197 protein-coding genes, 9 tRNA genes, 3 rRNA genes, 1 pseudogene and 1 other annotated feature (1 of these 211 only partly in view) are annotated in these 230,686 nt (G+C 38.0%); of the genes and pseudogenes, 119 read left to right on the forward strand and 91 right to left on the reverse strand.

Features of this window, described 5'->3' with window-relative positions:
* Positions 1–153: 153 nt before the first annotated feature.
* Positions 154–1,734 carry a multicopper oxidase CueO gene (gene cueO, locus F1325_RS03750; RefSeq protein WP_160230013.1) on the forward strand — a complete coding sequence of 527 codons (1,581 nt, stop codon included), beginning with the start codon at positions 154–156 and terminating at the stop codon, positions 1,732–1,734.
* Positions 1,735–1,893: 159 nt separating this feature from the next.
* Positions 1,894–2,436 (forward strand): hypoxanthine phosphoribosyltransferase, encoded by a 543-nt coding sequence (hpt, locus tag F1325_RS03755; protein ID WP_151434361.1) that lies wholly within the window; start codon positions 1,894–1,896, stop codon positions 2,434–2,436.
* A 69-nt stretch (positions 2,437–2,505) separates the two neighbouring features.
* On the opposite strand, the gene can is transcribed toward hpt, so the two are convergent.
* Positions 2,506–3,159: a carbonate dehydratase gene (can, locus tag F1325_RS03760; protein WP_072070989.1), complete on the reverse strand. Its 654-nt coding sequence runs from the start codon at positions 3,157–3,159 to the stop codon at positions 2,506–2,508.
* A gap of 849 nt (positions 3,160–4,008) precedes the next feature.
* Here can and F1325_RS03765 point away from each other — a divergent pair.
* From F1325_RS03765 to F1325_RS03780, 4 genes are all read left to right on the forward strand, one after another.
* Entirely contained in the window at positions 4,009–4,944 is a 936-nt protein-coding gene (locus tag F1325_RS03765) for an ABC transporter ATP-binding protein (protein ID WP_160230014.1), read from the forward strand.
* Positions 4,941–5,711 (forward strand): ABC transporter permease, encoded by a 771-nt coding sequence (locus F1325_RS03770; protein ID WP_109371619.1) that lies wholly within the window; start codon positions 4,941–4,943, stop codon positions 5,709–5,711. Before F1325_RS03765 ends, F1325_RS03770 begins: the two co-directional genes overlap by 4 nt.
* Before the next feature lie 185 nt (positions 5,712–5,896).
* Positions 5,897–7,129 carry an MFS transporter gene (locus tag F1325_RS03775; protein WP_109371617.1) on the forward strand — a complete coding sequence of 411 codons (1,233 nt, stop codon included), beginning with the start codon at positions 5,897–5,899 and terminating at the stop codon, positions 7,127–7,129.
* A gap of 87 nt (positions 7,130–7,216) precedes the next feature.
* A complete protein-coding gene (locus tag F1325_RS03780; protein WP_109371615.1) occupies positions 7,217–7,399 on the forward strand; it encodes a DUF2526 family protein in 183 nt (60 codons plus the stop codon).
* Between the two features lie 100 nt (positions 7,400–7,499).
* On the opposite strand, the gene htpX is transcribed toward F1325_RS03780, so the two are convergent.
* The 5 genes from htpX to F1325_RS03805 all read right to left on the reverse strand — a co-directional run bounded on the left by htpX (position 7,500) and on the right by F1325_RS03805 (position 13,060).
* Positions 7,500–8,465 carry a zinc metalloprotease HtpX gene (gene htpX, locus F1325_RS03785; RefSeq protein ID WP_160230015.1) on the reverse strand — a complete coding sequence of 322 codons (966 nt, stop codon included), beginning with the start codon at positions 8,463–8,465 and terminating at the stop codon, positions 7,500–7,502.
* A gap of 75 nt (positions 8,466–8,540) precedes the next feature.
* Positions 8,541–9,101 carry a LemA family protein gene (locus F1325_RS03790; protein ID WP_088493630.1) on the reverse strand — a complete coding sequence of 187 codons (561 nt, stop codon included), beginning with the start codon at positions 9,099–9,101 and terminating at the stop codon, positions 8,541–8,543.
* Positions 9,102–9,348: 247 nt separating this feature from the next.
* A complete protein-coding gene (locus F1325_RS03795) occupies positions 9,349–10,167 on the reverse strand; it encodes a dimethyl sulfoxide reductase anchor subunit family protein (protein ID WP_109371611.1) in 819 nt (272 codons plus the stop codon).
* A gap of 2 nt (positions 10,168–10,169) precedes the next feature.
* Positions 10,170–10,721: a 4Fe-4S dicluster domain-containing protein gene (locus F1325_RS03800; protein WP_160230016.1), complete on the reverse strand. Its 552-nt coding sequence runs from the start codon at positions 10,719–10,721 to the stop codon at positions 10,170–10,172.
* A 2-nt stretch (positions 10,722–10,723) separates the two neighbouring features.
* Positions 10,724–13,060, reverse strand: a complete 2,337-nt coding sequence (locus tag F1325_RS03805; RefSeq protein WP_160230017.1) for a molybdopterin-containing oxidoreductase family protein — start codon at positions 13,058–13,060, stop codon at positions 10,724–10,726.
* Positions 13,061–13,291: 231 nt separating this feature from the next.
* Between F1325_RS03805 and F1325_RS03810 the strand changes: the two genes are divergently transcribed.
* Entirely contained in the window at positions 13,292–13,981 is a 690-nt protein-coding gene (locus F1325_RS03810) for a helix-turn-helix domain-containing protein (protein ID WP_109371605.1), read from the forward strand.
* Positions 13,982–14,045: 64 nt separating this feature from the next.
* On the opposite strand, the gene efeB is transcribed toward F1325_RS03810, so the two are convergent.
* The 6 genes from efeB to F1325_RS03840 all read right to left on the reverse strand — a co-directional run bounded on the left by efeB (position 14,046) and on the right by F1325_RS03840 (position 18,617).
* Positions 14,046–15,311 (reverse strand): iron uptake transporter deferrochelatase/peroxidase subunit, encoded by a 1,266-nt coding sequence (gene efeB, locus F1325_RS03815; RefSeq protein ID WP_160230018.1) that lies wholly within the window; start codon positions 15,309–15,311, stop codon positions 14,046–14,048.
* Entirely contained in the window at positions 15,301–16,224 is a 924-nt protein-coding gene (locus F1325_RS03820; protein ID WP_160230019.1) for an EfeM/EfeO family lipoprotein, read from the reverse strand. Before F1325_RS03820 ends, efeB begins: the two co-directional genes overlap by 11 nt.
* Positions 16,214–17,050, reverse strand: a complete 837-nt coding sequence (locus F1325_RS03825) for an FTR1 family iron permease (RefSeq protein ID WP_109371599.1) — start codon at positions 17,048–17,050, stop codon at positions 16,214–16,216. Before F1325_RS03825 ends, F1325_RS03820 begins: the two co-directional genes overlap by 11 nt.
* A gap of 2 nt (positions 17,051–17,052) precedes the next feature.
* Complete coding sequence (locus tag F1325_RS03830) at positions 17,053–17,400, reverse strand: cupredoxin domain-containing protein (RefSeq protein ID WP_088493623.1); 348 nt, start codon at positions 17,398–17,400, stop codon at positions 17,053–17,055.
* Between the two features lie 68 nt (positions 17,401–17,468).
* Positions 17,469–18,026, reverse strand: a complete 558-nt coding sequence (locus F1325_RS03835; RefSeq protein WP_109371597.1) for an iron transporter — start codon at positions 18,024–18,026, stop codon at positions 17,469–17,471.
* Between the two features lie 303 nt (positions 18,027–18,329).
* Positions 18,330–18,617: a helix-turn-helix domain-containing protein gene (locus tag F1325_RS03840; RefSeq protein ID WP_072063612.1), complete on the reverse strand. Its 288-nt coding sequence runs from the start codon at positions 18,615–18,617 to the stop codon at positions 18,330–18,332.
* 600 nt (positions 18,618–19,217) lie between these two features.
* On the opposite strand from F1325_RS03840, the gene gss reads away from it, so the two are divergent.
* Entirely contained in the window at positions 19,218–21,095 is a 1,878-nt protein-coding gene (gene gss / locus F1325_RS03845) for a bifunctional glutathionylspermidine amidase/synthase (RefSeq protein WP_109371594.1), read from the forward strand.
* Between the two features lie 179 nt (positions 21,096–21,274).
* Here gss and dsdC read toward each other — a convergent pair whose 3' ends face one another.
* Entirely contained in the window at positions 21,275–22,219 is a 945-nt protein-coding gene (dsdC, locus tag F1325_RS03850; protein WP_109371592.1) for a DNA-binding transcriptional regulator DsdC, read from the reverse strand.
* A 223-nt stretch (positions 22,220–22,442) separates the two neighbouring features.
* Between dsdC and dsdX the strand changes: the two genes are divergently transcribed.
* Both dsdX and F1325_RS03860 read left to right on the forward strand, forming a co-directional pair.
* Entirely contained in the window at positions 22,443–23,780 is a 1,338-nt protein-coding gene (gene dsdX, locus F1325_RS03855; RefSeq protein WP_160230020.1) for a D-serine transporter DsdX, read from the forward strand.
* Between the two features lie 12 nt (positions 23,781–23,792).
* Positions 23,793–25,121, forward strand: a complete 1,329-nt coding sequence (locus F1325_RS03860; RefSeq protein WP_109371588.1) for a D-serine ammonia-lyase — start codon at positions 23,793–23,795, stop codon at positions 25,119–25,121.
* 219 nt (positions 25,122–25,340) lie between these two features.
* Here the strand turns inward: F1325_RS03860 and F1325_RS03865 are convergent, their stop codons facing one another.
* The 16 genes from F1325_RS03865 to sfsA all read right to left on the reverse strand — a co-directional run bounded on the left by F1325_RS03865 (position 25,341) and on the right by sfsA (position 45,018).
* The gene (locus tag F1325_RS03865) at positions 25,341–27,710 is read right to left on the reverse strand and encodes a TonB-dependent receptor (RefSeq protein WP_109371586.1); all 2,370 of its coding nucleotides are present in this window, start codon (positions 27,708–27,710) and stop codon (positions 25,341–25,343) included.
* 15 nt (positions 27,711–27,725) lie between these two features.
* Complete coding sequence (locus F1325_RS03870; RefSeq protein ID WP_160230021.1) at positions 27,726–29,798, reverse strand: TonB-dependent receptor domain-containing protein; 2,073 nt, start codon at positions 29,796–29,798, stop codon at positions 27,726–27,728.
* A gap of 216 nt (positions 29,799–30,014) precedes the next feature.
* Positions 30,015–31,055, reverse strand: a complete 1,041-nt coding sequence (fbpC, locus tag F1325_RS03875) for a ferric ABC transporter ATP-binding protein (RefSeq protein ID WP_109371582.1) — start codon at positions 31,053–31,055, stop codon at positions 30,015–30,017.
* 15 nt (positions 31,056–31,070) lie between these two features.
* Positions 31,071–33,149 (reverse strand): ABC transporter permease, encoded by a 2,079-nt coding sequence (locus F1325_RS03880; RefSeq protein ID WP_109371580.1) that lies wholly within the window; start codon positions 33,147–33,149, stop codon positions 31,071–31,073.
* A gap of 74 nt (positions 33,150–33,223) precedes the next feature.
* On the reverse strand, positions 33,224–34,255 hold the full coding sequence (locus tag F1325_RS03885) for an ABC transporter substrate-binding protein (protein ID WP_069368510.1): 1,032 nt from the start codon (positions 34,253–34,255) through the stop codon (positions 33,224–33,226).
* 2 nt (positions 34,256–34,257) lie between these two features.
* Positions 34,258–35,595 carry an MFS transporter family glucose-6-phosphate receptor UhpC gene (gene uhpC, locus F1325_RS03890; protein WP_109371578.1) on the reverse strand — a complete coding sequence of 446 codons (1,338 nt, stop codon included), beginning with the start codon at positions 35,593–35,595 and terminating at the stop codon, positions 34,258–34,260.
* An 82-nt stretch (positions 35,596–35,677) separates the two neighbouring features.
* On the reverse strand, positions 35,678–37,234 hold the full coding sequence (locus F1325_RS03895) for an MASE1 domain-containing sensor histidine kinase (RefSeq protein ID WP_160230022.1): 1,557 nt from the start codon (positions 37,232–37,234) through the stop codon (positions 35,678–35,680).
* A 1-nt stretch (position 37,235) separates the two neighbouring features.
* Positions 37,236–37,868, reverse strand: a complete 633-nt coding sequence (locus tag F1325_RS03900; RefSeq protein ID WP_109371574.1) for a response regulator transcription factor — start codon at positions 37,866–37,868, stop codon at positions 37,236–37,238.
* A gap of 233 nt (positions 37,869–38,101) precedes the next feature.
* Positions 38,102–38,482 carry an aspartate 1-decarboxylase gene (gene panD, locus F1325_RS03905; protein ID WP_064719124.1) on the reverse strand — a complete coding sequence of 127 codons (381 nt, stop codon included), beginning with the start codon at positions 38,480–38,482 and terminating at the stop codon, positions 38,102–38,104.
* 32 nt (positions 38,483–38,514) lie between these two features.
* Entirely contained in the window at positions 38,515–39,366 is an 852-nt protein-coding gene (gene panC, locus F1325_RS03910; RefSeq protein WP_160230023.1) for a pantoate--beta-alanine ligase, read from the reverse strand.
* Positions 39,367–39,408: 42 nt separating this feature from the next.
* The gene (gene panB / locus F1325_RS03915) at positions 39,409–40,200 is read right to left on the reverse strand and encodes a 3-methyl-2-oxobutanoate hydroxymethyltransferase (protein WP_109371570.1); all 792 of its coding nucleotides are present in this window, start codon (positions 40,198–40,200) and stop codon (positions 39,409–39,411) included.
* Positions 40,201–40,559: 359 nt separating this feature from the next.
* On the reverse strand, positions 40,560–41,054 hold the full coding sequence (folK, locus tag F1325_RS03920; RefSeq protein WP_109371568.1) for a 2-amino-4-hydroxy-6-hydroxymethyldihydropteridine diphosphokinase: 495 nt from the start codon (positions 41,052–41,054) through the stop codon (positions 40,560–40,562).
* Positions 41,047–42,600 carry a polynucleotide adenylyltransferase PcnB gene (gene pcnB, locus F1325_RS03925; protein ID WP_406588703.1) on the reverse strand — a complete coding sequence of 518 codons (1,554 nt, stop codon included), beginning with the start codon at positions 42,598–42,600 and terminating at the stop codon, positions 41,047–41,049. Before pcnB ends, folK begins: the two co-directional genes overlap by 8 nt.
* Before the next feature lie 90 nt (positions 42,601–42,690).
* Positions 42,691–43,602, reverse strand: a complete 912-nt coding sequence (gene gluQRS, locus F1325_RS03930; protein ID WP_109371564.1) for a tRNA glutamyl-Q(34) synthetase GluQRS — start codon at positions 43,600–43,602, stop codon at positions 42,691–42,693.
* Positions 43,603–43,655: 53 nt separating this feature from the next.
* A complete protein-coding gene (gene dksA, locus F1325_RS03935; RefSeq protein WP_023580786.1) occupies positions 43,656–44,111 on the reverse strand; it encodes an RNA polymerase-binding protein DksA in 456 nt (151 codons plus the stop codon).
* A gap of 196 nt (positions 44,112–44,307) precedes the next feature.
* The gene (gene sfsA, locus F1325_RS03940; RefSeq protein WP_109371562.1) at positions 44,308–45,018 is read right to left on the reverse strand and encodes a DNA/RNA nuclease SfsA; all 711 of its coding nucleotides are present in this window, start codon (positions 45,016–45,018) and stop codon (positions 44,308–44,310) included.
* A gap of 85 nt (positions 45,019–45,103) precedes the next feature.
* Here sfsA and hrpB point away from each other — a divergent pair, with 85 nt between their 5' ends.
* The gene (gene hrpB, locus F1325_RS03945) at positions 45,104–47,536 is read left to right on the forward strand and encodes an ATP-dependent helicase HrpB (RefSeq protein ID WP_109372065.1); all 2,433 of its coding nucleotides are present in this window, start codon (positions 45,104–45,106) and stop codon (positions 47,534–47,536) included.
* 143 nt (positions 47,537–47,679) lie between these two features.
* Positions 47,680–49,986, forward strand: coding sequence for a bifunctional glycosyl transferase/transpeptidase (mrcB, locus tag F1325_RS03950; protein WP_109371560.1), 2,307 nt, complete (start codon positions 47,680–47,682; stop codon positions 49,984–49,986).
* Between the two features lie 60 nt (positions 49,987–50,046).
* Here the strand turns inward: mrcB and F1325_RS03955 are convergent, their stop codons facing one another.
* The 4 genes from F1325_RS03955 to hemL all read right to left on the reverse strand — a co-directional run bounded on the left by F1325_RS03955 (position 50,047) and on the right by hemL (position 53,381).
* Positions 50,047–51,069 (reverse strand): type II toxin-antitoxin system HipA family toxin, encoded by a 1,023-nt coding sequence (locus F1325_RS03955; protein WP_160230024.1) that lies wholly within the window; start codon positions 51,067–51,069, stop codon positions 50,047–50,049.
* The gene (locus tag F1325_RS03960; RefSeq protein WP_109371556.1) at positions 51,066–51,377 is read right to left on the reverse strand and encodes a HipA N-terminal domain-containing protein; all 312 of its coding nucleotides are present in this window, start codon (positions 51,375–51,377) and stop codon (positions 51,066–51,068) included. Before F1325_RS03960 ends, F1325_RS03955 begins: the two co-directional genes overlap by 4 nt.
* Positions 51,362–51,712, reverse strand: coding sequence for a transcriptional regulator (locus tag F1325_RS03965; RefSeq protein ID WP_109371554.1), 351 nt, complete (start codon positions 51,710–51,712; stop codon positions 51,362–51,364). Before F1325_RS03965 ends, F1325_RS03960 begins: the two co-directional genes overlap by 16 nt.
* 382 nt (positions 51,713–52,094) lie before the next feature.
* Complete coding sequence (gene hemL / locus F1325_RS03970) at positions 52,095–53,381, reverse strand: glutamate-1-semialdehyde 2,1-aminomutase (protein ID WP_109371552.1); 1,287 nt, start codon at positions 53,379–53,381, stop codon at positions 52,095–52,097.
* 275 nt (positions 53,382–53,656) lie between these two features.
* On the opposite strand from hemL, the gene erpA reads away from it, so the two are divergent.
* A complete protein-coding gene (erpA, locus tag F1325_RS03975; RefSeq protein WP_006534944.1) occupies positions 53,657–54,001 on the forward strand; it encodes an iron-sulfur cluster insertion protein ErpA in 345 nt (114 codons plus the stop codon).
* Between the two features lie 268 nt (positions 54,002–54,269).
* Here the strand turns inward: erpA and btuF are convergent, their stop codons facing one another.
* Both btuF and mtnN read right to left on the reverse strand, forming a co-directional pair.
* Positions 54,270–55,097: a vitamin B12 ABC transporter substrate-binding protein BtuF gene (gene btuF, locus F1325_RS03980; protein ID WP_109371550.1), complete on the reverse strand. Its 828-nt coding sequence runs from the start codon at positions 55,095–55,097 to the stop codon at positions 54,270–54,272.
* Between the two features lie 104 nt (positions 55,098–55,201).
* Complete coding sequence (mtnN, locus tag F1325_RS03985; RefSeq protein ID WP_109371548.1) at positions 55,202–55,897, reverse strand: 5'-methylthioadenosine/S-adenosylhomocysteine nucleosidase; 696 nt, start codon at positions 55,895–55,897, stop codon at positions 55,202–55,204.
* Positions 55,898–56,024: 127 nt separating this feature from the next.
* Between mtnN and dgt the strand changes: the two genes are divergently transcribed.
* The 4 genes from dgt to F1325_RS04005 all read left to right on the forward strand — a co-directional run bounded on the left by dgt (position 56,025) and on the right by F1325_RS04005 (position 62,044).
* Positions 56,025–57,533, forward strand: coding sequence for a dGTPase (gene dgt, locus F1325_RS03990; RefSeq protein ID WP_109371546.1), 1,509 nt, complete (start codon positions 56,025–56,027; stop codon positions 57,531–57,533).
* Positions 57,534–57,921: 388 nt separating this feature from the next.
* A complete protein-coding gene (rlmD, locus tag F1325_RS03995; RefSeq protein ID WP_109371544.1) occupies positions 57,922–59,247 on the forward strand; it encodes a 23S rRNA (uracil(1939)-C(5))-methyltransferase RlmD in 1,326 nt (441 codons plus the stop codon).
* Between the two features lie 71 nt (positions 59,248–59,318).
* Positions 59,319–61,556 carry a GTP diphosphokinase gene (gene relA, locus F1325_RS04000; RefSeq protein WP_109371542.1) on the forward strand — a complete coding sequence of 746 codons (2,238 nt, stop codon included), beginning with the start codon at positions 59,319–59,321 and terminating at the stop codon, positions 61,554–61,556.
* Positions 61,557–61,705: 149 nt separating this feature from the next.
* Entirely contained in the window at positions 61,706–62,044 is a 339-nt protein-coding gene (locus F1325_RS04005; protein ID WP_109371540.1) for a colicin E1 family microcin immunity protein, read from the forward strand.
* Between the two features lie 23 nt (positions 62,045–62,067).
* Here the strand turns inward: F1325_RS04005 and F1325_RS04010 are convergent, their stop codons facing one another.
* On the reverse strand, positions 62,068–63,342 hold the full coding sequence (locus tag F1325_RS04010) for a colicin-like pore-forming protein (protein ID WP_244313542.1): 1,275 nt from the start codon (positions 63,340–63,342) through the stop codon (positions 62,068–62,070).
* Positions 63,343–63,615: 273 nt separating this feature from the next.
* On the opposite strand from F1325_RS04010, the gene mazG reads away from it, so the two are divergent.
* The 4 genes from mazG to F1325_RS04030 all read left to right on the forward strand — a co-directional run bounded on the left by mazG (position 63,616) and on the right by F1325_RS04030 (position 69,628).
* The gene (gene mazG / locus F1325_RS04015) at positions 63,616–64,413 is read left to right on the forward strand and encodes a nucleoside triphosphate pyrophosphohydrolase (protein ID WP_160230025.1); all 798 of its coding nucleotides are present in this window, start codon (positions 63,616–63,618) and stop codon (positions 64,411–64,413) included.
* 511 nt (positions 64,414–64,924) lie between these two features.
* The gene (gene pyrG, locus F1325_RS04020; protein WP_109371536.1) at positions 64,925–66,562 is read left to right on the forward strand and encodes a glutamine hydrolyzing CTP synthase; all 1,638 of its coding nucleotides are present in this window, start codon (positions 64,925–64,927) and stop codon (positions 66,560–66,562) included.
* Positions 66,563–66,624: 62 nt separating this feature from the next.
* Entirely contained in the window at positions 66,625–67,926 is a 1,302-nt protein-coding gene (gene eno / locus F1325_RS04025) for a phosphopyruvate hydratase (RefSeq protein ID WP_036911952.1), read from the forward strand.
* 319 nt (positions 67,927–68,245) lie between these two features.
* Complete coding sequence (locus tag F1325_RS04030; protein ID WP_109371534.1) at positions 68,246–69,628, forward strand: SLC13 family permease; 1,383 nt, start codon at positions 68,246–68,248, stop codon at positions 69,626–69,628.
* Positions 69,629–69,794: 166 nt separating this feature from the next.
* On the opposite strand, the gene mltD is transcribed toward F1325_RS04030, so the two are convergent.
* Both mltD and gloB read right to left on the reverse strand, forming a co-directional pair.
* Positions 69,795–71,129 (reverse strand): murein transglycosylase D, encoded by a 1,335-nt coding sequence (gene mltD, locus F1325_RS04035; RefSeq protein ID WP_160230026.1) that lies wholly within the window; start codon positions 71,127–71,129, stop codon positions 69,795–69,797.
* A 75-nt stretch (positions 71,130–71,204) separates the two neighbouring features.
* Positions 71,205–71,960, reverse strand: coding sequence for a hydroxyacylglutathione hydrolase (gloB, locus tag F1325_RS04040; protein ID WP_160230027.1), 756 nt, complete (start codon positions 71,958–71,960; stop codon positions 71,205–71,207).
* A 38-nt stretch (positions 71,961–71,998) separates the two neighbouring features.
* On the opposite strand from gloB, the gene F1325_RS04045 reads away from it, so the two are divergent.
* The gene (locus F1325_RS04045; RefSeq protein ID WP_109371528.1) at positions 71,999–72,715 is read left to right on the forward strand and encodes a methyltransferase domain-containing protein; all 717 of its coding nucleotides are present in this window, start codon (positions 71,999–72,001) and stop codon (positions 72,713–72,715) included.
* Positions 72,716–72,723: 8 nt separating this feature from the next.
* Here the strand turns inward: F1325_RS04045 and rnhA are convergent, their stop codons facing one another.
* Positions 72,724–73,206: a ribonuclease HI gene (rnhA, locus tag F1325_RS04050; RefSeq protein ID WP_023581088.1), complete on the reverse strand. Its 483-nt coding sequence runs from the start codon at positions 73,204–73,206 to the stop codon at positions 72,724–72,726.
* A gap of 65 nt (positions 73,207–73,271) precedes the next feature.
* On the opposite strand from rnhA, the gene dnaQ reads away from it, so the two are divergent.
* The 9 genes from dnaQ (at position 73,272) to fbaA (ending at position 82,770) form a co-directional block, all read left to right on the forward strand.
* Complete coding sequence (dnaQ, locus tag F1325_RS04055) at positions 73,272–74,024, forward strand: DNA polymerase III subunit epsilon (RefSeq protein ID WP_109371526.1); 753 nt, start codon at positions 73,272–73,274, stop codon at positions 74,022–74,024.
* A 123-nt stretch (positions 74,025–74,147) separates the two neighbouring features.
* Positions 74,148–74,224 (forward strand) — tRNA-Asp (locus F1325_RS04060).
* 188 nt (positions 74,225–74,412) lie between these two features.
* Positions 74,413–74,742 carry a hypothetical protein gene (locus F1325_RS04065; RefSeq protein ID WP_109371524.1) on the forward strand — a complete coding sequence of 110 codons (330 nt, stop codon included), beginning with the start codon at positions 74,413–74,415 and terminating at the stop codon, positions 74,740–74,742.
* Positions 74,743–75,119: 377 nt separating this feature from the next.
* On the forward strand, positions 75,120–75,572 hold the full coding sequence (locus tag F1325_RS04070) for a hypothetical protein (RefSeq protein ID WP_109371522.1): 453 nt from the start codon (positions 75,120–75,122) through the stop codon (positions 75,570–75,572).
* A 48-nt stretch (positions 75,573–75,620) separates the two neighbouring features.
* Positions 75,621–76,589: a hypothetical protein gene (locus tag F1325_RS04075; RefSeq protein ID WP_160230028.1), complete on the forward strand. Its 969-nt coding sequence runs from the start codon at positions 75,621–75,623 to the stop codon at positions 76,587–76,589.
* Between the two features lie 515 nt (positions 76,590–77,104).
* Entirely contained in the window at positions 77,105–79,099 is a 1,995-nt protein-coding gene (gene tkt / locus F1325_RS04080; protein ID WP_109371518.1) for a transketolase, read from the forward strand.
* A gap of 257 nt (positions 79,100–79,356) precedes the next feature.
* Positions 79,357–80,376, forward strand: a complete 1,020-nt coding sequence (gene epd, locus F1325_RS04085) for an erythrose-4-phosphate dehydrogenase (protein ID WP_075673402.1) — start codon at positions 79,357–79,359, stop codon at positions 80,374–80,376.
* A gap of 87 nt (positions 80,377–80,463) precedes the next feature.
* Positions 80,464–81,627, forward strand: a complete 1,164-nt coding sequence (gene pgk / locus F1325_RS04090; protein WP_099074324.1) for a phosphoglycerate kinase — start codon at positions 80,464–80,466, stop codon at positions 81,625–81,627.
* 63 nt (positions 81,628–81,690) lie between these two features.
* Positions 81,691–82,770, forward strand: coding sequence for a class II fructose-bisphosphate aldolase (gene fbaA, locus F1325_RS04095; RefSeq protein WP_098940983.1), 1,080 nt, complete (start codon positions 81,691–81,693; stop codon positions 82,768–82,770).
* Between the two features lie 143 nt (positions 82,771–82,913).
* Here the strand turns inward: fbaA and dtpB are convergent, their stop codons facing one another.
* On the reverse strand, positions 82,914–84,401 hold the full coding sequence (gene dtpB, locus F1325_RS04100) for a dipeptide/tripeptide permease DtpB (RefSeq protein ID WP_109371516.1): 1,488 nt from the start codon (positions 84,399–84,401) through the stop codon (positions 82,914–82,916).
* Positions 84,402–84,998: 597 nt separating this feature from the next.
* Complete coding sequence (gene hpaC / locus F1325_RS04105) at positions 84,999–85,517, reverse strand: 4-hydroxyphenylacetate 3-monooxygenase, reductase component (RefSeq protein WP_109371514.1); 519 nt, start codon at positions 85,515–85,517, stop codon at positions 84,999–85,001.
* Positions 85,518–86,110: 593 nt separating this feature from the next.
* Between hpaC and hpaR the strand changes: the two genes are divergently transcribed.
* The gene (gene hpaR, locus F1325_RS04110) at positions 86,111–86,548 is read left to right on the forward strand and encodes a homoprotocatechuate degradation operon regulator HpaR (RefSeq protein WP_109371512.1); all 438 of its coding nucleotides are present in this window, start codon (positions 86,111–86,113) and stop codon (positions 86,546–86,548) included.
* Between the two features lie 71 nt (positions 86,549–86,619).
* Here hpaR and betT read toward each other — a convergent pair whose 3' ends face one another.
* On the reverse strand, positions 86,620–88,623 hold the full coding sequence (gene betT / locus F1325_RS04115; RefSeq protein WP_160230029.1) for a choline BCCT transporter BetT: 2,004 nt from the start codon (positions 88,621–88,623) through the stop codon (positions 86,620–86,622).
* A 365-nt stretch (positions 88,624–88,988) separates the two neighbouring features.
* Complete coding sequence (locus F1325_RS04120; RefSeq protein ID WP_109371508.1) at positions 88,989–89,591, reverse strand: hypothetical protein; 603 nt, start codon at positions 89,589–89,591, stop codon at positions 88,989–88,991.
* A 275-nt stretch (positions 89,592–89,866) separates the two neighbouring features.
* On the opposite strand from F1325_RS04120, the gene F1325_RS04125 reads away from it, so the two are divergent.
* Positions 89,867–90,541, forward strand: coding sequence for a DUF421 domain-containing protein (locus F1325_RS04125; protein WP_109371506.1), 675 nt, complete (start codon positions 89,867–89,869; stop codon positions 90,539–90,541).
* An 83-nt stretch (positions 90,542–90,624) separates the two neighbouring features.
* On the opposite strand, the gene rnz is transcribed toward F1325_RS04125, so the two are convergent.
* Together rnz and rtcR are read right to left on the reverse strand one after the other, a co-directional pair.
* Positions 90,625–91,542: a ribonuclease Z gene (gene rnz / locus F1325_RS04130; RefSeq protein ID WP_160230030.1), complete on the reverse strand. Its 918-nt coding sequence runs from the start codon at positions 91,540–91,542 to the stop codon at positions 90,625–90,627.
* A 9-nt stretch (positions 91,543–91,551) separates the two neighbouring features.
* Positions 91,552–93,144 carry an RNA repair transcriptional activator RtcR gene (gene rtcR, locus F1325_RS04135; protein WP_109371502.1) on the reverse strand — a complete coding sequence of 531 codons (1,593 nt, stop codon included), beginning with the start codon at positions 93,142–93,144 and terminating at the stop codon, positions 91,552–91,554.
* 364 nt (positions 93,145–93,508) lie between these two features.
* Between rtcR and F1325_RS04140 the strand changes: the two genes are divergently transcribed.
* The 3 genes from F1325_RS04140 to F1325_RS04150 are packed head-to-tail and all read left to right on the forward strand — an operon-like array spanning position 93,509 to position 96,064.
* A complete protein-coding gene (locus tag F1325_RS04140; RefSeq protein ID WP_160230031.1) occupies positions 93,509–93,673 on the forward strand; it encodes a hypothetical protein in 165 nt (54 codons plus the stop codon).
* Positions 93,674–93,704: 31 nt separating this feature from the next.
* Positions 93,705–94,844, forward strand: coding sequence for a slipin family protein (locus F1325_RS04145; RefSeq protein WP_109372061.1), 1,140 nt, complete (start codon positions 93,705–93,707; stop codon positions 94,842–94,844).
* The gene (locus F1325_RS04150; RefSeq protein ID WP_160230032.1) at positions 94,841–96,064 is read left to right on the forward strand and encodes an RtcB family protein; all 1,224 of its coding nucleotides are present in this window, start codon (positions 94,841–94,843) and stop codon (positions 96,062–96,064) included. Before F1325_RS04145 ends, F1325_RS04150 begins: the two co-directional genes overlap by 4 nt.
* Before the next feature lie 434 nt (positions 96,065–96,498).
* On the opposite strand, the gene mrpI is transcribed toward F1325_RS04150, so the two are convergent.
* Positions 96,499–97,059, reverse strand: a complete 561-nt coding sequence (mrpI, locus tag F1325_RS04155; RefSeq protein ID WP_109371496.1) for a phase variation DNA invertase MrpI — start codon at positions 97,057–97,059, stop codon at positions 96,499–96,501.
* Between the two features lie 677 nt (positions 97,060–97,736).
* Here mrpI and F1325_RS04160 point away from each other — a divergent pair.
* From F1325_RS04160 to F1325_RS04250, 19 genes are all read left to right on the forward strand, one after another.
* Entirely contained in the window at positions 97,737–98,264 is a 528-nt protein-coding gene (locus F1325_RS04160; RefSeq protein WP_109373859.1) for a fimbrial protein, read from the forward strand.
* 95 nt (positions 98,265–98,359) lie between these two features.
* Entirely contained in the window at positions 98,360–98,908 is a 549-nt protein-coding gene (locus tag F1325_RS04165) for a fimbrial protein (RefSeq protein ID WP_160230858.1), read from the forward strand.
* Between the two features lie 21 nt (positions 98,909–98,929).
* Positions 98,930–101,545, forward strand: coding sequence for an outer membrane usher protein (locus tag F1325_RS04170; protein WP_160230033.1), 2,616 nt, complete (start codon positions 98,930–98,932; stop codon positions 101,543–101,545).
* Between the two features lie 55 nt (positions 101,546–101,600).
* Positions 101,601–102,359: a fimbria/pilus periplasmic chaperone gene (locus F1325_RS04175; RefSeq protein ID WP_160230034.1), complete on the forward strand. Its 759-nt coding sequence runs from the start codon at positions 101,601–101,603 to the stop codon at positions 102,357–102,359.
* 13 nt (positions 102,360–102,372) lie between these two features.
* Positions 102,373–102,918, forward strand: coding sequence for a fimbrial protein (locus tag F1325_RS04180; protein ID WP_109373863.1), 546 nt, complete (start codon positions 102,373–102,375; stop codon positions 102,916–102,918).
* A gap of 11 nt (positions 102,919–102,929) precedes the next feature.
* Positions 102,930–103,415, forward strand: a complete 486-nt coding sequence (locus F1325_RS04185; protein ID WP_109373864.1) for a fimbrial protein — start codon at positions 102,930–102,932, stop codon at positions 103,413–103,415.
* A 10-nt stretch (positions 103,416–103,425) separates the two neighbouring features.
* The gene (locus F1325_RS04190; protein WP_099075829.1) at positions 103,426–103,974 is read left to right on the forward strand and encodes a fimbrial protein; all 549 of its coding nucleotides are present in this window, start codon (positions 103,426–103,428) and stop codon (positions 103,972–103,974) included.
* Between the two features lie 21 nt (positions 103,975–103,995).
* Positions 103,996–104,823, forward strand: a complete 828-nt coding sequence (locus F1325_RS04195) for an adhesin (protein WP_109373865.1) — start codon at positions 103,996–103,998, stop codon at positions 104,821–104,823.
* 21 nt (positions 104,824–104,844) lie between these two features.
* Complete coding sequence (locus F1325_RS04200) at positions 104,845–105,165, forward strand: helix-turn-helix domain-containing protein (RefSeq protein ID WP_109373866.1); 321 nt, start codon at positions 104,845–104,847, stop codon at positions 105,163–105,165.
* Between the two features lie 1,937 nt (positions 105,166–107,102).
* Entirely contained in the window at positions 107,103–107,630 is a 528-nt protein-coding gene (locus tag F1325_RS04205; protein WP_109373867.1) for a fimbrial protein, read from the forward strand.
* A gap of 87 nt (positions 107,631–107,717) precedes the next feature.
* A complete protein-coding gene (locus F1325_RS04210) occupies positions 107,718–108,278 on the forward strand; it encodes a fimbrial protein (protein WP_109373868.1) in 561 nt (186 codons plus the stop codon).
* 20 nt (positions 108,279–108,298) lie between these two features.
* Positions 108,299–110,920 (forward strand): outer membrane usher protein, encoded by a 2,622-nt coding sequence (locus tag F1325_RS04215; protein ID WP_109373869.1) that lies wholly within the window; start codon positions 108,299–108,301, stop codon positions 110,918–110,920.
* Positions 110,921–110,965: 45 nt separating this feature from the next.
* Entirely contained in the window at positions 110,966–111,724 is a 759-nt protein-coding gene (locus F1325_RS04220) for a fimbria/pilus periplasmic chaperone (RefSeq protein WP_109373870.1), read from the forward strand.
* A gap of 11 nt (positions 111,725–111,735) precedes the next feature.
* Positions 111,736–112,284, forward strand: a complete 549-nt coding sequence (locus tag F1325_RS04225) for a fimbrial protein (RefSeq protein ID WP_109373871.1) — start codon at positions 111,736–111,738, stop codon at positions 112,282–112,284.
* Between the two features lie 56 nt (positions 112,285–112,340).
* Positions 112,341–112,787: a fimbrial protein gene (locus tag F1325_RS04230; RefSeq protein WP_406588704.1), complete on the forward strand. Its 447-nt coding sequence runs from the start codon at positions 112,341–112,343 to the stop codon at positions 112,785–112,787.
* Between the two features lie 10 nt (positions 112,788–112,797).
* The gene (locus tag F1325_RS04235; RefSeq protein ID WP_109373873.1) at positions 112,798–113,349 is read left to right on the forward strand and encodes a fimbrial protein; all 552 of its coding nucleotides are present in this window, start codon (positions 112,798–112,800) and stop codon (positions 113,347–113,349) included.
* Positions 113,350–113,369: 20 nt separating this feature from the next.
* Positions 113,370–114,203, forward strand: a complete 834-nt coding sequence (locus F1325_RS04240) for an adhesin (RefSeq protein WP_109373874.1) — start codon at positions 113,370–113,372, stop codon at positions 114,201–114,203.
* Between the two features lie 23 nt (positions 114,204–114,226).
* Positions 114,227–114,544 (forward strand): helix-turn-helix domain-containing protein, encoded by a 318-nt coding sequence (locus F1325_RS04245; RefSeq protein WP_109373875.1) that lies wholly within the window; start codon positions 114,227–114,229, stop codon positions 114,542–114,544.
* A 560-nt stretch (positions 114,545–115,104) separates the two neighbouring features.
* On the forward strand, positions 115,105–116,679 hold the full coding sequence (locus F1325_RS04250) for an AbgT family transporter (RefSeq protein WP_109373876.1): 1,575 nt from the start codon (positions 115,105–115,107) through the stop codon (positions 116,677–116,679).
* A 65-nt stretch (positions 116,680–116,744) separates the two neighbouring features.
* Here F1325_RS04250 and F1325_RS04255 read toward each other — a convergent pair whose 3' ends face one another.
* Positions 116,745–117,134, reverse strand: a complete 390-nt coding sequence (locus F1325_RS04255) for a DUF1992 domain-containing protein (RefSeq protein WP_109373877.1) — start codon at positions 117,132–117,134, stop codon at positions 116,745–116,747.
* Between the two features lie 130 nt (positions 117,135–117,264).
* Between F1325_RS04255 and F1325_RS04260 the strand changes: the two genes are divergently transcribed.
* Complete coding sequence (locus tag F1325_RS04260) at positions 117,265–117,603, forward strand: carboxymuconolactone decarboxylase family protein (RefSeq protein WP_109373878.1); 339 nt, start codon at positions 117,265–117,267, stop codon at positions 117,601–117,603.
* 411 nt (positions 117,604–118,014) lie between these two features.
* On the forward strand, positions 118,015–119,661 hold the full coding sequence (arnT, locus tag F1325_RS04265; RefSeq protein WP_160230035.1) for a lipid IV(A) 4-amino-4-deoxy-L-arabinosyltransferase: 1,647 nt from the start codon (positions 118,015–118,017) through the stop codon (positions 119,659–119,661).
* Between the two features lie 499 nt (positions 119,662–120,160).
* Here arnT and F1325_RS04270 read toward each other — a convergent pair whose 3' ends face one another.
* From F1325_RS04270 to F1325_RS04300, 7 genes are all read right to left on the reverse strand, one after another.
* Positions 120,161–121,513 carry a TolC family outer membrane protein gene (locus tag F1325_RS04270; RefSeq protein ID WP_160230036.1) on the reverse strand — a complete coding sequence of 451 codons (1,353 nt, stop codon included), beginning with the start codon at positions 121,511–121,513 and terminating at the stop codon, positions 120,161–120,163.
* A complete protein-coding gene (locus tag F1325_RS04275) occupies positions 121,513–122,838 on the reverse strand; it encodes an HlyD family type I secretion periplasmic adaptor subunit (RefSeq protein ID WP_160230037.1) in 1,326 nt (441 codons plus the stop codon). The genes F1325_RS04270 and F1325_RS04275 overlap by 1 nt, the downstream gene beginning before the upstream one ends.
* Before the next feature lie 16 nt (positions 122,839–122,854).
* Complete coding sequence (locus tag F1325_RS04280; RefSeq protein WP_109373882.1) at positions 122,855–124,594, reverse strand: type I secretion system permease/ATPase; 1,740 nt, start codon at positions 124,592–124,594, stop codon at positions 122,855–122,857.
* A gap of 167 nt (positions 124,595–124,761) precedes the next feature.
* Positions 124,762–126,180 carry a serralysin family metalloprotease gene (locus F1325_RS04285; RefSeq protein WP_109373883.1) on the reverse strand — a complete coding sequence of 473 codons (1,419 nt, stop codon included), beginning with the start codon at positions 126,178–126,180 and terminating at the stop codon, positions 124,762–124,764.
* Positions 126,181–126,518: 338 nt separating this feature from the next.
* Positions 126,519–128,138, reverse strand: a complete 1,620-nt coding sequence (locus tag F1325_RS04290; protein WP_160230038.1) for a M10 family metallopeptidase C-terminal domain-containing protein — start codon at positions 128,136–128,138, stop codon at positions 126,519–126,521.
* Between the two features lie 196 nt (positions 128,139–128,334).
* Positions 128,335–129,585 (reverse strand): nucleoside permease, encoded by a 1,251-nt coding sequence (locus F1325_RS04295; RefSeq protein ID WP_160230039.1) that lies wholly within the window; start codon positions 129,583–129,585, stop codon positions 128,335–128,337.
* An 84-nt stretch (positions 129,586–129,669) separates the two neighbouring features.
* The gene (locus F1325_RS04300; protein ID WP_109373886.1) at positions 129,670–130,488 is read right to left on the reverse strand and encodes a purine-nucleoside phosphorylase; all 819 of its coding nucleotides are present in this window, start codon (positions 130,486–130,488) and stop codon (positions 129,670–129,672) included.
* 205 nt (positions 130,489–130,693) lie between these two features.
* Between F1325_RS04300 and F1325_RS04305 the strand changes: the two genes are divergently transcribed.
* A complete protein-coding gene (locus F1325_RS04305) occupies positions 130,694–131,890 on the forward strand; it encodes an ROK family protein (protein ID WP_109373887.1) in 1,197 nt (398 codons plus the stop codon).
* A gap of 274 nt (positions 131,891–132,164) precedes the next feature.
* Complete coding sequence (locus F1325_RS04310) at positions 132,165–133,049, forward strand: helix-turn-helix domain-containing protein (RefSeq protein ID WP_109373888.1); 885 nt, start codon at positions 132,165–132,167, stop codon at positions 133,047–133,049.
* Here the strand turns inward: F1325_RS04310 and F1325_RS04315 are convergent.
* Positions 133,043–134,299 (reverse strand): Zn-dependent hydrolase, encoded by a 1,257-nt coding sequence (locus tag F1325_RS04315; RefSeq protein WP_109373889.1) that lies wholly within the window; start codon positions 134,297–134,299, stop codon positions 133,043–133,045. The two genes, F1325_RS04310 and F1325_RS04315, sit on opposite strands and share 7 nt — an antisense overlap.
* Before the next feature lie 887 nt (positions 134,300–135,186).
* Between F1325_RS04315 and F1325_RS19270 the strand changes: the two are divergent.
* The 3 genes and pseudogenes from F1325_RS19270 (at position 135,187) to F1325_RS04335 (ending at position 136,568) form a co-directional block, all read left to right on the forward strand.
* Positions 135,187–135,852 (forward strand): annotated as a pseudogene (locus F1325_RS19270) (DUF4225 domain-containing protein).
* Positions 135,845–136,180: a hypothetical protein gene (locus tag F1325_RS04330; protein WP_109373892.1), complete on the forward strand. Its 336-nt coding sequence runs from the start codon at positions 135,845–135,847 to the stop codon at positions 136,178–136,180. The pseudogene F1325_RS19270 and the gene F1325_RS04330 overlap by 8 nt, the downstream one beginning before the upstream one ends.
* 253 nt (positions 136,181–136,433) lie before the next feature.
* A complete protein-coding gene (locus F1325_RS04335) occupies positions 136,434–136,568 on the forward strand; it encodes an integrase (RefSeq protein WP_244313543.1) in 135 nt (44 codons plus the stop codon).
* A gap of 209 nt (positions 136,569–136,777) precedes the next feature.
* On the opposite strand, the gene F1325_RS04340 is transcribed toward F1325_RS04335, so the two are convergent.
* From F1325_RS04340 to mutY, 4 genes are all read right to left on the reverse strand, one after another.
* Positions 136,778–136,853 (reverse strand) — tRNA-Phe (locus F1325_RS04340).
* Between the two features lie 252 nt (positions 136,854–137,105).
* Positions 137,106–138,176 carry a membrane-bound lytic murein transglycosylase MltC gene (gene mltC / locus F1325_RS04345; RefSeq protein WP_109373934.1) on the reverse strand — a complete coding sequence of 357 codons (1,071 nt, stop codon included), beginning with the start codon at positions 138,174–138,176 and terminating at the stop codon, positions 137,106–137,108.
* Positions 138,177–138,239: 63 nt separating this feature from the next.
* Positions 138,240–138,512, reverse strand: a complete 273-nt coding sequence (locus F1325_RS04350; RefSeq protein ID WP_098943971.1) for an oxidative damage protection protein — start codon at positions 138,510–138,512, stop codon at positions 138,240–138,242.
* Positions 138,513–138,541: 29 nt separating this feature from the next.
* Complete coding sequence (mutY, locus tag F1325_RS04355; protein ID WP_109373893.1) at positions 138,542–139,582, reverse strand: A/G-specific adenine glycosylase; 1,041 nt, start codon at positions 139,580–139,582, stop codon at positions 138,542–138,544.
* A gap of 216 nt (positions 139,583–139,798) precedes the next feature.
* Here mutY and trmB point away from each other — a divergent pair, with 216 nt between their 5' ends.
* From trmB to F1325_RS04380, 5 genes are all read left to right on the forward strand, one after another.
* Positions 139,799–140,518: a tRNA (guanosine(46)-N7)-methyltransferase TrmB gene (trmB, locus tag F1325_RS04360; protein ID WP_160230040.1), complete on the forward strand. Its 720-nt coding sequence runs from the start codon at positions 139,799–139,801 to the stop codon at positions 140,516–140,518.
* A complete protein-coding gene (locus tag F1325_RS04365) occupies positions 140,518–140,844 on the forward strand; it encodes a YggL family protein (protein WP_023581025.1) in 327 nt (108 codons plus the stop codon). Before trmB ends, F1325_RS04365 begins: the two co-directional genes overlap by 1 nt.
* Positions 140,845–140,918: 74 nt before the next feature.
* A complete protein-coding gene (gene glsB, locus F1325_RS04370; protein ID WP_109373895.1) occupies positions 140,919–141,845 on the forward strand; it encodes a glutaminase B in 927 nt (308 codons plus the stop codon).
* 22 nt (positions 141,846–141,867) lie between these two features.
* Positions 141,868–142,605: a DUF2884 family protein gene (locus tag F1325_RS04375; RefSeq protein WP_109373896.1), complete on the forward strand. Its 738-nt coding sequence runs from the start codon at positions 141,868–141,870 to the stop codon at positions 142,603–142,605.
* Between the two features lie 173 nt (positions 142,606–142,778).
* Complete coding sequence (locus tag F1325_RS04380) at positions 142,779–143,729, forward strand: siderophore ABC transporter substrate-binding protein (protein ID WP_109373897.1); 951 nt, start codon at positions 142,779–142,781, stop codon at positions 143,727–143,729.
* A gap of 123 nt (positions 143,730–143,852) precedes the next feature.
* Here F1325_RS04380 and hemW read toward each other — a convergent pair whose 3' ends face one another.
* From hemW to F1325_RS04405, 5 genes are read right to left on the reverse strand one after another with little or no spacing between them, the layout of a single operon-like run.
* Positions 143,853–144,983, reverse strand: coding sequence for a radical SAM family heme chaperone HemW (hemW, locus tag F1325_RS04385; protein WP_160230041.1), 1,131 nt, complete (start codon positions 144,981–144,983; stop codon positions 143,853–143,855).
* On the reverse strand, positions 144,976–145,569 hold the full coding sequence (locus F1325_RS04390; protein ID WP_160230042.1) for an XTP/dITP diphosphatase: 594 nt from the start codon (positions 145,567–145,569) through the stop codon (positions 144,976–144,978). The genes hemW and F1325_RS04390 overlap by 8 nt, the downstream gene beginning before the upstream one ends.
* Before the next feature lie 11 nt (positions 145,570–145,580).
* The gene (locus tag F1325_RS04395; protein WP_109373900.1) at positions 145,581–146,138 is read right to left on the reverse strand and encodes a YggT family protein; all 558 of its coding nucleotides are present in this window, start codon (positions 146,136–146,138) and stop codon (positions 145,581–145,583) included.
* A gap of 18 nt (positions 146,139–146,156) precedes the next feature.
* Positions 146,157–146,975, reverse strand: coding sequence for a pyrroline-5-carboxylate reductase (proC, locus tag F1325_RS04400; protein ID WP_109373901.1), 819 nt, complete (start codon positions 146,973–146,975; stop codon positions 146,157–146,159).
* A gap of 14 nt (positions 146,976–146,989) precedes the next feature.
* Positions 146,990–147,688, reverse strand: coding sequence for a YggS family pyridoxal phosphate-dependent enzyme (locus F1325_RS04405; RefSeq protein WP_160230043.1), 699 nt, complete (start codon positions 147,686–147,688; stop codon positions 146,990–146,992).
* 21 nt (positions 147,689–147,709) lie between these two features.
* On the opposite strand from F1325_RS04405, the gene F1325_RS04410 reads away from it, so the two are divergent.
* Positions 147,710–148,714, forward strand: a complete 1,005-nt coding sequence (locus F1325_RS04410; protein ID WP_109373903.1) for a type IV pilus twitching motility protein PilT — start codon at positions 147,710–147,712, stop codon at positions 148,712–148,714.
* 49 nt (positions 148,715–148,763) lie between these two features.
* Here the strand turns inward: F1325_RS04410 and ruvX are convergent, their stop codons facing one another.
* The 4 genes from ruvX to rsmE all read right to left on the reverse strand — a co-directional run bounded on the left by ruvX (position 148,764) and on the right by rsmE (position 151,588).
* Positions 148,764–149,183, reverse strand: coding sequence for a Holliday junction resolvase RuvX (gene ruvX, locus F1325_RS04415; protein WP_109373904.1), 420 nt, complete (start codon positions 149,181–149,183; stop codon positions 148,764–148,766).
* Positions 149,183–149,746 (reverse strand): YqgE/AlgH family protein, encoded by a 564-nt coding sequence (locus F1325_RS04420; protein ID WP_023581015.1) that lies wholly within the window; start codon positions 149,744–149,746, stop codon positions 149,183–149,185. The genes ruvX and F1325_RS04420 overlap by 1 nt, the downstream gene beginning before the upstream one ends.
* A gap of 143 nt (positions 149,747–149,889) precedes the next feature.
* Positions 149,890–150,846, reverse strand: coding sequence for a glutathione synthase (gene gshB, locus F1325_RS04425; protein WP_160230044.1), 957 nt, complete (start codon positions 150,844–150,846; stop codon positions 149,890–149,892).
* 10 nt (positions 150,847–150,856) lie between these two features.
* A complete protein-coding gene (gene rsmE / locus F1325_RS04430; RefSeq protein ID WP_109373906.1) occupies positions 150,857–151,588 on the reverse strand; it encodes a 16S rRNA (uracil(1498)-N(3))-methyltransferase in 732 nt (243 codons plus the stop codon).
* A gap of 251 nt (positions 151,589–151,839) precedes the next feature.
* Between rsmE and F1325_RS04435 the strand changes: the two genes are divergently transcribed.
* On the forward strand, positions 151,840–152,493 hold the full coding sequence (locus tag F1325_RS04435) for a prepilin peptidase (protein ID WP_109373907.1): 654 nt from the start codon (positions 151,840–151,842) through the stop codon (positions 152,491–152,493).
* Positions 152,494–152,600: 107 nt separating this feature from the next.
* On the opposite strand, the gene F1325_RS04440 is transcribed toward F1325_RS04435, so the two are convergent.
* Entirely contained in the window at positions 152,601–153,269 is a 669-nt protein-coding gene (locus F1325_RS04440; RefSeq protein WP_160230045.1) for a DsbA family protein, read from the reverse strand.
* Complete coding sequence (locus F1325_RS04445; RefSeq protein ID WP_109373909.1) at positions 153,257–154,129, reverse strand: MBL fold metallo-hydrolase; 873 nt, start codon at positions 154,127–154,129, stop codon at positions 153,257–153,259. The genes F1325_RS04440 and F1325_RS04445 overlap by 13 nt, the downstream gene beginning before the upstream one ends.
* A gap of 105 nt (positions 154,130–154,234) precedes the next feature.
* On the opposite strand from F1325_RS04445, the gene F1325_RS04450 reads away from it, so the two are divergent.
* Entirely contained in the window at positions 154,235–155,155 is a 921-nt protein-coding gene (locus F1325_RS04450; protein ID WP_109373910.1) for a LysR family transcriptional regulator, read from the forward strand.
* Here the strand turns inward: F1325_RS04450 and F1325_RS04455 are convergent.
* Positions 155,132–156,058, reverse strand: coding sequence for a LysR family transcriptional regulator (locus F1325_RS04455; RefSeq protein WP_109373911.1), 927 nt, complete (start codon positions 156,056–156,058; stop codon positions 155,132–155,134). The two genes, F1325_RS04450 and F1325_RS04455, sit on opposite strands and share 24 nt — an antisense overlap.
* A gap of 113 nt (positions 156,059–156,171) precedes the next feature.
* Here F1325_RS04455 and lysA point away from each other — a divergent pair, with 113 nt between their 5' ends.
* Complete coding sequence (gene lysA / locus F1325_RS04460; RefSeq protein ID WP_109373912.1) at positions 156,172–157,413, forward strand: diaminopimelate decarboxylase; 1,242 nt, start codon at positions 156,172–156,174, stop codon at positions 157,411–157,413.
* A gap of 109 nt (positions 157,414–157,522) precedes the next feature.
* Here lysA and fadE read toward each other — a convergent pair whose 3' ends face one another.
* The gene (gene fadE, locus F1325_RS04465; RefSeq protein WP_109373913.1) at positions 157,523–159,970 is read right to left on the reverse strand and encodes an acyl-CoA dehydrogenase FadE; all 2,448 of its coding nucleotides are present in this window, start codon (positions 159,968–159,970) and stop codon (positions 157,523–157,525) included.
* A gap of 237 nt (positions 159,971–160,207) precedes the next feature.
* Between fadE and lpcA the strand changes: the two genes are divergently transcribed.
* Positions 160,208–160,786: a D-sedoheptulose 7-phosphate isomerase gene (gene lpcA / locus F1325_RS04470; RefSeq protein WP_109373914.1), complete on the forward strand. Its 579-nt coding sequence runs from the start codon at positions 160,208–160,210 to the stop codon at positions 160,784–160,786.
* A gap of 53 nt (positions 160,787–160,839) precedes the next feature.
* Entirely contained in the window at positions 160,840–161,607 is a 768-nt protein-coding gene (locus F1325_RS04475; RefSeq protein ID WP_100158656.1) for a class II glutamine amidotransferase, read from the forward strand.
* Here the strand turns inward: F1325_RS04475 and F1325_RS04480 are convergent.
* A complete protein-coding gene (locus F1325_RS04480) occupies positions 161,578–162,345 on the reverse strand; it encodes a L,D-transpeptidase family protein (protein WP_160230046.1) in 768 nt (255 codons plus the stop codon). The genes F1325_RS04475 and F1325_RS04480 overlap by 30 nt on opposite strands.
* Positions 162,346–162,760: 415 nt before the next feature.
* On the opposite strand from F1325_RS04480, the gene F1325_RS04485 reads away from it, so the two are divergent.
* The 8 genes from F1325_RS04485 (at position 162,761) to nqrM (ending at position 169,938) form a co-directional block, all read left to right on the forward strand.
* Positions 162,761–164,101, forward strand: coding sequence for a Na(+)-translocating NADH-quinone reductase subunit A (locus F1325_RS04485; protein WP_109373917.1), 1,341 nt, complete (start codon positions 162,761–162,763; stop codon positions 164,099–164,101).
* 3 nt (positions 164,102–164,104) lie between these two features.
* Positions 164,105–165,343 carry an NADH:ubiquinone reductase (Na(+)-transporting) subunit B gene (locus F1325_RS04490; RefSeq protein WP_023581003.1) on the forward strand — a complete coding sequence of 413 codons (1,239 nt, stop codon included), beginning with the start codon at positions 164,105–164,107 and terminating at the stop codon, positions 165,341–165,343.
* Positions 165,336–166,121: a Na(+)-translocating NADH-quinone reductase subunit C gene (locus tag F1325_RS04495; RefSeq protein ID WP_109373918.1), complete on the forward strand. Its 786-nt coding sequence runs from the start codon at positions 165,336–165,338 to the stop codon at positions 166,119–166,121. The genes F1325_RS04490 and F1325_RS04495 overlap by 8 nt, the downstream gene beginning before the upstream one ends.
* Entirely contained in the window at positions 166,114–166,743 is a 630-nt protein-coding gene (locus tag F1325_RS04500) for an NADH:ubiquinone reductase (Na(+)-transporting) subunit D (RefSeq protein WP_088493503.1), read from the forward strand. Before F1325_RS04495 ends, F1325_RS04500 begins: the two co-directional genes overlap by 8 nt.
* 5 nt (positions 166,744–166,748) lie before the next feature.
* Positions 166,749–167,345, forward strand: coding sequence for an NADH:ubiquinone reductase (Na(+)-transporting) subunit E (gene nqrE, locus F1325_RS04505; RefSeq protein WP_006534792.1), 597 nt, complete (start codon positions 166,749–166,751; stop codon positions 167,343–167,345).
* Positions 167,346–167,361: 16 nt separating this feature from the next.
* Entirely contained in the window at positions 167,362–168,588 is a 1,227-nt protein-coding gene (gene nqrF, locus F1325_RS04510; protein WP_109373919.1) for an NADH:ubiquinone reductase (Na(+)-transporting) subunit F, read from the forward strand.
* Positions 168,589–168,668: 80 nt separating this feature from the next.
* Positions 168,669–169,691: an FAD:protein FMN transferase gene (locus F1325_RS04515; RefSeq protein ID WP_109373920.1), complete on the forward strand. Its 1,023-nt coding sequence runs from the start codon at positions 168,669–168,671 to the stop codon at positions 169,689–169,691.
* A 19-nt stretch (positions 169,692–169,710) separates the two neighbouring features.
* A complete protein-coding gene (nqrM, locus tag F1325_RS04520; protein WP_023580998.1) occupies positions 169,711–169,938 on the forward strand; it encodes a (Na+)-NQR maturation NqrM in 228 nt (75 codons plus the stop codon).
* 95 nt (positions 169,939–170,033) lie between these two features.
* On the opposite strand, the gene F1325_RS04525 is transcribed toward nqrM, so the two are convergent.
* A complete protein-coding gene (locus F1325_RS04525; RefSeq protein WP_160230047.1) occupies positions 170,034–170,906 on the reverse strand; it encodes a glycerophosphodiester phosphodiesterase family protein in 873 nt (290 codons plus the stop codon).
* A 233-nt stretch (positions 170,907–171,139) separates the two neighbouring features.
* Between F1325_RS04525 and dinB the strand changes: the two genes are divergently transcribed.
* On the forward strand, positions 171,140–172,195 hold the full coding sequence (gene dinB / locus F1325_RS04530) for a DNA polymerase IV (RefSeq protein ID WP_160230048.1): 1,056 nt from the start codon (positions 171,140–171,142) through the stop codon (positions 172,193–172,195).
* 77 nt (positions 172,196–172,272) lie between these two features.
* On the opposite strand, the gene F1325_RS04535 is transcribed toward dinB, so the two are convergent.
* Positions 172,273–174,435, reverse strand: a complete 2,163-nt coding sequence (locus F1325_RS04535; RefSeq protein ID WP_109373923.1) for a TonB-dependent siderophore receptor — start codon at positions 174,433–174,435, stop codon at positions 172,273–172,275.
* A 218-nt stretch (positions 174,436–174,653) separates the two neighbouring features.
* Complete coding sequence (gene pepD, locus F1325_RS04540) at positions 174,654–176,111, reverse strand: beta-Ala-His dipeptidase (protein WP_109373924.1); 1,458 nt, start codon at positions 176,109–176,111, stop codon at positions 174,654–174,656.
* 353 nt (positions 176,112–176,464) lie between these two features.
* Here pepD and gpt point away from each other — a divergent pair, with 353 nt between their 5' ends.
* The 20 genes from gpt to F1325_RS04640 all read left to right on the forward strand — a co-directional run bounded on the left by gpt (position 176,465) and on the right by F1325_RS04640 (position 195,583).
* A complete protein-coding gene (gene gpt, locus F1325_RS04545) occupies positions 176,465–176,926 on the forward strand; it encodes a xanthine phosphoribosyltransferase (RefSeq protein WP_006534780.1) in 462 nt (153 codons plus the stop codon).
* Positions 176,927–177,134: 208 nt separating this feature from the next.
* Entirely contained in the window at positions 177,135–178,385 is a 1,251-nt protein-coding gene (gene frsA / locus F1325_RS04550; RefSeq protein WP_109373925.1) for an esterase FrsA, read from the forward strand.
* A 71-nt stretch (positions 178,386–178,456) separates the two neighbouring features.
* Positions 178,457–178,858, forward strand: coding sequence for a sigma factor-binding protein Crl (gene crl / locus F1325_RS04555; RefSeq protein ID WP_160230049.1), 402 nt, complete (start codon positions 178,457–178,459; stop codon positions 178,856–178,858).
* 115 nt (positions 178,859–178,973) lie between these two features.
* Positions 178,974–180,077, forward strand: coding sequence for a glutamate 5-kinase (gene proB / locus F1325_RS04560; RefSeq protein ID WP_109373927.1), 1,104 nt, complete (start codon positions 178,974–178,976; stop codon positions 180,075–180,077).
* Positions 180,078–180,088: 11 nt separating this feature from the next.
* Complete coding sequence (locus F1325_RS04565) at positions 180,089–181,342, forward strand: glutamate-5-semialdehyde dehydrogenase (protein ID WP_109373928.1); 1,254 nt, start codon at positions 180,089–180,091, stop codon at positions 181,340–181,342.
* Between the two features lie 145 nt (positions 181,343–181,487).
* Positions 181,488–182,000, forward strand: coding sequence for a shikimate kinase AroL (gene aroL / locus F1325_RS04570; protein ID WP_109373929.1), 513 nt, complete (start codon positions 181,488–181,490; stop codon positions 181,998–182,000).
* A gap of 103 nt (positions 182,001–182,103) precedes the next feature.
* Positions 182,104–184,263 (forward strand): bifunctional acyl-ACP--phospholipid O-acyltransferase/long-chain-fatty-acid--ACP ligase, encoded by a 2,160-nt coding sequence (gene aas / locus F1325_RS04575; protein WP_160230050.1) that lies wholly within the window; start codon positions 182,104–182,106, stop codon positions 184,261–184,263.
* Positions 184,263–185,462 carry a lysophospholipid transporter LplT gene (gene lplT / locus F1325_RS04580; protein WP_160230051.1) on the forward strand — a complete coding sequence of 400 codons (1,200 nt, stop codon included), beginning with the start codon at positions 184,263–184,265 and terminating at the stop codon, positions 185,460–185,462. Before aas ends, lplT begins: the two co-directional genes overlap by 1 nt.
* A gap of 36 nt (positions 185,463–185,498) precedes the next feature.
* On the forward strand, positions 185,499–186,005 hold the full coding sequence (gene pncC, locus F1325_RS04585; RefSeq protein WP_160230052.1) for a nicotinamide-nucleotide amidase: 507 nt from the start codon (positions 185,499–185,501) through the stop codon (positions 186,003–186,005).
* Positions 186,006–186,112: 107 nt separating this feature from the next.
* Positions 186,113–187,183 (forward strand): recombinase RecA, encoded by a 1,071-nt coding sequence (gene recA / locus F1325_RS04590; RefSeq protein WP_099075159.1) that lies wholly within the window; start codon positions 186,113–186,115, stop codon positions 187,181–187,183.
* A gap of 904 nt (positions 187,184–188,087) precedes the next feature.
* A complete protein-coding gene (gene alaS, locus F1325_RS04595; protein ID WP_109373933.1) occupies positions 188,088–190,715 on the forward strand; it encodes an alanine--tRNA ligase in 2,628 nt (875 codons plus the stop codon).
* A gap of 221 nt (positions 190,716–190,936) precedes the next feature.
* Entirely contained in the window at positions 190,937–191,125 is a 189-nt protein-coding gene (gene csrA, locus F1325_RS04600) for a carbon storage regulator CsrA (protein ID WP_004244778.1), read from the forward strand.
* 466 nt (positions 191,126–191,591) lie between these two features.
* Positions 191,592–191,684 (forward strand) — tRNA-Ser (locus F1325_RS04605).
* 9 nt (positions 191,685–191,693) lie between these two features.
* Positions 191,694–191,770, forward strand: a tRNA-Arg gene (locus F1325_RS04610).
* 89 nt (positions 191,771–191,859) lie between these two features.
* Positions 191,860–191,936, forward strand: a tRNA-Arg gene (locus tag F1325_RS04615).
* 55 nt (positions 191,937–191,991) lie between these two features.
* Positions 191,992–192,068: transfer RNA gene (locus F1325_RS04620), tRNA-Arg, on the forward strand.
* Between the two features lie 51 nt (positions 192,069–192,119).
* A tRNA-Arg gene (locus F1325_RS04625) sits at positions 192,120–192,196 on the forward strand.
* 185 nt (positions 192,197–192,381) lie between these two features.
* Positions 192,382–193,962 (forward strand): glutamate--cysteine ligase, encoded by a 1,581-nt coding sequence (gshA, locus tag F1325_RS04630; RefSeq protein ID WP_109374403.1) that lies wholly within the window; start codon positions 192,382–192,384, stop codon positions 193,960–193,962.
* A 162-nt stretch (positions 193,963–194,124) separates the two neighbouring features.
* Positions 194,125–194,640: an S-ribosylhomocysteine lyase gene (luxS, locus tag F1325_RS04635; protein ID WP_109374402.1), complete on the forward strand. Its 516-nt coding sequence runs from the start codon at positions 194,125–194,127 to the stop codon at positions 194,638–194,640.
* A gap of 193 nt (positions 194,641–194,833) precedes the next feature.
* Positions 194,834–195,583 carry a hypothetical protein gene (locus F1325_RS04640; protein WP_160230053.1) on the forward strand — a complete coding sequence of 250 codons (750 nt, stop codon included), beginning with the start codon at positions 194,834–194,836 and terminating at the stop codon, positions 195,581–195,583.
* 44 nt (positions 195,584–195,627) lie between these two features.
* Here F1325_RS04640 and F1325_RS04645 read toward each other — a convergent pair whose 3' ends face one another.
* Both F1325_RS04645 and F1325_RS04650 read right to left on the reverse strand, forming a co-directional pair.
* Positions 195,628–196,902 carry a CNNM domain-containing protein gene (locus F1325_RS04645; RefSeq protein WP_109374400.1) on the reverse strand — a complete coding sequence of 425 codons (1,275 nt, stop codon included), beginning with the start codon at positions 196,900–196,902 and terminating at the stop codon, positions 195,628–195,630.
* A gap of 34 nt (positions 196,903–196,936) precedes the next feature.
* Positions 196,937–197,737 (reverse strand): cytochrome C assembly family protein, encoded by an 801-nt coding sequence (locus F1325_RS04650; protein ID WP_109374399.1) that lies wholly within the window; start codon positions 197,735–197,737, stop codon positions 196,937–196,939.
* Positions 197,738–197,910: 173 nt separating this feature from the next.
* On the opposite strand from F1325_RS04650, the gene ffh reads away from it, so the two are divergent.
* The 7 genes from ffh (at position 197,911) to tyrA (ending at position 204,071) form a co-directional block, all read left to right on the forward strand.
* Complete coding sequence (gene ffh, locus F1325_RS04655; RefSeq protein ID WP_023580979.1) at positions 197,911–199,272, forward strand: signal recognition particle protein; 1,362 nt, start codon at positions 197,911–197,913, stop codon at positions 199,270–199,272.
* Positions 199,273–199,409: 137 nt separating this feature from the next.
* The gene (rpsP, locus tag F1325_RS04660) at positions 199,410–199,658 is read left to right on the forward strand and encodes a 30S ribosomal protein S16 (protein WP_004244772.1); all 249 of its coding nucleotides are present in this window, start codon (positions 199,410–199,412) and stop codon (positions 199,656–199,658) included.
* An 18-nt stretch (positions 199,659–199,676) separates the two neighbouring features.
* Positions 199,677–200,222, forward strand: coding sequence for a ribosome maturation factor RimM (gene rimM / locus F1325_RS04665; protein WP_109374398.1), 546 nt, complete (start codon positions 199,677–199,679; stop codon positions 200,220–200,222).
* 39 nt (positions 200,223–200,261) lie between these two features.
* A complete protein-coding gene (trmD, locus tag F1325_RS04670; protein ID WP_109374397.1) occupies positions 200,262–201,014 on the forward strand; it encodes a tRNA (guanosine(37)-N1)-methyltransferase TrmD in 753 nt (250 codons plus the stop codon).
* 52 nt (positions 201,015–201,066) lie between these two features.
* Positions 201,067–201,420 (forward strand): 50S ribosomal protein L19, encoded by a 354-nt coding sequence (gene rplS, locus F1325_RS04675; RefSeq protein ID WP_023580978.1) that lies wholly within the window; start codon positions 201,067–201,069, stop codon positions 201,418–201,420.
* 404 nt (positions 201,421–201,824) lie between these two features.
* The gene (locus tag F1325_RS04680; RefSeq protein WP_109374396.1) at positions 201,825–202,919 is read left to right on the forward strand and encodes a 3-deoxy-7-phosphoheptulonate synthase; all 1,095 of its coding nucleotides are present in this window, start codon (positions 201,825–201,827) and stop codon (positions 202,917–202,919) included.
* A 27-nt stretch (positions 202,920–202,946) separates the two neighbouring features.
* Positions 202,947–204,071, forward strand: a complete 1,125-nt coding sequence (gene tyrA / locus F1325_RS04685) for a bifunctional chorismate mutase/prephenate dehydrogenase (protein WP_109374395.1) — start codon at positions 202,947–202,949, stop codon at positions 204,069–204,071.
* A 93-nt stretch (positions 204,072–204,164) separates the two neighbouring features.
* Here the strand turns inward: tyrA and F1325_RS04690 are convergent, their stop codons facing one another.
* A complete protein-coding gene (locus tag F1325_RS04690) occupies positions 204,165–204,335 on the reverse strand; it encodes a hypothetical protein (RefSeq protein ID WP_160230054.1) in 171 nt (56 codons plus the stop codon).
* A gap of 32 nt (positions 204,336–204,367) precedes the next feature.
* On the reverse strand, positions 204,368–204,523 hold the full coding sequence (locus F1325_RS19115; RefSeq protein ID WP_167392503.1) for a hypothetical protein: 156 nt from the start codon (positions 204,521–204,523) through the stop codon (positions 204,368–204,370).
* Positions 204,524–204,926: 403 nt separating this feature from the next.
* On the opposite strand from F1325_RS19115, the gene F1325_RS04695 reads away from it, so the two are divergent.
* Positions 204,927–206,267 (forward strand): anaerobic C4-dicarboxylate transporter, encoded by a 1,341-nt coding sequence (locus F1325_RS04695; protein ID WP_109374394.1) that lies wholly within the window; start codon positions 204,927–204,929, stop codon positions 206,265–206,267.
* A gap of 71 nt (positions 206,268–206,338) precedes the next feature.
* Here the strand turns inward: F1325_RS04695 and pheA are convergent, their stop codons facing one another.
* The 3 genes from pheA to bamD form a co-directional block, all read right to left on the reverse strand.
* Positions 206,339–207,496, reverse strand: a complete 1,158-nt coding sequence (pheA, locus tag F1325_RS04700) for a bifunctional chorismate mutase/prephenate dehydratase (RefSeq protein ID WP_109374393.1) — start codon at positions 207,494–207,496, stop codon at positions 206,339–206,341.
* A gap of 35 nt (positions 207,497–207,531) precedes the next feature.
* Positions 207,532–207,649, reverse strand: a sequence feature (Phe leader region).
* 154 nt (positions 207,650–207,803) lie between these two features.
* Positions 207,804–208,139, reverse strand: coding sequence for a ribosome-associated translation inhibitor RaiA (gene raiA / locus F1325_RS04705; protein ID WP_109374392.1), 336 nt, complete (start codon positions 208,137–208,139; stop codon positions 207,804–207,806).
* Between the two features lie 271 nt (positions 208,140–208,410).
* Entirely contained in the window at positions 208,411–209,145 is a 735-nt protein-coding gene (gene bamD / locus F1325_RS04710; protein WP_109374391.1) for an outer membrane protein assembly factor BamD, read from the reverse strand.
* 135 nt (positions 209,146–209,280) lie between these two features.
* On the opposite strand from bamD, the gene rluD reads away from it, so the two are divergent.
* The 8 genes from rluD (at position 209,281) to rrf (ending at position 219,631) form a co-directional block, all read left to right on the forward strand.
* Entirely contained in the window at positions 209,281–210,258 is a 978-nt protein-coding gene (rluD, locus tag F1325_RS04715; RefSeq protein WP_075672439.1) for a 23S rRNA pseudouridine(1911/1915/1917) synthase RluD, read from the forward strand.
* Positions 210,259–210,990 carry a purine nucleoside phosphorylase YfiH gene (gene yfiH, locus F1325_RS04720; protein ID WP_160230055.1) on the forward strand — a complete coding sequence of 244 codons (732 nt, stop codon included), beginning with the start codon at positions 210,259–210,261 and terminating at the stop codon, positions 210,988–210,990.
* A 146-nt stretch (positions 210,991–211,136) separates the two neighbouring features.
* Complete coding sequence (gene clpB, locus F1325_RS04725) at positions 211,137–213,710, forward strand: ATP-dependent chaperone ClpB (protein WP_109374389.1); 2,574 nt, start codon at positions 211,137–211,139, stop codon at positions 213,708–213,710.
* A 543-nt stretch (positions 213,711–214,253) separates the two neighbouring features.
* Positions 214,254–215,796, forward strand: a 16S ribosomal RNA gene (locus tag F1325_RS04730).
* 71 nt (positions 215,797–215,867) lie between these two features.
* Positions 215,868–215,944 (forward strand) — tRNA-Ile (locus F1325_RS04735).
* Positions 215,945–216,079: 135 nt separating this feature from the next.
* Positions 216,080–216,155 (forward strand) — tRNA-Ala (locus F1325_RS04740).
* A gap of 338 nt (positions 216,156–216,493) precedes the next feature.
* Positions 216,494–219,397: ribosomal RNA gene (locus F1325_RS04745) — 23S ribosomal RNA — on the forward strand.
* Positions 219,398–219,515: 118 nt separating this feature from the next.
* Positions 219,516–219,631: ribosomal RNA gene (rrf, locus tag F1325_RS04750) — 5S ribosomal RNA — on the forward strand.
* The 16S, 23S and 5S rRNA genes sit together here with 2 tRNA genes alongside, the layout of an rRNA operon.
* Before the next feature lie 90 nt (positions 219,632–219,721).
* Here the strand turns inward: rrf and F1325_RS04755 are convergent.
* From F1325_RS04755 to F1325_RS04770, 4 genes are all read right to left on the reverse strand, one after another.
* Positions 219,722–220,069 (reverse strand): YfiM family lipoprotein, encoded by a 348-nt coding sequence (locus tag F1325_RS04755; protein ID WP_109374054.1) that lies wholly within the window; start codon positions 220,067–220,069, stop codon positions 219,722–219,724.
* 131 nt (positions 220,070–220,200) lie between these two features.
* Positions 220,201–221,559 carry a CDP-diacylglycerol--serine O-phosphatidyltransferase gene (gene pssA, locus F1325_RS04760; RefSeq protein WP_109374055.1) on the reverse strand — a complete coding sequence of 453 codons (1,359 nt, stop codon included), beginning with the start codon at positions 221,557–221,559 and terminating at the stop codon, positions 220,201–220,203.
* A 178-nt stretch (positions 221,560–221,737) separates the two neighbouring features.
* The gene (locus tag F1325_RS04765; RefSeq protein ID WP_160230056.1) at positions 221,738–224,407 is read right to left on the reverse strand and encodes a bifunctional acetate--CoA ligase family protein/GNAT family N-acetyltransferase; all 2,670 of its coding nucleotides are present in this window, start codon (positions 224,405–224,407) and stop codon (positions 221,738–221,740) included.
* 28 nt (positions 224,408–224,435) lie between these two features.
* Positions 224,436–225,137 carry a tRNA-uridine aminocarboxypropyltransferase gene (locus F1325_RS04770; RefSeq protein ID WP_109374107.1) on the reverse strand — a complete coding sequence of 234 codons (702 nt, stop codon included), beginning with the start codon at positions 225,135–225,137 and terminating at the stop codon, positions 224,436–224,438.
* A 231-nt stretch (positions 225,138–225,368) separates the two neighbouring features.
* Here F1325_RS04770 and F1325_RS04775 point away from each other — a divergent pair, with 231 nt between their 5' ends.
* Positions 225,369–226,532 carry a tRNA/rRNA methyltransferase gene (locus tag F1325_RS04775; RefSeq protein ID WP_100159391.1) on the forward strand — a complete coding sequence of 388 codons (1,164 nt, stop codon included), beginning with the start codon at positions 225,369–225,371 and terminating at the stop codon, positions 226,530–226,532.
* A 95-nt stretch (positions 226,533–226,627) separates the two neighbouring features.
* On the opposite strand, the gene emrB is transcribed toward F1325_RS04775, so the two are convergent.
* From emrB to F1325_RS04795, 4 genes are all read right to left on the reverse strand, one after another.
* Positions 226,628–228,145 carry a multidrug efflux MFS transporter permease subunit EmrB gene (gene emrB / locus F1325_RS04780; RefSeq protein ID WP_109374058.1) on the reverse strand — a complete coding sequence of 506 codons (1,518 nt, stop codon included), beginning with the start codon at positions 228,143–228,145 and terminating at the stop codon, positions 226,628–226,630.
* Positions 228,146–228,160: 15 nt separating this feature from the next.
* The gene (gene emrA / locus F1325_RS04785; RefSeq protein ID WP_109374059.1) at positions 228,161–229,339 is read right to left on the reverse strand and encodes a multidrug efflux MFS transporter periplasmic adaptor subunit EmrA; all 1,179 of its coding nucleotides are present in this window, start codon (positions 229,337–229,339) and stop codon (positions 228,161–228,163) included.
* 192 nt (positions 229,340–229,531) lie between these two features.
* A complete protein-coding gene (gene mprA / locus F1325_RS04790; RefSeq protein WP_075671530.1) occupies positions 229,532–230,059 on the reverse strand; it encodes a transcriptional repressor MprA in 528 nt (175 codons plus the stop codon).
* Between the two features lie 490 nt (positions 230,060–230,549).
* On the reverse strand, positions 230,550–230,686 hold the 3' end of the coding sequence (locus F1325_RS04795; protein ID WP_109374061.1) for an MFS transporter. It continues 1,072 nt past the right edge of the window; only the last 137 of its 1,209 coding nucleotides appear in the window; its start codon lies off the right edge, out of view; it ends in the stop codon at positions 230,550–230,552.

Genomic DNA, 230,686 nt, shown 5'->3' on the forward strand with positions numbered 1-230,686 from the left:
TAAAAGTTTTGCAAAGACCTTCTTTTTTGTTGGGGTTTAAATTGACCTTCCAGTAAGGGGAAACTTTAGCATCAGTAATAGTTTACAAAGCTTTTTTATTCATCTTATTTCGATAAATACATAATAACTTGTTTTTATTCAAAGGAATATATTATGCAACGTCGCGAATTTTTAAAATTAGGCGCCACATTAAGTGCTGTAACATTATTACCAAGCTGGAGTCGTTTTGCGTTTGCTCAAAGTAACACGCCTTCATTGGCTATTCCACCTCAAATTACCCCAGATGCTCAACAAAAGATTGTTCTTAATATTCAACAAGGTGTTTCTCAATTTATTCCGACGGCAAGTACAACAACTTGGGGTTATAACGGCAGTTTATTAGGGCCTGCATTGAAATTGAAACGAGGTCAACCTGTCACTATCAATATCAATAACCAACTCCCCGAAACGACAACCGTTCACTGGCATGGGCTTGAAATTAGTGGCGAAGAAGATGGCGGCCCTCAAGCAGCGATTGCACCTGGGAAATCTCGCACAGTGACTTTTACACCAAACCAAGTTGAATCAACGTGTTGGTTCCACCCTCATACGCATGGTGTAACAGGTCAGCAAGTGGCTATGGGGTTAGGCGGATTAGTGATTATTGAAGATGATGAAACCGCAAACCGTAAATTACCTAATCGCTGGGGCGTTGATGATTTACCTGTTATTTTACAAGACAAACGTTTAGATAGTGATGGACAAATCGATTATCAACTCGATGTAATGAGTGCGACGATTGGCTGGTTCGGCGATATGATGTTGACCAATGGGGCGATCCAACCACAGCATATTGTGCCAAAAGGCTGGGTAAGATTACGATTCTTAAATGGATGTAATGCGCGTAGCTTAAATCTTGCCACTAGTGATGGCAGATCCATGTATGTGATCGCCAGTGATGGTGGATTATTAGCAGAACCTGTAAAAGTGACAGAACTCCCTATTTTAATGGGAGAGCGTTTTGAGGTTTTAGTGGATACCTCAGATGGTCGTGATTTTGATATTGTCACTTTACCTGTACGTCAAATGGGCATGGTGTTAGCACCGTTTGATAATGTATTACCTGTATTACGTTTATTACCGTCAGCAGAAAAAGCACAAGGTACTTTACCCGATCAATTAGCATTAATTCCGGCATTACCAACCCTCAGTAACATTGCAACTCGTACATTACATTTACGTATGGATATGCGTTTAGATATGCAAGGGATGATAGCATTAACAGAGCGTTATGGTGATAAAGCTTTAGCGGGTATTCATCATGGAATGAGTCATATGCGCCAAGGTAACGGCAATGGCATGATGGGCGGTGGAATGAATTGTGGTCATGGTAATGGGGATCTAGATATTTATAATGCTAATAGTATCAATGGTATTCCATTCTCAATGACTGAACCCGCATTTGATGTGAAACAGGGTATTTATGAACGTTGGGTTGTTTCTGGCCGTGGTGACATGATGTTACATCCATTCCATGTACATGGTACGCAATTCCGTATTTTATCTGAAAATGGTCGAGCACCAGAAAAACATCGCCAAGGCTGGAAAGATATCGTGAAAGTTGAAGGTCAATTTAGCGAAATTTTGGTGAAATTCGATCATTTAGCCACAAAAGCGCATCCATTTATGGCGCACTGTCATTTATTAGAGCATGAAGATACCGGTATGATGGCGGGTTTTACCGTTAGTAAATGATTTGTCGCTATAAAACTTATTAATATCAGTAAGATAAACCGACGAAAGGCATAAGATTAATATTTTGTGTCTTTATTTTCATTAAATCAGATCATCGCATGATGAAGGAAGTTCTGGTACAATCGTTTGCTTTCCCCGTTAACCCAATCGAAATAAATCATGAAACATATTGTTGATGTCATGATCTCTGAAGAAGAGATCAAACAGCGTATTGCTGAGCTAGGTCGTGAAATCACAGAACATTACCGCCCACGTCAAGAACAACACGATCTTGTCTTAATCGGCTTGTTAAAAGGTTCTTTTATTTTTATGGCAGATTTATGTCGTGAAATTAATGTGAACCATGAAGTCGATTTTATGACTGTATCAAGTTACGGTAATGGTATGACGTCAACGCGTGACGTTAAAATCATTAAAGATCTTGATGAAGATATTCGTGGTAAAGATGTTCTGATTGTTGAAGATATTATTGACTCAGGTAATACCTTAAATCGAGTTAAAGAGATTTTAAGCTTACGTGAGCCAGCTTCTATTTCTATCTGTACTTTATTGGATAAACCCTCTCGTCGTGAAGTTGATGTGCCAGTTGAGTGGATTGGTTACTCCATTGAAGATAAATTTGTTATCGGTTACGGCATCGATTATGCACAGCGTTATCGCCATCTGCCTTATATTGGGCATGTAACGTTATTAGATGAGTAATCAATTGACTTCAAATAGAAGTGAAAAAACCCGCTGAAAAGCGGGTTTTTTGTTGGTGTGCGGAGTGTATTAACGTGGATGGCTTAATTTTGCCATCGCTTGACGATAAGAAAGTTCAAGTTTTTCACGGCTATCCGAAGTGACATCAAGGTCGTGTAGCTCACCGTTATTTAACCCGTAAACCCAACCGTGGATCATCACTTTTTGTCCGCGTTTCCACGCTGCTTGCATAATGGTAGAGTGACCAAGGTTATACACTTGTTCGATAACGTTTAGCTCACAAAGTAGGTTTAATCTATCATGTGGTGCCAGTTCGCCTAACATGGAACTGTGCTTGTACCAAATATCGCGGATATGCAGTAACCAGTTATTGATAAGACCTAATTCAGTGCCTTCAATCGCTGCTTCAATACCACCACAACCATAGTGACCACAGACAATAATATGCTCAACTTGCAATACATCAACAGCATATTGGATCACTGAAAGGCAGTTTAAGTCAGTGTGGATGACTAGGTTTGCTACATTACGGTGAACAAATAAGTCCCCTGGTGCTGCGTTGATCAATTTTTCTGCTGGAACGCGGCTGTCAGAGCAACCAATCCATAAAAAGTGAGGTTTTTGACCTTTACAGAGATCTTTAAAAAACTGAGGATTTTCTTCAGTAACAGATTCTGACCATTGCTTGTTATTGGCTAACAGCTCTTCAATTTTTCTCATCATGACGTGACTGCCTGTAAATTCGGTTTCCCACCATTTGCGCTGACAGTACGCCAACACGAAATAGCTCTTGTGTTATTGTTGGATGCGAGAGATCCGTTAAGAAAGGGTATTTTTATACCATTACTTTTGAATTAATCAGAGGGCTTTTTAAAGCCAAGTGACAGATAATTGCTTGTATTTTTTCGCGTTCAAATAAGATAGATCTTTTTATAGCATTTGTTTAATGAATTTATCAATACATTCTTTGATGTAAATCAAATGTATAAAAAGATAACTGTTTGTTAAGCCTACTGTTGTATTATTCAAAAATAGACACTTATAAATATTATATAAATAAATCTAATGATTGTGATTATTGGTTTTATTTTTATACTGAAAGCATAAATGATAAAAAAATAAAGAGCATCATTGATTGGGGTAATGAATAGCGAGATAATATTCATCAGTAAACTTGAGAAACAAAGGCAATAATTTTATTGGTATCAATTAGGCTAAATGATTGCACTAAGGGATAAAGTTATTAAAACATCAGAATATCAGTAAGAAATAAAAGAACCTTGAGCCTTGATTGTTAATTTACATTCTCTTCAGGTCTTATTCTTTGTTATTAAAATAGTTAAAAAATATTTATTTATTCGTTTGTGTCATAAACCCTAAAACGGTTTATTTACGACCTTATTTTCTCTAGAATATCCTTATTCCATTTTGATCTTATTGAACTAAGCCTATTTTCTGAATTGAAGCGTGTGAGCAACGCGTAGCATTAGCAAGGTTTAGTTGAATAGCTATTTTCTGATTTCAGCTCAGTCAATGCTGAATAATGCAGTTGATAAAAGGTAATTCCCACTTATGACGTATGCATTGGAGTTAACGGAGTTAACGAAAACTTATCACAATGGCGTAAAAGCGCTAAAAGGTATTAACCTCACCGTTGAGGCTGGCGATTTCTATGCTTTATTAGGTCCTAATGGTGCGGGTAAATCGACCACGATTGGTATTATTAGCTCTTTAGTCAATAAGAGTAGCGGCAAAGTAAAAGTGTTTGGTTATGACACCGATACCGATATGGTAAATGCAAAACGCCAGTTAGGATTAGTGCCACAAGAATTCAATTTCAACCCTTTTGAAACCGTATTACAAATTGTTCTCAACCAAGCGGGTTATTATGGCGTGCCTCGTAAATTAGCACTAGAACGTGCCGAAATTTACTTAACTCCGTTAGATTTGTGGGAAAAACGGGATGATAGAGCGCGTTTTTTATCAGGAGGGATGAAGCGTCGTTTGATGATTGCGCGTGCGTTAATGCATCAACCGAAATTGCTTATTCTTGATGAACCTACCGCGGGGGTTGATATTGAATTACGTCGCTCAATGTGGACGTTTTTAAAACAATTAAATGCTGAAGGTACCACTATTATTTTAACGACTCACTATTTAGAAGAAGCAGAAATGCTGTGTCGGAATATTGGTATTATTCAACGTGGCGAGCTGGTTGAAAATACCAGTATGAAAGGTTTATTAAGTAAATTAGAGTCTGAAACATTTATTTTAGACTTAGCACCTAAAAGCCCATTACCTGAATTACAAAATTATCAATATCGCTTGGTTGATACATCGACTTTAGAAGTCGATGTTAAAAGAGAACAAGGATTAAACAGTGTTTTTGCTCAACTTAATGCACAAGGTATTCAAGTGTTAAGTATGAGAAATAAAGCCAATCGTCTTGAAGAATTATTTGTTCATTTAGTGAATGAAGATCATACAGTAGAAGGAGAGAGGGAATGATTCAGCTGTATTGGGTAGCCCTCAAAACAATTTGGATTAAAGAAGTTACCCGTTTTGGTCGTATTTGGGTGCAAACATTAATTCCACCAGTGATAACAATGTCTCTCTATTTTGTTATTTTCGGGAACCTAATTGGTAAACGAATTGGCGATATGGGTGGCGTAGATTATATGCAGTTTATTGTTCCTGGCCTGATTATGATGGCAGTAATAACAAACTCTTATGCCAATGTTTCCTCTTCCTTTTTTGGTGCTAAATTCCAACGTAGCATTGAAGAATTATTAGTTTCACCTGTTCCAACGCATGTTGTTATTGCAGGTTTTGTCGGTGGGGGTGTTGCTCGTGGTATTTGTGTTGGAGTATTAGTGACGGTAGTTTCACTCTTTTTTGTACCATTGGAAATACACTCTTGGACAATGGTAGTCGTGACATTACTGATGACCTCAATTGTATTTTCACTCGCGGGGTTATTAAATGCGATTTTTGCGAAAACCTTTGATGATATTAGTATTATTCCAACTTTTGTTTTAACACCATTAACCTATTTAGGCGGTGTGTTTTACTCACTGTCACTCTTGCCTGAATTCTGGCAAGGGGTATCTAAATTAAACCCGATTGTTTATATGATAAGTGGTTTCCGTTATGGTTTTCTGGGAATTACCGATGTCTCTTTAACAGTGACGATTAGCGTACTGTGTCTTTTTATTGCTGTGTTTTATGTTATTGCATGGTATTTAATTGAAAAAGGTCGTGGTTTAAGAAGCTAATCAAAAAGACACGATCGATAGTTATAAAGTTTGAAATCGGTATCTTAATTAGAGATACCGATTTTTTTTAGCTATTTTTTCAGCATAAATGTTAATTTTTATTTAAATAATGACTTCACTATTAACAAAATGGTTTTTCTTGTTTAGTATACTAAACACTTTAATGGGGATGGAAAGGAAAGGAAATGACAACGGCAAGCCAAACAGGCAAAGCACCTGAGGCAATCTCTCGTAATAAACTTTTATGTATTGCAGGCATGGGATGGACTTTTGATGCAATGGATGTGGGACTATTGGCCTTTTTACTCACAGCATTAAAAGAAGATTGGGGATTAACCGCATCGCAATTGGGTTGGATTGGTAGTGTAAACTCAATTGGTATGGCAGTCGGCGCTTTTGTATTTGGCATTATGGCGGATAGAAAAGGGCGAAAGCCTGTTTTCATCTTCACATTGCTATTGTTTAGCTTAGGTTGTGGATTAACGGCATTAGCAAGCTCTTTAATGGTCGTGCTTGTTTTACGCTTTTTTATTGGTATGGGATTAGGTGGGGAATTACCCGTTGCTTCAACACTGGTCAGTGAAAGTGTTGAAACCCATGAACGAGGTCGTATTGTTGTTTTACTCGAAAGTTTTTGGGCAGTAGGTTGGCTAATTGCGGCTCTGATTGCGTATTTTATCATTCCTGATTATGGCTGGCGTATGGCTATGCTATTAAGCGCATTACCTGCGGTATATGCCCTTTATCTACGTTCAAAATTACCTGAGTCTGTATCTCCTCACACTTCACAGAAAAAAACACGTTTATCAATTCGCCAATCAATGGCATTAATTTGGTCACCTCAATATCGTCGTTCAACATTAATGTTGTGGATATTATGGTTTTGTGTGGTCTTCTCTTATTACGGTATTTTCTTGTGGTTGCCTAGTGTCGCTATGTTAAAAGGCTTTAGTTTAATTAAGAGCTTTCAATATGTGCTTATTATGACATTAGCGCAGTTACCCGGTTATTTTACGGCGGCTTGGCTCATTGAGCGCTATGGGCGAAAGTTTGTTTTAGTGACTTATTTAGCTGGAACGGCGATCAGCGCATATTATTTTAGTGTGGCTGATTCTACCGCGACACTGCTTATTTTCGGGATGTTGTTATCGTTCTTTAATTTGGGAGCTTGGGGCGCTTTATATGCTTATACGCCAGAACAATATCCCGATGGAATTCGAACAACGGGTGCAGGAACAGCAACCGCAATAGGGCGTATTGGCGGAATATTAGGGCCTTTAATGGTGGGATATTTGGTTCAATATCAATTTAAAATAAGCTCAATATTTCTGATTTTCAGTTTTTCGATTGTAATTGGAATATTAGCGGTGATGTTATTGGGGCAAGAGACAAAAAATAAGCCACTTAACTCAATTTAGTCATGCTTTGTGCGACTAAAAATATAGAATTTTTCTTTCTTGTAATATGATAGCAGTTAAGATTTTTATGAGAAAAAGGAAATAACGATGTCTCATTATGATGAAGTGGTTAAACAGGTTGATGATGCTATTGCCACAACCAGTATTCAAACCATGAATGAACTTTTAGTGGAATTAGGTAAAGATAAAACGATTGAGTTTCCACAGCGTTATGAGCAACAAGAGCGTTTACGTACGGCTATTTTCCATCACGGTGAAAAACATCGTTAGTCGGATTGTTGCTAAGAAATAAGAATTAAAAAGCGTTTTCACCTGTTTATCAATATGGTGAAAACGCTTTTTTCTTTTTACTACATTGTATCAACATGAATTAAAACGTTTTTCGACCTTCTAGCACTGCGATCCTATTTTCAATGGAGGGATGCGTTGAGAAAAACGAATCTCCTTTATTAAAAATAAAGGCTGCTTTACGATAAGCACGTCCCGTCGAACCATCTTCAAAATTTTCAGTGTCATGTTGTGCTGAAATTTTCTTTAATGCATTAATCATCGCTTGATTGTCTTGGGTTAAATCAACCGCAGTGGCATCTGCCATATATTCACGAGTACGGGACAAATAGAAATAGAGCACCTGTGTAATGATCGGCAACACCAAGTTTAGAATAATTAAAATGAGTCGTGCTTTACTTGCTGCATCATTACTTTTACCACCACGGTTACCAGAGGCAATATATAAGCGGCTACCAAAGATATTTGTTACCGTCAGAATAACGTTAGCTAATATACCAACATATAACGTTAGTCGTGAATCACCATGAATAATATGCCCTGTTTCATGAGCTAATACTGCTTGTACTTCTTGGCGATTAAGGCGATTTAATAAGCCTGTTGTTACACCAATAAAGGCGTTTTTCTCAGACCAACCCGCTGCGAAGGCATTCGCTTCTGGTGTATCAAGAAGATAGAGTTTAGGAATGTAGCCAAGAGTTGCACTTAAGCTAAGCTCTTCAACAATATTAAGGAGTTGGCGCTCTTGTGCATTTAAGGTGCCATCAGGACTAATTAATCGTGCATTCATTCCTGTTAGCATAATTTTATGCCCTTTAAAATGAATAAAGATAAGCAATAAAATCGAGATGGCGAGAATAATTAATGTTGCAATAGGGAGCGTTTTGAAAGTCAGAAATGCCAACATATTATCAGTAAGATCTAAATAAGGATTGGCTCCAATAGCAGTATCCACCAGCAAACCGATCATAAGCATTAAGAGTAAATATGTTGCTATAACAAAACGAGTTCGAATAGCATTTTTTCGTAGAACATTTCTGAAATCCATTAGTGACTCCAAACAGCACCGTTAAGTGCTGTTTTATCAATCTAGAAGTAATAAGTATCTCTTATCACTATCAAATTAATCGAAATTAATGCGGCGTGCTTCTTCTGCTTTAATGGTTCCTTCATCAAGGCGCCAGTACTCTTTATCAATAACAAGGCTTGGGAAAATTTTGACGATAAATACCGCAGGAATAGAGGCGATGAAAGCACGGTATTGCTCTAAAGTACGGTTGTAACCGCGCTTTGCAAAAGAGAGTTTATTTTCTGTTGAAACAATCTCTTCTTGTAAATTTGCCATGATAGTGTCGGATTTTAATTCAGGGTAATTTTCAACCGCAACATTAATGGCACCACTTGAGACAATTTTTGATAACTCATCTTCAGCCGCTTTGGCTTCTTTGGTATTTGCGCTTTGAGATTGTGTTCTTAATTCAGTTATTTTAGTAAATACTTCAGATTCATGACTAAGGTATTTTTTAACGGTGGCTAATAAGCTATCAAACACTTTGCCACGACGATCTAATTGCACTGAAATTTCAGTTTCACTTGAGATAACTGCTTCACGCATAGAGATAATACGGTTGTAATAATAAAAAATAAGACCTAATAACGCGATGGTAATAATTAATCCAGTCATGTGAAGCGCTCTCTTTTCTAATAGTAAACAGGGAATTGTGCTAAATTATTAATGTTAATTTTGCCTATTATTGATAAAGATAGCCAGATTATTATTTCAACAAAGATAAAAAGAATACTGATAAGGTAAAATCAATAATATGGGCGAGATAAAAAAATACCCCGAATAAATTCGGGGTAAAATGAAAAGTAATGCTAGGTTAAATAAGCAAGCTAACTAAGCTATTTAACCTAGAGAGATAACATACTTAAAACCAAGGTGCTTGCGCCATTACATTGCCATAAAACAACATTCTTCCTGTAATTTCGCCACTAAAAAGCATCAAAATAGCGATAATAGAGAGCGATGTTTTGCTAAATGAAGCACTATGAGACAACGTAATAATACAAATACCCATAATCAGACTAGCAATGACTTGCCACCATAATAATAGGCTTGCTACATCTGCACCGGGTACTTGTGCTCTCATAACTGATCCCACAAGTACTAATAATGCGCCGATTAACGTCCCTATTTTTAATGAATTGCTAATGGTTTTACCTTGTAAACGTAACCAAGGGATCATCGAGCCAAAGCCAAGTAACAACGCTGTACCAATAAAGCTAATTTGTGTTGCTGGTGTATGCCATAACGGGTGTGCCTGCATTTGGTAATAGATTTGTGCTGTAACCAAAATAACAGGCAAACCAATAACGCCACAAAATAAGCCAAGTAGGCTATTACGGCGGATGGCATGAGGTTGTACCCAACTGGCTAATGCCCATAATGAAATCAATCCATTTAGCATCACAAAGGCAATAGCTTCGCGACTTAACCAAGAGTGAGCGATACCTAATACAGAACGATAAGCGCCAAGTGGATCACCCAAGTGCCCCATCGACATTGAGGAGCCAACAACTTCAATTAGCCAAATCAGTGCAATCGTTGTTCGTAACGCTTTGGTATTTAATATCGTTGAGTTTTGTGTCTGGTTTTGCCATTGATACAGTGAAAGTGCTAATACGGCACCAATGCCCCACTGACTCATCACCGTAAACAGGACTAACGGCAGTTGATAATCATGCATGATTAATCCTCCATACCAATAATGACAATATTAGGATTACTGATGGTGTGATCAGGAACGCCATAGCGTTTTTCCAATAAAGCCCAATTTGTTGTATGTTTTTTACGTAAATCTTCAATGTCACCAAATTCGATGGCACTCGTAGGGCAAGACTCGACGCAACGTGGTTTCAAGCCTTCATCCAGTCTATCTGCGCACATGTTGCATTTACTGGTTTTGCCTTCAACGGGATCATAAACGGGGGCATTATAAGGACAGGCCATAATACACATCTGGCAACCAATGCATTTGTCATGATCTTGCACGACAATACCATCCTCGCGTTTGGTATAAGTGTCAGCTGGACAGACTTTTAGGCATTGTGGATCATCACAATGGTTACAAGACATAGTAATAAAGGCTTGTGCATTAGGTTGATCTTCGTTGAATTCACGAACACGACGCCATAGCACACCGGGTGGTGTTACGTTTTCAGATTTACATGCCATAGAGCAGGTGCGACAACCGTAGCAATCTTTGGTATTTATCAGAAAACCATACTGTTTCTTCGCCATGATCATGCCTCCCGTCTTACGTTAACTAAGGTGCTATTACAGCAATGACCATTACCTAAAGGCTCTACGTGATCATTGGTGACATGGCTACTACTTCCGCCTTGTTGCTCCCACCATCCATTGTCTAATGAGATAACACCTTGCTTAATGTGAGTGGTCACAACGGCAATCGCGCGGTGTTCACCTCGATCATTAAACGCGATAGCCCATTCACCATTTTTAATACCGCGAGCTAAGGCATCATTAGGATGGATAAGAATATTCGGCTGATTACGCTGTACTTCTAAGATCCATTCATTCATACCATGACTGGAGTGAACACTACGGGCGAGTTTGCGTTGTACCGCCATAAGAGGATACTTTTGGGCAAGTTCAGGTGAGCCTTTTATCGATTCTTTTACTGGATAATAGGTGACAATAGGGGAGTAATTTTTGCCCTGCCACTCTTCAATAAAGAAGTGCGCTTTTTTCGTTGAAGTACGGAAAATACCATCTTTAAATGGGATCCAATCGCCTTCAACTGGGCGTACTGGGCCTTTTTCAAGCATTTCTCGAGTAATACCAGAGCCTTTTAGGCAAGCATCAATGTAATGTTCGATAGGCTGATTAAAGACTTCACCAAAGCCAAAACGCTCAGCAAGGCGAGCAAAGATCCAATAATCAGGTTTTGCTTCTCCTGGTGGCTCAACGGCTTTTTCCATTAATTGTACATACTGACTACGAACACCCGCCATTAAACTGGTATCTTCAAAAATAGTGGTAACAGGAAGCACAAGGTCGGCATAAAGTGCCGTGGATGACATTAGATTATCTGCGACAACAACAAAAGGTACTTTTTTCAGTGCATTACGCACCATATTTGTGTTAGGAAGTTGCGTCATCACCCCCATTGTCATGATCCACCAAAAGTTAATTGGGTGTGGTCTTTCATTGACAATACAATCACCGACTTTTGCAACAGGGATTGGTTTAATGGGTTTTGCATTAGGTGCTGGTGGAATAATCGGGCTAAATTTCGCCATTTGACGAGCACCGCCCGCATCACAAACTCCCGCGCCTTTTTTACCGATATTGCCGGTTAATAAGGCGAGATAAAACTGGCTTGCTGCGACATAAGCACCAAACTCGGTTCGTTGAGCGCCTGACATATTTTGCACAATCATCGCTGGTTTGGTGGTGGCATAATCGCGAGCTAAACGAATGATCGTTTCTTTTGGAATATCCGTTTCTTGGCTGGTTTTTTCGATAGTCCAAGGTTGTGCTTGCTGATAAATTTGCTCAAAAACTGTCACATAGTCAACATTAGTAGGCAGTTCATCATGAGTTAACGCAGGAACAATATTCGCTGTTTCATGATGAACAAGTTGCTGACTTAATGTATCAAAAACCAGATAGCTATCTTTATCATCATCAGATTGGCGTAATAGTTTTTGTTGTGAGTCAACAAGGTAAACGGCACCGGTATGCGCACGTAAAAAAGGCTTATCCGTGAGATTTTCGTCAATGATAATTTTGATCATACCTAATGCGAGCGCAGTATCTGTACCAGGTACAATAGGGATCCATTCATCGGCTTTAGCCGCAGTTTCATTAAAGCGAGGATCAATAACCACCATTCTGGCGCCATTTCGGCGAGCTTGGTTGTAGTTTTTAAAATAGGCTTGCATAGTGACTGCTGGGTTATTACCCCAACAAAGAATATAGCGACTATCTTTTACCGTATCTCGAGTATCTGCATAGCGTAGACCCACCATTGGGATCATCGCCGCTGTTACAGCAGAACAGCATAAAGAGCCAGCTTGTTTTGTGGAGCCTCCTAAGTAATCGAAAAACGCTTTACCCATATCGTTTTTAATCGAGTCCATATTGCCTGCATGAGTGGAGATAAATAGCCCCTCATTGCCAAACTTATCAATGGTTTCTCTGATATTCTTTTCAATAAGATCAAGCGCTTCATTCCAAATGATCGGTTTAAACTCGGCTTTCCCTTTTTCGCCAACACGTAATAAAGGTGTGGTTAAACGATCTTTATGGTATACCCACTTAGTTCGGCTCATACCACGCAAACAGCATTTCACATTAAAGCCTTCAGTGGCTTCAACTTTGATAAGTTGCCCATTATGTGTAAAAGCTGTTAGGTTACAGTGCAAACATTCCATCGCACAGGTTGAACGAAAGGTTTTATATTCGGATAATTTGATCCGTACTTTTTGGTTATATATGGGTTTATTTTCATTAACTAGACTGAACGCGTTAGGAGAAAGAGCGGCCACGCCAATAGCGCCCATTCCTTTTAACAACGTTCTTCTATTTAATTCCCATTTTTGATTTTTAGACATAGACATTCTCACGCACAAGAAAAGTTAACTATATATAAACTCAATTCATATATGGTTAACTTTGAGTTAGATCATCTAAAAATAGACAAAGAAAATAATCGATAGAAAATGATTAAAAAGCCCTATTTAAAATAAGGTTTCAGAGCAATATACTAGTAAAAATAACAAAAAAAGAATAATGGGATATCGTCATAAAATTAAGTAAATAACGAATAGGTATGGGAAAAATAAATGCAGAATTCTCAAGGAGTTAACTCGGTTGATATCGCTATTACCATTCTCGAATTTATTGCGTCGAATGGCGGGGTAGCTCGATCGTCAGATATTGCAAAAGCCTGTTCACTTTCAAAAAGTCGCTTACATAAGTATTTAGTTTCACTTTGTCGCTCAGAAATGCTGTATCAAGAGAGTGAAGGAAGCCAGTATTGTTTGGGCAGTAAAATTCTTTTCTTAGCCGAGGCGACACCAAAGCCACAATCCGTTGTGGATGAAATTAACCAGCTATTATGTGAGTTTAGAGACGAACATAATATGTCTACGGGATTGGTGATATCTCAAGGTAATCAACTATTTTTAACACGTTACAACCGTAGTTTTAAACATGTTGATATCGATTTTTTACCTGATACTCCTGTTCCTCATAAAGTTAGTGCAGCGGGTGCTGTTTTTGCCACCTTTAGTGATTTGATGATTGAAGCAGATTTATCGCAAAAGCAGCAAAATACTATTCGTCAACAAGGTTTTGCTATTCGTCAGGAGCCTGCTGATGGTATTCCTGGCGCGCAATCTATTTCATGCCCTGTCTTTAATAAAAAAGGGGAAATGGTAGCGGCAGTATTGACGATGGGATTTATTGAACCTGAAAGGCAAATGGAGCTAGGCTATGCATTAAAAGCAAAAATGGCGCATTTCTCCCATTAATTTGCTAAAGAGCTTATTTAGGCACTTTTGCATTAAAAGCAAAGTGCCTAAAATCGTGTGTTGATTAATCGAATAGTCCTTTTGCCAGAATGTCGCCTTCTTGAGATATACCGGGTAACACGAAGTAATATCCGCCACCAAAAGGTTTGATATAACGCTCTAAGGGTTCACCGTCTAAACGTTTTTGGGTATCAATAAACCCTTTTTTAAGGTTATTTTGAAATGAGATAAAGATCAGCCCCATATCTAGTTGACCTGAAGGCGTTAATCCTAATGAGTAGCTATAACTACGTCGGCGTAATTTTGCACTGTAACGTTCTGGATTTCTTGGTTCAGCTCGTCGCATATGAGAATCAAATAGCACTCTGTCACCGTGAGGATCTTTTTCAAATTGAGGATCGTCCATCTCTTGCTTCATACCTATTGGTGCACCCGTTGAGCGATGGCGCCCAAAGTTATTTTCTTGATCTTCAAGCGGTGTTCTATCCCAAAATTCCAAAGCAAAACGAATAAGGCGAACAGCTTGATAACTTCCACCTAAACACCACTGTGGCTCTTTTTGTTTCTCAGTGATCCAAACAAGATCATCCATCAAACTATTATCTGAAGAAGGGGCGTTGCCCGAGCCATCTTTAAAGCCAAAAAGATTAATAGGTGTCTGTCGATTATCGATATCACGAGAAGGAAGAAAGCCATCGATTTTCCATACAGCATAAACCTTCCCTGACAGGTGTTTTAAAATATCTCTTAACGCATAAATTACACTTTCTGGGCTATTCGCACAAAGTTGCAGTAATACATCGCCACCACACCATTTAGGATTGAGTCGGTCATTAGGAAAGGGTTTCATTGGTTCTAAACGCTTAGGTTTTTTAGCTTGAAAACCAAAACGGCTATCAAAAAAACTATCACCTAAAGCAACGGTGACGGTTAATTCATCGGGGTGTAATTGTGTTCCTAAAATACCAGATTCAGCAGGGGGGAGATGCGGGTTAGCTCTTTGTTGAAGTTCTCTGGGTTGAGTTAAAAATGCAATTCGTTGTGTCAGTGTTGTGAATATTCTTTTTACATCATCGGCGTTTGTTACTGTCAGATTAAGTGCAATTAATGAAGCATGCTTTTGTTCTGGTGTAATAACACCCGCTTGATGTTGACCTAAATAGGCAATAGCCCGTTGATAGCGAGGAGTAGATAAAGACTCTTGTTTTTCTACTGCTTTCGCTCCCATACTGGCGAGTAATAGACTCCCTCCTAACCACTTTAACGTTGTACGTTTATTTAGGTTAACAGGATTTTTTGATAGCGATTTAAAGAGAGTTTTATTTTTCATCACTTGCTTCTTTATAGTGATAGTAAACATCAATATTGAGCGTACTACGTAAGTTTGCCACTTGCTCTGCCAATTGTGTTACTTGAGAAAAAAGCCAACTTTTTTCTGTTTCAGGAAGTGCGGTTAAAGGCTGAAATAGACCTTCATCGCGCTGATATTTTAAAAGCAAAGCCCCTATATCGTCATATTGTTTGATAAGCAGTTGATATTCTGTCGTTGGAATATGATTAGATAAGATCTCTACGATTAAGCGCGATCCAGATAAATTGGCATAACTATCACCCAGATCGCTGTTTGAATATTGATTTTCAATACCAGCGAGTTTGTCAGTTAAAATAAACTCTAAGCTATCACCCGCAGACTGAACCAATTTAGGGATAGGAATATCTTCAATCGCGACACGTTTTTTTAGGTCACTAATACCTCTTAAAAGGGCTTTTGCCGATTCGGTGGCTTTTTGAGGATCTTTTAATTTAAATAGTTGATATTCAACTAAATGAAATCCTGAAAAACGAGGTGAATTTTCTCTTTCAAGAAAGAAATCGGCTCGATTATTCAATAAACGTTCGCTTGTACCAAAAAGGGCAATAATAGGGCGGATCACTTCATAATGATAATGCGCTTGTTGATAAGCATTTTGTGCATTAATAAGCTGATTTTTTTCGCTGCTTTCGATTAATTTATCGAGCGATTTTTCAACTAGCGTTAATTGTTCAACCGCCTTTTCTCGGTAATTTAAAATATCGCTTTCAAACTTTTTAGGAGTGGGGATATCCCCTTTGGCAATAACGATATTGTCGCTATCTTGAATAATGCCCTGAATAATTTTTTCCGCATAAATAGGAAAAGAAAACAACAAGATAAATAGAAAAACGGTGATCTTTTTACTTAGCAACTTTACATTATTTAGCATGGCGAGCACCTCGCTTAAATAACAGTGCAACAACCACCCAATACACAATAAATGTCACCACGCTTAAACCAATGGGTTGAGAGCGATAAGCAAAAAACGAGACTAAAAAATTACCAAAGACACTGGAATCATCAAGAATATGGCTAATATCCCAAAGTGGATAAATAAAGAAATCAGGTAATTCAAAATCCATTTCAATCAATAGATTGGCAATTTCTTCTACGGCTTTTAATAACAGAGAAACGGCAAGGAATAGTAATAAAAATCCTGTTACGGTAAAGAAATAGCGCCATGAAATAACTTTTGAAGTCAGCAAAAATAGCCATAGTGTGAATGCTGCGACAAGTAAGCCAATAAAGACTTCAATAAAGAAAGGCAGTGCTGTTTGTGCATTGAGAGCCATAATATGGCTAGAGAGGAAGACCACGACTTCGCTGCCTTCTCTGGCAATCGCAATGGCAATAATCAATAAAATACCCCATGCACTTTGTTGTTGTGTTTTTTGGGTGAGTTCATTTTCTATATTTGCTTTTAATGATTTTCCCTGCCCATTCATCCAATAAACCATCTGCACAATAAGTACACAAGCGAGGATCTCCATTGCGATCATAAATAGAGATTGCCACATATCTTCGAGTGAGCTAAATACGCCATAAATACTTAGTGCTAGAATAATGGCAAGAAATAACCCAAAGGCCACGCCACCCCATAAATATTTCATACCGTGTTGTGGTGTTGGTGAACGTTTTATCCACGCATAAATAATGCCTACCACTAATAGCGCTTCAAAGCTTTCTCGCCAAACAACAAACAGAACTTGTCCCATAATTACTCTGCCTTTTCAGTTGCAACAATTTCACCTTGGGGATGAGAAAGGTGAAAATCATCAAAGAAGGTGTAACGGCCTGGTTTTAGTGGTGCGATTACAACGACAGAATTGGCGCCCGGTGCTAATACTTTTTCTTTACGTAGCTGTGTACTTTCAAATTCAACAGGGCTAGTGCCTGTATTACGAATTTTTATTCTAATGGGTGTTTTAGCGGGGACTTCAAGTACTTGGGGAATAAGTTCGCCATCTTTCATTTCTAATTCAACGGTGTATTTCTCTGCTGCAAAAACAGAGGATGTCACCATTAACAGTAGTAATAATGTATATTTAGAGAGAGTTTTGATCATCAGCGTTTCACTTAAAAAAGAGAAAAAGGATAAATCCAAAGGGTTGGATTTATCCGTTATCAAGCTAATTAGTAACTGCCTTTACGGCCCGTACCGCTATAGGTGAAATCCCATGACACTTCAAAGGGTTCAAACCAAGGTGAAACGCCTGTTTCTTTATCGATATGGCGACCAAAAGCGATATCTTTGTTGTATGAAGGCGGGTAAATTTTATAGGTCACGTTATATTGACCATTTCCGTCTAGTTTCAGGTTTTCACCATAGTGAGGGCCATCGTTGGCAACCATTGCCATAAATGTACCTTGTTGTTTTTTTGCAGGCGCGTCGGATTTTGTTACGGTGTATTCGATGGTGAGGTAAGGGATCCAATCACCCTCAGCAAATCCATTCGGATTATCTTCTGTAGCATGAATGTCTGCTTCTAAATGGATATCTGCCTTATCAGCAGCCAAGTGATTCATCGCATGATGACCTTCTTCGGTATCCATTGTGATAGGTTGGAGATAAACCCCTTGAATTTCCATACCATTTTTAAGAATAGGATGACCAACTGGATACTCGACAGCGAGAGCGGACGCAGAAAGAAATGAGAGTGCAGTGAGAGAGAGTGCATAGCGATATTTCATGTTTAACCCTTATTATTGAATGATAATTGTTATTATTCTTAATAAGGTTAGCATAATTTGCATTAGAAATAGGAGATAATCTATACGAAAAATATCGCTTAAGTTGGCAGAAAAGTCAGTGAAAATAGTGATAACGTTTTCTTTTATAAAAGAAAAAAATTTGTTGTTCTGAAAGAAATATATGAATGGAATTAATAATTCCGGGTAATAATACTCAATGAAATCATCTAATTAAGAATGATATATGGAAATCTTATTTATCATAATGAGAAGATAAAAGAGAAGACTTCCATACTAAGAAGATTAAATCTGACTTTGAGCGCTCCAAAACTGTTTGGATTGTGTCAGTGCCACAGCAGAAACTTGCTCTTCATTTGGTGGTAGGAAAAATGCAGGAGTGACTTTTAGCTCTTGTGCAATATGAAAGAGCATATCAACATCAATCTTACATAGCCCATTCTCATAACGTGAAAATTGTTGCTGGCTAATACCGACTCGTTCAGCGACAACCTTTGCTGACAAGCGAAGTTGCTGGCGTTGTTTACGAATTTTATGCCCAATAATTTGAGAAATGGGATAAATCTTTGACATTAGTGACCTCATTCTTCCTATCAACCACCAATAATACTCAATAAATTGAATATCAAGTTTCCGTGTGGATCTTCAAAATAAACAAGCACTCCGGCTTGAATGAGTCAAATCCATACTACTGTGTTATCGGTTAATTGGATGAATTATTTATACCCATTACGTTATAAGATGATATTAATTTTCATTAAACTATTTTGAGATCTTTCTTTTTTCTAGCAGGATAATCGAGGATTTTTTGATAAGCAGTGCTATATATTGCCTAAACACCATTTATTCTGTCATTTGTGCTCGCATTTATGATTAATAAAGAGTAAATAATGCAATCACAATAAAAAAGATAAAGCCCTCTTTGACTGTATTTATGCTCGAAAATACCTTTTATAGGCTTTTTATAATGGGTTATTTTTGAGTTTTTTTTATCTCGTCGCGATTTCCCTTCTTAAACGAGTATCAAACCCAAACAATAATTTTCATTTTGTTGTCATTTATAAAATTACATTCACTTCTGATGGTCTACAGCGTTAAGATTGTTATCTATAATACTTATGCAGATTATAAGTATTGCAGGGTAGTTATCTATTTATCGTCAAGGTCGAGATTATGAATGTAAAAGATATCATTCGTCATGAACCATTTGGAACATTGCTAGGCTATGCGCCTGGTGGTGTCGCGATTTACTCTTCAGATTACAGCAGTATTGATAAAGAAGACTATGCCGCTAATGATTCATTCCGTAGTTATATTGGTAATGAATATATGGGGCACAAGTGGCAGTGTGTTGAGTTTGCTCGCCGTTTTCTCTATTTGCATTATGGCTCTGTATTTACTGATGTGGGAATGGCTTATGAGATCTTCTCACTGCGTTTTTTACGTAAAACCATCGATGACGATATATTGCCATTACAAGCCTTTGCAAATGGTAGCAAACAACCTCCAGCGGTGGGTGCTTTATTGATTTGGCAAGAAGGTGGTGAATTTAAAGTAACAGGGCATGTTGCTGTTATTACTGAAGTGCTTGAAGATAAAATTCGTATTGCAGAGCAAAATGTTATCCACACTCGATTACCCGCAGGGCAACAGTGGACTCGAGAATTACCGCTTAAAGTGACGGATAACGGTTACTTTATTCAAGATACTTTTGATAATACAACTCTATTAGGTTGGATGATCCAAACAGAGCCTAATGCTTATAGCCTTCCTCAACCTAAAATTGCGCCTGAACTGTTAGCCATTCATGCGGCAAAACTTGAGAATAAAGGCCAGTTGGATGGTAAATGGTTAGATGAAAGTTCACCGCTAGAAAAAGCGTATGTCGTCGCACAACACGGTCATATCATCAATCAAGATAGCTATGAATATTTCACCATTTCAGAAAGTGCAGAGCAGGAACTTATTCGTGCAAGTAATGAAATGCATTTGATGTATTTGCATGCAACTGAAAAAGTGTTGAAAGACGATAAGCTACTGCGTTTATTCGATATTCCTGAAGTGTTGTGGCCTCGTATTCGTTTGTCATGGCAAAACAGACGCCATCAAATGATCACGGGACGATTAGATTTTTGTATGGATGAACGTGGTGTCAAAGTTTATGAATATAATGCTGACTCTGCCTCTTGCCATACAGAAGCTGGCTTAATCATCGAGAAATGGGCACAGAAAGGTGGAATTAAAGAGGGTTTTAACCCTGGCGAACGCTTACTTGATGCATTAGCGGATGCTTGGAAACACTGTGATGCAAAACCTTTTGTGCATATTCTTCAAGATGATGATAGTGAAGAAGATTATCACGCTCTCTTTATGCAACAATCACTGAATCAAGCAGGTTATAACAGTAAAATTCTACGTGGATTAGATGAACTTCATTGGAATAGTCGTGGTCAATTGATTGATGCAGACAAGCGGGTTGTTGAATGTGTTTGGAAAACATGGGCTTGGGAAACAGCGTTAGACCAACTAAGAGAAGAGAGTGAACAACAAGCACTGATCCCTATTCGTACAGGGCATCCTGAAGGCGAAGTCCGCTTGGTCGATGTGCTTTTACGTCCTGAAATTACCGTTTTTGAACCTCTTTGGACACTTATTCCTAGTAATAAAGCGATTCTACCTATTTTATGGCAATTGTTCCCTGATAATCCTTATTTGTTAGATACTGATTTCACAGTGACACCTCGTCTTGCACAAAGTGGTTATGCGGTTAAACCGATTGCGGGTCGTTGTGGTAGTAACATTGGTTTAGTCGATCATAAAGATAATGTGTTAGATGAAACCAGTGGTCAATTTGATCATCAAGAAAATATTTACCAAGAATTATGGTGTTTACCAAAAGTGGCAAATCGTTATATCCAAGTTTGCACCTTTACAGTGGGCGGGCATTATGGCGGTTGTTGTTTACGTTCAGACCCAACTCTAGTAATTAAAAAAGAGAGTGATATTGAACCTTTAATTGTGATTGAAGATAAACACTTTCTAGCTAAATAAGATCATAGACGTTTAGAATTAATAAATGATAGGCCCGCCTAATTGGCGGGTTGATTTTAATAAAGAATATTCTCAGTGATATGTTTTTTATTTGCGACGATTAAACCTGCATATTTTGCAATAGCGATTATCTGTTGTGTTGAAAAGGTCATCTCTTTCATCGTATTTTCCTTAGAAAATTACATTCTTTCCTTGATTTGTTTTTTCAGCCACTGAATGAAAAGCTGTACTTTAGCATTATTTTTTTCATTTCGAGTGACGAGGTAATAACGCTGAGCGCAAAAAAGCTCACTATTATCAAAAGGAATAATTAATTCTTTATTAGCCAGTTGTTTTTGCACTAAACGTTTTCTTCCCATCGCCACTCCTGAGTGGTTAACCGCAGCAATAACAGCAAGATCAGAGCGGTCAAAACAGATATTGCTACGATTAGGAAAAAGTGAAAGCCCCATATATTCACTCCAAGCTCGCCATTCGTCGAAATCAGAGTTATTACTCCAAGCTTGCCTATCATGCAGTAAGGTGCAATTGGATAGATGATGAATATTGCCAATAAGCTCATGTTTTTTAGCATATTCAGGGCTACATACGGGAATAATAGATTCTGAAATTAAATCTTCGCAATAAAGATTTTGTAGTTGTTTATCATCAAAATAAATCGCCAGATCAATGCCATAACCTCGAAAGTTAATATCATCATTTCCTGTGAGTAGATTTAATTCAATAGAGGGATAACGTTCAGTAAAATCTGAAATAAGAGGCACTAGCCAACATTGGGCAATAGAAGGTCGTGAATAAACGGTGAGAATGCCTGAGACTTCTTGGTTATGAATATCTAAAATTTCTTGGTTAATATCTTCTAGCGTTTTTTTAAGCGCCCAATAAATTCGTTCGCCTTCTTCTGTTAACTCTATTCGGCGATGAAAGCGGTCAAATAGCTTGATACCTAATTCTTCTTCTAACGTATTAATACGATGACTAATGGCACTTGGCGTTAAGGACAATTCTTCTGCTGCTAAAGCGAATGAAAGGTGGCGACCTGTTGCTTCAAAAGTGTGAAGTCTTGCTAATTGATAACTAGATAATCGTTTATTTCTTAAAATCACGCTAGAAGATTCAAACATTCTTTTATTCTCGTTTTGTTGTTAATAGTAACGTAGGTTAACAATCAAGCTAATGTTAAGATGAAATACCATGCTGCTACTTATCATAATGTGATTATTTGTGCATTGTGTCACTTATTTGAGTTAATTGAGTTCATCTTAGTGTAAATTTTCATCATTTGTAAGTACCGAATGATTAATATTCAATATGATTAACAATAAATAAAATATTTGGGATGGATATATGGATTCAACGTTATGGGTGCTAGGTACTCTTATAATTAGTATCTTGCTCATTGTTTTTACTATAATAAAACTTAAGTTTCACCCGTTTTTAGCTTTACTATTGGCAAGCTTCTTTGTGGGTACTGCAATGAAGATGAATCCTTTAGAAATGGTAAATGCGATTGAAAACGGTATTGGTGGTACGTTAGGATTTTTAGCTGCAATTATCGGTTTAGGAACTATTCTTGGTAAGATGATGGAAATATCAGGTGCCGCAGAACGCATCGGTATTACATTACAAAAATGCCGTTGGTTATCTCCAGACGTTATTATGGTATTGGTTGGTCTTATTTGTGGTATTACACTCTTTGTTGAAGTGGGTGTGGTATTACTGATCCCTCTTGCTTTCTCTATTGCGAAAAAAACAAATACTTCATTATTAAAATTAGCTATTCCATTATGTACAGCATTAATGGCTGTTCACTGTATTGTTCCTCCTCATCCTGCTGCATTATTCGTGACTAATGAATTAGGGGCAGATATGGGAACCGTTATTGTTGCGGGTCTTGCAGTTGGTTTAGTGGCATCTTTAGTGGGTGGTCCTTTATTCTTAAAAATATTAGGTGAACGCTTACCATTTAAAACAGTACCTGAAGAATTTTCTGATATGGAAATTCGTGAAGAAAAAGATTTACCTTCATTAGGTGCCACTCTCTTTACTGTATTACTGCCTATTGTTCTGATGTTGATAAAAACAGCAGCAGAATTAAATATGACAAAGGGAACATCGCTTTATACTGCATTACAGTTTATTGGTAACCCAATTACTGCGATGTTTATTGCTGCCTTTGTTGCTTATTATATTCTAGGTATTCGCCGTAATATGGGAATGAATACGTTATTGAAGAAAACAGAAGATAGCTTTAGCTCTATTGCCAACATCTTATTAATTATTGGTGCGGGTGGTGCTTTTAATGGCATTTTAAAAGGTAGTGGTTTAAGTGAATCTTTAGCGTTAATTCTTTCTAACTTAGATATGCATCCTATTTTATTGGCTTGGTTAGTCGCCATTATTCTTCATGCTGCTGTTGGTTCTGCAACTGTTGCAATGATGGGCGCGACTGCAATTGTTGCACCACTAATGCCTTTATACCCAGACATTAGCCCTGAAATTATTACATTAGCAATTGGTTCAGGTGCTATTGGTTGTACCATCGTCACAGACTCACTGTTTTGGTTAGTGAAACAGTATTGTAATGCAACTTTAAGTGAAACTTTTCGTTTTTACAGTGTCGCGACCTTTATTGCCTCCTTTGTCGCACTAGGCGGTACATTTATGCTTTCTTTTGTCATATAAAAGAGAACGACTATGAACCATATAGATATAAATAAATTAACAAGCAATTTTCCACTAGTTCGTGACTTAGTGGACTTAAAAGAAGTGGTTTGGTTTAACCCAAAAGTGACCACCACTGACCAGGGACTTCCATATGTTGGTTTAACGCAAGATGACGTAATTGACGCACAAGCGAGATTACAACGTTTTGCACCTTATTTAGCAAAAGCATTTCCAGAAACGGCTGTCACTCAAGGAATTATCGAATCAGAAGTGGTTGATATTCCTAAAATGAAAGTCGCACTTGAAAAGCGTTATAACACGTCCATTAGCGGTCAATTGCGTTTGAAAAAGGACAGTCATTTACCTATTTCTGGCTCAATTAAAGCGCGTGGTGGGATTTATGAAGTACTGACTCATGCTGAGAAATTAGCGATAAACGCGGGATTGTTGAGCACAGACGATAATTATGAAAAATTATTTTCTGATAAATTCCGTGAGTTCTTTAGCCAATACAGCATTGCTGTTGGCTCAACAGGCAACTTAGGTATGTCTATTGGGATCATGAGTGCGAAATTAGGCTTTAGCGTGAGTGTTCATATGTCTGCTGATGCACGTCAGTGGAAGAAAGATAAATTACGTTCTCATGGCGTTAATGTTGTTGAATATGAACAAGATTACAGCATCGCAGTAGAAGAGGGTCGCAAAGAAGCAGAGAAAGATCCTAACTGTTTCTTTATCGATGATGAAAACTCAAAAACATTATTTTTGGGTTATGCGGTAGCGGGATTACGTTTAAAACGCCAATTTGAAGAACAAGGTGTTCGTGTTGATAGTGAACATCCTCTGTTTGTTTACCTGCCTTGTGGTGTCGGTGGTGGCCCTGGTGGTGTTGCTTTTGGGCTAAAACTGGCATTTGGGGATGCCGTACACTGCTTATTTGCAGAGCCAACGCATTCACCTTGTATGTTATTGGGTGTTTATACCCAGTTACATGAAGGCATCTCTGTACAAGAGATTGGTATCGATAACGTAACTGCAGCTGATGGTCTTGCTGTTGGTCGTGCATCTGGCTTTGTTGGTCGAGCAATGGAGCGCTTAATTGATGGTTATTACACTATTGATGACCAAGAGCTTTATGACTTACTCAGTTTATTAAATAAAGAAGAAGGGATTAAGTTAGAACCTTCGGCTTTAGCTGGAATGGCGGGCGCTGTACATGTCACTCAAGCTAAAGATTATCTGCAAGGTTTATCACTGGACAGTCAAAAAATGCAAAATGCGACGCATTTAGTCTGGGCGACTGGTGGTGGTATGGTTCCAGCAGATGAAATGCAAAAATATCTCGCTCAAGGAAAATAGAGAGAGAACGGAGGCTATCAGCTTTTGTTCTGATAGCCTCTCAAAAAATAAAGGGAGTAGTACAAGTATTTTTCTAAAACAATAAAAACGTAGCAATATGCTACACCAAGCATTACCTCAAACATTCACACCAGGATGTAAATGTCGTAGTATTATTATAAAAAAGAGGCACCCATTGGGTGCCTCGCTTACTTTTACGCATGGTTAAAGATAAATTGGCTAAAAATCAATTTTGATATTCACTCCATAATTTCTACCCGGCAAAGGGGCTAAATATTTCAACTGAGAAGAAGCGGGTCTTGCTTCTGTATTGGTGAGATTATTAATAATAAAATCAACAGAAACATCTAATTTATCAAGATGATATTTTTTGCCAATTCCTGCATCAACTAATGTGTAAGAAGGAAAAGTAATATCCCCACCATACATTAATCCACCACTTTCTTTTTGTTTTTTATAGTAAGTCGCAGTACTAAATGCGGTTAACTCTTCATGCTGATAATTAAGGCTAATACCATGTTTTTCATTGGGAAGATTAGGCAAATAATTACCTGCAATAAAGAGCTTTCTTTTACTTCTGTTTTCAACAAAATCACCAAATAGTGTGAATGTAAGATTATGGTCGTGAGGCATTTCATATAAATATTTAAATTCGTATTCTAATCCTTTTGTTTCAAGATCAGTTTCATCCCATTCCATTACTGTAACGCCACCACGGCTTACGCCCGTTAAGCGTCTAAACTTAAAATCACTATAGTCAGTTTTATACAGATTGAGTTTATTAGAAAAATTACCGATCTCAATAATGGACGATAATTCAATGCTCTTACTTTTTTCTGTATTAAATTTACTGTTTCCTTGTTCTTCAATTAAATAAGCATAGTGGGGACCATGTGTATAAAGTTCATTAATTTCAGGAGCGCGATAAGAAATATTTTTTTGTAGCTTTAATGTCCATTCATCAATTGGTGTAAAAGATAAGGCTAATGTATTTGCACTGGTATCAAAATGACGATTTTGCAGATTTGAACCTTGTCCTCGACCGCTATTATAATTATCGGGAATATTTAGATGATGATGGGTATAGCCTTTACGGTATCCCGCGGTAATTTCAAAAGGAGATAAATTTAGAGATTCAACCCAATATATTCCATACTCTTTGGTTAATACACTTGGTAAATAAGCATCATAGCCAGATGTTTTCAGATCACGATAATTACCGTTAATTCCAACAGCACCGTTAAGCCGATTAAATAGCGGAGTATGCGCAGTTTCTATCGCTAATTGATGGCTTTTAGTGTTAAATACCGATGATGCAATTTGACCGACCAACTCCTCATCTTTCGATTCAGAATAAGAGTAATAAAAAGCGCTGTCTCTGAAAAATGGCGTTAAGTGATAATGTTTTCCTTGTATATCTATTCGTCGATTATGGTTTGAAACTGAAATAGGTTTGTACATTTCTCGTGTCGTTTTCGACGTGAGATAAGCATATCCTGGTACACCATAAGATGTTTGAAAATCAGTAATAGATAGGCCTAAATAACCATCATCTTCAATATAAGAGAGTGATGCATTACCACTTTGACTTTTTAAAAAGCTATTAGGAATTTCTTTGTTGTTATTTTCAACATAATGCTTGGGCGGTGTTACATGTTCAATGGATGTGGGACTGCCAGGTTTATATTGTGAGTTAGCTTCGTTATCAACATAACCAATACCTGAAAAATAATCTTTATCTTTAAAAGTATATTTATCATCTTCGCTTAATTCATATTCAACTTTGTATTTTTTCCAAAACTCACTAATGTAAGGGTAAGCTTCAGGATTACGGCTGGTAAACACTTTCATATCAACTTGGCATTGATCACGTAACGCAAAGTGACTTTTTAGTTGTTGATAGCTATAGCAAGGTGCTGCTTTAGAATGTGTTGGAATTTTATATCTAGTAACTCGTTTAGTGGCACCCGAAATATTAAAAACCCAGTTTTCTTCATTACTGAATTTAATATTTGCTGATCCACCATTACCGTTATTGGTACTTCCATTAAATGTCACGGCGCCTGAAATCGCTTTTTCAGGCAACTGTGTCATTATCCTATCATCCCACAAATGAATTGCACCACCACTGCTACTACCACCATAAAGTAGTGCTTCAGAGTTTTTACTGATCGATATTTCATTAATTCTGTTCATATCAATGGGAATAGGCATATTTCCGCTGATAAATGAAACATCATTAATAGGAAGATTATTGACTAAAATACCCACTCTATTTCCAGACATGCTACGAATAACGGGTCTTGCGGCATTAGGGCCAAAACCTTCTGCTTGTACTCCTGCGACTTTTGAAACAGTATTACCAATGGTATTGGACTTTATTTGTTCAAGTTGTTTTCCTTTTATCTCTTCCCGATTATTCAGTAACAATGAAGAGAAAGTCTCTTTGTTTTTTATTGATGTTGCTTTAACAGTAATAACATCGTTTGGTATTTCTTTTCCTTTGCTTTTATCTTCATTATTCTCTTTTCCATATAAAGGAGACGACAAAAGCATAAGTAAAATAATAGAGAATTTACTTTTTTTCATAATTATTTTTTATACTTAGAATGTAAGAGTAGTGCCTAATATGATATTACGACCTGGTAAATACATTTCATCTTTAATATAAGAGGTACTGTCTTTTCCTTTTGCATCAAAGATATTATTAACTTTGGCATACAAGGTATAATTGGTATTATCTAAATAGCCAATATATTCACTACCTAAGCTAACTGTATTATAAGATGCTGTTGGCGTTTCGTATTCGGCTGTTTTATTCTGTTTTCCAAAGTGATCAACCTGAATTTTCCCATTTAGATTTTCTGTTAAACTATGTTTAATATAAACGCTTAATCGATAAGCGGGGATCCTTGGAATATTTCCTTTATTATGCAGTAAATTTGCTCTGACATAATCACCAGAAATACCAATTAAGCTATCTTGGTGATAGTAATAATCAATATTACCTTCTATACCTTTGAATTGAGCATCATGTTGTACGTATTGTAATGGTCGAAATCCATTATTTAATTCAGCGCCAGTAAACTTGCCATAAATATAATTATCAATATGGTTATAATAGGTACTAATATTGAATTGAATATCACCTGTTACTTTAGTGACTCCAATATCAATATTATTTGCTGTCTCTGCGGTTAAATTAGGATCGCCTTTTTCAATAGTTCGGCTTGCAGCATGAACACCATTCGCGTAAAGCTCTTCTGCAACAGGTAATCTTTTCGTGTGTGATAGTGATAAATTTAAAAAATAATCTTGTGTAAAATTCCACGCTAATCCAGCAGAAATCGAAGATGCACTCTGTTTATTGTTTTTTTGAGTTTCTCTATTTAACAGTGATTGCCACTCTTGGCGAAAACCTAATTCATAGCGAAAATCGCCGAATTGGTATTCTTCTAATAAAAAGAGTGAGTGATTTTTTGTTTTTGTTGACGGTACATAAGCCTCTTCTCCATAAGCACTAAAATCACGTTGATTAAATTGCCCGCCAATAACACCATGCCAGCCTAAAATAGGTTGATGTGTGAAAGAAAATCTTAATTCATCTCCTTTGTTTTTAAATTGGGTACTAACTTCGTGACCTTCTTTTTCATCATGATGATAATGGGTTCTGGCCGCACTGAAACGTACCGATTCAATACCGGCAAATGGGTTACTTTTTTCACCACGAAGATCCCATCGTTTACTCTCCATAATAATATAAGGAATGCCATGCTCATGTTGTTCATCAGGGTATTCATGATTGTGATCATGATGATGATGACCAACTAAAGGTGGGTGAGTAGGGGCGTGATGATGCTCCTCCTCATGAAAATGAGTATGACCAGGTAATCCATATCGGCGATGTTGTTCACCATAGCCAATCCCAATATAACCCTCATCAAAGATCCATGATGCACCGATATTTGCAGATTGGTTATCTTGATAAGAGCCAGCTAAACGGCTTGCTTCCCCTTGATGTAATGGCTCGGGTTGTTTGTAATTACTTTGGTAACGTTTCGTGCCTTCAATACGCAGAGCTAAATTATCTTGCCCTAATGTCAAACCTGCTGCACCGGTATTTCCTTTAGAAACAGAATCATATTGATAATGTAATTCGCCGTCGTAACCTTTTTCAGGCACTGACATAGGAATTTTGCTATCAATAACATTAATGGCGCCACCTATTGTGCCGCCTCCATAAAGTAATGCTGAAGATCCTTTTAATACTTCAATACGCTGGCTTAAAAAAGGTTCACTCGTGATTGCGTGATCTGCACCAATCGACGAGACATCCATAAGATCACTACCACTGTGCAATACTTTTACTCGGTTGCCTGACATCCCACGAATAACGGGATGCACTGAGCCTCCACCAAAAAAACTGGCATGAAAACCGGGTAGAGATGTCAATGTTTCAGCAATAGATGAACTACGATTAGCGCGTAACTCTTCTTGTGTAATGACAGCAACGGGTGTTGCCATTTTTTCTTGTGGTGTTTGTAAAGGTGTTGAATAAACCTTTAATACCTCATTTGGTCGTTTTTCTTCTGATTTCGTTGTGGTGTTTGCGTTTGCAAATAATGAATAACTTATTGAAATAAAAAGCGTTGTATAACTAAAAACAGACTTTTTCATTTTACTTACCTCCTTTATTTTATAATGTTATAACATAACATTTTGTAAATATTGTAAGTAAATATAATTATCATTAGCAAGTGGTGATTTTTTCAAAATGATAAAATTTTTATAAGTTATTGTAATTTATATATAAAAATATTTTCTATGAAAGAGGGAGAAGAGATGAAAAAAGGCACCTCAAAGGTGCCTTTAAGATAAATAAGATAAAGACGCTTATTCTAGGATAAACATGCCATAAGGGTGAATTTGTAGATAATAACTGTCACCTACATTCGGCTGAAGCTGTGTGGCATTGACTTGTAATAGCAAGGTTTGATTTTGCCATTCTACCGTGACTTCATATTGTGGTCCCATGTAAGCCACATGCACTATTTTACATTGCTGACAGACATCGCCTTGTTGAGATAAGGTAATCGCTTCTGGTCTAACTCCAACTCTAACTTCGGTTTTAGTCGTATTAAATGTATCTGGTTTCGGTAGGCGATATTGGAAGATATCAACATAATCAGCGCCCAATGTGGCTGGGAATAAGTTTGCATCTCCCATAAAGCTTGCCATAAATTCAGACGCGGGTTGGCGATAAAGATTTTGTGGTGAACCTAATTGCATTATCTTGCCTTTATTCATCACTAAAACCATATCAGAAACGGCAAATGCTTCACTTTGGTCATGAGTGACATAAAGAGACGTGATATTAAACTGTTGTTGTAATTCACGAATTTTCTCTCTCATACTACGACGTAAGTTAGCATCAAGGTTACTCAATGGTTCATCAAAAAGTAGAACTTTAGGTTTCAAAATTAAGGCGCGAGCTAATGCAACACGTTGTTGTTGACCACCTGAAATTTGGTCAACAAAACGGTCTTCAAAGCCTGCTAAATCCACCAGCTCTAAGGCTTCAGAAACACGTTGTTTAATTTCAGCCTTAGGGCGCCCCAGCATTTTTAAGCCATAGCCAATATTTTCGCCCAACGACATATGAGGGAAAAGGGCATAAGACTGAAACACCATACAGATGTCGCGTTGCTGGATCGAACGGTCGGTAACATCTTCGCCATCGATAAAAATTTTGCCTTCTGTTGGTTTTTCTAACCCTGCCACTAAACGTAATACTGTTGTTTTACCGCAACCTGAAGGCCCTAATAATGAAACCATTTTGCCTTGTGGAATAGACAAACTGAGATCTTCAATCACCGTGTTAGTGCCAAAACGCTTAATTACATTTTTCAGTTCAACGAAATGTTGTTGTGTCATGATTTATACTCCGTATTACTGTGCATTTTTGGCTTTAGAGCGTGAAACACGGGCTTCGCCAATCAAATAGTCAAATAAGAAAATAATTGCCAACATCACGACGATTAAAATCGAGCCGTAGGCAATTGCGACGCCGTATTCACCATCTTCAACGCGGTTTAAAATATAAGCGGTTGCAACGCGTGTATCTGGTGTAACAAGGAAAACGATGGCACTGACTGTCGTTATCGCACGCACAAAGCTATAAATCAGTGCAGATAAAATAGCAGGGCGTAATAACGGTAACAGCACATAGAAAATGGTTCTCATTGAGTTCGCTCTTAAACTTAGAGAAGCTTCATCAAGCGATTTATCAATTTGTCCTAATCCCGCAATACCTGCACGTATTCCCACAGGCACGTTACGCATTGTCATAGAGATAATCACAATTGCCGCCGTTCCCGTTAAATAGAAAGGCGAGTCGTTAAACGCAAGAATATAAGAGACACCTGCGACGGTTCCTGGTACGGCAAAACAAAGCATGGTTGTGAACTCGATACTTTTTTTACCTTTGAAGTCTTGGCGCACCACGATATAGGCAATTAATAGTCCGAGGATTGCCGTGATCGGCGCGGCGATACCGGCATATAACAAGGTATCTAATAATGAAGGCCATGCACCGTCACTCATTCCTTGACCAAATAATTTGATAAAGTTATCGAGTGTTAAGGTGTAATCAACTCCCCAGTTAACGGTAAAGCTACCGTAGAAAATACTGCCATAGAGCAGGATATTAAAGACAACCCAAATACCTAAAACAGTAGTCACAAATGCGATCAGTGACGATGGAAGAGGTTGAACATCACCGCGATAAGATTTACCTGATACCGTGACGTAAGAGCGTTTACCAATCCACATATACTGCACACAGAACACTAATAGTGAGAAAACTAACAGTGATGCACCCAATGTACTGGCTGATTGATAATCAAGCTGAGAGCCTGTGATATAGAAATAAATTTGTGTAGCGATAACGTCAAAGTTGCCTCCTAAAACTAACGGATTACTAAAGTCAGCAAGAGATTGCACAATTACAATTAAAAACGCATTGGCTAACGCAGGTTTAAGCAACGGCATAAAGACGTTAAAGAAAGTTTGATAACGGTTTGCTCTTAAGGTGTAAGAGGCTTCTTCTAATGAAGGATGAATGGTTTTAATTGCGCCATCTAAAATCATAAATGACATAGGAGTAAAGGCGAGCACTTGCGCCAACCAAATCCCTGTAAAGCCATATAACCAGTTGGTATTTTCAAGTCCTGCGTAAGTGGCAAGAAACTCTGTCACATAACCCGAACGTCCCATCATTAACGTCACCCCTAAACCGACAACAAAAGGTGGTGTAACAATAGGTAAGATAGAAAACACACGGCCGATAATGGCAGAGCGCACTGCAATACGTGACGTATAAATGGCCAGTATTAAACCAAAGAAAGTACAACCTATCCCCACAGCAATAGAAAGCACAATTGAGTTAAGCATCACTTGCACTATATGGGCTTGGCTTAAAATCGCGATAAACTCAAAAGGTGCAAAATTGCCCGCGCTATCTTTAAACATCGGAATAAAAATAGCGATACTAGGGAAGATAATAAAGGCGCCAATCAATGCAACAACAGTTATCAAAGAGCCGATAACAAAGCTATCACCGCCCAGCCATTCAAGGCGTGTTAAGGCGGTTTTCATGATCATTCCCAGAGAAATAAAGAGGATGATCGCAGAATAACCTAAGCCACGTCCTTCAAGGGTTGCACTGACTATCGTAATAAATGCACAAAATAGGGCAAAACCCGCATCAAAATAGTGGCGAGAGCGATTTTCACGTTTAGGAGCAGTTAATGGGCGAAATAGCAGTAAACTCGGTAATAAAAACCAAAGCCAACTGATATTTAGGCTACTCCAGCCATAAGAGGTGAGCAATTCATCTGCTGTTGAGTCTAAAAGACCGTAGTCAAGGCTCCATGATGGCAGTAACGCAAATGCCATCCATGCAATTAGGATCCATAAAAATATGGGATCCCGCCTCTTTTTTTCAGGTAAAGCGAGTGTGTGAGACATAAATCCCCCGAGAGTAAATGTATTTATTATTATGAGAAAAAGAGAGCGAGAGGTTATCTCGCTCTGTTAATGGGCTATTTACCCATTTTTACTTCGGTAACCCACTTATTAATCAGTTCCTTACGTACTTCACTATCGCCATATTTATCCATGTCGTAGTTAATGAGTTTTAAGTCTGATAATTTCAGTGCCATTGGTGAAGATTCAGCCGAGGTATTGGTTAGAATTTGGTAAGATTTACCTTCTTTCCAGCTAATTTCCTGAGCTTCTTTTGAGAGTGTCCAATCTACGAATAATTTTGCGTTATCCATATTGCGGGCATTTTTAATGATACTGACACCACCGATTTCATACCCTGTACCTTCACAAGGTGAAATCAATTCAAGTGGAGCGCCATTTTCAACTTCTAATGAGTAATCATGTAGGAAGCCAATACCAATGGCTGCTTCACCACGGGCTGCATTTCGTGCGGGAGCAATACCTGATTTGGTGTATTGAGAGATATTTGTATTGATTTTCTTTAGATAATCAAAGGCTTGTTCAGTGCCCCATAATTGATCAAAGGTTGCCAGTGCAGTGTAAGCCGTACCTGAGCTTTGTGGATCAGCAATTTGAATTTCGCCTTTGTATTCAGGCTTAATTAAATCTTTCCAGCAGGTTGGAATAGCAATGCCTTTTTCTTTTAAGCGATCTTTGTTGACGCCAAAACCTAAAATACCGACATAGACCGCAGAAGAGTAGTTTCCTTTGCGTTTAGCTGGATCACGAAATTGTGGCATGATCTGATCGAGATTAGGAGAAACGTAAGGCTCTAGCAGATCCATTTCACCCGCTTGTGAGTGAGGATCCATTGTACCGCCATACCAAACGTCAGCTTGTGGATTACGTTTTTCAGCTTCAATTTTAGCTAAAGTACTCCCTGAACCATTACGAACGAAGGTAGTTTTAACATCATACTTTTCGGCGAAGGCTTTTGTTTCAGCTTCACACATCGCATTTGTCGCACTACAGTAAACGACTAAGCGACCAGCCGCATTTGTTGATAAGCTAACCGCAGAAAGAGCCAGACCAGCAGCAACGAGTGTAGAGAGGGTTTTCAATTTCATGTTCAGAACCTTTTAAATGTGTCGTCATCGGAAAATGAAAGTGGACCAACTGAATGCTCTTGTTTGCTAACATCAGCAATCAACAACGGCATTAGTAAGAGTCCCATTAAGGCCGCAGCACTGGTTAATAATACAAACATCCCAGTCCAACCATAATGCGCCATGACCTGACTTAATGGCCAACCTGCCATTGCCGCCCCTAAATAGGCATACAATCCCAAGTAGCCAGTTACCGTGCCTGCTGCGTTTTTATGGCAATATTCTGTTGCAGCAAGCCCGATTAACATCTGTGGTCCGAACACAAAAAAACCGATACTAAAAAAACAGGCTGCGAGTAACGCATAATGATGAATTGGAATTAACCAAAGTGCTGTTACTGCGGTAAAAAGCCCTAGTGAAAACAGCAATATCATTGGTGCTCGTTGGCCGCGGAATAATAAATCCGAGCCCCAGCCTGAACATAACGCCCCGAGCAAGCCACCTACTTCAAACAAAGAAAGAATGGCATTTGCACTTAATAAATTGGCGCCATGTGTCTCTGATAACCAGATATTTCCCCAATCGTTTATCGCCATACGTATGAGATAAACTAAAATATAAGAAAAACCCAGCAACCAAATCATTCGGTTAAATAAAATGCTCTCTTTCAAAATAGTTAGCATAGGTTTAGGCGGAGAGGCTTGTTCTTGACGTAATTCAAACACATCGCGCCGCCATACACCCACAGTAGGAAGTCCTTCCTCTGCGGGAGTCCCTTTTAATCGTACACACAACCATAGCCCGACGATGATACCGATAATACCGGGAACAAGTAGTGCGACTTGCCAACTATAATGCGTCGCTAGCCACGCAGTTAAAATGGGAAGACTCATCCCGCCAAGGTTGATTGAGATATTCCATAATCCCCACCAGAAGCCACGTTCATTGCGTGAATACCAGTGTGTTAACAACCTTGCACAAGGTGGCCATCCAAAGCCTTGAAAGAAACCATTTAGTGCCCAGACCAAAAGCAGTGCAGGAAACGAAAGACAATAGGCAAAGATAATATTCATAATGCCTGTCATTACTAATCCCACACCCATAAACCAGCGGTATCCCCACTTATCGTGGAAAATACCAGAAACAAATTTAGATAAACCGTAAGTGAGATAAAAAAGGCTGGCTATCCAACCGATATCTCCTTTATCTAAATTCAATTCAACTTGCATAACGGGCATCACAAAGTTGACGCTTTTACGTGTGAGGTAGAAGGTGGCATAACCAATAATCATCGACAGCATTAAATTTTTGCGCCAAAAGTTATAGGTCTTATTTATTGATGCCGAATTTTTACCTGACATAACATCCTCTTTGATGTTGCAAATGTAAAAAAAATGTCGCGAAAAAGAATGAGATAAGGTTGTAGATGACTAAGACTTATTCTTAGTTTTCACTGTTTTCTTTTGAATTTGTGGGTAAGTTAACAATTATTTTCGTACCGTGATGATTTACCACTTCCCATTCTCCACCTAAAGCGCGAATGCGTTCTTCAATCCCGCGTAACCCAAAGCCACTACTTTGTTGTGCTGATAATGATGTGGGTAACATGCCAATACCATTATCACTAATCATCAGTCGTAATCGATTTTGGTTTTGAGTCAGTGAGATTTGGATATAGGTCGCGTTGGCGTGTTTACTAATGTTGTTTAACAGCTCTTGTACTAAACGGTAGAGGGTAAAAATAATAGTTTCGTTTTCAGGCTCTTTATCTAACGAGTAATTAAAATTACAGATGATGCCGTTGTCATTAAAAGCAAACTCATTAATTAAATGGTGAAGGGCTTTTTCAAGCGACATTTCTTCTAAAACAGGCGGACGTAATTGTCGGAGTAGTTGACGTGTAGATTGATGAATTTGCAGTGCAAGCCGTTCGATTTGTTCCCCTGTTTGGCGCGTTTTATCGTTATCAGCCATCTTTTTTACTAACATTGATTGAATTTGGATGGCTGTAATATTTTGCCCAATCTCATCATGTAATTCACGAGCAATGGCTTTTTTCACATCTTCTTCGGTGTGAACAAGTTGCTCCATTAGTTCGCGTCTAGCTTGAAGTTCTTGCTCTAGGCGTAATCGATAGTGACGTAAATTATGGGCTAATTGCTGTTGACGGCTTATTGCTATCCCTAAACCAATGCCAATAATAGCTTGCGTAGTTAAAAACATTTCTAACTCACGTAAGTCATTAAACGCGCCATTAACTTGTCGAGCAAAGGTAATAATTAAACTACCTAATATTGCGGATAATACGCCGCCTTGCCAGCCATAACGATACGCCATAAATACATTAGGGATAAAAACAAGAATAACTAATAAGCGTTCTATTTCGGGTGTTAAGAAAAACTGTGCACTTAATCCGATAAGGCAAAATAGAAATCCCCACATGAGTAAGGAGGTTCTTAATGGCGGATCGAGTGTGCCGTCAGAGACTAAAGTGCGACTTTGTAATTCGCGTAGATATTCATAAAGTAAAAAAACAAAAGGGGCGAGTAATATTCCACCAGTAACGGATGTCAGGAAAATACCGCTGGTGGTATTAATTACAAAACCAAGAATAAAGGCTTGTAGCAGGCTATTAAAGCCAACGGCACTAATTAATAGGGTTAGGCGTTGCCAATAAAGAGGATATCGCCACCAAATACGCTGAACTTCTAACGCGATAATAAGGCTTAGTATTGGTGAGAGATAAATAATGGCGTGGGTAATTAATTGCTCTTGCGCTAACCAGTAATAAAGCCCCCATTCGGCAAATAACATCGGTAACCAAAAACGCCGCCAAAGTAAAATTATTAGGGCTAATCGTAGACCTTGAGGTAAGAAAAGGGCGGCTTGTTGCCCGTTTTTACTTAAATAGAATCCAATCACCCAAAGTGATAGCCAAAGTAAAGAGTAGGTGAGTAATAAAAAGAGGGATTGAAGAAAAAAACGCAGTCCCCTTTTCATTTTACAGCGAGCCTGTAATCAATTGATTTTTTAAGGCGAAATGAACCAGATCGATAGTGGTTTCACAGCTTAATTTACCAAGTACATTGGCTCGATGAACGTGAACGGTTTTGTGGCTAAGGTTAAGTTGTACCGCAATTGTTTTGACATTAACGCCTTGAACTAAAAGATTGAAAATCTCTCTTTCTCGAGGTGTTAACGTATGTAATGCATCTTCTTTTTCGGGTGTTTGTCGTAACGCTTTCATTGCATCAGAACAAAGATAACAGCCACCTTGATGTACAGCGCGTACGGCTTGTACTAACTCTTCAGGGCCACAGCGTTTTGTTAAATAACCGCGAGCGCCCGAATCTAATGCACTTTGAACAAAAGCGGGCGTATCGTAGATACTTAAAATAATGGTACGAAAATCAGGGCGCTTTTGTTTTAAGCGACTTTGGAGTTGTAGACCACTTTCGCCAGGCATAGAGAGATCCATCACAGCAACATCAATATCATCATGTGCTAAATAAGGCCATGCTTCTTGCCCATTAGAATATTCACCCACGATATGAATATCGGGTTCTAACATTAAGAGCTGTGCAAATCCAGAACGCACAACAATGTGATCATCTACTAAAGCAACTTTTATCATAATTTTTTATTAGTCAGAGAGTAGTCAGACAATACTTATATGATTTATAACAAGCTACAGAAAGATAAGCGAGGAAAAATGGAGAAGAAACACGGTTTTGAATCTTATGTCTCGTTTTTGTCGTGGTGAATCGTGACAAGCAAATAATAATAATAGATTATTTGTTATTCAGGTGATAATTCCCCATAAACAGGGAACCTCTGTTTATGGGGAAATGTGTTATTTCTTATTGATTAAGCAACTTGAACAGGAACCGCTTTTGCAATACGTTTCATCTCGTTGTTATCTTCAAAATAAGCAATATTAGGTTTATGGCTACGCGCATCACTATCAGGAATTTGCACATAAGAACAAATAATTAAGCGATCACCAACGGCGGCACGACGCGCAGCTGCTCCATTGACTGAAATAATCCGAGAGCCTCTTTCGGCACAAATGGCATAGGTTGAAAAACGCTCACCATTATCAACGTTATAAATATCAATCGCTTCATTTTCAAGAATGCCTGCGGCATCCATAAAATCCTGATCAATTGCGCAAGAGCCTTCATAGTGAAGATCAGCTTGTGTGACTTTTACGCGATGAAGTTTGCCTTGTAACATAGTGCGTAGCATTGTTGTGTTTCCTATTTTTCTAATAATGAATATTAAACAAGGTTAACTTGCTGGTTATCAATCAAGCGTGTATTACCTAGCCATGCAGCCATTAAAATCACAGCCCGATGGCTCTCTTCATTTAATGGTGTGAGTGTATCCGCATCACAAATAAAGCAGTCATCTGCACGAAAACCTTGCTGCTCTAAGGTGTTTTTTGCATTTTGCAGTAGCTGATTAACATCATGATTACCCGACTTTAGTTGTTCTGCAATTTCTTGCATCGCTTGATAAAGTGCAGGGGCTTGTTGTTTTTCGTTATCAGATAATAGACGATTGCGCGAACTGAGCGCTAAACCATTTTTGTCACGTACGATAGCAACAGGAACGATGCTGATATCCATACATAAATCGCTTACCATCTTTTTGATAATTTGCAGTTGTTGGAAGTCTTTTTCACCGAACATCGCAACATCAGGTTGTACAAGGTTAAAAAGCTTACTGACAACTGTCGTGACACCACGGAAATGACCAGGACGGCTTGCGCCTTCTAATACGGTAGATAATACAGGAACATCAACAGTAGTTTGATTTTCCATACCGTGTGGATACATTTCTTTTGCTGAAGGCGCAAAGATAATATCGACATGTTTATCACGCAGTAACTCGCAATCTTCTTGTAAAGTACGAGGATAATTTGCTAAATCCGCTTCTCTATCAAATTGAAGTGGGTTAACAAAAATAGATGTGATCACAACATCTGCGTGAATACGCGCTTCTTCAATTAATTTTAGGTGACCTTCATGCAGATTACCCATCGTTGGAACCAATGCAATGCGTTTACCTTCTTGCTTTAATCGCTTGATTTCTCTGCGTAAGATAAGCGTAGTTTCAATAATTAGCACGGCGTGACTCCTTTAAACAATATTGATAATTAAGATAATAAATCAGTTAAATGAATGTTTTTCTTCTGGAAACAGGCCTTGTTCAACTTGTTGAACATAAAGACTAACCGCACCTTTTAAGGAGCCTGCTTCTTGTAAAAAGTCTTTTGAAAACTTAGGGGCTTGAGGGGTTAAGCCTAATAAATCATGCATAACAAGAATTTGCCCATCTGTGACATTACCTGCCCCAATACCAATAACAGGCATCGTTAATGCGTCTGTAATTGTTTTAGCCAGAGTAACAGGAACACATTCCAATACCGCCAATTGAGCACCCGCATTTTCAAGGGCGATGGCATCTTGCTTCAATTGCTCGGCTTCATCGTGCTCTCTACCTTGGATTTTATAACCTCCAAAGACGTTGACAGATTGTGGTGTTAGACCTAAATGAATACAGACAGGAACCGCACGCTCAGTGAGCATTTTAACGGTAGGAATTAACCAACTTCCACCTTCAATCTTCACCATATTAGCTCCTGCTTGCATCAGAATGCCGGCATTAAGACAAGCTTGCTCAGGAGTGGAGTAAGACATAAACGGCATATCTGCAATCAAGAAAGCATTAGGCGCACCAGCTCTTACACAACGAGTGTGGTAGGCAATTTGTTCAACGGTGACAGGCAAGGTGCTATTATGGCCTTGTAATGTCATACCCAATGAATCACCAATCAGCATGGCTTGAATACCTTCTTGTGCAAAAAGGCGAGCAAAACTTGCATCATAAGCGGTGATTGTGGCGAATTTTTTCTTTTCTTGCTTATAGCGGTTCAGCGTTGAAAGCGTAGTGGGTTTCATTGTAACAAACTCCATCATTGTCATTTTTTGTGTGTAGATAAAATTAATTACTTCACATAATTGTTTGTTTATTAAAGAAAATGTTAGATCATCAAAATAAAGCCGCTTTCGATTGTAGCATTTAAGGACTAAAAACGAAGAAAAAGTAATTAAATGAGTAATGAAAAATAATAAATGATAATTTTTATTTATATTTATCAATTGCCTATATGTGAAAAATAAATATAAAAGAGTTTAGAGATTGAGGAGGAGAGATGTGTTTGAAAAATTGAGGGAAAGTAAAAGAGAAGAGATAGGCTGATACTGTTTATATTTTTTACAGTATCAACCTTTAGCATTAAGAACGTACTAGTGTGAAATTACCACTTTTCCATGCCATTTTCAGGCACTAACGCCAATCTATCTGCTAATAACTCACCATCGGGAAAGCGAAGGTCGGGTGCTAATTCCGCTAATGGATAAAGCATAAATTCACGTACTTTAAGCCCGTAATGAGGTACGGTTAATCGCTCGGTTTGGATCACGTCATCACCAAATAACATAATATCAAGATCAAGCGTTCTTGGGCCCCAACGGTTGCCTTCTTTTCTAACACGACCTTGCGCTAATTCAATCGCTTGTGTGTTATTAAGCAACTCTTCAGGTGCTAACGTTGTATCAACCGCAACAGCGACATTAAGATAATCAGGCTGATCTTGTGGTCCCATTGGGCGAGTACGATACCAAGATGATTGTGCAATCAATGTTGTTTGTGGGATCTCACTGATTGCCTTAATCGCTGAATTCACCTGATTTTCAGGTGAATCCAAATTGCTACCTAAAATGATATAAACACGTTTTTTCTGTTTACTCATTGGTGTTCTCGTGTCTTGATGCTGGTTTTGCACTTGGATGACGAGGGCGTTTACGTGGACGCGGACGTTTACGAACGGGTGCTTGGCCTAATTCAGAGACCATTGAGCGCTGTTGCGTATTGTTAGAGGCTTGGAAATCAGCCCACCAGCCCGCTAACGCTTGAAGCTCTGGATTGTGTTGTACATTGGCACGTAATTCCAGTAAATCGAATGCTGCACGGAATTTAGGGTGCTCAAGTAATTTATTCGCACGACGACCTTGGCGTTTAGGCAAACGTTGCTGTAATTGCCAGATATCACGCATTGTTGTGGTAATACGTTTTGGTATCGCAATAGTACGGCATTGCTCATCTAAAATATCGTTCATCGCCATAGAGAAAGAGTCATAGTAAGAAAGACCACTTTCTTGGACTAATTTTTCGGCATGTTCAATTAATGGATACCACAGCATCGCCGCAAATAAGAACGCCGGATTGACTCGCATCTCTTTATTGATGCGGTAGTCTGTGTTTTTGAGAACTTGATCTAGCATTCTCTCCATCGGCGTATCATGTTGCTCTGTCATTTTAGATGCAATCAGCGGAAACAGCGGCTCAAGTAATTGATGACGACACATTAACTTGTAAGTTTTGTATCCTTGCCCCGTTTGTAATAATTTCAGCGATTCTTCAAAAAGACGAGCCGATGGAATATTACGTAATAAAGGAGCAAGTCTGGCAATTGGCTCTGCGGTTTCTGGCGCAATTTGCATATCCAATTTACTAGCAAAGCGAATGGCTCTAAGCATTCTGACGGGATCTTCGCGATAGCGCGTTTCAGGATCGCCAATTAAGCGAATAATACCCGCTTTCAGATCCGCTAAACCGCCAACGTAATCACGTACAGCAAAATCATCAACACCGTAATAGAGGCTGTTTAATGTAAAGTCACGACGGATGGCATCTTCTTCTATTGAGCCAAAAATATTGTCGCGCAGTAACATACCGCTTTGTGCTTGCTGGGATTGGTTATTGTCTGAAACTTCATGATCTTCATGAGAGCCGCGAAAAGTCGCAACTTCAATCACTTCAGGGCCAAACATAATATGAGCAAGACGGAAACGACGACCGACTAAACGGCTGTTACGGAATAATCGACGTACATCTTCAGGTGTTGCATTAGTGGCAATATCAAAATCTTTTGGTTTTTTTCCCAGTAATAAGTCACGGACACCGCCACCAACTAAATAAGCCTGAAAGCCAGAGTTATTTAGGCGATAAAGCACTTTTAATGCATTATCACTGATGTCGTTACGTGAAATTGGGTGTTGATCTCTTGGGATCACAGTCATTGGCAAATCACTCCCGTTCGCCTTTTCTTTATTACTCTTTTTTTTACGGGGACGGTCTGCGGATATAGCAGGACGCCGACGCACAGGTTTCTGTGTTTCTTGTATTGGTCGGTCAGATGCAGTGACTGGCCTTTCACTCGCTACCGGTTGTGTGTCTGATGACGTTGTTTGTCGCCCTAGCAGATTACGGCAGAAATGTGCTACTCGATTAAAAATATGACACCTCGAATAATAAAATCTAATAATTAAAAAATTAAGCGGCTAATCATAGCCTACTGAACATTTTTTGAGAATGCTTTGTGTGGTTTATTCATACCCTTGTTGCTGATGATTTTGTTTTAAAATCTCAGAAGGTGACCACTGCGCTATCGCAATCTCTAACAATGATGCTAACGAATAATCTTGCCAACCCGCAATAATAGGCTGATTAAGAAACCGTAAAGCATCGATAATGACGGGTCTTGGATCAGTATCTGGTAACGCATGTGCGTGATTTTGTTTTGATAATTTATTACCGTCATGATTTATTGCTAAAGGTAAATGAGCATAACGCGGAATAGGTAAATTCAGTTGTTTATGTAAACTGATTTGTCGCAACGTGGGATCAAGTAGATCGGCACCTCTAACAACTTCGGTTACACCCTGATAACTATCATCAATCACCGTCACTAGATTATACGCAAATAAGTTATCTTTTCTGTGAATAATCATATCTTCTAACACGATAGACGTACTCTTTGAATAATATGTACCTTGAATGACATCTTCAAAATGATAAACAGGATGCTGTTGGATCAACCTCCATGCACTCTCTTTATCAAAAGGTGTAACATTATTTGTGAGTGGCTCGCGATGACGACAGTGGTTATCATACACACCCCCTAAGTCATGTAAACGATGACGGCTACAATGACAGTGATAGCAGACACCCTCTTTCCAAAGAGTGTGTAAAATCTCACGGTAAGCATCATGGCGTTGCGATTGATAGAGGATCTCTTCATCCCAGAACAAACCATAATGTTCTAATGTACGAATAATTTGGGATGCAGTGCCGGGAGGTTCTCTAAGAGGGTCGATATCATCGATGCGCAAAAGCCAACGCCCGTGGTGTGCGCGAGCCTGAAGATAACTGCCAAGTGCAGTAACCAATGAGCCAAAATGAAGTTGACCCGTTGGCGATGGCGCAAAGCGCCCAATATAGTCTGTAATCTCGTGCATCGAAAGATTCAGATTAACGCCTCAACGTATTAGGCTGAGGCGTTTGCTCATTATTAGCCAGCCATCTGTTTTTCACGGATTTCAGCTAATGTCTTACAGTCGATACATAAATCTGCTGTAGGACGAGCTTCTAAACGGCGAATGCCGATTTCCACTCCACAAGATTCACAGAAACCAAAGTCATCATCTTCGACTTTTTTCAGTGTTTTCTCGATTTTCTTAATGAGTTTACGTTCACGATCACGGTTACGCAGCTCAAGACTGAATTCTTCTTCTTGTGCAGCACGGTCAACGGGATCTGGGAAGTTTGCCGCCTCATCTTGCATATGAGTAACGGTGCGGTTGACTTCATCCCTGAGCTGATTGCGCCAAGATTCAAGTATTAGCTTAAAATGCGCTAATTGGGCTTCGTTCATGTACTCTTCGCCCGCTTTTTCCTGATATGGCTCAACGCCAGCAATAGCGAGAATGCTCATGGACGATGTTTTACGCTTTTGCCCTTCTTGCATAATGCTTCTCCTACATACGCATTTCTGAATAATCCCCACCTTCAAAACAGGAAGGGGAAAAAATAGGGCGCTATAAATAGCAGATGCCCGCGAGGATAGCAATTATTCCTTCAATAAGTTTTCTCATGGTGTGAAGGCACGCAAGTAAATGTCCCTTTTTAGTTAAAAAATGCTTAACTAATGCCATGCGTTTCAATTAACTATTTGAAATAAAAGGTAATTGCTGTCCAATTGTTAAATTGTATTCACTAATATTGATGCGATAACACAAGATTTCAACCCCTGCATCACTCGCTTCTTTTAGCAGTGAAGCATAGTTAGGGTCAATCTCTTTAGCAACAGTCACTTCCACAATGCCAGTATGGGGAACTGCGTAGAATAAGACAGCCCTTAAACCCAATTTTGCGATAGCGGTCAACTCTCTAAGATGTTTCTGGCCACGTTCTGTCTTTGCATCAGGGAAATAACCCATACCGTTGTCGAGTAAGGTGACTGACTTCACTTCAATATAACAGTCAACTTTATGATTTGATTTAAGTAAAATGTCAATACGACTGTTCTCACTACCGTATTTCACTTCTCGTTTTATCTCGTCATATTCAGATAATTCTGGAATGTCTCCTGCTTCAATGGCATCTGCAACAATACCGTTTGCTCTTAAGGTATTTACACAAATCCAATCATCGGTTTGGGTCTGTGTAAGTTCCCAACTGTGCGGGTATTTTCTTTTTGCATTTGAAGAGGTGGAATACCAAACAGTATCACCGGGAGTCGCACATCCCGTCATTGCGCCAGTGTTGGCGCAATGGAGCGTGAATTCTTCCCCATTTGGGGTGACAACGTCTGCTAAAAAACGCTTATATCGTTTTAGTAAAGTGGCGGATTGTAGCGGTTGCTCAAATTTCATAATGACTCCGAGGAAAATATGACCTTTAATAAAGCGCTAATGCTACAATGCCAAGCCAAGAAAGTTAATGAATCATGGAGCCTGTGTGCATTTATTGCCAATCTTTGATGTAACAGAAAAAATCGTTGCTGCGTTAAAACAATCCCCACAAGTTTTACTTCATGCTCCCACTGGTGCAGGTAAATCCACGGCGCTTCCCCTTTATTTACTGGAGCAAAATTGCTTTGATGGCAAAATAATTTTATTAGAGCCAAGACGAATTGCTGCCAAAAGTATTGCTTATCGTTTAGCCAGTCAGCTAAATGAAGAAGTTGGCAATACGGTGGGGTATCGAATGAAAGCGGAAAGCAAAGTCAGCTCAAAAACTCGACTTGAAGTGGTAACAGAAGGGGTATTAAACCGTATGTTACAGCAAGATCCAGAGTTGGCTGGCGTAAGCCTTGTGATTTTAGATGAATTTCATGAACGCAGTTTACAGGCTGATTTAGCATTGGCTTTATTGCTCGATGTACAAATGGGATTACGTGATGATTTGCGTGTGTTGATTATGTCAGCAACATTGGATAATCAAAAGCTCACCGCATTATTACCTGATGCTCCTATGATCAGCGCTGAAGGCCGTAGCTATCCTGTAGAACGAGTCTATTTTCCTATTAATACACATCAACCCTTTGAGCAAGAAATTGCCACTATGGCTTTACGATTACTTGCGCAAGAATCGGGTTCCATGCTGATTTTCTTGCCGGGTAGTGCCGAAATCGTGCGTGTTGCCGACATTCTAAAAGATAAAATAGATAACAATGTTTTGTTATTTCCTCTTTATGGTGCGCTTTCATTAGCTGAACAACAAAAAGCGATTGAACCCACAGAGAAAGGTTATCGGAAAGTCGTTCTTGCGACCAATATCGCAGAAACGAGTCTTACCATTGAAGGAATTCGTTTAGTCCTTGATAGTGCTATTGAAAAGCGTGCTCAATTTGATTTGAAAAGTGGTGTCACTAGCTTATTGCGTCAACGAACTAGTCAATCATCACAAACGCAAAGGGCTGGGCGAGCAGGGCGTCTTGAGGCAGGTATTTGCTGGCATTTAATAAGCCAAGAACAAGCAGAGCGCGTTGCTTCTCATCAATTGCCTGAAATATTGAGCAGTGATTTATCATCGTTATGGCTTTCTGTTTTGCAGTGGGGATGTCGTGATATTAATCAGTTGAGCTGGTTGGATACCCCAACACCACAAGCATTACATGCCGCTAAAGAGTTATTGTATCGTTTGGGTGCGATAGATAAACAAGGTGGATTAACACCACGAGGTTCACGTATGGCGCAATGGGGCATTGAGCCTCGATTAGCAGCAATTTTAGATTATGCGAGTGAGCAAAGTGATAATCATCTTGTTACTGCCGCACGTCTATGTGCAATTTTAGAAGAGCCACCAAGAGGACAAGAAATTAATCTAGAGTGGATTGCACAACAAAAAAACACCTTTTGGTCTCGACGTGAAAAACAGCTCTCTCAACATCGAAAAGGAACGTTTTGCTCGGAATTATTAGGTTCATTATTAGCAGTAGGATTTCCTGATAGGATTGCTAAAAATCGTGATAATCAAGGGCGTTTTCGTTTAGCAAATGGGCAAGGTGCTATGATGGATGACACGCAATCTATGAGTAATGCACCGTGGATTTTAGCGCCATTATTACTGCAAAATGCACATTATGCTGATGTCCGTATTTTATTAGCTTTGCCTATTGATATTGATGAAATATCAGCTACCTTTCCTAAGCTTATTGAAAATAATACCACGGTTGAATGGGATGAAAAACGCGGTACGTTAGTTGCATGGCAACAACGTCAATTAGGGCGATTAACCTTAAGTCAGCGTCAACTCGACAAGCCCAATAAACAGCAAATGCAACAAGCGTTATTGAATTGGTTAAGAGAGAACGGCTTAAGTGCTTTAGCACTTAGTGAAGAGACCCAACAGTTTTTTATTCGTCTTTCTTTAGCGAAAAAGTGGTGTCCAGAAGCTTTATTGCCTGATTTAGAAGAAGCTGTGTTACTTGAAACTTTAGAAACATGGCTCTTACCTGAACTTGGAGAAGTTCAGACATTAAAAGCATTACAACAAATTGATATTAATACGATTATTAAAAATCAATTAACATGGCATGAAAATCAGTTGCTTCAAAGCTTATTTCCAACGCATTATTTGGCGCCGACAGGGACAAAAGTGATTATCAATTATGATTTGGAGTTGCCGCCTGTGATTGCTATTCGTATTCAAGAAGTTTATGGCGAACAACAAAGCCCTATTATTGCGAATGGTCAATTGCCTGTTGTCATGGAATTATTGTCACCAGCACATCGTCCTATCCAAAAAACACAAGATTTGGCCACGTTTTGGGCAGGAAGTTATAAAGAGGTGCAAAAAGAGATGAAAGGGCGCTATCCAAAGCATTTATGGCCTGATGATCCAGCGAATACGGCACCGACTCGGCGAGTAAAAAAATATAGCCAATAAATGAATATTAGTTTCACCCCAGATCAATATGCTCTAGTTTTATTCGTATTTGAGAGCTTTCTTGTGGGATAACACAGAAAAATAGCGACAATGTTAGGCTTCTTTATCCCGTGATAAAGGGGTTTTAATGAGAGATACAGTTCATGAGTAGAAAGAAAAGACCAGCGAAACAAACCAAAAGAGGTCGTTCTTGGTTTTGGTTATTTGTCAAAATCGCCATTGTGGTTGCGGTTTTAATGGGCATTTATGGTGTTTATTTACATTCTCAAATCAAAGAGCGCCTTGATGGCAATGTTTGGGAATTACCTGCTGCGGTTTACGGACGTACCGTTAACTTAGAACCGGGCATGAATTATAGCCAAAAAGAGATGGTGAGCTTACTTGAGGGTATGCAATACCGCAATGTTAACAAAATCACACGTCCTGGCGAGTTTGTGGTAAGAGGCAACACCATTGAAATGTTGCGCCGACCATTTGATTTCCCTGATGGTCGTGAAGAGCAAATTTTAGCTAAATTAGCCTTTGAGCAAAATTCACTTGTTAGTATCACTAACATGGATAATCAGCGCCAATTTGGCTTTTTCCGTCTTGATCCTAAGCTGATTACCATGATGCAATCTGCAAATGGTGAGCAACGTTTATTCTTAGCGAGAGACAAATTTCCACAGTTATTAGTGGATACGTTAATTGCAACAGAAGATCGTCGCTTCTATGAGCATGACGGTATCAGCCTGTATTCTATTGGTCGTGCTGTATTAGCGAATTTTACTGCGGGTAAAGCGGTTCAAGGCGGTAGTACCTTAACGCAACAGTTAGTGAAAAACCTATTTTTGACTAACGAAAGAACGCTAAAAAGAAAGCTTAATGAAGCCTATATGGCAATCATTATGGATGCGAGTTATAGCAAAGATCGCATTTTAGAGCTGTATCTTAACGAAGTCTTTTTAGGGCAAAGTGGTGATGAACAGATCCGTGGTTTCCCATTAGCTAGCCTTTATTATTTTGGTCGTCCCGTTGATGAACTAAGCCTTGATCAGCAAGCGCTTTTAGTGGGTATGGTTAAAGGTGCATCAGCTTATAACCCTTGGCGTAATCCAAAAGCGGCGTTAGAGCGCCGTAATGTAGTGTTAAAATTACTGGAAACCCAAGAGATAATTGACCAAGAGCTTTATAATGTGCTTAGTGCGCGTCCTTTAGGAGTGAAGCCACGCAGTGAAGCGTTAACACCTCAACCTGCGTTTATGCAATTGGTTCGCCAAGAGTTACAAACAACCCTAGGCGATAAAGTAAAAGATTTATCGGGTACGAAAATCTTCACAACATTAGATCCTGTCTCGCAAGACGCGGCTGAAAAAGCGGTTGAAGTGGGTGTCGCTGATTTACGTAAAACACGTAAAATAGACGATCTTGAAGGGGCAATGGTGGTTGTTGACCGTTTAAGTGGTGAAGTTAGGGCGTTAGTAGGGGGCTCTCAACCACAATATGCGGGCTTTAACCGCGCATTATCAGCACGTCGTTCTATTGGCTCTCTGGCAAAACCTGCCACATATTTAACGGCATTAAGTGAGCCTGATCGTTTTCGTTTAAATACATGGCTTGCTGATGAACCTATTTCAGTGCCTATTCCGGGGAGTAAGCCTTGGCAACCCCGTAACTATGATCGCGGTTATAAAGGCAAATTAATGCTGGTGGATGCATTAGCAACCTCACGCAATATACCTACTGTAAATCTTGGTTTAGAAGTCGGATTAGATCGAGTAATTCAAACTTGGATTAACTTGGGCGCACCAGCGGAAAATCTGGAAAAAGTACCCGCGATGCTATTGGGTGCATTAAACTTAACACCAATGGAAGTAGCTCAAACCTTCCAAACAATTGGTAGTTTAGGTAATCGTGCAAAACTATCATCATTGCGCTCGGTTATTGCTCAAGATGGTACAGTGCTTTATCAAAGTTATCCTCAAGCGGAAACCACTGTTTCACCTCAAGCGGCTTATATGACGCTATTTGGTATGCAACAAGTGGTGAATTCAGGAACAGCATGGCGTGTATTAAAACCAAAATTTGGTAATTACAACCTTGCGGGTAAAACGGGTACCACTAACGATTTACGTGATAGTTGGTTTGCGGGGATTGACGGCAAAGAAGTGACGATTTCATGGATGGGTCGTGACAATAATGGTCCAACGAATTTAACGGGTTCAACAGGAGCATTATTGCTATATCGTAACTATTTAGAGAATCAGGCACCGTTGAAATTAAATCCACCAGCACCAGAAGATATCGCAGAGATGTCTGTTGATGCTCAAGGTAACTTTGCTTGTTATGGCGGTGGAGTGCGTACATTGCCAGTATGGACATCAAACCCAGATGGATTGTGTACGCCCGTTCAGCAAGATACCGATGAAAGTGGCGCGCCAAAGTGGTTACAAGATCTGTTTTCTGAGTAAGTCATCACGTAGGTTAGATCAAATCAAAACGGCACATAAGTGCCGTTTGTTTTTTTGTTGCTATAGCGTAGTTATTTTGAGTAAGTTTATTCTTCTAGCTACATAAGCTAAGACTAATTCTCTATGTTCTTCTGGCATATGGCTTTCATTATATGTATCAATAATGAGTTGGTGACTATTTATAATATCGCCTAGCCATTTTTGAGCAAGTTTAAGGTTAATATCAATATGTTCCGCCAGTAGAATGAAATCAAAACCAATATACTCACCATATTTTGAATTTAATCCTGGAGCTGTGTCTATATCGTTTTCTTCTAATGCAAGTAATGGGAGTGCAAGATATTCTGTAAAAGCTGAAGGATAAGGGACAACACTGACAAAATCATAAACTGGCGCTAGTGATGGAGGCGCGTTATCAGGTAAAATGATACCCATATTTCTTAAGTGGTAATCATTGTTTCCTAAAACATAGGCATAAACGATACGCAGAAAGATATCTCGTTTACTTTTAAGACTATTATTTACATTGGTGATTAAATATTTTGCAGCAGATTCATAGCTAACAGCCTTTTTGCCCTCAGAAAGCCCATATTTATCATTTATTCCCATCGCACCATCTAATTGTTCTTGATGCAATCGAACTGCATCAGAACCAATACGATCATATCGCTTAATAACAAAAGCAAATTCTTCTGGCTTTCCATCTTCTTGTTTAAAACGAAAAAGACCAAATGGTGGAATACTAAATTTTAGTCGTTGCATTACCATCATGGTCGCATGTTCATTTTCAGCGAGATAAGGATATTCTTCAGGTGAAGGTTTGAGGATATAAGTACCGTTATTATTAATGACTTGTAGAATGTTATCTTTTACATATAGTGAGAGTTTTGGCTGATAACCTGAAATGCTCATCCCTTTTTGGCGTTCAGGTAATTCTTGAATGAATTGACTACGTGTAAAGGGTAAATTCAGGATCATATCTTTATTGCTAAAAAGAGATTTTATTCCGAGCAGAGAATAGCCTGAGTCTAATTCCGACCCCTGTAATTTGTTTAGATTGATTAAACAATGTTGTAAATTCATAAAGTTATCTCTTTAAGTACAACAGCCCCTAATAAGTCATTACCATTTTTCATTAATAGACCAAACAAATCTTTATCATCAATTTTTTGAATTTCAGAGTAACGTTTACGTAACCATCCTTCTGGTGCTAGCCCTTTAAAAAAAGGGTGTAATTCTTCACTCCAATAATGCTCTGTTCTAACAGGCATACTTAAAGATATTGCTCTGCCTGTGTAGTTATCATAATAGTGAAAAATAAACCCATTTTCTTCTTCACTTAAAACACCAGCAGGCTTTTCATAAAGCCAGACTTCTATTTTTCGAGGCATAATTTAAATCCAAGTTCTTTCAATAAAGAATGAAGATTAATCGTTTTTGCCATTAATGGCTTGGCAACTATTCGTTTAAAAGTGGCTATAGATACATCAATTTGCATAGCCATCTCTTCATAGGTAATGCCTTGCTTTTTTAGCTCTAAGGTAATGATTTTTTTAATCTCATGCTCTTCTAGTGCAAATAGATTAAGTGATTTTTCAGGGTTGCATATCTCATTGAAATAACGATAGTTATTTGATTTTTGCTTAGAGTTTAATTCTAAGAATAGCCTTGTTTTTTCTTCAGCTGATAAATCATCGATTGTCTTCAAAATTTTATTAAGGCTCATTTTTGATACTTTTTCCTATTTTGATTGTGACGAGAGCATATATTTTCTCTAAAAAATAAGCAAAGTATCAAATATGATACTTTAAGTCGTATTTTAAAGCCACCATGGCAATAAATGATTAAATTTAACACGAAAGTATCAAATATGACGCTTCGATTTGTGTTTTAAAGTCATTATGGCAACAATGGGTTGAATTTAATTCAAAGATGTCAAAAATGATACTTCTATTGATATTGGATAGGAAAAAGAAATCATAACCGCCCGTAAAACGGGTGGTTATGATTTAAGACGCTGACGCGACTTAAACTGGCTAAAGCCAATAATAAAAAGCCAGTCACTTCACAATTGTGAACTAACTGGCTTTTATAAAGGGATATTTAAACTAGCCTTTCATTTTTCCAAAAGCATATTCCGCCGCATCAATAGTGCGTTGAATATCTTCTTTTGTATGAGCGATAGACATAAAGCCCGCTTCAAATGCAGAAGGCGCAAGGTAGACGCGTTTTTCCAGCATTAAGTGGAAGAATTGTTTAAAGCGCTCGACATCACAATTCATCACATCTTGGTAGCAAGTGACTTCTTTCGCATCAGTAAAGAATAGACCAAACATACCACCAACATGGTTGATAACCATTGGAATGCCTGCTTGTTGAGCTTTCTCAAGTAAACCGTCAGCTAGCATCGTTGTTAGCTCATCTAATGTTTGATGAACACCTGGCTGTGAAACTTCGTGTAAACACGCTAGACCCGCTGCCATTGCAATAGGGTTGCCTGATAAGGTTCCTGCTTGATAAACAGGGCCAATTGGCGCGAGTTTAGACATTACATCCATATGTCCGCCAAAAGCACCCACTGGCATACCTCCACCGATGATTTTACCAAGGCACGTTAAGTCAGGATCAACATCGTAATAGGCTTGTGCGCCACCTAATGCCACGCGAAAGCCTGTCATAACTTCATCAATAATCAGTAAAGCACCAAACTCATCACATAACGCACGTAAACCTGGTAAGAAGTCCGCTTTAGGTGGTACACAGTTCATATTGCCAGCAACGGGCTCCACGATGATACAAGCGACTTCTTCAGGATAGTTTTCAAATGCTTGGCGTACAGAGTTTAAGTCGTTGTAAGTGCAAGTTAAGGTGTGTTTGACAAAATCAGCAGGTACACCTGGTGAATTAGGTTGTCCCATCGTTAATGCGCCAGAGCCTGCTTTTACTAATAAGCAGTCAGCGTGACCGTGATAGCAACCTTCGAATTTGATGATTTTGTCACGTCCAGTATAGCCACGAGCAAGGCGAATGGCGCTCATTGTTGCTTCTGTGCCCGAGTTCACCATACGAACCATGTCCATTGATGGCACAAGTTCAGTGACTAGGTTTGCCATTTCAACTTCAGCGGCTGTTGGGGCACCAAAGCTTAAACCTTTTTGTACCGCATCAGTCACTGCATCACGAATAGCAGGGTGGTTGTGTCCTAATACCATCGGTCCCCATGAGCCAACATAGTCAAGGTAAGCGCGTCCGTCGGCATCATAAATATACGCACCATTAGCACGTTCAATAAAAAGAGGGGTTCCACCTACACCGTTAAATGCTCTAACAGGTGAGTTGACACCGCCGGGGATCACTTGTTGTGCGAGATTATAAAGCGTTTCAGACTTGCTCATGTCAGACTCCTAATGATGGGTGAGCGTAAGATTAAGGCGTATTCTAAAGCACCGCGCAGATGAAGCCAAATACACGGCAACAAGATTTTGATTTATCACTGTTATTGTGAGTACGTGATTTATCGTAAAAAGTGATAGGTAGCAAAAAGTGTATTTTGTCCACAACAAACTTGAAGGTTATGAGCAGGTATTAGATAATCATCACATTATATCAGCAAGAAAGATAAATTTTTGCTGGCTGTTTTTTTGCTGGAATACCCAGTCTGGAGTGAACAATGAGTGATGATATGGCTCTGCCGTTACAATTTACTGACGCGGCTGCAAATAAAGTAAAAGATCTGATTGCAGATGAAGAAAATCCAAATCTGCGTTTACGTGTTTATATCACGGGCGGCGGTTGTAGCGGATTCCAGTATGGTTTTACCTTTGATGATGCAATGAACGAAGGCGATATGACCATAGAAAAACAAGGTGTTGCCTTAGTGGTTGATCCTATGAGCTTGCAGTATTTAGTGGGCGGTTGTGTGGATTATACCGAAGGGTTAGAGGGGTCGCGTTTCATTGTAACTAATCCTAATGCTAAGAGTACCTGTGGTTGCGGCTCTTCTTTCAGTATCTGATCCTTCTTTGGCGTCGTGGCTGTGCAGTAGTGCTGTGGCGTTATAGCACCGCTCGTAATGCTTTGTGCTGTTTATCTTCTTTGGCGTCGTGGCTGTGCAGTAGTGCCACGGCGTTAGAGCAGTGCTCGTAATGCTCACATACTAATGTATGCTCCGCTTACTGCGCGCTGTCTGCCTTGTTGCACTGCTTGCTTGCTCACGACTTTTGTCTGTTGGTTAAAATTTTTTTCTCTTCTTTATTCTTTCTGAGCTTATTTCATAAAATCACTCATTCATTATTAGCGATGGCTTCGCAGATTTGCTGTGCTGCATTAATAATACGTGGTGAAGAGCGACTAAAACTGTCTTCATCAATAGCAATAACTGGAACAGTAAGCTGGGGTTGCCAAAATGTTTGTACGGTAGGTATTTGCTCTGCTTTACCACTGAATATAATCAAATCAGGTCGCTTTGTAAGTACTTGCTCACGACTTACTTGAGGCCAAGTGACAGGGCTATTAGCAAAGATATTCTCCCCACCGCAAAGCGCTGTAATATGGCTCTGTAATGTGCGAGCTGATGTCGTAAATAAAGGTTGCATCCCAAACTGAATAAACACCTTTTTTTTAGGGTGATTCGATATATTTGATACATATTTTTGCTGTAACGCTCGATATTGCTGGCGCAATTGTTGGGCATTTTTTAATGCTATATCAGGATGATGGCTATAATTGGAAAGAGTAACGAGATCGTCTGCGATTTCTTCAATACTTTGTGGATCAGAATAAATGATAGAAATACCCAAAGCTTTTAATTGATCTAATGAACGTTGTGGATTACCGCCTTGCCATGCAATCACTAAATCAGGCTTTAATAATAGAATGCGCTCTATATTAATACCTTGCCAATTGGCAACTTGTTCAATATTTTTAGCATCCTCTGGATAATCAGAGTAAGCACTAACTCCGACAATATTATCACCCATACCTGCGGCATAAGCCATTTCAGTGGCAGATGGTGATAGTGTAATAACACGATCAGCAGGCGTGATAGCAATGGCGAACTTGAACCAAAATAATGAACAGAGTAATAACCAAAAATTGATAAATAAACGCATTACTTTTCCAATAGTAAAAAATACCCACCTGTTTTTTATCTTAGAATAAGTAAAAAATAAAGGCGGGGTATTGATAAAGCGATATTAGGATTATCTCGACTTAATTAGTCTTTTAATTTATCCAACATCGCTGTCACCATTAAGCTTGATTGTTCTGCAGCAACAGATAAAAACTCATCAAAACTTAAGTGCGATTCTTTATCTGCTACATCAGAAATAGCACGAACCACAACAAATGGTGTACCAAACTGATGGCAAACATGGCCAATCGCGGTCGATTCCATTTCTACGGCTGCAACATCTGGGAATGTGCGACGAATACGGGCTAAAGGTTCAGCGCCATTAATAAAGGCATCACCACTACAAATTAAACCGCGAACAGCATTTAATTTTAGCGATTCAATACATTCTTCTGCTATTTGAACAAGTTTGGGTTCAGCAATAAAAGCAGGAGGACATTGTGCCATTTGACCAGGTTCATAACCAAACGCAGTAACATCTGCATCGTGATAGCGAACTTCCGTTGAAACAACGATATCACCAACATTCAATCTTGAGTCTAAGCCACCCGCAGAGCCAGTATTGATAACGACATCAGGACGAAAATGCTCAAGTAATAATGTTGTACCAATCGCCGCTGCAACTTTACCAATACCTGATTTTAATAATGCAACATCAACACCGTTGATTGTGCCTGTATAGATTTCACAGCCGCCACGAGATAAGATTTGGCAATCTTCAATTTTCTCACGCAGAAGTGTGACTTCTTGCTCCATTGCACCTATTACGCCAACTCTCATTGTGTCATACTCACTTGTAGGTTAATAATAAATAGAAATTTAAATAGAGTTTAACATCTATCGGAAAAACACGATATAACACAAAGAATAGAGAATTCGTTTCATCGAAACCAGAAAGAGGACAGAAATGATCGATTTTAAGCTGAAGTTAAATTATCAACGCAAATATAACAGCAGTGATATCGATATTAACGATGAAATACAGGTTTCTCGTCAATTTGAAAGTGATCGTGGACGTATTATTAACTCAGCCGCTATTCGTCGTTTACAACAAAAAACGCAAGTATTTCCCCTAGAGCAAAATTCTGCTGTACGTAGCCGTCTTACTCATTCTCTTGAAGTTCAACAAATTGGGCGTTATATCGCTAAACAGATTATTGGCGAATTAAAGAAACAAAATAAGCTTGAAGAATATGGTTTAAGTGATCGTATTGATAGTTTAGAAAGCTTAATTGAAATGGCGTGCTTAATGCATGATATTGGTAACCCGCCTTTTGGACATTTTGGTGAAGCCGCGATTAAGCATTGGTTTCAAAAAGTATTATCACCAGAGGCGACAGCCGAATTCGATAGTTGTCCTTTTATTCCTATGCAGTATTCAGCTAAAGTGCAATTAAATGAATTGCGACAAACTTTACGCCAAGATTTATGTCAATTTGAAGGGAATGCTCAAGCTATTCGAATGGCGCATCATCTGCTTAAATTGAATTTAACCTATGCTCAAATAGGTTGTGTATTGAAATATACCCGTCCTGCTTATTGGCAAGGGGAAGTGCCTAAAGAATATAGCTATTTAATGAAAAAACCGGGGTATTACTGGTCTGAATTAGCATTCGTAAAAGAAGTGCAAGAAAAATTAGATATGGGTGAATTTTGTCGCTTTCCTCTCACTTATATTATGGAAGCGGCTGACGACATCTCTTATTGTATTGCGGATTTAGATGATGCGGTAGAAAAGGGGATTTTTGATATCAACCGCCTTGTTCACCTTTTACGAGATGCATGGCGTGAAAATGGTGATGTGATTGAAGGTGATTTATTCGATATTACTGTGAATCGTGCTTATAAAAAAGTCGATCAAAATGAAGCCAAACGCAGTATGCAAGACCAGTTTTTTATGTATTTACGAGTTTATATTACTGGAAAATTAGTGCCTTATACGGCGTACCGTTTTATAAAAAACCTTCCCCAAGTTTATGAAGGGAGCTTTAATCATGCCTTGCTTGAAGGAAATAGTGCGGAACATCGTTTATTAACGACATTAAAAAGTGTCGCTAAAAAATGGGTATTTAGCCATCCTGAAGTTGAAGAGCTTGAAATGAAAGGATATCGCGTGATCAGTGGATTACTTGATATCTATAAGCCCTTGCTTTTATTATCAACGGAAGATTTTTTAAGATTGCATAAATATAATGAACATCCTAAATATGTAATTGAGACGCGTTTATATCATAAGCTTTCTGTTAAGCATAAACTGGCTTATAACGAGATGTTAGAAAAGCTAGATGATATAAATTCTGAAAAAGGAAAAATGTTAGAGTTTTATTATCGTACAAGATTAATTCAAGATTATATCAGTGGAATGACCGATCATTATGCTTATGAAGAATATAGGAAATTAATGGTTTGTGATTAATTTATAATCATTAAGAGAAACGCTATCTAATTGATTGGTGATAATTTTTAGACTTTTCTTAGTGATAATAAAGATTTATTAAAATAACAGAAAATAGATGTTATTAATTGTAAATATATTCAATATAAAAGTTATATATAATATTTGTCAGTTATAGAACAATATAAAATCCATAAAACAAGTATCTTAGGTTGTGATCATTAAAAGTTTCTCATTTTAACAAAAATATTGCTTATATCAGTTAAGTAAATAACTTGTTCGATGTTATACTCTCCCCATGTTTTCTTCTGAAATGCATAGTCATTCATGTAACGCTGAAAAACATACAGCGTATTCTAAAACGATGTCATTTTACTGTTAATCCGTCATTGATACTTAATTTAATACTATGGTGCAGTTTTATTCCCCTAAAAAACGTCCTGTGAAAAAACAGGCAACAACTCTGGAAGTGACCGCCAGTGCATTGGATGCAAATGGTCAAGGTATTGCTCATGCTGAGGGCAAAACGATTTTTGTAAAAGGACTACTCCCACAAGAAACTGCTCGTATTCGTTTAACAGAAGAAAAGCGCCAGTTTGCTAAAGGCGAGGTTATTAAGCGTTTGACTACCAGCGAACAGCGTATAGCGCCTCATTGTGAATATTATGAGCGTTGTGGTGGTTGTCAGCAGCAGCATGTACCTATTGCGCTACAACGTACAACAAAAGCAGGTGTGTTATCGCACCTTATTAAGCGTGAAACGGGTGTGATTATTTCAGCCGAGCCTGTGATTGCGGGAGCTGAATATGGCTATCGCCGTAGAGCAAGATTGGGATTACGTTATCAACCAGAAAAAGGGTTGGTGATGGGCTTTCGCCAAGAGCGCTCTAATGATTTGGTCATGATAAAAAAATGCCCAGTATTAAAGCCACAGCTAAATGATTTATTGTCTCCTCTTTGGACATGCCTTAAAAATTTAACATCAGTATGTGATTTAGGGCATGTTGAAATGGTGCTCGCTGATAATGGGCCGCTGGTTATTTTACGCCATCTATCGCCATTGCCTGAGAGTGATAAACAGAGTTTGCGTGATTTCTCTCAAACTCATCAAGTTACGATGTATCTTGCAGGTAATAATAGCGAGATAGCACGATTAACTTCAATTGAGAAGGAACCCTTCTATCAAATAGAAGGTCTTAATTTACGTTTTGCACCCACTGATTTTATTCAAGTGAATGATGAAATAAATCCTAAGATGGTTGCTCAGGCTATTGAGTGGCTTGATTTATCGCCAGAAGATCGCGTGTTAGATCTGTTTTGTGGTATGGGGAATTTTACCTTACCTATCGCAAAACGCGTCAGTGAAGTGGTGGGTATAGAAGGTGTGCCCGCACTGGTTGACATGGCGAAAAAAAATGCAGAACTAAACCAATTAGGTAATGCGCATTTTTGGCATGCAGATTTATCGGCTGATTTTTCTGCGATGCCGTGGTCGAAAGAAGGGTTTAACAAAGTATTGTTAGATCCTGCAAGAGCAGGGGCTTTGGAGGTAATGTCACATATTGTGAAGTTATCCGCAGAAAAAATCGTGTATGTCTCCTGTAATCCGACCACGTTAGCCAGAGATAGTAAGATATTATTAGATTCTGGATATCAGCTTATCGGTTTAAAAATGTTGGATATGTTTCCACAAACGGGTCATCTGGAATCAATGGCACTGTTTAGTCGAAAATAAATTTAGTCGAAAATAAACAGTTAGCCAGTAAATAAGTCGCAAATAAGATTTATACCGTGTAGGGAGAGAATATGGTTGCAGTAAGAAGTGCTCACTTAACACCTGCAGGAGAGTTTGCTGTTGATAAATGGGTCAATAGCTTGAACTTAACCCATGTCAATGCGGGTAGTGAAATCATGCAAACCTGGGAATACTGCCATCGTACTGTTCAAGGGCGTGAAGATGCCGAACTGCTATTGTGGCGTGGCGTTGAAATGGTTGAGCTTCTTTCGACATTAAGCATGGACAAAGACAGCATGAGGGCAGCGCTTCTTTTCCCACTTGCTGAAGAAAATCTTATTGATCAGGAAATCATTACTGAACATTTTGGTGATGCGATTTGGAGCTTAGTACGTGGTGTAATGGAAATGGACGCCATACGCCAGTTAAAAGCAACGCATACCAATGAAACAAGTTCTGTTCAGGTGGATAATGTTCGCCGTATGTTGTTGTCTATGGTGGAAGATTTCCGTTGTGTGGTCATCAAACTTTCAGAGCGTATTGCCCATTTACGAGAAGTGAAAGATGCCACAGAAGATGAGCGCGTACTGGCTGCAAAAGAGTGTTTTAATATTTATGCACCATTAGCCAACCGATTGGGTATTGGGCAATTAAAATGGGAATTAGAAGATTTCTGTTTCCGTTATCTTCATCCTGATGAATACAAAAAAATAGCCAGCTTGCTTCATGAGCGTCGTATCGACCGCGAACAGTATATTGATAATTTTGTCAGTACAGTACGCGGTTATATGAAAGAAGAGAATGTTGATGTAGATATTTATGGTCGTCCCAAACATATCTATAGTATCTGGCGCAAAATGAAGAAAAAGAATCTTGCATTTGATGAGCTGTTTGATGTGAGAGCGGTGCGTATAGTTGTAGAACGTCTTCAAGATTGTTATGCCGCATTAGGTATTGTGCATACTCATTTCCGCCATTTACCAGATGAATTTGATGATTACGTTGCAAATCCAAAGCCAAATGGTTACCAATCTATTCATACCGTTGTTTTAGGGCCTGAAGGTAAAACGGTTGAAATTCAAATTCGTACTCGACAAATGCATGAAGATGCTGAATTGGGTGTGGCTGCGCACTGGAAATATAAAGAAGGTGCAACAGGCGCTGCGACGAAAGGTGGTACAGGCAGCTATGAAAACCGCATTGCATGGTTACGTAAACTGATTGCATGGCAAGAAGAGATGGCGGATTCTGGCGAAATGCTGGATGAAGTTCGTAGCCAAGTCTTTGATGACAGGGTTTATGTGTTTACGCCAAAAGGTGATGTGGTTGATTTACCTGCGGGTTCTACACCGCTTGATTTTGCATATCATATTCACAGTGATGTGGGGCACCGTTGCATTGGGGCAAAAATTGGCGGGCGTATTGTGCCATTTAGCTATCAATTACAGATGGGCGACCAGATTGAAGTTATTACGCAAAAACACCCAAATCCAAGTCGCGATTGGTTAAATCCTAACTTAGGTTATGTCACGACAAGCCGTGGACGGGCGAAAATTCACAATTGGTTCCGTAAGCAAGATCGCGATAAAAATATTCTTGCGGGGCGTCAGATCTTAGATAACGAATTGGCGCATATGGATATCAATATGAAAGAAGCAGAAAAACTGCTGATCGCACGTTATAACGTTCATAGTGTTGATGAAGTATTAGCAGGTATTGGTGTCGGTGATATTCGAATCAATCAGTTGGTAAACTTTATTCAAAGTCGATTGAATAAAGCCACCGCGGAAGATGAAGATAAAGAAGCACTGCGGACACTCGAAAACAAAACGCCAGCACCAAGAACCACTGGTTCGGGTGGAAGTATTGTTGTCGAAGGTGTAGGTAACTTAATGCACCATATTGCACGTTGTTGCCAGCCTATTCCGGGTGACAATATTGTCGGCTTTATTACTAAAGGTCGTGGTATTTCGATTCACCGTGCTGACTGTGAGCAACTTGCTGAATTACTTTCTCATGCACCAGAGCGTATTGTTGATGCGGTATGGGGAGAGAATTATTCCAGTGGTTATTCATTGGTAGTACGTGTTGTAGCGAATGATCGTAGTGGGTTATTACGCGATATAACGACAATTTTAGCGAATGAAAAAGTAAACGTACTGGGTGTGAGTAGCCGTAGTGATGTGAAGCAACAAATTGCGACAATTGATATGAATATTGAGATTTATAATCTCCAAGTATTAGGTCGTATTTTGGCAAAACTTAATCAGTTGCCTGATGTGATAGAGGCGAAACGCTTTTCTCACTAAAAGATGAAAATGATAAGATGCCGAGACAACTGTTCTCGGCATTTTTTTATCTAAAAATCAGAAAATTTGTATATTTAGTTAGTAATTTAATTGCTAGGATTTATTTAAAATAAATATGGTTTTAAATAAAAGGGATCTAACGGATAACGATGAAAATAACTAAAAAATACTATATTAATAATATGTGTTGGGGATGGTTTATTGGCGCTCTATTTTTATACTCTTGCTTAGAGTATGAGTTGAAGTATGAAAGTCTAATATTGTTAATTAGTATTTCTGGTATTGGATTATATCCGTTGGCTAAATGGGGGATTGAATATTTTTTTCTTCAATTTACTACTAGAGAATTTTGGAATCGAGGACTATTTTTAGATACAGCTGGTAAAGCTGGTGGTTTAGCTTTATATAGTTTCATCGTGTTTTTATTATCTATACCAATTACAATAATTTTTATATTATTTGTGTTAGTGAAAAGGTTGTTCCTCTAAATAAACAACCTTTAAAGTATTAATTAAATACCAATCAAATTATTGGCTTTTTCAATTAAGTCGTTATCAATCAATGCTCCAATACTTGCTATAAGCAATCCATATCCTAATACCCCTATGGGACCACCTAGAAGTACACTAAATGTAAATCCTGCTACAGATGTAGCCGCCATTCCTACAAATATAGTCTCTGCTTTAACAAAAAATGGACGCCAATTATCTGTTTCTGTTGCTTTTATTAACTCTATCGATAGATCTTTGACGTCAAGAGCTTTACTCACAAAAAACATACCTTTACTAAATTTTTTTAATTTTTGAGCAATATCATCGAGTTTGATCGATTCCAATGCAGTTGCAATAGCTTTACGATCTTTGGCATTAATTCTTCTATTGATATCCGCTTTGTATTTTTCGTAAGCTTTTAGCGCATCATCAACGTTACGGATGGTTTTTCCTCTGGCTTGTTGTGCTAAAGACTCCGCTAATTTCCTTGCTTTATCACCATAAGCATTAAACACTTCTTTATAAAAATCAGCAGTAAACTTTATTGAATCATGCAACTGCTTAAAATCATCGTTTGTTTGTTCTTTTTTATTTGCTTGTTGCGCTAAAATATCAGCAATTTGGAAATTACGACGTGTAAACGTCATATTCTTGTGGAAATTTTGGCATGCAGATTTAAAATCTTGTTCTCTGATATATTTTTGCATCTCAGGGAAATTATTTATATTGTCTGCACCTTTATCTGCATATAAGGCATGTAAAGCTAATCTAACTGAGGGTAACCAGCGGGAATATTCCCCAAATTTTTCACCTATATTTTGTAACATAGGGTCTGGATGAGGACTAAAATGAATATCAAAAAGAAAACCATTTATATAGTTCATTTTTTGGTAAAACATTCTACTTAGATTCAGGTCTGCTTCAAATATACGACCTATATTTTCATTATTTAATGGAATATTATTTTCTTCCATATTTAATAATAGCAATGGAGAACTTTCATTAAACTCGTTTGATCTATGCATTAAAGCACGGCCATAGGGTCGCATTCTTAATGCTTTTTTTAATGCTAATTCGGTTTTCTGTTTTAAGTAAGATTTACATTCATTTTTAAACTCAGGGCAATTTTTCTTTCCGCAAACAGGGCATTCTTGATTTTTATCCTGCATAAAAGTATTGCAAATTATATTTGTTGCTTGATTAAATGAGAAGTTATTATTAAACGCATATTCAGGAATATAACTGTTATGTGGTGTTACAGTGAGTGAACTAAATTGAATTACATTTAAACTCATTTTATTACTCCTTTGATAAACAGTTGTGTTTATAAATACGGATAAAAATGACGTATTTATATAGAGTTGAAAAATGGATTAGCTATAGTGAGGAGTATATTTGTAAATAATGAATTTATGGTTCTATTTAAAATGTTATTGTTCTTTCAAAAAAGTTATTTTTAAAATATAGGGCTTGAAATGATAAGATGCTGAGACAACTGTTCTCGGCATTTTTTTATCTAAAAATATGTTAAACAGGATAAAGCTAACTCTTATTTAAAAGGCAATGTGATGTCAGAAAATCGTGAAATCTTTCGTTTATTAGAAATTATGGCACAGCTACGTGATCCTAATACTGGATGTGAATGGGATAAAGTGCAGACTTTTGACACCATTGCACCTTATACATTAGAAGAAACCTATGAAGTATTAGATGCCATTACGCGCAAAGATTTTGCTGATTTAAAAGAAGAGTTAGGCGATTTACTTTATCAAGTCGTTTTTTATTCACGAATGGCACAAGAGCAAAATCTATTTGATTTTAATGATGTCTGCGAAGCCATTAGCAATAAATTAGAACGTCGCCATCCTCATATTTTTGTATCTGAAAGTGACAATAATTTCGCCACCGAAAATCACCGTTGGGAAAAGCTCAAAGCTCAAGAGCGTGAAGCCAAAGCTCTATTTTCATTGTTAGATGATATCCCTGTGTCATTGCCCGCTTTAATGAAAGCTGAAAAAATCCAAAAACGATGTGCTTCTGTGGGATTCGATTGGAATGAACTAGAGCCTGTTTTAGGTAAAGTTTATGAAGAAATTGATGAAGTGATGGCTGAAGTGAAAAAAGAGCCTCAAGATGCCTCTCGAATTGAAGATGAGTTAGGCGATTTACTGTTTTCTGTGGTGAATTTATCACGCCATTTAAAACAAAAACCTGAACAAGCACTCAATCGAGCATGCAGAAAATTTGAACAACGCTTTCGTTTTGTTGAAAAAACGCTCTCAGAAGAAGGTATAGGCATAGAAAATGCCTCATTGGAAGAGATGGAGATCTGTTGGCAGAAAGCAAAAGGACAACAGGTTGAGTGAATTGTGACACGCAAATTAACGCCAGCGTGACATAAAGTGCGATAAAAATAGTCTATAACATCTCGTTTTTTCAGCGATTTTTATAAAAGATTTTAAAAAGCGAAATTATAAAAGGTAATTTCGTTTTTTTGTTTTTGGGTGATTTAAAATCTTGTAGTTACATTTTATTGCATTAAAAATGTGATTAACCTCAAAAAAATTAAAAGCATGATCATAAGCAAAAGATCTCGCTATAAACCTGCTACACTTAATACCGTGAAAAAAATAAAGCATCTCTTCTTTAAAAGTGATATCTTAGCTGAAAGGATTAAGCTAAAATGCTTGAGAAATATTTTCACGGGTTTAGTTAATTGAATTTTTACTGTTTTTTCGTGTTTAAACGGATAAGTGGCGTGATGAAAAAGAACTTTATACTACTAAGAATGTTTGTAGCGAAAATAAGGTTCGGGTATACTGTGTTCCCGTCCAGTTATATCCATCATCCTAATACACCTAAACTTTCAGGTTCAGCATGAAAACGAATTATATTTTTGTGACCGGCGGGGTCGTATCCTCTCTGGGTAAAGGCATTGCCGCAGCCTCTCTGGCGGCTATACTCGAAGCCCGTGGACTCAATGTCACCATGATGAAGTTGGATCCGTATATCAACGTCGATCCAGGTACTATGAGCCCAATTCAGCACGGGGAAGTCTTCGTCACTGACGATGGTGCTGAAACTGATCTCGACTTAGGGCACTATGAGCGCTTTATTCGCACGAAAATGACTCGTCGTAATAACTTCACGACAGGTCGCGTATACTCTGAAGTATTACGTAAAGAGCGCCGTGGTGACTATCTTGGGGCTACAATTCAAGTTATTCCTCATATCACTAATGAAATCAAAGAACGTATTATCCGTGGCGGTGAAGGTCATGATGTTGTTTTAGTTGAAGTCGGCGGGACAGTTGGTGATATCGAATCTTTACCATTCTTAGAAGCGATTCGCCAAATGGCAGCAGAAGTGGGTCGTGAGCACACATTCTACCTGCATTTAACTTTGGTGCCTTATTTAGCTGCTTCTGGTGAAGTGAAAACCAAACCAACTCAGCATTCTGTAAAAGAGTTACTGTCGATCGGTATCCAGCCTGATGCGTTGATTTGCCGTTCAGACCGCGTTATTCCTGCGAACGAACGTGCCAAAATTGCACTGTTCTGTAATGTGCCAGAAAAAGCGGTTATTTCATTAAAAGACGTCGATTCCATTTATAAAATCCCTGCACTATTGAAATCACAGGGATTAGATGATTATATCTGTAAACGATTCAGCTTAGATTGCCCAGTTGCAAATCTTGCAGAGTGGGAACAAGTTATTTACGAAGAAGCTAATCCTGAAGGCGAAGTGACCATTGGTATGGTGGGTAAATATGTCGAATTACCAGACGCCTATAAATCAGTGATTGAAGCGTTAAAACATGGCGGTTTCAAAAGCCGTGTTGCAGTAAATATCAAATTGATTGATGCACAAGATGTTGAAACCCGTGGCGCTGATATGCTTAAAGGGTTAGATGCAATCTTAGTACCAGGCGGTTTTGGTGAACGTGGCGTTGAAGGCAAAATTATGGCCGCTCAATTTGCCCGTGAAAATAAAATCCCTTACTTGGGCATTTGCTTAGGTATGCAGGTTGCTATGATTGAGTTTGCTCGTAATGTTGCCAATATGGCAGATGCGAACTCCACTGAATTTGCACCAGATTGTAAATATCCAGTCATTGCGTTAATCACAGAATGGCGTGATGAAGACGGTAATGTCGAAGTGCGTTCAGAAGACAGTGATTTAGGTGGCACGATGCGCCTTGGTGCTCAGCCTTGCCATTTAAGTGGTGATAGCTTAGTACGTACTCTGTATGGCAAAAACACCATTACAGAACGCCATCGTCACCGTTATGAAGTGAATAATCTGCTATTAAAACGTATCGAAGATGCGGGTTTACGTATCGCAGGTCGTTCAGTAGATAACAAGCTGGTGGAAATTATTGAAAATCCAAACCACCCTTGGTTTGTTGCTTGTCAGTTCCACCCAGAGTTTACCTCAACGCCGCGTGACGGCCATCCGTTATTTGCAGGCTTTGTGAAAGCAGCCTTTGATAACCAAAAAGGTCTGCTGAAATAGGATATATGAGAAGAGATAGGGTATCTCTTCTCGGAAATTTAACTTGTACAGAGGAAAACCGAATGTCCAAAATCGTTAAAGTACTTGGTCGTGAAATTATTGATTCTCGTGGCAACCCAACAGTTGAAGCAGAAGTTCACTTAGAAGGTGGTTTTGTTGGTATGGCGGCTGCTCCATCAGGCGCATCAACAGGTTCTCGCGAAGCTTTAGAATTACGTGATGGTGATAAATCACGTTTCTTAGGTAAAGGTGTTCTGAAAGCGGTTGCTGCTGTTAATGGTCCAATCGCTAAAGCGATCCTTGGCCAGGATGCAAAAGACCAAGCTAACATCGATAAAATCATGATCGATTTAGACGGTACTGAAAACAAATCAAACTTTGGTGCAAACGCAATCCTAGCGGTTTCTTTAGCAAACGCAAAAGCGGCTGCTGCTGCGAAAGGTATGCCTTTGTACGAGCACATTTCTGATCTGAACGGTACTCACGGTCAATATTCTATGCCTCTGCCAATGATGAACATCATCAATGGTGGTGAGCACGCAGATAACAACGTTGATATCCAAGAATTCATGATCCAACCAGTTGGCGCACCGACTCTGAAAGAAGCAGTGCGTATGGGTTCAGAAATCTTCCATCACTTAGCAAAAGTGCTGAAAGCAAAAGGTATGAACACTGCAGTTGGTGACGAAGGTGGTTATGCACCAAACTTAGAATCTAACGCTGCTGCATTAGCTGCTATCAAAGAAGCAGTTGAGAAAGCAGGTTACGTTTTAGGTAAAGACGTTACTCTTGCTATGGACTGTGCAGCTTCTGAGTTCTACAACAATGAAACTGGTAACTACGAACTGAAAGGCGAAGGTAAAACCTTCACTTCACAAGAGTTCACTCATTACTTAGAAGAGCTGACTAAACAATACCCAATCGTTTCTATCGAAGATGGTTTAAACGAATCTGACTGGGATGGTTTCGCATACCAAACTAAAGTTCTTGGTGACAAAATCCAACTGGTTGGTGACGACCTGTTTGTAACTAACACTAAGATCCTGAAAGAAGGTATCGATAAAGGCATCGCTAACTCAATTCTGATCAAATTCAACCAAATCGGTTCACTGACAGAAACTTTAGCAGCAATCAAAATGGCGAAAGATGCTGGCTACACAGCAGTTATCTCTCACCGTTCTGGTGAAACTGAAGATGCAACTATCGCTGACTTAGCAGTGGGTACAGCAGCAGGCCAAATCAAAACGGGTTCAATGAGCCGTTCTGACCGTGTTGCTAAATACAACCAACTGATCCGTATCGAAGAAGCATTAGGTAATAAAGCGCCTTTCAACGGTCTGAAAGAAGTTAAAGGCCAAGCATAATCGCTTATTTGATTAGAAAATCTAATTGATTCTAAATGGGTAAACCTGATGTTTACCCATTTTTTTTGCCTAAATATAAAAAAAATAAAATTACCGCAGCCTTTAAACGATCAAAAAGTGTGATGCATAAGAGATAATAGTGTTCAATTATTACTCTTTTATTAATAAATTGGTTAATTCTCGTGGATGAGATCCCAATTATCGCTTTTGCGCATTTTCAATGGTGCGAAATGTTTTTATATTTCACATATAACCTATTTCGTTAACAATTCAAGCTTAGTGAACCTAATGTTCACATCAGTTAATGTGGAGTATTATCATGGACGCGTCCAATTTAGCCCCATCGGCAAAATCAAGCCCGATAAATAAGAGAGGGTTAATTATTCTAGCAATAGATGTTGTTTTGCTACTGCTATTGTTAGAGTTTTTACCTTATGATCCAAAGGCTAATGCTGGCCTAGCATTAATGGTATTTGTAGGGGTACTATGGCTAACTGAAGCTATTCATGTAACGATCACGGCATTATTCATTCCTATTTTAGCCGTTGTACTTGGGCTAATGAATACCAATGAGTCATTAAAATCATTTGCTAACCCTATCATTTTCTTGTTCTTTGGTGGATTTGCTTTAGCGACAGCACTTCATATTCAAGGGTTAGATCGCTTAATTGCTAACCGCTTACTAATGATTGCAAAAGGTAAACTTTCAGTCGCGGTATTACTGTTATTTGGCGTTACTGCATTACTCTCCATGTGGATCAGTAACACTGCAACAGCAGCAATGATGCTCCCTTTAGTCTTAGGTATTTTATCTAACTTAGATATTCGTTCAGAGCGTAATACTTTTGTATTCGTATTATTAGGTGTGGCTTATAGTGCCAGTATTGGTGGTTTAGGTACGTTGGTTGGTAGCCCACCAAATGCGATTGCCGCAGCTCAACTGAACTTAGATTTTATTACGTGGATGAAGTACGGTATTCCAATCATGTTGGTGCTATTGCCTATCATGTTTATTGTGATGTACCTGATGCTACGTCCTAACTTAAAACACAAATTTGACTTAAAACTAGAAGTGTTAGAGTGGAATAACAAACGTGTTATCACCATGATTATCTTCTTAGTTACCGTATTTTGCTGGATCTTCAGCTCTTTCATCAGCAGTGCTTTTGGTGGTGTAAAAGATTTAGATACAGTTATTGCTGTGAGCGCGGCCATTGTTATTGGTGTAACTGGTGTCGCAAGTTGGAGTCAAATACAAGAAAACACAGAGTGGGGCGTATTAATGCTGTTTGGTGGTGGTTTAACGCTGAGCGCAATTTTACAGTCTTCTGGTGCAAGTTTGGTTATGGCTGACTTTATGAAAGATACTTTCGGTAATAGCCATTGGTTTGTGATTATTCTTGCCGTGACCACCTTTATCATCGTATTAACTGAATTTACCAGTAACACAGCAAGTGCCGCATTGTTAGTGCCAATCTTTGCAACAGTAGCACAAGCATTAGGCATGCCTGTAATGGCGTTAACAATGATTATCGGTATCGGTGCATCTTGTGCATTTATGTTGCCTGTTGCAACCCCACCAAATGCGATTGTCTTTGGTTCAGGTTACATTAAACAAACTGAAATGGTACGTGTTGGTGGTGTACTAAACTTAGTGTGTATCTTTGTTATCTCTCTGTTTGCTTGGTTCTTCTGGCTGTAAGTGAATACGCTGAATTAATCAGGTAGAGTTAAAAAACAAGGCGCTTGATAAGTTAATATCAGGCGCTTTTTTTATTGGCAATAAAAAAGCCATCGACATTTATCACCAGTAAGGTATCAAACATATCGATGACTTTTAAAGAAGCATAAAACAGAGACGATATTAACTATTTAGTATAAAGCGTGAGTTGTGTACCCGGTTTTAACATCTTAATGTCGGCGTTCCAGCTCATTAATAATTTAAGATTAATGCCGTGACGGCGGGCAATACTGTAATAAGAGTCACCTTGGCGTACTTTATAGTAGCTTGGTGAAGGTTTTGTTGGTTTCGTTGTCGTGGTATTACTGACACTACCTGCATTATGAATTTTTAATGTTTGACCAACCAGTAATGTGCTCTTTGCATTCAATCCATTAATACGCTGTAAGTCTTTTACACTCATATTGTAGCGACGAGCAATGGCGTAAAACGAATCCCCTGAACGAACCTTATAAACGCCTTCTTGCTTAATAGATTGATTCGTTTTGGCAACAGCCAAGCGAATAGTTTCTAATACAGCTTCGTCTTCAAAAGCGTTGCGGAATTGGTCAAGCTTGTTGCGAGGCAACATAATGACATGAGGGCCATTCGGTGCGGTTATTCCACGCTTATAGCCGGGATTATAATCTTTTACTGTATTAATAGGTAACTGACTTAATTCAGCGACTTTATTTAACGTGATTTGCTCGCCGACATCAAATGAGGCTAACGCTTTATCTCGGTAGTTACTTTTGGGAAAAGTAATGGTTTCTTCGTTTTCACGAATAACTTTGCTCAATGCTAGAATTTTAGGAACATAATTCATGGTTTCTTTGGGTAAAGAAAGCGACCAATAGTCTGTTGGTAAGTTCTTACTTTCATTTGCCTTTATTGCTTGCATAACACGGCCTTCACCTGCGTTATAAGCAGCAAGGGCAAGTGCCCAATCACTATCAAACATCACATAAAGGCGCTCAAGTAAATCAAGGGCAGCTTTAGTTGATGCCATAACATCACGACGACCGTCATACCATTGGTTTTGTGCCAAACCATAGTAATTACCGGTTATCGGTACAAATTGCCATAAACCTGCGGCATTTGCAGAAGAGGTAACATGGGGATTAAACTCACTTTCAACGACAGGAACAAGTGCAAGTTCCATCGGTAATTCACGTTTTTCAATTTCATCAATAATCGAATACATATAAGGTTCAGCACGAGAAGCAACACTCTGTATATGTTTGGGATTATTTAAAAAATATAATTCTTGCTGCGAGATCCTTTCATTTTCAGGGAGGTCCATTTTCAATTCACTTACCACATAACCCCATAAATTGGTTTTTACATCATATTGAGGTTGGTGAGAAGTTGAAGTCCCTTTCGTTGATGTTGGTGTGATCGCAGACAAATTAGGTTTAATGTTCTTCGATTGCTGGCAACCCGCCAAGAGCAATATGGAGAACAAAATCGCTTTTGTCTTCATAATAGAAAAATTCATCCTGTGTGTTTTTTGAACCAAATAATACTTAGTGTGCCAAAATAAAACAACCAATAGAAATTAAAAGTTGTCTTTTAATTCTCTTAATTTTGTAAATGTCTTAATTGGCGCGTAAGTATTAGGGGTTATACCTAAAATCCTTTGTAAATCAATATCGTCAGATTTCAAAAAAAGATTAATATTCTTTTCGTTTTTTAGTGTTATTGGCACAGTAGGTTGCAAATTTTTACGCATTTCACTAACTTGGGCTAAATAATCGGTAATAAGTGCATTTTCTGGCATGATATGATGTGCAAAGGTCATGTTTGATAGGGTGTATTCATGAGCACAACAAATTAATGTGTTATCAGGTAAAGCTCTCAATCTTTGTAATGAACTAAACATTTGTTGTGCGGTACCTTCGAATAAACGACCACAACCACCAGAAAAAAGTGTATCGCCACAAAATAAATATGGTTCACAATAATAAGCAACATGACCTAATGTATGACCCGGTGTGCCAATCACATTAAAAGTGAAAGAGCCAACAATAATACGCTCTTGATTATGAATAATATTTTCGGCACCTTTATTTTGTGTTTCTTGTGGGCCAAAAACGTCAATGTTAGGATATTTTTTTACAAGTTCAGCAACTCCACCAACATGATCATCATGATGGTGGGTTAATAAAATCGCGATAGGTATTAGTGAGCGTTGAGAGAGCATTTCAATAACGGGCTCGGCTTGTGAAGGATCCACAATCACACATTCACTATTTTCATTACTTAATAGCCAAATGTAGTTATCGGATAAAGCAGGAATTCTGATAAGCTCCATATAAGTTACCTTACTTATAAAATATAAAGGGTTAAACGATGAAAGCAGCGCGTTCAGTAAAACCAATTACAATGCCGGATTCTTGGCGTGATATTCCTTGGGGGGAATATTATCGCATGGCGATTGAATTGCGTTTACAAAACTGGTGGCCGAAAATATATGGCTTTCATTTGCTAAAACTCGGTCAACTCAGTGCCGAGTTGGATACCAAATTAAGTATCGTTTCACATCAAGTCAATGTGACATCAAATGCAATAAATGCGGATGTTATCGCGTCTTTAGATTATCTACCCTTTGAAAATAAATCGGTTGATGTTTGCCTTATGGCTCATGTACTTGATTATAGTGCAGATCCTCATTGGCTATTAAGAGAAGCTGATCGTGTTTTAATTGATGATGGCTGGATAGTATTAACGAGCTTTAACCCTATTAGTTTATTAGGACTGGGTAAATGCACGCCTGTTTTACGACAAAAACAGCCTTATTCAAGTCGCATGTTTTCACTTCGACGCCAAATTGATTGGCTTAGTGTGCTAAATTACGAAGTGATGACACAACAGAATTTCCAGATTATGCCATGTTCAAGACCAATAAAACGTGATGGTAGCCGCTATCACACCGGTGGCTGTTTAAATTTAATTATTGCTCGTAAAAGAACGCTTCCTTTAACACCCACTGCATTGAAATTTGCATTGCCACGCATGAGTGTAAAAGGTCGAGTATTAGGTGCTACACGCAATCACTCAGAGCCATAAAATATAATTCATTGTGTTTTATCTTTCTGGCTTTCAATATAGCCAGTATCTTCTTGTGTAGGTGATTGAGCTGCCGTTTTTGCTAATTCATCACAACGTTCATTTTCATCATGACCTGCATGGCCTTTTACCCAATGCCATTCAATTTCATGACGAGTAATAGCACTATCTAAGCGTTTCCATAAATCGACATTAAGCACAGGGCTTTTGTCTGCTTTGCGCCATTGGCGCTTTTTCCAGCTATGGATCCACTGTGTGATACCTTGTCTGACATATTGGCTATCTGTTGTCAGTGTAATTTTACAAGGGAATTTTAATGTTTCTAATGCTACGATAGCGGCAAGAAGTTCCATTCGGTTATTGGTGGTCATAAAAAAACCTTCACTTAGGGTTTTTTCATGTTGTTGATAGCGTAAAATAGCGCCATAACCACCGGGGCCTGGGTTGCCTAAGCATGAACCATCGGTGAATATTTCTACCTGCTTGTGCATAAAGGCGACTTATCCTTTTTGATTAATACGAAAAACTAACCCTAAGTCTGACATAAAAACGGATTATGAGCACTCCAATCACACGACAAATTGTACTTGATACCGAAACCACCGGTATGAATAAGCTGGGCGTTCATTATGAAGGTCATAATATCATTGAAATTGGTGCCGTAGAGGTTATCAATCGTCGACTAACAGGGCGAAATTTCCATGTTTATATTAAGCCTGAAAGATTAGTTGATCCTGAAGCGTTTGAAGTTCACGGTATTAGTGATGAATTTTTAGAGGATTGTCCTTCTTTTGCTGATATTGCTGATGAATTTTTAGAATATATTCGTGGCGCAGAGCTGATTATTCATAACGCATCGTTCGATATCGGCTTTATGGATTATGAGTTTAGAAAGCTTAATCGTGATATTCCGCCTACCGAAACGTTCTGCCAAATTACCGATAGCCTTGCAATGGCAAGGGCATTATTCCCTGGTAAACGAAATAATCTTGATGCCTTATGTGATAGATACTTAATAGATAACTCTAAACGTACTCTTCATGGCGCGTTATTGGATGCTGAAATACTTTCTGATGTTTACTTGGCTATGACCGGTGGACAAACAGCATTGGCATTTTCAATGGAAGGCGAATCAAGTAACGAGCAAGAGCAAAATGATATTCAGCGTATCGAGCGCCCAGTTTCAGGCTTAAGAGTAATAAGAGCAACCGCAGATGAACTTGCTGAGCATGAGTCTCGATTAGATTTAGTTGAGAAGAAAGGCGGGCATTGTTTATGGCGTCCTGCACCAAATGATGAAACTGTTTGAATATAAAAAAAGCACAAAGAGTAAGTTGAGATTAAAAATTATCCAAATGCATCTTTTTGTTAGAAAAACAGTTGACGACAAGGCAAGAGATTCGTAATATTCACCTCGTCCGAAAGGATACGCGGAGCGGTAGTTCAGTTGGTTAGAATACCTGCCTGTCACGCAGGGGGTCGCGGGTTCGAGTCCCGTCCGTTCCGCCAACATTCCAAACCCCAGCATTTATGCTGGGGTTTTTGCATTTATAGCCTATCAAACTGTTCCTTTTATCAAACTAAACCACTTTGCTTATCTGTCTTAATCATGCTATTTCTTATCTTTATTTATAAGGATGGTTTGCTATTGATAAAAGACATCAAATCATACTCTTAGGTATATTTAGGATTCATTTATGAAGCAGGAATTTCGTTTACGTTTAAATACGCTATCCAAAGAACTCGATAACTTTTATTATCAGGAATTCGAAACTGAACAAGCCGAATACAGTAAAAATAAAGAGATAAAACAAGCGATTGTTCAATTTATTCTTGAAATAAAAAAATATGATGAGCAAGCATTAATTGATAAAGCGTTAACCCTTATATTTCATAATACAGGTTGTCATATTGATTGCGAAATTCTAGATGAAATTATGCTTCCTGTTATTGAACAAAATATTATCACACCAGAATTGATTGATAAAAATCTGAGAGAGAATTCACCTATGGGGCGTTGGTGCTGATCCTAAGGAGAAATAGTGACATTTTATAAGTTTGGTTTTATTGCTAATACACAAGGTACACTTATTGATGTAAAAGAGATGAAAAATCGGTTGATTAGTTATTTCCAAAAAATTTGTTGATCTTTGTTCGTTACATAGGCTGAATATCGAATTTATAACGGCTCATTAATATTCTTATTTTAAGGAAAGTAATGGAATTTGTTTAATAGAAAATACGTTTTCTTACCAACTTACTGGAATGTTGTTTGATAACAAATTGATTGTTGCTAATTTAGTCTTTGAAGATGATCTTTTTTATCATTACACATATTTTGAAAATCAGTATATTACTGTGACTGTTGATAGAATTGATGTTGAGTTTATTGAGCCGATTAATCATGATTTTTTTTGACGAAATACGACACAAAATAGAGAGCTCCGCTTTTTTTTCTAATATGGGAAAAGCGGATTTACAGGCTGATAATGTGATTTTATTTTCAGATCTGGAGAGTTTATTGCTCTCTGAGTTGGATTTTATATGGTTACCTACCTCACCAACTCAAGATGATCCTTTTTATACAAAGCAAACCCTACCTAAAGCATTAATAGAACAACGTATAAAGATAACGCGTTGTGTGATGGATAGCGTGAAAAATATCCCGTGTACTCCATTTAAATATGATGCCCATGATTTCAATATTGCAGCTAAAAATGCGATTAGTTACGCATTTCGGCAATACTTATCAGAAAAATACTTTTCCCTTGGAGACAACTGGGAAAATATTGTTAATATCTACTATCAAGGATATTGGCCAATAGGGATCTACCATAATAAAGTAATAACTATTTAAATTTGCTGGTTTTTTTAAGGTTTTATAATAACGTAAGGACGTAGAGAAATGGATATCACTAAAATTTATCAATATAAATTAAGAAAATTATTTAATCCAAGAGTGCTTCCTTTTGAACATGATATTTTATTTTTACAGACTTGGGAGGGTGAATTGGATGAAATTATTTCAGTAAAACTAAAAAATAAATCAGCTCTTTATCTTTCGTGGTGGAATGAGCTTTTTAATTCAAAAAAAATAGATGAGATTATTAGCGATGAACCTTATGATCAAAATTATTATCAATTTTTTTCTTTTCTGAGGATATTACCTAATTTATTGTCTATAAATAGAACTGAAAACTTTTATAATAAAAATTTATTTTCAAGCTATATTGTTTCGCAATTAAAATCCGATCTTTCTTTTTTAGGTAAAGAAAAAGAGAATACCTATAAAACCGAACTTATTAATTATTTATTCTATGATATGGGATTTGCTGATTATTTTATTGTTGAAGATAATAAGCTCTACTTTCGTTATTCTAGTGATGAAGTGATAAAAGTTGACGAGCTAATTAATGCAACTTATGATCTTGTATTAAAATACAGTAATGAAAAATATCATGATGATTTTAATATAATTAAAAAACAACAAATAGAGATCGTTAATTTTCTTCTAGAGAAAGATGAAAACTTTATTTTTACACTAGAAGATCAATGTTTAATTTATTTATCACCTGAAAAATTTATCAAAACGTATAAAAATGATACGGATAAAATATTTAAAATATTAGCTAGTTTCTTAAGTAAAGATCAAGCAGCACTCAATGTCTTTGTGTCTAAAATGATCATCATGAATTATAATTATTATATTTTAAAAAACAATCCCAATGAAATTTTGAAATTAAAAGCTTTTTGTAGAAGAGATAATTTAAAATTTTTTCTATTATTGAAATCAATTATTGATTTGCATTTTTTTGTCAGAAAAGAAGATTTTAAGGAATTACACTTAGAATATTACTTATCTAAAATTAATTAAAAATAAGTAGAATATATAAATAAGTTATTTTTATAAAAGGGGTAACAACTGTGTTACGCGATGTTTTCCTTTTATTTATATATGATGTAAATAGGATTTTTATTACTGAATCAGTGAATTATCTGCTTTTTATCTTTTTAAAATTTGTATAATTCTACTTCCTGATAACAAGTCCAGTCAGTTATTAGGCTATAATTAACACAAATACGGTATTTATTTGATTTGATGGATAATTCAGCAATGAAATTTTATCTTGATTAGTCATATCAAGCTAGGGTTTAATAGCACGCTTCTCAATTGCGCAAATTATTGTCTCTTTTACTTTTTGTTGCGCAACAATGCGGTGGTGTAATGTTATTTTCCGCTTTGATTGTAAAAAATGCTGTGCAAATCAAAGAATTATTGCTTTATGCTAATTACGATAGCCACCTTTGTGGATTTTTTATATTGCGGTTTTTTGCCCGCATTGAGAGAATCAGCTATCTAGATGCTTTTTATCCGACTTGGAGTAGAAAATGACCACTCGTAAAACCCTTGCTAATGCGATCCGTTTTTTAAGTATGGATGCTGTGCAAAAAGCGAAATCAGGACACCCTGGCGCCCCTATGGGTATGGCTGATATTGCAGAAGTATTATGGCGTGATTTTTTAAATCATAACCCAACTAACCCTAACTGGGCTGATCGTGACCGCTTCGTTTTATCTAATGGTCATGCTTCAATGCTGATTTACAGTTTACTGCACCTGTCTGGTTATGAAGTTTCTTTAGATGATCTGAAAAACTTCCGTCAATTGCATTCTAAAACACCAGGTCACCCAGAATATGGTTATACCCCAGGTGTTGAAACAACAACGGGTCCTTTAGGTCAAGGTATTGCAAACGCAGTGGGTTTTGCTATTGCAGAACGTACATTAGCGGCTCAATTTAACCGTCCTGGTCATGACATTGTTGACCATTACACCTACGCCTTTATGGGTGATGGTTGTATGATGGAAGGTATCTCCCACGAAGCGTGTTCTTTAGCGGGAACATTACAATTAGGTAAACTGATTGCATTCTATGATGACAATGGCATCTCTATTGATGGTCAAGTGCATGGTTGGTTTACTGATAACACAGCAGAACGTTTCGACGCTTATGGCTGGCATGTAATCAGTGGTATTGATGGCCACGATGCAGCAAGCATTAAAGCAGCTGTTGAAGCAGCAAAACAAATCACTGACAAACCTTCACTGCTGATATGTAAAACCACTATCGGTTTTGGTTCTCCTCATAAAGCAGGTACTGCTGATTCTCACGGTTCTCCATTAGGTGATGCAGAAATCGCTGAAACACGTAAAGCGTTAGGCTGGGAATACGGCGCATTCGAAATTCCACAAGAAATTTATAAAGAGTGGGATGCGAAAGAAGCGGGTAAAGCAAAAGAAGCTGCATGGGATGCTAAATTTGCTGCATACGCAGCACAATTCCCTGAATTAGCGGCTGAATTCAAACGCCGTGTTTCTGGTGAATTACCAGCAAACTGGGAAAAAGATTCCAAAGCATTTATTGAAAATCTGCAACAAAACCCTTCAAGCATTGCAAGCCGTAAAGCGTCTCAAAATGCATTAGAAGCATTCGGTAAAGTATTACCAGAATTCATGGGCGGTTCTGCGGACTTAGCACCAAGTAACCTGACTATGTGGTCTGGTTCTAAAGCGCTGAACGAAGACAAAGCGGGTAACTACATCCATTACGGTGTACGTGAATTCGGTATGTCTGCAATCATGAACGGTATTGCACTACATGGCGGTTTTGTTCCTTACGGTGCTACCTTCCTGATGTTTATGGAATATGCACGTAATGCTGTACGTATGGCTGCACTGATGAAGATCCGCAGTATCTTTGTTTATACTCATGACTCTATCGGTCTGGGTGAAGATGGTCCAACTCACCAACCTGTTGAGCAAATGGCAAGCCTGCGTGTAACTCCAAACGTGAGCACATGGCGTCCATGTGACCAAGTTGAATCAGCTGTTGCATGGAAATATGCAATTGATCGTAAAGATGGTCCAACAGCTCTGATCTTCTCTCGTCAAAACCTTGCACAACAACCACGTACTCCAGAGCAACTGGCAAATATCGAGAAGGGTGGTTACATCCTGAAAGATTGCGCTGGTACTCCAGAATTAATCTTTATTGCCACAGGTTCTGAAGTTGAATTAGCGGTTAGCGCTTATGAACAACTGACAGCTGAAGGCCGTAAAGTACGTGTTGTTTCTATGCCAGCAACAGATGCATTTGATAAACAAGATGCAGATTACCGTGAGGCAGTATTACCAGCATCAGTGAAAGCGCGTGTTGCTATCGAAGCAGGTATTGCTGACTACTGGTTCAAGTATGTTGGTTTAGATGGTGCGATTGTAGGTATGCGTAGCTTCGGTGAATCTGCACCTGCAAATGAGTTATTTGAAGAGTTTGGTTTTACTGTTGAAAATGTGGTTACACAGGCAAAATCTTTACTTAAATAATCAATAAATGTTAACAAGAGCACATTTTTGGGAAGAATTTCTCAGATGTGCTCTTTTTTTATCCTTCCATCTTTGTTTACTATTGCGATCTTCTCTCATTTCTCGTAATCTGACTATCAGTAAGCTGAACCGTTTCAGTTAATCCTAAAATGTCGATGACTGCACAATTTCTAGATTTACTTGATTTATCGTTGTTGATTAGTATCTTGCTCTATTATTCTAAGCGGTTGCAAATCACGAGTTATCAAGGAAGTCACATGACAATCAGAGTCGCTATTAACGGTTTTGGTCGTATAGGGCGTAATGTGTTAAGAGCGCTTTATGAATCAGGTAAACGAGCTGAAATAACAGTTGTTGCAATAAATGAATTGGCTGATGCACAAGGTATTGGGCATCTTCTCAAGTATGACTCCAGCCACGGACGTTTTGCTTGGGATGTACGAATTAATAACGATTTATTGCAAGTGGGTGATGATACTATTCGTTTATTTCATCACGCTGATATTACTGATTTACCTTGGGGTGAACTTGGTATTGATGTCGTACTTGATTGTAGTGGTGCTTACGGCTCACGAGCTGATGGCGAAGCGCATATTGCACAAGGCGCAAAGAAAGTACTTTTTTCTCATCCTGGTACAACGGATTTAGATGCAACTGTCGTTTTTGGTGTGAATCAACACGAACTTAAAAAAGAGCACCGAATTGTTTCAAACGCATCTTGTACAACAAATTGCATTATTCCCATCATTAAAATGATGGATGACGCGTTTAATATAGAGTCAGGAACAGTAACAACAATCCATGCAGCCATGAACGATCAACCTGTGATTGATGCATACCATAAGGATTTACGCCGTACTCGAGCAGCAGGACAATCTATTATTCCTGTTGATACGAAATTGGCGGCAGGAATTACTCGAATTTTCCCGAAATTTAAGGATCATTTTGAGGCAATTTCTGTACGAGTTCCTACAATTAATGTGACGGCAATTGATTTAAGTGTCACTGTAAAAACTGCTGTAAATGTGTTAGATGTCAATCGGTTAATTCAAAAATCAGCAACTGGCGCATTTCGTGGTATAGTGGATTACACAGAATTGCCATTAGTCTCAACTGATTTTAACCACGACCCTCATAGTGCAATCGTTGATGGCACACAAACAAGAGTCAGTGGGCAACACCTGATCAAGACTTTAGTCTGGTGTGATAATGAATGGGGCTTTGCTAACAGAATGCTTGATACAACGTTAGCAATGGCTGCAACTGGTTTTAAATAATCATGTTTTAATGACGGTGTTGCGTAATAATACAAGGCACTGAACAGAAGATTACTAAATTTTAGAGAATCAATGAGAGGATTCATCATGTCTGTAATTAAGATGACCGATTTAGACCTAGCGGGTAAACGAGTTCTTATCCGTGCTGACCTGAACGTTCCAGTTAAAGATGGTAAAGTGACTTCAGATGCGCGTATCCGTGCTTCTTTACCAACAATTGAAGCCGCGTTAAAACAAGGCGCTAAAGTGATGGTAACTTCTCACTTAGGTCGTCCTACTGAAGGTGAGTACAACGAAGAGTTCTCTTTAAAACCAGTTGTTGACTATCTGAAAGATAAATTAACTGCACCAGTTAGCCTTGCTAAAGACTATTTAAATGGTGTTGAAGTCAATGCAGGTGAATTAGTTGTTCTTGAAAACGTTCGTTTTAACAAAGGCGAAAAGAAAGACGACGAAACTCTGTCTAAGCAATACGCTGCATTATGTGATGTTTTCGTCATGGATGCATTTGGTACCGCTCACCGTGCTCAAGCATCAACTCATGGTGTTGCTAAATTTGCACAAGTTGCTTGCGCGGGCCCTCTGTTATCAGCAGAGCTTGAAGCATTAGGTAAAGCATTAGATAAACCTGCTCGCCCAATGGTTGCGATTGTTGGTGGTTCTAAAGTTTCAACTAAACTGACTGTATTAGATTCTTTATCAAAAATTGCTGACCAATTAATCGTTGGTGGTGGTATCGCAAATACCTTTATCGCAGCAGAAGGTCATCCAGTAGGTCGTTCTTTATATGAAGCAGACCTTGTTGATGATGCTAAAAAACTGATGGAAAAATGTGATATTCCAGTACCAAGTGATGTTCGTGTTGCAACTGAGTTCTCTGAAACTGCTGAAGCTGTTTTAAAATCAGCAAGTGACATCAAAGATGATGAACAAGTGCTGGATATCGGTGATGTGACAGCAGAACGTTTAGCTGAGATCCTGAAAAATGCGAAAACTATCCTGTGGAATGGTCCAGTCGGTGTGTTTGAATTCCCTAACTTCCGCAAAGGTACAGAAATCATTGCTAATGCAATCGCAGATAGTGAAGCATTCTCTATCGCAGGTGGTGGTGATACGCTGGCTGCTATTGATTTATTTGATATCGCAGACAAAATCTCTTACATTTCAACCGGTGGTGGTGCTTTCTTAGAATTCGTTGAAGGTAAAAAACTTCCTGCTGTTGCAATGTTAGAAGAACGCGCTAAACAGTAATTAAGTCAGCTCATACAGGTAGAAAGTTATTTTCTACCTGTTCCAAATATAGGATCTTATTACATGTCTAAAGTTTTTGATTTCGTGAAACCGGGTGTCATCACTGGTGATGATGTACAAAAAGTATTTGCGGTAGCAAAAGAAAATAAATTTGCTCTGCCTGCGGTTAACTGTGTAGGTACTGACTCAATCAATGCTGTGTTAGAAGCTGCTGCGAAAGTTCGTTCTCCTGTTATTGTACAGTTCTCTAACGGTGGTGCTGCATTTATCGCAGGTAAAGGTCTTAAATCTGATGTACCACAGCAAGCTGCTATTTTAGGCGCAATTTCAGGTGCTCACCATGTGCACCAAATGGCTGAATATTACGGTGTTCCTGTTATTCTGCATACTGACCACTGTGCGAAAAAATTATTACCATGGATTGATGGTCTGTTAGATGCTGGTGAGAAACACTACGCTAAAACAGGCAAACCACTGTTCTCTTCTCACATGATTGACTTATCTGAAGAGTCATTAGAAGAAAACATCGAAATCTGTGCTAAATATTTAGCGCGTATGGCTAAAATCGATATGACTTTAGAAATCGAATTAGGCTGTACGGGTGGTGAAGAAGACGGTGTTGATAACACGGGTATGGACAGCTCTGCGCTTTATACTCAACCAGAAGATGTTGCTTACGCATACGAAAAACTGAGTGCGGTAAGCCCTCGTTTCACTATCGCGGCATCTTTCGGTAACGTTCACGGTGTTTATAAACCAGGTAACGTTCAGTTAACGCCAAAAATTCTACGTAACTCACAAGACTACGTATCAGAAAAATTCAACTTACCACACAATAGCTTAGATTTCGTATTCCACGGCGGCTCCGGTTCTTCAGCAGAAGAAATCAAAGAAGCTGTTGGCTATGGTGTTATCAAAATGAATATCGATACAGATACTCAGTGGGCAACTTGGGATGGTATCTTACAGTTCTACAAAAAGAACGAAGGCTATTTGCAAGGTCAGTTAGGTAACCCAGAAGGTGCTGATAAACCTAACAAGAAATACTACGACCCACGTAACTGGTTACGTCAAGCACAAGCATCAATGGTTGTTCGTTTAGAACAAGCCTTTAAAGAACTGAATTCAGTTGATGTTCTGTAATTGGATCATTCTTAATGATTAAACTAAACCCGCTTATTTAGCGGGTTTTTTTATGGCTAGCAAAAAGAGAATAATCTTCTTAGCCCAAAATAAAAGCGCCTATAAATAAGCGCTTAATATTCAATTAGATATTGATTGAAAGATTAGCCAGCGACTTTAACGTCTTTGCTTTCTTCTTTCATCATGCGGTTCAGTAAAGGTACTGTTGCCCACATCACTAAACCAACAATTAAGGTCACAATACCAATTTTACCAAATACATCAGTGTAAATAGGTAATGTTTGTAGTGGATCAGTAATACCTTCTGGTGCTGCTGTGAAAGTCGCTACATAACCCCCTAACAGATAAGCCGTGGCTTGTGTTAAGAACCACATACCTAAAATAAAGCCCATCATGTATTGCGGTACGAATGCTGCAACCATTGCTAAACCTAACGCACTGATCATCAGTTCACCTAAGCTCTGGAATAAGTAAACCAAAACGATAAACCAAGGTGATGTTAAGCCTTGAGCATCAGCAAACCACATACCTGATGCTGCCGCTGTAAGGAATCCTAATGAGCACAGAAGCATACCAGCAGTAAACTTCGCTGGCATTGAGAAATCTTTACCTTTCGCGCCAAAATGGCTGTAAGCGATAGCAAGGATTGGGCTAGCAATAATGATCCAGAATGGGTTTAGTGCTTGGAAGCTTACAGGGTTAATATCAAAGCCTAAAAGCGTGTGATGAACATTATGAATAGCAAAGAAGTTCAGTGAAGTTGGCATCTGAGCATACAGAATGTAGAAAACAACAGCTTCTAACATCAGAACAAATGCAACATACATTTTATTACGAGCAACTCTGTCTTTTTGTTTAAAGGCTTCACGGAAATAAATGAAGACAACAATAATAGACAAGCTAACTAAGACAATATTTGCAATCATCACGTTGTGCAATAACCATGCACAAACAAATACCATAGCAATTGAGCCAGCAATAACTAATAACAGTTTGCTAAAGTTCATCGGTAAATGGTCTGGTTCAGAACCAATATTGGCAACCATTTTACGACAGAAGAAATAAACTAATAACGCCATGATCAAGCCAATACCACAGATATTATAAGTCAGTGCATATCCGTAACGTTCAGCAAGTACCGGGGCGATAGATAAAGAAATTAATGAGCCGATATTGATCGACATATAAAATAGCGTAAATGCGCCATCAAGACGTGGATCTTTAGGTGGATAGCATTTCGCTAATAAACTTGCAGGATTGGCTTTAAATAAACCATTACCTACTGCGATAGTTCCCAATGCGTAGAAAATTAAATTAGGATACATAATTGACATACCAGTCATGAAATAACCGATAGCCAAAACAATAGCACCTAAAACAATGGTTCGTTTTGTTCCTAATAAGTGGTCACCAACATAACCACCAATAGAAATAAGCCCATAAACCAGTGCAGAGAATGCACCAAAAGTAATGAAAGCCTGTTCTTGAGAGAAACCGAGTTTACTAACAAAATAAACGGCAAGAATACCTTGTACGCCGTAGTAACCAAAACGTTCCCATAATTCTACAAAGAAAATCATAAAGAATGGTTTAGGCTGTTGTAATAAACCGACTTGAGCGGGTTTATCCATATCTGTAATGCCCCTAATTATTATTTATTTTCAACAACGATGTTATTTACTCACATTCACGAGGAATGTTACACGACGGTAACATTATCTGTCGCATTTAGAGTGATGTTTGCAAATTTAAGAAGGTAATCAGCAAGTCGAGTAGACTAATATATTGATGGAATGACTTCTCAAAGGTTGATCACACTGTGGGTAAGATTAATACCAGATTGAAAAAAATATTCATTAGTTTATTTTAAAATAAAGTCATTTAATTGCTCTTTGGTATAAAATATAACCAAGAAGATTATTGTTTGTTTATATTTTAATCTAAGTAAATTAAATAAAGATACAGGATAAAAGTAGAAAGAAAATATTTTTGATTATGTGACTGATTGATTCTAGACAGAAATTTTTTATTATAATTAAAAAATATTCTTTTATAACAAACAGATGTTAATAAGTATTTAATAAATATCTAAAGGCTAGTTAATGTCACTTCGTTAAATAAGTATTCATTTAATATAAATAAATATTTAATTTTATGATGTGATTATAATCAATAAAAAACGCCCTTATTAAAAGTGCGTTTTTATCTTGAGGTAAAATAGGTGAAATTTAAACAGGGATTGGTACTTGTTCATTTTTAACAGAATGGAAACGACGCTTGAAATAAATAAGCCCATCACCATCTTCACGCACCGAAATATTCTTAATTTCGGTCATATAAACAAAATGTGTACCCACTTGGCGTACATCATAAATATCACCTTCTAAGCAGGCGAGGGCATTTGCTAATACGGGTTGTTGTAATTGTCCGTGTTGCCATCCTGGTTGGGTAAAACGCTCTGCCATCGCAAGCCCTGTCATTCCGGCGAAATGACATGCCATTTCTTCTTGCTCATGATTCAATATATTGATGCTTAATTTTCCATTTTCTTGAAAAATAGCGTTCATCTGGCTTTTACTGTTGATGCAGACCATCACGGTAGGCGGGTTATCAGTAACAGAACATACTGCTGTTGCTGTTAAGCCACAACATCCCGCATCACCATTTGTTGCCACGATATTGACCGCAGCACCTAAGCTTGCCATCGCATCCCGAAAAAGTGGGTTAGCCTGTTTTTCCTCAGACATTATTTACTCCTACTGCCAGACTTCTCGTCTGTGGGCGTCTTCACTTAAAATAATTATTAGTTAGATAACTAAAAAAATCACCTAACTACTCCGCTAACAAAGTTGTGATGTTATTGCCGGTTTCTTTGTTGCGTTGTTTTAAAGCCGTAACGCTACCGCGCATGAACAAAGATAGCAATCTTTCTTTGTTACAACTCGTTAACTTTATCTCAAATAACGGTGAGACAACCTTATCGCTAAGCGCCATTATTCCTAATATAGAGGTAGGATAATAGGCAAATTAGGCTACTTTTTTTGATTGGTAAACAGATAACACAAATTGCCAATTCATAAAAATTGCGTATAGCTCAAGATGTTGTGGAAGATGAAATTAATCCTAAAAAAGGAACATGGGTGATAAATTGCACAAAGGGAAGAAAATTGCAAAAATTGAGTCAACTTTATTTATTTGTTAATATGAATAATTGTAACAATTAGTCTATTCTTAGAATATAGTCATTTTATAAACCATAAACAGCGGTACTTTTTCACTGTCTATATTGAGTGATATTTTGTCATTTCACCTATAACACCATATAAAGAGCTTCTTGATTATGCATGAATCATTAACTATCGCGCTATTACAAGCTCGGGAATCTGCAATGGGTTTTTTTCGACCTGTTCTCAAAGAGCATAATCTGACAGAACAGCAGTGGCGGATTATTCGAGTACTTGCGGATAAGCGTTCTATTGATTTTCACGAATTAGCGCAAAAAGCGTGTATTCTTCGACCTAGTTTAACGGGCATTCTGATTAGAATGGAAAGGGACGAATTAATTTGTCGCTTAAAACCCGTGAGTGACCAACGTAAGCTGTTTGTCTCTCTTTCTGCTAATGGTCAAAATTTATACGACATAATTCAGCCTAAAATAGATAAAGGCTATCAATTAATTGAGCAAAAATTTTCCACTGAAAAATTACAGCGACTGTCAGGTCTATTAAAAGAGTTGATTGCTTTAGAGGCTGATGACTCGGCGCAAGCTGAAAAATAAGTTATCTTGAAAGTAAGAAAAAAAGGTGATGTTTAACACATCACCTTTTGGACTTTTATCAGTGGATAGAATTATTGTTTACCTAACACATGTAAAAAGTGAATGTGTTTTTCGTACTGATCAAGAATATCGTGAATGATTTGTTCTTTCGTCCAACCCATTACATCGTAATCTTGCCCACCTTCTTTTAAATGAATTTCAGCACGATAATATTTATGCTCTTCGTCTCTTTCTTCATCACTTAATCCAGCTAAAGCAAAGGCAGGTTGAGTATAAAAACGTAGGCGAACTTCATAGAAGAAATTCATGTCATCGCCTAAATCGACTTCAAAACCAATTCGATCATCTTCTTCATTATGGATAAAACATTGCGTTGCTTGCTTACTTAACTCAGCAGACACCATTTCCATTGAGGGTTGGATCACTTCATCCATAAAACGTTTTACATGAGAGCGTTTAGGAAAATAGGCAATATTTCTTAAACGGCGTTGCCAAGGGATCGGATTGCGGCTTGCTGGTGGTGCAATTGTCGTTAGTTGTTGGCTATCACGTTTATATACATCCACTCTCAATGCTTTTATTAGTCCATAAATAGAAGCAAGCAATACCATCGAGAAAGGAAGTGCACTTGCAATGGTTACTGTTTGTAGTGCAGTTAAACCACCCGCTAACAATAAAGTAATTGCAGAAACGCCCATTAAACCCGCCCAGAAAATGCGTTGCCATACTGGTGTTTCGCTATCACCACCAGAAGCTAAAGTATCAACAACCATCGCGCCTGAGTCTGCTGAAGTCACAAAGAAGACAACGACCATCAACATCGCAAAGAAGGATAAAACAGATGATAATGGGAAATAATTTAAGAACTCAAATAAAGCCAATGACACATCTTGTTGTACGATATTGGCGAGGGCTTCTGCCCCTTTATCTTTGATTAAATGAATCGCTGTGTTACCAAAAACGGTCATCCAGAGTAAAGTAAAGCCAGCAGGAACAAACAGAACACCGACAACAAATTCACGAATAGTACGACCTCGTGAAATACGGGCGATAAACATCCCTACAAATGGTGACCATGAAAGCCACCAACCCCAATAAAGCAGTGTCCATCCCCCTAACCAATCACTCGATTTTGGCTCGTATGCGTAAAGATTAAAGGTTTTACTGACAATTTCGGATAGATATCCCCCTGTATTTTCAACAAATGATTTTAATATCAATACAGTTGGACCGAGAATTATGACTAATAAAAGAAGAATAACCGCCAATCCTAAGTTAAGTTCAGATAAAAAACGAATGCCTTTTTCTAAACCAGAAACAACAGAAATGGTTGCAAGCCCTGTGATCACAACAATCAATACGACTTGAACCGTTGGGTTAATAGGTACATTAAAGAGGTGATTTAAACCCGCATTAACTTGCAGAACACCAAAACCAAGGGAAGTTGCGACACCAAATACGGTTCCCATAACAGCGAAAATATCAACAGCATGGCCAATTGGGCCATGTATGCGATCACCAATAATTGGATAAAGTGCAGAACGCAGTGTTAACGGTAAACCATGGCGATAAGAGAAGAAAGCTAAGATCAAAGCGACAATGGCGTAAATTGCCCATGCATGTAATCCCCAGTGGAAAAAGGTTAATCGCATGGCTTCTTTTGCGGCTTCTATGGTTTGAGCTTCACCGGTTGGAGGCATCAGATAATGCATAACAGGTTCAGCAACACCAAAGAACATTAAGCCAATCCCCATTCCTGCTGAAAAGAGCATGGCAAACCAAGCAAAATAACTAAAGTGAGGGCGAGCATGATCAGGGCCTAATTTGATTTCACCAAACCGAGAAAGCCCTAAATAAGTCACACTCAGCAAAATCAATGCAACGGCTAGAATGTAGAACCAACTCGCATTCGTGAAGAGATTTTCCTGAAGATGACTGAGTTTATCATTCGCCAGCTCTGGAAATAATGCAGAGAAGCCAACGACCAATAAAATTAATAGCGCTGATGTATAAAAAACGGGAGGATTAATTTTCATCCTAACTTTTTGAGGGGTTATATCGTTTTGTTGACTCATAGCTAACCTATTTTTTGTTATTTTCCTAGAAAGAGACTTTTCGCTATCAACTTTCTGATTGTCTATGTGATCAGAAAAGAAAAGTTCATAAGAAAATTTGAATAAAGCATCAAATTAGTGTGATGTTTTATAAAAGAACGGAAGTAAATTATTTTTTCCGTAAGATGAAGAAAATGACAATTAAATCAATTTATTGCTGTTTTTTGTTTATAGGTGCTTTCGCTCTTTAATAGGTTTCTCCTGTTGAAAAAAGGAGAACATGGTTACATTTTTTGCTTAATCGATCAACCCTTGTCTTTTTTATGAACAAAAAAAGCCAGTGAAAATTTACTGGCTTTCGAATCATCAAAAATTCTGAAATTGGATTATTTGTTTTCAGCTTTTAAATCATCAATTTTTTGTTTCGCTTGATCGGTTAATTGGTCAGCTTTATCAAGTGCTTTGTTTTCAGTTTCTTGGGCCTGCTGTTTTACATCATCACTTGTTTTTGCTGCATCACCTTTTAATTGATCAACTTTGCTATCTGTCTCTTGCTTTAAGTTATCAATGGTTTTATTTGCATCTTGTTTTAATTCAGCTGCTTTTTCAGCTAATTTATCACTTTCTACATCTAAGCTTTGTTTGATTTCATCAGTTTTAGCGGATGCAGCCTGTTTTAACTCATCTGTTTTTGCGTCAACTTGAGTTTTCAATTCTGCGGCTTTTTGTTCAGCTTTGTCTTTTAGCTCTTGAGCTTGTTGTGTTAATTCATCTGCTTTTGCTGATGCATCTTCTTTCAAGTCAGCAGCTTTATCTTTGGCTTGTTCAGTTAACTCATTCGCTTTATCTTGCGCAGTTTCTGTGACTTGAGTTGCTGTCTCTTTTGCCTTATCAATGCCTTCATCGACTTTTTTAGATGCATCATCACAACCAGCTGTAATGGTAACAAGACCCGCTAGAACCAATGAAGTAAGTAGTTTTTTATTCATTTTTTTCTCCAAAATATGTGTTCAAAAACAATTCAGTGATATCCCGCGTAAAAACTAGAAAAGGCGAGAAGCTATTGCGTTGATTGTAAGAGATTACGGCAAAACTATCTTAATAAGTATAGTGCGAGTCTTAAAATCAACAAACCTAAGTATATTAAGTGTTTTTTCTTAGTCAAATTCCATGAAAAATAAAGTAAAAATAATTTAGATTTTTATCTAGATGAGATTTTCTGCTTTATAATAAGTGCAGAAATTATTGGAAATGTGAGACGCAAATGGAATATTACTTTCTGGTTATTATCAAATTTATTATTGGTTTTACTATCATATTAGCCCATATGAATTTATCGGGTAAAACACAACTTTCTCAATTAACACCTATTGATTTTATTGGTAATTTTGTGCTCGGTGGCATTATGGGTGGGGTAATTTATACTGATGCGATCCCTCTTTATCAATATATTATCGTCTTCTTAATTGGTGTTTGTTTTATCTCTTTGCTTAATTATATCAGCAAGCACTTCAATTTTTTCCGTGCAGTGACCATTGGTAATCCCATTCCTATTATCAAGAAGGGAGAGTTTATTATGGAAAACATCATGGAGAAAAAAAATAAAATAGACATTCTTAACATCACGTCTCGTCTTCATGCTCAAGGTATTCATTCATATCAGGAAGTCAATTACGCCCAGATTGAACCTGATGGGCAAATCACGGTGGTATGTGATGGTGCAAAAATGCCTTCGATTATTGTCATGAAAGACGGAGTTATTCGAACATCAGAATTAGCGCAAATAGAAAAAGATGAAGTGTGGCTACAAGATGAGATGAAAAATCAACATATAGATAAATCAGAAGATGTTTTCTTGGCGGAATTTTGGGATGGCAAAGTGAATTTTATTTTGCAAGATGGAAAGATAAAACGTACCGCGCCATTGAAGGATAATTAAAGAAGTCTAAATCAATGGTTGGGTGATTTGTGAATAGCGAAATGGCGACATCATGTCGCCATTGTTATTTAGTGAAAATGCCATTACAACTTAAATACCTCAAAATCAGAAGCCATTTCAGTATGGCTAAAGATCTGTTGGCTTTCATTGAGTAACTCAACGCAGTCTTCGGGTAAATAACGGCTACTAATATGAGTAATAATCAGCTTTTTAGCATTAGCCTCTTTTGCTAATGTTGCCGCTTGCACAGTTGTTGAATGTCCGCGACTATTTGCTTGCTCTGCCATTTCATGCTTAAACGTTGCTTCATGAACAATAACATCAGCATTATTAGCCAGCTTTAATGCATTAGGGGTTGGTTGAGTATCCCCAAAAATAGCAATACAACGACCTTCTATTTCATCACCAATATAGTCTTTACCATCAATTGTTCGTCCATCTGGTAATGTTATGGTTTTGCCTTGCTTTAAGTCTTGTAACCAAGAGCCTGCTGGAATATTTTCCGCTTTCAGTTTTTCTGCATCTAGCTTACCTGGTTTGTTTTCTTCTTCTAAGCGGTAACCAAAACAAGGTACGGGGTGAGACAGTGCCTCACAACTGACTTTCATACCTTCTTCTTCAAAAAGAAAACCTGCTTTGTCAATTTCTACAATATTAATAGGGTAAGTTAAATAGGATTGGCTTAATGTTAGCGACGTTTCTATAAAGGCTTTTATACCCGTAGGACCATATACTGTTAAAAGTGTTTCCGTTCCACCCATTGAGCGACTACAAAGTAATCCCGGTAAACCAAAAATATGATCGCCATGTAAGTGGGTAATAAAAATTTTATTTAAACGCGGTAGTTTCACGCGGGTATGTAATATTTGATGTTGTGTCGCTTCACCACAATCAAACATCCACATACTTTTTTGTTTATTTTGTAAATCGAGCACCATACTTGTGACATTGCGATCTTTAGAAGGAACGCCTGCGTTAGTGCCTAAAAAAGTGAGCTCCATAATGAAATATTATTCTCCATGTCTAATTTGTTCCCAACTTAAATCGAATTTCGCAAGATACTTACGTAGGCGATCGGCATCGTTGGGTTGTTTTTTATTTTGTCTTGATACTGCGAAAAGTTTTCTACCGGCTTCTGAGAGTGTTGATGATTGCTGACACGTTTTGATAACGGTATTCAGTTGGCTAAGATCGAAAAGATCAATATCAGTGCTATTAAATAAAGAAGAGGAAGCAACTCCCCAATTTTGTTTTAAACGATTAATTTCTTCATCAACAAGAGGAAGGGTAATACGACCATTTTCGGCAAGTGTTGCCATTCGCGTTATACTAGCACTAAGTTCACGGAAATTGCCACGCCATAATGCCTGTTCAGATGTTGCAAATCGAATATAGTGTGATTTTGCATCAGCGTTAAAACGGATTGCCTTTTGATAAAGCTTTGCAAAGTGATGCAATTCATAATCAATATTAGGCTCAATATCCTCTTTACGATTGGCTAAACTCGGTAATGAAAAAGACCATAAGTTGATCCTTGCATAGAGATCTTCACGAAAAAGTCCTTTCGCAATTTGCTTGTCCATATCACGATGCGTTCCTGCGATCAGCTGAAAATCACTTTGTACCTCAGTATCTGAGCCATAAGGATAAAAAGATTTCTCTTCTATCGCTTTAAGCAACATGGCTTGCTCATCAAGTCCTAACTCTGCAATTTCATCAAGAAATAAAATCCCTTTATCGGCTTCTCTTAATAATCCTTGTCTGGTTTGTAATGCGCCTGTAAATGCCCCTTTTACATGCCCAAATAAAGTGGACATTGCATTGTCACCACGCAAAGTGGCACAGTTAACAGCAATAAAACGACCTTTTACAAAATGGCGAGACTGTCGTAATTCATAAATACGTTGAGCAAGGAATGATTTTCCAGCGCCTGTGGGGCCTGTTAATAAAATAGGCGCAACGGAGCGTAATGCAACACGTTCAATTTGAGCAATTAAAGTATTAAAACGTTCATTACGTGTGGCGATCCCAGATTTTAAGAAAGAGAGGGACTCATTATGGTAATGCTCAAATCGGCTCGTTAGTTTTGTATAACGGCTTAAATCGAGATCAATAACAGCATAACTACCTGTGGATGATTGTACTGTTTTGATGCCATCTTCATTTTCTATTTTAGAAGAAGGAGAGGTTTGTAATAGTTTTGCAGGTAAGTAATGGGCTTCAGTCAGGAGGAACCAGCAAATCTGGGCAATGTGCGTACCTGTTGTGATATGTACATAATATTCTTCATTTTCAGTATCAAATGGATAATTTACTGCAAAATCAAGAAAGTGACTATAAACCTCTTCTAGATCCCAAGGATCACAAATGTCAATTTCGTAAGGTAATACCTCTGTGTCAGGGGAGACAGTATGAATATCTTCAGTGATTTTTGACGCTAACATTGAATCATTAGGTTGATGGATCATGACCAATCGACTAACGGGGAAATCTTTTTGATGGCAAATCGAAATTGTTGGGCGCCATGAGTTCCATCTTTTATGACTTTTACCTCGTTTATCTAATGTTGTGCCTAAAACACCAATCACCACTTTGCGTTTCATTAAGTTATCCCTACTTATTTTTTATCTATATTTATAAATGTATAGATAAAAAGATAGGTTTTTATCATTTTTAATTCAATGGTTAAATATTTAAAAATTACGTTAAAAATATTTTTTCAAACAAAAACAATGAATTAAAAATATTTTTAGTGAGTTTTAAAAACTTGGCACGATCCTCGCAATATTATGAGTGTCTTGAGCAGATTTTAAATCTGGTAGGCACATAAAGAACACTCTGTGGTGTTATCTAAATGTGTTCCTCCACATCGGGACTCTGTAGGTGAAGAGGGTTATTTTCAGGTTCGATTCCTGACACCAAAAACCATTACAAATCCAAATGTAAAATTAAAGATAGAAAATCGTTGTGACAGCAGTACCGTCACCTTGCTTATCCACCAGCAACTACGCTGGATTGAAGGCAGAAGAAGAGACAAACAAAGCATCGTTCCTCTCTTGTTTTCCCTTCGATTTCGCCAAGTTTGTTCGTGGAAAGCAAGTCACGATAAAAATGGTAATAAAAGAAAGCTAATAATAAAGAAGAGCAAAAGGAAGCAATGATGATAAGAACAACAATAAAAGTGAAACAAGGACAGCTGGGTTTATTAAAGAAGGATGATGAGTATATTGACGTCCTTGTAGCTGGTGAGCATAAATTTTTCGATCTTCGTCGCCAATTAAGTGTTGAGCTGGTGGAGTTAAACGGCCCTGCAATTGAAAAAGAGAAAGCCGAGTTTTTACGCCAATATCATCCAGAATGGGTGAGTGAATATTGTTTTGATATTGTGCTATCTGATGAAGAGATTGGCTTACTCTATGAAAATAGCTCACTCAAAGAGATCTTAGCGCCGAGTACTCGCCGTCTTTATTGGAATTATGCACAACGCTCAATGGAAGTGTTGTCAGCAAATGAATTGGAAGTTTCGCCAACTTTGGTTAAAAAATTGCAGCATCCAAAATTACGTAACCAAACTGTAAAAGGCAGTGAAGGTGTATTAAGTGTGGATATTCCGACATGGCATGCTGGCATTATCCGTGTTGATGGTGAAGTTCAATCACTATTGCCGCCGGGATTAAAAGGCTATTGGCGTTATCAGCACAAAGTTGATGTTGAGGTTGTTGATATGCGCTTACAAACACTCGATGTGAGTGGTCAAGAGATCTTAACGAAAGACAAAGTAACATTACGCATTAATTTGTCAGCAAGTTGGCGTTATAGCGATGTGCTTTCAGCGTACCAATTACTGAGTTCACCTCTTGAGTTCTTATATAAAGAGTTGCAGTTTGCGTTACGTGAAGCCGTAGGAACAAGAACATTAGATGAATTATTAGAGAATAAAACGCTGATTGACACTTTAGTGAGTGAAAAAATCAGTGAAGTGACTAAAGGATATGGTATTGAAGTGGCTTCATTAGGGGTAAAAGATATTGTTTTACCAGGCGAAATGAAAACGATTTTAGCGCAAGTGGTTGAGGCAGAAAAATCAGCACAGGCTAATGTTATTCGTCGAAGAGAAGAGACATCCGCAACACGCTCTTTATTAAATACGGCAAAAGTGATGGAAAACAATCCAGTAGCCTTACGATTAAAAGAGCTAGAAACCGTAGAACGTATTGCAGAACGTATTGATAAGATTTCCGTTTATGGCGGTTTAGACCAAGTATTAAACGGGTTAGTACAAATTAAAGGGGCACAGGCATGATATTGGATCATCAAATAGTAAAAGAAGCAGGAACTGCTGAAATCAAAATGTGGACAAATGGTGTACCTGTTGAAGCAGATGCTCTAAAACAACTTATTAATACCGCGAAGATGCCTTTTATTTTCAAACATATGGCAGTAATGCCAGATGTTCACTTAGGGAAAGGTTCAACAATCGGGAGTGTTATTCCAACAAAAGGCGCGATTATTCCAGCTGCTGTTGGTGTGGATATTGGGTGTGGAATGATTGCGGTGAAAACATCATTACACGCAAATGATCTGCCAGATAATTTATTTGCCATAAGAACGGCAATAGAAAGAGCAGTACCTCATGGAAGAACAAGTTATCAATCAGGGAATGATCGTGGTTCATGGAAGAACCCACCTAAACTTGTTGATCAACATTGGCAACAACTTGAAGGGCGTTTTAAGGTTTTAACTGATAAGTACCCACGTTTACGAAATACGAATAACTATCGTCACCTTGGTACATTAGGAACAGGAAATCACTTTATCGAATTGTGTCTTGATGAATCAGATAATGTTTGGGTAATGCTACATAGTGGCTCTCGTGGTGTTGGTAATGCTATCGGTACGTTATTTATACAAATGGCACAAGAAGATATGAGGGAACATATCGCTAATTTACCTGATAAAAACTTAGCGTATTTAAAAGAAGGAACGCTTTTCTATGATGACTATATAGAAGCCATAGAATGGGCACAGGATTTTGCCCGACATAATCGTGAAATTATGATGGAACGCGTGTTGGCGGCATTATCGACACAAATAACTAAACCTTTTACGACACAGCAACAGGCGGTGAACTGCCACCATAACTATGTACAAAAGGAAATGCACTTTGGCGAAGAAGTACTGGTGACTCGAAAAGGAGCCGTTTCAGCTCAGAAAGGTGAAATGGGGATCATCCCTGGTTCAATGGGCGCTAAGAGCTTTATTGTAAGAGGAAAAGGAAATGCCGAAAGTTTCTGTTCATGTAGTCATGGCGCAGGACGCGTAATGAGCCGAACAGCAGCGAAAAAAGCTTTTAGTGTTGAAGACCAAATTCGAGCAACAGCACATGTGGAATGTCGAAAAGATGAAGATGTGATTGATGAAATTCCGATGGCTTATAAGGATATTGATGCTGTTATGAAGGCTCAGTTATCACTTGTTGAGGTTGTTCATACACTACGACAGGTTGTTTGTGTAAAAGGATAATTGTAGTTTTTAAGGAAATTCATAACTATCCCCAAACGATAACGTTGGGGATAGTGAGATATGAAAGCGTGTGCCTAGAATGCAAATGAATAAAATTTTTAAGAATAGATATTTTCTTTAAATAAGATCCTTATTTCTTGATTAAAAATCAAACAAATAATGTTTAATATTATTAATAAATAAAGACTGATATTAAATTTATTGCCTTCCAATAAAGATAATCAAAAAAAGAATAATGATATTGAATTATTCTTTAATTAGAAAACGATTATTAATAAATTATTAATACCTGCAATCGTGATTATTTATTTAATATAAAACAATTCCTAATTTTCTTAATTATATTAAAATTAACTGTATTCTTATTGAAAAAATATAGTCTACTCTATTTAGTGTATTAATTCTTAGAGAATATATTAATTGAATAAATATTGTTAATTTCTTGCATCCCAAATGTGAACAAATCGTTTTGAATTACTTGCAGTATAGATAACAGTATGTGAAATATTACGATGTCCTAAATAATCTTGAATTAAACGAGTATCTCTACCTAAATCAGCGAGTGCATAGCCACATGCATGGCGTAACATATGGGGATGAGGGGCTATGGATACATTAGCATCTTTACCTAAACGGCGAAGTAATCCATACACTTGTTGACGAGAAATTGGACCTGTTTTTTGGGATAAAAAGACCCATTCTGAGTCAGCCTCTCTCCATGTTTCCCTTTTTTTCAACCAGTTAACTAACGCTTCATACTCCTCTTCGATAATCGGTTGTGTTGTTGATAAACCGCCTTTTAAGCGTCTGACATAGAGTATTCGACTTTCTAAATCAATATCGCTTAAGGTTAAATTACATAGCTCGCTCACGCGAAACCCATGTAAAAAACACATTAAAAACATACAGTAATCTCTTTCTGGATACCGTCCTTCCTTTGCTTGCTTCAAAATAGAATTGATCTCAAAACGTGTAAGAAACTTGCGCTGCTTCATTTTCATAACCTTTTCAATGAGATAACAAGGAACAAAAGTCAATTGATGCATCACTATAACAAGTAATATGCATCAATAAAGAGTTGTATTTTTTTTATGCTTACACTTTTACTTGTTCATTTTAAACAAGTTTATTGAAAGTTTATTTATTTTTAGAAAATGAAAGTGATTGATTGAAAAAGCGAAAAATGAGTATGGATAGGAATTTGGTTATCTTTAGAGAAATAAACAGAATACACCAAATTGTTTACTATTATTCTCTGGCTTCTCACTTAAGTCAAATTTAATGTTAATCACTTATCTTCATTTATTTAACATATTGATATTTATCATTATTTTAAAAAACAAACATGATTGGTTACTTTGTTTAAAATCCAGAAATAATTTTTTTTACTTTTTTCACAAATTATAGTAATTGCACTTAGAATTATAAACTCTTTTTTCGATATTTAAAGTTTGATTATCTAAATGTGTTTAATTTCGAGATGAAAATTTTTAACAAAACAATTTGGTGTATTTTGTTTTGTTTCTAACGATATTTAATTTCGTTTTGGACGGGCACAAGTATACCAAAATTCAAAAACTCAATAAGTGAGTCATTCAATTAGGAATAATTCAATCCTAATGAATTTATTATTTTTAATGTCTTCGTCCTTTATATTTTAGGAAACAAAAAGATGAAATTAAATAAATTAGCGTTAGTTCTTGGCTTAGGTTTAACTGTTGCTGCAGGTTCTTCTTTTGCTGCTGATCAAGGTCACGGCACCGTTAAATTTGTTGGTTCAATTATTGATGCACCTTGTTCTATTCATCCTGATTCAGAAAATCAAACTGTTCCATTAGGTCAAATTTCTACTGCTTCATTAAAAGATGGTGGTCGTAGTAATTCTCGTGATTTTAAAATCACTTTAGAGAATTGCACAACAGAAACTTATAAAACTGTTCAAACAACCTTCACTGGTTCAGAAGATGCAAACATCTTAGCTGGTTCTTTAGGTATTGAAGGTATCGCTAAAAATGCTGCTGTTGTTATCACTGATGCAGGTGGCAAACAAATCAAATTAGGCACACCAAGTGCCGCTCAAACATTACGTGATGGTAATAACGATCTGAACTTTGCTGCTTACTTACAAGGTTCTTCAGCAGAAGCTGCCGTTCCAGGTGACTTCACTGCAATCGCAACTTTCGCACTGACTTATCAGTAAGAAAAAATAAGCACAGTACAAGGATGTACAGTGCTTTATTTCCTGTGTCTATTTTTAACGATTTTTTTCTTACGGAGAAAAATATGAATCGCAAGATGACACCACTATGGCTATGCCTTATTGCCAGCTTACTGATAACAACAGCAGAAGCGAGTGATGTAAAACAAGATAAAAACATGCATCAGCGATTTGGGGTACTTAATCTTTCAGGCTCGATCTTAGAACCATCTTGCACGATTGCAGCAGGAAGTGGTGAACAAGTTATTCCACTGACAACGGTTTCTATTCCAATGCTAGTGACTGAAGGACAAGGACCTATTGAGTATTTTTCTATCAGATTAACGGAATGTACGCTAATTGAACAAAAAGGTCAGGAAGCGGACAACCCTCGTTTTATTGCAACGTTTGAAGGTCCCTCTAACGAGAATGGTAATTTTGCACTTTCTGGTGAAGCGAGAGGCGCGTCATTAGCGATAGCTGATCGTTACGGTAGGCGAGCCATCCCCGGTAAGCCATTACCCCCAGTTGGAATTGACTCCAAATCAATGGCGTTACTTTACCAAGCGCGAATAGTCAAAAATAACGAAATACCAAAAGCTGGAAATTACCGAACAACGCTGCGATTTAAGCTGGAATACTATTAAATGGATCGGGTTGGATAACTTATGGTTAGAACATTCAAAACCGTTGGTTTAGGGACGGAAAAAAAGAAAAAACAACATACTATTCGGCCTGTTGCTGTACTGATCTATTTAATTCTTACTGGCGCTTCCAGTATTTCAAGTTCAGCTTTAGCAAATAGTAATATTGAATTTAATGCCGATATTTTAGATCTAAAAGATAAGCAAAATATCGACTTATCAGATTTCTCTCGTGCTGGCTATATTATGCCCGGCCGATATGAGTTTGTTGTTCGCGTGAATAATAATGAACTCCCTGAACTCTACAACATTAGCTATGTTGTACCAGCCAATGATCCTAAAGGTAGCGAAGCTTGCTTACCGCCAGAATTGATCCATCAAATAGGGCTCAAACCTGAATGGGCTGAAAAAGTTAAATATCAAGATAACGGAAGCTGCCTTGATATCTCTTCTATTCCCGGAATGACGGTAAATGCAAGTCTGGGAAATGGCAATCTTATTCTTACTATTCCTCAAGCGTATCTTGAATATTCAGCACCAAACTGGGACCCACCTTCTCGTTGGGATCACGGTATCTCAGGTGTGCTTTTTGACTATAACGTCAATGCTAACGTGACAGATCCTGCTAAAGGAAAACAGCGTCAACAAGTTACAGGCTTAGGAACCGTGGGAGCAAACCTTGGTGTTTGGCGTTTCCGTGCCGATTGGCAAGCAAGTTATCAGCATACAACAGGTATTCCTGATAGTACTGAAAATAGTTGGAAATGGAACCAGATTTATCTTTATAGAGCCATCACGCAATTAGGGGCTCGCCTTGTGATGGGGGAGACTTACTCTCGTTCTGACATTTTCGATAACTTCCGTTTTACTGGGGTTAACTTGTCTACGGATGACAATATGCTGCCACCTAACTTAAGGGGATATGCCCCAGAAGTAACGGGTGTGGCAAAAACGAATGCGAAAGTGACGATTAGCCAGCAGGGCCGTGTGATCTATGAAACTCAGGTTGCTCCAGGACCGTTTCGCATTCAAGACATCAATGATGCAGTCAGTGGTAAATTAGATGTACGTGTTGAAGAACAAGATGGATCTGTTCAAGAATTCCAAATGGATACGGCCAGTATTCCTTATTTAACACGCCCCGGCCGAGTGCAATATAAATTATCTGCGGGTAAACCGTCGGACATGAACCGTAATACAGAAGGCCCTATTTTTGGTATGGGTGAATTCTCATGGGGGATCAGTAACGGTTGGTCACTTTATGGCGGTTCATTAGTATCGGGCGATTATAACTCGGTTTCTGCGGGTATTGGTCGTGACCTAATGGCATTGGGTGCTATCTCTTTTGATGCGACACATTCTTGGGCAAAAATTCCAAGTGATGACAAACGTTATCACGGGGGCTCTTATCGCGTCAGTTACTCAAAACGTTTTGAACAAATAAATAGCCAAGTGACATTTGCAGGCTATCGCTTCTCTGAACGTGACTTTATGAGTATGAACCAATATTTAGATCGCCGTTATCGTGGTGGTGAAGAAGATAATAATAAAGAGCTTTATACCATTATGTTTAGTAAGCAGTTCCCTGAATGGGGATTGAGTGCTTACTTAAACTATAGCCATCAGACTTATTGGAATAAGCCTAATAACGATAACTATAACTTGTCATTAGCCAAAACGATGGATATTGGTAGCTTTAAAAATATCAATCTCAGCCTGTCGGCGTTTCGCAATAAATTCAATGGCACCAATGATAATGGCGTTTATATGAATGTCAGTATGCCTTGGAGCGATCGCGCAACTATTAGCTACAACACGGTGATTAATAAACACGGTAATTCACATAATGTCAGCTATTACGATCGTATTGATGACAATAGTAGCTATCGAGTTGGTGCTGGTTTAAGCAGTAACGGTAAACCATCCGCAGATGCCTATCTTATGCATTACGCTGATGCTGCATTGGTCACTGCTAGTGCGAGCCATATTAATGGTGAATACACATCAGCCACCTTATCACTACAAGGTGGGGCAACATTAACACCAAAAGGTGGTGCATTACACCGAACAAGTCGTACGGGTAGTACTCGTTTACTTGTTGATACAGATGGCATTTCAGATGTTCCAGTGAAAAGCATCGGCGCTATTACGCGTACCAATGCTTTTGGTAAAGCAGTACTGCCTGATATCAATGATTATTATCGCAGTAGTGCCAGCATCGACCTTGATCAGATGCCAGATAACGCTGAAGCATTACGCTCAATTCAACAGCTAACCCTAACAGAAGGTGCAATAGGCTACCGCCACTTTGATGTGGTCTCGGGACAAAAAGCCATGGCTGTCATTCGCTTACAAGATGGAACTTATCCACCATTTGGTGCCAGTGTCACAACCGAGAAGGGGCGTGAGCTTGGTATTGTCAATGATGGTGGGAATGTCTATCTGACGGGGATTAACAGTGATGATCTATTGAGTGTTCGTTGGAATGGTCAAGAGCAGTGCAAAGTCCGTATTCCAACATTAGTTGAAGGATTATTTATGTCTTCATTATTACTGACTTGTAGTGATGGTGACGCAACACCTTCAACAATCAATCAAAGAACAGAGCCCTTACCTAAACCTCAACTGATCACGCAATAAGGTTAGGAAAAAAGGGAAAGATAAAAATAATTTCAGACAAAAAGAGTAATTTAAAATGATGTTATTAAAGCGCTTATTCATTGTAACAACCACTTTATTGACTGGAATGGTCTTTACTAGTCAAGCCCTTGCTGCGATTGCTTTAGATAGAACGCGTGTCATTTTTAATGGTGCCGATAAGTCGATTAGCTTAAATGTCAGTAATCAGAATAAAGAACTACCTTACTTGGCTCAGGGTTGGATGGAAAATGAAAATGGAGAACGTATTGACAGCCCATTATTAGTTTTACCGCCTATTCAGCGTATTGAGCCGGGCGATAAAAGCCAAGTCAAAGTGCAGTCATTACCTGATATTGCCAAATTACCACAAGATAGAGAAAGCGTTTTCTATTTTAACTTGCGTGAAATTCCACCACGTAGCGATAAACCTAATGTACTGCAAATTGCATTACAAACGCGCATTAAACTTTTTTATCGACCAGCATCGATTTACGCCACACAAACGGATCTCACTCATCCTTGGCAGGAAAAAATCACCTTAATAAAGAAAGGTGATCGCTATGAAGTGAATAACCCAACACCTTATTACGTGACATTAGTGGATGGGTTAACAGGATTGCAAGGAAAAAGCCTTGATGGTTTTGAACCAATCATGATTGCCCCTAAAAGCACAGGAACGATAAATCTGCATACTTCTGCGTTTGGCGCATCGCCTGTACTCAGTTACATCAATGATTACGGTGGACGACCACAAATGAAATTCACCTGTACTGGCAATGAATGCAAAGTTACAGAAACATCAGCAGGAAACTAAATAGGTCTATTTTATGAAAATGGAACAGCGGTTTAGCCCAAGCAAAGCAGTGTTGATTCTTATTTTGGCAACGTTTACTGGAGGCCTAAGTTTTACTGCTGTTGCGAATTTACCCGCTAGAGCGGTGAAAGATGTTATTCCGGGAATTGTTTATATCAATATTTCAGGGAATGTCATTGCGCCACCGCCTTGCTTAATTAATGACGGCAAAATGATCGAAGTTAATTTTGGTGAGGTAATGAGTACACGTATTGATGGGGTTCGTTATAAAGAGCCTGTTCATTACACCGCGACTTGCCAAAAAATGCCAACTAATGCCATGAAAGTTTATGTTACGGGGAGCGCAACGGGATTCGATTCAAATGCGCTACAAACCAATATTACGGGATTAGGAGTGCGTATTCTGTATCAGGGAAACTTATTAGATTTAGGTAAGGCGGTAAATTTTACCTATCCCAACTTACCTGAATTAGAAGCTATTCCTGTTCGTGATCAGAATGAAAGCTTAGTGGGTGGTGATTTTGTCGCAAGTGGCACACTGCATGTGGATTATCAGTAAGAGGTCAGAAGATGAATAAATTAAAGTACCTATGTCTGATCGCATTACTGAATTCTTATTCTGTTATGAGTGCAGACGCACCTAATATGAAATTATTTGGCACCTTATTAGTACCACCTCCTTGTGTCATTAGTAACAACGAACTGATTGATGTCTATTTTGGACACAACGTAGGTATTCATAAAGTAGATGGCATTAACTATACCGAATCGGTGAATTATCGATTGGTCTGTGATCCAAATTTAAAAGGTTGGGATTTAGGGCTTTCTATTATTGGTCCTAAAACACAGTTTGATGAAGCAGCGCTACAAACCAATATTCCAGATTTAGGCATTCATCTTACGCAAGATGGTAAGCCTTTTAAATTAAACGAGCGTATTGCGATATCACCCGATAATCCTCCCGTGATCCAAGCGGTGCCCGTTAAAAGACCGGGTAGCACTTTGCCTGAAGGTGCATTTGAAGTATCGGCAACACTGCTTGCTGAATACCAATAGGAGCGTATTGATGAATATAAAAAGGTTATCGATCCCGTTCGTATTGGGTCTTGCCACATTTACGGGATTAATATCAACCGCTTTCTCGGCGCCAGACAATATGCGTTTTCACGGCATATTAGTTGACGAGCCTTGTACCATAAAGCCCGGTGACGAAACCGTTGAATTAGATTTTGGCAATATACCAGACAAGAACCTTTATGCGTATCAAAGAACACCAAGCAAGTTGTTTCAAATACGCTTGTCTGAATGTGATTTAACGATTGGTAAAAGCGTCAAGATCACTTTCAAAGGGGATGAAAATCAAGCTATGGCAGGACAAGGTTTTTTAGCAATTAGCCCAAGCAGTCAAGCGGCGGGTATTGCTGTTGGACTGGAATCTGAAAATGGAAATGCACTACCTGTTAATAAAGAAACAGACAAACTCTCGTTAAATGCGGATGACACGATTTTAAATTTTTATGCCTTTATTCAAGGGGAGCCAGATGCGATTGCCAACCAATCCATTAAACGCGGCCCATTTAGTGCAATCGCCACATTCCATTTGAATTATGACTAATTATTAGGGTTGAGGTTTTATATGTCCATATTAAAGCGATTTTCAGCTTTATGTCTTGCAATAGGTTTGTTGTTTTCGGCACCCGCAATGGCATCTATCTTTTCTTATATTACTGAATCGACAGGAACACCCTCAAATGCAACCTATACCTATGTTATTCAGCGTTGGGATCCTGAAACGTCGGGAACATTAAATCCTTGTTATGGATGGTCTACTTGTTATGTAACGATTAACCATAAACATGATCTTGATGGGTCTGGTGGATCAGCTAAGCAACTTATCACAAGAATTGAGAAGTTGCGTACTTTAGCTGAAGTTCGAGAGGAAGTTTTAAGAAATATTTCCTTTCCACTTGAAGGAAAGACAAATCACGTAGGGCCTGCTTTAAATTCTAATCAGGAATGTGTGGGATTATTTTATCAACCAAATTCAAGTGGAATATCACCGAGTGGACGTTTATTGCCGGGATCATTATGTGGTATCGCACCGCCACCTGTTGGTGCCTGCAAAATAACAGAAGGTGCTGTAAACCTTAATTATGGTGATATAGATGAATATAGTTTAGAGGGTGCTCAGCGTTATCAGAATATCAATGTTACTTGTAATTTAGCGATGAAAGTCATGGTTATTGCATCAGGTTCAGATAATGGGAGAGTGCTTTTACGTTCAGACAACAGTTTATATGCTGATTTATTTCTTGATGATTATCCAGGCGAGACCGGTAGCATAATTAATGTTCCCGCTGGCGGTTCAGTGCCTGTAAAAGTAAGTTCTACTTTACATACAAATGGTCGCGTTGCACCGGGCTATTTCTCTGGTTCAGGATCAATTATTTTAACGATGCCTTAATCATGATAATGGGTGAATATTATGATGAATTACGATTTTACAGATATTGATGTTAATGCGTTGGTTGGAAAACGAATTCAGAAAAAGCGTAAAGAATTAGGTTATACCGGTATGCAAATCGCTGAAAAAATTGGTGTAAGCCAACAGCAATTCTCTCGATATGAGCGCGGGATGAACAAGATAGATTTAAGTTATCTTGTTCTATTAGCCAACTATCTAAATACACCTATTTATTGGTTTTTTGAAGACTGTTTTATATCAAAATCGTCATCAGAAAATCAATGTACCGATAAACGAAGTAGCATCATTGCTGAAGCGATGCCTGATGTTTTTTTATACTAATGCATATCGCTAAAGGATACTCAAACTTGGTGTTTTAGAGCGTATGCTTTTTCTTTGATTGATTACCAAATTGGTAAGGCAGGGGAAACCCTGCCCTTTTTTTATGCTAAAAAAGCTAAGTGCCGTTAGTCAAACTCGAGTTATTGATAGTGTGATCAGCAAAAAGGAAGGAATGGATAATCAATTTTTACTCTTTTATATAGAGAAGAAAATGGGGCATAAATGTAACGTTGTCATTTTATGATGATAATAATTATCTAAAACAGGTGCTTTTCTTGAAAAGCGGGATAAGAATACTCTTAAAGCGAGTATTTAGAGAATATTGATTTCTATTAGGTTGAAAATGCCTTTTTTTTATTTCATCGTGAAAAAGATAAATAAAGCTAACTTAATTTATTAAATAAAGATACTCTAATAATGATATTCTTATTAAGACGTTATTAGTTAAATAATTAAATAATACTAATGTAATTCTCTATTTTTATTTAAATTATTAACTTGTTATTATTCAGTCTATAAAGGATTGTTTCCAATATATACCTTAAAACTTACTTCTTTAGATTAATTAACTATTCGAAAATGAGTTAAATCTATTCAGATAATATAAAATTATTCCTAATTTATCGTAAAAATAAAAAAACACCAATATTCTTATTGAAAAAAATTTGATAATTAGAAAACAAGTAATAACGACTAATATTTATACGCATTATATGAGTAATGTTAAATTAATGAATTCATAATGTAAATAAAATGTATTTTACTGTGTTTCTATTTGGATAAGAAAATGTGGATTCTATGGGGATTTAATAATATGAATAAGCTAATAATGAAATTAGTAGCAATACGTAAAATAGTCAAGGATCCAATAAATAATTAATTTAATTTTTTGAAGCTGCTCTTAATAAATACATTAAAATTTTTACCCAAAAAAAGCGTAATTATTCTCAATCAAATGATTAGATTTTTAGGTTTTTCTGAGAAAAAAATAGGCGTTACACGAATTTCTTTTTTGAATTATCAGTTAGTTAACTTATGAGAGTGTTCTTAATCAAAAAATGCAATTTGTACAAAAACTCGCTTTATGACCTCAATTTCCTAAGTGTAAATACTTAAATTAAAGTGTTAAATTATTATAAAAATACTCTATTCTTGATTAGTTTATTTAAATAATCAATTATTTATCAATTACTTATGATTTTTCTGCTCTTTTTATTTTGTTTATTGTAAATATACGTAACTATAAAAAATGTAACTATTAATTTTTATATTAAATACAAATACTTATGTTTATTTAATGTTTTATTTTTAATGCTTATTTCAATTTGGGATTATCATTAAAGGAGTTATTTGATGTAGTTTATACATGGGATTAAATAATGATAATAAATAAATTAACAAATCCATTATTTTGATCTGCTTGTAAATCAATGGATTAAGTCAAGTTTGTTTCATTATGTAAAATTTTAGTTATATTGAGTTAAAATAAACAAATAATAAAATGTTATTTAATTGACAATTAATCCTATTCGTAAAAAGACAATTAGATCTTTTCACTTTAAATTCCGAAATAGCAGAATTTAAATCTCATATATCTCTTTTTAAGAGTGTGAATTTAGTTTTTAAATCCATTTCTGTCATTTTCAAAAAGTAATATTTTGTATGAAAATGTAAAAAATACACCTAATATCAGTAAATTAATAAAAATAGACTTAATGAAATTGGGGTGGTTTGACTTAAATAAAACCAGAGAGAATAATATATCCAACTTGATACGCTTCCTTTATCTAATTTCATAATTAAATATGAAATTGGCTGGATGAACTTTATCAAAATATAGAAACTTTATTTAGTGTGACATTCATTTAAGTAATTTGCTTATATTGAATTTTATTATTTTAAATATCTTCGTTCTTATATTTTCAGGAAACATAAAGATGAAATTAAATAAATTAGGTTTAGTTTTAGGTTTAGGCTTAACTGTTGCTGCTGGTTCTGCATTCGCTGCTGATCAAGGTCATGGTACTGTAGAATTTTGGGGTTCAATCATTGATGCTCCATGTTCAATTGATCCTAACTCAGGCGACCAACGTGTTCCACTCGGACAAGTTTCAGCAAATGCACTGAAAGATGGCGGCCGTAGTGTTTCTAATACTTTCAAAATTAAATTACTGCAATGCTCTACTGAAACTTATAAAACAGTTCAAACTACCTTCACTGGTGCTGAAGCAGCGGCTATTCTGCCAGGCTCTTTAGGCATCGAAGGTTTAGCGAAAAATGCAGCAGTTGTTATTACTGATGCTGGTGGTACACAAATTAAATTAGGTGAACCAACAAAAGCTCAAACTATTCGTGACGGTTCAAATGATCTGAACTTTGCTGCTTACTTACAAGGTTCTGCAACAGATGCAGCTGTACCTGGTGACTTTACTGCAATCGCTACTTTTGCATTAACTTACCAATAATAGATGTCCTTTTAGGCCCTGTATAAGGATGTATAGGGCTTTATCTTTAGCTGTATTTTTATGGTTTATCTTATGGAGTAGAAAACAATGAATCGCAAGATGGTGCCACTATTATTACTTGTTACAACAGGACTATTTGTTAAGCCTGTAATGGCAGTGACCGATATAAAACAAGATGTAAAATCACATCAGCGATTCGGCGTGGTTAGTCTACAAGGTTCTATATTAGAGCCAACATGTACTATCTCGGCAGGAAGTCGAGAGCAAGTTATCTCTTTGAGTACCGTGTCTATTCCGACCTTAGCTGTTGAAGGTCAAGGACCTATTGAACATTTCTCTATTCGATTAACAGAATGTTCCCTTGTCGACCAAAAAGGTACACAAGCTGAACGTCCTCGTTTTATTGCTACTTTTGAAGGCCCTGCACAGAACGGATTATTCCAACTTTTCGGCGACGCTAAAGGTGCTTCGTTAGCTATTGCTGACCGTTACGGAAGATTGGCAACACCAGGGAAACCTTTACCTCCTGTGGATATCGATACTAAATCGTTGTCTTTGTTGTATCAAGCAAGGCTTGTTAAAAATAACGACATTCCACGAGCAGGTAATTATCAAGCAACCCTGCGTTTTAAACTCGAATATTATTAAATGGATTGGTTGGATTATTTATGGCTAAATCATTCAAAACTGCTTCAAGAAAAGCAGAAAAAAAGAGTAATCAGCATACAATTCGACCTGTAGCAGCACTGATCTATTTAATTATTGCTGGTATGGCGAGTGCCTCTAATATGGTATTTGCAGCCGGTGATATCGAGTTTAACTCTGATATTCTTGATCTAAAAGATAAACAAAATATTGATTTATCAGATTTTTCTCGTGCCGGCTATATTATGCCTGGTAAGTATGAATTTATTGTTAAAGTTAACAATAATGAATTACCTGATCTCTATACCATTAATTATATTGTCCCCGCAAATGATCCTAAAGCGAGTATTCCTTGTATTCCTCGTGAATTAGTCAATCAATTTACGTTGAAACCTGAGTGGCTCAAAGCGGTAACTTGGAAAGATGATGGCTCCTGTCTTGACGAGTCATCGATACCAGGTATGACAACAAGTACTAACTTAGGTGCAGGTAGTTTTGTTGTTACTATTCCTCAAGCCTATGTTGAGTATGCAACCGACGATTGGGATCCACCATCTCGTTGGGATGAAGGTATTTCAGGACTTATTTTTGACTATAACCTGAATGCTAATGTGACCGATCCTGCTAATGGTAAACAAAGACAACAAGTTACAGGTAGTGGTACTGCGGGTGCTAACTTAGGTGTTTGGCGTTTTCGTGCGGATTGGCAAGCAAACTATCAACACACAACAGGCGTGAATGGCAGTACTGAGAATAATTGGGATTGGAGTCAATATTACCTTTATAGAGCAATAACCCAATGGGGTGCTCGCCTTGTTATGGGTGAGACTTATTCACGCTCTGATATTTTTGATAACTTTCGTTTTACTGGTATCAGTTTATTAACGGATGATCAGATGTTGCCTCCTAATTTGAGAGGTTATGCACCTGAAGTCACTGGTATTGCAAAATCGAATGCGAAAGTGACGATTAGTCAGCAAGGTCGTGTGATCTACGAAACACAGGTCGCTCCGGGTCCATTCCGCATTCAAAATCTTAATGATGCAGTCAGTGGTAAGTTGGATGTTCGTGTTGAAGAGCAAGATGGTTCAGTACAAGAATACCAAATGGATACGGCAAGTATCCCTTATTTAACACGCCCAGGCCGAGTGCAATATAAATTATCAGCAGGTAAACCTTCTGATATGGATCATAAAACCGAAGGACCCGTTTTTGCAATGGGTGAGTTTTCATGGGGGGTCACAAATGGTTGGTCACTCTATGGGGGGTCATTAGTTGCAGGAGATTATAACTCTGTTTCTTTAGGTATTGGTCGTGACTTGATGGTATTAGGTGCAATTTCATTTGATGCGACACACTCATGGGCAAAAATTCCTAATGATGATAAGCGCTATCATGGTGGCTCTTATCGAGTTAGCTACTCTAAACGTTTTGAGGCTATTAATGGACAAGTGACTTTCGCAGGTTACCGCTTCTCAGAACGTGACTTTATGAGTATGGATCAATATTTAGATCGTCGTTATCGTGATAACAACCGAGATAATAATAAAGAGCTTTATACCATAACATTAAGTAAGCAATTTCCAGATTTAGGCTTGAGTGCTTATCTTAACTATAACCATCAAACTTATTGGAATAAGCCTAATAACGATTATTACAACTTATCTTTATCTAAGTTTATGGATATTGGTCGTTTTAAAAATATCAATATTAATTTATCGGCTTATCGGAATAAATTTAATGGTGAGAATGATGATGGTGTTTATCTAAACGTCAGTATGCCTTGGAGCGATAAAGCCACAATTAGTTATAACACCGTGATTAATAAGAATGGTAACTCTCATAATGTGAGCTATTTTGACCGCCTCGATGACAATAATAACTATCGCTTAGGTACGGGTTTAAGTAGCCGTGGTCGTCCATCTGCTGATGCTTATTATACGCGTTATGGTGATACAGCATTGGTAACAGCAAGTGCGAGTCATATTCAAGGTGAAAATACCTCAGCCTCGCTTTCGTTACAAGGTGGAGCAACGTTAACACCTAAAGGCGGAGCATTCCATCGTACTGCAATGCCAGGAGCTGCGCGTTTATTGGTCGATACTAATGGTGTGGCTGATGTACCAATTAGAAGTTTAGGGGCTGTGAGCCATACTAACTATTTCGGTAAAGCGGTACTTCCAGATATCAATAATTACTATCGGAGTAGTGCAACAATTGATTTAGATAAATTACCTGATGATGTTGATGCAGTGCGTTCAATTCAACAATTAACCCTTACCGAAGGGGCGATAGGTTACCGTGAGTTTGACGTTATTTCAGGGCAAAAAGCGATGGCGATTGTCCGCATGAAAGACGGTAGTTATCCACCATTTGGCGCTAGCATTACCACAGAAAAAGGCCGAGAACTGGGCATCGTGAATGATAGCGGTAATGTTTATTTAAGTGGAATAAACTCTGGTGATATTTTAGATGTACGTTGGAGTGGTAAAAAACAGTGTGAAGTACAAGTACCTAAATTAGATGAAGGTATCTTTATTTCTTCACTATTATTAACGTGTGGGGACACTCCATCAATCTCTTATTCAGCACAAGAGAGAACCGAATCACCATCTCAGCCACAATTAGTCAAAACTGAAGGTTGAGAAGGGAAAAATTAAACGATTTTATAAACAAAAGAGTAATTAAAGATGATGTTATTAAAGCGCTCATTCATTGTAGCAACCACATTATTAACGGGTATGGTATTTACTCAACAAGCTATTGCTGCGATTGCATTGGATAGAACTCGTATCATTTTTAATGGAGCTGATAAATCAATTAGCCTTAATGTCAGTAATCAAAATAAAGAACTACCTTATTTAGCACAAGGTTGGATGGAAGATGTCAATGGACAAAAAGTGGAAAGTCCATTAATCGTTCTGCCACCTATTCAGCGTATTGAACCCGGTGATAAAAGCCAGATAAAAATACAAGGATTACCTGATGTCGCTAAATTACCTCAAGATAGGGAAAGTGTGTTCTATTTTAACTTACGTGAAATTCCACCACGTAGTGATAAACCCAATGTGTTGCAAATTGCATTACAAACACGGATTAAATTGTTTTATCGCCCTGCGGCGATTTATGCCACACAAACAGATTTAACAAATCCGTGGCAGGAAAAAATCACCCTAACGAAAAAAGGGGATATCTATCAGGTTAATAATCCAACACCTTACTTTGTGACAATTGTCGATGGGTTAACTGGGTTAAAAGGTGAAAGTATTACTGGGTTTACGCCTTTAATGGTTGATCCAAAAAGTAGTGCAGATCTTAATTTGAAAGCTTCTACACTTGGTGCATCCCCTGTACTTAGTTATATCAATGATTACGGTGGACGCCCTCGTTTGAAATTTAGCTGTAGTGGCAATGAGTGCAAGGTTGTAGAAACAGCAATCGGAAATTAATAGGTTTATTTATGGATATGGAACAGCGGTTTAACACAAGCAAAGCAGTGTTGATTTTATTAATGACAACATTTACTGGTGTCCTGAGTTCAGCTGCTGTTGCAAATACACCACCTACAGCGAGAGCGGGTAGCACTATACCTGGGATTGTATATGTCTATATCTCGGGTAATGTTATCGCTCCACCTCCTTGCGTCATCAATGGAGGAAAAACGATTGAGGTTGATTTTGGTGAAGTCATGAGTACGCGTATTGATGGTGTTAATTACAAAAAGCCTATTACTTATAGTGCTGAATGTAGAAAAATGCCAACAAATACAATGAAAGTCTCTATTTCTGGAAATGGTACTGGGTTTGATTCAAATGCTTTGACCACAAACATTACAGGATTAGGGGTACGTATTCTTTACCAAAATAAATTATTAAGATTGGGGCAAGAAGTGAATTTCACTTATCCTAACTTTCCTCAATTTGAGGCAATTCCTGTTCGTGATTATTCTGCATCATTAACTGGAGGTGATTTTTACGCTACTGCAACGCTTCGAGTAGAATATCAGTAAGGAGTCAGTACATGCTTATTAATTTAAAAAAGGTTTGTCTGACAACATTACTCGTCATGTCGCCTTTATTTGTCAGTGCGGATGAACCGAATATGAAATTATTTGGAACATTATTAATTCCGCCTCCTTGTGTGATCGAAAATAATAACTTAATTGAAGTTTATTTTGGCCATAACGTTGGTATTCATAGAGTTGATGGCATTAATTACACCCAACCCGTGAATTACAAATTAAAGTGCGATCCCAATATTAAAGGGTGGGATCTGGGGCTTTCTATTATTGGCCCTAAAAGCCAGTTTGATGATGCAGGATTACAAACTAATATTGCCGATTTAGCGATTCATATGACTCGCAATGGTGAGCCTTTTATTTTAAATGAACGATTTGTTATCTCACCAGATAAGCCACCTATTATTCAAGCTGTACCAGTAAAAAGACCAGGAAGTACATTAGTAGAAGGTCCATTTGAGGTAACAGCAACGTTGCTCGCAGAATATCAATAGGAGTGTGAAAATGAAGCTTAAAACATTACCGCTTCCTGTTATTTGCGGGCTTACGCTTCTAATAGGAATATTTACAGCTGCCAATGCAGCACCGAATAATATGCGACTTTATGGCACATTAGTTGATGAACCTTGTGTGATTAAACCGGGGGATGAAACCATTTCTCTAGAATTTGGTAATGTGCCTGATAAAACGTTTTATATTGGCGCAGGTAGAACAAATAGCCAAAATTTTCAAATTCATTTATCAGAATGTGACCTTTCTATTAATAAAAAGGTGAGAGTGACATTTAGTGGTACTGAAAATCAGGCAATGGTTGGGCAAGGTTTTCTTGCATTAAGTACAGGAAGTCAAGCTGAAGGTATTGCCATTGGGTTAGAAAACTCTGATGGCAGCCCACTGCGGATTAATCAGGAAACAAGCAATATTGCCTTAAATTCAGGAGATTCTATTTTAAGGTTCCGAGCTTTTATACAAGCCGAGCCTAATGCTATTGCTAATGAATCAATAAAACGAGGTCGTTTTAGTGCTATAGCCACATTCCACCTGAATTATGATTAATTATTAAGATTGAGGTTAATATGTTTACCCCAAAACGATTATCAGTATTATGTCTATTTAGTGTGATGATGCTCTTTTCTGCGTCATCAATGGCTTCTATTTTTTCTTATATTACTGAATCCAAAGTTCTTTCTCCTTCTTCTGCAAATTATACTTTCATTATTCAACGTTGGGATCCTGAAACAACGATGACCTTGAATCCTTGTTATGGTGGCGCATCTTGTAAAATTACGATTAATCATCGACATAATGCATCAGGACAAGGTGGGGCAGCGACAAGAACAGTTTTAACAGGGGCGCAAAAATATCGCACTATGGCGGAATTGCGTGATGCTGTTATGCGAGTGCAAAGTTTTCCTACGTCACCTACTGTAGCTCACCACTCAGGGGTGCCTAATAGTGAAATTCAAGAGTGTGTTGGTTTATTTTATGAAACCGGAACGACAAAATTACTACTTCCAGGATCAATGTGCGGTATTGCACCACCTCCTGCTGGGGCTTGTGAGATAATTGATGGTTCAGTCAACCTTAGTTATGGCGATATTGATGAAGATAGACTAGGTGACTCAACACAGAATAAACGATCACAAACAATTCGCGTGACATGCAATAAAGATTTATCTGTTGTTATTTATGCATCATCTCTAGATGGTCCAAATGTCAGATTACGTCCAGACGGTAGCCTCTATGCGGATTTATATCTTAACAATAAACCAGGTGAAAATGGTGAGACAATTTTTGTACCTGCAGGGAGAGCAACACCTGTAGTTGTTAGCTCTGTATTACGTCCTTATGGTCGAGTTGCTCCTGGTTCATTTTCTGGGGTAGGTACATTAATTTTGGCAATGCCTTAATATAAACGAAGTTGGAAAACGCGATGATGGATTATGATCTTATAAACATCAATGTGAATGAGCTAGTTGGTCAAAGAATACAGAAAAAACGCAAAGAGCTTGGTTATACTGGCGCGCACATTGCTGATAAGTTGGGAATTAGCCAACAACAGTTCTCACGTTATGAAAGAGGGTTAAATAAAATAGACCTAAGTTACCTTGTGACATTAGCTGTTTATTTAAAAACTCCAATATACTGGTTCTTTGAAGATTGTTTTCATGTTGAAGCTGAAACGGAAGATAAAAATATCCGCAAATCTACATATTTTATGGCGGAATCGACACCCGATTTTATTTTCTAATTACAGATATTTTTAACACTGGGTTTAAGTTATACAGAAGGAGGCAGGAGAAATCTTGCCTTCTTTTTTTATCCATAATAATTATTTATTGTCGATTTTTTTATTTTATTACTGTTTAAATGATGGTTGGTTTATTATCTTTTGTGTTACAAATAAACTAATTTTTAACCTATTTTGTGTTTTTATTCGTCACTAATTTCCTCTTTATAGTAATTTCGTCCGTTACTATCAGGTTTATCAGAGTATTGATTCGATTCTCCCCATTATTTCAGCAGATCTTTAACTACTAAAGGTTAATAATTAATCAAAATATTGTTAAAAATGTTACCTTATGCACATTTTTTAATTTTAGATATTATAAATTAATTTTAATGTAAGTGATTTGTAATTGTGTGATTTATTTTTATTTTATTGTTTATTAAGGTAAAAAATATTTTATTTGATAACTTTATTCTGATGTTTATCTTAAATAAAGCATTTGTAAATAGGATTAACAGATAGTCATAATAAAAAGGGTTGTGTACTGTGCATTTTCTGTTTTTTTATAAAAAGGATAAATGATGCAAACAAAAAAACAGGGAGGCAGTCGCTTTCTACGCACAGTGGAATGGCTAGGAAATGCGCTACCCCATCCCGTTATTTTATTTATTATTTTAATTGCTATTTTACTTGTCTCTTCGGCAGTTGGTGAATACTTCGGTGTTACGGTACAAGATCCCCGACCAGAAGGCGCCAAAGGACGCGCAGAAGATGGCTATATTCACATTATCAGCTTATTAGATGCTGATGGTATTCGCCGTATATTGGCAAATATTGTCACAAACTTTACTGGATTTGCGCCTTTAGGTACGGTGCTGGTGGCGTTATTAGGTGTCGGTATTGCTGAACGAGCAGGTTTATTATCTGCGGTTATGCGTTTAGTGGTAATGAAAGCCCCTCGCAAGATGACCACATTGGCGATTGTTTTCGCTGGTATTATGTCAAATACTGCGGCTGAATTGGGTTATGTGGTATTGATACCGTTATCAGCGATTATCTTTCATTCGTTAGGACGGCATCCTCTTGCTGGTTTAGCGGCTGCATTTGCAGGGGTTTCTGGTGGTTATTCTGCTAACTTACTCTTAGGGACGATAGATCCGTTATTATCGGGTATTACGCAGCAAGCCGCGCGCATTATAGATCCAACTTATATCGTTGGTGCTGAAGCAAACTGGTACTTTATGTTTGTCAGTACATTCCTTATTACTTTCTTAGGTTACTTCATTACAGAAAAAATTGTTGAGCCTCAACTAGGGCCTTATAACGGTAATGAACTTGATGATGAAGAAAATGATTTAAGGAATGCTGCTGAAGTTACGCCACTAGAAAAGAAAGCATTATGGGCTGCAACAGGAACCTTTATTGTTATGGGCGTGATTTTGGCGCTAACGGTTGTTCCTGAAAATGGCATATTGAGAAACCAAGAAACAGGGCTAATTGGTAATTCTCCTTTCTTAAAATCTATTGTTGTCTTTATTTTTTTATTCTTTGCAATTCCGGGTATTGTTTACGGATGGGTTGCTAAGACAATGCGTACAGATAAAGATATCGTTGATGCTATGGCGAATTCGATGAGCACATTGGGGCTTTATCTGGTCATTATTTTCTTTGCGGCTCAGTTTGTTGCGTTTTTTGGTTGGACAAACATCGGTCAGGTTATTGCTGTCAAAGGTGCAGCATTACTTAATAGCATTGATATGCCAAGTGGATTACTGTTCTTAGGTTTTATTTTAATCTGTGCTTTTATTAACTTAATGATTGGCTCGGCTTCGGCTCAATGGGCTGTAACCGCGCCTATCTTTGTACCCATGTTAATGCTTGCAGGTTATGCGCCTGAGACAATCCAAGCAGCATATCGAATAGGAGATTCTGTTACTAATATCATTACACCAATGATGAGTTATTTTGGTTTGATATTAGCAGTTGCAACAAAATATAAGAAAGACACTGGTATTGGTACGATGATCTCTATGATGTTGCCATATTCCGTTATTTTCTTAATTGGTTGGTCATTATTATTCTACTTATGGGTATTTGTATTCAACTTACCAGTAGGGCCTGGCTCACCAACGTATTATTCTCCAACAGCAGGTTAATTCTCTGCGATAAATGAAAGAAGCTTATACAGGGATGTATAGGCTTTTTCTATGTTGATATTTCATTATTTTTGTTCGGTTTCTTTTTTATGATTTGTCAATTTTTCTGTCAGTTGTGTAGCATAGTCCGCATGTAAAAATTGAGTATCTAAACCAGCCTGCTGCAATTTCAACTCAAGTAATGCCAAACGTTTTTGCAGTGTTCCATTCTCTATTTCTGTTTCATTTAATGTGCTTAAGATTTCAGCTAGAGATAAGGCTTCTTTTCTATCTTGCATTTCAGGTGGTAAAAAACCTGCATTTTTTAATAAGTGATAGCTTGCTCTAAGTGACTCTGGAACATGGCTATTATCATCAAGGATCAGCGGTTTTCCTTCACCTTTAAGTGATGAAAGTTCTCCTTTTTGTAACGCTTTTTCGATATGGCGTTCAGCCCACTCATCTAAAATAGACACTTTAAACCTCTTCTTTGGTAACTATCATGATAAAAAAGATCACATCAAATTAAATTCCCTTGCTTATATTATATGGTTTGATAATATATTTTTATATTATATAAATAAATATATTATTAAGGGATCAAAAATGAGCAAGTACAAAGAAATAGTAACAGACATTGCAGGTAACATGGGGGCATTGTCGCAAAATATTCCAGAAGTGATGAAAGCTTTTATGAGTACAACAAAAGCGGGTGGTAAAGACGGTGCTTTAGACGCAAAAACAAAAGAACTGATCGCCATTGCAATTGCTGTCGCAAATCGTTGTGATGGTTGTATTGGATTTCATACAAAAACACTTGTGGAGCTTGGCACAACAGAACAAGAACTCGCTGAAGCATTAGGCGTTGCTATTTATATGGGGGGCGGCCCTTCAGTTATGTATGCATCCAACACCATGGGCGCTTTTAAAGAGTTTAGTAAATAAGATTTTTATCATCATATAATTAAACAAAGTAATCAAAAACCAGAATAAGTTCCTTCTGGTTTTTTTATTTATATATTTTGTTTATTTTCTGTTTATGTATAATTTTTTATCCTCCATTTTTTAATTTAATACTATTTAGGTAGATTTTTGATAAAAAACTTGCTGTTATTAAAAAAAAGATTAATAAAAAATTAACGTGTCGTTATTTTAATTACTAACTAAATTTTATCAATATCTTATTGATTAGTATTGATAATGCTGTTTTTTTGGGTATCTTTGTCGTTGGTTGAAAATAAAACAATGTGTTAATTAATTATAATTTAATAAATAATAATTGAATCTTTTATAGGATAGCTATTCTAAGTGAATAGTTCGTATAAGGTGATATTGTTTTATTTTAACGAGGAATATATGCGTGTTGATTTTGTAGAAAGATATGAATGGTTTCTACTTTTTATTTTTATATTTTTAACTTATTTAATTCCTCTCGAAACGCGACTGCTCTGGCAACCAGATGAGATCCGTTATGCTGAAATTAGTCGAGAAATGCTTGCATCAGGTAATTGGTCTGTACCTTATATGCTGGATATTCGTTATTTTGAAAAGCCAGTATTGGGGTATTGGCTAAACAGTATTGCACAATGGTTATTTGGCGGCGGTAATTTTTCTGTTCGTATTGTCGTTGTAACTTCAACTTTATTAACCGGCTTATTTGTTTATCGTGCTGCTATGCTAGTTTGGCATAACCGTACTTTGGCGTTTAATGCACTGGTGGTTTTTTTATCCTCGTTTCTTGTGTTAGCTATTGGTACTTACAATATTCTTGATCCTATCGTGACAATGTTTGTCACGGCAACAATGTATTATTTTTTATCTGGATTACATGCAACTAATAGAAAGAGTAGAATTAAAGCTTATATTCTCGTTGGTATTTTCTGTGGATTAGGTTTTCTAACCAAAGGTTTTATTGCTGTTGTATTACCTGCATTAGTTTTTTTTGTGACCGCAATTAGCTTATCTCGTTTTAAAGAAGTCCTTTGTTATACACCAATAGCGCTTATCTCTATGGTTATTATTGCTGGTCCATGGGTGATTTCAGTTGCACTTCAGGCACCTGATTATTGGCACTACTTCTTTTGGGTCGAGCATGTTCAACGTTTTGTTGAAAAGGGATCAGCAAGATCACAACCTATGTGGTTTTATTTACCTATTGTAATTTTGGGTATTTTGCCTTGGTTAGGATTCTTATTTGGGGCTATTAAATCAGCTATTTTCTTGAAGAAAGGAACTCTTTATTTTTCGTTTTGGTTATTCCTGTTTTTTGCTTTCTTTTCTGCCTCCAGCGGTAAGTTATTAACCTATATGCTGCCTTGTTTTGTGCCACTTTCTATCTTGATTGCACATTATATGGAAGAGCTAAAAAATAAACAAAATGAAAAAATTCATAATATTAATGCGATCATAAATACTGTTTTTGGGCTTGTAGGCGTCTCTATTATTGTTTATTCGCTTCTCTCTACACGATTTATGTTATATGAAACAAATGAGCAATATAAAGCGTTGCTGGGTATTGTGGGCTTCTTATTTTGGAGTGTGATAGGGATTGCTTCTTTCTTTAAACCCACACGCTTACTGACTTTATTTTGCTCGATAGGATTAAGTCTAGCAATTGGGTATGCTATTCCTCATAAAGTAGAAAGCAAAAGCACCCCTGAAAAGGCAATTAATCACTATTATAGTGAACTAGCAGATAAGCCTTATATTTTAACTGATGAAGTTGGGATCGGAACGTCTTTAGCATGGAGGTTAAAACGCACTGATATTCGTTTAACAGAGACGAAAGGGGAGCTTGCTTATGGTCTGGCATATCCTGATGTGCAAAATAAATATTATGATCTTAAGCAGTTAGTTAACTTAATTGAAGAGAATAACTATCAAGGGCTTGCGATTGTTTTAGTCCGACCAGAGCGAAAAGAAATATTATCTGTTATAAGCCAGTTAAAGGTAAAACCTATTGTAGAAAAACAGGGTGATTTAACATTTGTTTTCTTTAATTAACTGATTTTAAAGATTATTTATTTTTTTCAAAAGACGGTTATAAAAGAGCAAATAAATTTAACTTCGGCTTTTAAAATGACATAAATTTGATTTTTTGTGTTGTTTTTATGTGATCAAAGCCCAAAAATGGATTTTGTTGAGAAATATATTTTGCTCTTTTTAGTTTTAATGGTAGGTTTAAAATGTGTCCATTAAATCGGAGTTAGCTAAGCACTATATGACAAGTCACTTTACTTTATCAGAACCCCCGCCCAAACAAAATGTACTTATGAATGGGGGTAATTTATGCTGATTTTCCTAGCTGAATGTTTTATCGGTCTAGCATCAATTGCTCTTACTCACCGTGTATTAACGTTGTACGGTACTAAAAAGAAGTGATGATACCCGCTAGCTAAAATAAGTGATTAACTATTGCTTATAACTAAAAGTCCTATATCTATTCCATGATCTAGGACTTTTATAATTATATTCATATCTCTTATTAAACGATTTAACAACTCTATTGAAAATAACCTTCAATTAATTTTATTTTTTCAATATCTAATGTATTAGTGTATTGATGTAATAATGTCCAAGCCTGAATATAATCATATTTAGCTTTAATCAAATCTTGTTGAGCGCGATATAATAATTCTTCAGCATTAAGAACATCAACCATTGTCCTCTGCCCACCAATATAACTTTTTTGAGTCGCATCTAATTGTAATTTAGCAGAGGAAACGGACTGCTCATAAGCATTCAATTTAATATTACTCGTTGTACATATTTGGTATTGATGACGTAGTTCTTGCGTGATTTGTTGGATAATTGAATCTCTTTCAAAAGCACTCATTTGATACAATGCAGTAGATTGACGCATTGAAGCTGTTGTTTTTCCACCATTAAATAAAGGCAAACTGACATAAAAACCGACGTTCGCTGATTGATATTTTTGATTTACAGTATTATTACTATCGGAATCACTATTAGAATAAGAGGCATAGAGTTGCACTGTCGGGAAAAATTCACCTCTATTTTTCTCCACTTCTTGTTTTGCTATTGCCATTTCATAACGAGCTGTTTGAATATTGAGGTTGCTTTGCATAACCTCATTTTCCCATGACTCGTAATTATTGGGTGTGATAGGTTGTAATATAAAGCGATTACTGCTTAATTTTGCTATATGTTCTGCATAAGGTAGTGGCGTGCCAATCATTGAACTTAGTTTATTTTTAGCATTATCTAATTCAAGCTGAATATCTGTATATTGAGATTGAGTTAAATATAATCGCGTTTGGATCTCTGAAATATCTGTTTTTGTTCCTTCACCTAATTCGAATAGACGCTGACTTGATGTTAGCTGCTTTTTATAAATCTCTTGCTGTGAAAGGTTTAATAATAATTTATCCTGTGCATAAGCCAATTCTATATAATTATCCACTAATCTGATCACTAGCTCGGAAAATTTTACTTGATAACGGCTGTCTGATAATAATGTTTTGATTACCGATGATTTGTAATCACTAAATGCAGTGTAATCAAAGAGTGGTTGGCTAATAATTGCACTGATAGAATGGCTTTGATAATTTTGATATTCTGTTCTTTCCATTTCCCCTTGATTCGTATTAATAGGATAAACTTTTCGTTGCCAATTTCGTGGGTTGTTTTGATAGTTTACATGTACGCTTGGGAGTAATTGAGATAATCCAATATTTTCATACTCTTTACCCGCAACCTGTTCTTTAATCGCAGCATTAAACGTAGGGTCATTTTTTACTGCTAAGAAATAAAGATCAGATAAATTGATCGCCAAAGCGTGAAAACTTAGCATCCATATAAATAAAATGGTAGAGAGTTTTTTTATTTGCATCATTATTCTTCCGTTAATGAAGTATGGATCCTATCTAAAACAGGCTTGAAGAGATAATTTAGTAATGAGCGATCGCCTGTATTAATAAATACATCAACCGGCATTCCAGCCTTTAATTTATTTTTATTGTCTGTAAGAAGAGCATTATCTTTAACATTAATAAATACTTGGTAATAAGGTTCAGTTGTTCTTTCATCAATAAGTCTATCTGCTGAAATTAATGTTACCTCTCCAGGAATTTTAGGTGTTGTATTTTGATTGAATGCACTAAACATTAAATCAACAGGAAGACCAAGGGTAACTTTATCAATGAGGTGAGGTGCTAAACGTGCCTCAATAATTAATTGATGATCTTGAGGAACAACTTCCATTAATGTTTGACCTGTTCTTACAACGCCACCTTGGGTAAAAACAGATAAATCCATTACTATTCCCGAAATTGGGGCAGTAATTTGCATCTTTTTTAGTTTATCTATTTCAATGATAAGTTGTTTTTCTGTTTCACTTATTTGTAATTGAACTTGGTTAAGTTCAGTACGTGCCGATTGGTAAAAATTAGCATTACGTTGCAATATTTTTTGTTGATATTCCAATTTTTGTTTTTCTAATGTACTTATTTGTCCATATGTATCATTAAGATGGTTATTATTTTCAGCAAGTTCACGTTCAATTTCTTGATAACGATGACGGGGAATATAGCCCTCATTAGCAAGAGTATATAAATCTTTGATTTGAATTTTTAAGCTATCAATTTGATGTTGTTTATTTAATGTAGATCTTTTTAAATGAACTAAACGATTAGAAATACCATCAATAATAGCTTTATAGCCATTTATCTCACTATGCAATTCAATATACTTTTCATTAAGTAGTTTATTTTGCAGTAGGGATAATTTATTTAAATTCTCTGAAGGAGAATAATATTTTTCATTGGGATCTAAGATAAACTCTGTTTTTTCATTTAATTGAGCATATAAGCGTTGTTGAGTAATCAGTAAATTATCATATTGATCAGATAAAGATTTGACTAAAGCTTTCGATTGAATAGGGCTTAATTGAATAAGCGTTTGGCCTTCGATTACGCTATCACCATTCTTCACTAAAATGTCAGTGATAATACCTTCTACTGAAGCTTGAACACTCTTTTTATTACCTGAAATTGAAACATTTCCTTTTGCAGATACGCCTTTATCTAAAGGAGCAATGGCAGCCCAAAAAATAAAAATAGCAAGACCTAAAAGAATAACTGACCATCCTATTATTAAGAATTTTCTAGGATCATCTGAAATACCATGAACAATATCGATTTCATTTTTTTTTGTGATCATAATAATCTTCTCAATATTAAATATTGCTTTGAGTAATAGGTGTAGTTGCTGGTGTTGGCGTACTCTTTATTACTGATGAGTTATTTAACTCAGCAATAACAGCTGTTGTAGAGCCAAATAATTTGGTGTGACCATCGAAAAGAACCAAGAGTTTATTGGTCACTGAGAGTAATTGTTTTTGATGCGTGATTAATATAACGGTTTTTTTATTTTGCTTAAGTGTTTGAATTGCCTGCATTAGAGCTTTAATGCCCAAATCATCCAAATTAGAATTGGGTTCATCTAAAACGACTAGAGCAGGGTCACCATATAATGCGCGAGCTAACGCAATACGTTGTCGTTGTCCTCCTGATAATCCTTCACCATGAGCGCCAATAACGGTTTCATAACCATCAGGAAAACGTAAAATCATTTCATGAACATTTGCCATCATTGCAGCTTGAGTGACTTTTTGAGGATCTATTTCAGAAAAGCGGGCAATATTTTCGGCAATCGTGCCAGGGAAAAGGGCGATTTCTTGAGGAAGGTACCCAATATATTGGCCAACTTCACTTTTATTCCATTGATATATATCTGCATTATCAAGGCGTATGGCACCCGTCTTAACTTCCCATATGCCCACAATAAATTTAGCTAAAGAGGATTTTCCTGAAGCACTAGGGCCAATAATGCCAAGTACATCGCTGGGGCTTAGTGAAAAATGAATATTATTTAATAGTGTGCGTTCCGTTTGAGGATATTGAGCTTGATTAATATTTACTGTTAATTCACCTTTAGGAGCAGGCAGCGCCATTTTTTTATTTTCTTCAGGATACGTTTTTAATAGTGTGGTTAACCTTTTATAAGCTTCTTTACTACTATCCCAGTTTTTCCATACACCAATAACTTGTTCAATTGGCGCTAAAGCGCGACCTAATAGTATTGATCCTGCGATCATCATTCCTGGGCTAATTGTATTATCTATTGCTAGCCACCCACCTAATCCTAGCATTAAAGATTGCAGTGCCATTCGGGTGACTTTTGTTATTGCATTGATACCTGCTGCATTATCACTTGCATGAGTTTGTGCTTGTAGATATTTAAAGTGAGCAATTTGCCATTGGTTACGTAAATAACCTAGCATTCCCATTGCTTCAATAGGCTGTGGATGTTCAAAATGATGACCTTGTATTACCTGAGCTTGATTAGCAAACTCATTGGCCTTTTTTAATGATGATCGAGACAAGTACTCATTAAGAATTGCTAAAGAAAATAAAACGATCGCACCACATAATGCAAATAATCCTAACCATGGATTAAATAATGCGATAACAAGAAGATAAATAGGGAACCAAGGTAAATCAAAAAATGCAAAAATAGCGTGGCTTGTAATAAATTGCCTAATAGTCACTAAGTCATTAAATGCTAAAGAGGAATTAATACCGGGCGTTTTGTTTAATTTTGCTTGATATGCAGCGGTATAAATTCTTGAGTTTAAGGATAAATCAAGTTTGTTACTCATTCTAATGACAATAATGCTTCTTAAGTATTCCAATCCTCCCATAAAAATAAATAATGCTAACATAATGAGCGTTAGCATTAATAAAGTCATTTCATTACCTGATGGTAAGACTCGATCATAAACTTGCAACATATAAATAGAAGGAACTAACATTAAAATATTTATTAAGGCTGTAAATATTCCAATGGAAAGAAATACTTTCTTTCTTTCTTTTATAATATTTGTTATTTCATTATTGTTTTTGCTTGCTGACATAATGTTATTCCTGATTTTATTCCTATCTGTTTTATTGCTATTTACTGCATTTCTTCTATCAATACGGAGTGTTCAATCTATCTTTTTTTTAATAAGATAATATAAAAATAACTCCTTATAGGTAAAAGAAAGGTAGGAGAAATATCTCTCTCCTACCCAATGAAAAATTAAACAATAAAGTCAGTTTCGTAATTAACAAATCCTACAATGTCAATTTTGAAATCAGGGCTATAACCATAAGCATTAATAGCAAGTTCACTTGAGTTTGTTGATTGATCATATTTAATGGTTGCTTCACCTGCGCGACCTGTAAAATTATCAACAAAGTTAAGGAGTTTATGACTAAAGGTATTTTCTATTAATGCTGATAAATCAATCTTATCAATACCTGATTTGAAGTCCATTATCTTGTCAGCGGCAGATACCAGAGAGTCAGTGATATCTTTATAAACAAAGGTATTGCTGCCTGTACCACCCCATAATGTATCTTGACCAGCGCCACCATACAGTATGTCGTTACCGCCACCGCCGATGAGAATATTATCAGCATCATTGCCGTAGATAATATCATTACCAGAGCCACCGATTGCATTTTCTATTGTCACACCTTGTGCAATAGAAACGTTTTTCTGTAGTCCGCCAACATCAGAGAAATGACCCTCACGTAAATCAATAACTTGATCTTGATAATATCCTGAGAAGTCAAAAGTATCGTTACCAGCACTGTCCCAAACAGAGAATATTAATTTATCGTTTCTGCTTGTTGCCGTGTAATAATCAATACCAGTGTTTGAGTTGAAACCGTAAACATCATCACCTGTTCTGGTTGTGGTATTTGCGCCATAAAGATATTGCATTGCTGAAATATCATGAAGTAAAGGAGCTCCGGCATAAGCACCTTGGAAGTGTGCGCCTGTTTCATATTCATCCCAATAACTCATAACAGTATATTGGCGACTATCTTCAGCGTAGTCAGATTTTAAATAGCCAGGTACGTTTTGCCCTGCGTTATAATCACCAGGGTGCATTAAACCAAGGGCATGACCAATTTCATGGATAATAGTTAAACGACCGTAATTACCTAATTCAGGTGTTGTATTACCAGCATAATAATAATCACTAAACCAAGCTTGTCCTGAAAGATCACGTCCATAACTATAGGTATTTGGCAACGTCGCATAAGCTTGGAATGTACCGTTTGGATCAGTGATATTACCAAAAGTAATATCTGATTTTGCACCTGGTGCTACTTCAGTAAATTTGATATTTGCAATATCAGACCATGCATCTAAAGATTGTCTTGCATGATCTTTTTGCGCTGAATTAAATCCATAGGGCTTTTTATCACCAAAATCATTAAACTTTTTACCAGCCCAAGTTGGGAATGAATATGTCACTTCTGCCGCTTGTCCAATAACATATTTCCCATTCCATGTGGAATTTTCGCGTGCAATATGTTTTCCAGCAGTATCATAATCAAAAGAAGGTAGAGTCTTAGCTGAGAAATTATAAAAAATTCCACTTTTATCTAATAAGTCAGAAACATTAGATAATCCTACTGCTTTTTTTAATAAAGAAGAACCCATAATATCCTCCGGATATCAAGTTTAGGTTAGGTTTATTTTCATGTTGAAAATAGTTTAATTATCTGGCGAACGCCAGCGATAATAAAGATAGCTATTTATTGATATTAATCTAGAGGGGAAAAATAAGTTTTTAAATAATTGTGAAGTGAGGTGTGTTTTAAGTCAGAATAATTTTACTAAGTAAATAAATTTCAGGTTATCTTCTCTAGAGAGATGTTTTTTAATGTTATTATATAATTCCGTCATGGTTTTATAATGTATTTCATTCTCTCATTATAAGGCTTGAGTAAATACAAGCCTTATAAAATGTTCACTACTTTTTAAGGTAATTAATTATATTAATAAAATAGATCTTCATAACTAAAATTCCCAACAATATCTATTGTTAAATTTGGAACTTCTAGTTGTTCTTTTGTTTTTATTGCTAATTTTGTTAAATTATCTTCTTCTTGAAAACTCATATTAAGCGAAATTGAATTTTGAGATATAAGTTCCTTGATATTTAGGCTTATTTTGTTTTCATCTAGAAAAATAAGGAAATCTTCATTTATATTATAATCCATGATTTTATTATGGCTATTTGTCTTGTTGCTAATTTCGAAAAAAAACATATCAGCATTCTTTCCTCCGAACAGCATATTATGTCCATTACCTCCAGAAATTATATCGCAGCCATCTTCTCCATTAATGAAATCATTACCCTCATTACCATAAAGTGCATCACTACCTTTACCGCCAAAAATTTTATCATCCCCATCATATCCATAAATAATATCATTACCATGATTGCCAATTAGGTGGTTATTTACTTCATTACCAATGATATGATCGTTATCCTCACCTCCTATTACGTTTTCAATTATTGTTTCATACGCAATAGAAATGTTACTTTTTAGCCCGCCAATATCAGAAAAGGCACCTTGATTAAGATCTATTTTTTGATTTACAGTATATTTTGAAAAATCCAGAGTATCACAGCCACCGGCATCCCAAATACAACTAATAATGATATCGTCTGGTGAAGTTAAACTATAACAGTCTCTTTCTGTATTAGAATTAAAGCCATAAATCGTATCATCGGTTCGAGTTGTTACATTTGCTCCATAGAATTTTTGAATGACATATATATCGATTAATAATGGAGACATAGGAAAAAAACCACCTAAATCAGCTTCTTTTGTTTTTGGGTGGCGGTATGACATTATAGAATATTTAAAACTATTTTCTTCAATATCAGGATTATTATGATCATTTACTCTAAAGGTATGTGGTAAACCAAGAGCGTGTCCAGTTTCATGTATATAAGTTTGAGTTTCTTTATTTCCTTTTTGTAATATTATAGGTTGATTATTTATATGACCATTTTCATTATTGTTTTTATATAAAGTAATATGAGTATCTGTTTCTATATAATAATATTTTATATTGTCTGATTTTTCTTTAAATAAATCTATTTCATTTTTTTGCTCTGGTGTCATTTCATGTTTATTGAATTTTTTTATACGTGTAGTTGAAGATATATTAATCCAAACATGTCCTCCTATACTGTAATCAGTGATTTTTTCTATTTTTTTATCTGGCTCTGTATTATTTAATGGGAATGTTGCAACACCAGCGACTAAATGAGAATTATCTTTCGTTAGTTCATTTATATTATTATAAACACCAAATTTAATATTAGTATCATATTTATTTTCTTTCTTAACGAATGTAATATTGGCAATGTCAGCCCATAGTTGTAATGTTTTTTCGGCAAGTTCTTGTTGATATTGATTTGATGTTGTAATAGTTTTATATTCCTCACCCCTTAAATTGCTCCAGTCAGGAAAGCTATATGTTACTTCAGTAAAATCACTATTAGGATCTTGTTTTTTCCATCTGCGTAGAGGTCTAAAACTCTTTATTAGATTGATAATATCACTATTTTCTAGAGGGTCATTTTGATGAGTATTATTCATAATATATTAATATCCTTTTTATAAATATTTTCCATGTAAAAGCATGCTTATTTTATTTATCTTGATATTAAATTTCTTTTAAAAATTGATTATCTTTAAATAGGCTGGATGATTTAATCATATTTATATTGAGGAAAGTAAAAATGATAATAAACCAATAAAGGTTTATTATCATTTAAAAGGGGGAATGTATAATTTAATTATGAAAATCTTTTTTATAATTACTCACCTTATTTTCTTTAAATGCAAATATAAATACAATAGCAAGTATAAGTGTATAGGATGCAAAAATTAACCAAATAGATTGCCAGTTTTTCATTCCATTAACTGTAAAATGATCAACGACCATACCACTTAAAATAGAGCCTGCGTATGCACCAACACCATTGACCATGGTCATAAATAACCCTTGAGCACTGGCTCTTATTTCAGGGTTAACTTCATTTTCAATATAGATAGAGCCTGAAATATTAAAGAAATCAAATGCACAACCATAAACAATCATTGAAAGCATTAGCAATACAAATCCCCAAGGAGATGGATCACCATAGGCAAATAATCCGAAACGTAAAGTCCATGCAATCATACTAATTAACATGACTTTTTTAATACCAAAGCGTTTTAGGAAAAAAGGAATTGCTAAAATAAAGGCAACTTCAGCCATTTGTGATACTGATAATAAAATTGATGGATATTGAACAATTAAACTATCAGCAAATTCAGGATTTTTAGCAAAATCATGAATAAAAGGACTACCAAAAGTATTGGTAATTTGAAGTACCGCACCTAATAGCATGGCAAATAAAAAGAAAACTGCCATTATTGGTTTTTTGAATAAAACAAAGGCATCTAATCCCAAACGAGATGCCCAAGAGGTTGATTGTTTATGCTGGGCTGTTGGAATTTTAGGTAAGCAAAATGAATAGAGAGCTAAACAAAGAGAAGCTACTGATGCAATATATAATTGAGTGTTGCTGAGTTCTAATTTAAATAAACTTACACACCACATGGCGATAATAAAACCTATCGTACCGAAAACACGAATAGGAGGAAAATTAGCAACAGAATCTAGCTTGTGTTTATTTAAGCAAAAATAACCAATTGAATTTGAAAGCGCAATAGTTGGCATAAATGCTAATGCATTAATGAACATAACCCAGAACATGATTGTTGGATCAGTCACTGATGCCGCAAAGAATAAAGCAACAGCACAAATAAGATGACAAATAATATATAAGCGATTTGCAGGAATAAATTTATCGGCAATGATACCTAATAAACCAGGCATAATCAGAGCAGCAATGCCTTTAGAGCCATAAACTAATCCAACTTCAATCCCTGTGAAGTTTAATGTTTGCATCATGTATGCACCTAGGGTAATTAACCAACTTCCCCAGATAAAATATTGCATAAACATCATGCCTTTGAGCTGTATTTTTATACCCATAACAATCTCCACTGTTGGGGATATTGATTTTAGTGGAGCATAGGCAGCTATCTATTCTCCACTTTTTCTTTTATTGATAAAAAGTTATAAGCGAGCGATCACTTCACTGATCAGTTTTAAGAAGGTAGATTTCACACGTTCTGCGGTTTCAATAACTTCATCATGACTAAGAGGCTGTTCTAAAATGCCACAAGCCATATTGGTTAAGCATGAAATACCAATGGTATCAATACCTGAATGGCGAGCAATAAGTGCTTCTGGAACGGTTGACATGCCTACGGCATCGGCACCTAATGTTCTTATCATGCGAATTTCTGCTGGGGTTTCATAAGTTGGCCCTGTCCACCATGCATAAACACCTTGACGTAAGGTAATGTCTTGCTCTTTGGCAATATCAATAACAATTTGGCGCATAGCTTTGTTATAAACTTCACTCACATCTAGAAAACGAACACCTAATTCGGGGTTATTTGGCCCAATCAGTGGGTTGTTTGCCGTTAGATTAATATGATCCGTAATTAGCATTAGATCACCAGGATTAAAATCTGTATTTACAGCGCCACATGCGTTAGTGATAATCAGCTTTTCAACACCCAATGCTTTCATTACACGAACAGGAAAGGTGACTTCATCGAGCGATACACCTTCGTAGTAATGAAAACGACCTTTCATTGCAACAACCGTTTTTCCTGCAATTTTACCAATCACTAATTCATTAGCATGCCCCACCGCTCCTGATGCTGCAAAGTGTGGAATGGTGTGATAAGGAATATGTACGGCATCTTCTAATGTATCGGCAAAAGGACCTAAACCTGATCCTAAAATGATCCCAATAGTTGGTTTTTCTGTGGTTTTAGATTGAACAAATTCTTTTGCTTTATTAATTTCAGAAATCTGGTGCATGACTCTCTCCTATGTAAATCGTCATTACATTTTTAATTGTGCTTGAGAGTACTTTGCCTGATACACAGAAATGAACAACTTACTTTTTCTCATTTTGAGATTAAGATCATGTTGTTTGTTTTGATTAAGGAACTATTGCTTTTTTTACAGTAAGATAGCGATATTCTTCTTTGAGTGGCTAAATAATTTAATAAAGGAAATGGCTATGCTATTGAAAAATTTAAAAGAACTTCAGTCTTCTAAGACTTCAAAAGCATTGAAACTTAAAAGCCTTTATAAATTAGTGGCAGAAAATGGTCCAATAAAAACAGAAACACTCACTGAATTGGCACAAATGAAGCCTGCTACTTGTGCTCGACTACTGGACGAGTTAAATGCTCTTCAATTAATTACAACCGCAGAATTAGGTGAATCAACGGGTGGTCGAAAACCTATTTTGTATAATATTAATACAGAAGGGGTGTTTTTAATTGGCATTGAATTAAGTAAGGTCTATTCAACCATTGTGTTGATGGATCTGAAACTTAATATGTTGGATAAAATTAAAATATCGCCAGAACCTTACTTATCTGCATATGAGATGACAGATAAGCTATTACCTAAAATTGATGCCTTGTTATTCAAAAATAACATCAGCTATGAAAAAGTTTTAGGGTTAGGAATTTCTATTGAGCATGTTGTCGAACATCAATTGGCTTCAAAATCCCTCAATGAAGAATTCAGTGAATTAGAGGCGTTATTACGTAAAAAAATTCCTACTTACGTCACAGTGGGAAGTGGAGTGCATTTTGCTGCTTTAGCTGAATTTCGTTTATATTATCGCCAAAAAACACAACGATTTTTATTTACTTCTTGTGATACCGAAGTAAGAGGATGTGCCATTATTGGTAATCAGTTTTTAACTGATACCTCAGCGACGATGAATTGTTTTGGTCATATGACGATTGATGTAAAAGGGCTATTGTGCGAATGTGGCTCTTATGGTTGTTTAAATACATTGTGCTCTTTAGATGCCATAAAAAATAGTATTATTCATCAAATAAGGCGGGGAAAGCACTCCTTATTAACTTCTCTTGTCAGTACAGATGATGAAATTAACTATCACACGATTTTTCAAGCAATAGAAATGCGAGATCCTCTGTGTATTGATGCATTAGAAGAAGCGGCTTATTACTACGGGCTTGCTATTGCAAATACGATTTTAATGCTCCAACCTGATATTGTTGTTTGTGGCGGAACATTAATACCTAAATATACGTTTTTTGATACCGTCAAAAAAACGATTGAAACTAAACTCGCACTTTTCCCAAATATAAAAACAGAAGTTTATCCAGCAAGCCACGCTTATGAAATCGTTTCTCAGGGCGCTGGCGCTATGGTATTAGAGCATTTAGTTAATTAAATAATGAAAAAGGCGGTGTAATATCAATTACATCGCCTTTTAGTTTTTTTATTGTTGTTTGTTTTTACTGCTTTAACCCTGGTGAGGTTACCTGCTAGGAGACAGGTTTATTGATATAGACTAACTTTTTACTGCAAACTTTTTTTATTTACCTCATTGTGAGAAAGGTGATTCTTTTTATTTTTGGTTTAATTTAAACTATCTGAACTAACGTCTTATTATTGTGCCGTTACTTTACCCTGGTACTTTGTGCATTTGGGAGCCAATTATAAATATGCCTTACATACCTAGAGAAAAAATAGATTATCAAGCCATTGGCTATCGCTTGCGTGCTTACCGCATAGCCTCTTCATTAAAAGCTGAAGATGTAGCAGAAAGCTTGGGTATTTCTCGTGCTGCTGTGTATCGGTTAGAAAAAGGCGAAATTGTTAAAATTGAGACACTTGATAATCTTGCTAGATTATTAAATACCTCGTTAACCAGTTTGTTGGGTATTAATACTGAATATTATTCAAGTGCAAATGGCTTTTTTGAACGAATGCGCCAACTTGAAAGTCAATCTTCACATATTTATACCCACTTCGAACCTTTCTCTTACTTATTAACTTCAGATTGTTATGACAAAACATTGGTTGAAATGCTAACAGAGGCATCACCTTTAAATCTTTTGTCTGAAAAACAACAAGAAGTTTTGTCTATTTTAAAAGAGCGTAAGAAACATCAGTCCTTACATTCGCCCCATATTTATAACCTTATTAGCCAGCAACAAATTGAAAAATTTCTTTATGTTGGCATGCTAGGTTCGGTTAATTTAACTAAAACACTGCAACAAGAAAGAAAACAACGAGCAAAAAACGAAATTCTTCATTTAATTGAAAAGTTAGAGCAAAAAAATAGTTATCTTAATATTGCAATTATTTCAGATACTATGCCGTCTTTAACTTTCCAATTATTTTATCAAGACAAAGTCCCTCTTTCTTTAGCCGTTAGCCCGTTCCGTTTAGGTGAATTTCCTAATGTCAGCACGGGCATTGCTACTGTAACCTCTTCAACTGAGGCGATATTTCAATATCAATCCCTCTTTGATAAATTATGGTTAAAAGCAACCAAGGGAGATGATGCAATTAACCTTCTAAAACAAATAGTCAGTCATTATTGATTGGCTAATGTGCCTAATGTTTCTGCTAATAAATCTGCAGCGACAGCAATATCACTAAATTCGGTAAACTCATCAGGATGATGACTAATACCGGCAACTGAAGGTGTAAAGATCATCGCAGTTGGATAAAGTGACGCCATATTCATTGAGTCATGGCCAGCACCACTTAGCATTGTCATATAGCTGATATCGTGTTTCTGGCATAAGCTTTCAATAACTTGGCAAATTGAATCATCTAGTTTGACTGGCGATTCAGCAGAAATCGGTTGAACATCAATAGAGACGCCAAAATCTTTTTCTGCTTTTTCCACACTATTATTTAGGCGTTGTACAACACGTTGAATACTTTCAGTATCAATACCACGAATATCAACAGAAAATTTTACTTGTCCTGGAATGACGTTCATGGAGTTCGGCACAACATTGAGTTTACCCACTGTACCTACAGTGCCATAAACGGCTTCAGTACATGCTGCACGGTTGATATCGGTAATAATCCCTGCACTTGCCACTAACGCATCTTGGCGTTGATACATAGGCGTTGCACCAGAGTGATCCGCATGACCATTAACAGTGACTGAAAAACGAGTTGGTGCCGCAATACCATTGACAATACCAATAGTTTTTTTGTCATTCTCAAGGCGTTTACCTTGTTCAATATGAAGCTCAACAAAGGCACTATAACGATCAGCTTTGACTAAACAACTATCCAAATTATCATGCTGATAACCTAAAGATTTTAAAACTTCAAAGAAGTTATTGCCGTCATCATCTCTATTTTGTTCCCAGCGAGCTTTATCTATTTTTCCTGTTAATACCTTACTGCCAATACACGAAAAGCCAAAACGGCTAGATTCTTCCGCACGAAAAACAACAAGCTCAAGGTCACGTTTAAGTTGTTGTGGTTTGTATTGCATTAATGCATAAAAACCTGCAATAACACCTAAAGCTCCATCATAAGCACCGCCTTGAGGGACTGTATCAAGATGAGATCCTGTACCTACTGCGGGTAGTGAACGATCTTTACCTGGTAAACGTGCGTAAAGTGTACCAATACCATCACGATAAACTTCAAGACCCGCTTCTTTCATTAAACCAGCAAGGTACAGATGGGCAGCTTCATCTTCTTCGCCATAAGCAATACGAGTTATCCCTTTGCCACTGTTGTCTTTTTTATAAATCTGCATTGTTTCAATTAATGTTTTCATATCATCAATTGAATAATGAGTTGCTGTATCTTGTTGAGTCATAAGAGAATTCTCCCGTGGTTTCTGTAATATTTATTTGTCTAAAAAATGAGACAATTTAAGGATTAAAAAAGCCACCTTTAAAGATGGTCACTGTTTTTATAATCATTGCTTATTATATTTACTGCTGAATCTATATTTCGTCAATGACAATTAAGGTGAGTTTCATATTCTGTGAGGTAGGTTTCAATTAAAAAGAGATATATAGCAGGGGTATTTCTTAAATGAACTTAAATTGTATTATAAATGTTATAAAAGCGATCGCTTTTTTATGTTAAGTATATTTAAAATTTTATTTTTAATTTCAAAATGAAAATAAGAATTATTATTGGTAGTAAATTTATTGTTTTAAGAGTTATTTAAATTGTGATTTATATACTAATAATAAAAGATAATTAAAAATATCCCTGACTTTTTTGTATTAATAAAGATATCATTTTTTATATATAAATAATATTTATGACATTATCAGGGGAATGTTGGGTTTTCCTGTAAATATCATAAAGACCATGTAAATATATAGAGGTCTTTATATAAAATTAATTTTCTAATTATAAAAATAAATAATAACCTATCTTATATATTTAGATTTATAGTCTATTTATTTTATTGCTTTGGTTAAATGGAATTTTATCTCTCTGCTAAGTAGAAAACTAAATATTCACTATTGATAAGAATTATTAAATATTACACTATAATAGCCGATAATTTGGATGAGATATTACTTAAGTTTTTATTTTAAATAAGGATGTGAAAGAAATGACGGAGTATGAACTAGACTATAGTTATAGTGTGTATATAGAGATACATTAAGAAGAGAATCCAGTTATTTAAAAAGAATAGCAATGAAATTTGCCTATCAATATATTGGTGATTCTTTTGCAAGAATGATGTTCTTAAATGATATAGAACAACTGATTGCTAGAACAGAGTTAGAGGTAAGTAGTTATTGCTTAAGTTTATCAGCAGGATTAGATAATATCTCAGATGAAATTGAAAGGTTAGAATTACAGGATAATTTACTAAGAAATCGAAGCGTAATGCAATATGCACTTTTTGAAACAATACGTAAAAAAGAAGAATGTGAGGAAAATAATAAATTAATACTCAAACAAGTAGGTTTTGTCAGCGGAGTAATGCAAATATATGGAGGGGGGAGCTTCTTGTGTGGGATCTGTCGGAACATTATGCAGTAGTTTAGAGGTTGGAATGGTATCTCAAGGTGTAAATAGTATGATTGAAAATGGATATTATTTAGAGAGGAATATAGCGGATCTGTAAGAAACGGATATAGAGCAACATCTAAAGCTTTAGGTTATGGTGATAATGAAGCGGATATATTTTATAATGTGGTTGATTTAAGTTTATCTGGTGCATCACTACTAAAACCAGTTCTTAAAGAAGATTCATGGAAGTTATTTCATTATATTAAGAGTGATTTTATAACATCATGGCAAACAATGGGTAGGGTGCCTCTTATGTCCGAAATTTTCTTTGAGGGTATGGCTATTTATTCTACATACGATTTATATGAAGAGAAAAATAAAAGTGAATGATTTTGATGTGTTATCACCTTTTCCTTTTGGCTGGTTGGAGCTTTTTCTATTTTATCTATCTTCATTTTTTTTATTTTTCATTTTATATAAAATTCAACTCTATATTCTTCGTAAGAAAAATAGATTTTTAGATCTTATTTATCTTTCAGTTGTTGGTTTATGTGGAAGTTGTTTTCTTATTATATTTAAATTTGGTGATAAATTTTTTATTGGTGAATTATTTATAAGATCTGGTAATAAAGATATTATTCGCTATAGCTGTCTCTTTTTTGCACTTTACCTTTGTATCTCACTGACTTTTGGTAAAAAAAGTAATTTATCATATTGATATTTTATGAAAAATAGATTTAATATTGCCAAGTGAATCGTATGAAGAGCATCCTGCGGAAATATTACCCTGAACATTTCCATTTATTCTTAAATAAATATTATTAGACATTAATTATTTTCCTTTTTATATAATTAAACTTCATGTTTAGCTAAAGCTAAATTTACTTTAAAGTTAATCTTATTAGATTAATTTATGTATTTATTATATTTAAAAATGGATGAATTACTATCTATGTATTGTGGCAATTTATATGATGCAATCACCAGAACGTAATCTTTATGTTGTGAAAAGGCTATTAGGTCATGCCAACATTACATCGACATTAGAATACATTGATGAAAGTGTTGATAACTTGCGAGATATACTTGAAGCGGAATTGATGTGATGAAAATAACAGGAGGAGTATCAAGATTTGACAGTGATTAGGAAAGAAAGTAAAAGTTACAAATAAAAAAAACAGCCTTGGTATGAACAAGACTGTTTATTCAAAGCTTTTGATTAATTTTAACAACAGATAACTTACGTTAAATTTGTGTCTTATCTTAGCTTTTTTGCCCTCTCAGTGATTTAACTCACTGACGAACAAATGAAAGATGGTGCCCGAACTCGGAATCGAACCAAGGACACGGGGATTTTCAATCCCCTGCTCTACCGACTGAGCTATTCGGGCAACGGGGCGTATTAAACCCGATATCGCCTTGCTCGTCAACGTTATTTATCACAAAACCGTTCGATTGCTGTTTTTTTAAACTCATTGGGTATTAAAACGCTATTTGTCGTGGGAGATGAGTAAAAATAAAGATAAAGTCTTTTGCAATACTCAAAAAATACATGACGATAAAACCGTTTATTAAGTCTTAATAACAAAAAAAGCTTCCCCAAATTCATTGAGGAAGCTTTGTTTTTTTTGATTAAGCATCAACTAACGATAGTTACGTTGAGCTGTACTGACTTTCTCAAGATAACGACGAGATTGGTCGGCAGGGTGTTTATTACGTAATGTGGTATACACCTGCGTTGGCTCTAAGTTGTTAATCATGGCAGCAGCTTGTTTTTTATCGTTATGGAATATCCGCAACACACTACCTGCACCACCGTTGTAAGCCTGTATAACGGCGTAACGGCGCGAAACAGGATCTTTGATATCACCAAGGTAGCTATTTTGTAGAATTGAGATATAAGCCGCACCAGCATCGATATTATTAGCTGGATCAAATAAGTAACTACGACTTGGTTGCCCAGATTTTCCTTGCATTCGGAATACATCTCGTCCTGCCGTTGCTGGCATAATCTGCATTAAACCTAGCGCATCAGAACTACTCACGGCATATGGGTTAAAACTTGATTCAATTTGCATAATTGCCAAGATCAGTGATGGTTCAACCCCATATTTAGCCGCGGCTTGTTGAACTAGCGGTAAATATTTATGAGCACGTTTATCAAGGTGATTAGGAACAAGATTAATGGTGACATACCAAATGGTATTTATACCTGATTGGCGTTTTTGTAATTTATTGGCAATCAGATAATCTGCAAACTTATTGGCTCGCCATTCCCAGCGTATAGGTTGTCCCGTATTATCAAGAACCTGCCCAGATAAAAACGGTTCAGTGCTGTGAGGAATATTATTAACGTCAGAGTAGAGGTCAATAGAACCTGGATCTTCACCCATTAATAACGTTGTGACTATCGCTTTATGCAATTGGAATTGAGGCGCATCATCACCTAAAGTTTCTATCGTAATTGTACCTGCTTCAAAATTAATATGGCTACGTGTTTTATAAGCATTGGTATATTTTACGTAATCTTTAGGGCCTGCGATTAATACTTCCTTCATACCCCAAATCATTTCGATATTATTGGCAAATTGTCCCATAAGAATATCGAACGCATTGGTATCCTTTGCGTAATCAGGCTCAAATGTTTTTGGTGGTTGGCTACTACATGAAATGAGTAGAGGGGCGATAATCAGCAAGAGAAGGATTTTTTTCATGGTCAATTGCATCGCTATGGTGAATAAAATACCAGAGCCTTAAAGGCTCTGGAAAAGTGAATATTATTTTTCAGGTGGTGTGTAACCGTCAATATGAACATCATGGCCTTCGAATAAAAATCGTACCATTTCTTGTTCTAATAGTTTGCGATCATCAGGATTCATGGTGTTAAGTTTTTTCTCATTGATAAGCATGGTTTGTTTTGTCATCCATTGAGCCCATGCTTCTTTTGAGATCTCATTGAAAATGCGCTTTCCAATTTCTCCTGGGTACAACTGAAAATCAAGTCCATCAGCTTCTTTGTTAAGGAAAGTACAAAAAATAGTTCTGCTCATAATAAATCCTCAATATCGCAGGGATTAGCTTAGGCTAATTGTCTAAGTAAATTCTCTACAGGTGCTGCTAACCCTACGGTTGCAGGTGTCTGTAAGTTATACCAAAGTCCTTTTTGCGCCTCCATCATAGAGGTAAACGCTGAGAGTTTTACGCAAATTGGCACAATATCTAAATGAAAGTGGCTAAAAGTATGTCTAAATGAAATCAGTTGCTCTGATTTATTATTATCGAGCCCATGCTCGGCTAGCCACTGTTCTAAAAGCGCTTTTGTTTCAAATTGAGGAAAGGCAAATAACCCGCCCCATATTCCTGCTGGTGGCCTTTTATCTAACCAAACAAGATTATCATATTGTAAAATAAGAAAATAAGTTGTTTTTTCTGGGATGACTTTTTTCGGTTTTTTCCCAGGATAATCCGCCCAATTATTTTGAGCATAAGCGATACAGCCAGTATTTAATGGGCATAATTCACATTTAGGCTTACTTCTTGTGCAGACCATTGCACCCAAATCCATCATTGCCTGATTAAAATACTCTACACCTTCAGTTGGAGTGACGTTTTCGCTGATCTCCCACAACGTATTTTCAACCTCTTTTTTACCCGGCCAGCCTTCGACAGCATAGCAGCGTGCTAAAACACGTTTTACATTACCATCAAGAATTGGATAAGGTTTTTTCAGTGATAACGATAAAATAGCACCGGCGGTTGAACGTCCAACACCAGGTAAGGCACAAACGTCCTCAAAGGTATCAGGAAACTGCCCTTGATGTTTATCTACAATGTGTTGTGCTGCTTTATGTAGGTTTCTGGCTCTTGCGTAATAGCCAAGTCCTGTCCATAAATGAAGCACTTCATCAAGAGGTGCTTTAGCCAATGCGCTAACATCAGGAAAACGTGCAATAAAACGCTCAAAATAAGGAATAACCGTAGCAACTTGAGTTTGTTGCAGCATTACTTCAGATAACCATACGTGATAAGGCGTTTTTTCTTGCTGCCAAGGGAGCGTTTTACGTCCATATTTGTGATACCAATTGAGCACGACTTGCGAAAATTGCTGAGCTTCCATCATGTTTTATTTTATTAACTCATGTTCTGATTAAGGTAAGATTGCACCACAGAGAGAATAAACTGTAAACACTCTTAATATTTATCTTATAGAGTGATGCTTCTATGAGTGACTCTTGCTAAACTTAGTGATCTTTGGATAATGTCGGTTAAGTTGCACTATAGCGACATTATAACGATTTTAAGTAAATAATTGGCCTAACGACTGACAGTATTAGACATGATCAAGAATGTAATTTCTCCGGAATTCAATGAAGAAGGGCGTGCTTTACGACGCGTTCGTAGTTTTGTTCGTAGACAAGGTCGTTTGACACCTCGTCAAGAGCAAGCATTAGAAACACAGTGGCCTGTCTTTGGTATTGAATATCAACCGGAACCCATCGACTTCAGTCAGGTTTTTGGACGCGAAGCGCCTGTAATTTTAGAAATTGGCTTCGGCATGGGCGCATCGCTCGTGACTATGGCAAAAAATACACCAGAAAATAATTATTTCGGTATTGAAGTACATGCACCGGGCGTTGGGGCTTGTCTTGCAAATGCTGAAGAAGAGCAATTAAGTAATCTGAGAGTCATGTGTCATGATGCGATTGAAGTGCTTAATCATATGATCCCAGATAATAGTTTAAAAATGGTTCAGCTATTCTTCCCTGATCCATGGCACAAAGCGCGTCATAATAAACGCCGTATTGTTCAAGTGCCTTTTGCAGAATTAATTTTAAAAAAATTAACGTTAAACGGTGTTTTTCATATGGCGACAGATTGGGAACCATATGCAGAACATATGCTTGAAGTGATGACAAGTGTTGAGGGTTATCAGAATTTGTCAGAAACTCAGGATTATGTACCACGACCAGAAACACGCCCTGTGACTAAGTTTGAAAAACGCGGTCATCGTTTAGGGCATGGAGTCTGGGATCTTATGTTTAAGAGGGTAAAATAATGGCTAAACAACGTAGTCGCCGCTTACGCAAAAAAATGCGTATCGATGAATTTCAGGAATTAGGTTTCTCAGTTAAATGGACTTTCCCAGAAAATACCCCAATTGAGGAAGTAGATCGCTTTGTTGATGAACTGATCCTCAAAGTTATTGAGCCAAACGGGCTGGCATTTGATGCAAGTGGTTACCTGAGCTGGGAAGGCTTAATCTGCTTACAACAAATTGGTAAATGTACAGAAGAACATCGCCAATTAGTCGAAAACTTCCTCAAAGAAAGCAAAATGCAAGATGTACAGACCTCTGAACTATTTGATGTTTGGTGGGATTGATAGAAAATTATACATTTAGCAAATAATTACAAGGGCATCCAAAAGGATGCCCTTGTCTGTCTGGGGAAGGGACTGTGACTACAACGTTATCTAACGCATTACTGTCAGATATTTTGCAACAAATTCGCCCATTAATCGGGCAAGGAAAAGTCGCGGATTATATTCCCGCATTGGCTCAAATACCTCCAGAACAGCTAGCTATGGCTGTTTATACGGTTGATGGTGAACTCTATCAATCAGGCATGGCAGATAAGCGCTTTTCGATTCAATCTATTTCTAAAGTACTTAGCTTAACGCTTGCTTTAACACGTTATGAAGAAAATGAAATTTGGCAACGTGTAGGAAAAGAGCCATCAGGACTGCCTTTTAATTCCTTGATACAGCTAGAAATGGAAAAGGGAATACCGCGCAACCCTTTTATTAATGCGGGTGCCATTGTTATCACTGATATGTTGCAGTCTCGCCTTAGTGCGCCTAAGCAAAGAATGTTAGAAGTGATCCGTTTTCTTACCGATACTCCAGACATTTGTTATAACTCAGTGGTTGCAAAATCGGAGATGGAGCATCTTAGCCGAAATGCATCAATCGCTTATCTGATGAAATCTTTTGGTAATTTTGAGAATGATGTTATTACGGTGCTTGAGACTTATTTTCACTATTGCTCCATAGAGATGAGTTGCACCGAGTTAGTACGATGTTTTAGCTATTTAGCTAATCAAGGTATGTGTGTGGGTAATAAAAATCAGATTATTACGCCAAGACAAACCCGACAAATAAATGCGTTAATGTTAACTTGTGGCATGTATGATGGTGCAGGTGAATTTGCATTTCGTATTGGTATTCCCGGAAAATCGGGCGTGGGTGGTGGCATTATTGCAGTCGTTCCCGATGCTTTTACGGTTGCAGTTTGGTCACCAGAGCTGGATAAATCAGGTAACTCATTAGCAGGTTGTGCAGCACTTGAATTATTAGCAAACAAAGTCGGGCGTTCAATTTTTTAGGTGTGTTTTCAGGAGCGTTGTTATGAATTTAAGAAATATTGCTGTCACACTGTTTTTTGTTGCGGGTACAGCAAATGCATCACCAAGTTTTGATTGTGCTGTAATGCCAAAAGATGATTTACGCATAACCTCTGAATTTGTTGAAGTCGCTGGTTCACATGGTTTAATGGTGATTTATCCTGATGGCACATTATTTCAAAATGAAAAAAGTGCCACATTGACACCACAACAACAAGAATTAGCAAAAAAATATCAAGCCACAGTAAGACGAGACGTACCTTGGTTAAGAACTGAAACTGGGGTAAAACTGCAAGATTCTCGCAAAGTGCTTGATAAAGTAGTGATTGAGGCTTTTGGTAAAGAAAGCAATATCCTCAATAGATTAAGTAGATTAGAGAAAGATCTTAATCAGCAAATGGATAGAGTGGTCAGCATAGAACCGAATAACATTACGTTCCATTCTCAAGCCATTAAAGAAGTTGAAGCTAAAGGCCGTGAAATCGTAGAAAGTAGCCTTGGTGGTATGTTGCAAGACAGCATTAATGAATTGGGGAAAAAACAGTTATTAGCCGCGGCAGGTGGCGACAGTAAAAAAGCCTTAGGCGGATTATTAGGAAGCTTAGATGGTTTCCAAAAGATCATAGATCAGGAGTGGAAGCAGCAAGAAGCAGCGTTTACTCAATTTGGTCAGCAAGCTTGTAGCAAAATCACACAGATGGAAAATCAACGTGTTGAATTAATTAATGCATTAAAGAAGTAGCTGATCCGTCTCTCTAATGATTGGGTTATTAACCAGATAATTAATAAGCTTTACAAATGGCAGATTCACAATAATTGAAAATAATAATGAAAATCATTCTTGTTCAATTGACTTGTGGGGAGAGCTGTTTAGAATACCCTGTTTGAGTATTCCACTTAAACAGGGCAAAATTAATGAAGAAGATCCTTCCTTTAGTTATCGCATCTATCCTTTCTGTAACGAGTTTCTCAGCGTTAAGCAAAACGCCAATCGAATACCAACCTAACCAAGTTATTAGTCAGCAAAATGACAAAATGGTGATTAAACATCTGTTGGGTGAAACGTCGGTTACTAAGAACCCTTCAAAAGTTGTTCTATTTGATTTTGGTTTATATGATTCTTTAGTTCAGTTAGGTTTAGCTGATAAAGTGGTGGGGTTACCGTTAGGTAATGCGCCCGCTTATATTAAAGGAAGTATTGCAAGTAATGTGGCTAATGTCGGTGGTATGAAAGCGCCTGACTTAGAAAAATTAGCCGAAATGAAACCTGATTTAATTATTATTACGGGTCGACAAGGCGCTTCTTATGAGGCTTTAGCGAAAATTGCACCAACCGTTAACTTAGGCACCAATAGCGCTAATTATCTTGATTCAGTTGAAGCGAATATTAAATTAATGGGAGAGTTGTTTGATAAGCAACAAGCAACCCAAGAGCAACTGACAAAACTGAATACAGTGATTGAGCAGGCTCAGAAAAAAGCGGCAGAGTCTGATAAAAAAGTTTTAGTGTTACTGCATAATGCAGGCAATTTAATGCCAAATAACCAAAGTGTTATTTATGATGTAGTTAAAGTGAAGAAAGCCGAATTACCTCCTGTTGCTGAAGAAGATAAAGGTAAACGTCGAGTTGTCACTTCTGAAATGATCGCAAAAGCAAACCCTGATGTGATTTTCATTGTGGATCGTAGTGAAGCGATTGGTGCTGATAAATTAGAAAAAGCGACTTTTGAAAATGATGAAATTAAAACGACATCTGCTTATAAAAATGGCGATATTGTTTATCTGCAAGCAGATCTTTGGTATCTCTCTGGCGGTGGATTAGACAGCTTAACTAAGCAGATTGAAGCGGTAGAAAGCGCATTCTAAGGCTTTTATGATCGTTTAAATGGTTTTATCATAAATAAAAAATACCCATATTGTGAATAAACTGGGGTCAGTTCAGAATAACAGTATGGGTATTTTTAAATTAGCTATTTGAAATCAGCAATATTAAAGAAATAGCTCAAGTAATGAATTTAAAAATAGCTTACCGTGAGGGGTTATTTGCCAGTGAGAGTCAGTTTCACTGATATAACCCAACGCCAAAGCTTCATCTATTTGATGGCGAATCACTTCTTCAGAAAGCCCAGTGTAATCACTGAAATCTTGTCTTGGAAATGCTTCTAATAGGCGAAAACGGTTCATAAAAAATTCAAATGGACGGTCATCATTATCAACAAAATTTTGCTGATCGAGATAACGGCCTTCCATAAAACCTTTAGGGTGCTTGGTTTTGACTGTTCGCATTATGCGACCATCTTCAAAGCTTATTTTTCCATGAGCGCCACAACCGATACCTAAATAATCACCAAAACGCCAATAGTTTAAGTTGTGCTCACACTGAAAGCCCGGTTTACAATATGCTGATGTTTCATATTGTTGATAACCTGCGGCTGTCAGTAATTTATCGCCTTGTGAGAAAATATCCCACAGCATATCGTCATCAGGTAATTTAGGTGGGCGAGAGCCAAATTGTGTATTAGGTTCAATGGTTAATTGATACCAAGACAAATGTGGCGGAGATAACGCTATTGCTTGCTGTAAATCCGAAAGCGCTTGAGATAATGATTGGTCTGGTAATCCATGCATTAAATCTAAATTAAAGCTACGTAAGCCTAACTCTTTGGCTAAACGAGCCGCATTTTTAGCTTCATCTGCATCATGAATTCGACCTAAGCGGATAAGCTTGTCATCGCCAAAACTTTGTACACCAATAGAGATACGATTTACACCCGCACGTTGGAATCCAGCAAAGCGTTCAGCTTCTACGGTTCCTGGATTCGCTTCCATGGTAATTTCTGCATTGGGGCTAACAGCAATACGCTCTTTCACTCCATAGAGTAAATCAGCCATTGATTCAGCACTTAATAAGCTAGGTGTACCGCCACCAATAAATATTGTCTGGACTTCACGGGAGCCAACGTGAATAAGATCGGCATCTAAGTCATTGAGTAAATGTTGCACATATTCCTGATATGGTACTTCTCCCTTTAAGGTGTGTGAGTTGAAATCACAATAAGGGCATTTTTGTACACACCAAGGAATATGAATATACAAACTTAATGGGGGCAACTTAAGCATTCTTAAGGGCATCCAACATTAACTTAAGTGCTTTACCACGATGTGAATGCTGATTTTTTTGCTCTTTAGTTAATTGCGCCGCAGTACAATTTAATTCAGGAACAAAGAAAATAGGATCATAGCCAAATCCACCTTCACCGTGCATTTCTGTGCTTAATACACCATGCCATATACCGTGGAAAATCAGCGGAGTTGGATCGTTTTCATGGCGCATATAAACCAATACACAGTTAAATTGAGCTTGGCGTTTTTCAGCAGGTACATCTTTCATTGCATCAAGCAATTTATCCAGATTTTGCTGATCGTTTGCATCAACACCCGCATAGCGTGCTGAGTAAATACCTGGAGCACCACCTAAAGCATCTACCGAAATACCTGAGTCATCAGCAATGGCGGGAAGACCTGTCACTTTTGCTGCATGACGCGCTTTAATAAGCGCATTTTCAACAAAGGTTAAGCCCGTTTCTTCCACTGAATCAACACCTAGCTCTGTTTGGGCAACAATATCTAAACCAAAATCAGAAAGCAAAGAGGCTAGCTCTTTGACCTTTCCTGGATTTCCTGTTGCGAGAACGACTTTTTGCATGAGTGTTATCCTTAGTAAAGCGTTACGCTAAGTAGCCATTGTAAAACGTCTACACGCAGATAATTCAAGGCATAAAGTACCAGAATCACAATCATTGCAGAGAAATCTAAGCCACCCATTGCCGGAATTACACGACGAATTGGTGCCATTAAAGGTTCTGTTAATTGAAATAAAAGGTGATCAATTGGATTACGACCTTGGCTTACCCAGCTAAGGATTGCTCGGATAATAATCAACCAGAAAATCATCTTACCTGCTGCTGTGAGCAGTTCAATAAAGGCAAAAGGGAACATTAAAGCGAAAGGAATTGATGTCCCTGACAAGTAAGATGGAATAATAATACCAAGCAGAATGAGTATATAGGCTAATAAGACTGACGCGGTATCAATAGGGCCAATAGAAGGAATAAAACTTCTTAATGGACGAACAATTGGCTGTGTGATCTTGACGATAAATTGTGAAAAAGGATTATAAAAATCAGCTCTAACACATTGCATCCAAACACGTAATAGAAGTACGGATGTGTAGAGTTGAAGAAGAGTCAGAATGACGAAATTTAAAAAATTCATTAGTTGGCCCTGATGAAATTAAAATTGTTTTTCCATTTCTTGCGCACGTTTAATCGCAGCTTGCATGGCAGAAGCGACGTTTTCAGGTAATTTCCCTTCATAAAACTGCATAAGTGCAGCCGCTGTCGTTCCACCTTTTGATGTTACTTGCTCACGTAAAGTTGAGAAAGGCAACATATGTTGTTTCTCAGCTAAGGCGGTAGAACCACTTGCGGCTTGTTGCACAATAGCTCTTGCTACTTCAGGAGAAAAACCCAAACGTTCAGCTTCTTGTTGCATTGATTCCATAAACAAGAAGAAATAAGCGGGTGCACTACCAGCAACGGCGATAATATCATTGATGGCAGATTCTTGCTCTACCCAAACAGTTGTTCCGACACTTTTCATTAATTCGTCGGCAAACTGTTTATCTTGAGATGAAAGTGAATTGTGCGCAAACATACCACTTAAGCCTTTACCTACCAGTGCTGGAGTATTTGGCATAATGCGAACAAGCTGTAATTGGGTTGCAAAATAGTCGTTATAACGTGTAGCAGGGATGCCAGCAGCGATAGTAAGGACTAACTTTTTGCTCATATCGATATTTTGTAAGGGCTTACAAACTTCTTCCATCATTTGTGGTTTTACTGCCAGCACAATAACATCCGCTTTTTGAACGGCATCAATATTGTCATTAGTACTATGAATGCCGAACTCTTTTTCTAAAGGTTCACGGCGAACGGCAGAAGGTGAGCTGACGGTTATCTTATGTGCTGGATATCCACCTTGAACCAATCCTGCAATAATGGCCTGAGCCATATTTCCAGCGCCAATAAAAGCGATGTTACGATGTTCCATATAAACCTCTATTTCTACTTAGTCGCGTAATCTCTTGCGCCAAAAATTGCTGTACCAATACGAACGAGTGTTGAACCACAAGCAATAGCTGCTTCCATATCACTCGTCATTCCCATAGATAACGTATCTATATTGGGATATTGAGATTGTAATTGCTTAAATGCGAGATGCATTTTTTCTAGCACTTCAACTTGTTTGTCATACTTGCTTTCAGGTGCTGGAATAGCCATTAATCCACGTAATTTAATGCCTGAAAGAATAGAAATTTGTGCTGCTAACCCATCAAGCTCACTCAGATTAATACCTGATTTACTATTTTCATCACTGATATTTATTTGAATAAGTACATTCAATGGTGGCAATGAATCAGGACGTTGGTCACTTAATCTTTGAGCGATTTTTAATCTATCAATGGTATGGCACCAATCGAAATTCTCAGCAACAAGGCGTGTTTTATTTGACTGTAAAGGGCCGATAAAGTGCCACACTAAAGTGTGGTTATTAGCAAAATAATGGATTTTATCAACACCTTCTTGGACATAGTTCTCACCAAATTCAGTTTGTCCACATGCTATTGCTTTTTCGATGTCACTCACAGGTTTGGTTTTACTCACTGCAAGTAGTGTTATTTCTTCTGAAGAACGGCCGCATTTCTGCGCTGCTGTGTCAATGTGAGACCTGACATTGACGAGATTCTGTTTAATAGTATTCATGGCAACTCAGGAGATAATAAGATGAAAATGGAAAATTTAATTGCATATAGTGTAAAGCATAACGCTTCGGATCTGCACCTTTGTTGTGGTGATGTACCTCGATTGCGGATCAATGGAATACTTTATCAACAAAATCAATGTAAACCTATCACTTCCGATAGTCTACTAACGTGGCTCAAGCCTTTTTTGAGTGATGCTCAAAAGCAAACTTTTGAGCATGAAGGGCAGGTTGATACGGCACTTACACTGTCTTGTGGGCAACGACTTCGTATTAATTTATTTCGCCAACAAAAAGGTGTCTCAGCAGTATTAAGAATAATTGAAACACAAATTCCTTCTTTAGATAAACTTCGAGTACCCAAATCGGTTTCAACATTATTAGATAATTATTCTCATGGACTTATTTTAGTGACTGGCGCAACAGGAAGTGGAAAATCATCGACATTAGCCGCAATGATCAACCATTTAAACCAATATCAACGTCAGCATATTTTGACATTAGAAGATCCTATTGAATTTATACATGGCAATAAGCAAAGCATTGTACAGCAAAGGGAAATAGGGCGAGATGTTCAACATACTGCAAATGCAATAAAGAGTGCTCTACGCCAAGATCCAGATGTCATTATGTTGGGTGAGTTAAGAGATGCACAAAGTATTCAGTTGGCATTAACGGCAGCAGAAACAGGGCATTTGGTGCTGGCAACATTGCATACTCAAGGGGCGGCACAAACGCTTGAGCGCGTAACTAATGTATTTACAGGTAATGAGCGGCAATGGATTTCATCACAATTAGCGTGCAGTTTAAGGGCGATAATTTCACAAGAGTTAGTGCCTTCAACTGAAGGTGGGCGTGTGGCGTTATTTGAAATAATGCAGGTTACGCAGGGTATTTCACATCTTATAAGAGAAGGAAAATACCACCAAGTGACAACATTAATGCAAACAGGCTGTGAATACGGTATGCAAACCTTCATGTTAAGTCGGCAGCAACGCCAACATGAAGGTTTAATTCAAGCTGAATGATAACTTATAAGTAAAAATAGGTGGGGATCACGAAGTGAAACCTATTTTTTTAGGGTTGCTGTTCAAACCAGCTTTCAAGAATAATAACGGCAGATGCTGCATCTACACTGCCTTTATCTAAGGAGCGGTAACCACCACGTTCAAAAAGATGAGCGCGAGCTTCTACGGTGCTAAGGCGTTCATCATGCAACGCAATTTGTACACCAAATCGACCATGAAGGCGATTAGCAAACTTTTTAGCTTGAGTTGTGACTAACTGTTCGGTGCCATCCATATTAAGAGGTAAGCCGACAACCACTAAATCAGGTTGCCACTCTTTTATGATTTTTTCGATTTGAGTCCAATCAGGAATACCATCTTTTGCTTTAAATGAGGCTAAAGGTCTAGCGGTTCCTGTAATTTCTTGACCAATAGCGGCACCAATGCTTTTAGTGCCGAAATCAAAGCCCATTACCGTTCTGTTTGACATTATGCGTGACCCGCTATTGGTGAAATGGTGTGGATATTAATCCCAATTAATTCAGCGGCTTTATGCCAACGTTCAGCAATAGGGGTATCAAAAATAATTTGAGGTGAGGCTTCAACTGTTAGCCAGCTATTTTCTAAAATCTCTTTCTCTAATTGGCCTTGTTCCCAACTGGAATAACCTAGAGAGACTAATGTTTTTTCTGGTTGCCTTGCTGTACCTAGGGTTTCTAATACATCTTTGGAAGTTGTGATCATTGTGCTGTCACTAATTTTGATGCTAGAACTAAAACCTGAAACTGGAGTATGCAAGATAAAACCATGTTCTTCTGCAACTGGGCCTCCTGACATCACAGGTTTTTGTAAGCTAATTGCTTCGTCTCTATCAGTCGAAAAAATTTCCAATTGATCTAATACACCTTCCACAGAGATATCTTCGATAGGTTTATTAATAATTAAGCCCATCGCACCGTTTTCATTATGTTCGCAAACATAGACGACCGAGCGTTCAAATAACGGATCGCTTAATGAAGGCATAGCAATAAGAAAATGGTTAAGTAAATTCATAATAGTAGTACTGTTCCCTGATCATTTTTATTAAAAAAACCTAGCCCTTTTATACATTGTATTTCTTAATGTATACCGCTTATTGATTAATATGTGGGGGCTAGGTTCATACTTTTAAACCCATTAATCTCTGTGTCTAAAAGTTAGTTTTTCTTGTTTAAGCGTACTTCAATAGCATCCATTAACATGCCTGTAATAGAAATATCAGGATAAGCTGCTTCAATTTCACGGGCACAGGTTGGGCTTGTAACGTTAATCTCAGTCAAACGATCGCCAATAACATCTAGTCCGACAAAAATAAGACCTTTTTGTTTAAGAATAGGTGCAACTTGACGCGCAATTGCCCAATCACTTTCTGTTAATGGACGAGCTTCTCCACGACCACCAGCAGCTAAGTTACCTCGTGTTTCGCCTTTTGCAGGAATTCGAGCTAAGCAATAAGGCACTGGTTCGCCATCAACAACAAGGATACGTTTGTCGCCGTTAACGATTTCAGGTAGGAAATTTTGTGCCATACAGAAACGATGACCATGTTCTGTCAATGTTTCAATAATAACACCTACGTTTGGATCATCTTTTTTCAAGCGGAAGATTGATGCACCACCCATACCATCTAGTGGCTTGAAAATAACATCACCGTGTTTTTCATGGAAAGCACGTAAATGCTTAGCTTCACGAGTGACTAATGTGTCGGGTGTTAATGTCGGGAACCATGCAGTAAAGAGTTTTTCATTACAGTCACGTAAGCTTTGTGGCTTATTGACTATCAGTGTTCCCATATCTTCAGCGCGTTCTAAAATATAGGTTGCGTAGATAAATTCGGTATCAAAAGGCGGATCTTTACGCATTAAAATAGTATCTAATTCACCTAAAGCAATATCCTGCTCTTGGCCAAATTCAAACCATTTTTTTGGGTTCTCTTCTACGCTGAGTAAACGAGTGTGAGCGCGTGCTTCACCTTGGTGTAGGTAAAGATCGTTCATCTCCATATAATGAATTTCCCAGCCACGACGTTGCGCTTCTAATAGCATGGCAAAGCTGGTGTCTTTTTTGATTTTGATGGATGAAATTGGGTCCATCACAATACCTAATTTAATCATTACTTCTCCTTTATCCCAGATCGCCGAACCGAACCTGCAAAGCGGTGATTGCGGTGAGTGCTGTTGTTTCAGTTCTTAATACACGAGGACCTAATAAAATATCAGTAAAATGGTGCTCTGCTGTCATGGCGATTTCTTCAGGAGAAAGTCCACCCTCAGGGCCAATCAATAAGCGCACTTTTTTAACCGGTAAGGGTAAGGTATTAATACTTTGGTTAGCCCTAGGATGTAAATTGAGTTTTAAACTACTATCATCTTGAGCACACCATTCTTCTAATGACATCACTGGCATTAATTGTGGAATGCGATTTCTGCCACATTGCTCACATGCCGAGATAATAATTTTTTGCCATTGCTGATGCTTTTTCTCTAAACGGCTAGGGTCAAGTTTAACACCACAGCGTTCGGAGATCAGTGGAGTGATCGTATTAACACCTAACTCAACTGATTTTTGAATAGTAAACTCCATTTTCTCGCCTCGTGAAAGCACTTGCCCTAAATGGAGGTCGAGAGGGGATTCTTTATCATCAACAATGCCATCATTAATTTGCACAGTGACTGACTTCTTTGTGCTTTCGATAATTTCAGCATCAAATACCTGATTTGAACCATCAAACAGTGCCAGTTTTTGCCCAGTAGACATTCTTAATACACGCCCAACATGATTAGATGCTTCTTCATCTAATGCTGTTTGAGTACCTGCTGTGAGTGGTTCTGGATGATAAATGCGAGGAATACGCATAACGTGAAACCCTTACGTAAAAGATGGTTAACCGTGATAAATAAAATATGTGATATGCATCATACGCATGACATTATGGCATGCAAGTTATCACTTTGCTTTTATCGTTATTATAGCGCGGATCTTATTGCGTGTTTTGTCGCAAAATTTCATGTTTTCATTGTTATTATAAAGAAAATTCTCGGTATTAAATGGGGACTCTTATACAGTCGTTTAACAGAGATAACGAGGTATCTAAGGAGTAGATATTTATGCCATTAAGCCGTTGTTGTTTTATAAAAACACCTTTACTCTTTTTTTTGAATGAGTTTCTTGTTTTTATTAAGTTTTGTCTGCCTTTTTTACTATTATTTTTGTTACCTAAAACCCGTCGTAAACAACTTGCTATAAGTTATATCATTATTTGTTTATATTGGTTTTTTTCAATTTATTCGCTTTCTTTATTGATAATACTTTCTGTATTAAGTTTTTATTTATTAATGCTCTCTTTCTTTGATGCTGATTATTTTCTTTTGCCTAATACATTGACTTATTGGCTAATATTTTTAGGGCTATCGTGCAATTACACAACCTTTGGACTAGTACCTTTTGATCATGCTTTTTATGGTTTTTTAGGTGGTGCAGGGCTTTTTTATGGCATCTATTTATGGGGATATTTGATCTATCAAAAATGTGTTTTAGGTTTTGGTGATGTGAAACTATTTAGTGCGATAGGTGCATGGTGTGGATTTGAAAAATTACCTTATATTTTATTACTCGGCTCTTTGTTGGGATTAAGTGTGTATTGCGGAGTATTGCTCACAACGAAAGAGTTTTTAAAAAAAGTAGCATTTGGCTCTTGTCTTTCATTTTCAACATTAATGATATTAGGTTTTTATTTTTCGTCTTATAATTCCTTTAATTAGTTGATTTCAATCTGTTCTGGTTAGGCATTTATAACAAAAAATAAAATAGTAAAAATCGAAATAAAGAAGACAGTGTGCGGAAATTAATCAGCACACTGAAAAGAAGATTATAGATTTTCTTTTATAAATTGCTGCCAACGTTTTGTATCACCTAAATATTTTTCAATCGATATCAGGCGATAACCTTGGTTATCTTCAATAAATAAAGTCGGAAAACCACGACCATTAACTTGGTGCATTAATTGTTGTGTTTGGTTTAAATGTTGCTGAACTTGGTTATTGCTGATGTCAGATAATAAGGATGCAAATTGTTCAACATCAAAGCCAAGTTTTTTCACAATAAATAGCAGTGTGTCTTTGTCACTGATATTTAAACCATCAAGATAATAGGCCTCTTGTAATGCTTTTAGTAAATAAACATCACGGTTTCCCATTTTTTCGGCAACAAGAATAGCTGAAATAGGTAGCAGTGAATTTAATACCATCTCCGTATTACCAAGGCAATCACGATACGCATGACTAAAAACTTGGCCAGATAATTGACTAATACGGTCATCAATTGGCGTGACATGCTCTTTCCATGATTGACCTCCCGTTACTACTCTTGCGGGTGTAAACAATCCACCACCATGTAGCTTAATGGAATGTGGAAATGCATTGCTTACTGCTTCAATCAAAGGGGCAATGCCGTAGCACCAACCACAAAGAGGATCATAAACATAGTGCAATATTTTAGTACCTAGGGTATTACCTGTATTGCTTGCTACTGAGGCCACTGCATCTCTCCTTTTAGTACTTTTGCACTAAGCTCTAGGCTTGATTTATCTGCTAAATTCTGATGATTTTTTTCCATTGCTGCAATAAATTCATCTGAATTTTTTGTCTTTTCAAGATTTTTCTCAGCTTCAATTAGGTAATTCATTGTGAAGTCAACAGCTTGTAGGTCATATGTTGCTTTTGGTAAATAGTGACCAGGAATAACGGTTTTTGGGGATAGTGATTTTATTTGCTGCAATGCACTAACCCAATGTTGGCGTTCTGCCACGGTTTGAGTATCAGCCAACCAAACATGAATATTTTCAGAAACTAAAACACCACCCATTACTGCATTAAGTTTTGGAACATACAGGTATGTTCTATCTGGAGATTGTCCGTCTAAGCCTTTGACTGAAATGGTTTCACCTTCTAAAGAAAAACTATCACCTTTTAGTACTTCAGGAATGATAATTTTCTGAGGGGCATTTTCTTTAAGCACAGGCCCCCAGTAGGCAAGTTTTCCTGCTTGTGTTTCATTAATGGCTTTAATTGTGGGTGCGGTTGCAATCACTTTGGCATTTGGAAATGCATTAGTAATGACATCTAACCCAAAATAAAAATCAGGATCAGAGTGGCTGATATAGATATAAGTCAGGTTTTTTCCAGAGGCTTTTATTTTATCAACCAGCGCTTGTGCATCATTTTTTTGAAATTGTGCATCAATTAATACGGCATCTTTATCGCCATAAATAATTTCAGAAGAGACAGGAAAAACACTCGCTTCTTCTGGGTTATAAATATCTAATGTTAAATCAGTTGCTAGCGCTGATGTTGCGAAGAATGCGGTAGTTGCAAGTGTTAAAGGAAGTAATTTTTTCATCTTTTGTTTTCTCCATAATGTTGTTGCTGACTATAATATGTTGCATAAAACAAGAGAAAAACCCTATTTTAGGTAATTAATTGTTGCGTAAATCGAGCAAATAAAATGGATAAAATAAAATCATCAGAAGTGTTTGTAACCATTGTGAAGCAGGGAAGCATGATAAAAGCTGCTGATTATCTAGGTATGTCTAGAGCTATGGTGACGCGTTATTTAAATGAAATGGAAGAGTGGGCTGGGGTGCGTTTATTGCATAGAACGACACGCAAACAAAGCCTAACATCAGTAGGTGAAATGGTATATGAACAGAGTTTACAGCTATTAGAAATGGCTGAACGTATTCCTGCCAATATTCCGAAAGAACGTCATCAAATCAGCGGGCTTGTTCGTATTACCAGTTCACAATCATTAGCAAATAGTATTTTGTCAGTGGCGATATGCGAGTTTATGCAACGTTATCCTTTAATTGCGGTTGATTTACAAATTACCAATCAAACCGTGAATTTGGTAGAAGAACGAATTGATATTGCATTGCGTATTACGAATCACCTTGAGCCTAATTTAATCGCACGCTCGTTAGCGACATGTCTTTCAGTGGTGTGTGCTCATAAAGATTACTTAGCAAAAAAAGGTATACCTCAAACGCCAGATGAGCTTGCTCAGCATCAATGTTTAACTTACCGATTTTTTGGTCGTAGCTTGTGGGAATTTAATTTAGGTGATGAACGTTATTCAGTCCCTGTTGGCGGTAATTTAAGTGCAAATGAATCAGTTGTTTTATTGCAAGCTACGTTAAAAGGAGTCGGCATATCGCTACAACCTTATTATTCAGCCAAACCTTATCTTGAAAGCGGTGAATTAGAACAAGTTTTGGCTAACTATCAAGCTTTGCCGATGGGGATTTATGCAGTTTTAGCGAGTCGGCAAAATATGCCCGCAGCTGTCAGAGTATTGTTGGATTTCTTAGTTGAGTGGTTTTCATCATCACCTTACTGGCTTGCTTTATCGGGTAAAAGCTTGGGTTAGTTGCTTAGGGTAATCTGATAATGTTTCTTTCATCACATCAATAAAATAGGAAACAAGTTGTGATGATGGGCGATGTGATGGAGTAATTAAGCTGATGGTAAAGGGGATAGAAAAGCTTAAAGGACGAAGACAAATAGACTTATCTAAGTAATCAAGTGCGGTAATCGGGTTAACAATTGAAATGCCGATATTTTCACTCACCATGGCACAAATAGAGGCAGCACTTTGCGTTTCCATCACTAGCTGTCGTGTAATTCCATCTTTAATAAAAACGGTATCAATCAATTGTCGGTAGCTATCATTGGCAGACAAGCTAATAAAACGCTGGCTTTGAAAATCAGCAGGATTTAACAATGGCTTTTTACACAATGGGTGTGATTTTGGCAAAACTGCAACTTCATTGAGTGTGAGTAGCGTTTCTTGTTGCGTTCCTGCTGGCGTTTGAGTGTGTTCAGTTAACCCTAAATCATAATGTTGAGCCGACAACCATTCTTCTAATAAAGGCGATTCTTGCGGAACAATGGTTAAGTTGACATCAGGATATGTATCTAGAAATTGTCGGCAAATTGAAGGTAATAATGACTGAGCAAATGCGGGCAAGCAGGTGATATTCAATTCTGCTTGGTTAAAATGGCGAATATTTTCAGCGGCGTTAATTATTCTATCTAAGCCATAATAAGAACGCTGTACTTCCTCAAAAAAGCGTAACCCTTCAGTTGTGGGTTGTAAACGACCTTTTATTCTATCAAATAATTTAAATGCTAATAGATGCTCAAGACGAGACAACTCTCTACTGACAGTGGGTTGTGATGTTTTCAGTAACTCTGCGGCTTCAGTTAGATTCTGAGTGGTCATCACTGCATGAAAAATTTCAATATGCCGCCAATTAAAAGGAGCTTTCATTGTCTATTCCTATATCACAAGTGAATAGAGTGTAGCTTATTTGATATTTTTATTCCCTTGTAAGTTAATAAATAATGAATTTATTCCCCCCGTGATTTTTATGAGTAGATAACATGACAACATCAATAACTATGGCTCAATACCAATTAGCACAAACTTATGGAACGCCATTATGGATTTATCAGGGCGATACGATTTCTCAGCGTATTGCTCAGCTTAAATCTTTTGATGTGGTTCGTTTTGCTCAAAAAGCCTGCTCCAATATTCATATCTTACGTTTAATGAAAGCACAGGGTGTTAAAGTTGACTCTGTTTCATTAGGAGAGATTGAACGTGCTTTAGTTGCGGGTTATCAAGGAGGTAGAGAAAAAAGTGAGATTGTCTTTACGGCTGATTTACTTGATGAAAGAACCATTGAGCGTGTTGTTGAATTAGATATTCCTGTTAATGCTGGCTCCATTGATATGCTTCGTCAATTAGGTGAACGCAATCAAGGGCATGCGGTTTGGATAAGAATTAATCCTGGATTTGGTCATGGACATAGCCAAAAAACCAATACAGGCGGAGAAAACAGTAAGCATGGTATTTGGTATGAAGATGTGCCTGAAGCGTTAGCCGTGATCCAACAATACAATTTAACGCTAGTTGGTTTTCATATGCATATTGGCTCTGGTGTTGATTATCAACACCTTTCTAGTGTCTGTGATGCAATGGTAGAGCAAGTGCTTACCTCTCAAGTTGATATTCAGGCTATTTCGGCAGGAGGCGGATTGTCAACGCCTTATCAAGAGGGTGATGCGATAGTCGATTTGGATCACTATTTTTCTTTATGGGATAAGGCTCGTCAGCGTATTGCACAGCAGTTAGGACATTCTGTTGAGTTAGAAATCGAGCCAGGACGTTTTTTAGTGGCTGAGTCAGGGGTATTGATTTCACAAGTGAGAGCCGTTAAATCAATGGGAAGTCGTCATTATGTGCTGGTGGATGCTGGATTTAGTGATTTAATGCGCCCTGCAATGTATGGCAGTTATCATCAAATTTCAGTTTTAGATAGCCATGGTCAAATAAAACCAATGACAGAATTACAAGAGACGATTGTGGCTGGTCCTTTGTGTGAATCTGGAGATGTTTTTACTCAGCAAGAGGGAGGCACTGTTGTTCCTCGTTTATTACCTCAAGCACAGGTAGGTGATTATTTAGTTATTCATGATACTGGCGCTTATGGTGCTTCAATGTCATCAAATTATAATAGCCGACCACTTATTCCTGAAGTGTTGATAACAGAGGGCGTTCCCCAATTAATTCGTCGTCGTCAAACAATAGAAGAGTTATTAGCGTTGGAATTAGATCTCTAATTCATTTTTTTATTAAATATGCTTTCATTGAAAAATAAAAAACACCTCATGACTATTTTAGTGATGAGGTGTTTGTGTTTTATAGGGAAACATCTTCCCCTATATATTTTTAAGCGGCTTTATCTGTTTTGAGATTGTCAGCTTTCTGCTTTTTTGCAGGTACCGCCAATGCATCAAAGTCAAACTCATCAACATTGATACTCCGTAAGCGACTCTGTTCTGCTTTACGTAAGATATCGGCTTCTTCTTGAGTTACTCGTTTATCAGCCAGTGCTTTATCCGCTAATTTATCTAATTGAGTAAAGCTAAATTTCTTCTCATAGAGGCGGCAAATGCGGTCGAAAATAGGCTCAGCAGCTAAGATATCCAGTAGTGCTTCTTCCATTAAACCATGTGGATTATGCTCGCTCGGTGTTAAGTACTGACCTCTACCAATGCGATCACGAGTTTCAGACGGTTGTTGGATAAGTTGTGCTACTTTGCTATCTAATTTATCTGATGGTAATTTTTGAGCTTTACCTAGTGGGAAAATAATTGCACGCATGGTGCCTGCGATAACACGGCTTGGAAAATTGCGTAGCAGTTCATCAATTGCATTCTCAGCTTGGTATAAGCACTCTTTTACGCTCCAATGTACGAGAGGTAAATCCGCGGTATGGCGACCTTCATCTTCATAACGCTTAAGCGCGGCAGAAGCGAGGAAGATATGACTTAATATGTCACCTAAACGTGCTGAAATACGCTCACGACGTTTTAAGCTTCCACCTAAAACTCCCATTGAAACATCAGACAATAGCGCCATATTGGCACTTAGGCGGTTAATTTGTTGATAATAACGACGGGTTTCATCATTAGTAGGAGAATTACTTAATCGACCATTAGTGATACCCAACCACAAACTGCGTAAGGTATTACTTGCCACATGGCCAATATGACCAAATAAAGCGCGGTCAAAATCATGTAGGTTATTGTCTCGTGCTGCTGCAATTTCATCTAATACATAAGGATGACAACGGATAGCACCTTGACCATAAATGATCATGCTACGAGTTAAAATATTGGCACCTTCAACAGTGATGGCAATCGGAGAGCCTTGATAAGAACGTGCGACAAAGTTTGATGGTCCAAGGCTGATCCCTTTACCACCCACGATATCCATTGCATCAATAACGCCACGTTGTGCTCGGTGAGTACAATGATATTTGACGATAGCTGATAATACGGCGGGTTTTTCTCCCAGCATAATGCCCGTAGTAATTAAGGTTGCCGCAGAATCTAAAAGATAGGCGTTGCCAGCCAGACGTGCTAATGGCTCTTCAATACCTTCCATTTTACCAATTGGAATTTTGAACTGACGACGGATACGAGAATAAGCACCAGTTGCCATTGCCACACTTTTTAATCCACCAGTAGAATTTGAAGGCAGAGTAATCCCTCGACCTACAGAGAGGCATTCCACCAGCATTCTCCAACCTTGACCTGCCATTTTTGGCCCACCAATGATGTAATCGATAGGAACAAAAACATCTTTACCACGAGTCGGTCCATTCATAAATGGTACGTTCAATGGGAAATGACGATGACCGATTTCAACGCCTTTGACATTAGTTGGAATTAACGCGCAGGTAATGCCTGGGTTTTCGTCATTACTTAATAGATGGTCAGGATCGCGTAATTTAAATGCTAATCCTAATACGGTCGCGATAGGAGCAAGAGTGATATAGCGTTTATTCCATGTTAAACGAAGACCAAGTACTTGCTCGCCTTGCCATTCACCCATACAGACAACACCACTATCAGGAATAGCTCCTGCATCGGAACCCGCTTCAGGGCTTGTTAAGGCGAAACAAGGAATTTCATCCCCTTTGGCTAAGCCTGGTAAATAGCGTTTTTTCTGTTCATCAGTACCGTAGTGTTGCAGTAGCTCACCAGGACCTAAAGAGTTAGGTACACCAACGGTGATGGCTAAAATACCAGACACTCCTGACAGCTTTTGCAATACGCGTGATTGAGCGTAGGCTGAAAACTCTAACCCGCCGTACTCTTTTTTAATGATCATCGCAAAGAAGCGATTATCTTTAAGGTATTGCCAGATTTCAGGAGGTAAATCAGCTAATTCATGAGTGATTTCAAAGTCATTTGTCATGCGACAAACTTCTTCGACTGGGCCATCAAGGAAAGCTTGCTCTTCAGCTGTTAGCTGTGGTTTAGGGTAATTATGAAGTTGTTTCCAGTCGGGAGCACCACGGAACAACTCACCTTCCCACCATGTTGTACCTGCATCAATAGCTTCTTGTTCTGTTTTAGACATAGAAGGCATGACTTTTTGAAATGCTTTAAGTGCAGGTACTGAGATATAGGCTCTACGAATAGAAGGAATAGTAAAGGGTAATAAAACCAATGCAACGGGAAGGAGTAACCAGTAACTCCAAATATTGGCGACACCCATTACTAATGTATAAGCAATAAGCGCGAGGCTACTTACCGCAATACTGAATTTGCGATAACTAAGTAAGCCAATAAGAACGATAAAAAGTACGATACTGAGTAGTGTCATAATAAACTCCTGTATTTAGCAAGAGATCAGAGGTCAGACCTGTTGTTTGTTATTTAGATCTAATCTAGTCACTAACTTTTATCAATATATTTACATTCTAATTACAATATAGCTCACAAATTATTCGTAAATGAGAGAAGTTAGCATTTGTCTATAATAGGCATCTTCTTTCATGGCATTTAATCCGTTACACTGAGAAACAGAAAATTTCGATTACCTTTCTGGAGTAAAAATCCTATGTACCAAGATCTTATCCGTGGTGAATTAACAGAAGCAGCAGATACGCTATCTCGCTTTCTTCAAGATGACGGAAATATTGAAGCTATCCAAAAAGCTGCGGTGTTATTAGCAGATTCTTTTAAAGCAGGCGGTAAAGTATTATCTTGCGGTAATGGTGGCTCTCATTGTGATGCAATGCATTTTGCAGAAGAATTAACTGGACGCTATCGTGAAAATCGCCCTGGTTATCCTGCCATTGCTATTTCAGATGTAAGCCATATCTCATGTGTAAGTAATGATTTTGGCTATGAATATATCTTTTCTCGCTATGTTGAAGCTGTGGGTAAAGAAGGTGACGTTCTGCTGGGTATTTCAACCTCAGGCAATTCAGGCAATATCATCAAAGCAATTAGTGCTGCGCGTGAGAAAGGCATGAAAGTCATTACGCTAACGGGTAAAGATGGCGGAAAAATGGACGGTACAGCAGATATTGAAATTCGTGTACCTCATTTCGGTTACGCTGATCGTATTCAAGAAATTCATATTAAAGTTATCCATATTCTGATCCAATTAATTGAAAAAGAAATGGAAAAATAATTTGTTGATATTGCTATAAACTAGCAAGAAACATCGGCAAGAAGGAGTGAGCGATGTGTGAGTTGTTAGGCATGAGTGCAAATGTACCGACAGATATTAATTTCAGTCTAAGTGGATTAATTCCAAGAGGTGGTAAGACAGGACCTCATAAAGATGGTTGGGGAATTACTTTCTACGAAGGATTGGGATGTCGTACATTTAAAGATCCTCAAGCTAGCGCAATTTCACCAGTCGCTCGCTTTGTTCAAGAATATCCAATTAAATCAGAGGCTGTGATCGCTCATATTCGTCAAGCGAATCGAGGTAATGTCTCTTTAGAAAATACCCATCCTTTTACCCGTGAATTATGGGGAAAAAACTGGACTTATGCACATAATGGTCAACTAAAAGGTTATCAATCTCTTGATACGGGGCGTTTTAGAGCCATAGGACAGACGGATAGTGAAAAAGCTTTTTGCTGGATCTTAAATCAGCTCGAAAATCGTTATAAAAGAACCCCTGTGAATTGGCCTGCTGTATTTCGCTTTATCGCCGTTTTAGCCTCTCAATTAAAGCAAAAAGGGGTTTTTAATATGCTGTTGTCAGATGGTCGATTTGTAATGGCATATTGTTCAACTAATTTACATTGGATCACGCGTAAAGCACCTTTCGGCAAAGCCAAATTACTTGATCAAGATGTAGAGATCGATTTCCAACAACACACACAATCAGATGATGTGGTTTCTGTTATTTCAACATTACCATTGACTGGAAATGAATCTTGGCAGCGTATTCCCGCTGGTGAGTTTGTCTTATTTGATCGTGGTGTGCGTATCCTGTAACCATTTGCTTTCACTATTTTGCGATAAGTTAAGGACGGGGTTTACACTATTAGATGAAGTCAAAGTGCTATTAACGAAATAACGCCCATTTTGAACGGTAACAGATGGGATTTGTTTGCGTTCTTCAACATATTGGTAGGCTGGCATAAGCTGTTGCCAGAAATCCATATCTTTTGAATACTGATGTTTCTTCATATTTTCAGTGGTCATTTTAAATGGAAAAATATGAATATTAATCGTAGATTGACCACCTTGTAGCGCCAATTCAGCATACTGATAAATTTCATCCATCACAGAATCTGTCATTGCATAGCAACCAACCGACTTACAAGCCCCGTGGATCATTAAAAAATCGCCAGTGTATCCTTTTGATTTATCATATTGATTAGGAAATCCTAGGTTGATAGCTCGGTAAAATCGACTGTTCGGATTTAATTGTGAGAAATTAACCTGATAAAAACCCTCTGGGCTTTTTAAATCACCTTGAAACTTTTTAGGTCCAAGGCCACCAGAATAGCTACAAATGGGGTAAGTACGTACTTTTTCTAATTGTCCATCTAATTTTTCCGTATAAAGTTCAAGTAAGCTTTCTTCTTTGAAAATCTGAATATAGATAGGCTGATCTGTACTTTTTTTAACAGGTTTCATTAGAAAACTTGAATTATTTTCAGCGTTAACAAATAAAGAAATTAACATTAATGTTAAAAAACTGATTAGTTGTTTTGCGTGACTGGTCATGGTTTTATCAGAAAAATAGCTTAAAATTTGTTGATAAAGTAGATCGTAGATTGCTATGAAGCAATAAATTTGTAAATTAAAATCTGATATGGTTTCTTTTCTTTTACAAAATATTCTGTATAAAATTTAAGCGCTCGTCGAAAAAGATGATATTTTAATTCGGTTTATACGAGTTATTAACGTTTCAGTCAAAATAATATTCCCATTTGCTTGAGCTAAATCACTCGAATAGTCAGACAGGTTTAGGCTGAGATGATAAAATTCAGTTCGGCAGAATAAGAGAAATAGTTAACAATTATCGGAGATAAATAACTTAGGGTTCAAAAACACCTTAAGATGTTTTTATTACAGAGTCGCTACATTTTCGGGGTGAATTTGTAGCTTAGGGTTTAACTGATAAACTTGTGCAAATCTTATGATTAAAATTAAAAAAGGACTCGACCTCCCAATTGCAGGAGCACCTGCCCAAGTGATAGAAGACGGACCCGCGATTCGACGCGTAGCATTGCTAGGTGAAGAATATGTCGGTATGCGTCCTTCTATGATGGTTTCGGAAGGTGAGCATGTAAAAAAAGGGCAAATTCTTTTTGAAGATAAAAAGAATGCCGGTGTTATTTTCACCAGCCCAGCTTGTGGTAAAGTCGTTGCAATTAACCGCGGCGAGCGTCGTGTGTTCCAATCTATCGTTATCGAAATTGATGGCGACGAAGAAATCACCTTTAACCGCTATGATAGCTCAACGCTCTCAGACCTGACCCGCGAACAAGTTGAAACTAACCTCGTTAATTCGGGAATGTGGACTACATTAAGGACTCGTCCTTATAGCCGTACTCCGCGTTTAGGCACAACACCTGTCGCCATTTTTGTCTCTGCAATGGATACAAATCCACTTGCAGCAGATCCTATGGTTATTATTGAGCAAAATGAGAAGGCATTTAATGATGGTCTTGTTGTTTTAACTCGTTTAACCGAAGGCAAAGTCTATGTTTGTCATGGTGAAAAATCACCTACAAAATTAAATGATGGACAAATTAGCTATAACCAATTTGCAGGCCCACATCCAGCAGGATTAGTTGGTACGCATATCCATTTCTTAGAACCTGTGAGTGCTAAGAAAATGGTTTGGCATTTAAATTACCAAGATGTCATTGCTATTGGTTATTTGTTTACAACAGGTTCTTTATATACAGAGCGTGTTGTTGCATTAGCTGGCCCTCAAGTAAAAGCACCTCGTTTAGTGCGTACTCGTTTAGGGGCTGATCTCTATGAGTTAACTAAAGATCAATTAGTTGATGGTGAAAACCGCATTATTTCTGGCTCTGTATTATGGGGATGGAAATCTGATGAGGCTCATCACTATTTAGGTCGTTTCCATAACCAAGTTTCTGTATTACGTGAAGGTCGTGATAAAGAGTTATTTGGTTGGGGTATGCCGGGTAGCGATAAATTTTCTATCACTCGTACAACTATCGGTCACTTCTTAAAAAATAAACGCTTTGCATTTACAACTACAATGAATGGTGGCGAACGTTCAATGGTACCAATTGGTAACTATGAGCGTGTGATGCCGTTAGACATTATGGCAACGCATTTATTACGTGATTTAGTTGTAGGTGATACTGACAGTTCTCAAGCATTAGGTTGTTTGGAATTGGATGAAGAAGATTTGGGATTATGTACTTATGTTTGCCCAAGCAAATATGAGTATGGCCCAGCACTGCGCCAAGTATTGACCAAAATTGAGCAGGAAGGGTAACTCATGGGTTTGAAAAATTTATTTGAAAAAGTAGAGCACCATTTTGAGCCCGGTGGCAAATTAGCAAAATGGTACGTACTTTATGAAGCCGTTACCACGGTATTTTATACGCCTGGTACTGTCACGCGTAATGGTGGGCATGTTCGTGACACTATTGACCTAAAACGCATGATGATCTTAGTTTGGTTGGCTGTTTTCCCAGCAATGTTTTGGGGAATGTATAACGTCGGTCATCAAGCGATCCCAGCACTTAATCAGTTATATAGTGGTGCTGAATTACAGCAAATTATTGCTTCAGATTGGCACTATCGCCTCGCTGAATTTCTCGGCGCATCATTAACAACAGATGCTGGATGGGCAAGTAAGATGCTACTTGGTGCAACTTACTTTTTACCTATTTATCTTGTTGTTTTTGCGGTTGGTGGATTTTGGGAAGTTCTTTTTGCCTTTATTCGTGGCCATGAGATTAACGAAGGCTTCTTTGTTACATCAATCTTATTTGCCTTGATCGTACCGCCAACATTACCACTTTGGCAGGCTGCATTAGGTATTACGTTTGGTGTTGTTATCGCGAAAGAAATCTTTGGTGGTACAGGGCGTAACTTCTTAAACCCTGCATTAGCAGGTCGTGCATTCCTATTTTTTGCCTATCCTGCTCAAATCTCAGGTGATCTGGTTTGGACTGCGGCTGATGGCTTCTCTGGTGCAACACCATTATCGCAATGGTCTGTATCGGGTGAAAGTGCATTATTAAATACCGTCACTCAACAACCAATCTCTTGGATGGATGCTTTCCTTGGATATATTCCAGGGTCGATCGGTGAAGTTTCTACACTGATGATTTTAATCGGCGGAGCTGTCATTCTTTTTGCTCGCATTGCTTCATGGCGTATTGTTGCTGGGGTAATGGTGGGCATGATTGCAATGTCATACCTGTTTAATTTTATCGGTTCAGATACTAATCCTCTCTTCTCTATGCCTTGGCACTGGCACTTAGTATTAGGTGGTTTTGCTTTCGGTATGATGTTTATGGCAACAGACCCAGTATCCGCATCGTTTACCGATAAAGGTAAATGGGCTTACGGTATTTTGATTGGCGTAATGGCTGTGCTTATTCGTGTCGTCAATCCGGCTTACCCAGAAGGTATGATGCTGGCAATCTTATTCGCAAACTTATTTGCACCACTGTTTGATTACGTGGTTGTTCAGGCGAATATTAAGCGGAGACAAGCTCGTGGCTAAAGAGAAAAACAAAGATAGCGTCGCAAGAACGTTCCTCGTTGTATTTATTCTATGTCTTGTGTGTTCCGTGGTAGTAGCAGGAGCCGCTGTTGGACTGAAGTCTAAACAAGAAGAACAAAAACTTCTTGATAAACAACGTAATATTCTTGATGTTGCGGGTCTGCTCGTACCTAAAATGAGTGCGACAGATGTACTGAAGGTGTATGACACTCGTATTAAAGCAAAAATTGTTAATTTCCAGACAGGTGAACTGACTGATAGTAAAGGCAGTTTTGATTTAAGTGCGGCTTTACGCAGTGATGACACTTCAATTGCATTATCGCCACAAGAAGATATCGCCAAAATTCGCCGTCGTGCTAATACAGCAGAAGTCTACTTTGTGCTTGATGAACAAGGCAAAACCACAGAAGTTGTTCTACCTGTTTATGGTTCTGGCTTATGGTCTGTGATGTATGCTTTCGTTGCGGTTGATATTGATGGTGTGACTTCTAAAGGCATTACCTATTATGCTCATGGTGAAACACCGGGCTTAGGTGGTGAAGTAGACAATCCACAATGGAAAGCACAATGGAAGGGTAAGCGCTTAATTAACGAACAAGGTACTCCTGCAATTAAGATAGTACGTAGTGGTACAACTGATAGCCCTTATGGTATTGATGGACTTTCTGGCGCGACACTGACCTCAAATGGTATCCAGCATATGTTCGATTTCTGGTTAGGTGAAAAAGGTTTCGGCCCATTCCTGAAAAAAGTTCGTGAAGGAGAGATCAATGGCTGATACAAAAGAAATTAAACGAGTTTTACTTGGGCCATTGTTAGATAACAACCCGATTGCCTTACAGGTATTAGGTGTGTGTTCTGCATTGGCTGTAACAACAAAACTTGAAACTGCATTAGTGATGACAATTGCGGTAACTTTGGTTACTGCATTTTCAAGCTTCTTTATTTCACTCATTCGTAATTACATACCAAGTAGTGTTCGTATTATTGTTCAAATGGCGATTATTGCTTCATTAGTTATCGTTGTTGACCAAATACTACAAGCTTATGCGTATGAAATTTCTAAGCAACTTTCTGTTTTCGTTGGTCTTATCATTACTAACTGTATTGTAATGGGACGTGCTGAAGCTTATGCGATGAAAGCACCTCCTGTTGAAAGCTTTATGGATGGTATTGGTAACGGCTTAGGATACGGCGTTATCTTGATCCTTGTTGGTTTTTTACGTGAACTTTTTGGTTCTGGTAAATTATTCGGCATTACAGTGATGGAGTCTGTCCAAAATGGTGGCTGGTATCAGCCAAACGGTTTATTCCTGTTAGCACCAAGTGCGTTCTTTATTATTGGCTTGCTAATTTGGGGATTACGTACATTAAAACCTGCACAGGTTGAAGAGGACTAATCGCCATGGAACATTATATAAGCCTGTTTGTTCGTGCTGTTTTTATTGAGAATATGGCGCTCGCATTCTTCTTAGGGATGTGTACATTCCTCGCCGTTTCTAAAAACGTAAAAACAGCTTTTGGATTAGGTATCGCTGTTACCGTTGTTCTAGGTCTTTCTGTACCGTTGAATAACTTGGTTTACAACTATGTGTTACGTGATAATGCATTAATGGAAGGTGTTGATTTAAGTTTCTTAAACTTTATCACTTTCATTGGTGTGATTGCGGCACTGGTACAAATCCTAGAAATGATTTTAGACCGTTATTTCCCTGCGCTGTATAACGCACTAGGGATCTTCTTGCCACTTATTACCGTTAACTGCGCCATTTTCGGTGGTGTGTCATTTATGGCACAACGTGACTATAACTTTAGTGAATCTATTGTTTATGGTTTCGGCTCTGGGATTGGTTGGATGTTAGCCATCGTATTACTGGCTTCTATCCGTGAGAAAATGAAGTACGCGGATGTACCGGCAGGTATGAAAGGGTTAGGCGTTACTTTTGTCACCACAGGGTTGATGGCATTAGGTTTCATGTCCTTCTCTGGTGTTCAGCTATAAAGGGTGAGAAGAACTCATGGATATAATTATTCTAGGTGTCGTGATGTTTACCCTGATTGTATTGGTATTAACAGCGTTGATTTTGTTCGCAAAATCAAAACTGGTCAATACAGGGGATATTTCAGTTGAGGTCAATGGAGACCCAGACAAAAGTTTTGATGCACCAGCAGGTGATAAATTACTTAACGTACTATCAAACGAAGGTATTTTTATTTCATCAGCTTGCGGTGGCGGTGGCTCTTGTGGTCAGTGCCGCGTTAAAGTACTGGAAGGTGGCGGTGATATTTTACCGACAGAACTTTCACATATTAATAAGCGTGAAGCTAAAGAAGGTTGTCGTTTAGCGTGTCAGGTAAACGTAAAAAACAACCTGAAATTAGAATTACCGGAAGAAATCTTTGGTGTTAAAAAGTGGGAATGTGAAGTTATCTCAAATGATAATAAAGCCACTTTCATTAAAGAATTAGTGTTAAAAATCCCTGAAGGTGAGGTTGTACCTTTCCGTGCAGGTGGATTTATTCAAATCGAATGTCCTCCTCATACGGTACGTTATGAAGATTTTGATGTACCAGAAGAGTATCGTGAAGATTGGGATAAATTTAATTTGTTCCGTTATGTTTCTGATGTTAAAGAAACTACTGTACGTGCTTATTCAATGGCGAACTACCCAGAAGAGCATGGCATCATCATGTTAAACGTGCGTATTGCAACACCTCCGCCACGTAATCCTGATGTGCCACCAGGAATTATGTCATCATATATTTGGTCATTAAAACCGGGTGATAAGGTGACGATTTCAGGGCCATTTGGCGAATTCTTTGCTAAGAAAACTGATGCTGAAATGATCTTTATTGGTGGTGGTGCAGGTATGGCACCAATGCGCTCACACATTTTTGATCAATTAAAACGCTTACATTCTAAACGTAAAATTAGCTTCTGGTATGGTGCGCGTTCTGTTCGTGAGATGTTCTACACAGAAGATTTCGACATGCTCGCGAGAGAGAACGAAAACTTCACATGGAATGTCGCGCTTTCAGATGCATTGCCTGAAGATAATTGGACTGGCTATACTGGATTTATTCACAATGTGTTATTTGAAAACTACCTCAAAAATCATCCAGCACCAGAAGACTGTGAATTCTATATGTGTGGACCGCCAGTGATGAATGCAGCAGTTATTAAAATGCTCAAAGATTTAGGCGTTGAAGATGAAAACATTATGCTGGATGACTTTGGGGGTTGATCCTAACTTCCGATAAAGCATAAATGAATGAAATGACAAGCGCCCACTTATGTGGGCGCTCATGATCAGAAGAGAGAGTTATGTTAAAAAGAAAGATGATAAATTGGATAGTGATGCTGTCTGCATTAGTTCTATTATCTGCATGTGGTGAAAAGCAGCAGGTATTAGAAGGTGAAACCATGGGAACTTATTACTCGATTAAATATGTTCCTGACAGTAATTCACCTCCACAAAACGTCTTACAAACAGAGATTGATCGTATCCTTGAAGAAGTTAACGATCAAATGTCAACATATCGTCCTCATTCTGAACTCAGTCGTTTCAATCAAAGTCGTGAAATTAATACCCCATTTCCTGTTTCACCCGCGACAGCTAAAGTAGTCAGTGAAGCTATCCGTATTAATAAAATAACAGATGGTGCTTTAGATGTGACCGTTGGACCGTTAGTTAATTTATGGGGATTTGGCCCAGAAGGCCGATTTACGCATCAACCTTCTGAAGATGAATTAGAAAAACGTAAACAGTGGATTGGAATTGATTACCTTGCTGTTGAAGGTAATACATTAATTAAGAAGATCCCTGAGCTTTATGTCGATCTCTCTTCGATTGCTAAAGGCTATGGCGTTGATGCTGTGGCTGAATATTTAATTTCACAGAATATTACTAACTATATGGTTGATATTGGTGGTGAAGTAAGAACCCAAGGCGTGAATGGTAATGACAAGCTTTGGCGTATAGCGATTGAAAAACCAGCAAATGACGGCACAAAACAGAGTGTTCAGTTAATTATTGAACCAGGTGATAACTCAATAGCCACTTCTGGTGATTATCGTAACTATTTTGAAGAGAATGGTGTCCGTTTTTCTCATACTATTGACCCAACCACAGGTCATCCTATTAAACATAACCTTGTTTCTATTACTGTGATTGTGCCAACTTGTATGAGCGCAGATGGTCTTTCGACAGGATTGAATGTTTTAGGACCTGAAAAAGGGTTAGCAGTAGCAAACGAGCTAAATATTCCTGTCTTTATGATAGTGAAAACTGAAAATGGGTTTGAAGAGCGTTATAGTAAAGCATTCGCCCCGTTCTTGAAAAAGTAGAATTTAAGGAGAGAAGGTTATGTTAAAAATATTTCTATTTGCCTTCATCTTATTCTTGATTGCTTTCTTTGGTATGGCGTTAGGCTATATTGTAAAACGTAAAAGCCTTCAAGGTAGCTGTGGCGGTTTAGGTGCTATGGGCATAGAAAAAGAGTGTGATTGCCCCGAACCTTGTGATGCACGTAAAAAACGTATGGCAAAAGATGCAGCAAGAGAAGAATTGCTTAATAAAAATAGAATTCTTTAAGTAAGATATAAAAATAAAAAAAGAGTGGTGTATATATTTACATCACTCTTTTTTATTTTCTTCTTTCTGTAGAAGCGAAGCTAAAAGTTAGGGGCTTACTCTTTTCTAAATGCTTTCATATTTGCGGGTGAATCGACCATAACTGCATCAGCACCTAATTCTGTGGCTTGAATAAAATCTTTCTCTGTATTGATCCCAAAAAGAACAATATGAGCATTGCCACCAGCACGAAAACAAGACATAGCGTCTTTATCCCAACTTAGAACCGATGCTGAGCGTGCTTCACCTAATGTGTATTTCTCAACAACTTCTACTTTGCGGTGAAGCTCAAGCCCATACCAACGAGTAATATCTAAATTTTCAGGTAGTAGGCAAATATGGCTCATTGTGATATTGGCTAAAATATCACGAGTAATATCACGACTTTCAAAACGTTGTACATTAGTCGATAAGGCGTCAAGAAATGCAGTATTTGTAGAATAAACGCGAGTTCTATCCAGTGCGTTATGATTATGAAGTACGGTGGTTAATGCTTCAGCTTGGATTGCAGGATCAGCATCTGGTGATTTTAAATCAAGATAAAACTGTGTTGTAGGGAATTGAGTTAATATCTCATCCAATGTTGGAATGGTGACACCTTTATTTCGATAAGGAAATTGTTGTGCTTCACCAAATTTATAGCCTGCATCCCATTGTTTAAGCTGCTGTGCAGTAAAGTCAGACACACTACCTTGCCCATTCGTTAAGCTTTTTAAATCGCTAGGGCGATAAAGGACAGGAATATTATCTTTCGATAATTGAATAGTGATCCAAATTGCATCAGCTTGATTAGCAAGGGCTGTTTTTATAGCAATTTCAGTATTTTCAGGGGCATCAGCGGTGCCACCTCGATGTGCGATAATTTTAGGAGATGCCATAAGAATTACAGAATAAAAAAAGAGAGAAATAGCGATGAATAATTTGATCATGAAAAAACATTTCCTTGTTTTATATGTGGTTACAAAACAATATTTAAAATTAATGTAATTAATCAGCGAGCTAAAACAATCTATCACCACTTTGTGACAATTCTATAAATAAACAGACTAATTCAGATTTTTATGAGAAATACACCTCAATAGAGGGAGATGAGAAGGAATAAAAATTGTAGTTAATATTTATTTACTGTATATTTAAACAGTAAATGAGGCGAGGTGATTGTATGCGTAAAATTATTCATGTTGATATGGATTGTTTTTATGCTGCGATTGAAATGCGAGATAATCCAGCACTAAAAGAGATCCCAATTGCGGTTGGAGGCAATGCTTCTAGCCGAGGTGTGATCTGCACGGCGAATTATCCTGCTCGTCGTTTTGGCGTCCGTAGTGCTATGTCAACGGCGACAGCGTTGAAGTTATGTCCTCACTTAAAAGTTTTACCCGGCAGAATGCCTCTCTATAAAGAGACATCAGCAAAGATCCGCCAAATTTTTTCTCGTTATACCCACCTTATTGAACCTCTTTCACTCGATGAAGCTTATCTTGATGTATCTGACAGTAAGCATTGTCATGGTTCTGCAACGTTGATCGCTCAAGAAATTCGCCAACAAATTTTTGATGAGTTAAATCTTACTGCATCCGCAGGGATTGCACCGATTAAATTTCTCGCAAAAATTGCTTCTGATATCAACAAACCAAATGGGCAATTTGTTATTACACCTGAGCAAGTCGATGATTTTATTTTAAAATTACCGCTTAATAAAATACCGGGGGTAGGTAAGGTGACATTTGCTCGCTTACAAGAAATGGGTTTAGAAACATGTGCAGATATTCGCCGTACTGATGTCATTTCTTTAGTAAAAGTATTTGGAAAATTTGGTCAAAATTTATGGGAACGCAGTCATGGCATCGATGAACGTGAAATTAACCCTGATAGACTTAGAAAATCAGTCGGAGTTGAACGTACTTTTGCTTCAGATATTAATTCTTGGGATGATTGCTTGGCATTACTTGACGGATTATATAGCGAATTAGAAAGGCGACTAACAAAAGTGAAACCCGATTTAAGGATAGCAAGGCAAGGCGTTAAACTAAAATTTGATGATTTTCAATTAACGACACAAGAGCATACTCATCCTATTTTAGAAAAAGCCGATTTAATAAATATTGCCTACCAAGCATGGCATGAGCGCCGAAATGGCAGAGGTGTGCGATTAATCGGGTTTCATGTCACCTTACAAGATCCGCAAATAGAACGACAACTTCTTTTAGCACTGTAAGAATTAAAAAAATCATAGCCGATCAACAGACAGGCTATGGCTAACGTAGTTAATTTATGTAGTTAATCTATATAGTCTTACCAGCGATAATTCATTGTTGCTGTCATTGTTCTGCCGATCCCATAAAAACAGGCAGTATCACCAGCACAAGATGCAACATAGTGTTTATTCGCAATATTATTCATATTAAGCTGAATTTCAGCACCTTTTAAAGAAGGTGATAGCTCACCTAATGAATAGCCAATCATGGCATCATAAAGCGTAACTGCGGGCACACTGACTGTATTTTTGGTATCACCTTGAGATACGCCAACATATCGCACGCCAAAGCCTGCTTTAGAGCCATTGAATAGCCCTGATGTTTCATCATATTGACCCCAAAATGATGCCATGTGCTTAGGAACTCTAGGGAGTTCTTTTCCCTGTGTTCCCACAATAATGGTTTTTCTTACTTCAGTATCGGTATAAGCATAACTGCTGATAAATGAAATATTTTCAGTTAATTGGCTATTAATTTGTGCTTCAACACCACGACTTCTAATTTCACCCACTGGTTCAAAATACGCTTTTTCAGCATTGTAGTTGGTCACATTGCGTTGCTGTAATTGATAAACAGAGAGCGTTGCCAATGTTTGTTCATTTGGTGTGAGGTATTTAATTCCAGCTTCTAATTGACGACCTTCGCTAGGCTCAAAAGGGGCACTTCCTGGTGCGCGGCGAGTTTGTAAATTAGGTTCAAACGAGGTGCTATAACTAATATAAGGAGAAATACCATTATCAAAAGAATATAAAAGCCCTGCGCGACCCGTTAACTTATGATCATCTTGTTGAACATAGCTTTTAGCTAAGAAATCATGAGTCCGAACTTGAGCCCAATCTTGGCGTAAGCCTGCAAGTAAGATCCAATTTTTCCATTGGATCTGATCTTGTAGATACAACCCGATTTGATCACGCTTTTGTCGCTGATCGGTTGCGGGTTTTTGTAAGCTCATATCAATTGGATAGTGATAATTAGGATCACGCCAATCAAGATCGTACTCGGGGCCCATTGCACGAAGTAAATTATCTTGATCTTTACTCCACTGATAATCAATACCAGCAATCACAGTATGATTAAGTTTTGCAGTAGCAAAGTCAGCTTGTAAGCGAGTATCTATTCCTAAAGTATCTGTTTCTCGCTGCTCTTGTTGAGCTCGGCGCTCAAGAATATAAGGGTTATCTTTTCTTAAAGAACCAAAAACAAGATATTTATATTTTTGATTAATATGGCTGTATCGAGCATTTTGTACAATTTTTAGTGTGTCATTAAATTCGTGTTCGAATTCATAACCTATACCATATTGCTGGCGCCATGATTTATGGTAATCGGGATTATTGACATCAAAATCAAAGGGAATAGTACCTTCTGGCGTACTTTTTACTGTACCGTAAGCGGGTAAAAAATTACGATAACCGGCTTCAGGCTCTTGCTGAATAAAGCTTAATAATGTTAAACGTGTTTGTTCATTCGGTAAAAAGGTAATGGCAGGAGCGAGCGCAAAACGCTCTTCTTTATAATTTTTTATTTGGGTATGTTGTGTTTTAGCAATACCATTTAGACGATAAAGAACTCGATTATCATCACTCAATGTACCCGAAAAATCAAAAGCGGTTTCTGCTAATTTATCATTACCTGCACGTACTTGAATGTGACGAATAGGGGATGCAGTTGGTCTTTTACTTGTCATTGCAACAAGGCCACCTGGGTTTACTTGGCCATAAAGAACAGATGCAGGTCCTCTAACAACTTCAATACGCTCTAATAACCATGGATCAATTGCGCCAGTTGACGATGAAGCTCCCATTCCATAACTTAATCCATCAAGAAAGCGTGGTGCATAACTGTATCCACGAATAAAAACCTCATCATTACGATTAGAACTTCCACGATATTCTGTGAAAACTCCAGGTGTATAACGTAACGCCTGAGAAACTGAGCTGACATCTTGAGCGTCCATTTGATCACGGGTGATCACGCTAATGGATTGTGGTGTTTTTTCAATTTCAGTCGGTGTTTTATTTGTTGATAATGTTTTTGTTGCCACAAAACCTGAAACAGGCGCTTGTGGATCTTGTGATGAAGTTGCTGTCACAACTATTTTTTCAGGCGTATTTTGATTAACTGCTGCATGAATTTGAACAGATAACAGACTTAGCGGTAAGGCAAGTAAGACGCTAACAGCATAATTTTTATTAGACACAATCGATCCCTTTGAATTTTTTATTTTTAACTTTAACTGCGGAGCAGTGAAAATATCACTCATTAAACATTAATGCTAATGATAATAATTAGCATTCTATAGATTGTGATATTTAAGGGAAATTCATTGAGAATGAGAGAGAAATGATTTTTTTGCAGAGACTTCAGTAACAAAAAACCCGCCAATAAGCGGGTTTCATTATTAACGTTAAAGCGAGATTATTTAGCAGGGATTGCTTTTAAAATCGCGGTTAATAATTGCCAGTATTGACCGACGCTCTTAATGTGAACGCGTTCGTCTGGTGAGTGAGCACCACGGATTGTTGGCCCAATAGAAACCATATCCATATCTGGGTAAGGTTTTTTGAACAGACCACACTCAAGACCTGCGTGGATAACCATGATATTTGGCACTTTATCAAACAGTTGTTGGTAAGTGTCACGAACTAAATGCATAACAGGAGAATCTGCATCTGGTTTCCAACCAGGGTAACCGCCTTTCGTTTCAATATCGGCTTTAGCGAGTTTTGCTAATGCTGTCAGCATGCTAACAACATAGGTTTTACCACTATCGATTAGAGAACGAATTAAGCACAGAATTTCTACTTTATCATCAACAATGCTAACAACACCGACGTTTAGTGAAGTTTCAACAACACCTTCAACATCGTCACTCATACGAATAACGCCGTTTGGCATTGCATTAAGTAAGTTAATGACACGAGATTGGCAATCTGCGGTGAACGCTTTTTTATCTGTTGTTGTATCAATTAATTCAACTTTTAGATTCTTCTCTGCGATCGCTAATTCGCTTTTTAGCAATTCTTCAAAGCGTACTTTTAATGCTTCTAATTCTTTGACTTTATCCGCTGGAATTGCAAAAACAATGTTTGCTTCACGAGGAATCGCATTACGCAGTGTACCACCGTGGAAATCAATTAATTTCAGTGATAATTCTTCTGCATGACCCGCTAAAAAACGTGCCAATAATTTATTTGCGTTACCTAAGCCTAAATGGATATCACCACCAGAGTGGCCGCCATTTAATCCTTTTAGAACCAGTTGTTTAACAACGTGACCTGCTGGGATTGCATCGTAAGAAAGGTTTAGTGTGGTTTTAACATCAATACCACCCGCACAACCCATGTAGATTTCACCTTCTTCTTCTGAGTCTGTGTTGATAAGAATATCAGCTTGTAACCAACCCGGTTGTAAACCAAAAGCACCGTCCATACCTGTTTCTTCAGTCATGGTTAACAGCACTTCTAATGGGCCGTGTTTAACAGTGTCATCAGCTAAAACAGCTAATGCAGATGCCATACCAACACCATTATCTGCACCTAATGTGGTGCCTTTCGCTTTGATCCATTCTCCATCAATGTAAGGTTGAATTGGATCTTTAGTGAAGTCGTGAATGGTGTCGTTGTTTTTTTGTGGCACCATATCTAAGTGTGCTTGTAAAACAACCGTTTTACGATCTTCCATGCCTTTGGTTGCTGGTTTACGAATTAAAATATTGCCAACGGCATCGCGCTCTGCAAAAAGTCCTTTTTCACTTGCCCAAGAAAGAATGTGGGAAGCTAAGGCTTCTTCATGATGTGATGGATGTGGAATCGAACAAATTTTTGCAAAAATATCCCATAGTGGTTGTGGGGATAGAGTAGATAGTTCAGACACGATGGATCTCCTCTAACAGCATCTGTGTTATTGATAGCCTACCGCTTTTTTAAGGGTTAGCTTTATTATTCTGAGCGTTATACGCCAATATAGTTGAGAATATCACTTTCTTCTGATGAATGCGTCATTCTATTCACATCTCTATCTAAGAAATTAGATCTCTATTTTGTATTCATTTTTTATATGGTTCATTTTTTAATCGAAAAAAGACATTACAGAAAAAAATCAGGATAATCTCACCTGTTTTCACGTTTTCTCTGGTTTTTAGGTGCTCAAATCACTATAATCTCGCGCAACCTTTTTTTCCGCAAAAAAGCTTCTCTCGAAATTTCAGTAGCTAGGATCACAATATTATGAGCGAAAAATATGTTGTAACGTGGGATATGTTGCAAATACATGCCCGTCAATTGGCGCAACGTTTACTACCAGTCGAACAATGGACAGGCATTATTGCTGTCAGCCGTGGGGGATTAGTCCCTGCTGCATTACTTGCTCGTGAATTAGGTATCCGTCATGTGGATACAGTCTGTATTTCTAGCTATGACCACGATCATCAGCGTGACCTCAAAATCTTAAAAAAAGCAGAAGGTGATGGTGAAGGCTTTATCGTTGTTGACGATTTAGTCGATACTGGTGGTACTGCTAAAGTTATCCGTGAGATGTATCCAAAAGCGCATTTTGTCACTATCTTTGCAAAACCAGAAGGGCGTCCTTTAGTGGATGATTTTGTGGTTGATATTCCGCAAAATACATGGATTGAACAGCCTTGGGATATGGGTGTTGCCTTTATTCCACCTGTTTGCGATCAAAAATAAGTTGATAGCATTCGCTTTGCTGTTTTAATTGAGATCCTCGCTTAGGCGGGGATTTTTGTTTCTAAGCTTTTTTCTCTTTTCTCTTCCTCTTTATGATGTCTTCGTGCGATTGCTTGTCGTGATACACATTGTTCCCGTCGATTTCATGCTATGATAAAGCCAGACTTTTAAGCCCCTTTACACGATATCCACTGATTTGAAGAGCGATATGACAGAGAACAAAAACCTTTCTGAAACACTGTTTAAGCCCCGTGCAAAACACGCAGAAACGTCAACATTAATACAGTACACACATCCAAAATCAAATATAGCGACAAACTCTGTATTAAATGGAACAAGTCAGCTAAATTGGTATCGAACAATTCAACGTTTACAATGGATTTGGCGTGGTATTTCTCCTATTGAAATAGAAGAGGTCTTAAGCCGAATTGCGGTGCCTGATGCACCTCGTAGTGATGAAAAATTTATCGATACTGTTGTTGGGTATCGTAAAGGTGGCTGGTCATTTGAATGGTCACATCAAGCGATGATCTGGCAACAAAAAGCATTACGTGAAGAGTCTGGTGATGCCGCAGCAGATTGTTGGTTACAAGCCGCACATCTTTATAGTATTGCTGCATATCCCTTTATTAATGGTGATTTTTTAGCGGATCAAGCAGTTATTTTGTCGATGAAAGCTTTTGAGAATGCGACAAAATTCTCCTCTTTTGAAGTCAAAAAACTGACATTTAAATTAGAGGGAAAAGGGACGACAACGGGTTTTCTGCATTTACCCAAAGATTGTAGAGGCCCTTATCCTACCGTGTTATTTTGTGGCGGATTAGACGGTTTACAAAGCGATTATGTCAGCTTCTTCCGTAATTACCTTTCCCCTAAAGGTATTGCAATGCTAACACTGGATATGCCCGCAATTGGTTATTCAGTAAAACAAAAACTAACGGAAGATACATGCCAATTACAAGGTGAAGTTTTAAAACAACTTTCTGAAGTACCTTGGATTGATCATACTCGTGTTGGTGTGATGGGCTTTCGCTTTGGCGGTAATATTGCTGTGCGCTTAGCTTATATCTACCCAAAATTGATTAAAGGCGTTGTTGCCTTAGGCCCTTTGATCCACGCTTTCTTTACCCAAGCTGAATTGCAGAAAAAAATTCCTGTGATGTATCTTGATGTGTTAGCAAGTCGCTTAGGGTTATGGAATATTGATGAGAATAATCTTCGATTATCATTGAGCAGTTACTCCCTGAAAAACCAAGGCCTGATTGGGCGGCGTATGCCTGTTCCTATGATGGGGGTCTATTGGAAAGGTGATGAAATGAGCCCTAAAGAGGATTCGCAATTAATTGCACGCTCTTCTATGGATGGTGACATTCTTGCTATTAATGATAAGCCGCTTTACGAAGGTTTAGAGCTCGCGTTACAAAAAAGCGCAGATTGGATCTATGATAAATTAATATAATTAATTTTGAACAATAACTTGCTAATTATATTAGATTATATAACAGTAGAGTTTCTAAGGAGACTGAATTTATGACTTCATCTTTGAACCCTACCCGAGGTAAGTTATTAAAGCGTTTTGCTCAAATCGGCCCATATATCCGAGAGCAACAATGCCAAGAGAGCCAGTTCTTTTTTGACTGTTTAGCTGTTTGTGTAAATAAAAAAGTCGCGCCGGAAAAACGAGAGTTTTGGGGCTGGTGGATGGAATTAGAACGCAATAATGAACAGCTCATTTATCGTTATCAAATTGGGCTATTCGATAAAAATGGTGATTGGCTCCATCAGAACATCAGTAAGAATGATGTTGTTGAGTCAATTAATGAAACACTTATTCGTTTTCATGAATTTCTTCAACTCGCGGTGAGTGAATTAGAGATGACACTCACTCCAGATGAAAAAATGAACAAATTTCCGCTTCCCATTCAGCCCTAATTTTGTGTTAGGGCAACTTTTCATAGATTTTGCGTTATGTCAGTTGGCATAACGCTTCTCTCCTGATAAAACTGTGTATTATCTTTTTAAATAATCAACAAGAATGGTAAATGTTATGAGTAGCAGCCAAACGCTGGTTGTTAAATTAGGGACAAGTGTACTTACTGGTGGTTCACGACGTCTGGATCAGTCTCATATTGTGGAGCTGGTTCGCCAATGTGCTAAACAACACGAAAAAGGGCATCGGATTATAATTGTCACTTCAGGTGCAATTGCAGCAGGGCGTGAATATTTGAATTATCCTGATTTGCCTGCAACTATTGCTTCAAAACAGTTGCTTGCTGCTGTGGGGCAAAGTGCTTTAATTCAAGTATGGAAACAGTTATTTGCCATCTATGGTATTCATATTGGTCAAATGCTATTAACGCGTGCTGATATTGAAGATAGAGAACGATTCTTAAATGCACGCGATACCTTACATGCACTGTTAGATAACCATATTATCCCCGTTATCAATGAAAATGATGCTGTTGCTACCGCGGAAATTAAAGTGGGTGATAACGATAATTTATCAGCATTAGCGGCTATTTTAGGCGGTGCAGATAAACTGTTATTACTAACGGATATTGAAGGGCTTTACACCGCTGATCCTCGTAGTAATCCAGATGCTAAATTGATCCCTGAAGTTTTTGATATCAATGATGAGTTACGCCAAATGGCAGGTGATAGCGTATCAGGTTTAGGTACGGGTGGTATGGCAACAAAACTACAAGCAGCAACCGTTGCAGGGCGTGCGGGTATTGATGTTGTCATCGCGGCAGGCGTACAACCTGAAGTTATCGCTAAAGTTATCAATAATGAACCTGTTGGAACGTTATTTCATGGCTTACAAAGTCCATTAGAAGCGCGTAAGCGGTGGATCTTTGGTGCGCCAATAGCTGGTGTGATAGTGGTTGATGAAGGAGCTGAAAACGCAATTAAAGAAAAAGGTAGCTCCCTTTTACCAAAAGGTATCAAAGAAATTAAAGGCGATTTCTCTCGTGGATGTGTTATCCGCATTCAAAGTTTACAAGGTAAAGATCTCGCTCATGGTGTTGCACACTATAATAGTGATGCATTGCGTCTAATTGCAGGACACCATTCACAAGAAATTAGTCAAATTTTAGGTTACGAGTATGGCAGTGTTGCCGTACATCGTGATGATATGATTGTTAGCTAAGGAGCCTTCTGATGTTAGAACAAATGGGTAAATCGGCAAGAGAGGCATCTTGGCATTTAGCTCAACTATCAACAGAGCAAAAAAATCAGGCATTACTAGTTATGGCTGATTTATTAGAACAACAAGAAGCTTCAATTCTTGCAGCAAATGAAAAAGATATGCAAGCGGCTCGTGAAGCCAATATTAATGCCGCTATGCTTGATCGTTTATTACTAAATTCTGCACGTTTAAAAGCCATTGCAGATGATGTACGACAAGTGTGCCGCTTAGAAGATCCTGTGGGTCAAGTTATTGATGGCCGTATGCTAGATAGCGGTTTACGGTTAGAGCGTCGCCGTGTGCCGTTGGGGGTTGTAGGTGTTATTTATGAAGCTCGTCCTAATGTCACAATTGATGTCGCTTCTTTATGTTTGAAAACAGGTAATGCGGCTATTCTTCGTGGTGGAAAAGAAACCCATCATACTAACCAAGCGGTTGTTGCTGTTATTCAGCAAGCATTAGAAAAATGTGGTATTCCTGCTGGTGCTATTCAGGCGATTGATAAGCCTGATCGTGAGTTAGTCTCTAAAATGCTAAAAATGGATGAGTATATTGATATGCTTATTCCACGAGGTGGTGCAGGGTTGCATAAACTTTGCCGTGAACAATCAACCATTCCAGTTATTACTGGTGGTATCGGCGTTTGTCATACTTTTGTTGATGAAAGTGCGGATTTAGGAAAAGCATTAACAGTTATCGTAAATGCGAAAGTACAACGTCCAAGCGCGTGTAACTCTTTAGAAACGCTCTTAGTACACGAAAAGATTGCAGATCTATTTTTACCACAGCTAAGTGATGCTATGGCAGCTCAAAAGGTGACTTTGCATTCAAGTGAGAAGGCATTAGAAGGGTTAAAAAAAGGCGGAGCCACTGTTGTTGATGTGAAAGATGCTGATTATTGCGATGAATGGTTATCACTTGATTTAAACGTAGAAGTTGTGAGTGGGTTAACTGAGGCTATTAGCCATATTCGCCGTTATGGTACTGCACACTCTGATGCTATTTTAACGCAATCTATCTCTAATGCTGATCGCTTTGTTCGTCAAGTTGATTCTGCTGCTGTGTATGTTAATGCAAGTACACGTTTTACTGATGGTGGACAATTCGGTTTAGGTGCCGAGGTTGCTGTTAGTACACAGAAATTACATGCTAGAGGGCCAATGGGATTAGATGCCTTAACGACCTATAAATGGATTGGTTACGGTGATAATACAATTCGTAGCTAAGTGTTAAGATGATTAAATAAGCCATACTTTTCTAAAGTGTGGCTTTATTTTTTTGTTACATCAGGTATGATATTTCATACTTTACAGTATGTAAATTTTTGATTACACCCCTAACAGGGAACACACTATGGAGATAGTGCATTTTATGGATAGTACAATTTACCTTATCGGACCTAGAGGTGCAGGAAAAACAACAGTAGGTAAAGCACTTTCCCTCACTTTAGATTATAGATTTATTGATACGGATGATTGGATAACTCAAAAATATCAACAAACTATATCTTCAATGGTTCAAGAGAAAGGTTGGGATTTTTTTCGTCAAACTGAATCAGAAGCATTAGTCCAAGTTAGTCAGCCTAACCAAGTTATCTCAACGGGTGGTGGTATGATTTTAGCAGATCAAAATCGTGCTTATATGAAATCTTCAGGTGTTATTATTTATTTACAGGCATCTCTTGAAACTTTAGTTAAGCGTTTGTCCCAAGATCCAAATGAAGCACAAAGACCAAGTTTGACAGGTAAAACGTTAGTTTCAGAAATGAATGACGTTTTGGCTAAACGTGAACCTTTATATTTGCAATGTGCTGATATCATTGTTGATGCGGGATTACCTATAAATGAGATTATTGAGGCAATTCTCGCAAAACTCGCGAAATAATTAAGAAGTCGTCTGATATAAAGGATAAAAAAGGGAACATCTATTTTATTTTCATCACATCCTATTTATAGTAAGGCTAATTATAGCAAAATGAGATATGGATATGATGTTGATAGCGTTTTTTAAAACACTATTTAAATTCTTATTTAGAATAAGAATTGAAGGACTTGTTAATCAGTTTTCACAATATGAAAAATGTATAATTACACCAAATCACACTTCTTTTATTGACGGTATATTATTACGTTTATTCCTGCCTATTAATCCTGTATTTGCTGTTTATACCTCTGTTGCTTCTGCAAAAACGACAAGATGGTTAGGTCGTTATGCCGATATCGTACCTTTAGATCCCGCTAACCCAATGGCCGTGCGTCAGTTAGTTAAAGAAGTGGATAAAGGTCGTCCGGTTGTGATTTTCCCAGAAGGAAGGATCACTGTAACAAATGGTTTAATGAAAATTTATGAAGGTGCTGCTTTTATTGCTGCAAAATCAGGCGCTAAAGTTGTTCCTGTTAGAATTGAAGGGGCTGAATTCAGCTATTTTTCACGAGTACGTAAAAGCTTACGAGTAAAGTCTCAATTCTTTCCTAAAATCACCATCAAGGTGCTTCCTGCTGTTGATTTACCGATGCCAAAAGCTGAAAAATCTTCTGAGCGTCGCCGATTAGCGGGTGAAGCCATGCGTGACATCATGATGGAAGCCATCATGCAAACACGTCCTAATATCACGCTGTATGAAGCATTTTTACAGGCAATGTCTCAATATGGTCGATTTAGCCCGCTAATTTCTGATATCAACCTAAAAGAAGATTCTTATCAAGGATTACTGAAAAAAACGTTAGGGATCAGTCGATTGATTGAGCGCTACACTGAACCTAAAGAGCGTATAGGCTTATTGCTTCCAAATACAACAGTAACTGCCGCTGCACTATTAGGTGCAACAATGCGTCAACGTGTTGTGGCAATGCTAAACTACACAGCAGGTAGTTTAGGTGTACAAAATGCGATGAAAGCCGCATCAATCAAAACCATCTTTACATCACGCCAGTTTCTAGAAAAAGGGAATTTATTACATATTCCTGAGCAAACTCCAGAAGCTAACTGGATTTATCTTGAAGATCTAAAAGATACGATCACCAGTGAAGATAAACGTTGGGTAATTAAACATCTTATTACGCCTCAAAAAGCGATGTTACCGCAAGATGCACATGATGCAGCCGTTATTCTATTTACATCAGGCTCTGAAGGTACGCCTAAAGGTGTTGTTCACAGCCATTCAAGTTTATTGGCTAACGTTGATCAAATTCGTGCTATTGCTGATTTTTCCCCGAAAGACAAATTTATGTCAGCATTGCCGTTATTCCATGCATTTGGTTTAACTGCTTGCTTGCTAACTCCAATTTGCTTGGGCGCACGCGTTTTTCTTTATCCAAGTCCGTTACACTATCGAGTTGTACCTGAATTAGTCTATGACCAAAACTGTACGGTGTTATTTGGTACATCAACCTTTTTAGGAAACTACGGAAAGTTTGCCCATCCTTATGATTTTGCCAGAGTTAGATATGTGGTTGCTGGGGCTGAAAAGCTCTCTGAATCAACGCGTGTTTTATGGCAAGAGAAATTCGGTATTCGTATTTTAGAAGGTTATGGCGTGACAGAATGTGCACCTGTTGTGTCAATCAACGTACCTATGAGTGCCAAAGCTCATACAGTAGGGCGCTTATTGCCGGGTATGGAAGGGCGTTTAATTCCAATGAGTGGTATTACCGAAGGCGGTAGATTACAACTTCGTGGTCCTAACGTAATGATGGGATATTTACGTGTAGAATCACCTGAAAAATTGGAAGTCCCTGTCGCAACCAATGCTGACGGTATTGACGAAGAAGGTTGGTACGACACTGGTGATATTGTTGCTATTGATAGCGAAGGTTTTTGTACTATTAAAGGGCGCGTAAAACGTTTTGCAAAAATTGCGGGTGAAATGGTTTCTCTTGAAGGTGTTGAGCAACTTGCACGTAAAGCCTCTAAAGGTGAACACGCTGTTGTGACAATAAGTGATAAACGTAGAGGCGAATCATTAGTTCTGTTCACAACCGATAAGCAATTAGATCGTAGTACGCTATCAGCATTGGCAAAATCGGAAGGTGTTGCTGAAATTGCTGTACCAAAGGATATTCGTTTTATCAAAGAAATTCCTGTTTTAGGAAGTGGGAAAACGGATTTTGTCTCATTGAAAAAACTTGCTGAACAGGAAAATAATTAATGTCAGAGAATATTAGTCAGCCTCCTTTAATGAGTAGAGGAATGAAAGCGGTATTGATATCGCAATTCCTTTCCGCTTTTGCTGACAATGCATTATTGTTTGCGATCCTCGCTCAGTTTAAATCGGCGCTTTACCCTGAGTGGAGCCAACCTGTTTTACAAATGGTATTTGTGCTGGCTTTTATTCTTTTAGCACCTTTTGTTGGGCAGTTTGCTGATCGTAATCCTAAGGGTAGGGTAATGCTCAGTGGGAATCTTTTAAAATTTGTAGGCGCATTTCTTATCTGTGTCGGCTCAGATCCTTTCCTTGGTTATGCCTTAGTGGGAATTGGTGCTGCTGTTTATTCTCCTGCTAAATATGGCATTTTAGGTGAATTAACAGATGGTGAACGTTTAGTAAAAGCTAATGGTTTAATGGAAGCATCAACGATTGCTGCTATTTTATTAGGTTCAGTGATTGGTGGTTTGCTCTCAGATTGGAGCATTGTTTTTGCATTAGGTGTTTGCGCTGCAATGTATGCTTTAGCGGTATTTGTTAACTTTGGTATACCAAAATTATCAGCGGCTCAAATCGGGCGAGGTTGGAACATTAAAAGAATGTTCACTCAATTTCTTGAGGCAACGCGCACCTTATGGACTGATAAAGAAAGCCGTTTTTCTTTAGTGGGAACCAGCATGTTTTGGGGCGCTGGAGTCACATTGCGTTTTTTACTTGTTCAGTGGGTACCTATTGCTCTAGGTATGACTGATAATACGACACCGACTATATTAAATGCGATGGTTGCCATTGGTATTGTAGTCGGTGCTGGATTAGCCGCTAAATTTGTGACACTGAAAACAGTACGCCGCTGTATGCCTGCTGGTATTTTAATTGGTCTTGGTGTTGTTTACTTTTCATTGCAAACCTCAATTATTCCATCTTACCTAATTCTTATCATCATCGGTGTTTTTGGTGGTTTCTTTGTCGTGCCATTGAATGCGCTATTACAAGACAAAGGAAAGCACAGTGTAGGTGCTGGTAATGCTATTGCTGTACAAAACTTAGGTGAAAATACGGCAATGCTATTAATGCTTGGATTGTTCTCACTGGTAACAAGCATTGGTGTCTCTGTCGTTGCTATCGGAATTGGGTTTGGTGCTATTTTTGCCCTCGCAATTGGTGGTCTATGGTTATGGGATTGCACCAGAAAGAAATCTTAAACAGTGAGATTTAGAATAGAGGTTAGATGAACCTTAATGATAAATTACGATGAAATGACCCACCTAAGTATTGAGGTGGGTAAAGTGTTACTTGAAAAGAAGAGCACGATAACAACCGCTGAATCTTGCACTGGTGGATGGATTGCGAAAGTTATTACTGATATTGCCGGAAGTTCTGAATATTATCACCGTGGCTTTGTAACATATAGCAATGAAGCAAAGCATGAAATGATAGGTGTTGATGAACAAACTTTGCTTAAATACGGCGCGGTGAGTGAGGAAGTTGTTCTTCAAATGGCTAAAGGGGCACTGATAACAGCTAATGCAGATTTTGCAGTGTCTGTTAGCGGTATTGCAGGCCCTGGTGGTGGTAGCGAAGAAAAACCCGTTGGTTTAGTTTGGTTTGGCTTTGCAATGAAAACACCAACAGGTATTCAAACTACGGCAAAACACTGTATATTCAGTGGTTCACGAGAGCAAGTAAGAGCTGAATCTGTTATTTTTTCTTTAAAATCAATCCTTAAAGAAATTATTAATAATTAACTTGATACTGTATGATTATACAGTATAATGAGTTTCAACAAGCAAAATCATATACGTTTTAATGGTAGTGACCCATCTTTATGCTTCACTGCCCAGAGGGAGATAACATGGCTATTGATGAAAACAAACAAAAAGCATTGGCCGCAGCACTTGGTCAAATTGAAAAGCAATTTGGTAAAGGGTCTATCATGCGTCTGGGCGAAGATCGTTCCATGAACGTTGAAACCATCTCTACAGGTTCTTTATCATTAGACGTTGCTTTAGGTGCTGGTGGTTTACCACGCGGTCGTATTGTTGAAATCTATGGCCCAGAATCTTCAGGTAAAACAACGTTAACACTACAAGTTATCGCAGCGGCTCAACGTGAAGGCAAAATTTGTGCATTTATCGATGCTGAGCACGCTTTAGATCCTATCTACGCTAAAAAACTAGGCGTAGATATTGATAATCTGCTGTGTTCTCAGCCTGATACAGGTGAGCAAGCTTTAGAGATTTGTGATGCATTATCTCGTTCTGGTGCTGTTGATGTTATCGTTGTTGACTCCGTTGCTGCCTTAACACCAAAAGCAGAAATTGAAGGTGAAATTGGTGATTCACACGTTGGCTTAGCCGCTCGTATGATGAGCCAAGCTATGCGTAAATTAGCGGGTAACCTGAAAAACTCCAACACATTGCTTATTTTCATCAACCAAATTCGTATGAAAATCGGTGTTATGTTTGGTAACCCAGAAACAACAACAGGTGGTAATGCACTTAAATTCTACGCATCTGTTCGTTTAGATATTCGTCGTATCGGTTCTGTTAAAAACGGTGATGAAGTTGTTGGTAGTGAAACACGCGTTAAAGTGGTGAAAAACAAGATTGCAGCACCATTTAAACAAGCTGAATTCCAAATTATGTATGGCGAAGGTATTAATACCTTTGGCGAACTGATTGATTTAGGCGTTAAACATAAATTGGTAGAGAAAGCTGGCGCATGGTACAGCTACAATGGTGAGAAAATTGGTCAAGGTAAAGCCAATGCAACAACTTACCTGAAAGAACACCCTGAAATGTATGATGAGCTAAACACTAAACTACGTGAAATGTTATTAAATCATGCGGGCGAATTTACTAGCGCAGCCGATTTTACTAACGATAGTGATAATGCTGCAGACATTGAAGAGACAGAAGAATAATTTTTCTGCCAATGTCTAAATGACTAAATTGAATGTGTATTAAAACATATTACGATTATCGTAGTTGTAAATCACTAGTCAATTAATGTGATTTAACTCACTTAGAAAAGGAAGCTATAAAATGGCTTCCTTTTTGCTATATGTCGTATTTTTTATTCAAAAGAGAGCTAAAATCAGTCTTATTTTGTTTTCTTTTTCTAAAAAATAGCCTTTAACACTACTTTACTTAATATAACGATATTTTTTACTAACCTATTTTCTATAGTTGTATGAAGTTTTATATAGTGAAATTTTGGTGATATATCCTTGTTAATAAATAATCTAAATAAGAATCATTACGATAGTCTAGTTGCATCAGATAATAAATAATTGACATATAAAGATAAATATCTTCAATATATTTGGATCTAATTTAAATTGCATTTAAAGGTTTGTTGAGGTGCAAGATGAATTTTATACGGATAAGTGCTTTTATTTTAGTAAGTTATCGCGCTATTAATATTTTATTTAAGTAATAACATCTATGTGTTTATTACTAATTGCAATAAGAAAAAGAGATTATCCAGAGAAAATAAACGTATAAAGAGTAACTCCACAAAAAAACAGTAATAGCAAATACTTTTTAATAATTACAAAATGAAAATACTTTAAGTTGCTAACATTTCCCAAGATAATTGCTCTTAAAGAGAGAAAAGTCCCATTCTCAGATAACAATCCCACTTTCAGAAAAAAACTAGACGATTTACAATGTCAACACGAATAAGTTTATCGGGGGTTTTACTTCTGACAGAAGAAATTCTATCTTATCCCTACTTATGTATTCGTTGGCTAAGTAGAGGTAACAATAAACCTCCTCTAACTAGATTTCTAATTTCTGTTTTTCCAGCTTGATTTCGGGATAATTATGAGCAAAAGCACCGCTGAGATCCGTCAGGCGTTTCTCGACTTTTTTCATACTAAAGGACATCAAATAGTACCTAGCAGTTCTTTGGTTCCAAATAACGATCCAACATTGCTGTTTACAAACGCAGGGATGAACCAATTCAAAGATGTATTTCTTGGATTGGATAATAGACCTTATTCCCGAGCGACAACCGCGCAACGCTGTGTGCGTGCTGGTGGTAAACATAACGATTTAGAAAATGTGGGTTATACCGCTCGTCACCATACCTTTTTTGAAATGCTAGGTAATTTCAGTTTTGGTGACTATTTCAAACATGATGCAATCAATTTTGCTTGGGAATTATTAACAGGCAAAGAGTGGTTCAACTTACCTAAAGAAAGACTTTGGGTAACGGTATATGCCACAGATGATGAAGCTTATGATATTTGGAATAAAGAAATTGGTATTCCAGCAGAAAGAATAATCCGCATTGGTGATAACAAAGGCGCACCATTTGCATCAGATAACTTCTGGCAAATGGGTGATACAGGTCCTTGTGGACCTTGCACTGAAATATTTTATGATCATGGTGACCACATTTGGGGCGGACCTCCAGGCTCACCAGAAGAAGACGGCGATCGCTATATTGAGATCTGGAACATCGTTTTCATGCAATTTAACCGTCAATCAGACGGCACAATGGATCCATTGCCAAAACCATCGGTTGATACAGGAATGGGATTAGAGCGTATTACCGCTGTTTTACAGCATGTAAACTCTAACTATGACATTGATTTATTCCGTTCTTTAATTAAATCAGTTGCACAAGTGACTAATGCAACTGATTTAGAAAATAAATCATTACGTGTTATTGCCGACCATATTCGTTCTTGTTCATTCCTTATTTGTGATGGCGTTATCCCTTCTAATGAAGGCCGTGGCTATGTTCTGCGTCGTATTATTCGTCGTGCAGTACGTCATGGTTATATGCTTGGCGCTAAAGATACCTTCTTCTATAAGTTAGTAGCTCCATTAATTGAAGTTATGGCAGAAGCGGGTGAAGAATTAAAACGCCAACAAGATATCGTTGAAAAAGTATTAAAAACGGAAGAAGAGCAGTTTGCTCGCACGTTAGAACGCGGTCTGCAATTATTAGATGAAGAGCTTGCTCAATTAACAGATGACGTTCTTCCAGGTGAAACCGCTTTCCGTCTTTATGATACTTATGGTTTCCCTCTTGATTTAACTGCCGATGTTTGTCGTGAAAGAAATATCAAAGTTGATGAAAAAGGCTTTGAAGTCGCGATGGAAGAGCAACGTAAACGCGCTCGTGAATCCAGCGGTTTCGGTACTGACTATAATAGTTTAATCAAAGTGGATAGCCGCAGTGAGTTTTCTGGTTATGAGCATGATGAACAGCAGGGCACAATTACCGCTATTTTCCATAACGGACAATCAGTCACTGAATTAAAAGCAGGTGAAGAAGGTATTATCTTCTTAAATAAAACCGCATTTTATGCAGAGTCTGGTGGTCAAGTTGGTGATAAAGGTGTTCTAACAGGTAAAGATAGCCTGTTTGAAGTCACAGATACGCAAAAATACGGTAAAGCTATTGGTCATATTGGTAAAGTTAACGTAGGGTCATTTATTGTTAACCATAAAATCAATGCAGCCATTGATACTGCTCGTCGTGACGCTATTCGTTTAAATCACTCTGCGACGCACTTATTGCACGCTGCATTGCGCCAAGTTCTGGGCACGCATGTCACGCAAAAAGGTTCTTTAGTTAACGATAAATATCTGCGTTTTGACTTTTCTCATTTTGAAGCTGTTAAACCAGAACAATTACGAGAAATTGAAGATATTGTAAATGCGCAAATTCGTCTTAACTCACCTGTTGTTACTGAGTTAATGGATCTTGAAGATGCGAAAGAAAAAGGTGCGATGGCACTCTTTGGTGAAAAATACGACGAACGCGTTCGTGTTTTAACCATGGGTGACTTCTCTACTGAGCTTTGCGGTGGTACTCACGCTTCTAGAACGGGTGATATTGGTTTATTCCGCATTGTCAGTGAGTCAGGTACTGCGGCTGGTATTCGTCGTATTGAGGCGATTACGGGCATTGCAGCAATTGAGAGTATTCATGAACAATCAGATCTTATCTCTCTTGTTGCACAAGTTCTAAAAAGTGATGGTACAAACTTGGTCGAAAGAATCAAAACAGTCCAAGAAAAACATCGTTTATTAGAAAAAGAACTCCAACAACTAAAAGATCAGCAAGCTGCCCAAGAGAGTTCCTCTTTAGGTAGCCAAGCTAAAAACGTGAAAGGTATCAAACTTTTAGTTCGTGAGCTTAATGGTGTTGAGCCGAAAATGTTAAGAACAATGGTTGATGATTTAAAAAATCAATTAGGTTCTGCAATTATTGTGCTTTCTACTATTTCTGATGGTAAAGTGAGCTTAATTGTTGGGGTCACTAAAGATTTAACTGCTAAAGTTAAAGCGGGTGAGCTAATTAGTTTTGTAGCACAGCAAATTGGCGGTAAAGGTGGCGGTCGCCCTGATATGGCTCAAGCTGGTGGTACTGACGTTGAAGCCTTACCTGCTGCTTTGGCAAGTGTTGACGAGTGGGTTGAATCGCATCTGTAAGCGATAGCAACCTGAAAAAAGGCGCTATCCCTGTTTGTATCGGGATAACGCCTTATAGAGATATTGATAATCCGTTAAATAATCAATCACTAAATTTATATTTTGTTATGAAGTATGAGTTACTTGTGATAAATAATGATTATACGAATTGACAATGTATGATGGATAATGGCCGGGAAATTCTAGAGACCCGACTCTTGTAAATTTTCAAGGAGCAAAGAATGCTTATTCTAACTCGTCGAGTTGGTGAAACGCTTATGATAGGCGATGATGTGACCGTAACCGTTTTAGGGGTTAAAGGTAATCAGGTACGGATTGGCGTAAACGCACCCAAAGAAGTATCAGTCCATCGTGAAGAGATCTATCAACGAATTCAGGCCGAGAAAACTCAGCCTACTGATAACTACTAAATCAATTCCCATTTTTTAGTCAGTTACAATTCATTCGTAAGCGTCCACACTTTTGCCGGGTTTGGGCGCTTTTCTCTTTATAAGACTTTTGATTCCTTTCTTTGTTCCTATCTTCGCTCTCCTTGAACTGTATTTATTATTACACTATCCGTTTATTCTGATTGACAGAATTGAAAGTCTTTTTACCTCTAATCATTCGCTTCACAATTATTTGATGTGTGAATGAATTTATTTACTAAGAGAATAAAATACTTGAATGATTTTTCATCAGAGATATCATTGTGTTTAGAACTTTTTTAGCCAATCTTGATGATAAACGCATCAGTTTGTTTGTGAAGTGTTCAAACAAACGTATATTCGTAAAAAGTTGAGAAAAATTGTTTGACTTCTTAGGCTGAGAAAGTAATATGTGCGCCACACAGAGACGAGATGTTCAGTAAGAACTTCTTCGAGTGGTTCTAAATATGGTGAGATGGCCGAGAGGCTGAAGGCGCTCCCCTGCTAAGGGAGTATGCGGTCAAAAGCTGCATCGAGGGTTCGAATCCCTCTCTCACCGCCATTTAGATTTGCATCCTTAGCTCAGCTGGATAGAGTACTCGGCTACGAACCGAGCGGTCGGAGGTTCGAATCCTCCAGGATGCACCATATTCCAACCCCATGATTAATGTATGGGGTTTTTATTTTGGTGCAAATGGTGAATAATTTGCATTAAAAGCGTAAAGTATTAAAACGGCGCATCCTTAGCTCAGCTGGATAGAGTACTCGGCTACGAACCGAGCGGTCGGAGGTTCGAATCCTCCAGGATGCACCATCTCATTACTCAGATTGCTAATTGCAATATGAGCAGCTAGAAAAGTAACTACGATGCATCCTTAGCTCAGCTGGATAGAGTACTCGGCTACGAACCGAGCGGTCGGAGGTTCGAATCCTCCAGGATGCACCATCTTTTATTAGATATCTTTAGTTTATTGTTTCTAGCAAAAACGTCAGACCTGCATCCTTAGCTCAGCTGGATAGAGTACTCGGCTACGAACCGAGCGGTCGGAGGTTCGAATCCTCCAGGATGCACCATCTTAAAAGCCTCGCTTATTGCGGGGCTTTTTGCTTTCTACCATTCTATTATTTTTCATAATATAACGTCTTTGTTTAGCACCAACTAACAATGCTAACATCATCTAATCAGCGACAATTTAGTGACTTTGCGATAAAGTAACTCCTATCTATTTACTAACATCAATCAACGCGGGAGGTCACCTTTGATCCCGGACGTATCAAAAGCGCTTTCTTGGTTGGAAGCACACCCTAAAGTTTTATGTGGCATCCACCGTGGTATAGAGCGTGAAACTTTAAGAGTTACGCCAGAAGGCAATTTAGCATCAACAGAGCATCCTATTTCATTAGGTAAATCATTAACTCATAAATGGATCACAACTGATTTTGCTGAGTCTCTATTAGAGTTTATTACACCTGTTGATGACAACATTGCACATACCTTGCATTTTTTAGGTGATTTACATCGCTATACAGCACGTCACTTAGATAATGAACGTATGTGGCCTATGAGTATGCCTTGCTTTATTGAAGCCGAAGATAAGATTACCTTGGCTCAATTTGGTACATCTAATGTTGGGCGTTTTAAAACACTCTATCGTGAAGGGCTTAAAAATCGTTATGGCGCGTTAATGCAAACTATTTCAGGTGTGCATTACAACTTCTCACTGCCTATCGAATTTTGGCAAGCATGGGCAAATGTAAAAGATGAAGAGAGTGGGAAAGAGGCGATTTCTGATGGTTACTTACGTCTTATTCGTAACTATTATCGCTTTGGCTGGATCATTCCATTCTTCTTTGGTGCATCACCGGCAATTTGTGGATCTTTCTTAAAAGGAAGAGAAACAAATCTACCATTTGAAAGTACTCCTAAAGGGGCGAAGTATTTACCTTATGCAACTTCATTACGTTTAAGTGATTTAGGGTATACCAATAAATCTCAAAGCGATTTAGATATCACCTTTAATCATCTTGAAACGTATGTCAAAGGGCTGAAAAAAGCGATTCATAAGCCTTCTGAAGAGTTTGCTAAATTAGGTGTTAAGAAAAACGGTGAATATATTCAGTTAAACACCAATGTGTTGCAGATTGAAAATGAACTCTATGCGCCTATTCGTCCTAAACGCGTGGTTAAGGGGGATGAATCACCTTCTGATGCGTTATTACGTGGTGGTATTGAATATATCGAAGTTCGTTCACTTGATATCAATCCATTTACGCCAATTGGCGTTGACGAAACTCAAATTCGCTTCCTTGATTTATTCTTGATCTGGTGTGTATTAGCTGATGCTCCAGAAATGAGCGCCTCTGAATTAGCGTGCTGCCGTTCAAATTGGAATAACGTTATTCTAGAAGGACGTAAGCCAGGTCAAGTTATTGGAATGGGTTGTGGTGAAAGAAAAGAGCCATTAGCTCAAGTGGGTAAAGCCTTATTTGCTGATTTAGAACGTGTTGCTAATGTTCTTGATTGCTGTTCAGGCACTAAATATATGGAAGTTTGCGTTAAGTTAGAAGAAATGTTTGATAATCCTGAATTAACTTTCTCTGGCAGACTTTTAGATAAAATTAAAACGCAAGGCATTGGTGGTTTCGGCTTGTCTTTAGCTGAAGAATATTACCAAGAATTAATTAAAACACCTTATGAAACGTTAACCGATGAAGCTTTTGATCATGAGAGAATTTCATCCATAAAACGTCAAGAAGAGTTAGAAAAGAGTGATACCATTTCTTTTGATGAGTATTTGAAGATCCATGCGGGGACAAACACCGATAACGTGGCTTCCTAAACTTAGATAGAAAAAAGCCACACTAAGATTTGTGTGGCTAAAAAATTCTATAGAGAAATAGGGATGATAACAATTTGCGCGTATTCATTACTAAGACCAGGCTACTTGCAGAAAGTTTCATTTTTTCTTAAAAATATTTAAATTTTTCTTAGGAGGTTTTTTATGCCTTTATTGGATAGCTTTACTGTTGACCATACACGTATGTCAGCACCTGCTGTACGCGTTGCTAAAACAATGAAAACGCCATCAGGTGATACCATCACGGTATTTGATTTACGTTTTACTGTGCCAAATAAAAAAGCCATGCCTGAGAAAGGAATTCATACTCTAGAGCATCTGTTCGCTGGATTTATGCGTAACCATCTTAATGGTGATGGTGTTGAGATAATTGATATTTCCCCAATGGGATGCCGTACAGGCTTCTACATGAGCTTAATTGGACAACCTGAAGAGCAACGTGTAGCTAATGCATGGAAAGCGGCAATGGAAGATGTTTTGAAAGTAAAAGATCAAAACCATATCCCAGAACTGAATGTGTACCAATGTGGTACCTATGAAATGCACTCACTGACAGAAGCACAAGATATTGCACGAGATATTTTATCTCATAGTATTGGCATTAATCATAACGATGAATTAGCATTACCTGAAGAGACTTTAAAAGAGCTACATATTTAAGTCACTGTCACTTCATAAAATTAGGGGACAATAGATCAAGAAATTCGCATCCTGATTTATTGTCTCTTTTTTATTTTTATCTCCTTTATTATTTTTCTTTTCTCTACTCCATTGTTTTATTTTCTTATCTTCTTATATTGTTAGCACAGTAATGGATTAAATTTATGCTTAATACACGGAGTACACTTCTGTTATGGAAAATCGCAAATTCTCATCACCTAAATTAGTGTTAGAGTTTTTTGTTCGAGAATTTTATTTTGTAGGTAAAGGCACATTGCGTACCCAATTTCCTAAAGATGCCTTTTTCTATCAAGGACGTTCTAAAGCACTTGAATATCGTTACTTTGAACGAGTCCACAAAAAGTATGTTAAACGCTCTCAGTGTGAACCAGAGCTTATTATCAAGCCTGATTTATTATTGCTATCATCCGAACTCAATACTGAATTATTTACCAAAATCACTAAACCACAAACAAACACCATAATGAAAATAAGTGGTGATTATCTTTATAAAGAAAAAGAAGAAGAGCAATATCGTTGGTATTTTCAACAAGATAAAATTAAAACAAACAGTTATAGCGGTGATAATTCACAGTTAAAATATGAAAATATTTGTAGCTTAGCACCTCATCATTTTAATATTGAAGCGATAAACGGTGAAGAGGCGCTTATTACTAATTTTCCACGCAAGTCCCTTTCTCTTACTTTGAATAAAGGAGAAACTGCGTGTTTTATTTGTCGGCGTGAAGAGTATGGTGCTGATTATTCTTATCAGCCTGCATTAAACTTAGTTATGTGGGTCAAAAATCATGGTTTCTATTCTGATTATCAACAATTAAAACCTGCAAAACTAATACAAGAGCAAGCGATAGAACCTTTCTATATGAAACCCGCCAGAGAGTTTGATTTTCGTAATAGCAAATTACGATTTGAACTAGGATAAACAGTAAGAAATAAGCGCCTTAGAAGGCGCTTATTTTGTATTCACTAATGATGTGGGATTGAAAGGTGGCGAATTAATGCCTTTTTAATGACGTTATCTTGAACTTCAAGTATTTCAAATTCGTAGTCACTCACTTTTATTTTATTACCTACAACAGGTAAGTCTCCCAACTCTTCAATAATGACGCCGTTGATCGTTCGAGCTTCATCTTCAGGTAAATGCCAACCAAAAGCTTTATTGATATCTCGAATATTTGTTGTACCATCGACTAATAATGAACCGTCTTTTTGTGGAATAACTTCTTCAGCTAAAGATGGGGACATCGAGGTAGTAAAGTCACCAACAATCTCTTCAAGAATATCTTCAACAGTGACTAAACCTTGAATTTCACCATATTCATCAACCACAACACCCGCTTTTTCATTATTACGCTGGAAGTTGACGAGTTGTAGGTTTAATGGTGTGCTTTCTGGAATAAAGTAGATTTTATCGGCCGCTTTCATCAGAATTTGCTTAGTAAATTCTTTTTTCTCTGTCATTAAGCGATAAGCTTCTCGTACTCGTAACATACCAATTGCATCGTCGAGAGTGTCACGATAAAGCACAATTCGACCGTGTGGAGAATGAGTTAATTGTCTTACGATAGATTTCCATTCGTCATTGACGTCGATACCAAAAATCTCATTTCTTGGCACCATAATATCGCCAATCGTCACTTTTTCTAAATCTAAAATCGACAGCAACATGTTCTGATTTCTTTGCGAAAGCTTTGATTTAGATTCATTAACGATAGTTCTCAATTCTTCTTTTGAGACTGCATTTCCCTGTATTATTGGGGATTTGATACCCAAAATACGCATGAGTATTAATGTGATTTTATTAAAAAACCAAACAATAGGCAGCATCATTTTTTGCAAAGGAGAAAGAATAACACTACTTGGATAAGCAACGCGCTCTGGATAAAGTGCCGCGATTGATTTTGGAAGCACTTCAGCAAAAATAAGGATAATAAAGGTCAGCACACCCGTGGCTATTGCTACACCTGCATCACCATATAAACGCATACCAACAATGGTAGCTAGTGCAGACGCAACAATATTAATCAGATTATTGCCAATCAATACTAAACTAATCAATCTGTCAGGACGTTGTAATAATTTTTCCACACGTTTTGCAGAGCGATTTCCTTGTTTTGCAGCATGACGAAGACGATAACGATTAATCGTCATCATACTGGTTTCAGTCCCAGAAAAATAAGCTGAGGCAATAATCATACATACAAGTATGATAATGAGCGTAGTTGTCGACACATGCTCCAAAATTGAGATCCTTTTGCTACCCTAAAATAGAAAATTAATTAAGCACTAACTCTTGTAATAAACGATTACCGAAAAAAGCTAATGTCAAAATAATAGCGCCAATCAAATTAAAGATAATGACTTTCTTTCCTCTCCATCCTTCTCGGAAATGTCCCCATAATAAAATGATGTAAACAAACCAAGCAATGATAGAGAAAATAGATTTATGGATATTTTCTTTACCAAAAATATTATCCATATACACCAAACCTGTACATAAGGTCAGTGTCAGCAATACGACACCTACTTGTGTGATATGAAACATTTTACGCTCAATTGACATTAATGGTGGCATTTGAGGTGAGAATTTTAGTTTCTTATTTTTTAGTTGATAGTCGAGCCAACTAAGTTGTAAAGCATATAGAGCGGCAATTAACAGTGTGGCATAGCTTAATAAAGCCAGCCCAATATGAATAAAGAGTGATGTGCTACTTTCAAGATGTGTAACAAATTCACCCGGCATCAGCGCTGCAATAACAAGATTGACTATTGCGAAACAATAAACAATAGGCAGCAAGAACCATGCACGGCCACGAGAAGCCACAATCGTCATGATAACGCAGACCATCAGGCTCACAATCGCACCTAGATTGGTGAGTGAAAGATTTTGTCCGCTGTGGGGGCGGAAAATTAAAAATTTTAATGAAATGGCATGTGCAATAAGTGCAACTACCGCAAATAGTAGAGCTAATCCGCGGTATCCATTCTGCTCTTTTCGTAACAGACCGGGCAAAAACAGCACCAGACTGAGTAAATAAGCGCAGACAGCGACGATAGAGATTGATATAACGGGCATAGTTTCGCTTACATATATTGTTTGAATAACTTCCTAGTATAGCGCTAGGAGCATACGGCTCCAACTATTGAAGTCATTAAGCTTAAATCTCTATGCAGAGATCCGCGAGTCATCGTGATATAATCGGTGGCATACATGACCGATAAGCCCAACTTTAACACTGAGCTAAGATAATGTTTGAGAATTTAAGTGACAGACTATCGCGCACATTGCGCAATATAAGCGGTCGAGGAAGACTGACCGAAGAAAACATTAAAGAGACACTGCGTGAAGTACGTATGGCTTTATTAGAAGCTGACGTTGCCTTACCTGTGGTTCGTGATTTTATTGCGCGCGTCAAAGAGAGCGCAGTAGGGCATGAAGTTAACAAAAGCCTGACACCGGGTCAGGAGTTTGTGAAGATTGTTCAAAATGAACTCGTCAATGCGATGGGGGAAGTGAATACTGACCTTGATCTATCAGCGCAACCGCCAGCTGTTGTGTTAATGGCAGGTTTGCAAGGTGCCGGTAAAACAACCAGTGTCGCAAAACTAGGTAAATTCTTAAAAGAGAAAAAGAAGAAAAAAGTTCTTGTTGTTTCTGCTGACGTTTATCGCCCAGCAGCGATTAAACAGCTTGAAACGTTAGCCGAAACGGTTGGCATTGATTTCTTCCCTTCAACTGTTCAAGAAAATCCAGTTACAATTGCAAGTAATGCATTAAAACATGCGCAACTTCAATTCTATGATGTATTGCTGGTGGATACAGCAGGTCGTTTACACGTAGATGAAGGCATGATGGAAGAGATCCAACTTCTCCATAAAGCCATTAATCCAGTTGAAACCCTGTTTGTTGTTGACGCCATGACGGGTCAAGATGCGGCAAATACAGCAAAAGCATTCAATGAAGCATTGCCATTAACAGGGGTTGTATTAACCAAAGTTGATGGTGATGCGCGTGGTGGTGCGGCATTATCTATTCGCCATATCACGGGTAAGCCAATTAAATTCCTCGGTGTTGGGGAAAAAACAGAAGCCTTAGAGCCTTTCCACCCAGATCGTATTGCCTCTCGTATTTTAGGCATGGGTGATGTTCTGTCTTTAATTGAAGACATTGAAAGCAAAGTTGATAGAGCACAAGCTGAAAAGCTAGCGACAAAGCTTAAAAAAGGTGATGGTTTTGATCTAAATGATTTTTTAGATCAATTAAAGCAGATGAAGAACATGGGCGGCATGGCGAGTATGTTAAGCAAAATGCCGGGTATGTCTCAGGTGCCAGATGCAGTAAAATCACAAATGGATGATTCAATTTTAGTGAAAATGGAAGCGATTATTAATTCCATGACTAAAAAAGAACGCCAAAAACCAGAAATCATCAAAGGTTCTAGAAAACGCCGTATTGCAGCGGGCTCAGGAACACAAGTGCAAGACGTCAACCGTTTATTAAAACAGTTCGATGATATGCAACGTATGATGAAAAAAATGAAAAAAGGTGGCATGGCTAAGATGATGCGTAGCATGAAAGGTATGATGCCACCTGGATTCCCAGGCCGATAAAATCAAAAAGCCTGAAAAAAAACGTGCTTTGGATTGCTTTTTTCGCCAAAGTGAGTAAAATTTTCGGGCTTTTTATATGACAACCGGACTCCGTTCCTCGATGGCGTCTGGTTGTTTTATTAACTAATGAGGATGTTATGGTAACAATTCGTTTAGCTCGTGGCGGCGCAAAAAAGCGTCCGTTTTACCAAGTAGTAGTAACCGATAGCCGCAATGCACGTGATGGTCGTTTCATTGAGCGTGTAGGCTTTTATAACCCACTGGCAACCGGTAATGCAGAAGAATTACGTTTAGACGTAGACCGTGTTGAACACTGGGTTGCTCAAGGCGCAACAGTTTCAGAACGTGTTGCTGGCCTGATCAAATCAGCGAAGAAAAGCGCTTAATCTGTCGCGGTGGTAACAATGAGCGAACAAAAAACCTTAAAAGAACCTATAGAACCTATTGTAATGGGTAAATTGGGTTCACCTTACGGGATCCGTGGTTGGCTCAGAGTTTTTTCCTCCACCGAACACGCCGAAAACATTTTTGAATATCAACCGTGGTTTATTCAACGTCATGGACAGTGGGAAACTATTGAAATTGAAAGTTGGAAACATCACAACCAAGATATTATCGTCAAGCTAAAAGGTATTGATGACAGAGATGCGGCTAATATCCTGACTAATTTTGAAATTGTTGTGAATGCTTCGCAACTTCCAGAGCTTGAAGGTGAATATTACTGGAAAGATCTGATGGGTTGCCATGTAGAAACTGACAAAGGCTACGATCTGGGTGTCGTTACTGACATGATGGAAACGGGCTCAAATGATGTCATGGTCATTAAAGCTAATCTGAAAGATGCGTTCGGTGCCGGGGAACGGCTAATCCCGTTTCTTGATGGGCAGGTTATCAAGAAAGTCGATCTCTCAGCGAAAAAAATTATCGTTGATTGGGATCCTGGTTTTTAGATTATTCCGGTTAACGGTTCTCAATAGTGGGACACAAAAATGTGGATTGGGGTAATTAGCCTATTTCCAGAAATGTTCCGCTCTATAACCGAGTACGGGGTGACTGGTCGGGCAGTGAAGCATGGTCTGCTTAATGTAGAATGTTGGAATCCCCGAGATTTTACATACGACAGACACAATACCGTTGATGATCGTCCTTATGGCGGTGGTCCTGGTATGTTGATGATGGTACAACCTTTAAGGGAAGCCATTCATCAAGCGAAAGCTGCGGCAGGTGATGGAGCAAAGGTGATTTATTTATCACCTCAGGGACGCAAACTCGATCAACAAGGAGTTTGTGAACTGGCAACAAATGAGAAGTTAATTCTGGTTTGTGGTCGGTATGAAGGTATAGACGAGCGTGTCATTCAGACTGAAATCGATGAAGAGTGGTCTGTAGGTGATTACGTATTAAGTGGTGGGGAATTACCTGCCATGATAATGATAGATGCAGTAGCGCGCTTTGTACCGGGTGTTCTCGGACATGCAGCCTCTGCGAAAGAAGATTCTTTTGCTGAAGGTTTACTGGATCATCCTCACTATACTCGCCCAGAGGTTTTAGATGGTATGGAAGTTCCGGCAGTTTTACTGTCAGGCAACCATGCTCATATTAATCGCTGGCGCATGAAGCAATCACTGGGTCGAACCTGGCTAAGAAGACCTGAGCTTCTGGAAAGCCTAGCTCTGACTGACGAGCAAAGAGTGCTGTTAACAGAGTTCCAACAGGAACATCTGTCAGGAACAGCAGAGTAAGTCTGACACAAGATGTCATTAATATCAGTTTACCTAGGGTAAGAGAGTTATTATGAGCAATATTATTAAACAAATCGAACAAGAACAGATGAAGCAAGATGTTCCTTCATTCCGTCCTGGTGACACTTTAGAAGTTAAAGTATGGGTTGTTGAAGGTTCTAAAAAACGTCTGCAGGCATTCGAGGGCGTGGTTATCGCTATTCGTAACCGCGGTCTGCACTCTGCATTCACTGTTCGTAAAATTTCTAATGGCGAAGGTGTTGAGCGTGTATTCCAAACTCACTCTCCAGTCGTAGATAGCATCACTGTGAAACGTCGTGGTGCGGTTCGTCAAGCTAAACTGTACTACCTGCGTGAGCGTTCAGGTAAGGCTGCTCGTATTAAAGAGCGTCTTAACGCTAAATAATACGCTTTCGCACATCCGAAAGTTATTGTTAAAAGGTCAGCATTTGCTGACCTTTTTTATATCACCCCATGTTGAAAATATTGCTTGTTAGTTTTTACCTCTTTTACCTCTATATCCCTATCTTATCTACTCTTCATATGTCGAGATTCATTAAAAGATAAACTGTAAATATATTTTTACAAAATGGTATTTTAATTCAATCTTCATCACATTATTTATGCTCTCTTTGTTTATTGTAACTAATTGTTATTTATTATTTATTTGCATCAAAATATCTATCGTAAAGATATGATTACAATGTTGTCAAAATTATTAAAAATATGGATTGATTTCTTTACATCTCGTGTTATCTTATCTTTCAGACACACAAAAATCACAATGACAGATATAAAAAGGTAAAGATTATGATCATGCAAAAAGACGCACTCAATAATGTGAATATCAGCGAAGAGCTGGTTTTAATTACTCCAGAAGAGTTAAAACAAAAATACCCATTGAGTCGCAATGATCTGCATGCCATTGCTCAGTCACGTCAAACAATTTCTGAAATTGTCCAACGTCGTGATCCTCGCTTACTCGTGGTATGTGGGCCTTGTTCCATTCATGATGTCGATGTTGCGTTAGATTACGCAAAACGCCTGAAAGTCTTAGCGTCTGAATTAAGTGATAGTCTGTATATTGTGATGCGTGTCTACTTTGAAAAACCTCGTACAACTGTTGGTTGGAAAGGTTTAATCAGCGATCCATTTATGGATGGTAGCTTTGAGATGGAAAAAGGGTTACATATTGCCCGTAAGCTATTGACTGAGCTTGTACAATTAGGTTTGCCTTTGGCGACTGAAGCGTTAGATCCTAACAATCCACAATACTTAGGTGATTTATTTAGTTGGTCTGCAATTGGAGCCAGAACAACAGAATCTCAGACTCACCGTGAAATGGCATCAGGGCTTTCAATGCCAGTTGGATTTAAAAACGGAACAGATGGTAATTTAGATACTGCGATTAACGCGATGAAAGCGGCTTCTATGCCACACCGGTTTATGGGAATTAATCAATCAGGGCAGGTTTGTTTATTGCAAACACAAGGTAACCCTGATGGTCATGTTATTTTACGTGGTGGCAAAACACCAAACTACCATGAAGAAGATGTTGCTCAATGTGAAGCTCAAATGGTAAAAGCAGGATTAAAACCATCATTAATGATTGATTGCAGCCATGGTAATTCTAATAAAGATTTCCGTCGTCAAACGGCGGTGGTTGATTCTGTGATTGAGCAAATTAATAAAGGTAATGAATCTATTACTGGCATTATGTTAGAAAGCCATATTAATGAAGGCAATCAATCGTCAGAGCAATCTCGTAGTGAAATGAAATACGGTGTCTCAGTAACAGATGCGTGTATTAGTTGGGAAACAACGGAGTCAGTGTTAAGAAATTTACATGCTCAACTTTCCCCGATTTTGGTTCAGCGTGAAGCTCAGTTAAAAAAAGTTAGTTAATCATAAAGAAAAAAGAGGCAAGCATAGATGGCTGAAGAATTACAAGGTTTGCGTGAGCAAATTGATCAGGTAGATAAATCACTGCTTTCTTTACTCGCAAAAAGAATGCAGTTGGTAGCTGAAGTGGGAGAAGTTAAAAACCGTCATGGCTTACCGATTTATGCACCTGATAGAGAAGCCGCTATGCTTGCTTCTCGTCGTAATGATGCACAAATGATGGGGATTTCCCCAGATTTGATTGAAGATGTGTTACGCCGAGTAATGCGAGAGTCCTATACTAAAGAGAATGACAAGGGATTTAAAACTCTTAACCCTCAACTTGGTAAAATCGTTATTGTGGGAGGAAATGGGAAAATGGGTAAACTATTTTCTCGTTTGTTTACACTTTCTGGCTATCAAGTTGAAAGTTTAGAAGCTGATGAATGGCAAACTAAGTCACCTGCTATTTTTGATAATGCGGGTATGGTGATTATTAGTGTGCCAATTCATTTAACTGTTGAGGTTATCGAAAAACTTCCTGCTTTACCTAAAGATTGTTTACTTGTTGATTTAGCTTCTATTAAGAAAGCCCCTTTAGAGGCGATGTTAAAGGCACATAGTGGGCCAGTTTTAGGTCTTCACCCAATGTTTGGCCCTGATGTGCCCAGTTTGGCAAAACAGGTCGTGGCTTATTGTGAAGGACGAAATCATCAAGAATTTGAATGGCTGTTAGAGCAATTAATGGTATGGGGAGCAAAAATTGAGGCGATTACGCCAGAAGAGCATGATAAAAACATGAGTTTTATTCAAGCACTTCGACATTTTACTACCTTTGCTTACGGTCAGCATTTAGCAAAAGAAAAAGTTGATTTAGCCAGTTTACTACGGCTCTCATCTCCTATTTATCGCTTAGAATTGGCAATGATAGGACGACTGTTTGCTCAAGATCCTCAACTCTATGCTGATATTATTTTATCATCACAAGAGAATATTGAACTAATTCGTAGATATCATCGTTCTCTAGGTCAAGCTATCGATTTATTAGATATAAATGCAAAGAGTGAGTTTGTTCATTCATTTAATAACGTGAGTGATTGGTTTGGCGATTATGCTTCTCAATTTATGAAAGAGAGTGGTGTATTATTACAAAAGGCTAATGATAGCCGAATTTAGACTAATGACAGAATAAAAAATAAAAAGCCGAACGACATATTCAATCGTTCGGCTTTTTATTTGCTAATGATTCAACTAAATAACAATTGAATATTACCAGACATCACAAGGTGGCCAAACACAGATCTCAGGATCTTGGGGGGCGGTATTACTTTGAGAATATTCAATTTTTGATGTTATATTTTTCTCTCCCTTATCATAAAAATAAGCACTCGCATAACTAGCGAATAAAAATGAGAATATTAAAATATATAATTTATTCATAAGAATTCCTTTAAAAATAAAATGCTTAAAAATTAATAGTCTTTAGGATCTGGGCATGGACTTACTGTACAACGGTTCAAATCCGATTGAGGCGTTAATGAGTAAGTGTGATAACTCTCTTTTAATTTAATTTCATCTACGTTATTAGTAAAAAATAGACTTAAAATCAGTGTGATAAAAGTGTTCATGTTTTTTCCCTGTTATTTAACAATAGATAAAGATCACCTATTTTTACTTAGAAAATAAAAGTAGAAGAATATAAATATACATTTAAAAACAATGAGATAAATATCTTTTTTATTAATAGATTAATGCATATTCTGTTTGTTGTTATTTAATTGTTATCACTGAGTTTAATTTAATAATAATTAATGTTCAACATTGTCTTTTTATTAAAAGTTATTTGTTGATGAGATCTTAAAACTGAATGAAATTAAAAGGTATTATTAAAATTATAACAATGATCAAAAAAATGAATATAACAGTTGTCGTAAATTACATTTTATAAACTATGTTTTTTGCAAGAAATGCTGGAAACTCGACTGTATTATTTTTTATTTATATTCCGATGTGTTTTTCAAGGGGTAATTTATGGATTTTTTAATACAACTCGCCATTATATTAGTATGTCTATTTTATGGAGCTAGGAAGGGAGGAATTGCATTAGGTCTATTAGGTGGTGTAGGTTTGGTTATTTTAGTTTTTGTTTTTAATCTCCCTCCAGGAAAACCACCTGTTGATGTAATGTTAGTTATTATTGCAGTTGTTTCTGCATCAGCAACATTACAAGCATCTGGTGGATTAGATGTTATGTTGCAAATAGCAGAAAAATTATTACGTAAAAATCCAAAATATATTTCTATTGTTGCACCACTCGTAACTTGTACTCTTACAATATTATGTGGTACTGGGCATGTTGTTTATACTATATTGCCAATTATCTATGACGTGTCGATTAAAAATAATATTCGCCCTGAAAGACCAATGGCGGCAAGTACAATCGGCTCTCAAATGGGGATTATTGCCAGCCCAGTGTCTGTTGCCGTTGTTACTTTAGTCGCAATGCTCGGTGATGTGACTTTTAATGGTAAACACCTTGAATTTTTAGATTTATTAGCAATTACTATTCCTTCTACTTTTATCGGTATTTTAGCCATTGGTATCTTTAGCTGGTTTAGAGGAAAAGATTTAGATAAAGACCAGCGCTTCCAAGAATTTGTTTCAGTTCCTGAAAACCATGATTATGTTTATGGTGATACAGCAACACTTCTAGATAAAAAGCTCCCTATGAAAAACTGGGTAGCAATGTGGATTTTCTTAGGTGCAATTGCTGTTGTGGCAATATTAGGTGCTTTCTCTGAAATACGTCCTGTATTTAATGGCAAGCCATTATCTATGGTGCTCGTTATTCAGATGTTTATGTTATTAGCTGGCGCATCAATTATTATTATCTGTAAAACCAACCCTTCTCTTATTTCTAAAAATGAAGTATTTCGTTCAGGGATGATAGCAATTGTTGCCGTGTATGGTATTGCTTGGATGGCAGAAACAATGTTCTCTGCACATATGAAAGAAATAGAAGCTGCATTAGGACAATTAGTACGAGAATATCCTTGGGCTTATGCCGTTGTCTTATTATTGGTATCTAAGTTTGTTAATTCACAAGCAGCGGCTTTAGCCGCAATTGTTCCTTTAGCATTGGGTATTGGTGTTGATCCGGCTTATATTATTGCATCGGCACCTGCTTGTTATGGTTATTATATTCTGCCAACTTATCCTAGTGACTTAGCGGCAATTCAATTTGACCGTTCTGGCACAACTCGAATAGGGCGTTTTGTTATAAATCACAGCTTTATTCTACCGGGATTAATTGGTGTAACTGTTTCCTGTATCTTTGGTTGGGTATTCGCTGCGATGTATGGTTTCTTATAATTAATTCTAAAATAAGAACCAAAAAGAAAAGCCAGATAGCTATATGCTATTTGGCTTTTTTGGGAGCTAGGTTATTTCACTTCAACAGGAACAACATTTTCTGAAGGGTAACAGCCTAGTATTTTTAATGAACGTGTTGTTTGTGATAAATCGTGTAAGGCTTTTTGCATATTGATATCACGCAAATTGGCTTGAACATCAATATAAAACATCTCTTCCCAAGGTGTACCATTAATAGGACGAGATTCGAGTTTTGTCATAATAATGTCGTATTTTTTTAAAATCATTAATGCATCGACTAATGCACCCGCTTGTTGCCCAGTAGCCATTAAGAAGGTTGTTTTAGCGGGTACTTGCTCTGAAACATCAATAGCTTTTCGTGCAATAACAATAAAGCGTGTTACGTTTATTTGCTGATTTGCTAAATTATTAGCTAGAGGTTTTAGACCATAAAGAGAGCCACCGGCTTCACTACCAATTGCCGCAACAAATGGTGATTGTGCAAGAGCTACTTTTTCCATTGCAGCCGCTGTACTTTCACAATATTCAATTTTCCAGTTTGGATACTGATTTAAATAATGGCTGCATTGTTGGAAGGGTTGAGGATGACTATAAATAGTTTGCAACTCTTCTGTACTGCTATCAACACTTGTTAAAAGCGCATGATTAATAGGGATGCGAATTTCTCCAACAATAGAGATTGATGTTGTTTGCAGTAAATCGTAAACATCATTAATTGCCCCCGAACTGGTATTTTCAATTGGCAGCAAACCGTAATCAGCTTGACCAGTATCAACAAGTGTAAAAATGTCGTCAAATTTCTGGCAAGTGCAATCAACGAAGCTATCAAAATGGCGGGCAGCATATTGACGAGCAGCAATATGTGAATAAGAGCCTTTAGGCCCTAAATAAGCAATTCGGGCTGATTCATTAGGCGTTGCATTAAGATGTTGTTGTAGAATGGCTTGTTGCGTTAAGACAGAGTCTTCGATGATCATTTGAAAAATACGGCTAATATAAAAACCATCTAGTCCAACGTTTTTTCCTTTCTCAATTAATAAATCAAGTAATTCACGCTCACGATTTTTATCTCTAATAGGGCGATGTGTATTCAATTTAAATTGAGCAACATCAGCAGATAATTGGCGTCTGTTTGCTAACAATGTTAGTAACTCTGAATCTAACATTGTGATCTTATCTCTGATTGCTGATAAATCGAGTTTTTCCATGTTTAAGCCCTATACCGTTATGTCATGCCATCATAAATAAAAAAGCCTCCAATTTTGGAGGCTATTGTCGTTCTTACTTTTCTTTCTGAAATGACAAAGCCTCTTAATGAAAGAGTAGAAAGAAAAAGAAGAAAGGCAAATGTGAATGTTTTTTCATTATATTGATTGGTAAATTATTTAACATATCGCTATCAAACATGATGATGTGAATAGAGTCAAGAAAAATACAATAAAAAGCGCATCACGAGGATGCGCAGAGGCGTTTTGAGTCAGTGATTTATTCTAATTTTTAATCTTGCTTTACTATTTACATTTCATCGACAAGTAAATTCTCTTCTTTCAGGCTGTTATCAGCCCGACGAGATTCGTTTTTATGCTGAACTTTGTTTAATTGACGTTCAAGTTTTGCGAGTAATTCATTAATTGCAACATACATATCAGTGTGTTGTGCATTAGCGACCAATTGCCCATTTGGTGTATGAATGCTGGCATCAACACTAAAGCCTTTAGGATCTTTCGTAAGAATAATATGAGGATTGATTAAATTCACCTGCCATTTATTGAGTTTAGTTAGACGGCTTTCAATGTGTTCACGTAGTGCTGGGGTAATTTCCATTTGTTTGCTAGTAATATTTATAATCATATAGTTACCTCTTTATTACTCCGTCTTCGATAACTTCAGAATATCGTGATACACAATTTAAAACATGATCAAAATCACTTTTTGTTAGATGTATGTGTAACTAGTAATAGAAACGTGACAAATGATAAATAGCTGAAAAAGACCGCTTGTTAAGTTGCATTTATTCAGTCATATTAGGAAGGTTGGGCTGATGAAAAGTAAAGACAATTTAGCTAGAAAAGAATAAAAAAACAGCAGCGATAAGCTGCTGTTTTTGATGGTGATGTTTTTGTTAGTCTGGATTGGCTGCAATTAGTGAAGCTACTTTTTCTGCTTCTTGCGTCAGACCTAATTCTTTATAAGCGTTTTCCATATAGACAAGCGCGTCACGAGTAGCTTGTGTGTCAGGATAATCGCGCATCATTTGCTCTACTCTATTAATAACCGCGACATAAGCCCCTCGTTTAGTATAGAATTTCGCAACAGAAAGCTCATACTTCGCTAAACGGTTTTTAAGAAAGACTAGGCGTTTGGTTGCATCGGCGACATAAAGGCTGTCTGGATAGTAACGAACTAATTGACTAAAATCTTTAAATGCCACGATGGCATGTTGAGGATCACGGTCTGAACGATCAATACCAAAGAATCCTTGTAATGCACTATCATCTAATGCTTGAGCTGTTAAGCCTCGCATATAAAGAACATAGTCGATATTAGGATGGGTTGGGTTTAATCGCATAAAACGGTCGATTGCAGAAATCGCCATTGGTAGTTCCGCTGATTTATAATAAGCATAAATCAGATCGAGTTGAACTTGTTGCGAGTAAGGGCCAAAAGGATAGCGATTATCGAGAGACTCTAATTGTTTGATAGCCGCTCCATAATTGCCATCTAGCAATTTTTCCTGACTGGTTGAGTAAAGCTCAGAAGGCGACATATCGGCAGTAGCGTCTTTGTCTGAACTCGAACAGCCAGCTAGTAACAGGCTTACAGTGGCCGCTGCCACCAGGTATTTAATGCGTCTCATCACGTATTGATTATCCTCTGAATAGGTTTGGGGAGTCTCTCCGTGAAGCTCCCCTGAAATCGGTTACACTATAACTCATTTTAAATGAAACGGCTGTGCCGTCAAAACACTAACTTAATTAATAGAAAATTATTTATGTCTCAACAAATACGACTTAATGCTACAGTCGCAGATTCACAGCTGGGTCAACGCTTAGATCAGGCTTTGGCCGAAATGTTCCCTGATTATTCAAGATCTCGTATAAAAGAGTGGATCTTAGACAATAGAGTGCAGGTTAACGATAAAATCATCAATAAGCCAAAAGAAAAAATGCTTGGCGGTGAAAAAATTGAAGTCGATGCCTTAATTGAAGAGGAAGTTCGCTGGGAGCCTCAGAATATTCCGTTAAATATCGTTTATGAAGATGACGATATTTTAGTTATCAATAAGCCAAGAGATCTCGTTGTACATCCTGGTGCGGGTAATCCTGATGGCACCGTATTAAATGCATTACTTTATCGCTATCCAGAGATTGCTAATGTACCTCGTGCGGGTATTGTCCATCGATTGGATAAAGATACAACAGGTTTAATGGTTGTTGCAAAAACAGTTCCTGCTCAAACGCATTTAGTTGAAGCTTTACAACGTCGTGAAATCACGCGTGAGTATGAAGCGGTTGCAACCGGAAGAATGACGGCGGGAGGATTAGTGAATGAACCTATTTCTCGACATCCAACTAAACGGACACATATGGCTGTGCACCCAATGGGTAAACCAGCAGTAACACATTATCGTGTTATGGAGCATTTCCGTGCTCATACACGTTTGCGTTTACGTTTAGAAACCGGTCGTACTCACCAAATTCGTGTTCATATGGCTCATATTCACCATGCTTTAATCGGTGATCAGCTTTATGCAGGAAGACCTCGTCCTTTAAAAGGGGCTTCAGATGAATTACGTGAAACGTTACGCTTATTTGATAGACAAGCGCTACATGCAACGATGCTACGTCTTTATCATCCAATAACAGGTATTGAAATGGAATGGCATGCGCCATTGCCTGATGATATGGTTAAGCTTATCGATGTGCTAAAAGCTGACGTTGAACAGTTTAAAGATGAAATGGATTGGTAAATGACTTCATTGATTTTTCCAGATTGGCCACAACCTGAAAATATTGGGTCTTGCAGTACCTTGAGAGAAGGTGGGATTAGTCTACCGCCTTATAACAGCCTCAATTTAGGTACTCATGTTGGTGATAAATTGTCTGATGTTGAAGAAAATAGACGCAGACTTTGCCAGCAAGCTCAATTGCCTGAAATGCCACTATGGCTTGAACAAGTTCATGGCACCCATATTGTTACGCTAAATACTGAGAAAAATAATGAAATACAAGGTGATGCCCTTTACACCTCTACCGTGAAAAAAGTTTGCGCAATTATGACGGCAGATTGTTTGCCAGTCCTTTTTACAACTGTTGATGGAACAGAAGTTGGCGCCGCTCATGGTGGATGGCGAGGGCTTTGCCATGGTGTATTACAGAATACACTTGCGCAGTTTAAAGCACCTAAAGATCAAATTATGGCATGGTTAGGGCCCGCAATTGGACCAACTGCTTTTGAGGTTGGTGCAGAAGTCCGTTTGGCGTTTATAGAGAAAAATATTGCCTTTGAATCTGCATTTATTCCCCATAATGGTAAATATTTAGCTAATATTTATATGTTAGCGAGAATAATCTTACAGGAAAGTGGAGTAACTCAGATTTATGGTGGCGATTTTTGTACTGTAACTGATCCATCGCGCTTCTTTTCTTATAGACGAGAGCATGTAACTGGGCGAATGGCATCATTAATCTGGATTAAATAAACTTTCTCTCAACGTTTTTTCTCACTTATCTCAAATATTGATGAATATTTTTGCTCAAAATTTTTATTTTGAGCTTGAATATTGTCAAAATGACCTCATCTATTCTCCAGTTACGAATTTTACTTTAAATTTTACTTGGAGGTGTTATGCGTCTGGATAAATTAACCAACAAATTCCAGCAAGCTCTCGCAGACGCCCAGTCATTGGCACTTGGGAACGATAATCAATTTATAGAACCCATACATTTACTGAGTGCGTTATTTAATCAACAAGGTGGCTCAATTCGCCCTCTATTAACATCCGTAGGTGTTAATGCATCGCAATTTAATGAGCGAATTAATGATGCTTTGTCTCGATTACCTAAAGTCGAAGGTGCTGGTGGAGAGGTTCATCCCTCAAATGATTTAATTAAGCACCTTAACTTGTGCGATAAATTGGCACAGAAAAAAGGTGACGAATTTATTTCGTCAGAGCTCTTTCTTTTAGCTGCTATAGAAACCGGTGGGCAAGTTGCTGATATGCTAAAAGCAGCCGGAGCGAATAAAGCAAGTCTTGAGATAGCGATTGAAAAAATACGTGGTGGAGAAACAGTGAACGATCAAAATGCAGAAGACCAACGTCAGGCATTGAAAAAATATACTGTGGATTTAACGGAAAGAGCAGAACAAGGCAAACTCGATCCTGTTATTGGTCGTGATGAAGAAATAAGAAGAACCATTCAAGTTCTACAACGCCGTACTAAAAACAACCCTGTGCTTATTGGTGAACCGGGGGTAGGTAAAACGGCCATTGTTGAAGGTTTGGCTCAACGTATTGTTAATGGTGAAGTCCCTGAAGGTTTAAAGAATAAGCGTGTACTTTCTTTAGATATGGGCTCGTTATTAGCAGGTGCTAAATACCGTGGTGAATTTGAAGAACGTTTAAAAGCTGTTTTAAATGATTTATCTAAACAGGAAGGCAGTGTCATTCTGTTTATTGATGAATTACATACGATGGTTGGCGCAGGTAAAGCTGACGGTGCTATGGATGCGGGAAATATGTTAAAGCCTGCATTAGCTCGTGGTGAATTACACTGTGTGGGTGCAACAACACTTGATGAATATCGTCAATATATTGAAAAAGATGCGGCATTAGAGCGTCGTTTCCAAAAAGTGTATGTGGCTGAGCCAACTGTAGAAGATACTATTGCTATTTTACGTGGTCTGAAAGAACGTTATGAACTTCATCATCATGTTCAAATTACAGATCCTGCGATTGTTGCGGCTGCGACTTTATCTCATCGTTATATCTCTGACCGTATGTTACCAGATAAGGCGATTGACTTAATTGATGAAGCGGGCGCAAGCCTACGTATGCAGATGGATTCAAAACCAGAAGCATTAGATAGACTTGATAGACGTATTATTCAGCTGAAACTTGAACAACAAGCACTGCAAAAAGAGTCTGATGATGCAAGTAAAAAACGTTTAGAGATGCTAAATGAAGAACTTGCGGAAAAAGAGAAAGAGTATTCTGCTTTAGAAGAAGAGTGGAAAGCAGAAAAAGCAGAGCTTACTGGCACTCAACATATTAAATCTGAATTAGAGCAGGCTCGTATTGCATTAGAACAAGCTCGCCGTAGCGGTGATTTGGCGAAAATGTCAGAGATCCAATATGGACAAATCCCGACGTTAGAAAAACAGCTTGCTGAAGCTAATAAAGCTGAAGATAAACATATGAAGCTGTTACGTAATAAAGTCACTGATGCTGAAATTGCTGAAATCTTGGCTCGTTGGACAGGTATTCCTGTATCTAGAATGCTAGAAGGGGAACGTGAAAAACTGCTAAGAATGGAACAAGAGCTACATAGACGTGTTATTGGTCAAGCTGAGGCTGTGAGTGCAGTATCTAATGCTATTCGTCGTAGCCGTGCTGGATTATCTGATCCTAATCGTCCAATTGGTTCGTTCTTATTCTTAGGACCTACTGGGGTAGGTAAGACTGAGTTGTGTAAAGCATTAGCGAACTTCTTGTTTGATAGTGATGATGCAATGGTTCGTATCGATATGTCTGAATTTATGGAAAAACACTCCGTTTCTCGTTTAGTGGGTGCACCTCCAGGATATGTTGGTTACGAAGAAGGTGGATATTTAACAGAAGCCGTTCGCCGTCGCCCTTATTCAGTCATTTTATTAGATGAAGTTGAAAAAGCGCATCCAGACGTATTCAATATCTTATTACAAGTATTGGATGATGGTCGTTTAACGGATGGACAAGGCAGAACAGTCGATTTTCGTAATACAGTTGTGATTATGACATCGAACTTGGGGTCTGATTTAATTCAAGAACGCTTCGGGACAATTGATTATCCTGAAATGAAAAACATTGTGATGGATGTTGTTGGCCATCATTTCAGACCAGAGTTTATCAACCGTATTGATGAAGTTGTGGTATTCCACCCATTAGGTAAAGAAAACATTGCAGCGATTGCACAAATTCAATTGCGTCGTTTATACCAGCGTTTAGAAGAGCGTGGTTATCACGTTACTATCACTGGGGCTGCATTAGAGAAATTGAGCGAAGTTGGATTCGATCCAATTTATGGTGCTCGTCCATTAAAACGGGCTATCCAGCAAGAGGTTGAAAATCCATTAGCTCAAGATATCTTGTCTGGCAAATTATTACCGGGCAAAGAGATTATCTTAGATTTAGATGACAATAAGATAATCGCGAAGCAGTAATAGATAACACTAAACCAAAAAGAGGCTTATATAAGCCTCTTTTTTTATACTTTGTGTTTTTATTGAGTAAGGGGGATGGGGATATTTAAATATGATTTATATTATTTGAAACTTTTTTCGACAGTAAATGTCTATAAATTACACTGAATATATCGATTTGATTATTAAGTGTGCTATCGGAAAAAAAATTGAAATAAACACTTGCGCTAATCCGAGATCTCCCTATAATGCGCATCCACTGACCGGCGATGAGCAAACAACAAGCCACGCAGGACGGTGAAGAGAAAAGAAAAAAGTTTGAAAAAACTCTTGACTCTTCAGAGGAATAACGTAATATACGCCTCCTCGCAACAACGCAGAAGACCGGAAACGGCAGCGAATGTTGCACTGCTCTTTAACAAATTATCAGACAATCTGTGTGGGCACTCGCAGAGACGATATCTTCTAAAATATTAGATGTATCAAGTCTTGAAGAGTGAACAACAAAAGTAAATTCATTTATGAATAGCTAAGTTTTCGATTTCTTTGAGCATCAAACACTTTTAATTGAAGAGTTTGATCATGGCTCAGATTGAACGCTGGCGGCAGGCCTAACACATGCAAGTCGAGCGGTAACAGGAGAAAGCTTGCTTTCTTGCTGACGAGCGGCGGACGGGTGAGTAATGTATGGGGATCTGCCCGATAGAGGGGGATAACTACTGGAAACGGTAGCTAATACCGCATGACGTCTACGGACCAAAGCAGGGGCTCTTCGGACCTTGCGCTATCGGATGAACCCATATGGGATTAGCTAGTAGGTGAGGTAATGGCTCACCTAGGCGACGATCTCTAGCTGGTCTGAGAGGATGATCAGCCACACTGGGACTGAGACACGGCCCAGACTCCTACGGGAGGCAGCAGTGGGGAATATTGCACAATGGGCGCAAGCCTGATGCAGCCATGCCGCGTGTATGAAGAAGGCCTTAGGGTTGTAAAGTACTTTCAGTTGGGAGGAAGGCGTTGATGCTAATATCATCAGCGATTGACGTTACCAACAGAAGAAGCACCGGCTAACTCCGTGCCAGCAGCCGCGGTAATACGGAGGGTGCAAGCGTTAATCGGAATTACTGGGCGTAAAGCGCACGCAGGCGGTTGATTAAGTTAGATGTGAAATCCCCGGGCTTAACCTGGGAATGGCATCTAAGACTGGTCAGCTAGAGTCTTGTAGAGGGGGGTAGAATTCCATGTGTAGCGGTGAAATGCGTAGAGATGTGGAGGAATACCGGTGGCGAAGGCGGCCCCCTGGACAAAGACTGACGCTCAGGTGCGAAAGCGTGGGGAGCAAACAGGATTAGATACCCTGGTAGTCCACGCTGTAAACGATGTCGATTTGGAGGTTGTTCCCTTGAGGAGTGGCTTCCGGAGCTAACGCGTTAAATCGACCGCCTGGGGAGTACGGCCGCAAGGTTAAAACTCAAATGAATTGACGGGGGCCCGCACAAGCGGTGGAGCATGTGGTTTAATTCGATGCAACGCGAAGAACCTTACCTACTCTTGACATCCAGCGAATCCTTTAGAGATAGAGGAGTGCCTTCGGGAACGCTGAGACAGGTGCTGCATGGCTGTCGTCAGCTCGTGTTGTGAAATGTTGGGTTAAGTCCCGCAACGAGCGCAACCCTTATCCTTTGTTGCCAGCGCGTGATGGCGGGAACTCAAAGGAGACTGCCGGTGATAAACCGGAGGAAGGTGGGGATGACGTCAAGTCATCATGGCCCTTACGAGTAGGGCTACACACGTGCTACAATGGCAGATACAAAGAGAAGCGACCTCGCGAGAGCAAGCGGAACTCATAAAGTCTGTCGTAGTCCGGATTGGAGTCTGCAACTCGACTCCATGAAGTCGGAATCGCTAGTAATCGTAGATCAGAATGCTACGGTGAATACGTTCCCGGGCCTTGTACACACCGCCCGTCACACCATGGGAGTGGGTTGCAAAAGAAGTAGGTAGCTTAACCTTCGGGAGGGCGCTTACCACTTTGTGATTCATGACTGGGGTGAAGTCGTAACAAGGTAACCGTAGGGGAACCTGCGGTTGGATCACCTCCTTACCTAAGAGATACGTGTTATGTGCAGTGCTCACACAGATTGTCTGATGAAGAACGAGCAGAAATACCGGTATAGGCTTGTAGCTCAGGTGGTTAGAGCGCACCCCTGATAAGGGTGAGGTCGGTGGTTCAAGTCCACTCAGGCCTACCACTTTTCCTTTATGCTGTGTTGTGAAGCAACTCGTTTACTTTAAGTAAACTTCGTTACTCCATGCCTTGCCTAAAGAAAAAGCTTCTTTTATAAAGAAGAAAAGGAGTGGTTATACAGGTATTAAGAATGCATTATGGGGCTATAGCTCAGCTGGGAGAGCGCCTGCCTTGCACGCAGGAGGTCAGCGGTTCGATCCCGCTTAGCTCCACCATAATTTCTTGAATATAAAACAATAATTCAGAGTATATTAGCAATAGTATACTGCGAATTATTTTGCTCTTTAACAATCTGGAACAAGCTGAAAAATTGAAAACAAATCAATATATCACCGAGGTATATTGATGAGTCTCTCAAAATCTCAGACCTTGAATGTGTGATACTCCAAGGCGAGTGTCATGAGCGAGCAACAGCAATTCTAGGCGGACAGCGCGCAGTAAGCGCAGCATACATAAGTATGTGAGCATTACGAGCACTGCCCAACAACGAATTGATGCTTGTGTAGCCATGACCTTTAAAGTCGTCTTCGAGAGAAACACCTTCGGGTTGTGAGGTTAAGCGAATAAGCGTACACGGTGGATGCCTAGGCAATCAGAGGCGATGAAGGACGTGCTAATCTGCGATAAGCGTCGGTAAGGTGATATGAACCGTTATACCCGACGATTTCCGAATGGGGAAACCCAATATCCAATGGATATTATCATTAACTGAATACATAGGTTAATGAAGCGAACCGGGAGAACTGAAACATCTCAGTACCCCGAGGAAAAGAAATCAACCGAGATTCCCCTAGTAGCGGCGAGCGAACGGGGAACAGCCCAGAGTCTTAATCAATAGCAGCATCAGGAGAACGGTCTGGAAAGTCCGGCAGTAAAGGGTGATAGCCCCGTATCTGAAGATGCTGTTATTGTGAACTCGACGAGTAGGGCGGGACACGTGTTATCCTGTCTGAATATGGGGGGACCATCCTCCAAGGCTAAATACTCCTGATTGACCGATAGTGAACCAGTACCGTGAGGGAAAGGCGAAAAGAACCCCGGCGAGGGGAGTGAAAAAGAACCTGAAACCGTGTACGTACAAGCAGTAGGAGCCTCTTCGTGAGGTGACTGCGTACCTTTTGTATAATGGGTCAGCGACTTATATTCTGTAGCAAGGTTAACCGAATAGGGGAGCCGTAGGGAAACCGAGTCTTAACTGGGCGAATGAGTTGCAGGGTATAGACCCGAAACCCGGTGATCTATCCATGGGCAGGTTGAAGGTTGGGTAACACTAACTGGAGGACCGAACCGACTAATGTTGAAAAATTAGCGGATGACTTGTGGATGGGGGTGAAAGGCCAATCAAACCGGGAGATAGCTGGTTCTCCCCGAAAGCTATTTAGGTAGCGCCTCGTGAACTCATCTTCGGGGGTAGAGCACTGTTTCGACTAGGGGGTCATCCCGACTTACCAACTCGATGCAAACTACGAATACCGAAGAATGTTATCACGGGAGACACACGGCGGGTGCTAACGTTCGTCGTGAAGAGGGAAACAACCCAGACCGCCAGCTAAGGTCCCAAAGTCATAGTTAAGTGGGAAACGAAGTGGGAAGGCTCAGACAGCCAGGATGTTGGCTTAGAAGCAGCCATCATTTAAAGAAAGCGTAATAGCTCACTGGTCGAGTCGGCCTGCGCGGAAGATGTAACGGGGCTAAACTATGCACCGAAGCTGCGGCAGCGATATGTAAATATTGTTGGGTAGGGGAGCGTTCTGTAAGCCTGTGAAGGTGTGCTGTGAGGCATGCTGGAGGTATCAGAAGTGCGAATGCTGACATAAGTAACGATAATGCGGGTGAAAAACCCGCACGCCGGAAGACCAAGGGTTCCTGTCCAACGTTAATCGGGGCAGGGTGAGTCGACCCCTAAGGCGAGGCTGAAAAGCGTAGTCGATGGGAAACGGGTTAATATTCCCGTACTGGTGGTAACTGCGATGGGGGAACGGAGAAGGCTAGGTTGTCCGGGCGACGGTCGTCCCGGTTCAAGCATGTAGGCAGAGTGATTAGGCAAATCCGGTCACTTAATGCTGAGGTGTGATGACGAGCCACTAAGGTGGTGAAGCAATTGATGCCCTGCTTCCAGGAAAAGCCTCTAAGCTTCAGGTTACCAACAATCGTACCCCAAACCGACACAGGTGGTCAGGTAGAGAATACTCAGGCGCTTGAGAGAACTCGGGTGAAGGAACTAGGCAAAATGGTGCCGTAACTTCGGGAGAAGGCACGCTGGCGGTAAGTGAAGTCCCTTGCGGACGGAGCCGAAGCCAGTCGAAGATACCAGCTGGCTGCAACTGTTTATTAAAAACACAGCACTGTGCAAACACGAAAGTGGACGTATACGGTGTGACGCCTGCCCGGTGCTGGAAGGTTAATTGATGGGGTTATCCGTAAGGAGAAGCTCTTGATCGAAGCCCCAGTAAACGGCGGCCGTAACTATAACGGTCCTAAGGTAGCGAAATTCCTTGTCGGGTAAGTTCCGACCTGCACGAATGGCGTAATGATGGCCAGGCTGTCTCCACCCGAGACTCAGTGAAATTGAACTCGCTGTGAAGATGCAGTGTACCCGCGGCAAGACGGAAAGACCCCGTGAACCTTTACTATAGCTTGACACTGAACATTGAGCCTTGATGTGTAGGATAGGTGGGAGACTTAGAAGTGTGGACGCCAGTCTGCATGGAGTCAACCTTGAAATACCACCCTTTAACGTTTGATGTTCTAACCTAGGCCCATAATCTGGGTCGGGGACCGTGTCTGGTGGGTAGTTTGACTGGGGCGGTCTCCTCCTAAAGAGTAACGGAGGAGCACGAAGGTTGGCTAAGCATGGTCGGACATCATGCGGTTAGTGCAAAGGCATAAGCCAGCTTGACTGTGAGAGTGACGGCTCGAGCAGGTACGAAAGTAGGTCTTAGTGATCCGGTGGTTCTGAATGGAAGGGCCATCGCTCAACGGATAAAAGGTACTCCGGGGATAACAGGCTGATACCGCCCAAGAGTTCATATCGACGGCGGTGTTTGGCACCTCGATGTCGGCTCATCACATCCTGGGGCTGAAGTAGGTCCCAAGGGTATGGCTGTTCGCCATTTAAAGTGGTACGCGAGCTGGGTTTAGAACGTCGTGAGACAGTTCGGTCCCTATCTGCCGTGGGCGTTGGAAGATTGAGAGGGGTTGCTCCTAGTACGAGAGGACCGGAGTGAACGCACCACTGGTGTTCGGGTTGTCATGCCAATGGCATTGCCCGGTAGCTAAGTGCGGAAGAGATAACCGCTGAAAGCATCTAAGCGGGAAACTTGCCTCGAGATGAGTCTTCCCTGTCACCTAGAGTGACCTAAAGGAACGTTTAAGACTAAGACGTTGATAGGCTGGGTGTGTAAGCGTAGCGATACGTTGAGCTAACCAGTACTAATGAACCGTGAGGCTTAACCTGACAACACCGAAGGTGTTTTGTCTGAGAGACGAACATCGATGAAGTAAGCTTGTTTAAGATTGAATATTGCTGGTTACTGAGAAAGAAACAACAGTAACGGGTAATGATACCGAATTTGCTTGGCGGCCATAGCGCAGCGGACCCACCTGAATCCATGCCGAACTCAGAAGTGAAACGTTGTAGCGCCGATGGTAGTGTGGGGTCTCCCCATGTGAGAGTAGGGAACTGCCAGGCATTAAATAAGACGAGAAAGCCAACCCAATGGGTTGGCTTTTTTGCGTTTGGGGTTTCTCTGTCTCTATTTTATTTTTGAGGAATAAAACACTATTTTAATTGCTGATAAAACAATGAACCCGCCGCAGCTCCCGCAATATCGTAAGCAAAATCATGCCAGCTCCAGCCAGTACCTTTCGGACGACTATCATAAAGCTCTTTTGTTGCACCTAAACTAATCGAAAACGAGAGCCCAATTAATAATCCCTCTCTATGACCATAATTTTGATGATCTGCATACGCATTTGCGCCCGCTGAAGCAGCCATAGAAAATAAAAAATGTTGAGCTTTATCTTTGCCTTGCCAATTATCATTGGCAAAATGAAATGACTGGCAACCCGTTAAAGTCATTATTGATAATAAAATGATCAGAGAACCACATTTAAGCCTTAGTTTCATAAAAAATAAAAGCCTTTTCACTGATAAAAATATTTTAATATAAGTGCTTATTAAGTATAGAAGATAATTTTAGAAAACAAAAAAGCCTTACTGATATTTAAGTAAGGCTTTAAGACGGGAAGCGTTAGCGTTTAAAGTATACGGCTAATTAATCTATCAACACGAATACGTCGTAATCGTTTGATTAATTTCTTCACTTTTAGAGGATAAAGTTTAATATTTTCTAGATCTTGGTAATGTTTTACGACAATAGTATGTTGGCGAATACAGGCTAACTCATTGTGTCGTTGCTCATGTAATTCATGTTTAGGATCATGAATTAATATGGCATTTTCTAAATCTAATCCCCATGCACGCGGATTAAGATTATTACCAGTAATTAATTGCCAGCTATCATCAACCCACATGCCTTTTAGGTGATAGGTATTATCGTTATCTTTCCAAAGTCTTACTGTTAATTGGTCATTATCAATAAAGCGTTGGAAACGTTGGGTAAATTTACGCAGATTGATCTCATAGAGATAAGGTAGAGCACCAATAATTTTAAATGGCTCTTCTGGTGGAATATAGAAGTCATTTGCAGTTTTATCACCAATAATAATTTCGACTTGCTTGCCATTTCTTAATAAATGACTGATTTGACGTACAAGGATCGCAGGTAAATTAAAATAAGGTGTACAAATAACAAGCTTTTCTTCAGTAGAAGCCATAAGGTGAGAAATTGTCTTATTTAAGATATTTTTCTTACCTAAACCCATTAAAGGTGTTACTGCCAGCTCGTTGTTAGAAGCATTGGCTTTAATATCATAGCCATCACGAGTGCGTAAATTGAAACGAAATTGACGAATACAGTTTTTAATTTCGGCACAACGAACTCTATCTTTGATATCCAATCGTTGAATCGCTTCTGATTGCAAAAGATCAGTCACAATAAACTGCTTCATTGTGGAGGCTAATTCGCTATTTTGGATGATGTGATATCTGTCATAACGATATTTATCCAGTTTGTGCAAATAAACATTATTAATACTTGCGCCACTATAGATAACCGTATCATCAAAGATAAAGCCTTTAAGGTGTAATACACCTAATGCTTCACGAGTGTTTACGGGAATACCGTAAATAGGGATCTCGACATCAGGGTGTTGCTGTGCAACGTGGTAGTACCAATCAGCATTCGTTGCATCAGCAGAGACACCAATACGCCCACGTTGAGCACGGTGCCAGTCAACAATAACTGTAATGGCTAATTCAGGACGTTGTTGTTTTGCGCTGTAAAGCGCATCAAGGATCTCTTCACCAGCCTCATCGTGCTCTAGGTAAAGAGCCGTAATAAAGATCTCTTTCTTTGCTTGAGCAATATATTTCAATAAGGTGCTGCGAAACGCGGACGTCTGATAAAGCGTTTCAACATCAGCAACTGACTGAGCTAATTTAGGCAGTTGTGCAAGGTGTTGTTGATGCTTAGCAAGTTTTAGTTTAGACAACATCACAGTGCTTAATTCTCTTGTTTATGATGGCAGATGGAGCCATCGTCCATGTAGATTTTCTTTAACCGATCTTCTGATCATAACATTAGTTATATGGGATGTACGCATAAAATCATCATATATAGCTAATTTATCAAAGGATGCGTGAACAATCACATAAAGAAACTTTCTCTTATGATTATAGCGTTGGGCTATCTTTTGATGTTCCAAGCTGTAAATCAAGATTGACTATTCCTTCATCAAATTGTACTTCAACAGAAAATCCTAGTTTTTTCGCTAAACTTATCATATTGCGATTCTCAGGCATGGTTATCGCGGTCAAACGTTTAATGCCATGTTCTCTAGTATAGTTGATAAGTTTAGTCATAAGTTGATGACCTAAAGTATTTCCTTTTAAATCAGAACGCACAAGAATAGCAAATTCTGCATGCTGATTATCCGGATCTGCCATTGCACGGGCAACACCAATGATTTCAGGCCGATCTTCTGGATTTCGGATTGCAACAAAAGCCATTTCTCGATCGTAGTCAATTTGGGTCATATTCGCGAGATCGTCATGCGTAAACTCACTGATCTCACTAAAATAGCGATAATAAAGATCTTCTTTTGTTACTTGGTTTATAAAGGTTTTAAGTAACGGTTCATCTTCCGGCAAAATAGGGCGGATAAAGCAAGGATTGTTATCTCTTAGAAAGAAGGTTTCTTCTAATTCATTGGGATAAGGGCGAATAGAGAGCCTTTGATGAGGATCGCCTTGTAGAGGCGCTAACTCCATCGCGACATCGAGTAGCGTAAAATCATTACCTGAAGCCAGTAGAGGATGAATATCCAATCTGACAATTTGTGGACAATCTAAAAGTAAGTGAGAAACCTGCACCAAAAAATGGCTTAGACTTAATATATTTAGAGGCTGTAAAGCGCTTCTAGGCTGTATTTTTCCGCTTTTTATCGCATTAATAACTAGATAACGGGCAAGCGCCATATTAAGAGGTGGTAAAGCAACTGCAGCTTTAGTTTCTATTTGCCACTCAACTCCCCCTTCACCTAATACAATTAATGGACCAAAAATAGGATCTTGCTCGATTGCGACTCGTAGTTCTTGAGAGCCAGCTCTATTCGCCATACTTTGCACCAATAAACCCTGAATTTGTGCTTGAGGGTAGAGTTCTGTAACACGCTCTATAATAGCATGAGCTGCTGATGATACTTCTGTACTGTCTCGAAGATAAAGCATAACACCTTGTACTTCGGACTTATGAGGGATATCAGGAGAACGCAATTTCAGCGCAACAGGATAACCAATCTTTTCAGCAATATTGACAGCTTCTTGTGCATTATGGGCAATCCAAGTAGGAAGAGTATTAAAGCCGTAAGCTTCCATAATTGGCTGAACTTGGTGTGTGTCTAATCGATATTGCTTATTTTTTAATGCCTCTTCAATGCAACGATGTGCTTGTTGCGTATTCATTTTGACATCTAAAGGTAATGCCGGTGTCTCTTTTAACTGCTTCTGGTTACGGCGATACTCCACCATATGCATAAATGCGGTGACGGCACCTTCAGGTGTTCGATAGGTTGGAATTCCTGCTTCACTAAATAATTTGCGTGATTGCTGAGAGGAATACTCTCCCCCCCAGTTAGTGAAAACGGTAAGCCATTTACGTCGAGGATGTTTATTGATGGCTTCTATGACTCGTTGCGCAGTTTCAATGCTAGGAGCAATGGCACTCGGTGTGTGAATAAGGAGTAAAGCATCGTGATCATGGCTATCTAACAAACAATTCAATGCCAAAATATAACGTTCAACCGTTGTATCATCACCTAAGTTTAGCGGGTTGCGAATGGCATTTTCTTCTTGAATAACACTTTGTAGTTTTTGTTTTGTTTCATCTGTAAGTTGTGCGAGCTTTCCTGAATGCAAAAATAGCTCATCAACTGCCATTGCAGCAGGTGCAGAGCCATTACTCATAATCATTAATCTTTCGCCTTTTAAAGGCGTCATATAGCTAAGTGTTTCAACGGCAGAAAACATCTCATGGGTATCTTGTACTCGTAATAAACCCGCACGTTGAAAAGCGGCATCATAAGCCACGTCATAACTAGGTGTATCGCCCAATAACAGTTGAGCTTTTTGAGTACGACCACTTTTTATCACCAGAATGGGTTTATTACGCGAAGCACTACGAGATGCTGACATAAATCGTCGTGCATCTTTTATATGTTCGAGATGCAATAAAATAGCACTGGTTTTACTGTCTCTTGCCAGAAAATCTAATAAGTCATCGACTTGGATATCTTGATTATCACCTAGCGCAATAAAATAGGAAAAGCCGATATTACGATAATAAGCCCAATCTAAAATCGTGTTGGCGACAGCCGCTGATTGCGAAATAAAAGCTAACTTTCCTTTTTTAACTGGAAGAGGTGAAAAGCTGGCATTTAAACCTTGCCACGGTGCTAAAAGCCCCAAACTATTTGGGCCAAGTAAACGGATATGATATTGCTGACAAAGTAATTTTATTGGCTGAAATTGTTCAGGTTGTGCAGAAAGCACAATCACGGCTTTGCAACCAGATCCACCTAATTGTTTTAGTAACTCAAGGTTGCGGCGATGATGTGTACAAATAATCGCGAGATCAGGAACTTGAGGCAATTTATCAATAGAAGGATAAGTGAAAACACCAGAGACAGAGCCACGAGAAGGATTAATCGGAAATACTGGGCCATTAAATCCACCACTGAGCAAATTTTTCATCATGGTGGTTCCTGCTCGACCTAATTTTTCAGAGGCACCGATCACCGCAATAGATTTAGGACGTAATAGTGCTTCAAGACCTCGTTGGCTCATATCCACTCCAGAGTTTCATTATCAACTGCTATTCAATGTAGCTGATTTGATCTTCTTTTGCCTGACTCCGGTCTGGTTTTCCAAGTAAATATTGTTGACGAAAGTAACTAAAATGAGAAAAAAGTTGTTGTGAGGCTTGAATATCGCCGACATTCTCTAAAATAGAAGCTGCAACTTCTGCTGTACAATGTTGATCTTCCCTTGCTGCTTGGCGAAGTATGTACTCACATTTACTTGCCTCATTTAAAGAAAAAAGGGGTAATGAATTGAGATAAGGGCTTTTGCGAAACATTTTGCGTGCTTCACTCCAAGTGCCATCAAGGAGAATAAACAAAGGTGGTTTGCTATTTGCAGGGAGTTGGTTGTATACAACACGTTCATTTGACGCATAGCTTTCAGGGAAGACAACATAAGCTTGCCTATCTGGTGTATTGATTAGATCAAGCAAGGCTTGTTCTGGAGCGGTTCGGGACCATAAAAAAGCCTGCGTGTTTGGCAATACATCGGCAATTAATTTCCCCGTATTACTTGGCTTCATCACTTCGGTATCATACATCAATAAACAAAATTGGCTTTTTGCAGGTTGATTGACAATCGTGTCACAAAGACATTGTTTTTCAGGTAATAAGCAAAAAGAGCAACGTTTTGTACGAAAACCTCGTGCTTTAAAAGGGCGAGTCGAAATCGAAAGTCGATATTGACGAAGTCGAAATACTGCATTGTCACGCATAACAGATTGACCAATACTCATAAAAAAGAATCGAATATTATCATGTTCAAAACAAACAAACTATTCAGTATGTTTTTATCATAAAAATCATACTGATATATTGGTTATGTATGAGATGGAGTTAATTATCAATTGATCCTGATTAGTTTATCGATTCCTGTGCGTGATTCTCTCGGTGACAGTTGCTAAACTATCATGTAATCTGCGCCCCTATTGCAGTTGGAGAGACAAATGAACGATTCTTATGAAGGTAAAAACGGCAAGGTAAAAGTAATGTATGTCCGTAGTGAGGACAATGCCGATAATAAACCTAAAAAACCATCCCGCCGTCCTGAAAATGGTCGTGGTGATAGCCGTGATAACAAACGCGGTGATAACCGTGACGACAAAAATCGTGATAATAGACGTGGTGATAACCGCGACGATAAAAATCGCGATAACAGACGTGGTGATAACAAATTTTCTCGTCGTGATGACCGCGGTGCAGGTAAGCCTTCAGGGCGTGGCGCATCACGTAATGAATCAAAACCTTCTCGTGATAGCGAAGGCGGAAGTTTTTCTCCATGGAAAACAGTTTCTCGCCCCGCTGGCGAAGAGGCAATTAAAGAGCACGATGGCATTACTGGTAAGAGCCAAATCGATCCTGAACAGTTGCGCCGCCAACGTTTAGAAGAAACGCGCATTTATGGTGAAAATGCGTGTCAGGCTATGTTTAAAAATCGTCCTGATGCCATTGTTCGCGCTTGGTTTTTACAAGATGTGACACCACGTTTTCGTGATGCACTAAAATGGATGGCTGCAAATCGTAAAGCCTATCATGTTGTTGAAGAAGAAGAGATGGTCAAAGCCGCTCGTACCGATCACCATGGTGGCGTATGCTTCTTAATTAAAAAACGTGTTGGTCATGATGCAGAAACCTATTTGAAAGATGCACCTGAACATGATTGTGTTTTAGCACTTGAAGATGTGGGAAATCCACATAACGTCGGTGCAATTATGCGTAGTTGTGCGCACTTTGGTGTGAAAGGGGTTATCTCTCCTGATTCCGCTGTATTAGAATCTGGTGCTGCTGTTCGTACCGCAGAAGGTGGTGCTGAATATATCCAAGGTATTGATGCTGATAACTTTGCTCAAACTTTAGATAAATTTAAAAAAGCGGGTTATACGCTGGTGGCAACATCAAGCCATAAAGGCAGTGTGCCATTATCAAAAGCACAGTTACCAGCGAAAATGGTACTGATCTTAGGTCAAGAGAAAGATGGCTTAAGTGAAAGCACATTAAATCAAGGTGATATGAGCATTTACATCGGTGGTACTGGGCACGTTGAAAGCTTAAACGTCTCAGTGGCTTCTGGTGTGTTATTAGCAGAATGGTGGCGTCAGCACCAAGGCTAATCGCTTTATTGCTTTAAAGAATAATATAAAAAATCCCGCTTAAGCATTATGCTTTTTAAGCGGGATTTTTATTTATAAGATCTACGCTAATAGCATTATTTTCCTGGTGAGAATGGCGGTTTAGCAAACCAGACCACAATCATCATGATAAGAAAAATACCTGCAGCTAACCAAAAAATTTCATTGGCTGAAATAATCAATCCCTGTTCTGTAATAGTCTTAGCTAAATACGCTGACGCTTGTTCATTTGAAAGACCAAGATCATTCATTTGTTGGTACGCCATTTGCGAATCAGGATCGAGTGGATTAATTTTTTCTACAAAGGTTTCATGGTGAAGTGATTCTCTTTGTGTCCAAATTGTTGTGGTTAACGATGCGCCAATTGCCCCTGCCAATGTTCTTAAGAAGTTCGAAAGACTTGATGCTGATGCCATTTTTTCTGGTGGTAACCCAGATAATGTCATTGTCGTTAATGGCATAAAGAAACACGCAACTGCTAAACCTTGCCAGAATTGTGGCCATGCCACAGTGGCAAAGTCCATTCCTGGTTCGAAGGTATAAGCTCGCCAATAAAAACACACAGAAAACATAATAAAGCTAAAGCTGATGATATAACGTAAATCCACTTTACCACCAAACTTACCTATAATTGGTGTGATAATTAAAGGCAATAAACCTACGGATGCTGATGCTAATCCAGCCCATGTTGCTGTATAGCCAAAGACTTCTTGTAAAAGTAGTGGCAGTAAAACAATAGTACCAAAATAGATCATATAGGCGAGGCTGAGTGTGACGCAACCAATGGTAAAGTTTCGACTCTTAAAGAGTGAAAGATCTATCACTGGATGATCGTCTGTTAACTCCCAAACAATTAAGAAGCTAAGTGCGACCACCGCCACAATAGTGAGGACTATAATTTCTGTCGAATTAAACCAATCCAGCTCTTTCCCCTGATCGAGCATGATTTGCAAAGCGCCTATACCCACGACGAGTAAAACAAGGCCAATGGTATCTATTGGTTTAATTTCAGTTTTTGTTTCGCGCCCAGATAAGGTGTTTGATATACACATAATAATCAACACACCAAATGGAACGTTAATAAAGAATATCCATCCCCAATGATAGTTATCGCTGATGTAACCACCTAAGATAGGGCCTAAAATCGGTGCAACAACAATAGTCACTGACCATAGTGCAAGCGCCATATTTCGTTTTGCTGGTGGATAGTTATTCAATAACAAACTTTGTGACAAAGGAATAAGTGGTCCAGCTACTAAACCTTGAAGCACTCGAAAGAAAATAAGCATTTCAAGACTTTGCGAAATACCACAAAGCCAAGAGGTTAACGCAAAAAGTGCCGTTGACCACATAAAGAGTCGAACTTCACCAATACGTTTTGCTAACCAACCTGTAATTGGAATAGAAATAGCATTCGCCACACCAAAAGAGGTAATAACCCAAGTCCCCTGTGAGTTAGAGGCACCTAAGTTTCCTGCAATAGTTGGAATGGCTACGTTAGCGATTGTAGAATCGAGAACTTGCATAAAGGTTGCCAACGCAAGGGCGATGGTCATTAAAGCAAGTTTTCCTCCTTGTAATGGCTCTTTGATCACCTTTACACCTCGCCTTTATTGTCCTGCATTTTGTTCAATGATTTCATTGATCAGTTTATTAATCTCTGACATATCAATTGTTAAAGCATCAGTATGGTAAGCAGGTGTTTGGCGTTCGCTGTGTGATAATACTTTTCCATCAAGGTTAATCGTATCGACAGTCACTTCAGAAGAAAGACCAATACGTAGTGGTTTTTCCGCTAATTCTTTTTCATCTAATGAAATACGAACGGGTAAACGTTGAACGACTTTTATCCAGTTACCACTGGCATTTTGCGCAGGTAATAATGAGAAAGCACTCCCTGTTCCCATATCTAAACCTAATACCGTACCGTGATAAATGACTTTTTTGCCATAAAAATCAGTTGTGATTTTTGCTGGTTGGCCAATACGCATATTGGCGAGCTGGGTTTCTTTAAAATTGGCATCAATCCACATACCTGTTACAGGAACAACGGCCATTAACGGTTTACCTGGTGAGACTTGTGCGCCAACTTGAACGCTACGACGTGAAACATAGCCATCTGTTGGGCTTAAAATTTTAGTACGTTCTAAGGCAAGCCATGCATTACGAACATCAGTTGATGCTTGTAAAACAGAGGGTTGTTTTGCAATTGGTGTATTTAATATAATTGCCTGATTAGCATTATATTGCTCTCTTGCAACTTCTAAAGCCGCTCTTGCAGTAGAAACAGCTTCTCTGGCATGTTGAAGTTCTTCTTTACCAATAACATTGCGTTCGCCTAAAACTTCACGGCGACGAAGATCATTCTGTAATTTAGTGAGCTCTGTTTCGCGTAAAACGATGTTTGCTTTTAATTGACGGCCGTTGATGATTTGCTGATGCATTTGGCGAACACTATTAGCTAATGCTGTTTTTGCTTTTTCTAATGCCAGTTTTTCATCACTTGAATCTAATAAAACTAAGGGTTCACCTGCTTTTACAAAATCAGTGTTATCCACATAAACGGTGGTAACAGAACCAGAAATCTGTGGCATCACCATGATTTGATTGCCAGTCACATAAGCATTATCTGTTGTTTCATGATGTCTTAGCACCAAAAACCAATAAGCTGTGTAAGCTGCGCCAGCAACAATAAATAGGATAGTTAGCAACAGTAGAACATTTCGGCGAGTTCGTTTTTTATTGCGAATGGGAGCCTGAGGGGGGGTATTTTCCTCATTAACACTCATTTAGAAGATCTCCATAAAACCAGAAAAACATCATTAGATATGTTTCCAGTATTAAAACTGGAAACATAATTATAAAGTCAATCTTAGAATAATTATTAGCGTGAAGGTAAATTATAAATGCTAATGGGTAAGTATGTTTGCCGATTTATGTCGTAAATAGGATTAGATCAATAAAACTATTTATTATGCAACTTATTCACAATCTTTTTCAGCCAAAGTATCTAATTGTAATAATAACTTACGCATTAGCGTTTCAAGCTGTCTTTGTTCGGATTGATCTAATACAGACCAGATTTGTTTTAAACACTGATGCTGCGGTGGTAATAAGCTATTTAAAAACTCTTCACCTGCATCAGTTAAATGTAGATGTAAACAACGGCGGTCATTATGACTTTCACGACGTTCAATCCAACCTTGCTTTTCAAGTTCATCAGCAATACGGGTTGCATTTGTTCTTGAAGAGCCCAAAGCTGCACTTAATTCTGATGGTTGAATACTACGATTTTCTGTCGTATCTAAAATCATTAGTGCCATAAATAATGTCTCGTTAATACCTTGAGACTTCAACATATTATTACGACTTTCAAGAAGTTTGCTTTGAACATGCATAGAAAGGCGAGTTAACAAAATTTCTTGATAAGGAATATCTTTGTTAAGCGATTTCTGTTGTGTAGCGCGAGTGTTTAGTAATTCTTCTGTTGGCGTAAATGAGCTTTCCATTTTTAGACACCTTGTTAGTTTCGAAAATTAGGATAATTTTGTTATCAACATGTTAAATAGTATATTAAACACACAATTTAGCAATTTTTATTATTTATAGTCACTATATTTTTTTGATTATGTTACCTGATTCATAAATTTTCTGAATGATAACACAAAAAAAAGATAGGTACTTATCTCTTTGCAATAAGTTAATAAAATCAATTTATCACTTATCTGACAATGAATAGTAGTCTATTTGCGAAAAAAGGGATCATTTTTTACGATAAAACACGTAATAAATTTATTATCACTATCAATGGTTGTTATGTAGATAGTATCGAAATGAAATTATTTATACAGTGCTTTATTGGGTGGATTGATATAATTTTCTTAATAAAGAATGGGATGATGATATACATTAATAGTAATCACGCTGTTAAAACATTCACATTTTATTCTGATTAGCGGGGGTTGAAGAAATAATATAACCCATCCTTGGGTCTAAAAATTATTCGGCGTGGATTATTGGATCATTTTTATAACCTAAAAACCAAACAATCAGACCGATAACACCAATGACTAATCCGGCGATAGAAACACCTGTCCATCCATATTGATGATAAGCATAACCTGATAGTAAAGATC

The sequence above is a fragment of the Proteus columbae genome (genome assembly GCF_009914335.1).
Taxonomy (GTDB): Bacteria; Pseudomonadota; Gammaproteobacteria; order Enterobacterales; family Enterobacteriaceae; genus Proteus.

Coding starts and splice junctions, on each gene's coding strand:
- cueO (WP_160230013.1), top strand. CDS start 154: ATGCAACGTCGCGAATTTTTAAAATTAGGCGCCACATTAAGTGCTGTA.
- hpt (WP_151434361.1), top strand. CDS start 1,894: ATGAAACATATTGTTGATGTCATGATCTCTGAAGAAGAGATCAAACAG.
- can (WP_072070989.1), bottom strand. CDS start 3,159: ATGATGAGAAAAATTGAAGAGCTGTTAGCCAATAACAAGCAATGGTCA.
- F1325_RS03765 (WP_160230014.1), top strand. CDS start 4,009: ATGACGTATGCATTGGAGTTAACGGAGTTAACGAAAACTTATCACAAT.
- F1325_RS03770 (WP_109371619.1), top strand. CDS start 4,941: ATGATTCAGCTGTATTGGGTAGCCCTCAAAACAATTTGGATTAAAGAA.
- F1325_RS03775 (WP_109371617.1), top strand. CDS start 5,897: ATGACAACGGCAAGCCAAACAGGCAAAGCACCTGAGGCAATCTCTCGT.
- F1325_RS03780 (WP_109371615.1), top strand. CDS start 7,217: ATGTCTCATTATGATGAAGTGGTTAAACAGGTTGATGATGCTATTGCC.
- htpX (WP_160230015.1), bottom strand. CDS start 8,465: ATGGATTTCAGAAATGTTCTACGAAAAAATGCTATTCGAACTCGTTTT.
- F1325_RS03790 (WP_088493630.1), bottom strand. CDS start 9,101: ATGACTGGATTAATTATTACCATCGCGTTATTAGGTCTTATTTTTTAT.
- F1325_RS03795 (WP_109371611.1), bottom strand. CDS start 10,167: ATGCATGATTATCAACTGCCGTTAGTCCTGTTTACGGTGATGAGTCAG.
- F1325_RS03800 (WP_160230016.1), bottom strand. CDS start 10,721: ATGGCGAAGAAACAGTATGGTTTTCTGATAAATACCAAAGATTGCTAC.
- F1325_RS03805 (WP_160230017.1), bottom strand. CDS start 13,060: ATGTCTAAAAATCAAAAATGGGAATTAAATAGAAGAACGTTGTTAAAA.
- F1325_RS03810 (WP_109371605.1), top strand. CDS start 13,292: ATGCAGAATTCTCAAGGAGTTAACTCGGTTGATATCGCTATTACCATT.
- efeB (WP_160230018.1), bottom strand. CDS start 15,311: ATGAAAAATAAAACTCTCTTTAAATCGCTATCAAAAAATCCTGTTAAC.
- F1325_RS03820 (WP_160230019.1), bottom strand. CDS start 16,224: ATGCTAAATAATGTAAAGTTGCTAAGTAAAAAGATCACCGTTTTTCTA.
- F1325_RS03825 (WP_109371599.1), bottom strand. CDS start 17,050: ATGGGACAAGTTCTGTTTGTTGTTTGGCGAGAAAGCTTTGAAGCGCTA.
- F1325_RS03830 (WP_088493623.1), bottom strand. CDS start 17,400: ATGATCAAAACTCTCTCTAAATATACATTATTACTACTGTTAATGGTG.
- F1325_RS03835 (WP_109371597.1), bottom strand. CDS start 18,026: ATGAAATATCGCTATGCACTCTCTCTCACTGCACTCTCATTTCTTTCT.
- F1325_RS03840 (WP_072063612.1), bottom strand. CDS start 18,617: ATGTCAAAGATTTATCCCATTTCTCAAATTATTGGGCATAAAATTCGT.
- gss (WP_109371594.1), top strand. CDS start 19,218: ATGAATGTAAAAGATATCATTCGTCATGAACCATTTGGAACATTGCTA.
- dsdC (WP_109371592.1), bottom strand. CDS start 22,219: ATGTTTGAATCTTCTAGCGTGATTTTAAGAAATAAACGATTATCTAGT.
- dsdX (WP_160230020.1), top strand. CDS start 22,443: ATGGATTCAACGTTATGGGTGCTAGGTACTCTTATAATTAGTATCTTG.
- F1325_RS03860 (WP_109371588.1), top strand. CDS start 23,793: ATGAACCATATAGATATAAATAAATTAACAAGCAATTTTCCACTAGTT.
- F1325_RS03865 (WP_109371586.1), bottom strand. CDS start 27,710: ATGAAAAAAAGTAAATTCTCTATTATTTTACTTATGCTTTTGTCGTCT.
- F1325_RS03870 (WP_160230021.1), bottom strand. CDS start 29,798: ATGAAAAAGTCTGTTTTTAGTTATACAACGCTTTTTATTTCAATAAGT.
- fbpC (WP_109371582.1), bottom strand. CDS start 31,055: ATGACACAACAACATTTCGTTGAACTGAAAAATGTAATTAAGCGTTTT.
- F1325_RS03880 (WP_109371580.1), bottom strand. CDS start 33,149: ATGTCTCACACACTCGCTTTACCTGAAAAAAAGAGGCGGGATCCCATA.
- F1325_RS03885 (WP_069368510.1), bottom strand. CDS start 34,255: ATGAAATTGAAAACCCTCTCTACACTCGTTGCTGCTGGTCTGGCTCTT.
- uhpC (WP_109371578.1), bottom strand. CDS start 35,595: ATGTCAGGTAAAAATTCGGCATCAATAAATAAGACCTATAACTTTTGG.
- F1325_RS03895 (WP_160230022.1), bottom strand. CDS start 37,234: ATGAAAAGGGGACTGCGTTTTTTTCTTCAATCCCTCTTTTTATTACTC.
- F1325_RS03900 (WP_109371574.1), bottom strand. CDS start 37,868: ATGATAAAAGTTGCTTTAGTAGATGATCACATTGTTGTGCGTTCTGGA.
- panD (WP_064719124.1), bottom strand. CDS start 38,482: ATGCTACGCACTATGTTACAAGGCAAACTTCATCGCGTAAAAGTCACA.
- panB (WP_109371570.1), bottom strand. CDS start 40,200: ATGAAACCCACTACGCTTTCAACGCTGAACCGCTATAAGCAAGAAAAG.
- folK (WP_109371568.1), bottom strand. CDS start 41,054: ATGAGTAAACAGAAAAAACGTGTTTATATCATTTTAGGTAGCAATTTG.
- gluQRS (WP_109371564.1), bottom strand. CDS start 43,602: ATGCACGAGATTACAGACTATATTGGGCGCTTTGCGCCATCGCCAACG.
- dksA (WP_023580786.1), bottom strand. CDS start 44,111: ATGCAAGAAGGGCAAAAGCGTAAAACATCGTCCATGAGCATTCTCGCT.
- sfsA (WP_109371562.1), bottom strand. CDS start 45,018: ATGAAATTTGAGCAACCGCTACAATCCGCCACTTTACTAAAACGATAT.
- mrcB (WP_109371560.1), top strand. CDS start 47,680: ATGAGTAGAAAGAAAAGACCAGCGAAACAAACCAAAAGAGGTCGTTCT.
- F1325_RS03955 (WP_160230024.1), bottom strand. CDS start 51,069: ATGAATTTACAACATTGTTTAATCAATCTAAACAAATTACAGGGGTCG.
- F1325_RS03960 (WP_109371556.1), bottom strand. CDS start 51,377: ATGCCTCGAAAAATAGAAGTCTGGCTTTATGAAAAGCCTGCTGGTGTT.
- F1325_RS03965 (WP_109371554.1), bottom strand. CDS start 51,712: ATGAGCCTTAATAAAATTTTGAAGACAATCGATGATTTATCAGCTGAA.
- hemL (WP_109371552.1), bottom strand. CDS start 53,381: ATGAGCAAGTCTGAAACGCTTTATAATCTCGCACAACAAGTGATCCCC.
- erpA (WP_006534944.1), top strand. CDS start 53,657: ATGAGTGATGATATGGCTCTGCCGTTACAATTTACTGACGCGGCTGCA.
- btuF (WP_109371550.1), bottom strand. CDS start 55,097: ATGCGTTTATTTATCAATTTTTGGTTATTACTCTGTTCATTATTTTGG.
- mtnN (WP_109371548.1), bottom strand. CDS start 55,897: ATGAGAGTTGGCGTAATAGGTGCAATGGAGCAAGAAGTCACACTTCTG.
- dgt (WP_109371546.1), top strand. CDS start 56,025: ATGATCGATTTTAAGCTGAAGTTAAATTATCAACGCAAATATAACAGC.
- rlmD (WP_109371544.1), top strand. CDS start 57,922: ATGGTGCAGTTTTATTCCCCTAAAAAACGTCCTGTGAAAAAACAGGCA.
- relA (WP_109371542.1), top strand. CDS start 59,319: ATGGTTGCAGTAAGAAGTGCTCACTTAACACCTGCAGGAGAGTTTGCT.
- F1325_RS04005 (WP_109371540.1), top strand. CDS start 61,706: ATGAAAATAACTAAAAAATACTATATTAATAATATGTGTTGGGGATGG.
- F1325_RS04010 (WP_244313542.1), bottom strand. CDS start 63,342: ATGAGTTTAAATGTAATTCAATTTAGTTCACTCACTGTAACACCACAT.
- mazG (WP_160230025.1), top strand. CDS start 63,616: ATGTCAGAAAATCGTGAAATCTTTCGTTTATTAGAAATTATGGCACAG.
- pyrG (WP_109371536.1), top strand. CDS start 64,925: ATGAAAACGAATTATATTTTTGTGACCGGCGGGGTCGTATCCTCTCTG.
- eno (WP_036911952.1), top strand. CDS start 66,625: ATGTCCAAAATCGTTAAAGTACTTGGTCGTGAAATTATTGATTCTCGT.
- F1325_RS04030 (WP_109371534.1), top strand. CDS start 68,246: ATGGACGCGTCCAATTTAGCCCCATCGGCAAAATCAAGCCCGATAAAT.
- mltD (WP_160230026.1), bottom strand. CDS start 71,129: ATGAAGACAAAAGCGATTTTGTTCTCCATATTGCTCTTGGCGGGTTGC.
- gloB (WP_160230027.1), bottom strand. CDS start 71,960: ATGGAGCTTATCAGAATTCCTGCTTTATCCGATAACTACATTTGGCTA.
- F1325_RS04045 (WP_109371528.1), top strand. CDS start 71,999: ATGAAAGCAGCGCGTTCAGTAAAACCAATTACAATGCCGGATTCTTGG.
- rnhA (WP_023581088.1), bottom strand. CDS start 73,206: ATGCACAAGCAGGTAGAAATATTCACCGATGGTTCATGCTTAGGCAAC.
- dnaQ (WP_109371526.1), top strand. CDS start 73,272: ATGAGCACTCCAATCACACGACAAATTGTACTTGATACCGAAACCACC.
- F1325_RS04065 (WP_109371524.1), top strand. CDS start 74,413: ATGAAGCAGGAATTTCGTTTACGTTTAAATACGCTATCCAAAGAACTC.
- F1325_RS04070 (WP_109371522.1), top strand. CDS start 75,120: ATGATTTTTTTTGACGAAATACGACACAAAATAGAGAGCTCCGCTTTT.
- F1325_RS04075 (WP_160230028.1), top strand. CDS start 75,621: ATGGATATCACTAAAATTTATCAATATAAATTAAGAAAATTATTTAAT.
- tkt (WP_109371518.1), top strand. CDS start 77,105: ATGACCACTCGTAAAACCCTTGCTAATGCGATCCGTTTTTTAAGTATG.
- epd (WP_075673402.1), top strand. CDS start 79,357: ATGACAATCAGAGTCGCTATTAACGGTTTTGGTCGTATAGGGCGTAAT.
- pgk (WP_099074324.1), top strand. CDS start 80,464: ATGTCTGTAATTAAGATGACCGATTTAGACCTAGCGGGTAAACGAGTT.
- fbaA (WP_098940983.1), top strand. CDS start 81,691: ATGTCTAAAGTTTTTGATTTCGTGAAACCGGGTGTCATCACTGGTGAT.
- dtpB (WP_109371516.1), bottom strand. CDS start 84,401: ATGGATAAACCCGCTCAAGTCGGTTTATTACAACAGCCTAAACCATTC.
- hpaC (WP_109371514.1), bottom strand. CDS start 85,517: ATGTCTGAGGAAAAACAGGCTAACCCACTTTTTCGGGATGCGATGGCA.
- hpaR (WP_109371512.1), top strand. CDS start 86,111: ATGCATGAATCATTAACTATCGCGCTATTACAAGCTCGGGAATCTGCA.
- betT (WP_160230029.1), bottom strand. CDS start 88,623: ATGAGTCAACAAAACGATATAACCCCTCAAAAAGTTAGGATGAAAATT.
- F1325_RS04120 (WP_109371508.1), bottom strand. CDS start 89,591: ATGAATAAAAAACTACTTACTTCATTGGTTCTAGCGGGTCTTGTTACC.
- F1325_RS04125 (WP_109371506.1), top strand. CDS start 89,867: ATGGAATATTACTTTCTGGTTATTATCAAATTTATTATTGGTTTTACT.
- rnz (WP_160230030.1), bottom strand. CDS start 91,542: ATGGAGCTCACTTTTTTAGGCACTAACGCAGGCGTTCCTTCTAAAGAT.
- rtcR (WP_109371502.1), bottom strand. CDS start 93,144: ATGAAACGCAAAGTGGTGATTGGTGTTTTAGGCACAACATTAGATAAA.
- F1325_RS04150 (WP_160230032.1), top strand. CDS start 94,841: ATGATATTGGATCATCAAATAGTAAAAGAAGCAGGAACTGCTGAAATC.
- mrpI (WP_109371496.1), bottom strand. CDS start 97,059: ATGAAGCAGCGCAAGTTTCTTACACGTTTTGAGATCAATTCTATTTTG.
- F1325_RS04160 (WP_109373859.1), top strand. CDS start 97,737: ATGAAATTAAATAAATTAGCGTTAGTTCTTGGCTTAGGTTTAACTGTT.
- F1325_RS04165 (WP_160230858.1), top strand. CDS start 98,360: ATGACACCACTATGGCTATGCCTTATTGCCAGCTTACTGATAACAACA.
- F1325_RS04170 (WP_160230033.1), top strand. CDS start 98,930: ATGGTTAGAACATTCAAAACCGTTGGTTTAGGGACGGAAAAAAAGAAA.
- F1325_RS04175 (WP_160230034.1), top strand. CDS start 101,601: ATGATGTTATTAAAGCGCTTATTCATTGTAACAACCACTTTATTGACT.
- F1325_RS04180 (WP_109373863.1), top strand. CDS start 102,373: ATGAAAATGGAACAGCGGTTTAGCCCAAGCAAAGCAGTGTTGATTCTT.
- F1325_RS04185 (WP_109373864.1), top strand. CDS start 102,930: ATGAATAAATTAAAGTACCTATGTCTGATCGCATTACTGAATTCTTAT.
- F1325_RS04190 (WP_099075829.1), top strand. CDS start 103,426: ATGAATATAAAAAGGTTATCGATCCCGTTCGTATTGGGTCTTGCCACA.
- F1325_RS04195 (WP_109373865.1), top strand. CDS start 103,996: ATGTCCATATTAAAGCGATTTTCAGCTTTATGTCTTGCAATAGGTTTG.
- F1325_RS04200 (WP_109373866.1), top strand. CDS start 104,845: ATGATGAATTACGATTTTACAGATATTGATGTTAATGCGTTGGTTGGA.
- F1325_RS04205 (WP_109373867.1), top strand. CDS start 107,103: ATGAAATTAAATAAATTAGGTTTAGTTTTAGGTTTAGGCTTAACTGTT.
- F1325_RS04210 (WP_109373868.1), top strand. CDS start 107,718: ATGAATCGCAAGATGGTGCCACTATTATTACTTGTTACAACAGGACTA.
- F1325_RS04215 (WP_109373869.1), top strand. CDS start 108,299: ATGGCTAAATCATTCAAAACTGCTTCAAGAAAAGCAGAAAAAAAGAGT.
- F1325_RS04220 (WP_109373870.1), top strand. CDS start 110,966: ATGATGTTATTAAAGCGCTCATTCATTGTAGCAACCACATTATTAACG.
- F1325_RS04225 (WP_109373871.1), top strand. CDS start 111,736: ATGGATATGGAACAGCGGTTTAACACAAGCAAAGCAGTGTTGATTTTA.
- F1325_RS04230 (WP_406588704.1), top strand. CDS start 112,341: ATGTCGCCTTTATTTGTCAGTGCGGATGAACCGAATATGAAATTATTT.
- F1325_RS04235 (WP_109373873.1), top strand. CDS start 112,798: ATGAAGCTTAAAACATTACCGCTTCCTGTTATTTGCGGGCTTACGCTT.
- F1325_RS04240 (WP_109373874.1), top strand. CDS start 113,370: ATGTTTACCCCAAAACGATTATCAGTATTATGTCTATTTAGTGTGATG.
- F1325_RS04245 (WP_109373875.1), top strand. CDS start 114,227: ATGATGGATTATGATCTTATAAACATCAATGTGAATGAGCTAGTTGGT.
- F1325_RS04250 (WP_109373876.1), top strand. CDS start 115,105: ATGCAAACAAAAAAACAGGGAGGCAGTCGCTTTCTACGCACAGTGGAA.
- F1325_RS04260 (WP_109373878.1), top strand. CDS start 117,265: ATGAGCAAGTACAAAGAAATAGTAACAGACATTGCAGGTAACATGGGG.
- arnT (WP_160230035.1), top strand. CDS start 118,015: ATGCGTGTTGATTTTGTAGAAAGATATGAATGGTTTCTACTTTTTATT.
- F1325_RS04270 (WP_160230036.1), bottom strand. CDS start 121,513: ATGATGCAAATAAAAAAACTCTCTACCATTTTATTTATATGGATGCTA.
- F1325_RS04275 (WP_160230037.1), bottom strand. CDS start 122,838: ATGATCACAAAAAAAAATGAAATCGATATTGTTCATGGTATTTCAGAT.
- F1325_RS04280 (WP_109373882.1), bottom strand. CDS start 124,594: ATGTCAGCAAGCAAAAACAATAATGAAATAACAAATATTATAAAAGAA.
- F1325_RS04285 (WP_109373883.1), bottom strand. CDS start 126,180: ATGGGTTCTTCTTTATTAAAAAAAGCAGTAGGATTATCTAATGTTTCT.
- F1325_RS04290 (WP_160230038.1), bottom strand. CDS start 128,138: ATGAATAATACTCATCAAAATGACCCTCTAGAAAATAGTGATATTATC.
- F1325_RS04295 (WP_160230039.1), bottom strand. CDS start 129,585: ATGGGTATAAAAATACAGCTCAAAGGCATGATGTTTATGCAATATTTT.
- F1325_RS04300 (WP_109373886.1), bottom strand. CDS start 130,488: ATGCACCAGATTTCTGAAATTAATAAAGCAAAAGAATTTGTTCAATCT.
- F1325_RS04305 (WP_109373887.1), top strand. CDS start 130,694: ATGCTATTGAAAAATTTAAAAGAACTTCAGTCTTCTAAGACTTCAAAA.
- F1325_RS04310 (WP_109373888.1), top strand. CDS start 132,165: ATGCCTTACATACCTAGAGAAAAAATAGATTATCAAGCCATTGGCTAT.
- F1325_RS04315 (WP_109373889.1), bottom strand. CDS start 134,299: ATGACTCAACAAGATACAGCAACTCATTATTCAATTGATGATATGAAA.
- F1325_RS04335 (WP_244313543.1), top strand. CDS start 136,434: ATGATGCAATCACCAGAACGTAATCTTTATGTTGTGAAAAGGCTATTA.
- mltC (WP_109373934.1), bottom strand. CDS start 138,176: ATGAAAAAAATCCTTCTCTTGCTGATTATCGCCCCTCTACTCATTTCA.
- F1325_RS04350 (WP_098943971.1), bottom strand. CDS start 138,512: ATGAGCAGAACTATTTTTTGTACTTTCCTTAACAAAGAAGCTGATGGA.
- mutY (WP_109373893.1), bottom strand. CDS start 139,582: ATGATGGAAGCTCAGCAATTTTCGCAAGTCGTGCTCAATTGGTATCAC.
- trmB (WP_160230040.1), top strand. CDS start 139,799: ATGATCAAGAATGTAATTTCTCCGGAATTCAATGAAGAAGGGCGTGCT.
- F1325_RS04365 (WP_023581025.1), top strand. CDS start 140,518: ATGGCTAAACAACGTAGTCGCCGCTTACGCAAAAAAATGCGTATCGAT.
- F1325_RS04375 (WP_109373896.1), top strand. CDS start 141,868: ATGAATTTAAGAAATATTGCTGTCACACTGTTTTTTGTTGCGGGTACA.
- F1325_RS04380 (WP_109373897.1), top strand. CDS start 142,779: ATGAAGAAGATCCTTCCTTTAGTTATCGCATCTATCCTTTCTGTAACG.
- hemW (WP_160230041.1), bottom strand. CDS start 144,983: ATGCTTAAGTTGCCCCCATTAAGTTTGTATATTCATATTCCTTGGTGT.
- F1325_RS04390 (WP_160230042.1), bottom strand. CDS start 145,569: ATGCAAAAAGTCGTTCTCGCAACAGGAAATCCAGGAAAGGTCAAAGAG.
- F1325_RS04395 (WP_109373900.1), bottom strand. CDS start 146,138: ATGAATTTTTTAAATTTCGTCATTCTGACTCTTCTTCAACTCTACACA.
- proC (WP_109373901.1), bottom strand. CDS start 146,975: ATGGAACATCGTAACATCGCTTTTATTGGCGCTGGAAATATGGCTCAG.
- F1325_RS04405 (WP_160230043.1), bottom strand. CDS start 147,688: ATGAATACTATTAAACAGAATCTCGTCAATGTCAGGTCTCACATTGAC.
- F1325_RS04410 (WP_109373903.1), top strand. CDS start 147,710: ATGAAAATGGAAAATTTAATTGCATATAGTGTAAAGCATAACGCTTCG.
- ruvX (WP_109373904.1), bottom strand. CDS start 149,183: ATGTCAAACAGAACGGTAATGGGCTTTGATTTCGGCACTAAAAGCATT.
- F1325_RS04420 (WP_023581015.1), bottom strand. CDS start 149,746: ATGAATTTACTTAACCATTTTCTTATTGCTATGCCTTCATTAAGCGAT.
- gshB (WP_160230044.1), bottom strand. CDS start 150,846: ATGATTAAATTAGGTATTGTGATGGACCCAATTTCATCCATCAAAATC.
- rsmE (WP_109373906.1), bottom strand. CDS start 151,588: ATGCGTATTCCTCGCATTTATCATCCAGAACCACTCACAGCAGGTACT.
- F1325_RS04435 (WP_109373907.1), top strand. CDS start 151,840: ATGCCATTAAGCCGTTGTTGTTTTATAAAAACACCTTTACTCTTTTTT.
- F1325_RS04445 (WP_109373909.1), bottom strand. CDS start 154,129: ATGAAAAAATTACTTCCTTTAACACTTGCAACTACCGCATTCTTCGCA.
- F1325_RS04450 (WP_109373910.1), top strand. CDS start 154,235: ATGGATAAAATAAAATCATCAGAAGTGTTTGTAACCATTGTGAAGCAG.
- F1325_RS04455 (WP_109373911.1), bottom strand. CDS start 156,058: ATGAAAGCTCCTTTTAATTGGCGGCATATTGAAATTTTTCATGCAGTG.
- lysA (WP_109373912.1), top strand. CDS start 156,172: ATGACAACATCAATAACTATGGCTCAATACCAATTAGCACAAACTTAT.
- fadE (WP_109373913.1), bottom strand. CDS start 159,970: ATGACACTACTCAGTATCGTACTTTTTATCGTTCTTATTGGCTTACTT.
- lpcA (WP_109373914.1), top strand. CDS start 160,208: ATGTACCAAGATCTTATCCGTGGTGAATTAACAGAAGCAGCAGATACG.
- F1325_RS04475 (WP_100158656.1), top strand. CDS start 160,840: ATGTGTGAGTTGTTAGGCATGAGTGCAAATGTACCGACAGATATTAAT.
- F1325_RS04480 (WP_160230046.1), bottom strand. CDS start 162,345: ATGACCAGTCACGCAAAACAACTAATCAGTTTTTTAACATTAATGTTA.
- F1325_RS04485 (WP_109373917.1), top strand. CDS start 162,761: ATGATTAAAATTAAAAAAGGACTCGACCTCCCAATTGCAGGAGCACCT.
- F1325_RS04490 (WP_023581003.1), top strand. CDS start 164,105: ATGGGTTTGAAAAATTTATTTGAAAAAGTAGAGCACCATTTTGAGCCC.
- F1325_RS04500 (WP_088493503.1), top strand. CDS start 166,114: ATGGCTGATACAAAAGAAATTAAACGAGTTTTACTTGGGCCATTGTTA.
- nqrE (WP_006534792.1), top strand. CDS start 166,749: ATGGAACATTATATAAGCCTGTTTGTTCGTGCTGTTTTTATTGAGAAT.
- nqrF (WP_109373919.1), top strand. CDS start 167,362: ATGGATATAATTATTCTAGGTGTCGTGATGTTTACCCTGATTGTATTG.
- F1325_RS04515 (WP_109373920.1), top strand. CDS start 168,669: ATGTTAAAAAGAAAGATGATAAATTGGATAGTGATGCTGTCTGCATTA.
- nqrM (WP_023580998.1), top strand. CDS start 169,711: ATGTTAAAAATATTTCTATTTGCCTTCATCTTATTCTTGATTGCTTTC.
- F1325_RS04525 (WP_160230047.1), bottom strand. CDS start 170,906: ATGATCAAATTATTCATCGCTATTTCTCTCTTTTTTTATTCTGTAATT.
- dinB (WP_160230048.1), top strand. CDS start 171,140: ATGCGTAAAATTATTCATGTTGATATGGATTGTTTTTATGCTGCGATT.
- gpt (WP_006534780.1), top strand. CDS start 176,465: ATGAGCGAAAAATATGTTGTAACGTGGGATATGTTGCAAATACATGCC.
- frsA (WP_109373925.1), top strand. CDS start 177,135: ATGACAGAGAACAAAAACCTTTCTGAAACACTGTTTAAGCCCCGTGCA.
- crl (WP_160230049.1), top strand. CDS start 178,457: ATGACTTCATCTTTGAACCCTACCCGAGGTAAGTTATTAAAGCGTTTT.
- proB (WP_109373927.1), top strand. CDS start 178,974: ATGAGTAGCAGCCAAACGCTGGTTGTTAAATTAGGGACAAGTGTACTT.
- F1325_RS04565 (WP_109373928.1), top strand. CDS start 180,089: ATGTTAGAACAAATGGGTAAATCGGCAAGAGAGGCATCTTGGCATTTA.
- aroL (WP_109373929.1), top strand. CDS start 181,488: ATGGATAGTACAATTTACCTTATCGGACCTAGAGGTGCAGGAAAAACA.
- aas (WP_160230050.1), top strand. CDS start 182,104: ATGATGTTGATAGCGTTTTTTAAAACACTATTTAAATTCTTATTTAGA.
- lplT (WP_160230051.1), top strand. CDS start 184,263: ATGTCAGAGAATATTAGTCAGCCTCCTTTAATGAGTAGAGGAATGAAA.
- pncC (WP_160230052.1), top strand. CDS start 185,499: ATGATAAATTACGATGAAATGACCCACCTAAGTATTGAGGTGGGTAAA.
- recA (WP_099075159.1), top strand. CDS start 186,113: ATGGCTATTGATGAAAACAAACAAAAAGCATTGGCCGCAGCACTTGGT.
- alaS (WP_109373933.1), top strand. CDS start 188,088: ATGAGCAAAAGCACCGCTGAGATCCGTCAGGCGTTTCTCGACTTTTTT.
- csrA (WP_004244778.1), top strand. CDS start 190,937: ATGCTTATTCTAACTCGTCGAGTTGGTGAAACGCTTATGATAGGCGAT.
- luxS (WP_109374402.1), top strand. CDS start 194,125: ATGCCTTTATTGGATAGCTTTACTGTTGACCATACACGTATGTCAGCA.
- F1325_RS04640 (WP_160230053.1), top strand. CDS start 194,834: ATGGAAAATCGCAAATTCTCATCACCTAAATTAGTGTTAGAGTTTTTT.
- F1325_RS04650 (WP_109374399.1), bottom strand. CDS start 197,737: ATGCCCGTTATATCAATCTCTATCGTCGCTGTCTGCGCTTATTTACTC.
- ffh (WP_023580979.1), top strand. CDS start 197,911: ATGTTTGAGAATTTAAGTGACAGACTATCGCGCACATTGCGCAATATA.
- rpsP (WP_004244772.1), top strand. CDS start 199,410: ATGGTAACAATTCGTTTAGCTCGTGGCGGCGCAAAAAAGCGTCCGTTT.
- rimM (WP_109374398.1), top strand. CDS start 199,677: ATGAGCGAACAAAAAACCTTAAAAGAACCTATAGAACCTATTGTAATG.
- trmD (WP_109374397.1), top strand. CDS start 200,262: ATGTGGATTGGGGTAATTAGCCTATTTCCAGAAATGTTCCGCTCTATA.
- rplS (WP_023580978.1), top strand. CDS start 201,067: ATGAGCAATATTATTAAACAAATCGAACAAGAACAGATGAAGCAAGAT.
- F1325_RS04680 (WP_109374396.1), top strand. CDS start 201,825: ATGATCATGCAAAAAGACGCACTCAATAATGTGAATATCAGCGAAGAG.
- tyrA (WP_109374395.1), top strand. CDS start 202,947: ATGGCTGAAGAATTACAAGGTTTGCGTGAGCAAATTGATCAGGTAGAT.
- F1325_RS04690 (WP_160230054.1), bottom strand. CDS start 204,335: ATGAATAAATTATATATTTTAATATTCTCATTTTTATTCGCTAGTTAT.
- F1325_RS19115 (WP_167392503.1), bottom strand. CDS start 204,523: ATGAACACTTTTATCACACTGATTTTAAGTCTATTTTTTACTAATAAC.
- F1325_RS04695 (WP_109374394.1), top strand. CDS start 204,927: ATGGATTTTTTAATACAACTCGCCATTATATTAGTATGTCTATTTTAT.
- pheA (WP_109374393.1), bottom strand. CDS start 207,496: ATGGAAAAACTCGATTTATCAGCAATCAGAGATAAGATCACAATGTTA.
- raiA (WP_109374392.1), bottom strand. CDS start 208,139: ATGATTATAAATATTACTAGCAAACAAATGGAAATTACCCCAGCACTA.
- bamD (WP_109374391.1), bottom strand. CDS start 209,145: ATGAGACGCATTAAATACCTGGTGGCAGCGGCCACTGTAAGCCTGTTA.
- rluD (WP_075672439.1), top strand. CDS start 209,281: ATGTCTCAACAAATACGACTTAATGCTACAGTCGCAGATTCACAGCTG.
- yfiH (WP_160230055.1), top strand. CDS start 210,259: ATGACTTCATTGATTTTTCCAGATTGGCCACAACCTGAAAATATTGGG.
- clpB (WP_109374389.1), top strand. CDS start 211,137: ATGCGTCTGGATAAATTAACCAACAAATTCCAGCAAGCTCTCGCAGAC.
- F1325_RS04755 (WP_109374054.1), bottom strand. CDS start 220,069: ATGAAACTAAGGCTTAAATGTGGTTCTCTGATCATTTTATTATCAATA.
- pssA (WP_109374055.1), bottom strand. CDS start 221,559: ATGTTGTCTAAACTAAAACTTGCTAAGCATCAACAACACCTTGCACAA.
- F1325_RS04765 (WP_160230056.1), bottom strand. CDS start 224,407: ATGAGCCAACGAGGTCTTGAAGCACTATTACGTCCTAAATCTATTGCG.
- F1325_RS04770 (WP_109374107.1), bottom strand. CDS start 225,137: ATGCGTGACAATGCAGTATTTCGACTTCGTCAATATCGACTTTCGATT.
- F1325_RS04775 (WP_100159391.1), top strand. CDS start 225,369: ATGAACGATTCTTATGAAGGTAAAAACGGCAAGGTAAAAGTAATGTAT.
- emrA (WP_109374059.1), bottom strand. CDS start 229,339: ATGAGTGTTAATGAGGAAAATACCCCCCCTCAGGCTCCCATTCGCAAT.
- mprA (WP_075671530.1), bottom strand. CDS start 230,059: ATGGAAAGCTCATTTACGCCAACAGAAGAATTACTAAACACTCGCGCT.